181 protein-coding genes, 5 tRNA genes and 2 pseudogenes (1 of these 188 only partly in view) are annotated in these 227,230 nt (G+C 72.3%); 123 read left to right on the top strand and 65 right to left on the bottom strand.

Annotated elements, in window-relative coordinates:
* Positions 1–2,091: heavy metal translocating P-type ATPase (locus BM237_RS10120; protein WP_093849204.1), on the bottom strand; the 2,091-nt coding region annotated here is incomplete at its 3' end.
* Positions 2,092–2,178: 87 nt separating this feature from the next.
* Positions 2,179–2,397 (bottom strand): heavy-metal-associated domain-containing protein, encoded by a 219-nt coding sequence (locus BM237_RS10115; RefSeq protein ID WP_093849203.1) that lies wholly within the window; start codon positions 2,395–2,397, stop codon positions 2,179–2,181.
* A gap of 214 nt (positions 2,398–2,611) precedes the next feature.
* On the opposite strand from BM237_RS10115, the gene BM237_RS10110 reads away from it, so the two are divergent.
* Positions 2,612–3,538, top strand: coding sequence for a DUF4328 domain-containing protein (locus BM237_RS10110; protein WP_093849202.1), 927 nt, complete (start codon positions 2,612–2,614; stop codon positions 3,536–3,538).
* A gap of 126 nt (positions 3,539–3,664) precedes the next feature.
* Entirely contained in the window at positions 3,665–4,978 is a 1,314-nt protein-coding gene (locus BM237_RS10105; RefSeq protein WP_093849201.1) for a cation:proton antiporter, read from the top strand.
* Here BM237_RS10105 and nhaA read toward each other — a convergent pair.
* Complete coding sequence (gene nhaA / locus BM237_RS10100) at positions 4,962–6,329, bottom strand: Na+/H+ antiporter NhaA (RefSeq protein WP_093849200.1); 1,368 nt, start codon at positions 6,327–6,329, stop codon at positions 4,962–4,964. The two genes, BM237_RS10105 and nhaA, sit on opposite strands and share 17 nt — an antisense overlap.
* 390 nt (positions 6,330–6,719) lie before the next feature.
* Between nhaA and BM237_RS10095 the strand changes: the two genes are divergently transcribed.
* The 5 genes from BM237_RS10095 (at position 6,720) to BM237_RS10075 (ending at position 16,485) form a co-directional block, all read left to right on the top strand.
* Positions 6,720–7,826 carry a PucR family transcriptional regulator gene (locus BM237_RS10095; RefSeq protein ID WP_093849199.1) on the top strand — a complete coding sequence of 369 codons (1,107 nt, stop codon included), beginning with the start codon at positions 6,720–6,722 and terminating at the stop codon, positions 7,824–7,826.
* 258 nt (positions 7,827–8,084) lie between these two features.
* Positions 8,085–8,765, top strand: coding sequence for an OB-fold-containig protein (locus tag BM237_RS10090; RefSeq protein ID WP_093849198.1), 681 nt, complete (start codon positions 8,085–8,087; stop codon positions 8,763–8,765).
* A 68-nt stretch (positions 8,766–8,833) separates the two neighbouring features.
* Positions 8,834–10,909 carry a flotillin family protein gene (locus tag BM237_RS10085; RefSeq protein WP_107415218.1) on the top strand — a complete coding sequence of 692 codons (2,076 nt, stop codon included), beginning with the start codon at positions 8,834–8,836 and terminating at the stop codon, positions 10,907–10,909.
* A 132-nt stretch (positions 10,910–11,041) separates the two neighbouring features.
* Positions 11,042–16,066, top strand: a complete 5,025-nt coding sequence (locus tag BM237_RS10080) for a DNA repair ATPase (RefSeq protein WP_093849245.1) — start codon at positions 11,042–11,044, stop codon at positions 16,064–16,066.
* Positions 16,063–16,485, top strand: a complete 423-nt coding sequence (locus BM237_RS10075; RefSeq protein WP_093849197.1) for a helix-turn-helix domain-containing protein — start codon at positions 16,063–16,065, stop codon at positions 16,483–16,485. The genes BM237_RS10080 and BM237_RS10075 overlap by 4 nt, the downstream gene beginning before the upstream one ends.
* A 129-nt stretch (positions 16,486–16,614) precedes the next feature.
* On the opposite strand, the gene BM237_RS29565 is transcribed toward BM237_RS10075, so the two are convergent.
* On the bottom strand, positions 16,615–17,781 hold the full coding sequence (locus BM237_RS29565; RefSeq protein WP_093849196.1) for a GGDEF domain-containing protein: 1,167 nt from the start codon (positions 17,779–17,781) through the stop codon (positions 16,615–16,617).
* 214 nt (positions 17,782–17,995) lie between these two features.
* Between BM237_RS29565 and BM237_RS10065 the strand changes: the two genes are divergently transcribed.
* The 3 genes from BM237_RS10065 to BM237_RS10055 all read left to right on the top strand — a co-directional run bounded on the left by BM237_RS10065 (position 17,996) and on the right by BM237_RS10055 (position 20,713).
* The gene (locus BM237_RS10065) at positions 17,996–18,484 is read left to right on the top strand and encodes a helix-turn-helix domain-containing protein (protein ID WP_175540952.1); all 489 of its coding nucleotides are present in this window, start codon (positions 17,996–17,998) and stop codon (positions 18,482–18,484) included.
* A gap of 121 nt (positions 18,485–18,605) precedes the next feature.
* Positions 18,606–19,457 carry a phosphate/phosphite/phosphonate ABC transporter substrate-binding protein gene (locus BM237_RS10060; protein ID WP_245793521.1) on the top strand — a complete coding sequence of 284 codons (852 nt, stop codon included), beginning with the start codon at positions 18,606–18,608 and terminating at the stop codon, positions 19,455–19,457.
* Entirely contained in the window at positions 19,454–20,713 is a 1,260-nt protein-coding gene (locus BM237_RS10055) for a ferritin-like domain-containing protein (protein WP_217655820.1), read from the top strand. Before BM237_RS10060 ends, BM237_RS10055 begins: the two co-directional genes overlap by 4 nt.
* Before the next feature lie 159 nt (positions 20,714–20,872).
* Here BM237_RS10055 and BM237_RS10050 read toward each other — a convergent pair whose 3' ends face one another.
* The 8 genes from BM237_RS10050 to BM237_RS10020 form a co-directional block, all read right to left on the bottom strand.
* A complete protein-coding gene (locus BM237_RS10050; RefSeq protein ID WP_093849195.1) occupies positions 20,873–22,189 on the bottom strand; it encodes an SPFH domain-containing protein in 1,317 nt (438 codons plus the stop codon).
* Positions 22,186–23,937, bottom strand: coding sequence for an SPFH domain-containing protein (locus tag BM237_RS10045; RefSeq protein ID WP_093849194.1), 1,752 nt, complete (start codon positions 23,935–23,937; stop codon positions 22,186–22,188). Before BM237_RS10045 ends, BM237_RS10050 begins: the two co-directional genes overlap by 4 nt.
* Positions 23,938–24,304: 367 nt before the next feature.
* On the bottom strand, positions 24,305–24,448 hold the full coding sequence (locus tag BM237_RS29235) for a hypothetical protein (protein WP_175540951.1): 144 nt from the start codon (positions 24,446–24,448) through the stop codon (positions 24,305–24,307).
* 44 nt (positions 24,449–24,492) lie between these two features.
* A complete protein-coding gene (locus tag BM237_RS10040) occupies positions 24,493–25,116 on the bottom strand; it encodes a hypothetical protein (protein WP_093849193.1) in 624 nt (207 codons plus the stop codon).
* Between the two features lie 20 nt (positions 25,117–25,136).
* On the bottom strand, positions 25,137–27,314 hold the full coding sequence (locus tag BM237_RS10035) for a DUF6571 family protein (protein WP_093849192.1): 2,178 nt from the start codon (positions 27,312–27,314) through the stop codon (positions 25,137–25,139).
* Positions 27,314–27,772 carry a hypothetical protein gene (locus tag BM237_RS10030; RefSeq protein ID WP_093849191.1) on the bottom strand — a complete coding sequence of 153 codons (459 nt, stop codon included), beginning with the start codon at positions 27,770–27,772 and terminating at the stop codon, positions 27,314–27,316. The genes BM237_RS10035 and BM237_RS10030 overlap by 1 nt, the downstream gene beginning before the upstream one ends.
* A 523-nt stretch (positions 27,773–28,295) precedes the next feature.
* A complete protein-coding gene (locus BM237_RS10025) occupies positions 28,296–28,517 on the bottom strand; it encodes a DUF397 domain-containing protein (RefSeq protein WP_093849190.1) in 222 nt (73 codons plus the stop codon).
* Entirely contained in the window at positions 28,514–29,380 is an 867-nt protein-coding gene (locus BM237_RS10020; protein WP_093849189.1) for a helix-turn-helix domain-containing protein, read from the bottom strand. The genes BM237_RS10025 and BM237_RS10020 overlap by 4 nt, the downstream gene beginning before the upstream one ends.
* A 193-nt stretch (positions 29,381–29,573) precedes the next feature.
* Between BM237_RS10020 and BM237_RS10015 the strand changes: the two genes are divergently transcribed.
* The 9 genes from BM237_RS10015 to BM237_RS09975 all read left to right on the top strand — a co-directional run bounded on the left by BM237_RS10015 (position 29,574) and on the right by BM237_RS09975 (position 47,104).
* Positions 29,574–30,089, top strand: a complete 516-nt coding sequence (locus BM237_RS10015) for an ATP-binding protein (RefSeq protein ID WP_093849188.1) — start codon at positions 29,574–29,576, stop codon at positions 30,087–30,089.
* A 219-nt stretch (positions 30,090–30,308) separates the two neighbouring features.
* Positions 30,309–32,540 (top strand): McrB family protein, encoded by a 2,232-nt coding sequence (locus BM237_RS10010; RefSeq protein WP_093849187.1) that lies wholly within the window; start codon positions 30,309–30,311, stop codon positions 32,538–32,540.
* A complete protein-coding gene (locus tag BM237_RS10005; RefSeq protein WP_093849186.1) occupies positions 32,537–33,805 on the top strand; it encodes an McrC family protein in 1,269 nt (422 codons plus the stop codon). Before BM237_RS10010 ends, BM237_RS10005 begins: the two co-directional genes overlap by 4 nt.
* Before the next feature lie 88 nt (positions 33,806–33,893).
* Positions 33,894–35,501 carry a TIGR02677 family protein gene (locus BM237_RS10000; RefSeq protein ID WP_093849185.1) on the top strand — a complete coding sequence of 536 codons (1,608 nt, stop codon included), beginning with the start codon at positions 33,894–33,896 and terminating at the stop codon, positions 35,499–35,501.
* Complete coding sequence (locus BM237_RS09995) at positions 35,498–36,742, top strand: TIGR02678 family protein (RefSeq protein WP_093849184.1); 1,245 nt, start codon at positions 35,498–35,500, stop codon at positions 36,740–36,742. Before BM237_RS10000 ends, BM237_RS09995 begins: the two co-directional genes overlap by 4 nt.
* Positions 36,739–40,938, top strand: a complete 4,200-nt coding sequence (locus tag BM237_RS09990) for a TIGR02680 family protein (RefSeq protein ID WP_093849183.1) — start codon at positions 36,739–36,741, stop codon at positions 40,936–40,938. The genes BM237_RS09995 and BM237_RS09990 overlap by 4 nt, the downstream gene beginning before the upstream one ends.
* A complete protein-coding gene (locus BM237_RS09985) occupies positions 40,935–42,197 on the top strand; it encodes a TIGR02679 family protein (protein WP_093849242.1) in 1,263 nt (420 codons plus the stop codon). The genes BM237_RS09990 and BM237_RS09985 overlap by 4 nt, the downstream gene beginning before the upstream one ends.
* A gap of 121 nt (positions 42,198–42,318) precedes the next feature.
* Positions 42,319–42,936 (top strand): hypothetical protein, encoded by a 618-nt coding sequence (locus BM237_RS09980; RefSeq protein WP_093849182.1) that lies wholly within the window; start codon positions 42,319–42,321, stop codon positions 42,934–42,936.
* A gap of 514 nt (positions 42,937–43,450) precedes the next feature.
* Positions 43,451–47,104 carry a DNRLRE domain-containing protein gene (locus BM237_RS09975; RefSeq protein WP_093849241.1) on the top strand — a complete coding sequence of 1,218 codons (3,654 nt, stop codon included), beginning with the start codon at positions 43,451–43,453 and terminating at the stop codon, positions 47,102–47,104.
* 55 nt (positions 47,105–47,159) lie between these two features.
* Here BM237_RS09975 and BM237_RS09970 read toward each other — a convergent pair whose 3' ends face one another.
* Both BM237_RS09970 and BM237_RS09965 read right to left on the bottom strand, forming a co-directional pair.
* Positions 47,160–47,807 carry an SMI1/KNR4 family protein gene (locus BM237_RS09970; protein ID WP_093849181.1) on the bottom strand — a complete coding sequence of 216 codons (648 nt, stop codon included), beginning with the start codon at positions 47,805–47,807 and terminating at the stop codon, positions 47,160–47,162.
* Positions 47,808–47,935: 128 nt separating this feature from the next.
* Positions 47,936–48,148, bottom strand: coding sequence for a hypothetical protein (locus BM237_RS09965; RefSeq protein WP_093849180.1), 213 nt, complete (start codon positions 48,146–48,148; stop codon positions 47,936–47,938).
* Positions 48,149–48,259: 111 nt separating this feature from the next.
* Between BM237_RS09965 and BM237_RS09960 the strand changes: the two genes are divergently transcribed.
* The 4 genes from BM237_RS09960 to BM237_RS29825 all read left to right on the top strand — a co-directional run bounded on the left by BM237_RS09960 (position 48,260) and on the right by BM237_RS29825 (position 52,094).
* Positions 48,260–48,718 (top strand): hypothetical protein, encoded by a 459-nt coding sequence (locus BM237_RS09960; RefSeq protein WP_139238085.1) that lies wholly within the window; start codon positions 48,260–48,262, stop codon positions 48,716–48,718.
* Positions 48,719–48,746: 28 nt separating this feature from the next.
* Entirely contained in the window at positions 48,747–50,813 is a 2,067-nt protein-coding gene (locus tag BM237_RS09955; RefSeq protein WP_093849178.1) for a DUF6571 family protein, read from the top strand.
* Positions 50,814–50,862: 49 nt separating this feature from the next.
* Positions 50,863–51,348, top strand: a complete 486-nt coding sequence (locus BM237_RS09950; RefSeq protein ID WP_093849177.1) for a hypothetical protein — start codon at positions 50,863–50,865, stop codon at positions 51,346–51,348.
* Between the two features lie 356 nt (positions 51,349–51,704).
* Complete coding sequence (locus BM237_RS29825) at positions 51,705–52,094, top strand: DUF7008 domain-containing protein (RefSeq protein WP_245793520.1); 390 nt, start codon at positions 51,705–51,707, stop codon at positions 52,092–52,094.
* Between the two features lie 58 nt (positions 52,095–52,152).
* Here BM237_RS29825 and BM237_RS09940 read toward each other — a convergent pair whose 3' ends face one another.
* Together BM237_RS09940 and BM237_RS09935 are read right to left on the bottom strand one after the other, a co-directional pair.
* Entirely contained in the window at positions 52,153–52,344 is a 192-nt protein-coding gene (locus tag BM237_RS09940; RefSeq protein ID WP_093849176.1) for a DUF397 domain-containing protein, read from the bottom strand.
* Positions 52,341–53,210, bottom strand: a complete 870-nt coding sequence (locus BM237_RS09935) for a helix-turn-helix domain-containing protein (RefSeq protein ID WP_245793519.1) — start codon at positions 53,208–53,210, stop codon at positions 52,341–52,343. The genes BM237_RS09940 and BM237_RS09935 overlap by 4 nt, the downstream gene beginning before the upstream one ends.
* Before the next feature lie 181 nt (positions 53,211–53,391).
* Here BM237_RS09935 and BM237_RS09930 point away from each other — a divergent pair, with 181 nt between their 5' ends.
* Complete coding sequence (locus BM237_RS09930) at positions 53,392–53,826, top strand: ATP-binding protein (protein ID WP_093849175.1); 435 nt, start codon at positions 53,392–53,394, stop codon at positions 53,824–53,826.
* A gap of 31 nt (positions 53,827–53,857) precedes the next feature.
* Here BM237_RS09930 and BM237_RS09925 read toward each other — a convergent pair whose 3' ends face one another.
* On the bottom strand, positions 53,858–55,780 hold the full coding sequence (locus tag BM237_RS09925; RefSeq protein WP_093849174.1) for a TerD family protein: 1,923 nt from the start codon (positions 55,778–55,780) through the stop codon (positions 53,858–53,860).
* A gap of 158 nt (positions 55,781–55,938) precedes the next feature.
* Positions 55,939–56,011: transfer RNA gene (locus tag BM237_RS09920), tRNA-Arg, on the bottom strand.
* Between the two features lie 302 nt (positions 56,012–56,313).
* Here BM237_RS09920 and BM237_RS09915 point away from each other — a divergent pair.
* The 7 genes from BM237_RS09915 to BM237_RS09885 all read left to right on the top strand — a co-directional run bounded on the left by BM237_RS09915 (position 56,314) and on the right by BM237_RS09885 (position 65,174).
* On the top strand, positions 56,314–57,951 hold the full coding sequence (locus BM237_RS09915) for a dynamin family protein (protein WP_425443671.1): 1,638 nt from the start codon (positions 56,314–56,316) through the stop codon (positions 57,949–57,951).
* Positions 57,952–57,956: 5 nt separating this feature from the next.
* On the top strand, positions 57,957–59,909 hold the full coding sequence (locus BM237_RS09910; RefSeq protein WP_175540950.1) for a GTPase: 1,953 nt from the start codon (positions 57,957–57,959) through the stop codon (positions 59,907–59,909).
* A gap of 182 nt (positions 59,910–60,091) precedes the next feature.
* A complete protein-coding gene (locus tag BM237_RS09905; protein WP_093849172.1) occupies positions 60,092–60,487 on the top strand; it encodes a single-stranded DNA-binding protein in 396 nt (131 codons plus the stop codon).
* A 181-nt stretch (positions 60,488–60,668) separates the two neighbouring features.
* A complete protein-coding gene (locus BM237_RS09900; protein WP_093849171.1) occupies positions 60,669–62,102 on the top strand; it encodes a Cys-Gln thioester bond-forming surface protein in 1,434 nt (477 codons plus the stop codon).
* Positions 62,103–62,326: 224 nt separating this feature from the next.
* Positions 62,327–63,991, top strand: a complete 1,665-nt coding sequence (gene ettA, locus BM237_RS09895; protein ID WP_093849170.1) for an energy-dependent translational throttle protein EttA — start codon at positions 62,327–62,329, stop codon at positions 63,989–63,991.
* An 8-nt stretch (positions 63,992–63,999) separates the two neighbouring features.
* Positions 64,000–64,440, top strand: coding sequence for an acyl-CoA thioesterase (locus tag BM237_RS09890; RefSeq protein WP_412718050.1), 441 nt, complete (start codon positions 64,000–64,002; stop codon positions 64,438–64,440).
* The gene (locus BM237_RS09885) at positions 64,437–65,174 is read left to right on the top strand and encodes a DUF8010 domain-containing protein (RefSeq protein WP_093849169.1); all 738 of its coding nucleotides are present in this window, start codon (positions 64,437–64,439) and stop codon (positions 65,172–65,174) included. Before BM237_RS09890 ends, BM237_RS09885 begins: the two co-directional genes overlap by 4 nt.
* A 133-nt stretch (positions 65,175–65,307) precedes the next feature.
* Here the strand turns inward: BM237_RS09885 and BM237_RS09880 are convergent, their stop codons facing one another.
* The 11 genes from BM237_RS09880 to BM237_RS09835 form a co-directional block, all read right to left on the bottom strand.
* Complete coding sequence (locus BM237_RS09880) at positions 65,308–65,712, bottom strand: globin (RefSeq protein ID WP_093849237.1); 405 nt, start codon at positions 65,710–65,712, stop codon at positions 65,308–65,310.
* A 121-nt stretch (positions 65,713–65,833) separates the two neighbouring features.
* Positions 65,834–66,904, bottom strand: coding sequence for an ABC transporter permease (locus BM237_RS09875; RefSeq protein ID WP_245793518.1), 1,071 nt, complete (start codon positions 66,902–66,904; stop codon positions 65,834–65,836).
* Positions 66,901–67,629, bottom strand: a complete 729-nt coding sequence (locus BM237_RS09870) for an ABC transporter ATP-binding protein (RefSeq protein WP_093849168.1) — start codon at positions 67,627–67,629, stop codon at positions 66,901–66,903. The genes BM237_RS09875 and BM237_RS09870 overlap by 4 nt, the downstream gene beginning before the upstream one ends.
* A gap of 102 nt (positions 67,630–67,731) precedes the next feature.
* On the bottom strand, positions 67,732–68,973 hold the full coding sequence (locus tag BM237_RS09865; protein WP_093849167.1) for an FHA domain-containing protein: 1,242 nt from the start codon (positions 68,971–68,973) through the stop codon (positions 67,732–67,734).
* Between the two features lie 594 nt (positions 68,974–69,567).
* Positions 69,568–70,440 (bottom strand): PP2C family protein-serine/threonine phosphatase, encoded by an 873-nt coding sequence (locus BM237_RS09860; protein ID WP_342746220.1) that lies wholly within the window; start codon positions 70,438–70,440, stop codon positions 69,568–69,570.
* 570 nt (positions 70,441–71,010) lie between these two features.
* A complete protein-coding gene (locus BM237_RS29230; RefSeq protein WP_175540949.1) occupies positions 71,011–71,166 on the bottom strand; it encodes a hypothetical protein in 156 nt (51 codons plus the stop codon).
* A 205-nt stretch (positions 71,167–71,371) separates the two neighbouring features.
* Positions 71,372–72,766, bottom strand: coding sequence for a hypothetical protein (locus BM237_RS09855; protein ID WP_093849166.1), 1,395 nt, complete (start codon positions 72,764–72,766; stop codon positions 71,372–71,374).
* Between the two features lie 420 nt (positions 72,767–73,186).
* Complete coding sequence (locus BM237_RS09850) at positions 73,187–74,236, bottom strand: N-acetylglucosamine kinase (protein ID WP_093849165.1); 1,050 nt, start codon at positions 74,234–74,236, stop codon at positions 73,187–73,189.
* Positions 74,227–75,528 carry a family 4 glycosyl hydrolase gene (locus tag BM237_RS09845; RefSeq protein ID WP_093849164.1) on the bottom strand — a complete coding sequence of 434 codons (1,302 nt, stop codon included), beginning with the start codon at positions 75,526–75,528 and terminating at the stop codon, positions 74,227–74,229. The genes BM237_RS09850 and BM237_RS09845 overlap by 10 nt, the downstream gene beginning before the upstream one ends.
* A 71-nt stretch (positions 75,529–75,599) precedes the next feature.
* Complete coding sequence (locus tag BM237_RS09840) at positions 75,600–76,895, bottom strand: ROK family transcriptional regulator (RefSeq protein WP_093849163.1); 1,296 nt, start codon at positions 76,893–76,895, stop codon at positions 75,600–75,602.
* 145 nt (positions 76,896–77,040) lie between these two features.
* On the bottom strand, positions 77,041–78,171 hold the full coding sequence (locus tag BM237_RS09835; RefSeq protein ID WP_093849162.1) for a mechanosensitive ion channel family protein: 1,131 nt from the start codon (positions 78,169–78,171) through the stop codon (positions 77,041–77,043).
* Positions 78,172–78,386: 215 nt separating this feature from the next.
* Here BM237_RS09835 and BM237_RS09830 point away from each other — a divergent pair, with 215 nt between their 5' ends.
* A complete protein-coding gene (locus BM237_RS09830) occupies positions 78,387–78,932 on the top strand; it encodes an HNH endonuclease (RefSeq protein WP_093849161.1) in 546 nt (181 codons plus the stop codon).
* Between the two features lie 71 nt (positions 78,933–79,003).
* Here the strand turns inward: BM237_RS09830 and BM237_RS09825 are convergent, their stop codons facing one another.
* Positions 79,004–82,252, bottom strand: a complete 3,249-nt coding sequence (locus BM237_RS09825; RefSeq protein ID WP_093849160.1) for a glycoside hydrolase family 84 protein — start codon at positions 82,250–82,252, stop codon at positions 79,004–79,006.
* Positions 82,253–82,719: 467 nt separating this feature from the next.
* Here BM237_RS09825 and BM237_RS09820 point away from each other — a divergent pair, with 467 nt between their 5' ends.
* The 8 genes from BM237_RS09820 to BM237_RS09785 all read left to right on the top strand — a co-directional run bounded on the left by BM237_RS09820 (position 82,720) and on the right by BM237_RS09785 (position 90,231).
* Positions 82,720–82,983 (top strand): hypothetical protein, encoded by a 264-nt coding sequence (locus tag BM237_RS09820; protein WP_093849159.1) that lies wholly within the window; start codon positions 82,720–82,722, stop codon positions 82,981–82,983.
* A gap of 39 nt (positions 82,984–83,022) precedes the next feature.
* Positions 83,023–85,269, top strand: a complete 2,247-nt coding sequence (malQ, locus tag BM237_RS09815; RefSeq protein WP_093849158.1) for a 4-alpha-glucanotransferase — start codon at positions 83,023–83,025, stop codon at positions 85,267–85,269.
* 10 nt (positions 85,270–85,279) lie between these two features.
* Entirely contained in the window at positions 85,280–85,579 is a 300-nt protein-coding gene (locus BM237_RS09810) for a hypothetical protein (protein ID WP_093849157.1), read from the top strand.
* A 328-nt stretch (positions 85,580–85,907) separates the two neighbouring features.
* Positions 85,908–86,204: a hypothetical protein gene (locus BM237_RS28965; protein WP_139238084.1), complete on the top strand. Its 297-nt coding sequence runs from the start codon at positions 85,908–85,910 to the stop codon at positions 86,202–86,204.
* Between the two features lie 119 nt (positions 86,205–86,323).
* A complete protein-coding gene (locus BM237_RS09800; protein ID WP_093849155.1) occupies positions 86,324–86,518 on the top strand; it encodes a hypothetical protein in 195 nt (64 codons plus the stop codon).
* 392 nt (positions 86,519–86,910) lie between these two features.
* Positions 86,911–87,258: a hypothetical protein gene (locus BM237_RS09795; RefSeq protein WP_093849154.1), complete on the top strand. Its 348-nt coding sequence runs from the start codon at positions 86,911–86,913 to the stop codon at positions 87,256–87,258.
* A 94-nt stretch (positions 87,259–87,352) separates the two neighbouring features.
* Positions 87,353–88,012 carry an ABC transporter ATP-binding protein gene (locus tag BM237_RS09790; RefSeq protein WP_245793517.1) on the top strand — a complete coding sequence of 220 codons (660 nt, stop codon included), beginning with the start codon at positions 87,353–87,355 and terminating at the stop codon, positions 88,010–88,012.
* Positions 88,009–90,231, top strand: coding sequence for an FtsX-like permease family protein (locus tag BM237_RS09785; RefSeq protein WP_093849153.1), 2,223 nt, complete (start codon positions 88,009–88,011; stop codon positions 90,229–90,231). Before BM237_RS09790 ends, BM237_RS09785 begins: the two co-directional genes overlap by 4 nt.
* Before the next feature lie 47 nt (positions 90,232–90,278).
* Here BM237_RS09785 and BM237_RS09780 read toward each other — a convergent pair whose 3' ends face one another.
* Positions 90,279–90,485, bottom strand: a complete 207-nt coding sequence (locus BM237_RS09780) for a DUF397 domain-containing protein (protein ID WP_093849152.1) — start codon at positions 90,483–90,485, stop codon at positions 90,279–90,281.
* Positions 90,482–90,985, bottom strand: a complete 504-nt coding sequence (locus BM237_RS09775; protein ID WP_093849151.1) for a DUF5753 domain-containing protein — start codon at positions 90,983–90,985, stop codon at positions 90,482–90,484. The genes BM237_RS09780 and BM237_RS09775 overlap by 4 nt, the downstream gene beginning before the upstream one ends.
* A 779-nt stretch (positions 90,986–91,764) precedes the next feature.
* Between BM237_RS09775 and BM237_RS09770 the strand changes: the two genes are divergently transcribed.
* On the top strand, positions 91,765–92,511 hold the full coding sequence (locus BM237_RS09770; protein WP_093849150.1) for a lytic polysaccharide monooxygenase: 747 nt from the start codon (positions 91,765–91,767) through the stop codon (positions 92,509–92,511).
* A 536-nt stretch (positions 92,512–93,047) separates the two neighbouring features.
* On the opposite strand, the gene BM237_RS09765 is transcribed toward BM237_RS09770, so the two are convergent.
* On the bottom strand, positions 93,048–94,217 hold the full coding sequence (locus tag BM237_RS09765) for an endo-1,4-beta-xylanase (RefSeq protein WP_093849149.1): 1,170 nt from the start codon (positions 94,215–94,217) through the stop codon (positions 93,048–93,050).
* A 228-nt stretch (positions 94,218–94,445) separates the two neighbouring features.
* Here BM237_RS09765 and BM237_RS09760 point away from each other — a divergent pair, with 228 nt between their 5' ends.
* Entirely contained in the window at positions 94,446–95,153 is a 708-nt protein-coding gene (locus BM237_RS09760; RefSeq protein ID WP_093849148.1) for an AAA family ATPase, read from the top strand.
* A 69-nt stretch (positions 95,154–95,222) separates the two neighbouring features.
* Here the strand turns inward: BM237_RS09760 and BM237_RS09755 are convergent, their stop codons facing one another.
* On the bottom strand, positions 95,223–95,456 hold the full coding sequence (locus tag BM237_RS09755; RefSeq protein WP_093849147.1) for a hypothetical protein: 234 nt from the start codon (positions 95,454–95,456) through the stop codon (positions 95,223–95,225).
* Positions 95,457–95,575: 119 nt separating this feature from the next.
* Here BM237_RS09755 and BM237_RS09750 point away from each other — a divergent pair, with 119 nt between their 5' ends.
* Positions 95,576–96,223, top strand: coding sequence for an SMI1/KNR4 family protein (locus BM237_RS09750; protein WP_093849146.1), 648 nt, complete (start codon positions 95,576–95,578; stop codon positions 96,221–96,223).
* 37 nt (positions 96,224–96,260) lie between these two features.
* On the opposite strand, the gene BM237_RS09745 is transcribed toward BM237_RS09750, so the two are convergent.
* Both BM237_RS09745 and BM237_RS09740 read right to left on the bottom strand, forming a co-directional pair.
* On the bottom strand, positions 96,261–97,970 hold the full coding sequence (locus BM237_RS09745; RefSeq protein ID WP_093849145.1) for a TIGR03767 family metallophosphoesterase: 1,710 nt from the start codon (positions 97,968–97,970) through the stop codon (positions 96,261–96,263).
* Between the two features lie 228 nt (positions 97,971–98,198).
* Positions 98,199–98,957, bottom strand: a complete 759-nt coding sequence (locus BM237_RS09740) for a Clp protease N-terminal domain-containing protein (RefSeq protein WP_093849144.1) — start codon at positions 98,955–98,957, stop codon at positions 98,199–98,201.
* A gap of 216 nt (positions 98,958–99,173) precedes the next feature.
* On the opposite strand from BM237_RS09740, the gene pepN (BM237_RS09735) reads away from it, so the two are divergent.
* On the top strand, positions 99,174–101,753 hold the full coding sequence (pepN, locus tag BM237_RS09735) for an aminopeptidase N (RefSeq protein WP_093849234.1): 2,580 nt from the start codon (positions 99,174–99,176) through the stop codon (positions 101,751–101,753).
* Positions 101,754–101,858: 105 nt separating this feature from the next.
* Here the strand turns inward: pepN (BM237_RS09735) and BM237_RS09730 are convergent, their stop codons facing one another.
* Together BM237_RS09730 and BM237_RS09725 are read right to left on the bottom strand one after the other, a co-directional pair.
* Complete coding sequence (locus BM237_RS09730; protein ID WP_217655817.1) at positions 101,859–102,893, bottom strand: TerC family protein; 1,035 nt, start codon at positions 102,891–102,893, stop codon at positions 101,859–101,861.
* A complete protein-coding gene (locus tag BM237_RS09725; protein WP_175540948.1) occupies positions 102,890–103,441 on the bottom strand; it encodes a universal stress protein in 552 nt (183 codons plus the stop codon). The genes BM237_RS09730 and BM237_RS09725 overlap by 4 nt, the downstream gene beginning before the upstream one ends.
* Before the next feature lie 117 nt (positions 103,442–103,558).
* Here BM237_RS09725 and BM237_RS09720 point away from each other — a divergent pair, with 117 nt between their 5' ends.
* Complete coding sequence (locus tag BM237_RS09720) at positions 103,559–103,930, top strand: helix-turn-helix transcriptional regulator (RefSeq protein WP_093849143.1); 372 nt, start codon at positions 103,559–103,561, stop codon at positions 103,928–103,930.
* 10 nt (positions 103,931–103,940) lie between these two features.
* On the opposite strand, the gene BM237_RS09715 is transcribed toward BM237_RS09720, so the two are convergent.
* The gene (locus BM237_RS09715; protein WP_175540947.1) at positions 103,941–105,029 is read right to left on the bottom strand and encodes a hypothetical protein; all 1,089 of its coding nucleotides are present in this window, start codon (positions 105,027–105,029) and stop codon (positions 103,941–103,943) included.
* A 102-nt stretch (positions 105,030–105,131) separates the two neighbouring features.
* Entirely contained in the window at positions 105,132–107,744 is a 2,613-nt protein-coding gene (gene pepN / locus BM237_RS09710) for an aminopeptidase N (protein WP_093849141.1), read from the bottom strand.
* Positions 107,745–107,994: 250 nt separating this feature from the next.
* On the opposite strand from pepN (BM237_RS09710), the gene BM237_RS09705 reads away from it, so the two are divergent.
* Positions 107,995–108,642 carry a mycothiol-dependent nitroreductase Rv2466c family protein gene (locus BM237_RS09705; protein ID WP_093849140.1) on the top strand — a complete coding sequence of 216 codons (648 nt, stop codon included), beginning with the start codon at positions 107,995–107,997 and terminating at the stop codon, positions 108,640–108,642.
* Between the two features lie 254 nt (positions 108,643–108,896).
* Here BM237_RS09705 and BM237_RS09700 read toward each other — a convergent pair whose 3' ends face one another.
* Positions 108,897–110,333: an amino acid permease gene (locus tag BM237_RS09700; protein WP_093849139.1), complete on the bottom strand. Its 1,437-nt coding sequence runs from the start codon at positions 110,331–110,333 to the stop codon at positions 108,897–108,899.
* A gap of 302 nt (positions 110,334–110,635) precedes the next feature.
* Between BM237_RS09700 and BM237_RS09695 the strand changes: the two genes are divergently transcribed.
* From BM237_RS09695 to BM237_RS09685, 3 genes are read left to right on the top strand one after another with little or no spacing between them, the layout of a single operon-like run.
* Positions 110,636–111,244, top strand: a complete 609-nt coding sequence (locus tag BM237_RS09695) for a biotin transporter BioY (protein WP_093849138.1) — start codon at positions 110,636–110,638, stop codon at positions 111,242–111,244.
* 26 nt (positions 111,245–111,270) lie between these two features.
* Positions 111,271–111,759: a ribose-5-phosphate isomerase gene (locus BM237_RS09690; RefSeq protein ID WP_093849137.1), complete on the top strand. Its 489-nt coding sequence runs from the start codon at positions 111,271–111,273 to the stop codon at positions 111,757–111,759.
* A 24-nt stretch (positions 111,760–111,783) separates the two neighbouring features.
* On the top strand, positions 111,784–112,620 hold the full coding sequence (locus BM237_RS09685) for an Fpg/Nei family DNA glycosylase (protein ID WP_093849136.1): 837 nt from the start codon (positions 111,784–111,786) through the stop codon (positions 112,618–112,620).
* Positions 112,621–112,687: 67 nt separating this feature from the next.
* On the opposite strand, the gene BM237_RS09680 is transcribed toward BM237_RS09685, so the two are convergent.
* On the bottom strand, positions 112,688–113,917 hold the full coding sequence (locus BM237_RS09680; RefSeq protein WP_245793516.1) for a GNAT family N-acetyltransferase: 1,230 nt from the start codon (positions 113,915–113,917) through the stop codon (positions 112,688–112,690).
* A gap of 114 nt (positions 113,918–114,031) precedes the next feature.
* On the opposite strand from BM237_RS09680, the gene BM237_RS09675 reads away from it, so the two are divergent.
* Positions 114,032–115,186, top strand: a complete 1,155-nt coding sequence (locus BM237_RS09675; protein ID WP_175540946.1) for a PP2C family protein-serine/threonine phosphatase — start codon at positions 114,032–114,034, stop codon at positions 115,184–115,186.
* Positions 115,179–115,955, top strand: coding sequence for an endonuclease V (locus BM237_RS09670; RefSeq protein ID WP_093849133.1), 777 nt, complete (start codon positions 115,179–115,181; stop codon positions 115,953–115,955). The genes BM237_RS09675 and BM237_RS09670 overlap by 8 nt, the downstream gene beginning before the upstream one ends.
* 16 nt (positions 115,956–115,971) lie before the next feature.
* Here BM237_RS09670 and BM237_RS09665 read toward each other — a convergent pair whose 3' ends face one another.
* On the bottom strand, positions 115,972–117,237 hold the full coding sequence (locus BM237_RS09665; RefSeq protein WP_093849132.1) for an acyltransferase family protein: 1,266 nt from the start codon (positions 117,235–117,237) through the stop codon (positions 115,972–115,974).
* Positions 117,238–117,738: 501 nt separating this feature from the next.
* Here BM237_RS09665 and BM237_RS09660 point away from each other — a divergent pair.
* Complete coding sequence (locus tag BM237_RS09660) at positions 117,739–117,933, top strand: hypothetical protein (RefSeq protein WP_093654442.1); 195 nt, start codon at positions 117,739–117,741, stop codon at positions 117,931–117,933.
* An 83-nt stretch (positions 117,934–118,016) separates the two neighbouring features.
* Here the strand turns inward: BM237_RS09660 and BM237_RS09655 are convergent.
* Positions 118,017–118,087: transfer RNA gene (locus BM237_RS09655), tRNA-Gly, on the bottom strand.
* Positions 118,088–118,200: 113 nt separating this feature from the next.
* On the opposite strand from BM237_RS09655, the gene BM237_RS09650 reads away from it, so the two are divergent.
* From BM237_RS09650 to clpX, 5 genes are all read left to right on the top strand, one after another.
* A tRNA-Pro gene (locus tag BM237_RS09650) sits at positions 118,201–118,277 on the top strand.
* A 98-nt stretch (positions 118,278–118,375) separates the two neighbouring features.
* Complete coding sequence (gene tig, locus BM237_RS09645; RefSeq protein WP_093849131.1) at positions 118,376–119,797, top strand: trigger factor; 1,422 nt, start codon at positions 118,376–118,378, stop codon at positions 119,795–119,797.
* A gap of 252 nt (positions 119,798–120,049) precedes the next feature.
* Entirely contained in the window at positions 120,050–120,652 is a 603-nt protein-coding gene (locus BM237_RS09640; protein WP_093849130.1) for an ATP-dependent Clp protease proteolytic subunit, read from the top strand.
* A 64-nt stretch (positions 120,653–120,716) separates the two neighbouring features.
* Positions 120,717–121,403: an ATP-dependent Clp protease proteolytic subunit gene (locus tag BM237_RS09635; protein ID WP_093849129.1), complete on the top strand. Its 687-nt coding sequence runs from the start codon at positions 120,717–120,719 to the stop codon at positions 121,401–121,403.
* 180 nt (positions 121,404–121,583) lie between these two features.
* Complete coding sequence (clpX, locus tag BM237_RS09630) at positions 121,584–122,879, top strand: ATP-dependent Clp protease ATP-binding subunit ClpX (RefSeq protein WP_093849128.1); 1,296 nt, start codon at positions 121,584–121,586, stop codon at positions 122,877–122,879.
* A 106-nt stretch (positions 122,880–122,985) separates the two neighbouring features.
* Here clpX and BM237_RS09625 read toward each other — a convergent pair whose 3' ends face one another.
* Positions 122,986–123,951 carry a hypothetical protein gene (locus BM237_RS09625; protein ID WP_093849127.1) on the bottom strand — a complete coding sequence of 322 codons (966 nt, stop codon included), beginning with the start codon at positions 123,949–123,951 and terminating at the stop codon, positions 122,986–122,988.
* 132 nt (positions 123,952–124,083) lie between these two features.
* On the opposite strand from BM237_RS09625, the gene BM237_RS09620 reads away from it, so the two are divergent.
* The 10 genes from BM237_RS09620 to BM237_RS09575 all read left to right on the top strand — a co-directional run bounded on the left by BM237_RS09620 (position 124,084) and on the right by BM237_RS09575 (position 137,925).
* Positions 124,084–126,732 (top strand): valine--tRNA ligase, encoded by a 2,649-nt coding sequence (locus tag BM237_RS09620; protein ID WP_093849126.1) that lies wholly within the window; start codon positions 124,084–124,086, stop codon positions 126,730–126,732.
* A gap of 102 nt (positions 126,733–126,834) precedes the next feature.
* Positions 126,835–128,394, top strand: a complete 1,560-nt coding sequence (folC, locus tag BM237_RS09615) for a bifunctional tetrahydrofolate synthase/dihydrofolate synthase (RefSeq protein WP_093849125.1) — start codon at positions 126,835–126,837, stop codon at positions 128,392–128,394.
* Between the two features lie 6 nt (positions 128,395–128,400).
* On the top strand, positions 128,401–128,742 hold the full coding sequence (locus BM237_RS09610) for a DUF4233 domain-containing protein (RefSeq protein WP_093849124.1): 342 nt from the start codon (positions 128,401–128,403) through the stop codon (positions 128,740–128,742).
* Between the two features lie 111 nt (positions 128,743–128,853).
* Positions 128,854–129,267, top strand: coding sequence for a nucleoside-diphosphate kinase (ndk, locus tag BM237_RS09605; RefSeq protein WP_093849123.1), 414 nt, complete (start codon positions 128,854–128,856; stop codon positions 129,265–129,267).
* A 284-nt stretch (positions 129,268–129,551) separates the two neighbouring features.
* Entirely contained in the window at positions 129,552–130,571 is a 1,020-nt protein-coding gene (locus tag BM237_RS09600; RefSeq protein ID WP_093849232.1) for a rod shape-determining protein, read from the top strand.
* Between the two features lie 129 nt (positions 130,572–130,700).
* The gene (gene mreC, locus BM237_RS09595) at positions 130,701–131,714 is read left to right on the top strand and encodes a rod shape-determining protein MreC (protein ID WP_093849122.1); all 1,014 of its coding nucleotides are present in this window, start codon (positions 130,701–130,703) and stop codon (positions 131,712–131,714) included.
* A 2-nt stretch (positions 131,715–131,716) separates the two neighbouring features.
* Positions 131,717–132,418: a rod shape-determining protein MreD gene (gene mreD, locus BM237_RS09590; RefSeq protein WP_093849121.1), complete on the top strand. Its 702-nt coding sequence runs from the start codon at positions 131,717–131,719 to the stop codon at positions 132,416–132,418.
* Positions 132,419–132,485: 67 nt separating this feature from the next.
* The gene (gene mrdA, locus BM237_RS09585; RefSeq protein ID WP_093849120.1) at positions 132,486–134,600 is read left to right on the top strand and encodes a penicillin-binding protein 2; all 2,115 of its coding nucleotides are present in this window, start codon (positions 132,486–132,488) and stop codon (positions 134,598–134,600) included.
* Complete coding sequence (rodA, locus tag BM237_RS09580) at positions 134,597–135,790, top strand: rod shape-determining protein RodA (protein ID WP_093849119.1); 1,194 nt, start codon at positions 134,597–134,599, stop codon at positions 135,788–135,790. The genes mrdA and rodA overlap by 4 nt, the downstream gene beginning before the upstream one ends.
* 176 nt (positions 135,791–135,966) lie before the next feature.
* Complete coding sequence (locus tag BM237_RS09575) at positions 135,967–137,925, top strand: TIGR03960 family B12-binding radical SAM protein (RefSeq protein ID WP_093849118.1); 1,959 nt, start codon at positions 135,967–135,969, stop codon at positions 137,923–137,925.
* 76 nt (positions 137,926–138,001) lie between these two features.
* Here the strand turns inward: BM237_RS09575 and BM237_RS09570 are convergent, their stop codons facing one another.
* The 5 genes from BM237_RS09570 to BM237_RS09550 all read right to left on the bottom strand — a co-directional run bounded on the left by BM237_RS09570 (position 138,002) and on the right by BM237_RS09550 (position 141,187).
* Positions 138,002–139,114 (bottom strand): methyltransferase domain-containing protein, encoded by a 1,113-nt coding sequence (locus BM237_RS09570; RefSeq protein WP_175540945.1) that lies wholly within the window; start codon positions 139,112–139,114, stop codon positions 138,002–138,004.
* Positions 139,111–140,088 carry an MvdC/MvdD family ATP grasp protein gene (locus tag BM237_RS09565; protein WP_093849116.1) on the bottom strand — a complete coding sequence of 326 codons (978 nt, stop codon included), beginning with the start codon at positions 140,086–140,088 and terminating at the stop codon, positions 139,111–139,113. Before BM237_RS09565 ends, BM237_RS09570 begins: the two co-directional genes overlap by 4 nt.
* A 4-nt stretch (positions 140,089–140,092) precedes the next feature.
* On the bottom strand, positions 140,093–140,371 hold the full coding sequence (gene tgmA, locus BM237_RS09560) for a putative ATP-grasp-modified RiPP (protein ID WP_093849115.1): 279 nt from the start codon (positions 140,369–140,371) through the stop codon (positions 140,093–140,095).
* A gap of 145 nt (positions 140,372–140,516) precedes the next feature.
* Positions 140,517–140,711 (bottom strand): hypothetical protein, encoded by a 195-nt coding sequence (locus BM237_RS09555; protein ID WP_093849114.1) that lies wholly within the window; start codon positions 140,709–140,711, stop codon positions 140,517–140,519.
* Positions 140,712–140,764: 53 nt separating this feature from the next.
* Positions 140,765–141,187, bottom strand: coding sequence for an ATP-binding protein (locus tag BM237_RS09550; RefSeq protein WP_093849113.1), 423 nt, complete (start codon positions 141,185–141,187; stop codon positions 140,765–140,767).
* A gap of 229 nt (positions 141,188–141,416) precedes the next feature.
* Here BM237_RS09550 and BM237_RS09545 point away from each other — a divergent pair, with 229 nt between their 5' ends.
* The 9 genes from BM237_RS09545 to obgE all read left to right on the top strand — a co-directional run bounded on the left by BM237_RS09545 (position 141,417) and on the right by obgE (position 152,478).
* Positions 141,417–142,286 carry a helix-turn-helix domain-containing protein gene (locus tag BM237_RS09545; RefSeq protein WP_093849112.1) on the top strand — a complete coding sequence of 290 codons (870 nt, stop codon included), beginning with the start codon at positions 141,417–141,419 and terminating at the stop codon, positions 142,284–142,286.
* Positions 142,283–142,504: a DUF397 domain-containing protein gene (locus BM237_RS09540; protein WP_093849111.1), complete on the top strand. Its 222-nt coding sequence runs from the start codon at positions 142,283–142,285 to the stop codon at positions 142,502–142,504. Before BM237_RS09545 ends, BM237_RS09540 begins: the two co-directional genes overlap by 4 nt.
* 314 nt (positions 142,505–142,818) lie before the next feature.
* Positions 142,819–143,991, top strand: coding sequence for a helix-turn-helix domain-containing protein (locus BM237_RS09535; RefSeq protein ID WP_093849110.1), 1,173 nt, complete (start codon positions 142,819–142,821; stop codon positions 143,989–143,991).
* An 85-nt stretch (positions 143,992–144,076) separates the two neighbouring features.
* On the top strand, positions 144,077–144,673 hold the full coding sequence (locus BM237_RS09530) for a GNAT family N-acetyltransferase (protein WP_175540944.1): 597 nt from the start codon (positions 144,077–144,079) through the stop codon (positions 144,671–144,673).
* A gap of 152 nt (positions 144,674–144,825) precedes the next feature.
* Positions 144,826–145,572 (top strand): TIGR03936 family radical SAM-associated protein, encoded by a 747-nt coding sequence (locus BM237_RS09525; RefSeq protein WP_093849109.1) that lies wholly within the window; start codon positions 144,826–144,828, stop codon positions 145,570–145,572.
* A 240-nt stretch (positions 145,573–145,812) separates the two neighbouring features.
* Positions 145,813–149,961: an Rne/Rng family ribonuclease gene (locus BM237_RS09520; protein WP_093849108.1), complete on the top strand. Its 4,149-nt coding sequence runs from the start codon at positions 145,813–145,815 to the stop codon at positions 149,959–149,961.
* 255 nt (positions 149,962–150,216) lie between these two features.
* Positions 150,217–150,540: a 50S ribosomal protein L21 gene (rplU, locus tag BM237_RS09515; protein WP_093654483.1), complete on the top strand. Its 324-nt coding sequence runs from the start codon at positions 150,217–150,219 to the stop codon at positions 150,538–150,540.
* A gap of 14 nt (positions 150,541–150,554) precedes the next feature.
* Complete coding sequence (gene rpmA, locus BM237_RS09510) at positions 150,555–150,812, top strand: 50S ribosomal protein L27 (protein ID WP_093849107.1); 258 nt, start codon at positions 150,555–150,557, stop codon at positions 150,810–150,812.
* A gap of 223 nt (positions 150,813–151,035) precedes the next feature.
* Positions 151,036–152,478, top strand: a complete 1,443-nt coding sequence (gene obgE, locus BM237_RS09505) for a GTPase ObgE (RefSeq protein ID WP_093849106.1) — start codon at positions 151,036–151,038, stop codon at positions 152,476–152,478.
* A 103-nt stretch (positions 152,479–152,581) separates the two neighbouring features.
* On the opposite strand, the gene BM237_RS09500 is transcribed toward obgE, so the two are convergent.
* The 4 genes from BM237_RS09500 to BM237_RS09485 form a co-directional block, all read right to left on the bottom strand.
* Positions 152,582–154,639 carry a hypothetical protein gene (locus BM237_RS09500; protein WP_093849230.1) on the bottom strand — a complete coding sequence of 686 codons (2,058 nt, stop codon included), beginning with the start codon at positions 154,637–154,639 and terminating at the stop codon, positions 152,582–152,584.
* A 423-nt stretch (positions 154,640–155,062) separates the two neighbouring features.
* Positions 155,063–156,169 (bottom strand): CDP-alcohol phosphatidyltransferase family protein, encoded by a 1,107-nt coding sequence (locus BM237_RS09495; RefSeq protein ID WP_093849105.1) that lies wholly within the window; start codon positions 156,167–156,169, stop codon positions 155,063–155,065.
* Positions 156,170–156,377: 208 nt separating this feature from the next.
* On the bottom strand, positions 156,378–158,462 hold the full coding sequence (locus tag BM237_RS09490; RefSeq protein WP_093849104.1) for a glycosyltransferase: 2,085 nt from the start codon (positions 158,460–158,462) through the stop codon (positions 156,378–156,380).
* 223 nt (positions 158,463–158,685) lie between these two features.
* A complete protein-coding gene (locus tag BM237_RS09485; RefSeq protein WP_093849229.1) occupies positions 158,686–159,807 on the bottom strand; it encodes an acyltransferase family protein in 1,122 nt (373 codons plus the stop codon).
* Positions 159,808–160,148: 341 nt separating this feature from the next.
* Between BM237_RS09485 and BM237_RS09480 the strand changes: the two genes are divergently transcribed.
* From BM237_RS09480 to BM237_RS09435, 9 genes are all read left to right on the top strand, one after another.
* On the top strand, positions 160,149–161,276 hold the full coding sequence (locus BM237_RS09480) for a phospholipase D-like domain-containing protein (protein ID WP_175540943.1): 1,128 nt from the start codon (positions 160,149–160,151) through the stop codon (positions 161,274–161,276).
* A gap of 322 nt (positions 161,277–161,598) precedes the next feature.
* Positions 161,599–164,766, top strand: coding sequence for a SpvB/TcaC N-terminal domain-containing protein (locus BM237_RS09475; RefSeq protein WP_139238082.1), 3,168 nt, complete (start codon positions 161,599–161,601; stop codon positions 164,764–164,766).
* Positions 164,767–164,777: 11 nt separating this feature from the next.
* Positions 164,778–167,960, top strand: coding sequence for an RHS repeat domain-containing protein (locus tag BM237_RS09470; RefSeq protein ID WP_139238081.1), 3,183 nt, complete (start codon positions 164,778–164,780; stop codon positions 167,958–167,960).
* A gap of 342 nt (positions 167,961–168,302) precedes the next feature.
* Positions 168,303–168,545 carry a hypothetical protein gene (locus tag BM237_RS09460; RefSeq protein WP_139238080.1) on the top strand — a complete coding sequence of 81 codons (243 nt, stop codon included), beginning with the start codon at positions 168,303–168,305 and terminating at the stop codon, positions 168,543–168,545.
* 329 nt (positions 168,546–168,874) lie between these two features.
* Positions 168,875–169,993, top strand: coding sequence for a glutamate 5-kinase (gene proB, locus BM237_RS09455; protein WP_093849098.1), 1,119 nt, complete (start codon positions 168,875–168,877; stop codon positions 169,991–169,993).
* A 200-nt stretch (positions 169,994–170,193) separates the two neighbouring features.
* Positions 170,194–170,658 carry a DUF8830 family protein gene (locus BM237_RS09450; protein ID WP_425443670.1) on the top strand — a complete coding sequence of 155 codons (465 nt, stop codon included), beginning with the start codon at positions 170,194–170,196 and terminating at the stop codon, positions 170,656–170,658.
* Positions 170,659–170,750: 92 nt separating this feature from the next.
* Positions 170,751–172,028 carry a glutamate-5-semialdehyde dehydrogenase gene (locus BM237_RS09445; protein WP_093849097.1) on the top strand — a complete coding sequence of 426 codons (1,278 nt, stop codon included), beginning with the start codon at positions 170,751–170,753 and terminating at the stop codon, positions 172,026–172,028.
* Between the two features lie 114 nt (positions 172,029–172,142).
* The gene (locus tag BM237_RS09440; protein ID WP_093849096.1) at positions 172,143–172,865 is read left to right on the top strand and encodes an SCO2584 family spore wall biosynthesis protein; all 723 of its coding nucleotides are present in this window, start codon (positions 172,143–172,145) and stop codon (positions 172,863–172,865) included.
* A 123-nt stretch (positions 172,866–172,988) separates the two neighbouring features.
* Positions 172,989–174,071: an SCO2583 family membrane protein gene (locus BM237_RS09435; RefSeq protein ID WP_093849095.1), complete on the top strand. Its 1,083-nt coding sequence runs from the start codon at positions 172,989–172,991 to the stop codon at positions 174,069–174,071.
* Here the strand turns inward: BM237_RS09435 and BM237_RS09430 are convergent.
* Positions 174,049–175,164, bottom strand: coding sequence for a M48 family metallopeptidase (locus tag BM237_RS09430; RefSeq protein ID WP_093849094.1), 1,116 nt, complete (start codon positions 175,162–175,164; stop codon positions 174,049–174,051). The two genes, BM237_RS09435 and BM237_RS09430, sit on opposite strands and share 23 nt — an antisense overlap.
* Before the next feature lie 141 nt (positions 175,165–175,305).
* Between BM237_RS09430 and BM237_RS29225 the strand changes: the two genes are divergently transcribed.
* From BM237_RS29225 to BM237_RS09400, 7 genes are all read left to right on the top strand, one after another.
* Entirely contained in the window at positions 175,306–175,470 is a 165-nt protein-coding gene (locus tag BM237_RS29225) for a hypothetical protein (protein ID WP_165869561.1), read from the top strand.
* A 55-nt stretch (positions 175,471–175,525) separates the two neighbouring features.
* Entirely contained in the window at positions 175,526–176,155 is a 630-nt protein-coding gene (gene nadD, locus BM237_RS09425; RefSeq protein WP_093849093.1) for a nicotinate-nucleotide adenylyltransferase, read from the top strand.
* Between the two features lie 13 nt (positions 176,156–176,168).
* Complete coding sequence (locus BM237_RS09420) at positions 176,169–178,073, top strand: LCP family protein (RefSeq protein ID WP_093849092.1); 1,905 nt, start codon at positions 176,169–176,171, stop codon at positions 178,071–178,073.
* A gap of 140 nt (positions 178,074–178,213) precedes the next feature.
* Positions 178,214–178,639 (top strand): ribosome silencing factor, encoded by a 426-nt coding sequence (gene rsfS, locus BM237_RS09415; protein WP_093849091.1) that lies wholly within the window; start codon positions 178,214–178,216, stop codon positions 178,637–178,639.
* A gap of 8 nt (positions 178,640–178,647) precedes the next feature.
* Positions 178,648–179,289, top strand: a complete 642-nt coding sequence (locus BM237_RS09410; protein ID WP_245793513.1) for a histidine phosphatase family protein — start codon at positions 178,648–178,650, stop codon at positions 179,287–179,289.
* 153 nt (positions 179,290–179,442) lie between these two features.
* A tRNA-Ala gene (locus BM237_RS09405) sits at positions 179,443–179,515 on the top strand.
* 280 nt (positions 179,516–179,795) lie between these two features.
* Positions 179,796–180,029: a hypothetical protein gene (locus BM237_RS09400; protein ID WP_093849089.1), complete on the top strand. Its 234-nt coding sequence runs from the start codon at positions 179,796–179,798 to the stop codon at positions 180,027–180,029.
* Here BM237_RS09400 and BM237_RS09395 read toward each other — a convergent pair.
* Positions 179,998–181,419 carry a glycosyltransferase 87 family protein gene (locus BM237_RS09395; RefSeq protein WP_093849088.1) on the bottom strand — a complete coding sequence of 474 codons (1,422 nt, stop codon included), beginning with the start codon at positions 181,417–181,419 and terminating at the stop codon, positions 179,998–180,000. The two genes, BM237_RS09400 and BM237_RS09395, sit on opposite strands and share 32 nt — an antisense overlap.
* 214 nt (positions 181,420–181,633) lie before the next feature.
* Here BM237_RS09395 and BM237_RS09390 point away from each other — a divergent pair.
* Both BM237_RS09390 and leuS read left to right on the top strand, forming a co-directional pair.
* Positions 181,634–181,706: transfer RNA gene (locus BM237_RS09390), tRNA-Ala, on the top strand.
* A gap of 297 nt (positions 181,707–182,003) precedes the next feature.
* A complete protein-coding gene (leuS, locus tag BM237_RS09385; protein WP_093849087.1) occupies positions 182,004–184,880 on the top strand; it encodes a leucine--tRNA ligase in 2,877 nt (958 codons plus the stop codon).
* Between the two features lie 70 nt (positions 184,881–184,950).
* Here the strand turns inward: leuS and BM237_RS09380 are convergent, their stop codons facing one another.
* Together BM237_RS09380 and BM237_RS09375 are read right to left on the bottom strand one after the other, a co-directional pair.
* On the bottom strand, positions 184,951–186,186 hold the full coding sequence (locus tag BM237_RS09380) for a (Fe-S)-binding protein (protein WP_093849086.1): 1,236 nt from the start codon (positions 186,184–186,186) through the stop codon (positions 184,951–184,953).
* Between the two features lie 44 nt (positions 186,187–186,230).
* Entirely contained in the window at positions 186,231–187,667 is a 1,437-nt protein-coding gene (locus tag BM237_RS09375; RefSeq protein ID WP_093849085.1) for an FAD-binding oxidoreductase, read from the bottom strand.
* A gap of 269 nt (positions 187,668–187,936) precedes the next feature.
* Here BM237_RS09375 and BM237_RS09370 point away from each other — a divergent pair, with 269 nt between their 5' ends.
* The 8 genes and pseudogenes from BM237_RS09370 to BM237_RS09340 all read left to right on the top strand — a co-directional run bounded on the left by BM237_RS09370 (position 187,937) and on the right by BM237_RS09340 (position 199,062).
* Positions 187,937–188,716 (top strand): hypothetical protein, encoded by a 780-nt coding sequence (locus BM237_RS09370; protein WP_245793512.1) that lies wholly within the window; start codon positions 187,937–187,939, stop codon positions 188,714–188,716.
* Between the two features lie 144 nt (positions 188,717–188,860).
* Positions 188,861–189,739, top strand: coding sequence for a DegV family protein (locus BM237_RS09365; RefSeq protein WP_093849084.1), 879 nt, complete (start codon positions 188,861–188,863; stop codon positions 189,737–189,739).
* A 529-nt stretch (positions 189,740–190,268) separates the two neighbouring features.
* On the top strand, positions 190,269–191,060 hold the full coding sequence (locus BM237_RS29815) for a ComEA family DNA-binding protein (RefSeq protein ID WP_245793511.1): 792 nt from the start codon (positions 190,269–190,271) through the stop codon (positions 191,058–191,060).
* A gap of 20 nt (positions 191,061–191,080) precedes the next feature.
* Positions 191,081–192,991, top strand: a pseudogene (locus BM237_RS09355) (ComEC/Rec2 family competence protein); the annotation flags it as partial.
* Between the two features lie 119 nt (positions 192,992–193,110).
* Complete coding sequence (locus BM237_RS29810) at positions 193,111–194,574, top strand: site-specific integrase (RefSeq protein ID WP_245793510.1); 1,464 nt, start codon at positions 193,111–193,113, stop codon at positions 194,572–194,574.
* Positions 194,575–194,702: 128 nt separating this feature from the next.
* Complete coding sequence (locus BM237_RS09350; RefSeq protein ID WP_245793509.1) at positions 194,703–196,511, top strand: hypothetical protein; 1,809 nt, start codon at positions 194,703–194,705, stop codon at positions 196,509–196,511.
* On the top strand, positions 196,508–198,616 hold the full coding sequence (locus BM237_RS09345) for an integrase (protein ID WP_093849080.1): 2,109 nt from the start codon (positions 196,508–196,510) through the stop codon (positions 198,614–198,616). Before BM237_RS09350 ends, BM237_RS09345 begins: the two co-directional genes overlap by 4 nt.
* Positions 198,613–199,062: a hypothetical protein gene (locus tag BM237_RS09340; RefSeq protein ID WP_093849079.1), complete on the top strand. Its 450-nt coding sequence runs from the start codon at positions 198,613–198,615 to the stop codon at positions 199,060–199,062. The genes BM237_RS09345 and BM237_RS09340 overlap by 4 nt, the downstream gene beginning before the upstream one ends.
* Before the next feature lie 65 nt (positions 199,063–199,127).
* Here the strand turns inward: BM237_RS09340 and BM237_RS28960 are convergent, their stop codons facing one another.
* Positions 199,128–200,324: a zinc ribbon domain-containing protein gene (locus BM237_RS28960; RefSeq protein ID WP_139238079.1), complete on the bottom strand. Its 1,197-nt coding sequence runs from the start codon at positions 200,322–200,324 to the stop codon at positions 199,128–199,130.
* Between the two features lie 143 nt (positions 200,325–200,467).
* Between BM237_RS28960 and BM237_RS09335 the strand changes: the two are divergent.
* A pseudogene (locus BM237_RS09335) lies at positions 200,468–201,064 on the top strand (ComEC/Rec2 family competence protein); the annotation flags it as partial.
* A gap of 134 nt (positions 201,065–201,198) precedes the next feature.
* On the opposite strand, the gene BM237_RS09330 reads toward BM237_RS09335, so the two are convergent.
* Both BM237_RS09330 and BM237_RS09325 read right to left on the bottom strand, forming a co-directional pair.
* The gene (locus BM237_RS09330; RefSeq protein ID WP_342746219.1) at positions 201,199–201,567 is read right to left on the bottom strand and encodes a pyridoxamine 5'-phosphate oxidase family protein; all 369 of its coding nucleotides are present in this window, start codon (positions 201,565–201,567) and stop codon (positions 201,199–201,201) included.
* A gap of 126 nt (positions 201,568–201,693) precedes the next feature.
* The gene (locus tag BM237_RS09325; RefSeq protein WP_093849078.1) at positions 201,694–201,939 is read right to left on the bottom strand and encodes a hypothetical protein; all 246 of its coding nucleotides are present in this window, start codon (positions 201,937–201,939) and stop codon (positions 201,694–201,696) included.
* A gap of 149 nt (positions 201,940–202,088) precedes the next feature.
* On the opposite strand from BM237_RS09325, the gene holA reads away from it, so the two are divergent.
* Entirely contained in the window at positions 202,089–203,081 is a 993-nt protein-coding gene (holA, locus tag BM237_RS09320; protein WP_093849077.1) for a DNA polymerase III subunit delta, read from the top strand.
* 246 nt (positions 203,082–203,327) lie between these two features.
* On the opposite strand, the gene rpsT is transcribed toward holA, so the two are convergent.
* Entirely contained in the window at positions 203,328–203,594 is a 267-nt protein-coding gene (gene rpsT / locus BM237_RS09315; RefSeq protein WP_093849076.1) for a 30S ribosomal protein S20, read from the bottom strand.
* A 220-nt stretch (positions 203,595–203,814) separates the two neighbouring features.
* Between rpsT and lepA the strand changes: the two genes are divergently transcribed.
* The 3 genes from lepA (at position 203,815) to BM237_RS09300 (ending at position 208,276) form a co-directional block, all read left to right on the top strand.
* Entirely contained in the window at positions 203,815–205,692 is a 1,878-nt protein-coding gene (gene lepA / locus BM237_RS09310) for a translation elongation factor 4 (protein ID WP_093849075.1), read from the top strand.
* A 383-nt stretch (positions 205,693–206,075) separates the two neighbouring features.
* Positions 206,076–207,965: an AMP-dependent synthetase/ligase gene (locus BM237_RS09305; RefSeq protein WP_093849074.1), complete on the top strand. Its 1,890-nt coding sequence runs from the start codon at positions 206,076–206,078 to the stop codon at positions 207,963–207,965.
* Positions 207,966–208,060: 95 nt separating this feature from the next.
* On the top strand, positions 208,061–208,276 hold the full coding sequence (locus BM237_RS09300) for a hypothetical protein (protein ID WP_093849073.1): 216 nt from the start codon (positions 208,061–208,063) through the stop codon (positions 208,274–208,276).
* Positions 208,277–208,335: 59 nt separating this feature from the next.
* Here BM237_RS09300 and hemW read toward each other — a convergent pair whose 3' ends face one another.
* The 3 genes from hemW to BM237_RS09285 all read right to left on the bottom strand — a co-directional run bounded on the left by hemW (position 208,336) and on the right by BM237_RS09285 (position 211,310).
* A complete protein-coding gene (gene hemW, locus BM237_RS09295; RefSeq protein WP_093849072.1) occupies positions 208,336–209,568 on the bottom strand; it encodes a radical SAM family heme chaperone HemW in 1,233 nt (410 codons plus the stop codon).
* A gap of 96 nt (positions 209,569–209,664) precedes the next feature.
* On the bottom strand, positions 209,665–210,534 hold the full coding sequence (locus tag BM237_RS09290) for a DUF3097 domain-containing protein (RefSeq protein WP_093849071.1): 870 nt from the start codon (positions 210,532–210,534) through the stop codon (positions 209,665–209,667).
* 62 nt (positions 210,535–210,596) lie between these two features.
* Complete coding sequence (locus tag BM237_RS09285; protein ID WP_093849070.1) at positions 210,597–211,310, bottom strand: MBL fold metallo-hydrolase; 714 nt, start codon at positions 211,308–211,310, stop codon at positions 210,597–210,599.
* A gap of 211 nt (positions 211,311–211,521) precedes the next feature.
* On the opposite strand from BM237_RS09285, the gene hrcA reads away from it, so the two are divergent.
* The 16 genes from hrcA to BM237_RS09205 form a co-directional block, all read left to right on the top strand.
* The gene (gene hrcA / locus BM237_RS09280; protein WP_093849069.1) at positions 211,522–212,538 is read left to right on the top strand and encodes a heat-inducible transcriptional repressor HrcA; all 1,017 of its coding nucleotides are present in this window, start codon (positions 211,522–211,524) and stop codon (positions 212,536–212,538) included.
* Complete coding sequence (gene dnaJ, locus BM237_RS09275) at positions 212,539–213,666, top strand: molecular chaperone DnaJ (protein WP_093849068.1); 1,128 nt, start codon at positions 212,539–212,541, stop codon at positions 213,664–213,666.
* A gap of 114 nt (positions 213,667–213,780) precedes the next feature.
* Entirely contained in the window at positions 213,781–214,530 is a 750-nt protein-coding gene (locus tag BM237_RS09270; RefSeq protein WP_093849067.1) for a 16S rRNA (uracil(1498)-N(3))-methyltransferase, read from the top strand.
* Positions 214,531–214,607: 77 nt separating this feature from the next.
* Positions 214,608–214,982: a histidine triad nucleotide-binding protein gene (locus BM237_RS09265; RefSeq protein WP_093849066.1), complete on the top strand. Its 375-nt coding sequence runs from the start codon at positions 214,608–214,610 to the stop codon at positions 214,980–214,982.
* Positions 214,983–214,987: 5 nt separating this feature from the next.
* Positions 214,988–215,893: a ribonuclease Z gene (locus BM237_RS09260; protein ID WP_093849065.1), complete on the top strand. Its 906-nt coding sequence runs from the start codon at positions 214,988–214,990 to the stop codon at positions 215,891–215,893.
* Positions 215,894–216,134: 241 nt separating this feature from the next.
* Positions 216,135–217,451, top strand: coding sequence for a glucarate dehydratase family protein (locus BM237_RS09255; RefSeq protein WP_093849064.1), 1,317 nt, complete (start codon positions 216,135–216,137; stop codon positions 217,449–217,451).
* Between the two features lie 53 nt (positions 217,452–217,504).
* On the top strand, positions 217,505–218,575 hold the full coding sequence (locus BM237_RS09250) for a PfkB family carbohydrate kinase (RefSeq protein ID WP_093849063.1): 1,071 nt from the start codon (positions 217,505–217,507) through the stop codon (positions 218,573–218,575).
* Between the two features lie 204 nt (positions 218,576–218,779).
* Entirely contained in the window at positions 218,780–219,808 is a 1,029-nt protein-coding gene (locus tag BM237_RS09245; protein ID WP_093849062.1) for a PhoH family protein, read from the top strand.
* Between the two features lie 21 nt (positions 219,809–219,829).
* On the top strand, positions 219,830–220,327 hold the full coding sequence (gene ybeY, locus BM237_RS09240) for an rRNA maturation RNase YbeY (RefSeq protein ID WP_093849061.1): 498 nt from the start codon (positions 219,830–219,832) through the stop codon (positions 220,325–220,327).
* The gene (locus BM237_RS09235) at positions 220,324–221,694 is read left to right on the top strand and encodes a hemolysin family protein (RefSeq protein ID WP_093849060.1); all 1,371 of its coding nucleotides are present in this window, start codon (positions 220,324–220,326) and stop codon (positions 221,692–221,694) included. Before ybeY ends, BM237_RS09235 begins: the two co-directional genes overlap by 4 nt.
* 89 nt (positions 221,695–221,783) lie before the next feature.
* The gene (locus BM237_RS09230) at positions 221,784–222,149 is read left to right on the top strand and encodes a cytidine/deoxycytidylate deaminase family protein (protein WP_093654565.1); all 366 of its coding nucleotides are present in this window, start codon (positions 221,784–221,786) and stop codon (positions 222,147–222,149) included.
* Positions 222,150–222,209: 60 nt separating this feature from the next.
* On the top strand, positions 222,210–223,181 hold the full coding sequence (era, locus tag BM237_RS09225; protein ID WP_093849059.1) for a GTPase Era: 972 nt from the start codon (positions 222,210–222,212) through the stop codon (positions 223,179–223,181).
* Positions 223,182–223,503: 322 nt separating this feature from the next.
* Positions 223,504–225,270 carry a 2-isopropylmalate synthase gene (leuA, locus tag BM237_RS09220; RefSeq protein WP_093849058.1) on the top strand — a complete coding sequence of 589 codons (1,767 nt, stop codon included), beginning with the start codon at positions 223,504–223,506 and terminating at the stop codon, positions 225,268–225,270.
* 302 nt (positions 225,271–225,572) lie between these two features.
* Complete coding sequence (locus BM237_RS09215; RefSeq protein ID WP_107415214.1) at positions 225,573–226,265, top strand: tellurite resistance TerB family protein; 693 nt, start codon at positions 225,573–225,575, stop codon at positions 226,263–226,265.
* A gap of 70 nt (positions 226,266–226,335) precedes the next feature.
* Positions 226,336–227,085: a DNA repair protein RecO gene (recO, locus tag BM237_RS09210; RefSeq protein WP_093849056.1), complete on the top strand. Its 750-nt coding sequence runs from the start codon at positions 226,336–226,338 to the stop codon at positions 227,083–227,085.
* A 90-nt stretch (positions 227,086–227,175) separates the two neighbouring features.
* Positions 227,176–227,230 carry the 5' portion of an isoprenyl transferase gene (locus BM237_RS09205; RefSeq protein WP_093849055.1) on the top strand. It continues 806 nt past the right edge of the window, so the window shows 55 of its 861 coding nt (coding positions 1–55); its start codon is at positions 227,176–227,178; the stop codon falls past the right edge of the window.

Raw genomic sequence — 227,230 nt, 5'->3', positions numbered from 1 at the left:
GTCGGCGGCGGCGCGCAGGTCGCCGCGGACCAGGGTCAGGTCGCCGGCCTCGATGGCGGCGTCGGTTCCGGTGCCCATGGCCAGGCCGAGGTCGGCCTGGGCGAGGGCGGCCGCGTCGTTGACGCCGTCGCCGACCATGGCCACGGAGCGGCCCTGGCTCTGGAGGCGCTTGACGGTGTCGACCTTGTCCTGGGGCATGACCTCGGCGATCACCTCGTCGATCCCGACCTCGCGGGCGACGGATTCGGCCACCGTCCGGTTGTCGCCGGTGAGCAGGACGGGGGTGAGTCCGAGGGCACGCAGCCGGGTGATGGCCTCGGCGCTGGTGGGCTTGACGGCGTCCGCCACCGCCAGCAGCCCCCGCACCTTCCCGTCCCAGGCGACGGCGACCGCGGTGCGGCCCTCCGCCTCCGCGGCGGCCCGTGCCCCGGCCAGTTCCGGGGGAAGCTCCAGGGCGCTCCCGGCCAGCAGCCGCTCCCGGCCCACGGCCACCTCGCGGCCCTCGACGGTGCCCCGGACGCCGAGCCCGGCGGCGTTCTCGAAGCGCTCCACCGCGGGCAGGGTGCCGACGCGCTCGGCGGCGCCGGCCGCGATCGCCCGTGCGACGGGGTGTTCGGAGGCGTGCTCCAGGGCGCCGGCCAGGCGCAGCACCTCGCTCTCGTCCTCGCCGTCGGCGGTGTGGACGGACAGGAGGGTCATCTTCCCGGTGGTGACGGTGCCGGTCTTGTCCAGGACGACGGTGTCCACGCGCCGGGTGTTCTCCAGGACCTCGGGGCCCTTGATGAGGATGCCGAGCTGGGCCCCGCGTCCGGTGCCGACCATCAGGGCGGTGGGGGTGGCCAGGCCCAGGGCGCAGGGGCAGGCGATGATCAGGACGGCGACGGCCGCGGTGAAGGCCGCGGTCGGGCCTGCGCCGTTGCCGAGCCAGAAGCCCAGGGTGCCCAGGGCGATCGTGATGACGACGGGCACGAAGACGGCGGAGATGCGGTCGGCCAGGCGCTGGGCGTCGGCCTTGCCGTTCTGGGCGTCCTCGACCAGCTTGGCCATCCGGGCGAGCTGGGTGTCGGAGCCGACACGGGTGGCCTCGACGACCAGCCGGCCGCCGGCGTTGACGGTGGCGCCGGTGACCGCGTCACCGGCCGAGACGTCCACCGGTACCGACTCGCCGGTCAGCATCGAGGCGTCCACGGCCGAGGCGCCCTCGACCACGGTGCCGTCGGTGGCGATCTTCTCGCCGGGGCGGACCAGGAAGCGGTCCCCGACGGCCAGCTCGGCCACGGGGACGAGCTCCTCGCGCCCTCCCCGCAGCACGGTGACCTCCTTGGCGCCCAGCTCCAGCAGGGCGCGCAGGGCGGCGCCCGCGCTCCGCTTGGAGCGCGCCTCCAGATAGCGGCCGAGCAGGATGAACGTCGTCACCCCGGCGGCGACCTCCAGATACAGGGCGGAGGAGGCGTCGGAGCGGGAGACGGTCAGCTCGAAGCCGTGCCGCATCCCCGGCATGCCGGCGTCACCGAGGAACAGCGCCCACAGCGACCAGCCCAGGGCCGCGGTCGTACCCAGTGAGACCAGGGTGTCCATGGTGGCCGCGCCGTGCCGGGCGTTCGTCCACGCCGCGCGGTGGAAGGGCAGCGCGCCCCACACCACGACCGGCGCGGCCAGGGTCAGCGACAGCCACTGCCAGTTGTCGAACTGGAGGGCCGGGATCATCGACAGCAGCACCACCGGCACCGACAGGACCAGGGAGACCAGGAAGCGCTGCCGCAGCGAGGCCAGTTCGCGCTCGCCCTCGCCCTGTCCGGCCCCGTCCCCGGCCCGCGTCCCGGCCTCCGGGCGCGCGGGGGCGGGCGGCGGGGGAGGCTGGGCGGTGTAGCCGGTCTTCTCGACGGTGGCGATCAGATCGTCGACGCTCACACCGGGGGCGTAGCTGACGCGCGCCTTCTCGGTGGCGAAGTTGACGGTGGCGCTCACGCCGTCCATCCGGTTGAGTTTCTTCTCGACACGGGCGGCGCAGGAGGCGCAGGTCATCCCGCCGATGGCGAGTTCGACCTCGTCGGCGGGCGCCTGCGTACCGGATGTCGTGGTGGTGGTCATGCTCTCTCCCGGGCGGGGGCCGGACCGTGCCGGCGGCGCGGGCGCGCGGCCGGCACGGTCCGGCGGAGGCGGGGTGGTCGCGGGCGGTCAGGCCCGGCCGGCGAGCTCGTAGCCCGCCTCGTCGACGGCGGCGCGTACGGCCTCGTCGTCCAGTTCGCGGGTGGAGGTGACGGTCACCAGACCGGTCGAGGCGACGGCCTTCACCTCGGTGACGCCGTCGATCCCGGAGACCTCGCTGTTGACGGCGCCCTCGCAGTGGCCGCAGGTCATGCCGGTGACCTTGTAGGTGGTGGTGACGGTGCTCATGGATTCTGCTCCCTCGGATCGGTGCGCGGAAACGCCCGGACGGCCGGGCGGCCGGGCGGATGTTCCGACACTCTCGACTTTATACCCCTAGGGGGTATTAGCCAAATGGGCCCCGGTACGCCCCCTCCAGGCTTCCCCGGAAAACCGTGGGGCGGCCGTCCCGGGGGGCCGGTAGGGTGCGGCGGACGATCATCGAGGGGCAGGGGGCGAAGCCGTGGCGTGCACGGAGTGCGGGGGCGAAGGGGACGGGAAGACCGGCGGGAAGGCGGACGGGGAGGGACGGGGCGAGGCGGCCGGGAACCGGTGCCCGGCGTGCGGCGACACGGTGCCGCCGTCCGCCGCGCCCACCGCGCCCACCGTGCCCGCCGCGCCCGCCGCGCCCGCGGGACAGCCCTGGTGGGTGCTGACCGACGAGGAACTGCGGGTGGTGGAACGGACCCGCCGGAAGCAGGGGGAGTCGCCGTATCTGCGCTGGCAGTCCACCCGGACCCTGGCGACCGTCACCGTCGCGCTGCTGGGGGCGGTCGTGGCCTCCGACCTGTTCGCGATCCTCGCCGGCTCCCGGCTCGCCGGGCTCCTGAAGGAGGAGTCGCGGTCGTCGTGGTACGGCTCCACCGAGGCCCTGGAGAGCGCGGAGTCGCTGTACTTCGCCGCCGGTGTGGTCCAGTTCGCCGCGCTGGTGGCGGCGGGGATCCCGTTCCTGATGTGGTTCCACCGCTCCCGGCTCAACGCGGAGACGTTCGACGCCGCGAGCCAGCGGATGAGGCCGGGCTGGGCGATCGGCGGATGGTTCGTGCCCGTCGTCAACCTCTGGTTCCCCAAGAAGATCGCCAACGACATCTGGGACGCCAGCACCCCGCCGGGGCCGGACGGCACGGTCCGCGAGCGCCTTCCCGGCGGACTGCTCAACTGCTGGTGGCTGCTGTGGCTGCTCACCTGGGCGTCCAACCGGTTCGCGTCCCGCAGGTACCAGGACGCGCAGACCCTCGAGGAACTCGGGAGCGCCGTCTCCTCCTACCTCTTCGCCGACGGGGTCGACATCCTCGCCGCCGTGCTGGCGATCCTCGTCGTCCGCAGGATCACCGCCATGCAGCACACCCTCCAGGAGCACCGTGCGGCCCTCGCCGCGACCCCGGTCTGATCCGCCCGCCCGCCCGGCACCCCTCTGTCCCGGGCCGCTCCGGGGCAGCGGTAGGGTGCCCGCCTGTCGGGGCCCGCGCACGGCAGGTCCGGCGGCCGGAGTCCGCGTCCTGGGGAGAGTGTTCTCGTGGTACTCGTCATGGTGTTCGGAGTGGCGCTGCTCATAGCGGTGCTGCTGTCCGGGCTGGCCGCCCGGTCGGTGCTCTCCACCTCGCTGCTGTTCCTGGTGGGCGGCGCGCTGGTCAGCGACGGCTTCCTGGGGCTGATCCACATCACCCCGGACAGCGACATCGTGGCGGCCACCGCCGACCTGGCCCTGTTCGCGGTGCTGTTCACCGACGGCATGCACGTCTCCTTCCCCGCGCTGCGCCGGGCCTGGCGCAATCCGGTCCGCGCGCTCGGCCTGGGCATGCCGCTGGCCTTCCTCGGCGTCGCGCTGCTGACCCACTTCCTGGTCGGCCTGGACTGGACGACGTCCTTCCTGGTCGGCGCGGTACTGGCACCCACCGACCCGGTGTTCGCCTCGGCGATCGTGGGCCGCGAGGAGGTGCCCGCGAAGCTGCGGCAGCTCCTCAACATCGAAAGCGGCGTCAACGACGGCCTCGCACTGCCCTTCGTCCTGATCCTCATCGCCGCCGCCGCGCCGGCCGGGCACGCCGAGGACGCCGACTTCACCGCGATCGCCACCGAGCTGGTCCTCGGCCTGCTCTTCGGCGTCCTGCTGCCGCTGCTGGCGAACTGGCTGGTCCGCTTCCGTCTGCTGGGCGCCGAGCCCAGGCTCCAGCCGCTGCTGCCGCTGGCCGTCGGTGTGACCCTGTACGCCGCCTGCCACCTCACCCACGCCAACCCCTACCTCGCCGCTTTCTCGGCGGGCGCGGTGATCGCCGCGGTCTCCCCGGAGGCCAAGGGGGCGTTCGAGCCGCTGGGGGAGTCCCTGGCGGAGCTGGCGAAGTTCGCGGCGCTGCTGGTCTTCGGCGCGCTGCTGACCCCGCAGCTCTTCGGGGACCTGTCCTTGGGGGGCTACGTGGTCGCGCTCCTGGCCATCGTGCTGATCCGCCCGGCCTCGATGCTGCTGTCCCTGGTGGGCACCGGTTTCGACCGTAAGGAGAGGCTCACGGCGGCCTGGTTCGGGCCCAAGGGCTTCGCCTCGGTGGTCTACGGGCTGCTGGTGCTCCAGTCGGGCGTCCCGCGCGCCGAGGACGCCTTCACACTGATCGCCGTCACCATCGCCTTCTCGATCGTCGCCCACAGCAGCACGGACGTGCCGATCGCGCGGGTCTTCGACCTCGAGAAGCTGGCGGGCATCCCGGGCGACGGGAAGGGGCCGCGCCTGCCGGTGGGCGGGCGCGGCCGGAACGGCGCGGGCGGCGGTGACGACGCCGGAAGCGGCACTTCGGAGTCCGGAGGGGCCGGGGAGGGCGCCGTCAGCCCTCGCGGTTGACCTCCCGGTCGGCCCGGCCGGCGGCTCCCTCGGTGACCGTGCCCCGCGGCCGCTCGTAGATGTCCGGGATGCCGTCGCGGTCGTCGTCCCGGTTCTCCTCCTCCCACAGCCGCTTGTAGCGGGCGTCGCGGAACTTGAGGAAGACGGCGGCGGCCACCGCGGAGAGCAGCGAGCCGATCAGGACGGCCGCCTTGACGTACTCGCCGGTCTCCGCGTTGTCCGCGAAGGCCAGGTCACCCACCAGCAGCGAGACGGTGAAGCCGATGCCGGCCAGCAGCGCGACGCCCGCCACGTCCGCCCACTCCAGGTCCTCGCTGAGCCGGGCACGGGTGAAGCGGGCGGCCAGATAGGTGCCGCCGAAGACGCCGATGAGCTTGCCCGCGAACAGGCCGAGGATCACGCCCAGCGACTCGGGTCGGCGGAACGTCTCGCCCAGCGCGTCGCCGGAGACGCTGACGCCTGCCGCGAAGAGGGCGAACACCGGCACCGCGAAGCCCGCCGACAGCGGCCGCACCAGATGCTCGATCCGCTCGGCCGGGGACTCCTTCTCGGTGGGCCAGCCCTCGCTGCCCTTGGTCGGGACCACCCGCAGCAGCATGCCCATCGCCACACCGGCGATGGTGGCGTGCACCCCGCTGGCGTGCATCAGCGCCCAGATGACCAGGCCCAGCGGCACGTACACGTACCAGCCGCGCACCCGCAGCTTCTGGTGGAGGAACCAGAACACCGCCAGTCCGGCCAGCGCCCCGCCCAGGGCGGGCAGGTTCAGCGCGGAGGTGTAGAAGACGGCGATGACGAGGATCGCGCCGAGGTCGTCGACGATGGCGAGGGTGAGGAGGAAGGCCCGGATGCCCGACGGCAGGTTGGTGCCGATCACGGCGAGCACGCCGAGGGCGAAGGCGATGTCGGTGGCCATGGGGATGGCCCAGCCGTCCATCTGGCCGCCGCCCGCCGCGTTGACCGCGACGTAGAAGAGGGCGGGCACCACCATGCCGCACACGGCGGCGACCACCGGGAGCGCGGCCGCGGCCGGGCGCCGCAGCTCACCCAGGAGCAGTTCGCGCTTCAGTTCGATGCCGGCGACGAAGAAGAAGATCGTCAGCAGGCCGTCCGACGCCCAGTGCCCCACCGACAGGTCGAGGTGGAGGGAGGAGATGCCGAAGTGGAAGTCGCGGACCGACTCGTACAGCCCCCCCCAGGGGGAGTTCGCCCAGACCAACGCCACCACCGCGGCGGCCAGCAGCAGCATCCCGCCGACGGTCTCGGCGCGCAGCGCCTCCAGCAGGAACCGGCGCTCCTGGAACGACGGCAGCCCGAAGAGGGAGGTGCGCTCTTTGGGGGCGTTGGACATGGAGTGACCTCCCGGGGTCGGTTTCGGGGTACGTGGACAACGTCGCCGACCAGACTTCCCGGCACACCATTTATGATCTTGATTGTCATACCACCGTACCCACAACCTGCTGTTTCCGCGCAAGAGCGGATCCGTGCACGACTGCGCGGGTACTGTCGGGTAATGCCCGGCAACTCCCGGTCCATGTCGGCGAATGCCCCCGGCCGCCCCGGTTTCGCCGGTGACGGTGATCACACCGCCCTCCGCCGCGGCGACCGGAGGTGATCCTTCCCCGCCGCGCACGCCGCCACCCCTGCCGCGGCGGCCCCGTCACTCCCTTAGTCTGTGCCGGTGGTCCGGCCGTACGGCCGGGGGCGGGTGGAACGCGGAACGAAAGGGGGCGGGGCACCGGTGAGGCGCAGCAGGCTCCCCGACTCCTTCCTCGGCGGTTACGCGGAACTGCTCGCCGAGATATCCCGGACCGGGCGGCTGCCGCGCCGCGCCGAGCTGGACACCTTCCGCGAGACCGGCGAGCGGGTCGCCGAGCAGGGCTACGGCCTGCGCGACCTGGTCGGCCTCTACCTCGCCGAGACCCGCCGGCTGTGGGGCACGCTGCCGGGCATCGCCCGGTCGGCCACGGCCGCCGAGCGGGCCCGCACCGGCGACGCCCTGCTGGCCGCGGTGGAGGCCGCGGTGGCCGCGCTGGGAGAGGGGCACGAGCGGGCCCAGCGGCTGGCGGTACGGCAGGAGGAGGCCGAGCGCCGCGAGTTCGTGGACGACCTGCTCTACGGCCGCAGCGACCTGGGCCGACTCGCCGAGCGCGCCGAGCGCTTCGGTCTGCGGCTGGCCCGCGCGCACGCGGTCGCGGTGGCCTCGGGCACCGAGAAGTACGACGACGTGCACCCCACCGTGCGCCGCATCGAGCGCGAACTGGTGGGCCGTTTCGGCGAGCGCGACGTGCTGCTCGCCACCAAGGACGGGCGGCTGGTGTGCATCGCCGCCAGCGCCGACAAGTCCGTCCTGCGGGCCTTCGCCCGGCTCGCCGAGGACCCCGGCCCGGGCTACCCCGCCGCCGGGCGGGTGGCGCTCGGCCGGTCCCACAGCGGCCCCAGCGGCGTGGTGCGCTCCTACGAGGAGGCGCTGGGGGCCCTGGACCTCGCCGACCGGCTCGGCCTGGAGGGGGTCCGGTTCAACGCGGCGGAGATGCTGGTCTTCCCGGTGCTGCTGCGCGACCGCGCGGCGATGGCCGATCTGGTGCGCACGGTCCTGGGGCCGCTCACCCAGGCCCGCGGCGGGGCCGCGCCGCTGCTGGAGACCCTGTCGGTGTGCTCGGCGGCGGGCTATGTGAACGCGGAGGCCGCCCGCCGGCTGGGCGTGAGCGTGCGGACCCTGTCGTACCGGCTGGCGCGCATCCGGGAGCTGACCGGCTACGACCCCGGTGACGGTCTCCAGCGCTACACCCTGGAGACCGCCGCGATGGGCGCCCGGCTGCTGGGCTGGCCGGAGAAGCCGCTCTAGCCGACCGCCTCGCGGCTCCCCACGGCTCCCCACGGCTCCTCCCCACGGCTCCTCCCCGCGCCCCGGGGGCGCCGAACCGCCTGGCCGGACAGCCCGCACCATCCGGCCCGAAGGGGCGGGCGACGGCTGCCGCGCCGATGGTTCCCTCCGGTTGCCGGACGTAAGCACGGCGTAAAGATTGCCGGATCCTGGCAATGTGCGACCCGGTTCCGGACTGTCAGCATGAGGTCACGCCGCGACCGGTACGGGGGTGCAACGATGAGCGAGTTCATGCATACGGCCATGAGCTTCCCCGCCAATCTGTTCGGGTTCGGACTTGTGGTGGTGCTCGTGTACTGGTTGACGGTACTGGTCGGAGCGGTCGGCGTCGATGCCCTCGACGGGGGTGAGAGCATCGACGCCGGCCACCGCGACCACTTTGGCACCGGTCCGGCCACCGGCCCCGCGGCGGTTCTCGCGGCGGCCGGACTCGGCGGGGCGCCGGTTTCCGTCTCCCTGTCCCTCCTCATCTCGATTTCCTGGTTCGCATCACTGAGCGGTGCGGCGCTGGTCGAGCGGGCCGGCGGGGGCGCCCCGGCGCGCCTGCTGGTCCTGCCCGCCGCGCTGCTCGCCGCCTGGGGGCTGACACGGCTGCTGATCCGCCTGCTGGCCCGGCTGGCGCCGCGGGAGGCGGGCATCAGCCACCGCGACCTCGTCGGCCGGGTGTGCACCATCCGCACCGGGCACGTCAGCCACCGCTTCGGGCAGGCCGAGATCACCGCCGACGACGGCTCGGCCCATCTGGTCCAGGTCCGCGCCCGGGGCGAGGATGCCGCGGGCCTGGCCGCCGGAAGCACCGCACTGGTCTTCGACTACGACCCCGACGGCGGTTTCTTCCACGTCATGCCCTGCGACCCCGTACTGGACCCCGGTCCGGACGCCGGCCGGCTGCCGCGCTGACCCCCGCGCGCCGCCGCGGACCCGCCCACCGGACCTCAAGCACACGACCTCACAAGGAACCCACCGCCATGGACGTCATCTCCACGGGCCTCGGCGTGCTCATCGCCGTGCTCATGCTCATGGGCATCGCCCTGCTGATCGTGGTCAGCCGCCTGTTCCGCAAGGTCGAACAGGGCAAGGCGCTGATCGTCTCCAAGATGCGCAAGGTCGACGTGACCTTCACCGGCACCGTGGTGCTGCCCGTGCTGCACCGGGCCGAGGTGATGGACATCTCGGTGAAGACCATCGAGATCGCCCGCACCGGAGGCGAGGGGCTGATCTGCCGGGACAACATCCGCGCCGACATCCGCATCTCGTTCTTCGTCCGCGTCAACAAGACCGTCGAGGACGTCATCAAGGTCGCCCAGGCCATCGGCACCGAGCGGGCCAGCGACCGGACCACCCTCCAGGAGTTGTTCAACGCCAAGTTCTCCGAGGCGCTCAAGACCGTCGGCAAGCAGCTCGACTTCGCCGACCTCTACACCAAGCGCGACGAGTTCCGCGACCGGATCATCGCCGTCATCGGCACCGACCTCAACGGCTACAGCCTGGAGGACGCGGCCATCGACTACCTGGAGCAGACCCCGCTCAGGCAGCTCGACGGGAACAACATCCTCGACGCCCAGGGCATCCGCAAGATCACCGAGCTGACCGCCGTGGAGCACGTGCGCACCAACGAGTTCCAGCGCAGCGAGGAGAAGGAGATCACCCGGCAGAACGTCGAGGCCCGCGAGGCCGTCCTCGAACTCGAGCGCCGCCAGGCCGACGCCGAGATCCGCCAGCAGCGCGAGATAGAGACCGTGCGCGCCCGCGAGGAGGCCGAGACCGCCCGCGTCCAGGCCGAGGAGCGGCTGCGCTCCCACGCCGCGCATCTGAAGACCGAGGAGGCCCTCGGCATCCAGAACGAGAACCGCGAGCGCGAGATCGCCGTCGCCAAGCTCAACCGCGACCGGGTCGTGGCCATCGAGAACGAGCGCATCGAGAAGGACCGTCTGCTGGAGGTCATCGCCCGCGAACGCGAGACCCAGCTGCGCCGGATCGCCGCCGACAAGGAGGTCGAGGCCGAGAAGCGGGACATCGCCGACGTGATCCGCGAGCGGATCGCGGTGGAGAAGACCGTCGCGCAGCAGGAGGAGGAGATCAAGAAGCTGCGCACGGTGGAGGAGGCCGAGCGCGAGCGCCAGGCCCTGATCATCGCCGCCGAGGCCCAGGCCCAGGAGCGGCTGGTCAAGGACATCAAGGCGGCCGAGGCCGCCGAGCAGGCCGCCGGGCACCGGGCGGCCGAGGAGCTGACGATGGCCGAGGCGCGCCGCAAGGCCGCCGAGATGGACGCGGCCGCCGCCGTACGCCTGGCCGAGGGCCGCAAGGCCGAGGCCGCCGCGGCCGGACTCGCCGAGGCCGACGTCCAGGAGCGGATGGCCGACGCCATCGCCAAGACCCGCCGTGCCGAGGCCGAGGCCGAGCGCGAACTCGCCCTGGCCCAGGCCGACGGGCTGCGCGAGAAGCTGAAGGCCGAGGCCGAGGGGCTCACCGAGAAGGCCGGCGCCATGGCACGGATGGACGAGGCGGGCCGGGGGCACGAGGAGTACCGCCTGCGGCTGGAGGCGGAGAAGGAGGTCCGCATCGCGGGCATCGACGTCCAGCGGCAGATCGCCGAGTCCCAGGCGACCCTGATCGCCACCGGCCTGGAGAACGCCAACATCGACATCGTCGGCGGGGACTCGGTCTTCTTCGACAAGCTGGTGGGCTCCATCGCCGCCGGCCGGAGCGTCGACGGCTTCGTGAACCGCAGCGAGACCGTCCAGGCCATGGCGGGCCCCTGGCTCGACAAGGAGAACTCGACGTTCACGCACGACCTGACCGCCGTGACCGCCGGGCTCGGCGCCGCGGGACTGCGCGATCTGACCCTGGCCGGCCTGCTGGCGAGGCTGGCCTCGGGCGGCGGCCCCGACGCCCCGAAGCTGGCCTCCCTGCTGGAGGCGGTGCGCGGCTCGGGCGTCGCCGACCTGCCGCTGTCGGCCCTGGCCGGCGGCGCGGCCGGTACGGCGGGCGGCGCGGCCGACCGTACGCACGCCGCCGGGAACGGCACCCCCGTGGGCCGCTGACCCGCACACCCTGTGAAGGACGCCGAACGAGCGAGGAGTTGAGGGCAGGTGGCAACCGAGGCACGCCGGACGCCGGAGGCGCGGCCGGACGTGGGGCCGGACGCGGGCGCCCACGAGGTGCTGCGGGACCGGATGGCGGCCGCGGCGACGGATCTCGCGGCCCGGGCACGGGCCCTCAACGACCGCCGCGTCGAGGCCTTCGGCGACGCCGGACTGGAACTGGCGGGCGCCGCCCGGCTGGACACCGGGCGGCCCCGGGTGCCGTGCGACGCGGTGGCCGTCGGCGGGGCGCTGCTGCTGGGCGCCAACCCGCCCGCCGGGCACGGGCGGCCGGAGTCGGTCGCCGACGTGCTCACCCTCCACCGCCTGCGCGCGGAGGACGGCGGCCCGCCCGCCTTCGAGCCCGCCGGCCCGGACGCCGTGCCCGGCCTGCTCGACGACCCGCGCCTCCACCGCGACGTCGAGGAGCTGTTCCGCTACTACCGGCACGCCCGGCTGCTGCGGCTGCGCCGCACCGGACCGCTGCTGCTGGCCGTCTTCTCCATCGGCGGGCGGGCCACCGACATCCGCGTCCTGCGCTGGCGCGCCGAGGTGGGCGGCACGGTCGCCTACCTCGACGCCGAGGGCGAGCGCGACCACCTCGACCGCGCGGCGGGCTCCACCGGTTCCGCCCAGGACGTCGTCTGGACGCCGGCCGCCCGCGAGGACCACGTCACCGGACGCCACCCCCATGTGGCGGTCGACGGCGGGACACTGTACGTCTCGACCGTCGGCGGCTTTCTCACCGTCAAGACCGACAACGACACCGAGACCGCCGAGGGCGTCCACAGCGAGCCCGTCGAGGACCCCCTGCAGGCCCTGGCCGACGCCGAGATCGCCCACGCCCGCGTCGGCGATCTCGTCCTGCTGCGCGTGCTGCCGTACAACGAGGCCGCCCACCGCCACCTGGTCTTCAACACCCGCACCGGCGAGGTGCTGCGGCTGGACGGCATCGGGCAGGCGTGCCGCCGCCTCCCCGACGACCAGGGCGTCGTCTTCCCCGGCGGCTGCTACCTCGCCGACGCCCCCGCCGGCTCGGCCGCCCGTACCTTCGAGACGGACACCGAGGGGATGGAGTTCGAGGCGGAGGTGCGCTCGCCGGGCGGCGAGGACGTGCTGTACGTCTTCCACGCCCCTGCCCGGGGCCGCTCCCTGCTGCTGTCCTACAACCTCATCCGCAAGGAGGCCGCCGCCCCGATCCCCGCCCTGGGCCACGCCCTCTTCGACGACGGCACCCTGGCCGTGCTCGGCCGGGCGCCCGGCGGGGAGGAGACGGCGGCGCACCCGGTACGGCTGTGGAACACCCCCTACGCCCTTCACCCCCGCGCCGCCGGCCCCGCCGGGGACGGTCCGCTGGCCCGGGTCGGAAACGCCGAGCTGGTGCGTGGCATCTCCGACTGCCTGTCCGTCGTACGGCTGGCCGAGGGGGTGACCGGATGGACGGCTCGGGGTACGGGCGGCGGGCTGCCCACGGCGGCCGCCCTGGAGGCGGTCACCGCCGCCTGCGCCCGCGCCGCCGACCGCCACCACTGGCTGGACGCGCCCGGCCTGGCCGAGGAGCTGGAAGGGCTCGGCACGCCGCTGCGGACGCTGCGCGAGGCCGCCGGGCAGGCCGTCGCCGAGTACGCGCGGGTGGCCGAACTGCGCGAGAGGGCCTCGGCCGCCGTGGAGGAGACGGCCGCGCGCACCACCGCGCTGGTGCGCCGCGCCCGGGGCGAGGCGCCCGGGGAGGCGGTCGGCTGGGTGGACCTCCTGGCCGAACTGCGCCGCGCCCGGGGCTCGGTGGAGACCCTGCGCGAGCTGCGCCACGCCGACCCCGGCCGGATCGACGCGCTCGGCGCGGAGCTGGACGAGGCGCTTGCCGCCACCGGCCGCCGGGCGGCGGCCGACCTCTCCCGCGCGGACGCCTTCGACGCCGTGGGCGCGGCCGTGGCCGAACTGGCCGACCGCGCCGCCTCCGCCGCCACGGCCGCCGAGGCCGACGAACTGGGCGAGCGGATCGCCGGCCACGCCGACGGCCTCGGCGCCGTCACCGAGGTGATCGGCTCCCTGGAGGTCGGCGACGCCACCGTGCGCACGGCCGTGCTGGAACGGATCGGCGAGACCACGGCCGCCGTCAACCGCGCCCGCGCCGTACTGGAGGGCCGGCGCCGGGAGCTGCTGGAGGCCGAGGGGCGCGCGGAGTTCGCCGCCGAGACGGCCCTGCTGGGCCAGGCGGTCACCGGCGCGCTGGCCGCCGCCACCACCCCCGACGAGTGCGACGAGCAGCTCGGACGGCTGCTGGTGCGCCTGGAGGACCTCCAGGCGCGCTTCGGCGCCCACGAGGACTTCCTCGCCCGCCTGGCCGAGCGGCGCGAGGAGATCCGCGAGGCCTTCGCCGCCCGCCGCCAGGCCCAGTTGGACGAGCGCGCCCGGCGCGCGGAGCGCTTGGCGGTGTCCGCCGCGCGCGTGCTGGAGACCGTCGCGCGCCGCTGCGCCTCCCTCGCCTCCGCCGAGGAGGTGGCCGCCCACTTCGCCGCCGATCCGCTGGTCGCCCGGATCCGCGCCGCCGTCGAGGAGCTGCGCTCCCTGGGCGACACCGCGCGCGCCGAGGAGCTGACCGCCTCCCTGACGGCGGCCCGGCAGGAGGCGGACCGCGCCCTGCGCGACCGCGTCGAGCTGGGCGCCGACACCGGCGGGGGAGCCGGCGGGGGAGCCGGCACCGTGCGGCTGGGCCGCCACCGCTTCGCGGTGAGCACCAGGCCGCTGGAGGTGACGCTGGTCCCGCACGGCGACGGGCTGGCCTTCGCGGTCTCCGGCACCGGATACCGCGCCGCCGTACGCGACCCGGACTTCGCGGCCACCCGCGAGTTCTGGGACCAGCCGCTGGTCTCGGAGTCGCCGCGGGTCTACCGCGCCGAGCACCTGGCGGCCGGCGTGCTGGCGGACCTGCCGCACGACGCGGCCGGGGCGGGCGTGGGTGAGGGCGAGGGGGAAGCCGACGCCGGGAGCCTGCTGCCGCTGGTGCGCCGGGCGGCCGAGACCGCCTACGACGAGGGGTACGACCGGGGCGTCCACGACCACGACGCCGCCGCGATCCTCGCCGCGGCGCTGCGGCTGCGGGCCGGGGCCGGGCTGCTGCGCTTCACCCCTGGAGTACGGGCCGCGGCGCAGCTGTTCTGGGCTTACGGCGCGAACGGCGCGGCGCGCGCCGCCTGGACGGTGCGTGCCCAGTCACTGGCCCGGGCCCGCGCCGCCTTCGGCGCGCGCGGCGCGCTGGAGCCGCTCGCCGCCGAACTGGGCGGCGCGGCACAGGAGTTCCTGGAGAGCGCCGGGCTGCCGGTACCGCCGCGCCCGGCCGCGGTGGGAACGTATCTGGCCGAGGAACTGGCCTTCAGCGGCGGCCGGTTCGCCGTCGGTCCCGCCGCCCGCGCCCTGCTGGAGGGCTTCTACGCCTCGCTGGGCGGCGCCCGGTCGGCCCCGGCCGAGGAGTTCGCCGAGGATCTGCGGGCGCTCGGCGGATCGTCGCCGGAGGACCCGGAGCGGCCGGCGGCCCGCCACCAGCTCGCGGCGGCCTGGCTGGGCGCGTACGCCGAGTCCGTGGCCCGGGAAGGGCGCGAGGACGGGCGGGACGCCGGACCGGCCGCCGGACCGGCCGCCGGGGGTGACGCCGCGCCGTCCCCCGACCTGCCCGAGGCCGTCGCCGTCGCCCTGTGCGGCGAGGCGCTGGAGCACCGGGACGTGGACGCGCCGCTGACGGCCGTCGTCACCGGGCTGCTGGGCACCCACCCGCGGATCACCGGCGGCGCCCTGCCGCTGCGCCTGGACGAGTTCCTCGACCGCACCGAGGAGTTCCGCACCGTCCGCGTCCCGGCCCACCGCGCCTACACCCGCCGCCGCGCCGAACTGCTGGACGCCGAGCGCGAGCGGCTGCGGCTGGACGCGTACGTGCCGCGCGTACTGCCCGCGTTCGTCCGCAACCGCCTCATCGACGAGGTCTACCTGCCGCTGATCGGCGACAACCTCGCCAAACAGCTCGGCACGGCGGGGGAGGACCGCCGCACCGACAGCCAGGGCCTGCTCCTGCTGCTCTCCCCGCCCGGCTACGGCAAGACGACGCTGATGGAGTACGTCGCCGCCCGCCTGGGCCTGGCCTTCGTCCGCGTCGACGGCCCGGCGCTGGGCCACCGCACCACCTCCCTGGACCCGGCCGCCGCACCGGACGCCACCGCGCGGCGCGAGGTCGAGAAGATCAACTTCGCCCTGGAGACGGGCAGCGACATCCTGCTCCACCTCGACGACGTCCAGCACACCTCGCCGGAGCTGCTCCAGCGCTTCATCCCGCTGTGCGACGCCCAGCGCCGCCTGGACGGAGTGCGGTTCTCCGACGGCCGGCCGGCCACGTACGACCTGCGCGGCAAGCGGTTCGCGGTGTGCATGACGGGCAACCCCTTCACCGAGTCCGGCGCCCGCTTCCGCGTCCCGGACATGCTCGCCAACCGCGCGGACGTGTGGAACCTGGGCGACGTCCTGTCCGGCCGGGAGGAGCTGTTCGCGTTCAGCCACATCGAGAACTCCCTCACCGCCAACCCGGTGCTGGCGCCGCTGGCCTCGCGCGAGCGCGCCGACACCGAGCTGCTGGTGCGGCTGGCCGCCGGCGACCCCTCGGCGCGCCCCGACCGCCTGTCCCACCCGTACTCGCCCGCCGAGCTGGAGCAGGTGCTGGGCGTGCTGCGCGGGCTGCTGCGGGTGCGGCGCACGGTGCTGGCGGTCAACGCCGCCTACATCGCCTCCGCCTCCGGCGACGAGGCGGCCCGCACCGAACCACCGTTCCGCCTCCAGGGCTCCTACCGCGACACGGGGAAGCTGGCCGGGCGCCTGGCGCCGGTGATGACGGACGAGGAGGTCGAGGCGCTGATCGACGACCACTACACGGCCGAGGCCCGCACGCTGTCGGCGGACGCGGAGGCGAACCTGCTCAGACTCGCCGAACTGCGCGGCCGTATGACGCGGGAGCAGGAGCGGCGGTGGCACCAGGTCAAGGAGGCGTTCCGGGCCCGCAATGCCGCGGGTGCCGCCGGTGCCCCCGCGCCGGAGACGGCGGGGGCGCCGGAGACGGCGGGAGGTGCGGGGCGGTGAGGCGCGGCGCGGCCGGGGGCCGGCTCCGGCGCGGGGCCGCCCGCGACCGGTGGCCCGGCGCGGAGTACGTCCACGGCGAGGCGGACCGGGCCCGGGAGAGGGCGAGGGTCTCCGAAGGCCTGGGCCGGGCCGTGTACGGACGCCGCAGGGCGCTGGGCATCTCCCAGTCGGAACTGGCCGGCCGGGCGGGCATGAGTCGGCCGCGGGTCTCCAGGCTGGAACTGGGCGCGGGCATGCCGACCCTGGCGGTGCTCACCCGGCCGGCGAGAGCCCTGGACGCCTCCTTCGCGCTCACCTTCGACGCCGGCGAGCCGCGTCTGGTGTTCGAGCCGCCCGCCGCGGGGTCCGGCACGCAGCGGCATATGACGATCGCGGAGAGTGGTGCGAAGGCCGGGACAGGCGCGGGCGGACGCTTCTAGAGTGCCGGTATGACCGACAGCCGGGAGGCGCCGAAGGCCACGCCCGTCCGGGAGCGGGGGCAACGGGCCCCGTACGCCGCGCACCTCCCGTGCGGCTCGCACGGTCCGCTCCCCCCGGGGGCTCCGGCCCTACGCGCAGGAGGCCGGCGCGGTGCCCCCGGTCGCTTCGGCCGCCTCCGCCACCTCGGCCGCCTCGACCGCCTTCGCCGTCTCCAGCGCAGCGCGCAGCGCACGGATGCTGGTCAGCCGGCGGTCGGCGGCCGGAGGCACGATCCAGTGCAGGCCCGGCGGGCGGACGCTGGCGGCGTCGGGCACGACGACGTAGGAGCCGCGGCCCAGCACACGGGTACCGGGCAGCTCCCAGCGCTCGGCGACCCTGGGCGGGATGAGGAAGTACATCCGCGACCGCTCCCGGCCCCCTTCCGCCGCTCCGCCCGGTCCGGTCTCCCCGGGCAGGTCGGCGATGACCGGGCCGGGCGGCCGGTCGCCGTGGCGCAGCAGCGCGTCGAGCACCAGCAGACCCGTCCGCCCCGGCATCCGCACCGCGTCCCACCAGGTGCCGGCGGGTACGGCGCGGTGCGTCCCGCCGTACGGCAGCCAGCTCGGCCGGGCGGCGGGCGGTATCGCCTGGAAGGGGCCGGGCAGGAGGGGCGCCGAGCGCGGATCGGGCGCGCCGGGCGCGCCGGCCAGCCGGATGCGGCCGCCTCCCGTGCGCTTGACCTCCCGCAGCGCCACGTCGGAGTCCAGCAGCAGGTCCGACAGCCCGCCCGGGGCGGGGTCGGCCGGATCCCAGACGGCGACGCCGAGCGAGACGGTCTGCCCGGTGATGGTCACGGTGGTGCCGCGGCTGACCGGGGCCGGTACCGACATCTCCCGCACGCCCTGCTGGACGAGTCGGGCCGCGGCCATCGCCTCCTCGGCGCCGGCGCCGGGCAGCAGGGCCAGGAACTCGTCGCCCGCGTGGCCCCCGTAGCGCCCGCAGACCGCCTCCCCGGCCGAGCTCTGAACAGCGCTCCCGACGCGGCGCAGCACGTCCGCCGCGGCGCGCAGCACGGCGTCCCCCGCGAGGTGGCCGTAGGTGTCGTTGACGGCCTTGAAGCGGTCGAGGTCGCCCAGCAGCAGCGCCAGCGGCCTGTGCTGCCTGCGGGCGGAGGCGAGGGCCTGGGAGGCCCTGATCTCCCAGGCCCTCCTCACCAGCAACCCGGTGAGGTCATCGGTCAGGGGGCGATGGCCGCCTCCCGGACAGCACGAGGGGGACGGCGCGTGCTCCTCGGTCGTCCTCGGCGCAGTACTCATCGATCCCCTTCTCCCCCGGTCGTGCGGTCCGGCGCATGGGCAGTGGTGAACCTGCGGTTGAACCGTTTGGTTTTCAACTCAACTGGTAGTTGAGCGAATGCGATGAGTGAGTTTAGGCTTCCGAATGACCGGGCTGTCAACTCCCGTCCGGTCGGCAGGAGTTATGATGCGGTGACGACTCCTGGTCGGTTCCGGTGCGGTGGAGGTGGATGCGGTGTCCGACACCCGCGGGGATCGGACGCTGTCGGAGAGACTCGACCGGCTCTTCGACACCGTCCGCCCGGAGGGCCCCAAGGGCCGCCGGTACACCAACGAGGAGGTCGCCACCGCCGTCAAGCGCGCGGAGCCCGGTGTCCGGGTGGGCGGCGCCTATCTGTCGGCACTGCGCAAGGGCACCAAGAAGAACCCCTCCACCGAACTCCTGGCGGCCCTGGCCCGATTCTTCGGCGTTCCCGCCTCCTACTTCCTGGACGAGCGCGCCGCGGCCCGCACCGACGCGGAGATCGAGCTCGCCAAGGTGGCCCACAACATGGGCGTCAGAAAGCTCGCCCTGCGCGCCCTGGAGCTGTCCCCCGAGGGGCTCGCCGCCGTGACGAGGATCGTCGAGCACGTCCTGGAGAGCGAGCCCGGCGCCCGTACCCGGCAGGAGGAGCGCCCGTCCGCCGGCGCGCCGGACCCGGAGGACCGCACCGCACGGCCCTGACCGCGCCCGACGCTCCCGCACCCGACGGATCCTCACACGTACGCGTGAGGGGCGTGGTTGTCCGGATCGTCCCGCACTCCTAGGCTTCGCGGAGATCGCCGCCATGTGAGGAGAGCGACCCTTGACGCTGCTGATGGGCGCCGTGGCCTACGACCCGAAGACCGTCACCATCTGGACCGGCTTCCGCGCGTGGCTGCGCGCCCGGGACCTGCCCTTCGACTTCCTCCTCTACTCGCACTACGAGCGCCAGGTCGAGGACCTGCTCGCCGGAAGACTGCACGCCGCCTGGAACTCGCCGCTGGCCTGGGTGCGCGCCGACCGCACGGCGCGGGCGGCGGGCCGGGAGGTGCGCGCACTGGTGATGCGCGACACCGACCAGGACCTCACCTCCGTGGTCGTCACCCGCCACGACTCGCCCGTCGCCACCCTCGCCGACCTCAAGGGACGCACGGTGGCCGTCGGGGCGGTCGACTCGCCCCAGGCGACCCTGCTGCCACTGGAGGCGCTGCGCCGGGCGGGGCTGCGCCCGGGCGGGGACTTCGGCGTCCGCCGCTTCGACGTCGGCACCGGTCTCCACGGCGACCACGTCGGCGGCGAGCGGGAGGCGGCGCGCGCCCTGCTGGCGGGCGAGGCGGACGCCGCCTGCCTCCTGGACGCCAACCACCTGCTGTTCGGGCGGGAGGGGACGCTGCCGCCGGGGAGCACACGGGTGCTGGCCCAGACGGAGCCGTACGACCACTGCAACATGACGGTCGCGGACGACGCCCCCGGCGAACTGACCGGGCGGTTCGGCGAGCTGCTGCTGTCCATGTCGTTCGCCGACCCCGAGGCACGCCCCCTGCTGGAGCTGGAAGGGCTCACCGCCTGGCACCCCGGCCGCACCACCGGCTACGCGCTGCTGGAGGCCGCGGTGGACGAGGCGGGCTTCTACGACCCGTCCGGACGGGTCACCGCGGCGGAGTACGCCCCGTGACAACGGCCGGACACGGCTCCGGTTTTGATCCCGGGCCCGGTCCGCGGACGCTCCGCCTCGGGGCGCTGGGATTCGAGCGGGGCGCGCATCTGCTGGTGCGGCGCGCGCTGCTCGGCCTGCACCCGGGCCAGGAACTGGCGGTGACCGGGGGCGATCCCGCGCTCCTGGTCCACCTGCGCGCCTGGTGCCGCGCACACGGCCACGGGCTGCGCGCACCGGATCCGGGCGGGGCCCCGGGCGGGCAGGGGCCCGGCGGCGTCCACGCCCGCATCGTCCGCGGCCGGGCGGACCTCGACCGCTGGGCGGGCGCCGAGCGGGCCGGCGGCCCCGGCCCCGACGGCCTCGCCGCCCGCCCCTCGCCCACCTGGGGCCTGGCGGCGCGCGGCGCGCTGGTCGAGCGCGGCGGCCCGGTCGGCCCCTTCGACCTGGTGGACCGCGACCACGTCTGGGCCGACGTCGCCCCCCACCTCTACGCCCGCGCGGCGGCCGAGCAGTGGGACCCCGGCCGGGCCGTCGACTGGGAGGCGCCCTTCGCGCTCCCCGACGAGATCGAGCGCGCCGTCGTCCAGGTGATGACCTATCTGGTGGAGAACGAGCAGGCCGCCCTCGTCGTCCCGGCCCGGCTGCTGGCGCGCATCCACCCGCACTTCCGCGAGGTCGTCCAGCTGCTGGCCGTGCAGGCGGCCGACGAGGCCCGCCACATGGAGGTCTTCACCCGCCGTGCCCTGCTGCGGGGCGGGGAGATGGGCACGTCCTCGGCCGGCGGGCGGGAGTCGCTCGACACCCTGCTGACCGAACCGGACTTCTCCCTGGCCTCCTTCCTGCTCTCCGTGCTGGGCGAGGGCAGCTTCCTGAGCCTGCTGGCCTTCCTGGAGCGCCATGCCCCCGACCCGGTCACCCGCCGCGTCACGGCCCTGGCCCGCCGCGACGAGGCCCGGCACGTCGCCTTCGGCGTCGCCCACCTCCACCACCGCGGCACCGTCGACCCCGCCCTGCGCGGCAGGCTCCGCGCGGCCGTGGAGCGCCGCCACGACGCCCTCACCGACACCACGGGCCTCAACGCGGACGTCTTCGACTCCCTGGTGGTGCTCGCCGCGGGCGAGTGGACCCCCGAGGCGATCGGCCGGGGCCACGACGCGGTCCTGGCCCTCCAGGCCGAGATGGACGAGGGCAGGCAGCGCCGCCTGGTCCACCTCGGCTTCCCCGCCGACGAGGCGGCCGAACTCTCCGCGCTCCACACCCGCAACTTCATGTGACCGGGAAAGTCGGCTCAACAAAGTAAGACCGGATCTTAGTTAGATCCGGTCTTACTTTGTTGTGGCGCGGGGTGGCGGGGCAGGACCTCCCTCGCCCCGCGGGGCGAGGGAGGTCCTGCCCCGCCCGGCCGGAGCCGGGCGGGGCAGGACGGACGGGGCTCAGCCCTCGCCGTCGGCCGCTCCTGCGGACCGCGGCGCCGGGTCCGCCGGCGGCAGGGCCGCCAGCCGCGGCAGCAGCTGGGCCGTCAGCAGCGTGGACAGCGCCGAGGTGTCGCCGCCGCCCGCGCCGTCGGTGCGCACCACGACCGGCCGCGGCGCGCTGCCGGCCAGGGCCGCGCCGACCTCCAGCCGGCGGCGGGCCAGCTCGTACTGGAGGACTGCCCGGTTGTCGCGGTACGCCTGGGCCAGCCGCCGCTGGGCGCGGGCCTCGTTCTCGGCGGCGATCAGACCGCTGCGCCCGCGGGTCTCGATCTCGAACCGCACCCGCTGCGCGTTGGTCTCCTGCTCCTCCAGGAGCTGGGCCACCTCCTCGCGGGCCCGGTTCAGGGCGGCCTTCACCTCGACGATGCGCGCGTCGCGCACCTTCTTCGCCCGCTCGATGTCCATCTGGAGGCTGTCGATGCGGCGCTTGCGGGTAAGGCCCCACTCCTGGTCGTACGCGGCGCGCTCCTTGGCGACCCGCTCACGGGTGGCCAGGTGCTGCTGGTACTGGGCCGGGAGCTGCACGTCGGGGATGTTGCAGCCGGTGATGCGCACCCCGTAGCGGGAGAGCTGGCGGTTGAGCAGCTCCTGCATGTCGGCCACGTCCGAGCCCCGCAGGTCGTAGGCCCGCTCGGTGCGCATCTGGCGCGCCCGCTGCCGGATGGCGTCCTGCACCGCGCTGGAGAGCACCAGGTCGAAGTTGCCCGCGCCGATGGTCCGCACGAACAGCACCGCGTCGGTGATGCGGAACTTCAGGAAGAACTCGATCGACCGCAGCGGCACGTTCTCCTGGGTCGGGCAGGCCATCACCGGGGCCGAGTAGGGGATCTCGGTGGCGGTGTCCACCACGAACTCCACCCGCGACCACGGGTGCCACAGATAGTGGCGGCCGGGGTCCAGGGTGCGGGTGACCGCGCCGTAGCGGGTCAGGACCCCGTTGGTGCCCTGCTCGATCTCCACGATCGAGGAGCGCCACCACCACAGCCCCCCGACCAGCAGTGCGAGCACGCCCAGAACGTAGGAGAACACCGCCAGGGAGTCACGGGCGGCGCCGGTCAGCCCGTCGGAGTCGCCCGCGCTCAGCAGGACGCCGGTCAGCAGCGCGAACACCCCCAGCCACAGCGGCAGCAGCCACCACAGCCGGCGGCGCTGGCGGGGGATGATGACCGGGACCAGGGTGCCCGCCTCGCCGCCGCGCAGCAGCTGGGCGATCTCGCTCCAGGGGGCCACGGCCTCGGAGATGACCGACCTGCGGGCGGTGGATACGGCGCTCACTGCGCGGCCTCCTCGGTGTCGTCGCCGGACGCCGCGGATGCTTCAGGTGCCGCGGGCGCCCCGGGTGCTTCGGATGCTGAGGACGGCCCGGACTCCCCGCCGGGCGCCCCGGACTCCCCGCCGGGCGCTTCCGGGGTCGCGGCCTCCGTGCCCACGGAAGCCGCCGCGCTCCCGGCCGGCACGGTCGGCCGCTCCTCCTCCAGCAGGGCGCGGATCTCCTCCTGGCGCCGTTCGATGCGCTCGGAGACCTCCCGCAGCCGGGTGCGGACGGCGGCCATGTCGGCGTCCGTGAACAGCTCCGTGCCGTGCTCGCCGATCATCTCCCGGGCCAGCCGCAGGAAGTCGACCCCGGCCGTGCCGTCGGCATCCTCCGCGCCGCCGACCCGCACCAGCTGCGGCAGGTGGTCGGCCACCTGCTCCAGGGTGTCGAGCATCTGCTGCCGGTAGCGGTACTCCAGGATCTCCGGGGCCTCGGCGGCGGTCACCGCGCGGATGTCCAGGGCCTGCGCCTCCAGCAGCGCGGCGTTGGCCTTCGCCTCCGACTCGGCCTGCACATAGCGCTGCCGGGCCAGCGCCTGGGCCCGGTTGGTCTCCCGCTCGACGGCGGTGTCCATCTGGGCCTGGTACTGGGCGATCTCCGCCTGGATCGCGGAGAACGTCTCCTGGAGACCGGCCAGCTCCTTGGTGAGGTCGCCCTCGTCCTGCTCCTTGCGGAGCTGGAGCGCGTACTCGTGGGTGTAGGCCTCCTTGGCGACCCGCACCATCTCCGGGGCCGCCAGGTCCATGCGGTAGTTGCGGTCGGAGGGCTCGGCGTGCGTGATGTTGGCGTTGGTCAGCTCCACCGCCGGCTGGAACTGCTGGTTGAGCTGCTCCAGGAGCCGGCCGGTGTCCTCGCCGACCATGTCGTAGATGCCCGCGGCCTCCTGCTCGTAGATCAGGCTGCGGATGGTCTCGCTGACCGCGTTGCTCAGCTTCTCCTCGAAGCCGCGGACCGCGCCGAGGGTGTAGACGAACTCCACCGGGTCGTTGATCCGGAACTGGATGAACAGGTCGATCGAGGCCTTCACCCCGCTGCGGGTCGGAGCCTCGCGCACCGGCGCGTTGAACGGGTACTCGCGGGTGGTGTTGAGGATGTACGACACCCGCTTCCACGGGTTCAGCAGGATCACCCGGCCGGGGCCGACCACCTGCTCCAGCTTCCCGAAGCGGGTGATCAGCGCCTGGCAGCCGTCCGGCACCATCACCATGCCCTGCCGCCACCACACGAAGGCCACGGCCAGCACCGAAAGCACCCAGTAGTGCAGGCCGAACAGGGGGTTGGTCAGCGCGCTGCCGCCGACGGCGGACACCGTCAAGGAGCCCACGAAGCCCACCAGCAGCAGCATGAGCACCGGGAGCATGCTCAGCAGGGAGCGTCCGCGCGGGAGCACCATCGGGCAGATGGCGTGCACCGGCCCACCCCCCTCGCGCCGCTGCTCGCTGCGGTTGAGCGCCTCCCCGGCCTCCGCCAGCGGAACGGTCTGCTGCGTCATGACGGTGGCGATGGAGCCGCCCTGCTCCCGCGCGGCGGGGAAGTCTGCGGGGTCGATGCCGTCCTGCTGGGAGGGGGCCTCCTGACGGGAGCCGCCCTCGGCGTTCCCGCCGCCCTCGCCGCCTCCGGCCCCGCCGCGCCGTCGCCGGCGCAGCTCCTCCTCGGCCACGGCCCGCGGATCGGCCCCCTGGGCCACCGACTGTGCGATTCTGCGCATGTCCTGGGTTCGTGCCACGTCTGCCCTTCGCCGTCTCCGGTCTCGTTCGTCCCGTACGGGTGTTCCACCCCCATCTCACATCACGCGGCCCGCCCGGGGCCAAGCCGGGCGCGGATCGTGACCCGTACGGGACCTTCCAGGCCGCCTGTGGCGGCACCGACCCACCGCCGGGAACAGGGCGGCGGCAGAGCAGAGGACGGATCAGCGCCGTCAGGCGATCACCTTGCGGCACGGTGGCCCGTAAGGCACCTTCGGCACTGACCTCAAGGTGCGAGGACGGTCAGCCGCAGCAGTGCGGCCAGGTTCGGGAGCACGGGGAGCGCGTACCACCACCGGCGCAGGCGCCCGGCTCTCACGAACCTCCAGGTCAGCAGGCGCAGACACCGGTGGCCAGCAGCGCCGGCCCCGCTGTGAAACCGGAGTGGGCGGCGGCGTCCGGCTCCCACGGATTGGCGGTCCCGGACATGTACGCCAGGAAGAGGAGGTAGCCCGCCACCGCGTGCGCCGGCACCAGTAGGAGGACGGCACTCCGCGCGCGAGCCGGGCCTTGCGTTCTCACCGCGATGAGACCGCCCGTGGAGGACGGGGAGGGAAGTCGGTCTTCTCCTTGCACTCGGCCACCTCGTAGGCGCGTTCGGCAACCTGGAAGCCGATGTCCACGATCGCCTGCCGGAGTTCGTCTCCCGAGGCCCGGCTCTCGCTGAACATGCCCGCCGTCACGATCAGCGCATACGGCTGCGAACCCACACCCTCCTCGGGGTCCGGAGGCGTGCAGGGGATGTAGATGCTCGCGTCTCTGGGCCAGGAAGTGGCCTCTATCCCACCAGTCAGGTCAACAGCCTTCCCGTCTTTGTTTTCCGCATGGTAGTTGCGCCAGGATTCCCGGCTGTTTTTTATCATCTCCGCCCTGGCGGAAAGGATGCTCTCCTCTTCCGTTATCAGAGAGCAACTGAATATGATGTCATCCCCCGGCCTGCCTTGAGTGGTGTGCACGGTCACTTTCCTCGTGCTCGGCAGCACCCTTTCGGCGATTGAAGTGTCGACTACAGAGTCGCATACACTGTCCGGCAGATCCTCTACGCCGTCCAGAAATATTTCCCGATACCCTAGGAAGCCGACAACGGAAATCCCCGCGATCAAAGCAGTGACCAGAAGTGCATCCTTGCTTTCCTTCTTCATTTTTGGTTCCTCTGTAAGTCTCACGGGCTGGGGCGCTTGGTTGAGCTTTCCAGGAGGCTGTCACTGTTGACCCAGCCATCCTTGAATTCTTTCCGGATGAAGTTCTTCATGTCATCCGGAGGGAGATCTGAATCATGTTTTTCCAGGGCATGGTCGGCGGCATCCTGTATGGATTTCGTGCCGGATTCCTCCGCATTGAAAAAACCTTGGCTGCTCCGGTAGATCGCCTCGTCGGTTCCGTCCATCTGGCGACCCTCGTAGATGTGGTCGATCCTGATGGCGGCAGTTCCGGCGAAGAACGAACTTGCCGCTGCGGCCGCGACCTGGCCTGCGAGGGTTTGCGGAACGAGTGCTGCCGCGCCAACGGCTGTGGCGGTGGAAACCACGGTCTTGAAAAATTCCCCCTGCTGCTCGAACGCCTTGTTCGTCTTCTCGTCGCGCTCGACGGAGTTTCCTATCTCTATGTCCTGGCGAGAGTTGGCCATCACCCCTTCAATGATCCCGGAGTTCTTGGCGATAGTGCCTATTGCATCCTTGGTGGTGCCGTCGTAGAAGTCCGGATTGGCGATATGTGCCTCGATCGAACTGCTGGTGTAGATATTCTGCCCGTAGATCACGGAGGCGTACGCGTCGTCATCTTTCGCCAAGTTGTAGAGGAACCTGTACGCGTCGGACTGACTTAGCTCATTGGGGGCCTCGCTGTTCGTGATGAAGATCGTCTCTGCGCCTCTTCCCGCAATCGCGCGGTTGATCTCCGGCATATATGCGGCAGCGATGTGCCCCAGGCTCTCCCCCGTGGCTTCGTCGACCAGTTTCTCTCCGCCCGGCTCCGCGATCACGTGCATCACGTTCTTGACGATCTCCACCTGATCCCTGCTGTGAGGGATGGGCTCGGCAGGGACCTCACCGCCGTGCGGAACTCCTGTCACGGCCGCTTCCAGCGCCCGTGACACAGGCGTCCCGCGGTCGGTGTTCTTCGTGCTTTCGAGCATATGCTCGGTATGGGTTTTGTCCTTGAAGAAGGATTCCGCGGCGTCAGGGTTGTGGGACAAGGCGTTCATGAACCCGTTGACCGGGTCCTGTCCGTCACCCTTCCCGAAGACAAGGTCGAAGTAGCCGTGGTTCTCCCAGACCTCTTTGGTGTGTCCCGGCCCCAGTGCGGTACTCCGGTCCTTCTCCCAGACCAGTTTCCCGTACTCGTCGAGGAACTTGCTGTCGAAGCTTCCGTGGCCCATGAGGCTGCTCATGACCTGGAGCCCCAGAGGACCGGTCAGACCCTTCATCGGATCACCGCGGAACGCCGTGTTGCCCTCCCTCATCACCTCTTTCTCCCAGCGCTGCATCCCGATGCTGTCGGATTGCGTGGCGGTGGCCAGCGTGACGCTCATGTTCTCCTGAAGGCTTTTGAGCATCTCGAGGTCGTCGCCCCGGGCGCCGGCATGGGTGGACGTGACGTTGCTCCAGAACTGGAGTGTCTCCTTGCCACCGGACCGGGATGCGAACCTGTCGGCGAAGAGGGGGTCGTCGGCGTACTTCTCAAGGCTGTGGTCGAGGCTCGCCAGTTCCTCCAGTGAGGGATCGCCCTTCCGGACGATCTTCGCCATCTTCTCGGCTGTTCTGATGGCCTCGGCGGCGGAGTCGCGGTCTTTGTAGTATCCGTCGGAGAATCCGTAGTCCGACTGATCCACGAGGGCCCGCAGGACCTTGGCCGCGGTGGTGTCGCTGTTGCGGGCTTTCTTGAGGATGCCCCGGATCTCGTCGCGCAGATCGGTAGCGTCCTGAGGGCTGCGCTCGGGGACTCCGGTGTCCTCGGCCGCACGGTCGGGGTGGACGTTCACGGTGACGGTGAAGCCGCCGTCACCGGTGCCCCGCACCGTCAGGTTCTTCGCCGTGCCGCGCTCGATGGCCTCCTTGAGCTGCCTGCGGTACTCCACCAGCTCGTCACGGGTGTCCTTGAGGATGTTGCGGATGGAGGTGGCCTGGGTGTGGGCGTCGGTGAACTCACCGGCGGTCTTCTCGATGAACTCGCGGGTCACATCGGCGTTGCTGCCGGTCCAGTCGGCCTTCAGCGCCTTCGCCTTGAGATCGGACTTGGCCTCCTCCTCCAGGTCCTTGAGGCGGCCGACCATGTCCGACCAGTCATCGACGGCCGTGTTCAGCTTGGAGAAGTCGGCGTAGAGCAGGGCGTCGAAGTCCATCAGCGCTGGGTCCTCTCGTCAAAGCCTTCGTTCAGGTGGGTGAGGCTGTTGAAGAGGCCGCTGATGTGCTGCTCGTTGTCGGCATGGGCCTTGTCGCTGTATTCCAGGTGGTTGGAGATGTGGCCGCAGGCGTCGGTGAGGGTCCGAAGCTGGTCTCGCCACCGGGTCGTGACGTAGTCCAGAGCACTGCCGATCTCGAAGTCCCGGCTCAGGGCGGCGGCCGCCGCGTAGCCGCTGGCCCGGGCGCGGTCACCGTCCTTGATCAGCCGCTCGCGCAGTCTGAACGCCGCGTCTCCGATGGCCGCCAGGTCTTTCTGCTTCACGGTCAGTTCACCGTGCGAGGAGTCGGCGCTCTTGCCCCGGCCGCCCCCGCCGTCGAGCTGGTTCAGCCGCGTCTGTGTGGCCTTGCGCTCCTCCGCGGCCGTCACCAGCCGGTTCCACTCGTCGTCGAACGACATCCGTGTTGTCCTCCCCCTACGGCTTCCTGCGGTCGAGCCGGAAACATAAGGTACGCACGCGGTGACAGCGGGTGCCAACGGGGTCGTCGGTGAGTCGCTGCATCGGCAGGGCACTCCTGGTCGGCACGTGTACCAGGGGAGAAGGGCCACTACCTCCTGGACGCCTACGTAGAGCGCGTCGACGCGGACAGCCCCGACTGCTGGCGAGCGGAGCTCGAACCTTCACGGAGGCGTACCGTCGGAGCGGCGTGTACGCGCCGCCCCACCAGCCGTTCGCAGGTTCACGGACGTAAGACCGCTTCTGGGTGGTGAAGGCCGACCAAACGGCGGGAGACACGAAAAGCGGCAGCGCCGGGCGGGGCGCAGGCCGGTGCCCTGAGAAGCTCGAAGGGCTCGGGCATGTCCGTGTTCAGTGCGTGGGCGGACTCCGGCAGCGAACCGGCGGACAACCCGTTGACACGGGAGTGGACGAACAGCCCTGCTTCTGGAACCGACGCCCGCTCTGACAGAAAGATGCCGCCGGTCAAAGCTCCCCGGCGATAACCCTCTGCCGGAACGCCTCCCACTCGGAGGCTGTGTAGCGCAGGGGAGCGGCGTCGGGCCGCTTGGAGTCGCGTACGGCCTTGCCGCCGCCGGGTAGGTCGGTGACCTCCACGCAGTCGTGTTCGGCTCCGCTGGCCGAAGACTTCCGCCATATGGCGCCCGTCAGGTCGTATGCGTAGAGCTCTGCCTTGGGGTCGGTCATCTCCGGTGTCCCTCTTCCATCTCGGCGATCCTCGCGAGCGAGTCCTCCACGGACAGGGCCGTCGCGCGGATGCGGTCGAAAGCCTTGGCGAAGGGGGTCGCTTCGTCGCCCTCAACGTATGCCGCACCGCTGAGGTTCTCCAGCAGGACGACGGGCGGCATGGGGGAGGGGAAGGAGCTGAGCGTGAAGCTGCCCAGAACGCCGGGATGAGCTGTGGAGTCCAGCGGCATCAACTGCACGGTGATGTTGGGGATGTCAGCCGTGTCCAGCAGGCGCCGCAGTTGCTCGCGCATGATCGTCGGGCGTACGGTGAAGCGCTGGTGAAGTGCCGCTTCATGGATGACCGCCCATAGCTCCAGGGGCGAGCCGGGGCGGGTGAGGACGGACTGACGCGCCATCCTCACCTCGGCCAGTGCGGCCACCTCCTCGGGTGTGCGGGTGGTCGTCACACCCGCGATCACTTCCCGTGCGTAGGCGGCTGTCTGGAGCAGGCCGGGAACGACCAGCGGCGACCAGGAGTGAATCGCTTCGGCGTCGGCTTCGAGAGAGATGTAGTCGGCGTAGGAAGGCGAGACGACTCCGCTGTAGGTCTGCCACCAGCCTCTCTTCCCGGCGTCCCGCGCCAGGCCCTCCAGCGCGCCGACGACCGTTGGGTCATCGACTCCGTACACCGTCAGCAGAGCGCTCACGTCCGACGGGTGGATGGCCTGGGTGGCGTTCTCGATCTTCGAGAGTTTCGGGCTCTTCCAGCCCATGGCCGTGGCAGCCGCTTCGAGGGTCATGCCCGCGTCGGTGCGGAGGCGCCGGAGTGCCGCGCCCAGTCGTCGGCGGCGGATCGTCGGAGTCAGAGGGGAGTTGGGCATGGCCGGAGTCTGGCAGGCAGGGGGCTGGGACCGAACTTCTCGACAGGAAAGTCACTCGTTCGGGTAGAAAACTTTCCACCTCGTGGAGAAATATTACTGACCGGTCGATGCTGCTGGTGGGCGGCAGTCACGCCGCCCGGCAACGCGCCGTGCGGCGCACGCCCGCCACCGCCCGACCACGAGGAGACGACATATGCACCCCATCTCCGCCGAACTCGCCCACCGTCCCTCCGGGGTCTCCGGGATTCCCGGAGTGCCGCCGAGCCCCAACGTGCCCGGCTACTACCTGCGGCCTCGCGCCAACGGCTTCGTGGCGCACGTGTGCACGTCGGGCGCCGCCCTGCGGTCGGTGCGGCGGCTGGTCCCGATGGTGCTGCGCGGGCACGGCATCGTGGCCGAGGACGTCGACAACGCGCAGCTCGTCGTCTCCGAACTGGTCGGCAACTCGGTGCGCGCGTGCGGCGACCACGTACCGGTGGTGGTGGAGGTGTACGCGGCCTCCTACGGCGTCGCCGTCAACGTCCACGACCCCGATCCCGACCTCAGCGCCCTGCCGCGCCGCGGGACGGTGCCGCTGGACAGCGCGGTGGCCGAGTCCGGGCGCGGGCTCGGCCTGCTCGACCTGCTCGCCCCGGGCTGGCAGGTGCGGCGCTGGTCCATCGGCAAGCAGGTGCGCTGCCGAGTACCCGCCCGGCGCGAGCCGTCGTAGGCGCCGCCCGCCGCTCCACCGCGCTCCCGTCCCCGTCCCTGCGGCACCCGCCCGGAAGTACCCCGCTCCGCCGGAGCGGCATCGTCACCGGGCGTGCCGGTACGGGGCCGGACTGTCGGCAGTGCCCGCTATGTTGGGCGCACGGACTGATCACCGACCGACCGCCCAGCCCCGCCCCACGTGGCGGCGGGGCGGAGGGCAGCAGGGGCAGGGGGCGCCATGACCGCCGTTTTCGAGATGAGCGCGCGTGTCGTACGGGCCGCGATGGACGTACTCGCAGGGCTGCCGGACGACCACGGGCTGGCGTTCGGAGAGGTGTGGCAGCGGGTCCAGAAGACGGATCCGTCGCTGGTGCCGGAGTGGGAGGCCGCGCTCCCCCCGCAGGCCACCGGACCCAAGACGAAACTGCGGTACGAGAGCATCAACCTGGTCAAGGCCGGCTGGCTGCGCAAGACGGGACGCGTATGGCGCCTCACCGGCCCGGGGCGGCTGGCGCTGGCCGAGTTCGCCGACGACCCGGTCGCCTTCCTGCGGCGGGCTTATGAGCGCTACGCCTACTGGGACCGGGAACGGCCCGCCTTCGACCGGGTCGAGGCGGTGCTGGGGGCGCTGGCCGACCTGGGGCAGTGGGTCCGGGCCGGGCAGCTCGCCCGCGCCGTCGGACTGGACAGGGGCTTTCTGCTGGTCTGGCTCCAGGGCTCCCGGCCGCGCGGCTGGCATCTGGTCCTGGGCGACGACGGGGAGGTCCCGGAGGAACTCGGTCTGGCGGACAGCGAGTACGACGGCTGGCGCACCTCCCTGGAACGCGACGCCGCCTACGACGCGGCGGCCTCCGGCGGGCACGCCGTACGGGCGCGGCTGGACAAGGAGATTCCGGCGGAGGAGCTTCAGCGGCAGGTGTCCGAAGCCGGACCCGAGGCGTCACCGGACGCGGACAGCCCCCGCCGGGCCTGGCTCATTCGCGGAGCCGACGCCAGGGGAGCGGCGCTGATCCGCGGGCTGTGGCGGGAGAGGAAGGTCTGCACCCTCCCCGCGGAACGCCTTCCGGGCCTCGGGGAGGGCGCCGCGACGGGGCTGATCAGGAACCTTGTCGACACCCACTACTCCGACCTGAGCCAGTCCCGGCGCAACGAGACGGCCACGGCCTTCCACACCTTCCTCTCGCGCATGCGGAAGGGCGACATCGTGGCTACCACCGATGGCGACCAGGTCTACCTGGGTACGATCACTGGCGAGACCGTACAGACGGTCACCGGCGGCGGCACCGTCCTCCAGCGGTCCGTGGATTGGAGCAACCTCGACAGCCCGCTGAGCCTGGCGGACCTGCCCAAGGCCCTGGCCGGGCCGCTGGGCAACCCGGGCGCCGGACTGGTGGAGATCTCCGAGTTCACCGGCGACCTGGAGGTGCTGCTCGACGAGGACCCCGAGCAGAGCCCGACGGGCGGCGCGGACGCCGCCGAGCTGCCGGACGCGACGGACGAGCTGGCCGGGAAGCTGACCATGCGGGACACCGAGTGGCTCCAGGACTGCGTGGAACTGCTGCGCGACCGCCCCCAGTTGATCCTGTACGGCCCGCCCGGCACGGGAAAGACCTTCACCGCGCTCGCCCTGGCCCGCCACCTCACCGGAGGCCGCGAGGCCAACGTCGCGCTGGTGCAGTTCCACCCCGCCTACTCCTACGAGGACTTCTTCGAGGGCTTCCGGCCGCGCGCCGTGCCCCTGACGCCGCGGGAGGGCACGGAGGCGAAAGGGAAGCCCGCGGCCGGGGACCTGTCGGACGCGGGGTCCGGCATCGTCTTCGACCTGGTGCCGGGCCCGCTGAAGACCATCGCCGAGAAGGCCCGCGACAACCCGGGCGAGAACTTCGTCCTGGTCATCGACGAGATCAACCGGGGGCACCTGGCCAAGGTCTTCGGCGAGCTGTACTTCCTGCTGGAGTACCGTGACGAGTTCGTCCAGCTGCTGTACGGATCCGACGAGGGGCGCCGCTTCTGGCTGCCGCGCAACCTGGTCATTCTCGGCACGATGAACACCACCGACCGCTCCATCGCCCTGCTGGACGCGGCCATGCGGCGCCGCTTCTCCTTCATGGAACTGCACCCGGCCAAGCCGCCGGTGGACACCGTCCTCGCCGACTGGCTGAAGAAGAAGAGTCTCCCCCAGGACGCGGCGCTGCTGCTCGACGCCCTCAACGGGCGCATCGAGCAGGCGGAGCTGGAGGACCGCGACTTCCGGATCGGCCCCTCCTATCTGATGCGGCCGGCCGTCCACACCACTCCCAAGGGACTGGACCGGGTCTGGAAGCACCAGATCCTCCCGCTGCTGAAGGAGCTCCACTGGGGTGACGAGGCGGTGGACGTCGAGGAGCGGTACGGCCTGGAAGCGCTGCGGAGGGAGACCGGGGTGACAACCGGTGCGGCCGTCCCGGCGGCCCGGGGGACCGGGGAGTGACAGCGCCCCGGCGCGGCGGTCCGTTCCCCGTCGAGCTGGCCGAGGGCGACGACTGGAGCACCTGGGCACTGACCACCGCACAGCTCGACACACTGCGCACCAGGGCCGAGAAGATCGTCGACATCCAGCCCGCCGAACGGGGATCCGAGGGGTGGCGGTGGCGGCTGAAGGCCAAGCGGACGGTCGGAACGGTGCGGTTCGGGTCCGGTGAGGACGCCGTCCAGCTGCGGATCACCCCCAAGGTGCCCGTCGACCGCCTGCTCCACCTGCTCGCCCACGCCCCGGACCGGGCGCGCTGGGACCACGGACTCGTCGACACGGCGGCCCGCGAGGAGCTCTTCCCCGCCGTCGCCCGCACCTTCGTCCGCACCGCCGAGCGCGCCCTGCGCCCCGGCCCGCTGTCGGGCTACCAGGGCCGGGAGGACACCTCCACGACCCTGCGCGGCAGACTCCGCGTGGCCGCCCAGCTGCGCCGCCGCCCCGGCCTCGCGCTCCCGCTGGAGGTGGCGTACGACGAGCACACCCCCGACATCCTGGAGAACCGGCTCCTGCTCGGTGCGGCCCGGCGGCTGGCCCGGCTGCCCGGTCTGGAACCGTCCGTGCGCTCCCGGCTCTGCGGGCTCGACGTCCTGCTCGACGGGGTCACCGCCCCCGCGCCCGGCGCCCGGCTGCCGGTATGGACCCCGACCAGGCTGAACGCCCGCTACGGCCCGGCTCTGCGGCTGGCCGAACTCGTGCTGCGCGGCGCTTCCTTCGAGTATGCCGACGGCCGGCGGGTCAGGGTGGACGGTCTGCTGCTGAACATGGAGAAGGTCTACGAGGACTTCCTGGCCGCCGCCCTCGGAGCCGTCCTGCAGCGCCGCGCCGGAGGGCGCCCCCAGCCCCATCCGCGCACGCACCACCTGGACGACCGTCGCGAGCACGTACTCCTGCCGGACCTGGTCCACCTGCTGCCGGACGACGGCGGCGCGCTGCGCCCCGCCGTCGTCGTCGATGCCAAGTACCAGGAGGGCTTGAGGCGGGAGAACCTCTACCAGATGCTGGCGTACTGCACCCGCTTCGGCCTCCACGAGGGTCATCTGATCTGTGTGGCGGGAGACGTGGACGGAACGGCCGTGCGCGTTCCGGCCCCCGGCGGCACGATCACCCTCCACCGGCACGTACTGGACCTGTCGCTGCCCCGCCAGGCGCTCACCGCCCGTCTGGACGACCTCGGCCGGACGATCCTCCGGGCGCGCACGCCCGCGGCCCGGCCGGGAGCATGAGCCGGTGCCCGGCGGTCTCTCCTCCTTCCGCCGCGGGATTCCGTTACCGCCTGCGGGCGTACGGGGTGATCGGGGAGAATCGGCGGTGATGTCCTCCCAGCACCACGGCCGGCACCACGGTTCCGGCCGGGCCGATCCGGCCGACTACGCGCCCTTCGCCCATCTGACCGTCCCCAACGCCGCCCTGTACCGGCAGGTGATGCGGACGTTCACCGCCGCCAAGGAGCGGTTCGCGGTGCATCTGCGGCCCGAGGACGTCCAGGCGGCGCTGGAGCCGGGGCCCGGGGAGCAGCCGGCCGACCTGGACACGGTGGTCAAGGCGCTGGACAGCCTCGTGGAGTGGGGCAATCTGCGGGCCGACCCCGACACCGCGCGGGTGACGGCGGTCGAGGACTTCTACCGCAAGCGGTTCATCTACCAGCTCACCCGGGCCGGCGAGGCGGCCGAGGCCGCGCTGGGAACGTACGACGAGGAGCTGGGGCGGCGCGGCGAGCTCCAGGCGGTGGCGCTGCATGACATCGTCACCCAGCTCCGGGCGCTGCTGGTGATCGCGGCCGAGGAGGAACCGGACCGGGCCAAGGCGTACCTGACCCTGTCCACCCTGACCGCGCGGTTCACCGATCTCGCCGAGAACGCGCGGGCGTTCATGGGGTCGCTGCAGCGCACCATCGACCTGCACGAGGTGGAGGTCGAGGCGTTCCTCGCCTACAAGGACCGGCTGATCGACTACCTGAAGCGGTTCATCCAGGACCTGATCACCCTCGGCGGCCTGATCGCCGCCCTGATCGGGGAGCTGGAGGAGCACGACCGCATACGCCCGCTGCTGCGGCTGGCCGCGGCCCGCGAGGCCGCCGACGCGGCACCGGACGAGGCCGAGCACGCCGAGCGGGCCGCGTACCGCAGATGGCGGGACCGCTGGTCGGGCCTGGCCGACTGGTTCGTCTCCGGGCATGGGCGCGAGTCGCAGGCCCGGCTGCTGCGCGGCCGGGCACTGGGGGCGATCCCGCAGCTCCTGGCCGTGGTACGGCGGCTCAACGAGCGGCGCGCCGGGCGATCGGACCGGTCGGCGGACTTCCGCACCCTCGCCCGCTGGTTCGCCGAGGCGCCCGACGACGCCGCGCGGCACCGGCTGTGGCGGGCGGCCTTCGGCCTCCACTCCTCCCGCCACCTCACCGTGGACGCCGACACCCTCGCGGCCCGCGCGGCCGACCAGGTACCGCCCACCACCGCCTGGGCGGAGGCAGAGCCGCTGCGCATCAGCCCGCAGCTGCGGCGCACCGGCAGCTACGAGCGGCGCGGCAAGCCCCGCAAGGTGGTCAGCCGCGCCGCCGACCGGGCGCGGCTGGCCGAGATCGCCGCCCGCCAGGCCGAGCAGACCGCGGCCGCCCGCGCCCGGCTGGCCACCGGCGGCGAGATCCGCCTCTCCCGGATCGGCGAACTGGACCCGGCCGCGTTCGGCCTGTTCCTGCGGCTGCTCGGCGACGCCCTGGCCACCTGGCGGCCCGGCATCTCCTCCACCACGGCCACCAGCGGCGACGGCTCCCTGGAGATCCGGCTCACCGCCCTGGCGGACGGTACGACGGCCGAGATCCCCACCCCGGACGGGACGTTTTGCGGCCCCGACCACCTCGTCGAGATCACCGATCTCACCGACACCGACCGCACCGTCCCCGCCGGGAAGGAGGCCCACCGGTGACCACCCCGCTGGCCGAGGTGCTCGACGGACAGCGCGCCGCGAACCTCCGCAAGGCCGCCCGCGCCCTGCTGAAGGAGCCGCTGCTGACCGCCGACGGCCCCCGCGGCGACGAGTTCCGCCTGGTGCGGCAGTACGCGGCGGAGCTGCGCGAGTGGTTCGACCGCAACACCGGCTGGCCGCTGCGGGTGGACGCCGACGCCGCCCGGCTGCGCAAGACTCCCGGCACCCTGGACGATCCCACCCACCCCGCGCGCGAGGCCGGCCGGGCCGCGCAGCCCTTCACCCGCCGCCGCTACGTCCTGCTGTGCCTGGCACTGGCCGCGCTGGAGCGGGGCGAGGCGCAGGTCGCGCTCGGCCGGCTGGCCGAACAGGTGGTGCTGGACGCCGCCGACCCCCACCTGGCCGCCGCCGGGATCGCCTTCACCCTGGAGAAGCGCGACGAGCGCAGCGACCTGGCGGCCGTGGTGCGGGTGCTGCTGCGCCTGGGCGTGCTGCGGCGGGTGGCGGGCGACGAGGACGCCTACGTGGCCGGGGCGGGGGACGTGCTCTACGACGTGAAACGGCGGGTGCTGGCCGGGCTGCTCGCCACCCGGATCGGCCCCTCGATGGTCACCGCCGCCGGTTTCGAGGACCGCCTGGCTAAGCTGACCGCCCAGTCCGCGCTGGACAGCGACGAACTCAGGTTCCGCGCCATCCGCTGGAAGCTCACCCGCCGCCTGCTGGACGACCCGGTGCTCTACTACGACACCCTCACCGAGGAGGAGCTGGCCTACCTCACCCGCCAGCGCGGCTTCCTCACCGCCCGGATCGCCGAACTGACCGGCCTGGTGCCCGAGGTGCGGGCCGAGGGCATCGCCATGGTCGACCCCGACGACGACCTCACCGACGCCCGTATGCCCGAGCAGGGCACCCACGGGCACATCACCCTGCTGCTCGCCGGGCACCTGGCCGCCGCCGGCGGGCCGGTGGGCCGGGACGAACTGGAGCGGCGGGTGCGCGAACTGGCCGCGGAGCACGGCGGCTTCTGGTCCAGGTCGGCCCGGGAGCCGGGCGCGGAGGCCGAACTGGTGGAGCGGGCGCTGGCCAGGCTCACGGCGCTCGGCCTGGTGACGGTCACGGGCCGGGAGGCCGTACCGCGCCCGGCACTGGCGCGGTACGCGGTCGGCGAGCCCGTGGTGAAGGAACCCGGCCCCCGCAGGGCGGCGGGGACGAAGGCAAGTGAAAGGCGGCCCACGCGGTGAACCCCCCGAATTCCCTGCCCACTCCCGCCCCCGGACGCTGGAAGCCCCTGCGCATCGGGCTCGTCGACCTCTTCCACTACGACGTGGAGGAGTTCTGGTTCCGCGACGGCCGGCTGCTGCTGCGCGGCAACAACGGCACCGGCAAGTCGAAGGTGCTGGCCCTGACCCTGCCGTTCCTGCTGGACGGCGACCTGTCGGCGCGCCGTGTGGAACCCGACGGCGACCCGGGCAAGCGCATGGAGTGGAACCTGCTGCTCGGCGGGCAGCACCCGCACCCCGAGCGGCTCGGCTACACCTGGGTCGAGTTCGGCCGCCTGGACGAGACGGGCCAGGCCCGGTACCGCACCCTGCTGTGCGGGCTGAAGGCGGTCACGGGCCGGGGTATCGCCCGCCACTGGTTCGCCATCACCGACCAGCGTGTCGGCGCGGAGCTGACCCTGCTGGACGCCACCGGCACCGCGCTGTCCCGCGACCGGCTCGCGGAGGCCCTCGCCGGGCGGGGCATGGTGTACGACACGGCGAAGGCGTACCGCAGAGCGGTCGACGAGGCGCTGTTCGGCCTCGGCGAGCGCAGGTACGCGGCCCTGGTCGACATGCTGATCCAGCTGCGCCAGCCGCAGCTGTCCAAACGGCCCAGCGAGACGGCCCTCTCCCGCGCCCTGACGGAGGCGCTGCCGCCCATGGACCAGGCCGTCGTCGCCGATGTGGCCGAGGCGTTCCGGTCGCTGGAGGAGGAGAAGGAGGAGCTGCGGGCGGCGACCGAGGCCGAGCGGGCCTCCTCGGCGTTCCTCGGCCACTACCGGCGCTACGCGAAGGTCGCCGCCCGCCGCCGGGCCCGCCTGCCCCGCACCGAGCACGCCCGCTACGAGAGGCTTCAGCGCGACCTGGCCCAGGCGCAGGCCGAGCGGGAGCGGGCGGAGGCGGACCGCGAGGCCGCGGCCGGACGGATCGCACAGCTGGAGGAACGCGCGGCCCGGCTCGCCGCACAGCAGGAGGCCCTGCGCACGGGCCCGGAGATGAGGGACGCGCGAGCCCTGGAGCAGGCCGCCGCCGACGCCCGCCGCACGGCCGACGAAGCGGAACGGGCGGAGGCGGACCGGCGGCAGGCCGCCGAGACGCACACCCGGGCCCTGGGGCGGCTGGCGACGGCCGGGAACCGGCTGGCCGCGGCCGAGCGGTCGCTTCAGGAGATCCGCACCCGCGTCGGCGAGGCGGCCGTGGCCGCCGGGCTGGACGGCGAGGTGCGCACCGCGGGCGCGCCCGGGTCCGAACTGCGCCGCGCGGCCGAGGAGGCACTGGCCCGCGGGCGGCGCGCCGTCGAGCACGTGGAGGAGCTGGCGGCACGCGCCGAGCGCGCGGAGGAAGGGCGCCGGACGGCCCTGTCGCGCGCCGACGAGGCGGACAGGGACCTCGTCCACGGCACCGGGGAGCTGGCCCGCGCCGAGGAGAGGGTGGCCGAGGAGGGGCGGGCACTGGTCGGCCGCGTGCGCGAGTACGCCGCCGGGTGCACCGAGCTGGAACTTCCCGGTCTGCCCGGCCTGCTGGACGGGACACAGGAGTGGGCGGCCCGGCTGGACGGCCCCGAGCCCGCGCGGCAGGCGGCCGCCGCCGCGCACCGCGCCCGGGCGGCACACCTGGCCGACCGGGCGGCGGAACTGGCCCAGCGGCTTCGTACGGCGCGCAGCCGCGCCGCGGAGGCGGAAGCGGAGCTGGCCGCCCTGGAGGCGGGACGCCAGAGCGGCCCCCGGGCCCCGTACACCCGCACCCCCGGCGCCAGGGACCGGGCGGCCGGCGCGCCGCTGTGGCGGCTCGTCGACTTCCGCCCGCAGGTCGCGGAGGCCGAGCGCGCGGGCCTGGAGGCGGCCCTGGAAGCATCCGGCCTGCTGGACGCCTGGGTGCGCCCGGACGGTGCCGCGGTCCTCGCCGACGGCCACGACGTCCTGCTGGCGCCCGCGCCGGTTTCCGGGGCCCCGGCCGCCGGGCCCACCCTCGCCGACGTACTGCGCCCGGCCCCGGACCACGGCGACGCCCGGGCCGCCGGAGTGGGGGAGGAGACCGTGGCGCGGTTGCTGGCCGCGATCGGACTGGGCGGGAACCCCGGCACGGACCCGGGAGGCAGCGGTGCGAGTGACACCTGGGTGTCGCCGGACGGCCGCTTCCGGACCGGCGCGCTGACCGGGAGCTGGAGCAAACCGGCCGCCGAGTACGTGGGCGAGGGCGCCCGTGAGGAGGCCCGCCGCGCCCGTATCACCGCCCTGCGGGGCGAACTGTCCACTGTGCGTGAGGAGTCGGCCGCACTGGAGGAGGCGTCCCGCGCGGTGGCGGAGCGCCGCCGCGTACTGGACGCCGAACTGTCCGCCTTCCCCGGCGACGACGATCTGCGCCGGGCCCACGCGCTGGCCGCCGCGGCCGGCGACACGGTCCGCCGGGCCCGCACCCGCCACGAGGAGCGCTCCGCCGAACTGGCCGCGGCGGCCCGTCGGGCGGAGCAGGCCGCGGCCGAACTCACCGAGACGGCCGCCGCCGTCCAACTGCCCGCCGACCGCACCGGGCTCGCGGCCGTCCGCCAGGCCCTCGCCGACCTCACCGCCCACCTCGCCGCCCTGTGGCCCGCACTGCGGGAGCACACCGACGCCGAGAGCGCCGTCTCCGAGGAACGGGCCGAGGCGGAGCGGGCCGGGGAACGGGCCGCCGAGCTGGCCCTGCGCACGGAGGAGGCGGCGCGGCAGGCCGCCGCGGCCGACGAGCACCACACCACCCTGCGCTCCACCGTCGGCGCCGCCGTCGCCGACCTGCAGCGCCGGCTGGCCGAGACCGTCGAGGCGGCGCGGCTGTGCGGGCAGGAGCAGAAGCGGGCCGACCAGGAGCACCGGCAGGCGGACGGCCGCGCCCACCGCGCCGAAGGACGCATCGAACAGCTGGAGGAGGACGTCACCGAGGCCGCGGCGGCCCGGGACCGGGTCGTCGCCGCGCTCCAGCGGTTCGCGGCGACCGGACTGCTGGCGGTGGCCCTGCCCGGCATCGAACAGCCGGAGGCCGACGGCGGACCGTGGGCGGCGACCCCGGCCGTCGTACTGGCCCGCGCAGTCGAGTCCGAACTCGCCGGTACCGACGACTCCGACGGCGCCTGGGAGCGGGTGCAGAAGCGGCTGAGCGAGGAGCTGACCAGACTCCAGGACGCGCTGTCGAGGCACGGGCACACCGCCTCGGCCCACAGCGGCGAGGACGGCATGGTCGTCGACATCGTCTACCAGGGGCGCGAACGCGCCGTGCCGGAACTCGCCGAGGCGCTCGCCGCCGAGGTGGAGGAGCTGACCCGCATCCTGTCCGCGCGCGAACGGGAGATCCTGGAGACCCACCTCATCACCGAGGTCGCCGGCACCCTCCAGGAGCTGATCGGCACCGCCGAGCGGCAGGTGCGGGCCATGAACGCCGAACTGGAGGAGCGGCCGACCTCCACCGGCATGGTGCTGCGCCTGGTGTGGCGGCCCTCGCGGAAGGCGCCGCCCGGGCTCGCCCAGGCCCGCGAAAGGCTGCGCCAGTCCGCCGACGCCTGGTCGCCGGAGGACCGGGCCGCGGTCGGCGGGTTCCTCCAGGAGCAGATCGCGCGCCGGCACGCCGACGACAGCTCCGGCAGCTGGCTGGAGGACCTCACCGCGGCCCTCGACTACCGCACCTGGCACGAGTTCGGCATCGAACGCCACCAGCACGGCAGATGGGTCCCGGCCACCGGGCCCGCCTCGGGCGGGGAGCGGGTGCTGGCGGCGTCGGTGCCGCTGTTCGCCGCCGCGTCCGCGCACTACGCCAGCGCCTCCGTACCGCACGCCCCGCGCCTGGTCACCCTGGACGAGGCGTTCGCCGGCGTGGACGACGACTCGCGCGCCAAGTGCCTGGGGCTGCTGCACGCCTTCGACCTGGACGTGGTGATGACCAGCGAGCGCGAGTGGGCCTGCTATCCGCAGGTGCCGGGCGTCGCCATCGCCCAGCTCTCGCGCGTCGACGAGATCTCCGCGGTCCTGGTGACCCGCTGGGAGTGGGACGGAACGCGGAGGTCGCGGGGCGCGGACCCGCAGGCGTACGGCGGGCCGGAACACGCCTCCCCGGACGCCGGCCCCGCAGGTACGGCCGGTGCCCCCGTCACCGCGGGTACGGCCGGCACCGGGAAGCCCACGGCCCAGGACTCCCTGTGGACATGACCCCACGCCCCGAGCGGGTCGACACCGCCCGCCTCACCCGCCTGCTCGGCGCACCCGAACTGGCCTGGCTCCTGGACCGCGCCCGGCACCGGATGGCCCGCGGCCGCCCCCTGACCGGCGCGGTCACCCTGACCGGTCCCGACCAGAACCAGCGGGCGGCGGTGGAGCGCCTGCTGGGCCGCGCCCCGCGCGGCGGCCGGTCCCTGACGGTGCGCCTGGAGACGGTGGACGAGATCCTGCGCCGCTCCGGCGCCAGCCCGGACGGGCTGGCCGCCGCCGTGACCGCCCTGACCGGCCCCGTGGCCCGGCTCGACGAGACACGCCGGGCCGAGGCGGCGGCCTGGGAGGAGGCCCACGCACCGCTCGGCGAACTCGGCGCCGCCCGCCCCGAACTGGCCGACTGGGCCGCCCGGGTGCGCGCGGAGGGCCTGGCCCGCCGTCTGGCCCGGACCCCGAAGGCGGCCCGCGAACTCCTGGCAGACGCGGCGGCGGCCCTGCGGGCGCTGCCCGCCGACCCCCCGGTCTCCCTGGCGGCCTTCGCCGCCAGGACCCTCGGCAGCGCCCACGCCCTGGACGACGGCAGACCGCTCGCCACCCTCGTACTGTCCGGAACACGCGCGCTGACCGGCTTCGCCGACGGCTCCGGCGCCCGGTGGCGGCGCGAGGCATGGGCCTCGGCGGGACTGCTGAAGGACGAGCTGTCCTCCACCGTCCTCACCCTCAATCTGCGCGGCACTCCGGCGCTGGACTGGTCGGCCGATGCGGGCGAGCCCGCCGTCCTCACCCTGCGCCAACTGGCCCGCGACACCTCCTTCGTACCGCACGCGGCCGCCGGGCGCGTCCACGTCTGCGAGAACCCGGCCGTGATCGCGGCGGCGGCCGACGCCCACGGCCCCGGCTGCCCGCTCATGGTCTGCCTCCAGGGCCAGCCCTCGGCCGCCGCCCTCACCCTGCTGCGCCGCCTGCACGCCCGGGGCGCCCAACTCCTGTACCACGGCGACTTCGACTGGGGCGGGCTGCGCATCGCCGCCGCGCTGGCCCGCGCCGTTCCATGGCGGCCCTGGCGCTACACCGCCGCCGACTACCGCGCCGCCGCCACCACCGCACCCGGACTCCCCGCCCTGACGGGCACTCCCGCCGAGTCCCCCTGGGACCCGGACCTGTCCGGCGCCCTCGCCGGGCTCGGCGTGCGCGTCGAGGAGGAGACGGTCCTCGACAACCTGCTCTCCGACCTCGCGGACCTCGCACCGACTCCGTGAGGCCCGCGGCCGGTGGGCGGTCCCTGGGAGCCCGGTTCCCCGACCTCCGGGCGTTTTCCGGCACGTCGGGGCCGACCCACGTCGAGCTGGAGGACGCCCTGAAGGCTGCCCGGTTCGATCTGTGGCACGACGAGGAGTCCTGCCGGTTCTTCCCCGAGGCGCCCGCCCCGCGGCTCTCCCGGACCTCCACGGGGACGCACACGAGCCTCCGCCGCCCGCCCCCGCCGCACGCGGACAGACCGGAGACCCGCACGGAACCGTCCGCGACCGCCTGACGCGGAGCGCCCGGCGCGGCGGGTTCCTGGCCCTGACGGTCAAGGTCCACCGGCTGCCGGGCGCGGCCGAGCACGGGCAGGACTGGCAGACGGTCCTGCGCGCGGACGCCGCATCGTCCCCGGGCCGCGTCAAGCCGGGCCTGGCCACATTCGTCCGCGCCGTCTGGCAGCGGGTGGAGGAGCACCTCACAGCCCGCTGCGCCGCGTCGCGCACGGCCCTCTTCCTCCACGACGCGGGTCTGGTGGCCCGCTACTGGGACGAGGGCGGGCGCATCCTGCTGGTCCGCCTCCAAAGCGCGGCCCGCCGCCCGGCGCAGGACCCGCACGGCCTGTGGCTGCTGTGCCCGGTGGAGGCCCGCATCCAGGTGCCGCACCTGAACGGGCGGATCGTCGAAGCGGTCCCCGGCGACGGCGAACTGGCCTACCTGGACGGCGCCTTCCTGTCCTCGCAGGCCTCTGCGTGACGTAGCCCGACGGCGGGGGAGCGGTTCGCAGACGCACATGTCGACGGGGCTGCCGGCACTCCCGCTGGCGTCGTACGCCTCCGACGGGAAGGAGACCGCCTACCGGCCTCGACGGGAGCGGGTGTGATCCTTCCGACGTTTGAGGAACCTCGACGCCCGTGCCTCAACGTCTGTGGTCCGAACCGGTCGGCCGCCCGGCCGCACTGGCCCGAAGTGGCCTTCATCCCGGTGGATCAACCTCCTACAGTCCTCCGACTGTGTGCCTGTTCGCACACGTTTCGTGACCGATCGCGTCGAGAGGACGTGCTGGTTCGTGTTCTTACGTGGAACCGCATCCCGCAGAGGACCCCGATCCCGTTCCGTGCCCCGGACGGCCGCCGGGGCCGCTCTGCTCCTGGTCGCCGAGACCGTGCTCCTGGCGGGCGGTTCGGCGGCCGCCGCGCCGGCCCCCGAGCCGGGCGCCCCGCCGAAAGCGGTCACCGCTCCGTCCGAGGCCGACATCCTCGCCTCCGACATGGCCTGGGCTGCCCGGCATGCCAAGGGCTCCAAGGCGTGGGCGATCACCGAGGCGAAGAAGACCGGCAAGAAGGTCGTGGCCCACGCCGAGACCACGGCCACCACCCGCACCACGGCCAACCCGGACGGGACGCTGACCACCGAGCTGACCTCCGGCCCCGAGCGGGTCTGGCAGGACGGCAGGTGGCACAAGGTCGATGTCACCCTCACCGCCGCCGACGGGGACGTGCGGGCCAAGCGGCACCCCAACGGGTTGCGTCTGGCCGGCCGGGGCGGCACGGTGGCGAAGTCCCTGAGCGCCGCCCGGAACGCCCCCGCCCGTGATCTGGTCACCCTCGGCAGCGGTGACCAGGCGGTGACGCTGCAGTGGAAGGGCGGACTGCCCGAGCCCGAACTGGACGGCACCACGGCCCGCTACAAGAACGCGGTGCCCGGCGCCGATGTGATCGTCGAGGCCACCCGGACCGGCTTCGAGCAGTTCGTCGAGATCGAGAGGAAGCCGACCGCCGGCGACTACTCCTACACCCTCCCGGTCAAGGCCGAGGGGCTGAAGGCCAGGGCGAACAAGGACGGCTCGGTCACCTTCACCGACACCGGGACCGGCGAGGCCCGGGCGACCATGCCCGCCCCGGTGATGTGGGACGCGTCGGTGGACGAGCGCTCCGGGGAGCACACCCGCCGGGCCCGCGTCGACATGGAGGTCGTGGAGCGAGGCAAGGGCCGGATCGACCTGGTCGTCACCCCCGACGCCGGCTTCCTCGCCGACCCGGCCACGAAGTACCCGGTGACCGTGGACCCCTCCACCTCAGCCCTGTCCAACACCTTCGACACCTACGTCCAGCGCGGCGAGAGCGTCGACTGGTCCACCGACACCGAGCTCGACCTCGGCAACCCGGGCACCACCAACCCCGACGGCACCTACCGCACCGCCCGCTCGTTCATCACCTGGAACACCACACCGATCCAGGACGCGCTGATCATCGACACCAACCTGGCGCTGTGGAACTTCCACTCAGGCAACACCGACTGCTCCACGCAGTCCTGGACGGTCTGGGACACCGGCGCCCCCTCCACCTCCTCGCGCTGGACCAGCCAGCCCGCCTGGAACCAGCAGTACCACTCCTCCACCCAGACCCGCGGCAACCCCGGCTGCACCGGATCCCAGCCCGACGGGTGGATCAACGCCGACGTCGACACCCTCGTGCAGAGCTGGGCCTCGGCCAAGGCCACCCGCGGCCACATGGGCCTGCGCGCCGCCACCGACGACGTCCGGGCCTGGAAGCGGGTCAACTCCGCCGACAACGCGGCCAACCAGCCCAGGCTCACCGTCACCTACAACTACCGGCCCTCCGACGGCACCGACCGCCAGGCCGGCGGGCCGTTCAAGTCCTACGCCGGGGTGTGGGCGGTCAACACCACGACCCCGACCCTGCGCGACACCTTCACCGACCCCGACGGCGACACCGTCACCGGCACCTTCCAGGTCTACGACGCCGCCACCGACACTCCCATCACCACCCCGGCCGGGGAGGGCCTGCTCGTCTCCGGCTACGGCGAGCAGGGCGAGCCCGTCTCCGTCACCGTCCCGGCCGGACAGCTCCAGGACGGAAAGACCTACAAGTTCCGCACCAACGCCTACGACGGCACCCACTACAACCTCTCCTGGTCCTCCTGGACCCACTTCGTCGTCGACACCACCGCACCCGACGCACCGGCGAGCGTGACCTCCGCGACGTATCCGGAGAACTGGGGCGGCGGCTCCGCCGGAACCCCGGGTGTCTTCGACGTCACCACCGGTGCCGACGACGCCTACGAGGTGCGGTACCGCCTCGACCCGTACGAGGACGATGCCCCCGACCACGGCTGGTCCGCCGTCAGAACCACCACCGGCGCTCTGAAGACCATGGCGGTGGACGCGTCGTACACGGTGACACCGGCCGCGGACGGCAACCACCTGGTGCAGACCCGCACCGTGGACAGGGCAGGGAACGCCGGTCCGATCAAGGACTACGGCTTTGTTGCGGGGAACCGTGACTACAACCGCGAGCAGAAGATCGACATCAAGCTGCCGCAGCCCGATCTGGGCGCCGCCTATCCGGAGCAGACCGACCCGCCGCAGCCCGCCCCGGGCTGGAAGGGGGGAGTCGCACCCCGCACCATCGACAGAGGCGACGGCTCGAAGGTGATCATCACTCCGAAGGCGGAGCAGTCACTGGCGGGCACGCGCAAGGCGGCGAGGGCGCTGAGGACCCTGGCCCCCGAATACCCGGACCCGATCGTCACCGCACCCTGGTGCCAGCCCGACCTGTACGGCGATGCGCAGAAATCCCTGATGACGCGCAACGAGGCCTGCGTGTTCCTGGACCTGACGTTCATCTGGGAGAGCAAGCCGATCACCGGTGTCGAGACGATCAGCTACAGCGCCAGCTTCGAGGTCGCCTACCAGGTCAAGACCCACCCGAAGAGCGGGGACCTCAAGACCTGGATCCAGCTGAATCCGGTTAGGAACACCTTCCCGGCCCAGGACCGCTCGGTGCTGTTCGGCGCCGGTGACCCCGAGGCGCGCCTCGACTCGATGATGTGCCTCGACTTCGACCCCGACACCAAGGAGTGCGACGACGGCGTCGAACTGAAGAACTACGACTTCTACGGCACCCTCGCCTGGAAGGGAGGCATGAACGGAGGCGAACCGAACGACACGCACATGGCGACCGGCACCGCGGACCACAAGTGGGACGGCGAGGTCAGGAACGCTTCCGGTGGCCGGGACGTCGACCTGTCGATGAACTTGCCGGTCTACTTCGCGGGGGCCACCCAGACCGACGTCGAGCCGCCGCCGGCCCCGGACGGGCGCAAACGTGAATGGGTGGACGGTGCCGACCGGCCCTGGCGTATCCCGACCCAGGTGGACGTGCGCTGCGACAAGGTGGCCGCGAACGGCCTGCCGGGCTGTGTGATGCCGAAGTACTACCCGGAGTACAAGATCCACACGGCGCGGTTCCCGGCCGCGGCGGCTCATGTGTGGATGATCCAGAACAAGTCGAAGCCGTCGAAGGGCCTTGGAGCGAGCGTCGACAGGCCGCTGCACTACCTGTCGACGAAGGCGCGCACCTCGTCCGGATGGGACCGGGACGACAACCGGGAAAGGGTGATGTGCCCCAAGTACACGGGTAAGCGCGCCGACGGCTGGGTGCCGAAGAAGAGGTTCGTCAAGCACTCCTGGACCGCGCCCCATCCGGAACTCGGCCCAGGTGGCCCGACCCCGCCCGTGGACTCGATCAGCTGCGACGAGTTCCCGTTCTCGGCGACCTACGAGTCTCCCGGTGTGCCGAGTGCGAACGGCGGCCGGATGCCCGCAGGGGTGAACGGCGGAGGCGAGTGCATCCAGACCGTCGCGGCCAGAACCGACGACGGCAGCGAACACCTGCTGGACGACACCCGCTACGACCCGCCGACGTGGGACGAGACATGCGGCAGGTCGTCGATGTCCGGGTATGTCAACACCGGCTCGATGCAACCGTTCAGCAACACCTTCACCGGCAGGTTCCGAATGCTCGACGGAGACGCCTACACAGTCGATCCGGGCCGCGCCTGGTTCGAGAACTGCGACCCGGCGACGGCCGAACTCGTCTGCGAGATGACCAAGCCCTGACCCGGAAGAACCGGCCGGGCCCCACCCCTTGTCCCGGAGGTGCGGGCCCGGCCGCTCAGTGGAGCGGTGTCCAGTGCTCGAAGGCCTCGTCCATACCCGGGTGGTCCGGGTTCTCCCACACCAGGCAGCCGTATACGATGCCCGGCACATCAGGCCCCATCAGGTCGGCCGGTCCCACGGTCAGGGTGCGGTGGACGGCTTCGAGGTAGGCGGCGACCGACGGGTGGCGCGGCTCGGACACCTCCGGTCCGGCCATCGTCGACCAGTGACCGACACCGCCGGAGCCGGCGTACTGGCCGAACTCGGGGCCGGCCTCGTCCGGGGTGAGCCACGGAACCACCCGGGCTCCGTTCCAGTAGTCCGGCCGACCGGGCTCCGGAAGTCGCGGGCGCACCGCCTCCCGCGGAGGCAGCAGCACCCCGTCCGGCAGAAACGCACCGGAGCCGACCTCCCCGTGCTCCTCGTTCTCCTCGATGTACTGGTGCTCCACGCCGCCGCACAGCCGCCACAGCGCGACCAACTCCGCGGGCAGCCCGTACCCGGCGTACCGCGTCAGCAGGGAGTCGGCGGCGGCGATGTCCTCCTCCCCGGCCGGCGGCAGGAGGGAGGCGTGGGAGACGGGGGCGTGCTCGGCAAGCCAGCCGGTCAGGGCCTGCCAGGCCGCTGTGACCTGTTCGGTTCCACCGTGCGGTTGGACTGACATTCGGCCACCTTACAAAGGCTGGGCATCCTGCCTCCGAACTCTCACAACACACGGCCCGCCTCGGACGGGTGCGGGCGCGGATCGTGACCCGGACGGGACCTTCGGCGCCGCCCGTGGCGGTGTCGGCCTCAGGGCGCGAGGACGGTCAGCCGCAGCAGTGTGACCGGGCCCAGGAGCACGGGGAGCGCGTACCACCACCGGCGCAGCCGCCCGGCCCTCACGAACCTCCGGGTCAGCAGCATGGAGACGCCGGTGACCAGCAGCGCCGACCTCGCGGCGAAGCCGGAGTGGGCGACGGCATCCGGTCTTCCGTCCGTCCCGCGCCGGGGCGGGGAAGGCACGCTACCGCCCACCTCGATACCCCTTCACCCGGTCGGATCCGGTCTCGTGTCCCGCAGTAGCGTAAGCATCCGGTAGCGGACTGTGAACCGAGCAGGGAAGGGGAGCGGCGCGTGTCGTTCGATGACGAGTGGGCGCAGTTGGTGGCGAAGGCCAGTCAGGAACGTTCTGCGCAGACACGGTTGAACCGACTCGACGGCGGGGGTGGCGGAGACGGTGGCGGTCAGGGCGGCCTCACCGTCAAGCAGGACGACCTCGGACTGATCGGCCGCGCCGCGCACGGACTCCACACCGGCCTGAAGGCGGACGGCAAGCATCCCGTATCGGCCGGCAAGAGCGCCGGCACCCAGTTGAGCGGGGACAACTTCACCTCGGGCGCCGCGCTGTCCAAGGTCGCGGAGACCTGGGAGACGCAGGTCGGCACGTTGCTGGAGGCCTGCGCGCACATCTCCAACCACCTGGACTTCTCCTCCAGGAGCTACGGAGCGGAAGAGGAGAAGATCGAGACCGGGATGCGCAACCTCCAGGGACAGCTGATGAACCCGTCCCGCATCAGCGACTACTACCGCTGACGGACCCGGCAGGAGGAAGCAGGCAGGAATGGGACCGAAGTTCGAGGACGTGCTGCACGTCCGGCTGGGCAAGCTCGGTGATGCGGTCACGGACTGGACGACGACCGTCACCAAGCTGGAGAAGCTGTCAGACGAAGCCAGGAACGACATGAAGGCGAAGTCGGACAAGGCGGACTGGGAGGGGGAGAACGCCGCCGTCACGCGGACGTTCGTGGACAAGACCGTCAAGGAGTTCCAGGACGCGGTCACCCAGGCGACCAGCATCCGTGACGTCCTGCGGGACGGCCACGACACCATCAAGGCGGCCCGGGACGACCTGAAGCGGATCGTCGACAACCCCCCGGAGGGTGTGACCGTCTGGCCCAACGGCGTCGTCGCCCGCTCCGTGCATCCCGACCGGCGCGGCGAGGGCAACACCGACCCCGGGCCCACGCAGGAGACGTTGAACTCCGTGCGGGACCAGATCAGCCAGGCGGTCGACAAGGCGAGCCAGGCGGACGAGACGATGGCCGCCGTACTGCGGTCCCTCGTCGCCGGGCACCCGTACGACTTCGGCAGCGACAGTTACTCCTCCCTGCGGGACTACCGGGACCAGCAGGGTGTCAAGGAGGCCGAGAAGGCTCTTGAGATGGCGTCCAAGGGATCGTCCATGACGGACGCCGAACTCAAGCGGTTCAACGATCACGTGGCCGAGAACATGGACAACCCGGCCTTCGCCGAGCGGTTCGCGACCGGCATGGGCGGCAAGGGTTTCCTGGAGTTCTACGCGAACCTCAACGACCCCCGGCAGGGCGGTCCCTTCAGCGACGAGCGGATCGAGGAGCTGAAGGAGGCACAGGAGAATCTCAGCGTCGTCCTGGCCGAGGCGTCGCACAGCGACAGTCCCGCCATGCGGGCGTGGAAGAAGGAGGTCATCGAACTCGGGCCCAGGCAACTGGACATCCCCACCCAGGGCAATCCGTACGGCTTCCAGGTCATGAGCAACCTGATGCACCACGGCACGTACGACAAGGACTTCCTCAACGACTACGGCGACGCCCTGGTCGAGCGGGAGAAGGAGATGGGCCTGCCGAGAGGCCACTGGCAGGGCCTCACCTCCGGGCACACCATCCTCAACCCGGGCGGCGCCGACAACGACCTGGGCCGAGACCCGATGACCGGCTTCATGACGGCGCTCAGCCGCAACCCCGAGGCGTCCACCGAGTTCTTCACCTCCACGCACCCGCAGGACAACGCCCAGTACGTGCTCGAGGAACGGGAGGGTTTCCCCGACGGCATCGGGCAGGACCCGCCCTTCGCGGCCCGCGAGGCCATCGGCGACGCGCTCTTCGCGGCGGCCACCGGCATCGACCCCCACGACGACACAGCGGCCTTCGTGCCGCACACGGACCAGCACGGCGCGGTCCTGGAGCGTTCACTGAAGTACCTGTCGGCGACGGGCGACGACTTCCCGCCGGAGATCCGCGACGACATGGCCAAGGTCCTCGCCAACCACTCGGACACCGTGCACCAGGCGGCCAGCAGCCTCGACCCGTACGAGAGCCCGCTGGACAGGAAGCAACTGCTGGAGGTCAGCAAGCAGGTGTCCCGCGACCAGGAGGCGTACGGAATCCTCAACGAGGGGTTGCTCCGGGAGATGGGCCGGGACATCAACGTGGGCACTCCCGATGACCCGAAGGAGACCCTGCTGCGCGCCGGCCACACGACCGGATTCCTCGAAGAGGCCCGCTACCAGGCTCTGGACACCGACAAGGACGACCCCTCCTGGGACGCCAAGTGGGGCTACCACCTCGTCGGCGGTGCGGCGAACTTCATCCCCGTCGTCGGCGACGCGGCCCAGCGCGGTGTGGACGCGATGGCGTACTCCTGGCAATTGGAGGAGCAGAGGCGCATCGACGACGAGATCAGCCGGGAGAACGGGGAGAACTTCCGGGTGCGCGAGATACAGCTCAAAGCACTGGCGCAACTGTGGGCCGAAGCCAACCCCGACCACCCTGACGCGGGAACGGAATACAGTCTGCAGCACGAGATAGGCGGAGCGGCGTACGACGGGAACAACCGTGCCAAGGGGCTGGCGGGGAAGAATGGGGACTAGCGGAATGTATCGCGGGCCGAGGACGACGGCGCTGTCCGCAGTCGTTCTGGTGGCGTCCCTGTCCGCGTGCGGCGGCTCGGAGGGCTACACGGTGCCGCAGGAGGTCTGCGGCAGGAAGATCGACCCCGGACTTCTGCGTCCGCTGCTGCCGGAGGGCGAGAAGTTCGAGGCGGAGGTGACCCCCATCGGGGACGACATGACGAGATGCCTGTTGTCCGTCGACGGGCGGACGGAACTGGGCATCCGCGAATACCGGGACGGTGGGGAGATCGACGCCATGAAGTTCGCGGCGGAGAATCCCAGTCGTTTCGTCAACCCGAAGAAGGCGTCCTTCGGCGCGGACACGGTCGTCTCTGACGGCATGGCGCTCTCGGTCAACCCGTGCACGTATCAGGGGAAGGAAGGCCACTACATCCTGGACGTCTCCGTCGAGCGCTTCGACGTGTCCGAGCCAGACGGCTGGCGTGAGGAGCTCGAACGCTTCGCCGAGGCGTACCTGCCAGTGGGCATGGAGGAGACGGGCTGTGAGGAGTAGCCGCGGTGCGTGCCGCCGGGGCGGTGGCGGAGGGGGCGCCGTACGGCGCCCCCTCCGCCGTATGCGGGGGCTTCGGCGAAGGGCGGCGGCTGGCAGGATTGGGGCCGAGCCGCAGGGCATGCGGGGACGGCGCGGCGGAGCGAGAAGGAAACGGACTGTGACGGAGACGACGGCCGGTGCGGACACCGGCGTGGACGCCGGTGTGGACAGGGGAGCCCTGCTCAAGGACCTGAAGCGGCAGGTGACCGCCCTGGAGGACGACCTGCGCGAACGCGCCGGGTCCGAGGAGTTCCACACCCGCCTGGAGGGCGAGTACCGCAAGGCCAGGGAGGCGCCGCGCGGCGGCCCCTTACGGGATGTGGCGCGACGAGCGGGTGCGGCAGTCGGCCGCCGCCTGGGTGCTCGGGTGCGTCTTCGTGCGGTTCTGCGAGGACAACGGGCTGATCGACGAGCCGTTCATCGCCGGCCCCGGCGAACGGCTGGCCGAGGCCGAGGCCCGGCACTGGAGCACTGAGCGGATCGTTCCGCTGCTCGCCGGACTGCGTGAGGTCATGCCGTGGGCCAAGCAGTGGCACGGCGAGTACGACGACGAGTGGGGCGACGTACCAGCGGACGAGCTGGAGGCGGAGTACGAGAACCTGCTCCGCAGGAATCAGGTGGGCGAGCAGGAGTTGGCTGCCTGGCGTCCGGTGAGGAAGCAGCGCGGACGTAAGCCGGCCAGGAAGGCCGCGCCGGACGGGGAGTAGCCCCGAACGGTTGGTGGGGCGGCGCGTATACGCGCCGCCCCACCAACCGTTCACGGGTTCAGGGACGTGAGCCCGCCGCGTGGGTGGTGAAGGCCGACCAGGCGGCAGGGGACACGGACAGCGGCTGCCGCTGCGTGTCCTTGGAGTCCCGGACGAGGACCGTCGCAGGCTGTACCGCCACCTCGACGCAGTCGCCGCCCCCGCCGCCGCTGTAGCTGCTCTTGAACCAGTGCGGTTCAGTGGTGCTCATAGCGCTCCTCGCATCTGCTCCAGCAGGCTCGTGGTGGCCTGGTGGCTCAGAGCCTGTGAGCGCATCTTGCCATAGCGCTGGAGCATGGCACTGACGGCTTTCGGGTCGGTGATCAGCGCACTGCTGTCGTGCGCTTCGACGTATCCGACCCATCGGTTGTCCGCCGTCTCAGCCAGGCGCATCGGCCCCTCGAATCCCGAGTGGTCCTCCTGCCGCAGCGGCATGATCTGGATCTCCACGTTGCGGCGGCGTCCCTGTTCCAGAAGGTGATCGAGAAGGGTCCGTGTGGTGTCGGGACCTCCGAAGTGGCGTTCCAGGAGCGCCTGTTCGATCACGAAGGAGAACATCGTGTCCGGGCGTTCCACGATTAGTTGCTGCCTGGCCAGACGAGCCGCCACCTGGCGTTCGAAGACGTCCTCCGTCAGGAGTGGAAGGCGGCGCTCGAAGATCGCCCGGATGTAGGGTTCCGGCTGCAACAGCCCAGGGATGACGCTCGACTCGTACGTGTACAGCGACAGCGCCTCCTCCTCGATACCGGCCCACTGGTGGAACCACGAGGCGAGGCCCGCCCGCCGGGTCAGGCTGCGGGCGGCCGCCGCGAGGACGCGGGCGGCGATGGGGCCGAGGGGATCCTCCGCGCGTGCGACGAGGTCCCTGGGCGGGAACCGCTTGCCCTGCTCGATCTTGGCGACGTAGTGCGGGGAGTACCGGACGCGCGGGGCGAACTCCTCCTGCGTCAGCCGTGCTTCCTCCCGCAGGACCTTCAGTACGGCCCCGAAGGTCTTGAGGCTGTCGGACAGCTCCAGCCCGCCGTTCCCACCGCCGTTTCCGCCGTTCCCGGCTCCGCCGTCGTTGTCCGCCGCCATGGAAAACCGCCCCCCGTACCCGCGTCCGCAACAAGAAGTGCCCGTCCCATTGCCCAACGTCACAGACTCGTCATCGTCACGCCCCGTGACCGACCCAGTCCACCGGTTCCGCTGGTACAGCGGGATCTGTACTGGCTCCGGCCCTGCCGAGCAGGCGATTCGCGGCGGAACGCTGGCCGCCATGACAGTCCAGCACCCCCAACCGCCCGTCACCGTACGTACGTTCGCCCAGCGTTTCTCCGCTACCCGGCGCGGTGCGCGGCTGGCCCGGCTGCTCGCCGCGCACCAGTTCACCGTCTGGGGCATCCCGCGCGGCACGGCCGTCTTCGACGCCGCCGCGCTCGCCGTCGCCGAGCTGGCGGCCAACGCCGTACTGCACGGCCGCGTCCCCGGGCGGGACTTCGAGTTGGTGCTCGTGTACGACGGCGGGGGAGGCGTGTTACGCGTCGAGGTGTCCGACACCCACCCGGGGCGCCCCCTGCCCCTTGTGTGTGCCGAAGCCGGTTCGGAGGAGCGTGGCAGGGGACTGCTGCTGGTCGAGGCGGTCGCGGACCGCTGGGGGGTGCGCGACCGCTGCGGGCCGGGCAAGACGGTCTGGGCGGAGATCGCCCTGTGAAGGGTGAGGACGGGCGCGGGGCGGCACGCGCTCACTCGTGTGCGACGTCCACCCCGTAGCCGCGGGCGAGTTCGGCCAGGCCGTGGTCGTAGCCCTGGCCGACGGCGCGCAGGCGCCAGAGGGGGCCGCGGCGGTAGATCTCCGCCAGGATCATGGTGCGCTCGGTGGTGGCGGCGTCGAGGACGGCCTGGGCCAGCGGCGCCGTGCCGCCGTCCGGGCCCACGGTGATCTGGACGGCGCCGACGTCGCCGAAGGCCGGTTCGCCGTCGACGGCCGCCGCGACCACCACCTTGCGGACCGCGGGCGGCAGCGTGCCGGTGTCGACGGTGACGGTCTGCTCGGTGGGTCCGTCGCAGAGGAGCCGCACGGTGCCACCGGGGTTCTCGGGCGCGCCGTAGAAGACGAAGTCCTCGTCGCGGGAGACCTGTTCGTCCTCGTCGACGCTGAAGGCCACGACATCGATCTCGCAGGCCGTCTGCTGGGCCCAGGACGCGGTGACGCTCCACAGGGCGCCCACGTCCTGCCCGGGCAGGTCGACGACTCCTCCCCTCGGCAGCACCCGCGGGGTCTGCCGGCTGTCGGCCCGCTCCGGGCCCGGGGCGGCGGCGGTGGGTGCGTCGAGCCAGTCGGCACCGTGTACGGGGATCTCCAGCGCGGTGATCCGGCGCATGCGCCGGTCGCCGTCGCCGCCCGGCAGGAGGACGACGTCGGTGACGCCGGCCGACAGGTTGATCGCCGCGGCTCCGCCCAGTTCGACGATCCGGGTGCGGGCGGCGGCGGCCCGGGGGTGGGTGCCGCCCAGGGCGAGTACGCGCCGCCCCGCCAGCGGCCCGCTCGCCCGCTTCGGCTTCGGCCGCGGGGGTGCGGCGGGTGCGGTGCCGGCGGTCCGCTCGGCCGCTGTGTCCGCCGGGGACGCCGTGTCGGCCGGGGACGCCGTGTCCGGTGCGTCGGCCGTGGCCGGCGCGGACTCCGGCGGCGCGGTGGCCGGGGTGGCCGGGGTGGCCGGGGCGGGAACGGAGGCGGCCGGCTGTCCGTGCGGCGTCCCCGGGCGTACGTCGTCCAGCATCCGCAGGAAGGTGCGCTCGTCGACGACGGGTACGCCCTCGGCGACGGCCCGCCGCGCCTTCGCCGAGCCCGAGGCCGGGGCGTTGGTGACCAGGACGCCGGTGTGCCGGCTGACGGAGGTCACCACGTTCAGTCCGGCGGCCACGGCGCGCTCGGTCAGCTCCGCGCGGGAGACGGCGGTCTCCCCGGTGAGGGCGACCTTCATGCCCTGCACCAGCTTCCCGCCCGGCGACAGCCGCCCGGGGTTGCGGAAGGCGCACGGGGTCTTGGGGGGCTTCGGCGCGAACCGCGGGTCCTGCCGGGGCGGGCAGGGCACGAGCGGCAGGGGCAGACCGAGCCTGGCCGCCTCCCGCAGGGAGCCGCGCAGTACGCCGGCCAGCACACGGGTGTCGTCCAGCGCGTCATGGGCGCGCAGCCGCGGAACTCCGTAGTGCGCGGCCAGCGTGCCCAGCCGCAGGTCCTCGGTCGGCGGGTCCACGCGCCGGTTCAGCGCCAGGGTGCACAGCCGCCGCGAGACCGGCAGGGACCTGCGCACCCGGGCGAACTCGTGGGCCAGGAAGTCGTAGTCGAACTGTGCGTTGTGGGCGACCAGGACGCGGCCCTCCAGCATGGCGGCGATCCGCTCGGCGACCTGCTCGAAGACCGGGGCGCCGCGCAGCCGCCCGGCCGTCAGCCCGTGTACGTGGACCGGCCCGGGATCGCATCCGGGGTCGAGCAGGGTGGAGAACTCCCCCGTCTGCTCGCCGTCCGGACCGAGGGTCACCACCGCGACGGACAGCACCCGGTCCCGGCGGGCCACCAGACCGGAGGTCTCCACGTCGACCAGAGCCCAGTCGAGGGCGTAGTCGCGCATGCCGGATACATCGGGAAAGGCGGTGGCAAGGCTCATGGGAACAAGGATGGTGCGATATTCAACCAGCTCTCAACCCATACGGCTCTTTGTCCCGCTATGCGGCCTCGCCGGGCGGGTGCGGCACGGCGTGCGGCACGAGGGGGTGGGGACGCGCGCGCCGCCCGGCGGACCGGACGGCGGCGGAAGGCTGTGAGCGCCCCCGGCAGGACTCGAACCTGCGGCCAAGCGCTTAGAAGGCGCCTGCTCTATCCACTGAGCTACGGGGGCTCGAGCGGTCGCGGACGGACGGCGGAGCGCCCCCGGGTGACCTTGCCGCGACAAGGATAGGGGCCCGGGCACTTCCTCCCGGTTGCTTCACGTCCGCGACACCCTGTGGAGGTTCAGTGAAGCGGTCCCGATAATCGCAGGCGAGTACGAATCATGCATCGGTTTGAACGCCCGGTGGGGCGGGTGTTGTGCAGTCGTTATGCCCTCCGCTCCCCGGTGCGGCGCGGGCCACAGGGGTCAAAACACCCTGTTCTAGCCCTAATGCACTTCAAAAACCATTCGAAATTGGGCATTCTGCGCATGTGGCGATCTTGGAAGCTAGGACCGAACTGCTCGACGCGCTCACCACGCTGCGTGACCGCGTCGCCGCAGCCCGCTTTCCGCTGCCGCTGCCCGGGGCCGAGCGCGCCCGCCGCTCCCGCAGCGAGCTGCTCGCCCAGCTCGACGACTACCTGGTGCCCCGGCTGCGCGCCCCCGAGGCGCCGCTGCTCGCCGTCGTCGGCGGCTCCACCGGAGCCGGGAAGTCCACCCTGGTCAACTCGCTCGTCGGGCGCCGGGTCAGCGACGCGGGAGTGCTGCGGCCCACCACGCGCACCCCCGTGCTGGTCTGCCACCCCGCCGACCAGCACTGGTTCGCCGGGCCCCGCGTACTGCCCCGGCTGAGACGGGTCTGGACACCGCGCCGGGACGACTGCCGGGCCGCGCAGGACACCCCGCCCGCCCTCCCCGACGACGACCACCCGGCGGACGGCGGAGACGCGGACGCCCCGCCCGCGCTCGCCGTCGAGACGGCCGAGGCCGTGCCCGTGGGGCTGGCCCTGCTGGACTCGCCCGACATCGACTCCCTGGTGACCGCCAACCGCGAACTGGCCGCCGAGCTGTTCTGCGCCGCCGACGTGTGGATCCTGGTCACCACCGCCTCCCGCTACGCCGACGCGATCCCCTGGCACCTGCTGCGCAGCGCCCGCGAGTACGACGTGACGCTGGCCACCGTGCTGGACCGGGCGCCCCACCAGGTCGCCGACGAGCTCTCCCGCCAGTACACCGCCCTGCTGGCGCGGGCCGGCCTCGGCGACGTGCCCTGCTTCACCGTTCCCGAGCTGCCCGAATCCGCGCGCGGCGGCTCCGGGCTGCTGCCCGCCACGGCCGTGGCCGGGCTGCGAGAGTGGCTGCTCCACCACGCCGGGGACCCCGCCGCCCGCGTGGTCGCCGCCGACCGGACGGCCACCGGAGCCCTGGCCTCGCTGCGCTCGCGCGTCTCGGGGCTGGCGGGCGCGGCGGCGGCCCAGCACGCGGCCGTACTGCGGCTGATGCGCCACATCGACGGCGCGTACGAGCGGGCCGGGGCGCGGGTGCGGCGGCAGATCGCCGACGGCGAGCTGCTGGCGGGCGAGGCCCTCGCCCGCTGGCGCGGCTTCCCCCGGGACAGCGGCGGCGACGAACTCCTGGACGCCTTCGCCGACGGACTGTCCGCCCTGCTGCGCGGCGCCGTCGGCGACGCCGACGAGCAGGCCGCCGACGCCTGGCGCCAGGAACCCGGCGCCCCCGAGTGCGGCCGCGCCGACGAACTGGTCGCCGAGCGGATCGACCTCCTGGCGCGGCGCTGGCGGCGCTGCCTGGAGGAGGTGGCCGACGAGGAACTGCGCGCGGCCGAGAGCGGCTGCCCGCTGTCGGCCGAGGAGATCGCGGCCCTGCTCGCCACCGCCCTGCTGGGCGGGCGGCGCGCGCGGGGCGCGGACGAGGCGCTCGCCTGCGCCCTGGGCGCGGTCGTCGCGGCGCGGCTGCGCGAGCGCGGCGAGCGGCTGTTGGAGGACTGCCTGGACCGCGTGCTGCGGGGGGAGCGCGGCTACCGGCTCGCGCCCCTGCGGGACCTCGACGCCACCCCCGACCAGCAGGTGGCCCTGGTCGCCGCACTGTCCGTACTGCAGAGGGAGAGGTGATCGCGGTGGGCACCGATGTCCGCACCGACGGCGGCCGGATCTGGGACGACGGGCTGATCGCCCGCAGGGCCCGTACGGACGGGGGCGGGGGCGTGCGGGAGGAGGCCGGGGGAGCGGCGTTCTCCGCCGGCCCCTTCCCCGCCGGCCCCTTCGACACCGGGCCGTTCGAGGGCGCTCCCTTCGACGCCGGGCCGTTCGACGGCGCCCGCGGCGGCCGCCCCGGCGGCACACGGGTGTACGCCGCGCCGGGCGCCGCGCCGGGCGCCGTGACCGAGGAGGAGGCGCTGCGCGAACGGCTGCGCGCGCTGCGGGAGCTGGTCGGCCTCTCCCGCACCCGGCTGGACGGCGAGGTGCTCGCCGAGGCGGGCCGGATCCTGGACGAGGTCACCGCGCGCGGCAGGCTGTCGCGGGCCTACACCACCGTCGCCGTCGCCGGGGCCACCGGCAGCGGCAAGTCGATGCTGTTCAACACGCTCGCCGGGGTCCAGCTCTCCGAGACCGGACTGCGCCGCCCCACCACCTCGGTGCCCGTCGCCTGCGTCTGGGAGACCGAGTGGGACAGCGGCGCCGACGGCCTGCTGGAGCGGATGGGGGTGCCGCCCCGGGCCCGGCGCCGGGTGCAGCCGCGCGACCCGGCCCTGTGCGGCCTGGTCCTCATCGACCTGCCCGACCACGACTCCGCCGCCCCCGGCCACCGCGAGCAGGTCGACCGGATGCTGCGGCTGGTGGACGCGGTGGTCTGGGTGACCGACCCGGAGAAGTACGCGGACGCGGTGCTGCACGAGCGCTATCTGCGGCCCCTGGCCGGCCACGCCGAGGTGACGTTCGTAGTGCTCAACCAGGTCGACCGGCTGCCGGGCGACGCCGTCGACACCGTCATGGACGACCTGCGGCGGCTGCTGGACGAGGACGGCATGGCCCTCGGCGAGCACGGCGAGCCCGGCGCGACCGTACTGGCCCTGTCCGCGCTCACGGGCCAGGGCGTCGGCGAACTGAGGGACTCGCTGCGCGAGTTGGTCTCGGGGCGGCGGGCGGCCGCGCTGCGGCTGTCGGCCGACGTGGACGGTGCGGTCGCCCGGCTCCGCCCGGTCTACATGGCCGACACCCCGCAGGGCCCGGCCGGGCTGACCGAGCGGGCGCGCGAGGAGTTCGAGGACCGGCTGGCCTGCGCGGTGGGCGCGTGGGCGGCGGGGCAGACGGCCGAGCGCCTCTGGCTGCGCCACGCCGAGCAGGCCTGCGGCACCCCCTGGGCGCGGCTGCTGCGCCGGTACGAGACGCGGCGCGGGCGCGGGGAGACGGCCGCCGCCCCGGCGGCCGGGCGCGGTACCGGACCGGCCTCCGGTGGCGCAGACGGGAACGGAGACGGGAACGGGACAGGGGAAGGGGACAGGGACGGGGTGCCGGAGACGGTCGCGGTGGCCCGGCCCGTACTGGCGCAGGCGGTCCGGGCGCTGGCCGAGGAGGCGTCGGCCGGGCTGCCGCAGCCATGGGCACGCTCGGTGCGGGACGCGGCCTGGCGCGGCGCGCTGGGGCTGCCGGAGGCGCTGGAGGACGCGATCGCCTCGGCCGAGGACGACGGCGACGAGGTCCGGCCGCCGAGGCCGCGCTGGTGGACGGTGGTGTCCTGCGCGCAGTGGCTGATGCTGGCCGTCCAACTGCTCGGCCTGTACCTGCTGGTGGACCTGATCGCCGGAGGGCCCGGGTGGGGCGGCGTCTGGCTGCCGGTGGCGCTGCTGACGGGCGGCGCGCTGGGCGGTCCGCTGCTGGCCGGGTGCTGCCGGATCGCGGCACGGGGGCCGGCGCGGGCGTACGGGCTGGAGGAGGAGCGCGGACTGCGGCGGCTGGCGACCGGCTGGGGCCAGGCCTGGGTGCTGGAACCGGTGGCCGCCGAACTGCTGCGGTACCGGGAGGTGCGCGAGCAGTACGTCATCGCGGCGGGCGGCACGGACCGGGCCTGAGGCCGGATCCGTAGAGCCCCTATGCCCGGCCACCCGGTGACCCGTCCGAGTGGCCGGGTTGTCCACAACCCGGTGGTACCCCACAGGCTGCGGCGGACTTCGCCCCGTGCGGGCAGCATCAGACCCGTACGGCTCGTACGACCCGTACGGGAGCGAACGGGAAGGGAACGGGGGAGGCCCGGATGAACGAGACGATGGTGACGGTGGTCGGCAACGCGGCGTCGGCGGTGGAGGCCAGGGCGACGGCGTCCGGCCATCCGGTGGCCCGGCTGCGGCTGGCCACCACGGTGCGGCGCTACGACGAGCAGCGGGGCGGCTGGACGGACGCCTACACCAGCTTCTACACGGTGTGGGCGTTCCGGGGGCTCGCGGAGAACCTGGCCGCCTCCGTGACCGTCGGCGAACCCCTGGTCGTCCAGGGGCGGTTGCGAGTGCAGCAGGGCGAACGCGACGGAAAGCGCTGGACGTCGGCGGAGATCGAGGCCACGGCGGTGGGGCACGACCTGGCCCGGGGCACCTCCTCGTTCCGCCGCGTGGTGCGGGCCGTGACCGTCGGCGAACCGGCCGCAGGTCCATGAAACTTACACACAACCAGCCGGTAACTGCCTCTATGTCATGGTGAGTACGGCTCTGCGGCATTCTCCGATAACGATTGGGACTCGGAGTGTGTAACGTCTGATATTCCTGGGGATCGCGTTCCGATTGCTCCCTACGATCACCCCCTGAGACCACGGGGGTTGACGAGGGGACGACCAGACCATGATTTCTGTACGCGGACGGGGTCCCGCCCGTTTCGCCGCCGCAGCGATAGCCACCGGCATGCTGGCGGCAGGAGCGATCGCCGGCGCGGGGACCGCCGTCGCAGACGAGAACAACCAGCAGGGCGGCGTACTCGCCACCCTGCCCAAGGCCGGTGTGACGATCGGTTCCGGTGTCAAGATCCTCAACGGTCCCAATCCGGGTAACACCGCTGCCGGTCTGTTCGAGCTGCAGGTCAAGGGTGGCGGCACCCTGAAGACCTACTGCATCGACGTCGGCCGCGGGACGGTCGCGGGCGCTGAGTACCGCGAGGCCTCCTGGGACGAGTCCACGCTGCACAACAACGAGAACGCGGGCAGGATCCTCTGGATCCTGAAGAACTCCTACCCGCAGGTGAACGACCTCACGGCGCTCGCGACCAAGGCCGGTGCCGAGCGCCTCACCGAGAAGACCGCCGCCGCCGGCACCCAGATCGCGATCTGGCACTTCTCCGACAACGTGAAGGTCGACGCGGACGACGACAACGCCGACAAGCTCGCCGAGTACCTGATCGAGTCGGCCGAGAACCTCGCCGAGCCGAAGGCCTCGCTCACGCTCGAGCCGTCCGCCGTCTCCGGCAAGGCCGGCGAGAAGCTCGGCCCGGTCACCGTGAACACCAACGCGCAGACCGTGAACGTCGCGCCGGGCGCGGAGGCCGCGAACGCGGGTGTGACGGTCGTCGACAAGGACGGCAACGCGGTGACCACCGCCAAGCAGGGCGACCAGCTCTTCTTCGACGTGCCCAAGGGCACCGAGCCCGGCACCGCCTCGCTGACCGCGCAGGCCAACACCGAGGTCGCCGTGGGCCGCGCCTTCACCAGCGTCAACCCGAAGAACCCGAGCCAGACCCAGATCCTGGCCGGCTCCAGCAGCTCCAGCGTCACCGCCAACGCGACCGCGACCTGGGCCAACGAAGGTCCGATCCCGGCCGTGACCGCCGAGAAGAACTGCGTCAAGGGCGGCGTGGACGTCACCGCCACCAACAAGGGTGACGAGCCGTTCTCCTTCTCCCTCGCGGGCAAGGAGCACGAGATCCCGGCCGGCGGCTCCGAGACCGTGACCGTCCCGGTCCAGGAGGACCAGGAGTACAACATCACGATCACCGGTCCGAACGGTTTCGAGGAGACCTTCACCGGCACCCTCGACTGCGAGACCGAGACCACCACCGGCGGCGGCGAGGAGGAGAGCCCCGAGCCCTCCACCGAGCCCAGCCCGGCCACCGTCGGCGGCGACACCGGCGACACCGGTGACACCGACGGCAACCTCGCCGAGACCGGCAGCAGCAGCACCACCCCGATCATCGCGGGCGTCGCCCTCGCTCTGGTCGTCCTCGGTGGCGCCGCAGTCTTCTTCCTCCGGAAGAAGAAGCCCGCCACCGCCGGCTCCGGCGACTGAGTCGTCGCTCCGCACAGCTCCACCGGTCCGGGCGTGATCACCCGATCCGCCCGGACCACCTGAACCACCCGGCCGTGTGCCGCCGCACCGCTTGCGGCGGCACACGGCCTTTTCACGGCCCGAGGCCGTGACACAGGTCGCCCCGCTACTCGTTTTCGTCCCAGCGCGGGGGTGCGGCAAGATGGGGTGTATCTGCCCACTCCCTGATTGCCGGACGGTTTCTCTTGGCTGAGTACATCTACACCATGCGCAAGGCGCGTAAGGCGCACGGCGACAAGGTGATTCTCGACGACGTCACGCTGAGCTTCCTGCCCGGAGCGAAGATCGGTGTCGTGGGCCCCAACGGCGCCGGAAAGTCCACGGTGCTGAAGATCATGGCCGGGCTGGAGCAGCCGTCCAACGGCGACGCCTTCCTCGCCCCCGGCTACAGCGTCGGCATCCTGCTCCAGGAGCCCCCGCTGGACGAGTCCAAGACGGTGCTGGAGAACGTCCAGGACGGCGTCGCGGAGATCAAGGGCAAGCTCGACCGGTTCAACGAGATCGCCGAGCAGATGGCGACCGAGTACACCGACGAGCTGATGGAGGAGATGGGCAAGCTCCAGGAGCAGCTCGACCACGCGAACGCCTGGGACCTGGACGCCCAGCTGGAGCAGGCCATGGACGCCCTGGGCTGCCCGCCCGGCGACTGGCCCGTCACCAACCTCTCCGGCGGTGAGAAGCGCCGCGTCGCGCTGTGCAAGCTGCTGCTGGAGGCTCCCGACCTGCTGCTGCTGGACGAGCCCACCAACCACCTGGACGCCGAGTCCGTGCTGTGGCTGGAGCAGCACCTGGCCAAGTACGAGGGCACCGTCGTGGCCATCACCCACGACCGGTACTTCCTGGACAACGTCGCCGAGTGGATCCTCGAGCTCGACCGCGGCCGCGCCCACCCCTACGAGGGCAACTACTCCACCTACCTGGAGAAGAAGGCCAGCCGCCTCAAGGTCGAGGGGCAGAAGGACGCCAAGAGGCAGAAGCGCCTCAAGGAGGAGCTGGAGTGGGTCCGCTCCAACGCCAAGGGCCGCCAGGCGAAGTCCAAGGCGCGTCTGACCCGCTACGAGGAGATGGCCGCCGAGGCCGAGAAGACCCGCAAGCTGGACTTCGAGGAGATCCAGATCCCGCCGGGCCCGCGTCTGGGCAACGTCGTGGTCGAGGTCGAACACCTGCACAAGGCGTTCGGTGACAAGGTCCTCATCGACGACCTGTCCTTCACCCTGCCGCGCAACGGCATCGTCGGCGTCATCGGCCCCAACGGCGCGGGCAAGACCACGCTGTTCAAGATGATCCAGGGCCTGGAGGAGCCGGACTCCGGCACCATCAAGGTCGGCGACACGGTCAAGATCTCCTACGTCGACCAGACCCGCGCCAACATCGATCCCAAGAAGACGCTGTGGGCCGTCGTCTCCGACGAGCTGGACTACATCAACGTCGGCCAGGTCGAGATGCCCTCGCGCGCCTACGTCTCCGCGTTCGGCTTCAAGGGCCCGGACCAGCAGAAGCCGGCCGGGGTCCTCTCCGGCGGTGAGCGCAACCGCCTGAACCTGGCGCTCACCCTCAAGCAGGGCGGCAACCTGCTCCTGCTCGACGAGCCGACCAACGACCTCGACGTCGAGACCCTGTCCTCGCTGGAGAACGCGCTGCTGGAGTTCCCCGGCTGCGCCGTGGTGGTCTCCCACGACCGCTGGTTCCTGGACCGCGTGGCCACCCACATCCTCGCCTACGAGGGCGAGAGCAAGTGGTTCTGGTTCGAGGGCAACTTCGAGTCGTACGAGAAGAACAAGATCGAGCGGCTCGGCCCGGACGCCGCCCGTCCGCACCGCACCACCTACAAGAAGCTGACGCGGGGCTGAGGAGAGGCGTGCGCCACACATTCCCCTGCCCCCTGCGCTGGTCCGACATGGACTCCTTCGGGCACGTCAACAACGTCGTGTTCCTGAGGTACCTGGAGGAGGCGCGGATCGACTTCATGTTCCGGCTCGCCCGCCAGGCGGCGTCGGGGGCCTTCACCGGCGGCTCGGTGGTGGCCGGGCACGAGATCTCCTATCTGCGCCCGCTGGTGCACCGGCACGAGCCGGTCGTGGTCGAGATGTGGGTGACCAAGATCGGGGCGGCCTCGCTGACGGTCGCCTACGAGGTCAAGGACGGCCCCGGCCAGGGGGACACCGTCTACGTCCGCGCCTCGACGGTCGTGGTCCCCTACGACCTGGAGCGCGAGCGTCCGCGCCGGCTCAGCGACGAGGAGAAGGCGTTCCTCAAGGAGTACCTGGACGACAGCGCGACGGGAGCCGCCGCCGCATGAGCCGCACGAGCGGACAGCCCCCGCGCCTGGTGTTCGCCGACCCCGGGGAGGCGGCCGAGCTGGCCGCCCTCCTGGGGCGGCTGCTGCGCTGGGAGAAGACCGCGGCGGCACGGCTGCGGGCGACCGGAGACGGTGTCCTGGGCGTCTTCGCGCGCCCGGCCCGCTTCGAGGTGCTGGCCGTGCGCACCGCCCGGCTGACCGAGCCGGCACAGCTGGACGCGACGGTCTCCGCCGGGGAGCTGCTGGAGGGCCTCGACGAGGCGTCCGAGTCGGTCTCCGTGCCCGCCGCCGTGACCGGCCCGCCCTGGGCCGGCCTGCTGCCGCCGCGCGGCGGCTGGCGCCCGGTGGGCGAGCTGCCGTACGAGTCGGTGCGCGCCGCCGCCGCCTCGGTGGTCGCCGAGTTCCGGCGGCGCAGCGAGGCGCTGGCGCCCGGCGAGCGCACCCGCGAGGCGCTGGACGCGCTGGCGGAGGAGATCTGGTCCCGCCCCCTGGGCGGCGGTACGGGGCTGCCGCTGCGCGCCGTGCACGCCGCGCAGGCGCTGGGCATGCTGCGCTCGCGCGGCCCGGCCCCGGCGGCCGGCCCGCAGGGCCCGCCGCCCGCCACCGGCGGGCGGGCCGCCGCGGTGGCGGTGCTGGCCGCCGGCACCTGGCTGCGGCTGCGCACCCCGTACGGCTCGGTCGCCGTGCGCGGCGCCGGGCGGGGCGTGCCGGGGCTGAGCGTCACCCCGCTCTGAGAGCACCCCCCGCCAACGTCTCCGCCAACGACACCGCGAAGAACACCGGGAAAGCCCCGGCCCTTGGGAGTGGGAAGGGCCGGGGCTTCGCCGGGTGCGCCGTGTGTGTGCGCGGTGTGGTGCGGTGCGGGGGTCAGTCCGGGGTGTTGACCATCGAGGCGGCCGCGTAGACCAGGTAGTCCCACAGCTGCCGCTCGTGCTCGGGGGACAGGCCGAGGTCGTCCACGGCGTCGCGCATGTGCCGCAGCCAGGCGTCGTGGGCGGCGCGGTCGACCCTGAAGGGCACGTGCCGCATGCGCAGCCGGGGATGCCCGCGCTGCTCGCTGTACGTCCGGGGCCCGCCCCAGTACTGCATCAGGAACAGCGCCAGCCGCTCCTCGGCCGGACCGAGGTCCTCCTCCGGGTACATCGGCCGCAGCAGCGGGTCCCCGGCGACACCCTCGTAGAACCGGCGCACCAGCCGCCGGAAGGTCTCCTCGCCCCCGACCTGCTCGAAGAAGGTCTGCGTCTGCACGTCGCCACGCGGAATCTCCATCACGCCCCCCATGGTCGCAGATGCCCGGCCCATGTCCTCAGGGCTCGGGACCCACGGCCGTGATGCCCCGCACCCGCACCCGGACCCGGGGCCCGGCGCCCCGGCCGGCGGGCGGCCGTGGGCCTCAGGCGTCGTCCCAGCGGAAGAGCCGGGCGGCCACGGCCGTCAAGGCCGCCGCGAACAGCAGCAGCCCGCCCATGACGGGCAGCACCGCGCCCCAGGACTGGCCGCGGGAGAGGACGTCCTGCATGGCCTCGTTCAGATACGTCAGCGGGAAGAGGCCGGAGACCGTCCGGATCCAGGCCGGCGCCATGTCCAGCGGGAAGAAGGCGCCGGAGAGGAAAGCCATCGGCAGGATGACCACCTGGGCCACTCCGTTCGCCGCCTCCTCGGTCTTCGCCCAGGCGCCGACGACCAGCCCGATGGACATGAAGGCCAGCGTGCCGCACACCACCAGCGGCACGGCCAGCCACCAGTGGCCGCTCAGCTCCAGGCCGTAGTAGGGGATGGAGGCCACGCCGAGGAAGACCGCGGTCTGGACGAGGGCCAGCGCCACGCTCACCCCGACACGGGCCGCTATGACCGTGCCCGCGCTCACCGGGGCCAGCCACAGCCGTCGCAGGATGCGCTTCTTGCGCCAGTTGACCAGGGTGAACGCCGAGCCGAAGACCGCGCCCATCGCCACCGCCCAGCCGAGCAGGCCCGGGGTGAGGAACTGGATCGCCTTCAGCGACTCGTCCTCCACCTGACGGGCGGTCAGCGCGTAGGCGGGCGGCTGCCCGGTCGCGGCGATGTTGGCCTGCTGGACGACCGAGCCGACCAGCGCCCGCGCGTTGCCCGCCCGGACCTGGTCGGCTGCCGAGTAGCGCAGCCGTACCTCGTCGCCCTCCTGCCAGACGACGGCGTCCACGTCGCCCGCGCGGACCTCCTCCAGGGCTTTCTCCCGGTCGTCGGACCGTCTGATCTCCAGGACCTCCTCCAGCCCCTCGCGCTCCTCGCGCGGCAGGGAGTCGAAGATCTCGACCCGGCCGACCTGGACGATCTCCGCCCGGGCCGTCGAGTCGTTCTTGAACAGCGCGCCGAACAGCACCAGGAACATCAGCGGGAAGACCAACATGAAGAAGGCGGCCGTCCGGTCCCGCAGCAGGCCCAGGGCCATCGCCCTGGAGAGGCTGGCGAACGTCTTGGGGTTCACTGGCGGTACTCCCGTCCGGTCAGCTGGAGGAAGACGTCCTCCAGGGAGTCCACGCCCAGCTCCGCCACCAGCTCGGCCGGGGCGCCCACGCGCAGCACGCGGCCGTGGTCCATCACCGCCACCCGGTCGCACAGCGTCTCGGCCTCGTCCATGTAGTGCGTGGTGAGCACCACGGTGCGGCCCTCCCCGTTGATGGCGCGCAGCAGGTCCCACAGGTTGCGGCGGGCCTGCGGGTCGAGGCCGGTGGTCGGCTCGTCCAGGAACACCAGCTCCGGGTCGTGGACCAGCGCGCAGGCTATGGACAGCCGCTGGGCCTGGCCCCCGGAGAGCCTGTTCTCGCGGGTGCCCGCCTTCTCGGTCAGACCGACGGTCTCCAGCATCGCGTCGGCGCGCTCGGCGGGGACGCCGTAGAGGGAGGCGAAGGTGCGGATCTGCTCGCGGGCGGTCAGCTTCTCGAAGAACGCCGACGCCTGGAGCTGGACGCCCATGCGGCGCAGCAGCGCCGGATTGCGGGGGAAGGGGGACTCGCCGAGCAGCCGGACCGTCCCCTCGTCCGGCTTGCGCAGGCCCTCGGTCATCTCCAGGGTGGTCGTCTTGCCCGCGCCGTTCGGTCCGAGGATGCCGTAGAACTCGCCGCGTTCGACGGTGAGGGACACCCCGTCGACGGCCTGTACGTCCCCGTACCGCTTGCGCAGTCCCTCGACTGTGATCGCGGCATCTGTCATGGGGCGGAGGCTACTGCCGGAATATCACCTTCCGGCAGTAGCCGGGATCCGGGGCGGTCTCGCCCGGCGGGCCGGGGCCTGCTCCGGGGACCGGTCCGGGCGTCAGCCCCGGTGCAGGGTGATCGTGGTCCACGCGCCCACGTGCACCCGGTCGCCCTCCTGGAGCGGGACGGGGACGAACGGCTGGATCGGGTCCTCGGCGCCGTTGACGGTGGTGCCGTTGGTGGAGTCCTGGTCGACCACGGACCAGCCGCCGTCGGGCTGCTGCACCAGCACCGCGTGCTGGTGCGAGACCCCCGGGTCCTCCGGCGAGCGGCCCAGGTCGATGTCGGGCGACTCGCCGGTGGAGTGGCGTCGACGGCCGATGGTGACCTGGGGGCCACTGAGCCGGACGTGCTGCTCGGCGGTGTAGGCGGGCATGTTGAGCCCGGCCGCCTCGGGGCCGCTGCGCCGCATCATCGCGGTGAAGTACTCCTGGTCGGGCCCGACCGTCACCGCCCAGCTCGCGGGCTGCTGCTGGGGCGGTGGCCCCTGGTGGTGCTGGTGGTGCTGCGGGGGCTGGGGGGCCGGAGGCTGCTGGGGGTAGCCGTAGCCGGGCTGCCCGCCGTAGTCGGAGCGGCCGTAGTCGGGCTGGGCGTGCTGGGGCTGGGCGTGCGGAGGCTGCCCGTGCTGACCGGTCTGCTGTCCGCCGTGCGAGGGCGGCGGAAGCGGCCAGTCGTCACCGCCGCCTCCGTGCGGCTGCGGCTGGTGCTGCGGCTGGTGGTGCTGGGGGTGCTGGTGGTGCTGCGGGGGCTGGGGGGCCGGAGGCTGCTGGGGGTAGCCGTAGCCGGGCTGCCCGCCGTAGTCGGAGCGGCCGTAGTCGGGCTGGGCGTGGTGCGGTTGGGCGTGCGGAGGCTGCCCGTGGTGCTGGGGAGGAGCCATGGGCTGCTGGGCCTGCTGCTGCTGCGGTGGCGGCGGTGCGGGCGGAGGCGGCGGGGAGGGCGGGCCCTGCGCCTGGAAGCCGGGCGGCAGGTTCAGCCCGCTCATGCTGCCGCCGGGCATCTGCTGCGGCGGTGCGGGCGGAGGCGGCGGACTGTAGGCGGCGGGGGAGTGCGTGAGAAAGCTGTACCGGCACTCCTCGCAGACCGGGGACTGCCCCTCGCGGGGGGTGCGGCACTGCGGGCACAGCTCGCCCTGCGCCGCGGAGTCGCCCCCGGGGCCGGGGTAGCCGTAGCCGCCCCGGCCGGGCATCGGGGGCGGCGGGACGGCACCGGCGGGCACACCCGGAGCGGAGGCCATGCGGTGGCCGCACACCTCGCACCAGTCGTCGGCCGCCGACTGATGGCCGTTCGGGCAAGTCGGCATGTCGGTCCTTCCCCCTCCGCGCGGCTCCGTGTCGCGTCGCTCGGTCGTTCGCCTCTTCGCGCGCCCCGGCCTCCGGGCCGCGCGTCCGGTGGTCCCGCCGGTCTCGGAGGACCACCGCCGTCAGCGGAACAGTACCGGGCGCGGGGCCGGTCACGCCCACTGCCTTCTCCACCGCCTCCGGGGCGCGACCACCCGCCGTCGCACCCCTTTGCCGCCCGTCACCGCGCGGGGAGGCGGGCGCCGGGAGAGCGGTGACGGGGAGCCCCGCCCGTCTCTCCCACGGTGTCCCCGGGCCCGTTTCCGCCCGGCCGGGAGTCCCGTGACCTGCGGGTGGGCCATCGGACGGCGGGAGCGGAACCGGACGGGCGCGGCCGGCGGAACGCTTCCCGTGCCGCTGCCGCCGGGCACCGCGAAACGGTGCGCCGGCCGGGACGGAAGGGGCGGGCCGTGATCTGCGCCACCTCCGGCCGGCCCGCCCGCCCGGCACTCGTTCAGGTTGCCGCCCGCCGTGAGGCGCGGTACGCCCGATCCGGCGAAGGCGCTCCGGCGCGGGCGCGGGCGCGGGCGCACGCCCGGCCCACGGCGGGCGGCGCGTCAGCCGGTCACGGCCGGGCCGGAGCCGGGCGGCGCGGGGAAGGGGAGCACCGCCACCGTCACGTTGTCGTGGCCGCCGCCGTCCAGCGCGTGCCCCACCAGATGCCGGGCGGACCGCATCGGGTGGGTACGGGCGTCGGCCGGGACGGCCGCGGCCATCTCCTCGGCGGATTCGGCGTAGTTCCACAGCCCGTCCGTGCACACCACCACCACGCCGGGCCGGTCCGGGGTGAACGAGGCGGTGTGCGGGTCGAGTTCGTAGGCGTCCGCGCCCAGCCACCCGGTGATGGCGTGCGCCCGGGCGTCCGCGTAGGCCTCGGCCTCCTCCATCAGGCCCGCCGCCACCATCTGGGCGGCCCAGGAGTCGTCCTCGGTGAGCCGGGCGGGCGCGGTGGAGCGGTCCTCGGGGACCCAGTAGGCGCGGCTGTCGCCGATCCAGCCGACGGTGAGGAGGTCCCCTGCGACCACCGCGCCGACGATGGTGCAGGCCGGGGCGTTCTCCACCGGGTCGCGCGGCTTTGGTGCCAGGGCGTTGACGGCCTCGGAGGCGGCCACCAGGGCGTCGTGCATCGCCTGCCGGGAGTCGGTGCCGCCCGGCAGGGACCGCCGCATCGACGTGCACGCGGACTCGGCGGCGGCCGCCGAGGCCTCGTCCGGACGGGTCGCCGACGACACCCCGTCGCAGACGACGGCGATCACGGCCGGGGAGCCGTCCGGCAGGGAGACGGCCGAGACGGCGAAGGAGTCCTCGTTGCGGTGGTGGCGCAGTCCGCGGTCGCTGACCGCCGCGACGCCTTCCGACTCCTCCTCCATGTGGTCGCGTTCGCGCGGCTGGGCGTGGCCGCAGTGCTCGCAGCGGCTCTCGGCGTCCACGGCGCCGGTGCCACAGGCGACACACCGCTCCGGTCCGCCGCCGGCCGGAGCGCCGCCGTGGGCGCCGTCCGGGAGCGGGTTCTCAGGTGGCTCCGGCGCCGGCGGACCGGCCTGCCCCGCGTCTCTGCCCTGCCCCGCGTCTTCGGCCCGCCCGGCGGGGACCGCGGGCGGCACGGCCGGAGGCGGCGGCACCTGCGGGACGGGGGGCACGGGGGCGGAGGGCGGCAGGACATGGTCCGACCCGTCCCCCGCGGTGTCCGGTACGGCGGGCGGGACCGCGGGAGGCGCCGGCGGTACGGGAGGCGCGGGTGGAGCCGCCGGGGGCGGCGGGATCAGGGGCCGCGAGCCGCCTGCCCCGGCCCCCGGACCGGCGCCGCAGGCGCCGCGGTGGAGATCACCGTCCTCCAGCGGCTCATGGCACCGGGGGCAGACGGAAGGGCGGTCGGGCTGCGGCATGGTCAACGGGTTCCTTCGATGATGTCCCGGCCTCCGGGCCGGGGTGAGGATGCCCCCCGCTTGCGGGAGGGAGTCGGACTCCTGCGGTGCAGGACGGGGAGGGGCCAGTCGCCCTCAGCGTGATGCGCCGTCGGCCTCGACGGCGCGCTCGACCTCCAGACGGTGGACGGTCCCGGAGCCGAGGGACCTGCGGGCGGAACCGGCCCGGCCGGTCGGCCGGGTGCGGAGGCCGACGGGAAGGCGGGGCGTGATGTGCGTCGTCTCGTCCATGACTTCAAAATATGGTCTTCGTGGTGTTCTGATGGCGAGTCGGGGATGCCGTGGTGACGCCGTGGATGCCGGAGGGCGCCGGGCGCGCCCCCCCTGGCCGTTCCCGCCGGACGCCCCGGTGATCAAGCGTTCCCGGAGCGGCGCGTCCAAACCCGCCCTCCGCGGCCGCGCCGGCCGGTGCGCGGCGGGCCGGAGACCCTCCGGTTCACCGGAACTCCTCCTGTCTGCCCGCCGGTTCGCCACCCGCCGACCCCCCCTCCGCCGGCTTCCCGTCAGCCGGCCCGCCGGGCGGTGCCAGCACCTCCAGCGCCGCCTCCCGGTAGCGCAGCACCGCCTGCTCGGCCGCCCGCAGATCGCACGGCGCGCTCCACAGCAGCCGCCGCGCGGCGTCGTACCGCTCCGTCAGCACGGGGTCGTCGGCCGCCCCGCGCCGTGCCAGCCGCGCGCGGTACGCGTCCAGCCGGCCGCGCAGCTCCGCCCGTACCGCCAGCGGTGCGGTCACGGCGGTCAGCGAGGCGCGGGCCCGCTCCAATTCCTCGTCCGCGCGCTCCTCCAGGCTCTCCAGCAACGGCGACAGCCGGTGCCAGCGCGCGTGCCGCCGGTGCTCGGCGGCCAGCGTGAGCTGTTCGTACAGGGCGGTCGGCGGCCCGCTCACCGCGGGCACCTCGACCGCCGCGATCTTCGCCAGCACCTCGCCGCGCGCGGTCCGGGCCTCGGCCAGGGTGCGGTCGGCACGCGACAGCACGTCGCGCAGCCGCATCAGCCGCTGCTCGGCGTCCTGCCGCACCTGGAGCACGGCGTCGATCTCGCGCCGGACGTCCTCCAGCGCACGGGCCGCGCGGTCGTACCGGACGGTGTCGGGCCGCCCGCCGCCGGGGGCCGAACTCCCGCCCGCCGAAACCCAGAAGGCCAGCGGGTCGGTGACGACCTCGGCCCGCAGCGCGGTCAGCTCAGCGGTGACCTGCTCCAGCTCGTCGCCCGCCGGGTGCTCCCCGGGGCGCACGCCCACGGAGTGCGCCAGGGAGCGGATGCGCTGGAGCTCGGCGGAGAGCATGTCTATCCGTGCGGGCAGCGCGGACCACACGGAGTCGGCGGCGGCGACCGTGTCCAGGGACCGGGCGTACCAGCCGTTCATCCGGGCCACCAGCTCGGCCAGGGTGATCCGCTCGACGGGCCCGGCCCCGGACTCGGTTTTGGACTCGGCTTTGGGCTCGGGCCCGGATCCGGGGCCGTCGGCGGGGCTGTGGGCGGCGGGGACGGCGACCGCCGGGCCGCGCAGCCGCGCGGTCAGCTCGGCGAGGTCGTCCGGCGCCGGCCAGCGGCTTTCGCCGCGCAGTCCGCGCGCGGAGTCCAGCGCCGCGGTGAAGGCGTCGAAGTACGTCCACAGCAGCGAGACGGCCTCCTCGGTCCGCGCCCACCGCTCCTTGGTCACCCCGGTCAGCTCGGCCCCCTCCAGCAGCCTGCGCCCCGCGTGGTCCTGGAGCGCGTACAGAGAGGTCTCCACCGCCTCGTGTTCCGCGCCGAACCGGGCCAGGGCACGGTCCACCTCCTCCCGGTCCATCACCGGTCCGCCCGGTTCGGCAGCCCCGTCGTCCCCCATCGGTCACCTCGCCGCTCGTGTCGTCTTCTTCACGTCCTGGTCGCGTCCGTGCTCGCACCCGGTGTCCTCCCCGCTCCGGTGGGCCGGGGCGGGGAGCGCCGGATGCGCTGCTCCCATCTTGTCGGCCGGACACCGCTCGTGTACGGCCATCGGCGGACTGCCCAGCCCACTTCGGCGATACTCCTCCGGCGCGTTGTTGACGCGGGCGACCTCGTCCCCGTTCCCGTTCCGGTCCCCGGGGCCTTCGGGCACCGGCGGACCGGGCCCGTGCCCCGTGCGGTGGAAGGCCGGGGAGCCCGGTCGGCGGTATGGCGGCGGGGAGCCGTGACGGCGCCGTTCCGGCGGGGTCCTGTCCGGACCGCGATGCCCGGACCGCGATGCCCGGGGCGCGACGGCAGGGTGCGCGCGCCCGGGCGCGCCTCAGGCGCGTGCGGTGCGGCCGGCGTAGTGGGCGCGCAGCCGGGTGCAGGGGGCGGGCCCGGCCTCCAGCCGGTCCAGGGCCAGCAGACCGGCGCCGAGCACCGGGGGAGCGGTGACCACGCGGACGGCGGCCAGCGGTGCGCGTTCGGCCAGCAGGCCGAGCAGGCGGTCGTGCAGCAGCGGATGGCGGGCGGCCGCGACGCCGCCGCCCAGCACCACCGGCACCGGGACCTCCAGCAGGTCCAGCCGTTCCAGTGCCACCGAGGCCATCACCGCGATCTCCTCGGCCTGCCGGTGCACCAGGGAGCGGGCCACGGCGTCGCCCTGCGCGGCCACCGCGAAGAGGACGGGCACCAGCTCGTGCCTGCGCCCGCCCGGCAGATCGCCCAGATGGAAGGCCTCGATCAGCGCGTACATGCTGGGCAGTCCGAAGTGCGCGGGCAGCGCCCTCGCCAGCTCGGTGTCCTCGCCCCGGCCGTCCTCGGCGCGGGCGGCGTACCACAGGGCCTCCTCCGTCAGCCCTCCGCCGCCGCCCCAGTCCCCGGACAGGCGGCCGACGGCGGGGAAGCGGTGGACGCGTCCGTCGGCGGCCGCGCCGACGCAGTTGATCCCCGCGCCGCACACGACGGCGACCCCGTGCCGGGAGGATCCGTCGTCGGGCAGGCCCGCGCGCAGGATCGCGAAGGTGTCGTTGGCCACGCGGAGGGTGCGGCCCCAGCCCAGGGCGCCGATCCGTTCCGCCAACTCCCGCTCCTCGGACGGCAGGTCGGCATTGGCCAGACAGGCCGACACATGCCCGGCCAGGGGCTCGCCCGGCCGCGCGTCCAGGCCCGCGGCCCGCGCCGCCCGGGCCACCGTCCGGGCCAGCGACGCGACGGCCCTCCCCGCCCCGACGGCCGGCGGACGGAAGCCGCCGCCGCGCGCCGAGCCCAGCACCGTCCCGTCCGCCGAGACCAGCGCCACGTCGGTCTTGCTGTTGCCCGCGTCGACGGCCAGTGCGGCGGCGGGCGGTCCGGCGGCGGGCGGTCCGGCGGCGGGAGTCAGGCCCATGCCAGGTACTCCCGGTTGTGCGCGAGCAGACGGTCCGTCAGCTTCTCGGCGAGGGAGTACTGACCGATCAGGGGGTGGGCCAGCAGCGCGGCGAACACCCGGTCCCGGCCGCCGCGCAGGGCGGCGTCCAGCGCCAGGTGCTCGTACGCCGTCACGGCCGAGATCAGGCCCGTGTGGAGCGGGTTCAGCTGCGGTACGGGCAGCGGCTCGGCGCCCGCCGGGGAGACGGCGGCCGGGACCTCGACCACCGCGTCGTCGGGGAGGAAGGGCAGGGTGCCGTCGTTGCGGACGTTCACCACCTGCACGCCCCCGCCGGTGCCGCCCCTGCCGCCCCCGTCCGCCCCGCCCCGGCCGTCGCCCAGCAGGGCCGCGGCCAGGGCGACGGCGGCCTCGGAGTAGTAGGCGCCGCCGCGCCCGGCCAGCAGCTCCGGCTTGGTGTCCAGCGCCGGATCGGCGTACATCTCCAGCAGCTCGCGCTCCATCGCGGCGACCTCCGCCGCCCGCGGGGGCCGCTCCCGCATCTCGGCCACGACCTCGTCATGGGCGTAGAAGTAGCGCAGGTAGTACGAGGGCACGGCGCCCAGCCGGTGCAGGAGGGGCTCGGGCAGCCGCAGGTCGGCGGCGATCGCCGCGCCGTGCCGGGCCAGCAGTCCGGGCAGCACGTCCCGCCCGTCCGGCCCGCCCAGGCGCACCCCGAACTCCCAGGTGAGGTGGTTGAGCCCGACGTGGTCCAGGTGCACCCGGCCGGGCTCCACCTCCAGCAGGGCGGCGAACTTCCGCTGGAGCCCGATCGCCACGTTGCACAGACCCACCGCCCGGTGGCCCTCGTTCAGCAGCGCGCGGGTGACGATGCCGACCGGGTTGGTGAAGTCGACGATCCACGCACCGGGGTTGGCGCGGCGCACCCGCTCGGCGATGTCCAGGACGACGGGAACGGTGCGCAGCGCCTTGGCCAGTCCGCCCGCGCCCGTGGTCTCCTGCCCGACGCAGCCGCACTCCAGCGGCCAGGTCTCGTCCCGCTCGCGGGCCGCCTGGCCGCCCACGCGGAGCTGGAGCAGCACGGCGTCGGCGTCCGCGACGGCCGCGTCCAGGTCGCCGGTGGTGGTGACGGCGGCCGGGTGGCCGGCGCGGGCGAGCATACGGCGGGCGAGCCCGCCCACCAGCTCCAGCCGGCCCCCGGCCGGGTCGGCCAGGACCAGCTCGGTGACCGGGAGGGTGCCTTGCAACCGGGCGAATCCGTCGACGAGTTCGGGGGTGTAGGTGGATCCGCCGCCCACCACTGCGAGTTTCACGGGACTGCCTCCTCGGGCCCGGGGAGCGGGACTTGGAATGTGCGGGGTGTGGGGTGCCGGGGTACGGGGTGTCAGCGGGAGGTGTCGAACACCTCGTCGCGGGTGGTGGCCAGGGCGCTCTCCAGCGCGCCGCTGAGCACGGGGTGACCGGCGACGGTCCCGAGGACCAGCCGCGGCCGGGATGCCGCCAGTTCGTCCAGCTCCTGTCGCACCAGCGTGCGCAGCACCTCCCCGCCCGCGGCGAGTACGCCGCCCGACAGCACGATCAGCTCCGGGTCCAGGACGGCGACCAGTGCGGCCAGCCCGGTCGCGAGCCCGGTGGCGGCGCGGCGCAGCAGCTCGCCGTACGGGCCGCCGTCCTGCCCGCTGCTGGCCCGCCCGCCGCCGGCCCACCCGGCCTCCGGGCCGGACCGTTCCACCGCGCGGGCGAGCAGCTTCGCCGCCGCCTCGCCGTCCCGGCCGGCGGGGGGCTCGATGCCCAGCTCGCGCGCCGTCCGCAGCAGCGCCCGCGCGCCCGCCAGTTCCTGGAACCCGCCCCTGTTGGCGCGGGCCACCCGCCGCAGGAGCGGGGTGCCGGGGACGGGCAGGAACCCGACCTCGCCCGCGCCGCCGGTCCAGCCGCGGTGCAGCCGCCCGCCCAGCACCAGCGCGGCGCCCAGGCCCTGCTCGTTCCAGAGCAGGACGAAGTCGTCGTGGCCCCGGGCGGCGCCCAGGCGGTGCTCGGCGACGGCGGCGAGATTGACGTCGTTGTCGTACTCCACCGGCACCGGCAGCGCGGCGGCCAGCTCCTCCAGCAGACCGGGGGAGTGCCAGCCGGGCAGGTGGGAGGCGTAGCGCAGCCGTCCGGTGCGCGGGTCGAAGGCGCCGGGGGTGCCGATGACGACACGGTGCAGCGCGGACCGGGCGAGTCCGGCGGCCTCGGCGGCCCCGTCCACGGCGGCCACGACCTGCCGTACGACCGGCTCGGCGGACCGCCGTCCCGGGGCCCCGGACGGCTCGGAAGCCGCCGAGCGCCCCGGCGCGGGCACCTCGAAGGAGCCGACGGTACGGCCGGTGATGTCGGCGACCGCGGCGCGGATCCGGGTGGCGGTGACGTCGAGCCCGGCCACGTGCGCCGCGGCCGGGTCGAGCGAGTAGAGCCGGGCGTTCGGCCCCGGGCGGCCCTCGCCGGCGCCGGTGGCCCTGGCCCGGACCAGGCCCGCGGCCTCCAGGCGGGCCAGGAGCTGGGAGGCGGTCGGCTTGGACAGCCCGGTCAGCCTGCCGATGCGGCCGCGCGAGAGCGAGCCGTGCGCGAGCAGCAGTTCCAGGGCGGCGCGGTCGTTCATCGCCCGCAGCACCCGGGGCGTTCCCGGAGTGGTTCCGGCCATGGGCCCGTCTCCCGCCCAGAACTGTAAGGAAGGTTTCCTGTCGTCTCGCCGGGACACTAGGGCCCGCCTCCGGCCGGCGTCAACGGACGTGCCGGAGGCGGGCCTCGCGCCGCTCCCCGTCTGCCTTCCGGGTGTCCTCCGCGTCCTACCGCCGCGGCCCGCCGGAGCCCCGCCCGAGGTCCCCCGGCCCCTTCACCAGGGTCCTGGCCGGGTCCCCGGCCGGACTTCTGGTCAGGGCGTCCTTCACCGGGTCCACCGCCTCCTTCGCGGCGTCCGGTCCCTTCGCCGCCTCCTTCGCGGCGTCCGGTCCCTTCTCCAGCAGGACCCGGCCGGAGCCCCGTCCGCGGGCCGGCGCCCCCGGCTCCCCGTCCAGCTTCCGCAGGGCGGCCAGCGACTCCTCGTCCACCATCCGGATGCCCCGCGCGTCCAGCGCCCGCTTGACGCGCCAGCGCAGCTCGCGCTCCACCGGCAGCGCCTTGCCCGGCATCGTCTTGGCCGAGACGCGGACGACCATGGTGTCCAGCGTCACCGAGTTCAGGCCCAGCACCTCCACCGGCGCCCACAGGACCTCGTCCCACGGCGCGGACGTCGACATCTCCTCGCCGGCCGCGGCGATCGCCGAGCGGACCTCCTCCAAGTCCTCGCCGGAGCGGACCTCAACGTCCAGGGCGGCCGTCGCCCAGCCCTGGCTGAGGTTGCCGACCCGTTTGATCTCGCCGTTGCGCACGTACCAGATCTCGCCGTCGTCGCCGCGCAGCTTGGTCACCCGCAGCCCGATCTCCAGGACGGTGCCGGTGGCCTCGCCCGCGTCGATGCGGTCGCCGACGCCGTACTGGTCCTCCAGCAGCACGAACATCCCGGTCAGCACGTCCGTGACCAGATTGCGCGCGCCGAAGCCGATCGCCACGCCCGCCACACCGGCGCTGGCCAGCAGCGGGGCCAGGTCGATGCCGAGGGTGGAGAGCACGATCAGCAGCGCCGTCCCCATGATCACGAAGGTGGTGACGCTGCGCAGCACCGAGCCGATGGCCTCCGTGCGCTGGCGCCGCCGCTCGGTGTTGACCAGCAGACCGCGCAGCGCGTTGCCGCTGGCCTCGGCCTCGGCGTTGCGGTTCATCCGGGCGATCAGCCGGGTGATGGCCCGTCTGACCACCGAACGCAGCACGACGGCGATCGCCAGGATCAGCGCGATGCGCAGCCCGACGGCGAGCCAGGTCCCCCAGTTCTCCTCTATCCAGCCCGCGGTGTCGGTGGCGGTCCTGTGCGCCTCGTCCATGGAATCCACCCACAACACACTAACGGGGGACACCTCGCCGGACAGGCCGCGTCACCCGGGGTAGCGGCGGCACCGGGCGGGGGAGGAACAGCGTGTGGTCGAAAACACGCTCAGCGCGTTACGCGATCGTGGTGGCGCCGCCACCGGGGCGCGGGACACACTGGGGGAGATCGTCCCGGCGCGAGCCACGCGCCGCCGACGTACAAGGAGGCACCGTGCCGCACGTCCTGGTCCTCAACGCGTCGTACGAGCCGCTCGGCGTCGTACCGCTCCGCCGCGCGCTCATACTCGTCCTCAACGGCAAGGCGATCAGCCTGGAGGACTCCGGCGCCCTCATGCACAGCGCGACCCAGGCCATACCCGCCCCCAGCGTCGTCCGTCTCAAACGCTTCGTGCGCGTGCCCTTCCGGGGCACGGTGCCGCTCACCCGCCGTGCCCTGTTCGCCCGTGACGGCGGCCGGTGCGCGTACTGCGGTGGCGTCGCGACCAGCGTCGACCACGTCGTACCGCGCAGCCGCGGCGGGCAGCACTCCTGGGAGAACGTCGTGGCGGCCTGCCGCCGCTGCAACCACGTCAAGGCCGACCGCCACGTGGCGGAGCTGGGCTGGCGACTGCGCCACCAGCCCGCCCCGCCCAGCGGCCTGGCCTGGCGGATCATCGGAACGGGGCACCGGGATCCGCGCTGGCTGCCGTATCTGCGGCCCTACGGCGCGGACGACGCCCTCGCCCGGATCGAAGGCAGGACGACGACACCCGCCTGAGATCCGGGTCTTTCCCGTACGGGGCCGGTGACGGCCCCGTGTCCGGCGTGCGCCCCGTGTCCGGCGCGCCCCTACTCCTGTTCCCGCCCCTGCTCCTGTTCCCGCCCCTGCTCCCGCACGGCGTACGCCTCCACGGACCACAGCGAGACACCGAACCGGGTCGCCCGCTCGTCCGCCACGATCCGTACGTAGCGGGTGCCGGCGGGCGCGTCCAGCCGCACCGTCTCCCGGCCGCCCCGCCCGTCGCGGACGGTCGCGGCCGTGCTCCAGGCCCTGCCGTCGGCGGAGACCTGGACGCGGTAGCGGGAGGCGTACGCGTCCTGCCAGTGCAGCCGCACCTCGCCGATCCGGGCCGGGCGGTCCAGCTCCACCCGCAGCCACTGGCCGTCCTTGGCGGGGGAGGACCAGCGGGTCCCGGGATCGCCGTCGGTGGCCGCCGAGGCGGGGAAGTCCTCGGTCTCGTCGGCCGAGGAGCCGGCCCGTGCGCCCCGGGCCAGGTCCGGCCCGCCGGTGGGCGGGTAGGCGCGCACCGTCAGCGTCCGCCGCAGGCTCTCGCCCTCGGCGGTGAGGGTGACCGGGACCCGGTACGTGCCCGGCCGCACGTCCTTCCCGGCGCTGATCTCGATCTTCGGGGCCGCCGGCACACCGCGCCGGAGTGTGACCCGGCGAGGCGCCCGCACCGTGAAGCCCTCCGGCGCCCGCACGGTCAGCCGGCCGCGCACATCGGTGGGCCGGTGGCCGGTCAGCCGGGCCCCGACGGCGGTGGGCCCGCCGCCGACGACGGCGTTGACCTCCTCGCGGAGGAGCTCCAGCCCGGCGCCGGGAGAGTCCGAGTACCAGGGCGTCAGCTCGTGGACGACCGGCGCCTTCGAGCCGTCCTGCCAGGCCAGCCGTACGGCGTCCGCCCGCAGACCGCCGGTGTCCACCTCCGTCCAGCCCTTCTCGGAGAGCGCGCCCAGCCGCCTCCAGCCCTCGCCCGGCACATGCGCCTCGACGGCGGCACGGGTGCCCGCGCCCGGCTCGGACTGGACGGTGACGGCCGCCAGGGAGCGCGCCCGGGGCAGCCGCAGCACCAGCTCGTCGCCGCTGCCGTCGTCACCCTCGTCACCGGCTGCGCCGGGGGCGGGCTCCTCGGCGGCGCGGAAGGCGGTTGCGGGGTCGCCGTCGGCGGCGTGCTCCGGTGGGGAGCCGGGCAGCGGCGCGGGGCCGCCGCGCACCCGCTCCCCGGAGCGCCCGGCCTTCTTCTCCGCCCCGCCGCTCGCGCCGGACCAGTCGTCGGCGGCCTTCAGCGCCCGGTCCACGAAGGCGGGCAGTACGTCCTCGCCGACCGTCACCCCGCTCTCGCGGGCCTCCGCGCGCAGCCGCTGGAGCTCCAGCCGCGCCTTCCACGCCCCGGCGCCGTCCCCGCGCCGCTGGGCGGCCAGCATGTCCAGCGCGTACCGGCCGGCCCGCCCGTAGCGCGCCAGCTGCCGCACCCAGGGGCGCATCTCCTCGCTCAGGGCGCCGCCGGCGACGCCGGCCAGGTTCTCCGGGGACTCGCGCAGAACGGCGAAGGCGTCGCGCAGCCGGTCGGACGCGGCGGTGAACTCCTCGTCGTCCTCGCCCGCGCGGGCCTTCCAGAAGGCGTCGAGCAGGGGGGCGAGGTAGGCCGACTCCTCCTCGTCGAGCACCGAGGAGGAGTTGTTGGCGGCCAGGGCGTGCAGCGCCTCGCGGGCCCGATCCCCGGGCTCACCGGGCTTGTCGGATCCCTCCGGCCTCCCCGTCCCGCCGCCCGTGGCGGCCAGGTCCTCGACGGCCGCCTTCCAGGACTCCTGCGGCCGGTAGCCGCGCGGGTTCCAGGCGTAGTCGGCGACGGTGAACAGCGGCAGACGGGAGGCCGTCGCCTGCTCCATCGCGTTGGCCAGCAGTGCCGCCGAGCGGTTGGCGACGGCCGGTTCCCGGCCGGTGTAGGGGCCCAGGAAGACGCGGTCGCCGGCGTAGTCGTTGACCGGGTAGTTGTCCATGGTGACCAGCGGGTGGCGGAAGACGGTGCGGGCCTGGGCCAGCTCGCCGCCGGTGATGGCGGAGGGCACGACCCCCACCCCCGTCCAGGCCACCTCCACGTCCGCGTCCAGCTTCTGCGCCAGCGCGCCGCGGTACTCGGTCGGGCCGTCCTGGTAGAACTCCGTCGGCAGCACCGACAGCGGCACCGCGTCGCGCCCGAAGCCGTACCGCTTCGCCAGATGCGCCGCCACCTCGTTGGCCAGCTCCGCATGGGCGGTGGCCGCGGCCTTCGGTCCCGTGCCGTAGCGCTCGGCGTCCGCGCCGCAGTGCCACTCGGTGTAACTGGCGTCCTCGAAGCGGAGCTGGAAAGCCCGCACCCCCAGGGCCGCCATGGCGTCGATCTTGCGCAGCAGGGCCCTGCGGTCGCCCTCGGAGGCCAGGCACATCGACTGCCCCGGCGAGACGGCCCAGCCGAGCACCACATGGTTGCGCCGGGCGCGCTCGGCGAGCTCGCGGAACTGCGCGCGCCGCTCGGCGGGGTAGGGCTCGCGCCAGCGGGACTGGCGGAAGGCGTCGTCACCGGGGGCGTACAGATAGCGGTTCTGCTTGGTGCGGCCCATGAAGTCCAGGTGGGCCAGCCGCTCCTGGTGCGGCCAGGCCTCGCCGTAGAAGCCCTCCGTGGTGCCGCGCACCGGCGAGGCGGGCCAGTCGCGCACGACGGCCCCGGTGATCCGCGCCCCGCCGTCGCCGGTGGTCACCAGCTGCCGCAGCGTCTGCGCGGCGTGGAACAGCCCGTCCGGGCCGGCGCCCGACAGCGCCACCGTGCCGCCCGGCCCGTCCACGCCGTCCGCCCGCCCGGCCGCCAGCCGGTAGCCGCCCGCGGGCAGATCGCCGCGCTCGGGCGCGCCCAGGGCGCGCAGCGCCCGCTCGGCGGCCCGGTCGCCGGCGCGCACCACCAGCCCCCGGGCGTGCGTCTCCTGACCCGGGCGCACGGTGCGCACCTCGCGCGCCCCGGCCGCGCGCAGGATGTCGCGGACGGTGTCGAGGGCGTACGGGTCGGCGTCCTCGTCGGCGACCAGCAGCACCTCCTGCCCGACGGGCACGGCCGGGCCGCGCGTGCGCAGGGACTGGGGGCGCGGCCACACGCCGGGGGCGCCGTCCAGGCGGACGCGGTCGTCCGGGCCCGCGGCGTCCCGCGCGGGCTCCTCGGCCGTCCTGTCCGGCGGTGGCGCCGAGTGTGCGGCCGGTGCGCCGCCGAGAAGTCCGCCGAGGACGGCCGCGACCAGTGCCGTCGCACCGGTCCGGCGCACGGCGCGGCCATGCGTCGCGTGGTTCACGTGTTCCTCAGGCCCCTCTCGACCCGTTCCCCGACCCGTCTCCCGGCTCGTTCCTCCGCCCGGCCCCCGTCCGTTCCGTCCCGTCCCGTCCGGAGCGTCCCTCCGACCGGGCGGTCGGACCCGCCGGTAGGTAACGAGCCCATCACCGCCGTGGTGAAGGTGTCAACGACAGGGGCCGAAGTGCCCGGTTTGTCGACCGGTGCGGCCGAGGCCGGGCGGAGTGGCGCGGAACGGCTCCGGGGCCTCCGCAGGGCTTCCGTCCGGCGGCCGTCCCGCGAGGGGGCGGTAAATCTTGGCCGAGATGCCCGCTTTGCTCGAATGCCCTACGCTGACAGGCGCATCACGCCGTGAAATCATCGGTGATGGGACTGTGAGCCATCTCACGTTTGTCCCGCCAAAAGTGTCTGGGCTCCGCCTCAGTGGGTAGGGCCCCCATGTCCGACCGACAGCAACGAACGGAGGCCCCCGTGGCCGCGTCCGCTGAACTCCTCACCCCCCTCCCCCTGTTTCCCAAACAGGGGCAGGAGCCGATCGACCTGTCCGGAGTCTCCGACCCCGACTCCGGCCTGGACGGCTCCTGCTCCTGGGACTACGCCGAGACACCGCTGACCAGCGAACCACCGCTCGCCGACGCCGCCCCGCTCACCAGTGAGCCGCCGCTGGCCGCCGAGCTCCCGCTGACCAGCGAACCGGCCGGGGTGGGATACGGAACGGATTCCGCGGAGATCTAGACCCGGGAGAGCCCAGGGGGAAGAGCGGAGGAAGTTCCCATGAGCCGACTGGCGCGACTGGCCGCGGCACACGGAGTCTGCACCTCCTACGACCCGGCCCCGGGCCGTACGATCCGGGTGCCCGACGACACGATCGTCGAAGTGCTCGCCGCGCTGGGTGTCGACGCCTCCACCCCGGACGCCGTACGCGACGCCCTGGCGCGTCACGCACGCGAGGAGGCGGCCCGGCTGCTGCCCCCCACCGTCGTCGTACGCGCCGCCTCCCGCGGCGACTCTTCCCCGCCCGCCGCCGCCGCGCCCGTCGTCCGCGGCGGCGTCCCCCCGCTCCCCGACGGCACCGCGCTGCGGGTCGAGACGGAGGACGGCCGCACCCTCGACTGGGGAACGGACCCGGACGCCGAAGGCGAGCGGCTCCCCCTGGGCTGCCACACCCTCCACGCCGAGGCCCCCGACGGCCGCACCGCGCACGCCGCCCTGATCGTCGCCCCGGACCGCTTCCCGGCCGTCCGGGGCCGCTCCTTCGGCCTGCTCGTCCAGCTCTACTCGCTGCTGTCCTCGCGCTCATGGGGCATGGGCGACCTCGCCGACCTCGCCGACCTCGCCGCCTGGTCCGGGCGCGCGACCGGAGCCGACTTCATCCAGCTCAACCCCCTGCACTCGGCCGTGCCCGCCGCCGACGGCGAGAGGGTGGACCCCTCCCCCTACCGCCCCTCGTCGCGGCGCTTCGCCGACCCGGCGCACCTGCGGATCGAGGAGATCCCCGAGTACGCCTACCTGCGCGGCGAGGCCCGAGCGAAGGCGGACGAACTGCTGGCCCAGGCCGCCGAACTGCGCGAGGCCACCCTCGCCAAGGACGGGATGATCGACCGCGACGCGGTGTGGTCGCTCAAGCGCCGCGCCCTGGAGCTGGTGCGCACCGTCCCCCTCGGACCCGGCCGCCACGTCGCGTACTGCGACTTCCTCGCCGAGCAGGGCCAGGCCCTGGAGGACCACGCCGTCTGGTGCGCCCTCGCCGAGATCCACGGTCCCGACTGGCGCTCCTGGCCCGCCGGCCTGGACGATCCCCGCTCGGCCGCCACCGCCCGGGCCCGCGGCGAACTGCTGGACCGGGTGGACTTCCACACCTGGCTGGCCTGGCTCACCGACGCCCAGCTCGCCCGCGCCCAGCGCACCGCCCGCGACGCGGGCATGTCCATCGGCCTGGTGCACGACATGGCGCTGGGCGTCCACCCCTCCGGGGCCGAGGCCTGGGCGCTCAAGGACTTCCTGGCCACCGGCATGTCCATCGGCGCCCCGCCGGACGCCTTCAGCCCCCACGGCCAGGACTGGGGCCTGCCGCCCTGGAACCCGGGCGCGCTGGCCGCCTCCGGCTACGCCCCCTACCGCGCGCTGCTGCGCGGACTGCTGCGGCACACCGGCGGCCTGCGCATCGACCATGTGATGGGCCTGTTCCGGCTGTGGTGGGTCCCCGAGGGCCGCCCGCCCACGGAGGGCGCGTACGTGCGCTACGACGCCGAGGCCATGCTCGGCGTGCTCGCCCTGGAGGCCTACCGCGCCGGGTCGGTCGTCGTCGGCGAGGACCTGGGCACCGTCGAGCCCGGCGTGCGCGGGGAACTGGCCGGGCGCGGCGTGCTGGGCACCTCCGTGCTGTGGTTCGAACGCGACTACGACCACGTCCGCACCCCCAGCCACGAGGTCCCCCAGCCGCTGGAGCCGCAGGACTGGCGCGCCGACTGCCTGGCCACCGCCACCACCCACGACCTGCCCAGCACCGCCGCGCGCCTGAGCGGCGACCACGTCGCGCTGCGCGCCGGCCTCGGCCTGCTGTCCGGCCCGCTCGCCGAGGAGCAGGCCCGGGACGCCATGGAGACCGCCGAGTGGATCTCCCATCTGACCCGTCTGGACCTGCTGCCGGAAGGACCGGGCGAGGAGGAGGGCGAGATCAGGGGCCTGTACCGCTTCCTGGCCCGCACCCCCGCGAAGATGGTCGGCGTCTGGCTGCCCGACGGCGTCGGCGACAGGCGCCCGCAGAACGTGCCGGGCACCTGGGACCAGTACCCCAACTGGCGGCTGCCCGTCGCCGACGGCGACGGCAGGCCCGTCACCCTGGAGGAACTGGTCACCTCGCCCCGGATGCGCGACCTGCTGGAGACGGTGTACGAGGAGCTGCACGGGCCGCGCGAGCGCCGCATACCGGCCCCCGGGCAGCACGGGGGGCAGCACGAGGAGAGCCACGCCGAGCCCGAAGACCACCCTGGACGCGTGACGACCGGAGACGTTCGCTAGCGTTGACTCCGTGGACAACAAGGTCAAGGTCAACGAGAACGTCAGGAGCGCCGGCACCGCCGTGCGCGCCGGATTCGTCACCGCCCTCACCGCGCTGACGCTGCTGGTCGCCTCCCCCTCCGCCCTCGCCCTCTACCGCGACGACGGCGACGACCCGGGCACCGGCCTGAGCGTGGTCGAGACCCTCGGCCTGTACGTCGTGGCGCCCCTCGCCCTGTTCGCGATCATCGCCGCGCTGGTGATGGTCGGCGACAAGTCCGCCCGCAAGAGCGGCCAGGTCGCCGGCCGCCAGGAGCCCAACCGCGGCTGACCCGCGGCCCGGCGACCCGCCGCGCGCTGCGGCGCATCGCGGCGGGGTTCTCGGACACCGGGCCGGCCCTACCGGCCCGCCCGGCGATCGGCCCGGCGAACCGGCCGCCGATTGGCTCTGCCGGCAGGACCGGACGACTCCGTAGCGTCACGGCACGACCCTGCGGAAACGGCCGGCCCCGTCCCGGCCGCTGGCACTGGCACTGGCACTGGCCCAGCTGACCAACTCCGTCGGCGACGGCGCGTACTACGTCTGCTCCGCGCTGTACTTCACCCGCGTCGTCGGCCTGTCCGCGACCGAGGTCGGCCTCGGCCTCACCGTCGGCTGGGTGGCCGGCGCGGTGGCGGGCGTACCCCTGGGCCATCTGGCCGACCGGCGCGGGGCGCGCGGCACGGTCGCCGCGCCGGCGGTGGCCACAGCGGCGGCGGTCGCCGTCTTCCTCGCCGTCCGCGGCCTGCCCGCCTTCGTCCTGGCCGCCGTGCTCTGTACGCCTGCCGCCAGTGCGGACTGGGCGCGGCCCGGCAGGCGCTGCCGGCCGCCCTGGTCGCCGAGCGGGAGCGCACCCGCGTCCGCGCGTATCTGCAGTCCACCACGAACGCCGGACTCGCCGCCGCCCTCGCCCTGACGCGCCTGCCCGCCGCCGCCCCCTCCCCGCCGGCCGCCTCCGATGCCCCGCGCCGGGCCGTCCTGCGTGACCGGCCGTACGCGCTGATCACCGCGCTCCACACGGCGCTGCTGCTCTACATGCCGCTGCTGAGCGTCGTCATCCCGCTGCGGGTGGGGCAGTGGACCGAGGCCCCGCGCTGGACGGTGGCCGCGCTGCTGCTCAACACCCTCGGCGTCGTCGCCCTCCAGGTCCTGGGCGAGACGGCGCTGGCCTCCGGCGCCCGGGAGATCTCCTTCGGCCTCGCACCCGACGGCCGCCACGGCCAGTACTAGGGCTTCTTCGGCACGGGAGCGGCCGTCGCACGCATGCTCGGCCCGCTGCTGCTGACCTGGCTGGCCCTGGGCGGCGGCGGGGAAGCCGCCGGCGACCTCCTCCCAGCACCCACCGGTGCCGTCGCTGTAGGACGGCCCGCACCGGACGGCCGTGCTCGGACCGTGGCCGACGCCCTCGGGACGCGGCCGGTTCGAGACAGCCGGGGGAAGGGATTCGGTCAACGGTCTCGCGGGAGAGAAGCGGCAGGGATGACCAAGAGACCACCTCTGACCAGGAATCACCTTCGCGTACGGAAAACGCGATGAATGGTTCCGGTTATTGATCTTGTTGTGGCGGATGTTGTTCATGTGATCAGGTTCTGGTGTTCAAGTATTCGTAGCGAGGGGGAAACATGAAGAAGACCGCACGGCGCGCTGTGGCCATATCCGGCATGACACTCGCGATCGGTGCCACCCTTGGTGCCGCCCCCGCGTTCGGCTTCTACGCCTGGCAGGGCGACGACTACGCCTACACGACGAACGGCGGCAGGAATGCCGAGGTGTGTGACTGGGAAGCGGACGGCAACAAGATCAAGGCCCAGTATCGGCGTGACGGCAGCGACACCATCAAGAACTGGTGGAACGAACTCGGCGACGGAAGCTGCTACCCAACCCCTGAAGGCCGCGAGATCAACAAGATGCGTGTGGTCGAGCAGAGGTTCGCCGCTCCCGACGTCGAGGGCAAGTGGTACTACCGGTAGGAACGACTGACGGAGCATCGTCCGATCACTGGCGGTGGGCGGGGACTCCCCGCCCACCGCGCCATCCTCTTCCCCGGAGTCTCGGAGCCGCAGCGTGAACGACCCAGTTCTGTCCGTCAGGGACGTCAGCCACGGCTTCCCGGGCCGTCCCGTGCTGGCGCACGTGAACCTGGAGGTGTACGCGGGCTCGTCGGTCGCGGTGACGGGGCCGTCCGGGACGGGGAAGACGACCCTGCTCTCCTGCGTCCTGGGCCTGGTCAGGCCGGACGAGGGCAGCATCCTGGTGGGCGGCACGGACATCACCCGGCTCGGCCGCGGCCGGCTGGCCGCGTTCCGCGCCCGGAACCTGGGCATGGTGTTCCAGTTCGGCGAACTCCTCCCGGAGCTCAGCCCACTGGAGAACGTCACCCTCCCCGCGCTCCTGGCCGGCACCGGGCGGCGGGAGGCCCGCAGTCGCGGGCTCGAACTACTCGACCACCTCGGTGTGCCCCACCACACGGCCACGGGCGCCCTGTCTGGTGGGGAACGACAGCGGGTCGCGGTGGCCCGCGCACTGGTCAACCGGCCGACGGTGCTGCTCGCCGACGAGCCCACGGGCTCACTGGACACCGCGAGCCGTGACATCGTCGCCGACCTGCTCTTCTCACTGCCCGGTCGGTGGGACTGCGCACTGGTCGTGGTCACCCACGATCAGCAGGTGGCCCGGTGGGCCGACGACGTCCTCGATCTCGCTCCCGCTGTGGAGGCCGTGTGAGCCGCCACGCGGCCGAGGGGCCGCTGTGGCGGCGGCTGTGGCGGATCGGCCGGGCAGCCGGGGCCGGGGCACGACAGGCACGGCTGCGGTGGGCCGGCCTGTTCCTGGCCGCGGCCACGCTGACCATGGGCCTGACGGCTCTTGTCACCACGGCGGCCGGCTACGACGCGCGTGCCGACACCGACCGGGCCCGCGCCCCGCGTATGCACATGTCCCACCCGGACGAGGAGCCGGTCGCCCACTGGTACGAGTCCGGGAACGACATCACCGGATCACCGCAGCACAACGTCGTCTTCCTCGCCCCTCTCGACGCCGACACCGAGGCCGAGCCGCCGCCCGGCCTGCCGCGCTGGCCCGATCCGGGCGAGGCGTTCCTCTCCCCGGCGCTGCTTCAGGTCGGCGCCGGCCAGAGGATCACCGAACGTTACGGTACCCATGCGGGCGCCATCACCGGAGACGGGCTCACCTCCCCGGCCGAGCGCTTGGCCTACGTCCGTGCCCCCGAGGGGCACGAGTCCTTCGACGACAGCGATCTGGTCACCGGGTTCGGGGCCCGTGGCGAAGAGACGTATCCGGTCTTCGGGGACTCCGCCGTGGTCTACGGCCCCGACATCCTCCTGTCGGCCATCGGCGGCCTGATCCTGCTCCCCACCGCCGTGCTGGTGGTGATCGCCGTCCGTGTCGACGCGGCCGGACGGGACCGGCGCACCACACTGCTGGAGACCCTGGGAGCGACCGCCGGCCATCGGGCCCTGATCAACCTCGGTGAGGCCGCGACCCCGGTCGTGGCGGGCGCGCTGACGGGTACGATCCCCGCCGTCGCCGTGCTGACGTGGGACATCACACTGCCTCTGGTCGGGTATCCGCTCACCGCAGCCGGGCTGCGGCCCTGGCTGTGGGCGTACGCGGCCACCGCGCCGGTTGCCGTCCTCACCGTTCTCGTCGCCGTAGTCCTACTTCACCGCGCCCGGCGCGCCGCGGACCGCCATGCCCCCGCCCGGGTCAGCAGACGCTGGATGGTCCTGCTACCGCTCGGCGCGGTCATCGCCATGCCCGCCGATCTCACCCCGTTCGCTCCGAACCTCGCGGTGAGCCTGGCCCAGTACGTCACGGGGCTGGTGCTGGTCCTGGCCTCTCTGCCCGCACTGATCGCCACCGTCATGGCGGCCCTCGGCCGGGCCGTGGCCTGGGCGGGGGAGAGGTCCGGGAAAGTGGGGCCGCTCGTCGCGGGACGGTGGACCACCCACCACCCCGGGGTGACCGCCCGCATGGTCGCCACCGTCACCATCGGGCTGGTTCTGGTAACCCAGCTCCACATCTGGACCTCGCGCACATCGGGCGAGGCCGCCGCCGCGGCCGAGACCCTGGACCGCATCGGTACGAGCATCAGCCTCGTCCGCACCGACGCCATCACGGAGAAGGAGCTCACAGCGTTCCGGCGGGACCTCGCCGGGCAGCACGTCCTGGCCCTCGTCCGTCGGCCCGATCCCCGTAGCCCCGCCGAACTCCGCGGAGACTGCGAGGCTCTGCGTTCGCTGGGACAGAAATGCTCCGCCGCCCCGGCCCCCATCGACACCGGTACCGGTACACAGGCGCGGGAACTCGCACGCTGGACCGGGACACGTGCCGGTCTGACCGTCCGTGAAGCACCCGTTACCGACTACGTCCACGCGGTGAACGAGCCGGGCGATGCCCAGTGGACCCTGGTGACGGTCGCCGATTCCGCCGATCACGGTGCGTCGGAGGCTGTCAACAGAGCCTCCTACACGCATCTGGGAATGGCCCCGTTCGTTGACCGACTCGGTGGGAACGCCTTGGGAGGCATGCTCCAGTACGCCACCGTGGGCCGGTGGATCGCGCTGCTGGGCGGCGTCGGCCTGCTCGTCCTCGCATGCGCGTCCACCATCAGTTCCCTGTCGGAGTTCCGGCGCTTCGGCACCCGGCTCGCCCCGGTCGGCGTCTTCAGCGGGAACCGTCGCGTCTTCGTCAGCACCTCGGTGTGGTACCTCACCACGCCGCTGGTGATCGCCGCGCCCATCGCGACGGGAGCCGCGTGGTTCCTTTCCCAGCCCGTGGTCAGAGGGACCGGCGCGGGGCTCTCGACCGGCCTTGTCGTCACCGCCGTCGCTGGCTGCGCCCTCCTGGCCGTGCTCACCGGGGCGGCCGGCGCCCGTGGCGCATTCGCCGGGGCCCGGCGCTGGACGCCTACCAACGACTGACGGTGAACTCCCTTCTTACGGTCGACAGGACTGGTCCGGTGAACCGGTCAGAGCACGTTGTCCTTGACCGCCGTTACGAAGGCCGACCAGCCGGCGTTCGGGAAGACCAGTGCGGGCCTCTCGGGGGCTTTGCTGTCGCGGACGGGGGTGACGCCAGGGAGGTCGTCGACGATCTCGACGCACGCTCCTCCGTCTCCGTTGGTGTAGGACGACTTGCGCCAGGTGGCCGTGCTCAGGTCGTAGTCGATGCTCATGGTGTCTTGTAGTCCTTCGCCACCGATTGGATCAGGGCCAGGGACGCCTTCGGTGACAGCGCGGCGGCCCTGATCAGGTCGTAGGCTCGCTGGTACTGGGCTACCAGCCTTGGTTCCTCGACGAGTTGGCCGGTGTACGCACTCTCGGCGTAGGAGACCGGCGGGGCGTCTGGGAAGGTCATCTGGATCACCGTGCCGTTCAGGAAAGCGGCTGATCCCGCTTCGAAGGGCAGCACTTGGACCACGATGCGGTAGTGGTCATGGCCCAGTTCCAGCAGGTGGCGCAGTTGCTCGTGCATGGTGGCCGGGCCGCCGACCGGGATACGCAGCGCAGCTTCGTGGATGACTGCCCACAGCTCGGGAGGTGCGGACTGGGCGAGCATTCGCTGCCTTTCCATGCGCGCCGTGACGCGATCGTCCACTTCCTCCTGGGGCGCGAACAGTTGTGTTGCTCGGATCAGATCTCGTGCGTACCCCTCGGTCTGCAACAAGCCGGGCACCAACGTCGGCGCGTACTCGCTGATGGTCGTCGCTGTCCTCTCCAGTTCCGCTGCTTCGGCGAAGTAATCGGGGTACCGGGACTTTCGCGCCAGTCGGCACAGGCGTTGCAGGTGTTCGCCAGCCCCTCGGCCTTGCCCAACAGGGGAAGTGCGGGCCGGAACCAGCCGTATGCGCGCCCGCCCGTCCGGTTCCGGAAAGCCGCATCTCCGGCGAACGGCATCGATGCGATCTTCCCGCCCGTCCCCACTCCCCGGCCCGGACGCCACAACGCTGCCGGGGCAGTGCCCTTGCCGAGGCCCACGGCTGCGCCCTGGTGACCGCCGACGTGCGCCTGGCGCGCTCGGGCGCGGCACGCTGCCCAATCCACGTGGTCGGCTGACGGTGAACTCCCATCGCTACGACCGGCAGGGCTTCCGGCCGACTCGCGGCCTCGGGTGGGTCCGTGAGACCGGCGGGGGCTGAGGTGGGTCCGAAGTCGGCTGTGTTGGCCGGAAGTTCGCTTTGTTCAACCCCTTGACCGAGGACAGTCCACCGCTAAGGTCTAGACCTGAACACCTCAGGTCTAGACCTTAGGTCAGCCTCTGTCCTCGTCCCACGGCGTTGTCCGTGTGAGGGCACGGTGCGTGGACGGTGATGCCCATCGCGGCATCCGGTGCGTCCGCGCACCCGCGCCACCCGGCGGGTCGGCGCGACCGGCACGGCGTACGCGCCGTACCCCACCCGGTCGCGCCGGACTTCCGGGCGGCGGCCTCGACGACACCGAAGAAAGTGGAATGGCATGAACACGAAGAAGCGAGTGGCCCTTGCGCTCGGCGCGATGGTCGCCCCCCTGCTCGCCGTCAGCCTTCCGGCGGGCACGGCCAACGCCCACGGCTGGGTGACCGACCCCGGCAGCCGCCAGGACCAGTGCGCCCAGGGCGTCGTCGACTGCGGTCAGATCTCGTACGAGCCGCAGAGCGTGGAGGGGCCGAAGGGGCTCAAGAGCTGCAGCGGCGGCAACGAGCAGTTCGCCGAGCTCGACGACGACAGCAAGGCCTGGCGGGTCACGCCGGTCGGCTCCTCGCACACCTTCACCTGGAGCCTGACGGCACGCCACGCCACCGACACCTGGCAGTACTTCATCGGCGACCGGAAGATCGCCGAGTTCGACGGCAAGGGTGTGCAGCCGCCCTCGCAGGTCAGCCACCAGGTGAACTTCGACGGCCTCACCGGCCGCCAGAAGGTGCTCGCCGTGTGGAACGTGGCGGACACCGCCAACGCCTTCTACGCCTGCATCGACGTCAACATCGGTGGCACGGGCGGCGGTGACGGTGGTGGCGACGGCGGCGGCGATGGTGGCGGTGACGGCGAGCCGGGCGCCTGCGCCTCGCCGGCCTGGGGCACCGGGAACGTCTACAACGGCGGCGACACCGTCACCCACGACGGGCACACCTGGCGCGCCAAGTGGTGGACGCAGGGTGAGGAGCCCGGCGCCACCGGCGAGTGGGGCGTCTGGGAGGACCTCGGAGCCTGCGCGGCCGGGTGATCCGGTGACCGCGTGATCCGGTGACCGCGTGACGCGGCCGGGCCGGTGCGCGCCCGCTGGGGGCGTGCGCCGGCCCTTTCGCGTTCCCCGCCGCGCGTGTGCCGGTCGCGTCGTCAGCCGATGACGTGCGTCGGTGTACGACCTCCCCGCCGTCCCGCCCGCCGCTGTGGCGGGCCGCGATCCGGTCACCGAGGCGATCAGTGCCTCCACCGAGGCGGTGGTCGAACCCCACGCGGCCCTGGCCGGAAACGGGATCGCCCTGCCTCCCTCGGCATCGACCTGGCGTCCTGCCCCCGGACCGTCGGCCCGCGCCCGCTGGTGGAGCTGGGCCGCTGCAACCCGGAGACCGCCCGCGCCCGGACCGCCGCCCTGGAGAGGGCGGCGGTCCGGTGACACCGGCCCGTCCTGAGTCCGGCGCGGGACGGGGCGAGCGGATGTGAGCCGGAAGCGGGCCGGGCCCGCCACCGCCGGCAGAGGGCGGTGGCGGGCCCGGCGGGGGCGGGGCTCATCGGGTCACCCGCCGCAGGCGGACGCGCTCAGCGGCGCTTCCAGCCCCGGTCCTCCTTCCACTGCTCCCACTTGGCCTCCTTCAGGGAGGACCGCAGGGCGTAGAAGGCGGGCTTGCGCTTGAAGTCCTCGGTCATGACCGTCGCCGAGCCCTCGCCCTCGAAGAACACCGGCACCCAGGAGTACTTGTCGGTGAAGCCCCAGATGGTGAAGGAGTTGCACTCCTCGACCTCCAGGCACGCCTCCAGCACCCGCTGGTACCAGTCGGCCTGCTGCTTCTGCTGCTCGGCGGTGGGCTCGCCGCTCTCGGGCAGGTCCATGCGGATGTCCAGCTCGGTGACGGCCGTCTCCAGGCCGAGGTCGTCGAACCGCTGCAGGTTCTGCTGGAGGTCGCCCGGGAAGCCGTAGCGCATGCTCAGGTGTGCCTGCACGGAGAAGCCGTGCACGGGCACGCCCTGCGCGAGCAGCTCCTGGCTGAGCTCGTAGTAGGCGTCGCTCTTGGCGTTGTCGCTCTCGACGTTGTAGTCGTTGAAGAACAGCTTCGCCTCCGGGTCGGCCTCGTGGGCCCAGCGGAAGGCGTCGGCGATGATCTCCGGCCCGAGCTCACGGATCCAGATGTTGTCCTGGGTGCGCAGGTTGCCCTGGTCGTCGAAGATCTCGTTGGCCACGTCCCACTGCTGGATCTTTCCGGCGTAGCGGCCGACGACGGTGGTGATGTGCTCGCGCAGGATCTCGCGCAGCTCCTCCTCGGAGAAGTCGCCCTGCTCCAGCCACTCGGGGTTCTGGCTGTGCCACAGCAGCGTGTGGCCGCGCACGACCTGCCGGTGGCGCTCGGCGAACTCGACGATGGCGTCGGCCGCCCCGAAGTCGTAGGTGTCCCGCTCGGGGTGGATGAACTCCCACTTCATCTGGTTCTCGGGGGAGACCGAGTTGAACTGCTGCCCGAGGATCTTCCGGTACTTCCGGTCGTGGGTGAACGGGTCCGGGTAGTCCTGCTCCAGGTGGTGGCCGCCGCCCGCCACGGCGGTGCCCACGTAGAACCCCTTGGGAGCGGCCTCGCGAAGCCGGTCGAACTTGGCGTTGGAGTGCGGTGCGGCCTCCCGGTCGGCGGGCGGGGCGGCCGTGGCCGAGGTCACCACCAGGGGCAGGGACAGTGCGGCCGCGGTGAGTGCGGCGGTGGCGATGCGAACGGGTCTCATCGGAGGGCTCCCATTTTCGGTCGACCTTTTCAAAGTTTCCGGAAATTTTCCGGACGCTTGGTTCAGGGACGCTAAGGGCCGCTCGGTCGGGGCGTCAATACCCGTGCACCACCGCGTTCGCCGACGCGTTCACCGCCGCCTTTCCGCGTACCCGTGTGCCGGACGGGGCGGACGGGGCGCGGGTGAGGGGAAGCACGGTGAGCGCGCGGTGCGTGGGAGACCCGGCGCATGATCGTCGAACGCGCGTACGCACACGTGGAGTCGTACGACGACGGGGAATGGCCCTGGTCCCTCCCCTGCGTACGGGCGCTCCTGACGGACGGGCTGCGCTTCACCGCGCCGGTGACGTTCCTGGTGGGCGAGAACGGTTCGGGGAAGTCCACGCTGGTCGAGGTCCTGGCGGAGGGCTTCGGCCTGGACCCCTGGGGCGGCTCGCACGACTGGCGCTACGCGAGCCCGCGCGCCAGGTCGAAGCTGGGGGAGCGGATACGGTTCGACGCGGCGCCGCGCGGGCGGCGCATGCTCGGGAACTGGTCCGCCCGCACCGGGTTCTTCCTGCGTGCGGAGACGGCGCTGGACGCGCTGGAGCGGGAGGGATTCGCGCCGGACTCGGTCAGCCACGGCGAGGGCTTCCTCGCCGCGTTCCGCGGGAAGTTCCTCAGGCCCGGGCTGTATGTGATGGACGAGCCGGAGGCGGCGCTGTCGTTCGCGTCCGGCCTGGAACTGATCGGCCACATCGACCGGCCGGCCGGAAGCGGCGGCCAGGTCGTCTGCGCCAACCACTCACCACTGCTGACCGCGCTGCCGGGCGCGGACGTCGTCGAGGTCGGCGAGCACGGCCTGCGCCGGACGGCCCGGGGCGAACTCGCCCTGGTCGACCACTGGCGCCGCTACCTCGCCGACCCCGGGGCCTATCTGCGGCACATCCTGGACTGAGGGCCACTCGCGTTACGCGCTCCGCGTCGGTGTCGGCGGTGCCGTCGGTGCCGTCGGTCCCGGCGGCCTCTAGTGGGCGACCATCCCGTGCTCCGGCCAGGCGCCGGAGGTGTGGTGGGTGCGGGCGATCCCGCGGACCGTGGCGCGGAAGCCGAAGGTCTGCCCGCCGTCGTCCGGTTCGGCCTCGTGGGTCGCCTTGTCCAGGGTCATGACCCGGTCCATCTCCTCAGGGCGCCCACCGAACGCGTAACGGACGGTGGAGGCGTCCTCGGAGAGCTTGCGGTAGTAGACGAGTATGGCCATCCGTGCCGCTCCTCCCGATCGTCCCCCGTACCCTGGCCCACCGCCGCACCCGGCACAACACCTTTCCGCCCGCCCCCGGGCGGCGCGGTTGTCGGCGTGACATGCGAACATGCCACGCCATGGACCTGTCCTCGCTCATCGCACGGCTCGAGCTCCCACCGCCGTCGGCGGACTCCGGCCGGCCCGCCGCGCCCGAGCCCGTCCCCGTCGGCTGGGACGCGGTCGAGAGCCGACTGGGGCTGAGGCTGCCCGCCGACTACAGGGCGCTGGCCCGCACCCTCGGGCCGCTGGAGATCGGCGAGCGGCTGTGGCTGCACACGCCGTGCGAGCGGGAGGGCGATTACGACTACGGGGACTGGCTGTGGGAGACCCACCGGGAGTGCCGTATCTCCTCCCTCCGGGCCCTGCGGCGGGAGCCCCCGCCGTTCCACCCCGAGCCCGGCGGGCTGCTCGCCTGGGGCGAGACGCGGGAGGGCGTCAGGCTGCTGTGGGACACCGGGGCGTCCGGCGACCCCGACCGGTGGCCGGTCGTCGTGTTCGACGCCGAGGCCGCCCGTCGCGGGAGCGATCCGTGGCACGGCTGCGGGACGACGCTGGCGCAGACCCTGGTGGCGCTGCTGACCACCGGGATCGGGCTGCCCGGCGGCAGGGTGCTCGGGCCGCTGCCGCCCACCGCGCGCCGTCCCGCGTTCCTGGTCGGCGCCCGTCCCTGGAAGCCGCCTGAGCCCGAGCCTCGGCCCCCCGGGCCGGAGGACCGGAGGCGCTGACCCGGCCCGTACCGCAGCCGTGGGTCCGGCCACCCCCTCAGCGGCCCCGCAGCAGCAGTTCCGTGTTGCGGTCGCCCGCCCTGCCCGCCCGTGCCGTGCTGCGGCCCGGGGCGTTGAAGGCCAGTTCGCGGTAGAGCGAGGCCAGGCCGGCGGGGGAGAGGTCGCCGGGGTCGGCGGCGTACGGGGCAGCGGACTCGACGCAGGTGGTGAACAGGGACAGGGTGCCGTCGCCGTTGTCCGTCAGCTCGATGACGCGGGCGAGCTGCGGATGGTCGACGTGCGAGGCGGTGGTGATCTCCCAGTAGTGGCCGTGCGGCTCGATCCGGTTGCGGTGGCTGTGCCCGTTGATCCAGGCGGTCACATTGGCGTGCCGCCCCAGCAGCGCGGTCAGCTCCGGGCCGCCGACGGTCATGGAGCCGCTGGGGTGGTGGCTGAAGACCAGCACGTGGTCGTCGCCGTGGCGGGTCAGCTCGCGTTCCAGCCAGCGCAGTTGGGCCGCGCCCATGTGGCCGTGCCAGTCGCCGTCCGGGTTGGTGGTGTCCAGGCTGACGCCGAGCACGCCGTCGGCGATACGGAAGGAGTAGTACAGCCGCCCCTCCTCCAGGGCGGCCCGGGTGTAGCCGTGGCCGGTCGGGCCGGGGCCGGTGTACGCCGGGTCCAGGTGCGCCGCGGCGTACTCCCGGGTGGTGAGGGGCGCGCGGGAGGGGTCGGGGGTGACGGTGCGCATCTTCCGGGAGTTGGCGCGCAGCAACTCCTGGAGTGCGGCGCCCCGGGTGTCGCGGCCCTTGCGGATCGTTCTGTACATCGCGGCGGCCTCGGCCTCGGGCAGCTCGTACAGCTTCCGCTCCCCGACGGACAGGTCGGCGAGGTATGCGCCGCCCGCGTAGTGGCCGCCGTGGAGGTCGTCGTGGTTGCCGACGGTGGAGTACCAGGGGATGGTCAGGCCGGGGCTGGTGAGCCGCCGGATCGCGGCGTCGAGGAAGCCGTCGACGCGGGGGAAGCCGTACCGCGCCCGGTCGGTGTCCTCCGCCCCGCCCTCCGGGTGCCAGTACAGGGGCAGCCCGGAGTTCTGCACTCCCTCGTAGCGCAGCGGGTCGCCGGTGTTGGGGGTGATGCGGCCACCGCTCATCGCGGTGAGGAACCACTCGGTCTCGGCACGGCAGTTGTTGTCCGTGTTGTCCCCGGTGGTGATCGCGAAGCCGAGCGGCGCGCCGGTGGCCGGGCCGCCGCGCAGCGAGTTGATCCGCTCGACCATCGAGACCAGTCCGTGCACCGACAGCGCCTCCTGCGGGCGCCAGGCGCGCGGCTTCCCGGAGCGCAGGTACTCGAAGCGCAACGGGTGCTGCACGTCCGTGACATGGGTGTCGGTGAGCTGGACGAACGAGGCCAGGACGGTGCGCCGGTCCGCGCGCGCCCCGCCCGCGGCGGCCAGGTCCTCCCGTACGACCCGCTCCCAGCCGCGTCCTTCGCCCAGCCGCCGGTAGCCGCTCGCGCCGCGCGGCGCGGCGGTGCTCACCAGCGTGGTCCCGGCGGGGGAGGGGACGGCCGGGGCGGTGGGTGTCGGGGAGGTGGGCGGCGCGGGCGGAGCCGCGGCGGGCGCGGCGGCGTCGGCCGGCTCCCCGCCTGCGCCGAGGGCCACCCCCGTCCCGGTGGCGATCGCGGCGGCTCCGGCGGCGGTGAGCAGGGTACGGCGGTCGAGGGCGCGGTGGAGCGTGCTGCGGTGGGCGGGCTGGCTGCTGCGGGACATGGACGTCTCTCCCCGGATGCGGACGCGGCGCCTTGGGGGCGGGGCGTTCCCCACCCACCGGGGATCGTCGGCAGCCGCGGTGACCCGCGTTCCAACGGCGTGCGAACGTACGGCGCCGAACAGGGTGCATGGATCACCGGGGACCGCATCCGTCATGTCCCGCCGGCCGTGCGTTCACCGGGGAGGCCGGGAGTTCACCTCCCGGCCTCCCGCTTTCGCCCTCTCCGCTCACTCCCGCGGGGCCGCCTCCGGCTGGGAGCCACCCCGTGAGGCCGCGAACGCGGCCAGCGCCTCGGCCGCGTACGCCTCGGCGGCCGTCTTGGTGACGCCCAGGCCGCTCAGCGGCCCGTCGCCGTTCTCCAGCTCCAGCAGTGCCAGCAGGATGTGCTCGGTGCCGACGTGGTTGTGGCCCAGCCGCAGCGCCTCGCGGAAGGTGAGCTCCAGCGCCTTCTTCGCCCCCGCGTCGAACGGGACGAGTTCGGGCGCCTCGCCGGCCGCGGGCGGGAGCGCCGCGGTGAGGGCCTCCCGGACCGCCTCCGCCGCCAGGCCCTGTGCGGTGACGGCCTTCGCGCCGAGCCCGTCCGGCTCGCTCAGCAGGCCCAGGGCAAGGTGCTCGGGCCGGATCTCGCCGTGGCCCGCCGCCCGGGCCTCGTTCTGCGCCGCCACCACGGCGTTCCGGGCGCGGGGGGTGAACCGGCCGAACCCCTGGGAAGGGTCCAGGTCCGGTGCGGAGCCCTTGGGGACGAAGCGTTTCTGGGCGGCCTGCTTGGTGATGCCCATGCTCCGGCCGATGTCGGTCCAGGAGGCGCCCGAGCGCCGGGCCTGGTCCACGAAGTGGCCGATCAGATGGTCGGCCACCTCGCCGAGGTGCTCCGCGGTGAGGACCGCGGTGGACAGCTGCCGCAGGACGTCGGACTCGGTCTGCTTGATGCCCTCGATCAGGTCGTCGAGGCGGACGGTGCCCGTGACGGGCGTCGGATTCTCCATGCGTCAACTTTAGGTTGACGATCCGATGCCGTCAACTTGAGGTTGACGATTTTCGGCCGAGCGCCCTCGTGGAGGGTGCGGCGCTCCGCCGGTGTCCCCGCCGTCACGGCACATCGCCGCAGGTACCGGCGGGAAAAGGTCATCACGTTCCCCGGAGCGGGCGTGCGAGGATGGCCGGAAACCCGAGAATCCGGCCATACGAAGGAGATGACGCAGGTGCCTGGTACGAACCTCACGCGCGAAGAGGCGCGGGAGCGGGCCCGTCTGCTCGAGGTGGACTCGTACGAGATCGAGCTCGACCTCTCCGGCGCGCAGGAGGGAGGAACCTTCCGCTCGGCCACCACGGTGAGGTTCGAGGCGCGCGAGACTCGGGAGAGCTTCATCGACCTGGTGGCCCCGGCCGTGCACGAGATCGTCCTCAACGGCGAGTCCCTCGACCCCGCCGAGGCCTTCGCCGACTCGCGCATCGCCCTGCCCGGCCTGGTCGCCGGACGCAACAAGCTGCGCGTCGTCGCCGACTGCGCCTACACCAACACCGGCGAGGGCCTGCACCGCTTCGTCGACCCCGTCGACGACCAGGCGTACCTCTACACGCAGTTCGAGGTGCCCGACGCCCGCCGGGTGTTCGCCTGCTTCGAGCAGCCCGACCTGAAGGCGTCCTTCGCCTTCACCGTCACCGCCCCCGAGGGCTGGACGGTGATCTCCAACTCGCCCACCCCGAAGGCCGAAGGGCAGGGCGGGAACGTCTGGCGCTTCGAGCCGACCCCGCGCATCTCCTCCTACATCACCGCGCTGATCGCCGGCCCGTACCACTCGGTGCACAGCAGCTGGGAGGACGGCAAGGGCCGCAGCGTCCCGCTGGGCGTCTACTGCCGCCCCTCACTGGCCGAGCACCTGGACGCGGACGCGATCTTCCAGGTCACCCGCCAGGGCTTCGACTGGTTCGAGGAGAAGTTCGACCACCCCTACCCCTTCGCCAAGTACGACCAGCTCTTCGTCCCCGAGTTCAACGCGGGCGCGATGGAGAACGCGGGCGCCGTCACCATCCGCGACCAGTACGTCTTCCGTTCCAAGGTGACGGACGCCGCCTACGAGGTGCGCGCCGAGACGATCCTGCACGAGCTGGCCCACATGTGGTTCGGCGACCTGGTCACCATGGAGTGGTGGAACGACCTGTGGCTGAACGAGTCGTTCGCCACCTACACCTCCATCGCCTGCCAGGCCGCAGCCCCCGGCAGCCGCTGGCCGCACGCGTGGACGACCTTCGCCAACTCCATGAAGACCTGGGCCTACCGCCAGGACCAGCTCCCCTCCACGCACCCGATCATGGCCGAGATCCGCGACCTGGACGACGTCCTGGTCAACTTCGACGGCATCACCTACGCCAAGGGCGCCTCCGTCCTCAAGCAGCTGGTGGCCTACGTCGGCGAGGACGCCTTCTTCCGCGGCGTGCAGACGTACTTCAAGCGGCACGCCTGGGGCAACACCCGTCTGACCGACCTGCTCACCGCCCTGGAGGAGACCTCCGGCCGGGATCTGAAGACCTGGTCGAAGGCGTGGCTGGAGACGGCCGGCATCAACGTCCTGCGCCCGGAGATCGAGGTGGACGGAGACGGCGTCATCACCTCCTTCGCCGTGCGCCAGGAGGCCCCGGCCCTGCCGGCGGGCGCCAAGGGCGAGCCGCTGCTGCGCCCGCACCGCATCGCCGTCGGCTCCTACGAGCTGGAGGACGGGAAGCTGGTGCGCACCGGCCGGATCGAGCTGGACGTGGACGGCGAGCGCACCGAGGTGCCCGAACTGGCCGGCACCCGCCGCCCGGCGGTGGTCCTGCTCAACGACGACGACCTGTCCTACGCCAAGGTCCGGCTCGACGAGGCGTCCCTGGCCACCGTCACCGGCCACCTGGGCGACTTCGCCGAGTCGCTGCCGCGCGCCCTGTGCTGGGCCTCGGCCTGGGACATGACCCGCGACGGCGAGCTGGCCGCCCGCGACTACCTGGAGCTGGTGCTCTCCGGCATCGGCAAGGAGTCCGACATCGGCGTCGTCCAGTCCCTCCAGCGGCAGGTCAAGCTGGCCCTGGACCTGTACGCGGCCCCGAGCTGGCGCGAGGCCGGGCTGCTGCGCTGGTCCGAGGCCGCGCTGGAGCGGCTGCGCACGGCCGGGCCCGGCAGCGACCACCAGCTCGCCTGGGCGCGGGCGCTGGCCGACACCGCCCGCACCGACGAGCAGCTCGACCTGGTCGCCGGGCTGCTGGACGGCAGCCGGGAGATCAAGGGCCTGACGGTGGACACCGAGCTGCGCTGGGCACTGCTCCACCGTCTCGCGGCCACCGGGCGCGCGGACGAGGCCGCCATCGAGGCCGAGTTGGAGCGCGACCGCACCTCGGCCGGCGAGCGGCACGCTGCGGCGGCGCGGGCGGCCCGGCCGACGCAGGAGGCCAAGGCCGAGGCGTGGGCCTCGGTCGTGGAGTCCGACAAGCTGCCCAACGCCATGCAGGAGTCGGTCATCGGCGGTTTCGTCCAGACCGACCAGCGCGAGCTGCTCGCCCCGTACACCGCGAAGTACTTCGACGTGCTCAAGGACGTGTGGGAGTCGCGCAGCCACGAGATGGCCCAGCAGATCGCGGTCGGCCTCTACCCGACCCTGCAGGTGTCCGAGGAGACGCTGCGGGCCACGGACGCCTGGCTGGAGTCGGCCGAGCCCAGCGCGGCCCTGCGCCGCCTGGTGACCGAGTCGCGCGCGGGGGTCGAGCGGGCCCTGAAGGCGCGGGCGGCGGACGCGGCGGCGGCCGTCTGACGTTCCGGGAGCCGCCCCGGGAGCCACGAAGGGGGGGGGCGGTGCCCGCGCCTTCAGGGCGCGGGCACCGCCCCCTTCCCGGTGTTTCCGGGGCTTCCGGGTCTTTCAGCCGGACGCCGCGCCGCGCGGCGCGGCGGTCTCGCCGGACGCGTCCCCGCTCCTCTCGTCACCTTCCCCGTCACCTTCCCCGTCTCCGTCTCCGTCGGTGTCCCCGGAGCGGGTGGCCGCCAGGGACCAGCCGATCGAGACGGCGATGGTGGCGGCGATGACCCCGAGGGTGACGGGGATGGGGAGCTTGCCGACGGGGGTCTCGGACAGGATCAGCTTGATGCCGGCGAAGACGAGCAGGAACGCCAGCCCGTAGTGGAGGTAGGTGAAGCGCCGCAGCAGCCCGGACAGGCAGAAGTACAGGCTGCGCAGGCCGAGGACGGCGAAGGCGTTGGCCGTCCACACCAGGAAGGTGTCGGTGGTGATGGCCAGGACGGCGGCGACCGAGTCGATGGCGAAGATCAGGTCGGTGGCCTCGATCGCGACGAGCGCGACGAACAGCAGGGTGGCCACCCGGCGCCCGTCGATCCGGATGAAGAAGCGGTCGCCGTGGTACCGGGAGTCGGTCGGGACGACCTTCTTCACCAGCCGCACCAGCGGGTTGCGGTCGGGGTGGACCTCCTCGTCGTGCGAGAAGGCCATCTTCCAGCCGGTCCAGATCAGGAACGCGCCGAAGAGGTAGGCGGTCCAGAAGAAGACCTGGAGCAGTTCGGCCCCGACGAAGATGAACACCAGCCGGGCGGCGAGCGCGCCGATCACGCCCCAGAAGAGGATCTTGTGCTGGTATGCCTCGGGGACGGCGAAGAACGAGAAGACCAGGGCGAAGACGAAGACGTTGTCGATCGAGAGGGCCTTCTCGATCAGATACCCCGCGTAGTACGTGCCGGCGGTGTCGCCGCCCTGCCAGGCCCACAGCACGAGGCCGAAGCCCAGGCCGGCGGCGATCCACACCGCACTCCAGACGGCCGCCTCACGGAAGCCGATCACATGGTTGTCGCGGTGGGCGAGCAGGTCGACGGCGAGCATCGCGGCGATGCCCAGGGTCAGGGCGGCCCACACCCACAGGGGGACGGCCAGTGACGGGTCGTTCAACGGGATCGGGTTCCTTCCGTCGTCGACGGGCGCGACGGACGCGACGGGTCCGAGGAGTGCGGCGCGGTGCCGCGCAGGGGCGCCCAGGGCGCGGGGCCCGCCGTGTGCACCGGTGGGCCGCCGTGGAGGGCGGCGGCCTCCCGCAGCGCGGCGGCGTCGACTCCGGCGGGGCCGGTACGGGCGGCGACCACCGCGTCGCAGCGGTTCCGGCGGGCCAGGGCGACCACACCGGCGGCGGTCCGCAGCCGCGTGCCGCGGCGCGGCGGCAGACGGTGGGCGGTGGGTATGTGGCCCAGGCCGGCCCGTCCGAGGCGGGGCAGCACCCTGGCCAGGACGGCGGCGCCCGCCCGCCCGGCGGCCCGGTCGTCCACGTGTGCGGGCAGTACGGCCACCAGCAGCAGGGGCGCCCGGTGGATCCCGGCCAGACGCACGGCGGCGTCGGCGACGGCGATGTCGTCGAGACGGTCGGTGAGGACGGCGGCGATCGGTCGGGGCGGGAGGTGCGGCGCGGTCACGGCGGATCCGCCTTCCTGCGCGGAAACGGTCATATGCCCAAGAGTCGCCCGAAAGGGGAACCACGTCAATAATTACGCGAAAAGTTTTTCACTAATTCTGGGGCGCCTTTTCTTGGGGGACATGCGAAGCGCGGATCGTACGATGGAGGCATGACCGTCTCCCCCTCCCGCGGCGACCGGTGGACCTTCCTCACCAACCACGCCCGCGTGCTCCTGCACATCGCCCGCGACCCCGAGGTCCGGCTGCGGGACGTCGCGGCGTCCATCGGCATCACCGAGCGCGCGACCCAGGCGATCGTCGCCGACCTGGAGGCCGCCGGATACCTCAGCCGCACCCGGGTCGGCAGGCGCAACCGCTACACCGTCGACCCCACCGTCGCCCTGCGCCACCCCTCGGAGGCGGGCCACCCCGTCGGCGACCTGCTCGACACCTTCCTCCACCGCGAGGACCCCCCGGCCGCCCCCGCCTCCCGGGCCGCGGTGTCCCGGGAGGGGGAGGGGCGGGAGGCTTCCGGCGCCTGAGGGCCGGCGCTCACCGCGGCAGGACCTCCACGTACGGGACCGGCCCGCGCTCCGGCGCGGTCACCAGGGCGGTGCGGACCACGGCGGCCTGTCGCGCGGGGCGGTCGCGGAGTTCGGACGCGGTGACGTGGACGACCGTGACGCCCCGGCCCCGCAGCCGCTCGCGCTTGCGGGCGTACGCCGGGGGGCGGGCGCCGCCCCGTGCGCCTTCGCCGCCCCGCGCCTCCGTACCGTCGCGGAGATCGATCTCGACGGCCACGGCCCGCTCCGGCCAGTAGGCGTCCACCCCGCCGAGGTGGGGGCCGCCGGGCAGCCGGAGGTCGACGTTCCAGCAGGGCTCGGGCAGGCCGTGGGCGCGGACCAGCCCGTACAGCAGGCTCTCGGCCACTGACCGGCTCTCGGCCAGCAGCGCGTCCACGGCGTCCGCCAGATGCGGGCGGCCCAGCAGCCGGGCCCGGGCCAGCTCGCGGACGACGGCCCGCGCCTCGCAGTGGCCGCCACGCACCGCCTCGGTCAGCATCCGGCGCACCGCCACCGCGTCGCCGCTCCGGGCGGCGGTGTCGGCCAGGGCGCGGGGTACCGGGGCCACGGGCAGGCCGGTGATCTCCTCGGGTACGGGGAGGTGGCGGGTGCGCACCACACGGGCGCAGCCGGCCGGGCGCAGCCGCCGGGTGTGCGGCACCAGCACGTCGATGTGCTCCAGGGCGGACAGCGGGGGCGTGGAGGAGAAGCCGTGCAGGGCGAGCGCGGCGGGCCCGGTGATCACCGCCGCCGGCGTCTCCCGGCCGGCGGGGCGGCCGGCGGAACCGGCGGAACCGGCGGAACCGGCCGAACCGGAGGAGGCCTGCCCCGGCACGCGTTCCGCCCCCGCCGCGTACAGCAGCACCGCGTGCAGCCGCTCCTCGCCGGTCGGCGGCCCGGGGTGCAGCAGGTAGACGCCGGGCAGCGGCATCCGCCAGGGCCCGCCCGGCCGGCAGCGCTCACCGGCGGCGGCGGCCGACACGCCGTGCTCGCGCAGCGTGCGGGCCGTCACCACCCGTCGGCGTACGTGCGACAGGCGGCGGACGGGGCGGGGGGACACGGGGGTCTCATGGCTCATGTCCCCGCGATTCCCGCCCGCGTTCCGCCCGCCAACCTCTGTTACGCACCCGTCGACGAACGCGGACACACCCGTCCTAAAGTACGGGCGTTCGAGCGCCGATCAGCTCCCCGCCGCATGGGCGGCCGCGTCGCGGCGCTGCGCCCGCAGCGCCCGCGCCGTGTCGTCGCGGGCCTCCAGCACCAGGCGCCGCAGCGCGGGAGCGGCCCCCTCGTGCGCGGCCAGCCAGGCGTCCGTCCGCTCCAGCACGTCCCGGTCGTCCTGGAGCGCGGGGAACAGGCCACGGACGACCGACATGCCGATCTCGATGGAACGCTCGGCCCACACCCGCTCGATCACCTCGAAGTACCGCGGCGCGTACGGCGCCAGCAGCTCCCGCTGCCCCGGCTGGTCGAAGCCGGAGATGGTCGCCTCCACCAGCGCGTTGGACAGGCGGTCGGAGTCCACCACGTCCGTCCACGCCCGCGCCTTGACCTCGGCCGACGGCCGCGCGGCCAGACAGCGCACCTGGTGGCGCTTGCCGGAGGCGGTGTCGTCGCGGACCAGCTCGGCCGCCAGCCGCCCCTCGTCGGCCAGTCCCTGGGAGGCCAGCGTCTCCAGGAAGGTCCAGCGCAGCTCCTGGTCGACCTCCAGCCCGTCGATCCGGCCCGTGCCCTCCAGTAGCCTGTCCAGCACCTGGAGGTCGTGCTCGTCGTGCGCGACGGCGGCGAAGAACCGCGCCCACGCGAGCTGGTGGTCGCCGCCCGGCTCCGCCTGCCGCAGATGCCGCAGCGCGCCCTGGGCGAGCAGCCGCGCGCCCTCCTCGCGCCACTCGGGCGCGACGTAGTGCACCAGGGCGGTGCGCGCCCAGGCGTGCAGCATCTGCACCACGCCGATGTCGGACTCCCGGCCGCCGAAGCGCAGCACCAGGTCGAGGAAGTCGCGGGCGGGCATCAGCGCGTCGCGCGTGAGGTTCCACAGGGCCGACCAGCACAGTGCGCGGGCCAGGTTGTCGGTGACCGAGCCCAGGTGGGAGCGGAGGGTGTCCAGGGACGCCTCGTCGAGGCGGACCTTGCAGTACGTCAGGTCGTCGTCGTTGACGAGGATCAGCTCGGGGCGCTCGGCGCCCGCCAGCTCCTCCACGACCGTCCGCACACCGGTGACGTCCACCTCCGCGCGGGCGTAGCGCTCCAGCGCGCCCCCCGCGGTCCGCCGCCGGTACAGGCCGACCGCCACCCGGTGCGGGCGCAGCACCGGATACTCCTCGGCCGCCTCCTGGACGACGGCCAGCTCGGTGATCCGGCCTGCGGAGTCGTAAGTAGCCTGCGGGGTGAGGGAGTTGACCCCGGCGGTCTGCAGCCAGGCGCGCGCCCACTCGCCCATGTCGCGCCCGGAGGTCTCCTCCAGCACCGACAGCAGGTGCTCCAGCCGCGTGTTGCCCCACTCATGGCGCTTGAAGTACCGCCGCGCGCCCTCCAGGAAGGCGTCACGCCCCACATACGCCACCAGCTGCTTGAGGACGGAGGCGCCCTTGGCGTAGGTGATGCCGTCGAAGTTGAGCTTGGCGTCCTCCAGATCACGGATGTCGGCGGTGATCGGATGGGTGGAGGGCAGCTGGTCGGCGCGGTACGCCCAGGACTTGCGCCGGTTGGCGAAGGTGATCCAGCCGTCGGTGAAGCGGGTGGCCTCGACCATCGAGAAGGAGCCCATGAAGTCGGCGAAGGACTCCTTGAGCCACAGGTCGTCCCACCACTCCATGGTGACCAGGTCGCCGAACCACATGTGCGCCATCTCGTGCAGGATGACGTTGGCCCGCCCCTCGTAGGAGGCGTCGGTCACCTTGCCGCGGAAGACGAACTCCTCGCGGAAGGTCACACAGCCCGGGTTCTCCATCGCGCCGAGGTTGTACTCGGGCACGAACGCCTGGTCGTACTTGCCGAACGGGTACGGGTAGTCGAAGTGGTCGTGGAAGAAGTCCAGGCCCTGCTTGGTGACGGTGAAGATCTCGTCGGCGTCGAAGTGGCGGGCCAGCCCCCTGCGGCACAGCGCGCCCAGCGGGATCACCAGCTCGCCGCCGCCGGGCAGCTCGCGCCGGTAGACGTCGGTGACGTGGTGGTAGGGGCCGGCGACGACGGTGGTGATGTACGTCGAGATCGGCTCCGTCGCCTCGAAGCGCCAGACGGCCGCGTCGTCCCCGGCCGGCTCCGGCTCGCCGGTGCGCGCGCCGTTGCTCAGCACCGTCCACCGCGCGGGGGCGGTGACGGTGAAGGCGAAGGGCGCCTTGAGGTCGGGCTGCTCGAAGTTCGCGAACACCCGGCGGGCGTCGGCCGGTTCGTACTGGGTGTAGAGGTAGGTCTCCCCGTCCTCGGGGTCGAGGAAGTGGTGCATCCCCTCGCCGGTGCGGCTGTACGCGCACCAGGCGTCCACGGTCAGGGTGTTCTCGGCCTCCAGGGAGTCCAGCGCGACGCGCGTGCCGTCGAAGACCTCGTCCACGTTCAGCTCGCGGCCGTTGAGCGTCACCGAGGCGACCGCCGGGGCCAGCAGGTCGGCGAAGGTCGAGGCGCCCGGCTCGGCGCAGCGGAAGCGGATGGTGGTGGTGGAGCGGAAGGTGCGCGGGCCGTCCCCGGGGTGGGGCCCGACCGCGGAGCGCAGGTCGAGCGCGACGTCGTACCCGTCCACGGTCAGCAGCCGGGCGCGCTCCCGGGCCTCGTCACGGGTCAGATTCTCACCGGGCACGGCGTGACTCCCTCGTCTCGCGTCTCGACAACGAAGGGCCAGGATTTCATGCGGCCGCGCGCCGGTGCGCAGCCGGTCGACCGGTCGGTCGGACGGGCGCGCGGTGCGGGCCGCCCGGGCCGGGAATCACCGCGCGGCCCCCGGACGTTCACACCAGGCACCCCGGCGGCCGTCCGTGCGACGGCCGCCGTCCGTGGCGCGCCGTCCGCGACGAGAAGACCCGCACGATCCGTACGACGAGGAGACCCGCATGCCCGAGACGTCCGAGACCGCGAGCAGGACCCCGGCCGACTTCTGGTTCGACCCCATCTGCCCGTGGGCCTGGATGACCTCCCGCTGGATGCTGGAGGTGGAGAAGGTCCGCCCGGTCGAGGTGCGCTGGCACGTGATGAGCCTGTCGGTGCTCAACGAGAACCGGCTGGACGAGCTGCCGCGGCAGTACGTCGATCTGATCGAGGCCGGCTGGGGCCCGGTGCGCGTGCTGACCGCCGCCGAGCAGAAGCACGGCCCCGAGGTGCTCGGCCCGCTCTACACCGCCCTGGGCACCCGCTTCCACAACCGGGGCCTGCCCAACGAGCGTGCCACGATCGTGGACGCGCTGAAGGAGGCCGGCCTTCCCGAGGAGCTGGCGGACGCGGCCGACACGGACGCCTACGACGAGCGGCTGCGCGCCTCGCACGAGGAGGGCATCGGTCTGGTGGGCCAGGAGGTCGGCACCCCGGTGATCGCCGTACCGGGTGCGGACGGGAAGCAGACCGCCTTCTTCGGCCCGGTCGTCACCCCGGCGCCCAAGGGCGAGGCGGCGGCCCGGCTGTGGGACGGCACGCTGATGGTGGCCTCCACCCCCGGCTTCTTCGAGCTGAAGCGGACCCGCACGGAGGACCCGAAGTTCGACTGAGCCGCCGGTTCCCGGCCTCGCCCCCCGGGCCCTCGTCCACCGGCGGGAACCTTCCGTACCGCCTGCCGCCCGTGACACGCGAAGGCTGAGAAGACGACCGCGCGGGCGGCGGGCGGCACGTACGGGAGCGGCGGGCCCGGCGCGGCGGGGAGGCCGTGCGGTACGCGGGCTCCGGCGCCCGTCCTTGTTGCACATTATGTGCAACAAGGACGGGCGGGCAACAGCGCGCGCCGGGGCGTACGGAGGCGCGGCGGCTACCGCCCGCGCGCCGCCCCGGCGGCAGCCCTCGCCGCGGCCCGCCGCTGCCGCACCAGCCCGACCGCCGACAGGGCCAGGGTGAGCCCGGCGGTGAACGCGAGCTGGGTGCGGGTGTCGCCCTCGCGCAGCATCAGCAGCAGCACCGCGGACACCCCGGCCAGCGACAGCCAGGTCAGCACGGGGAACAGCCACATGCGCACCACCAGCTTCTCCGGCGCCTCGCGCTCCAGCCTGCGGCGGGTGATCAGCTGGGAGACGGCGATGAAGCCCCACACCACCAGCACGGCGGCGCCGACCATGTTCAGCAGCCAGGCGAAGACGGTGTCGGGCCACCAGAAGCTCAGCAGCACGGCGAAGAACCCGAAGGCGGCCGAGGCCAGCACCGTCCGGCGCGGCACCCCGCCGCCGACCCGCCCCAGGAAGGCCGGGCCCTCGCCCCGGGCGACCAGCGAGTACGCCATCCGCGAGGCACCGTAGATGTTGGCGTTCATGGCCGACAGCAGGGCGACCAGCACCACCACGTTCATGACCTCGGCGGCGGCCGGGACGCCGATGTGCTCCAGCACGGCGGCGTACGGACCGGAGAGCACCGACTCGTCGTCCCAGGGGATCAGCGTGACGATCACCGCGATCGAGCCGACGTAGAAGACCGCGATGCGCCACATCGCCGTGCGCACGGCCCTGGCGACGCCCCGCACCGGGTCCTTCGACTCGGCCGCGGCGATGGTCACCGTCTCCAGCCCGCCGTAGGCGAAGACCGAGGCCAGCAGGCCGACGACCAGGCCCTCCGCGCCGTTGGGCAGGAAGCCGCCCTGCCCGGTGAGGTTGCCCAGACCGGGGGAGGGGGTGGAGGGCAGCAGGCCCGAGACGGCCACCAGGCCCAGGACGATGAACAGGACGATCGCGGCGACCTTCAGCGCGGCGAACCAGAACTCGTACTCGCCGAAGTTCCGCACGGCCAGCAGGTTGCTGCCGGTGAACGCCGCCATGAAGACGGCCACCCACAGCCACTGCGGGGTGCCCGGGAGCCAGCCCGCCATGATCGTCGCCGCGCCCAGCGCCTCCACGGCGACGGCCACGCACAGCAGCACCCAGAAGATCCACCCGGCGGTGAAGCCGGCCCACGGACCGATCGCGCGCTCGGCGTGCACGGAGAAGGAACCGGAGGCGGGGTGGGCGGCGGACATCTCGCCGAGCATCCGCATCACCAGCATCACCAGCAGCCCGGAGGCGGCGTAGGCCAGGACGATGGACGGGCCCGCGGCGGCGATGCCCGCACCGGAGCCGACGAAGAGGCCCGCGCCGATCACGCCGCCGAGGGCGATCATCGACAGATGGCGCTGTTTGAGGCCGTGGGAGAGGGCGGAGTGCTCGGTGCCGTCCGCCTCCCGGCGGGGGGAGGCGGTGGTCTTCACATCGGGCGTGCCGGACATGGGGAAGGTGCCGTCCAGGGGATCGGGGGGAGGAGGGGGGGAAGCGGAACATTCGGCTCCGCACTCGGTCAGTGTGGGCGCCCGACCCGGTCCGCGGCAACGTCCCCCGCCCCACTGTCCGATATGCGGACACCTTGGCCGCTCCGTGCGCCGGCCGTCGGCACGCGCCGCTCCAGGCGCTCTCCAGCCGCCTCCCACAAGCTGGACCTGCCCTTCTTTGTCGTCAATCTCACGGGGGCTTTGGGGCTAACGTCGGTTAACGTCGGGGCGTCCCCCGAAGTCCTCACGAGACCGGAGCCGTGATGAGCACCTCTGCCACCACCACAGCCACCGTCCGCCCGGGCGCCGTCCTCGCCGACGTCCTGCCCGCCTCCACCGCGGCCCGCGCCCGCCTGCGCGACGTGGCGCTGGTGCTCGGCGGCGCCGCGCTCACCGGAGTGGCCGCGCAGCTCGCGGTCCCCGTGCCGGGCTCGCCCGTCCCCGTCACCGGCCAGACCTTCGCCGCCCTGCTGCTCGGCGCCGGCCTGGGACCCCGCCGCGCCCTGGCCTCCATGGGGCTGTACGCCGCCGCGGGCGTGGCCGGGATGCCGTGGTTCGCCGAGGGCGCCTCCGGCGCCGCGATGCCCTCCTTCGGCTACATCATCGGCATGCTGCTGGCCGCCGTCGCCGTCGGCGCCCTGGCCCGCCGCGGCGGTGACCGCGGCGCACTGCGCACCGCCGGGACCATGGCCGTGGGCACCGCGATCATCTACGCCGTCGGCGTCCCCTACCTGGCGCTGGCCACGGGCATGTCCATCGGCCAGGCCGTCGCGGCCGGCCTGGTGCCCTTCCTGATCGGCGACGCGCTCAAGGCGGCCCTGGCCATGGGAGCCCTCCCCACGGCCTGGAGGCTGGTCGGGCGCAAGTCCTGACCCGGGCCTGAATAGACTTCCGTCCCATGCGCGTGTACCTCGGCTCCGACCATGCCGGCTACGAACTGAAGAACCACCTCGTCCAGTGGCTGAAGGAGGCCGGGCACGAGCCCGTCGACTGCGGCCCCCACATCTACGACGCGGCCGACGACTACCCGCCCTTCTGCCTGCGCGCCGCGGAGCAGACGGCCGACGACGAGGACTCCCTGGGCATCGTCATCGGCGGCTCGGGCAACGGCGAGGCCATCGCCGCCAACAAGGTCAAGGGGGTGCGGGCCGCGCTGGCGTGGAGCGTGGAGACCGCCAGGCTGGGCCGGGAGCACAACGACGCCAACGTGATCAGCGTCGGCGCCCGGATGCACACCGCCGAGGAGGCCGTCTCCTTCGTGCAGGCCTTCCTCGACACCCCGTTCTCCGGCGACGAGCGGCACATCCGCCGTATCGACATGCTCTCGTCGTACGAGCGGACCGGGAACCTCCCGCCCGTCCCCGCCCACCACCCCCAGCAGGACTGAACCCGCGAGGACTGAACCGCACCCGTGCCGGAAGGCCACACCATCCACCGGCTGGCCGCCGACCTCGACGAGAGGTTCGGCGGCCGGCCCGTCCACGCCTCCAGCCCCCAGGGCCGCTTCGAAGACGGGGCCGCCCTCGTCGACGGCCGGACGATGGGCGGCGCCGACGCCCACGGCAAGCACCTCTTCCTCGGCTTCCCCCATACCCCGGACGAGGCCGACGGCGAGTGGATCCACATCCACCTGGGCCTGTACGGCTCCTTCGCCCTCGGCGAGGGGGCACCCCCCGCCCCCGTCGGGCAGATACGCCTGCGCCTGGCCACCGCGAAGGCGCCCCTGGCCTACGCCGACCTGCGCGGACCCAGCACCTGCGAACTGCTCACCGCGGCGGAGAAGGACGCGGTCACCGACCGCCTGGGCCCCGACCCGCTGCGCCCCGACGCCGACCCCGGGAGGGCCTGGGCGCGGATCTCCCGCAGCCGCACCACGTTCGCCGCGCTGCTGATGGACCAGAAGGTCGTCGCGGGCGTCGGCAACGTCTACCGCGCCGAGGTCCTCTTCCGGCACAACATCGACCCCTACCGGGCGGGCAGGGACCTCACCCGGGCCGAATGGGAGTCGGTCTGGGCGGACCTGACCGGGCTGATGCGCGAGGGCGTACGGAACAACCGCATCGACACCGTACGGCCCGAGCACACCCCCGAGGCCATGGGCCGCCCGCCGCGCGTGGACGACCACGGCGGCGAGGTGTACGTCTACCGCCGGGCCGGGATGCCCTGCCACATCTGCGGCGAGGAGATCCGCACCGCCCCGCTCGCCGCCCGCAACCTGTTCTGGTGCCCCGGTTGCCAGAAGCCCTGACCCGCCGCCGGGCCCGCCTCGCCCACCGGGCCACCGGGTCCACCGGCCCACCAGTGGGCCCGAGCCGTCAGAAGCCGTGCGGCAGCCACGGAGCGACGGGCCAGGAGAACGCGGTCGCGGCCCCGGCCAGCGCCCCGGGACGCAGCTCCCGCACCCGTCCGGCGCCCGCCAGCGCGGCCAGGGACGTACCGCCCAGATAGACCTCGCCCAACTCCCTCGCGCTCAGCGCCAGTTCGGCCGCGTCACCGGTGCGCTCGCAGGACGCGCCCGAGGCGTCGCCGGTCAGCCGCCAACGCCCCGTGTTCCAGGGGCAGAAGGAGTCCTCCACCTCCAGCACCACGTCCACCGGCGCCGCGTAGCGGCGGGCCGCCAGCGCCGCGCCCACCTCCACCGGACGCAGATGCAGCAGGTCGCGCAGACCGAGCTCGCACCGCCGGATGTCGCTGACCAGGTGGAGCAGCGGATCGTCCACCGGGCGGGACTTCGCCTCCACCGTCGAGGTCAGATCGATCTCGAACAGGAAGCGCCACAGCGCCGCGTACGCCGCCGGGTCCGGCGCCTCCAGATCGTGCACCACCACCGTGCCCTTCGGCCCGGCCGCGTCCCACTCCGGCTTGACGGCGTAGCGGGCGTATCCGCGCAACTCGCCGTCCGCCTCGGCCAGCACACAGCGCAGCGCCGACGCGCCCTCCCGCCAGCCCTCGGGATCCAGCACCCCCTGCCGCTCCCAGCCCGGGCGCCGCTCCAGCATGCCGGGCCGGGAAGGCACCAGGCGGGCGTACAGCTTCTCGCACTCCTCCAGCGATCCGGCCGGGTCGGCGTTCCGCAGCCGGACCCCGTCCGCACCCGGCGGCACCGCCAGGCGCACCCGGGCCGTGTCGATCCGCGCGCGCAGGTGGCGGGCGGCGACGCCGTACCCGAAGCGCCCGTAGATCGCCGGCTCCGAGGCGGTCAGCACCGCCAGCGGCTCCCCGGCCGCCCGTACGTCGTCCAGCTGCCGCCGCATCATGGCGGTCAGGATGCCGCGCCGCCGGTGCGTGGCGGCCACACTGACCATCGACAGCCCGCCGGTGGGCACGATCGCGCCACCGGGAACCGACATGCGGAAGGAGAGCGTGCCGGCCGTACCGACGATCTCCTCCCCGTCCCGGACGGCGACCGCCCGTTCGAACTCCGTCAGCTCCCGCCACAGCGCCCGGGCCTCGGGCGGCTCGGACTCCCCGAAGGCGAGTTCGAGCTTGCCGTACCAGTCGTCCCATTCCCTGGGGCGCAGCGTCCGCATATCCGTACTCGTCATGCGCTCATCCCTATCAGGGAGGCGGGAGCGGGGCGACTGGTTATCGAACACCGCTTCAGGTCACCCCATATCGGGAATCGACGGACCCCCGAACGGGTGGATAAGGTCCCTGACATGGCAGGTCGCACGGGCAACACCCTCCCCGCGCCCCGGTTGTACCAGGCCCGCAAGGCCGTCCACCGGGCCCGCACGGTCCTGCGCCGCTCCGCCGTCGACTACTTCCGCGGCGAGGGGTCCGACTGGATCGCCTTCGCCGCCCTGCTCGCCACCGTCCCCGCCCTCGCCTACGCCACCGCCGCCGAGCCGCTGTGGTTCGCGCCCGAGGCACTGGTGCTGCCGGTCATCGCGGGCGGCCTGCTGCTGCGCCCGGCCAGCCTGCTGGTCCTGTACGCCGCCGCGGCCGGCGCCCTGATCGTGGAGGCCACCGCGCTCGGCCCGTACACGGCCGGGCCCGGCCGCGTCACACCGGGGACGGTCCTGGTGGTGGGCGCGGTCGGGCTCTCCGGGCTGCTGATCGCCCAGTTCCGCAGCCGGGTCGGCGTTCCCTGGCGGCGCGGCAACACCATGCTGTTCGACCTGCGCGAACGCATCCGCGTCCAGAGCAAGCTGCCGAAGCTGCCCGCGGGCTGGCACCGGGAGATGGCGCTGCGCCCGGCGGGCGGGCAGTCCTTCTCCGGTGACTTCGTCGTCGCCACCCTCACCGGGCCCGACCGCCGCACCCTGGAGGCCGTCCTCACCGACGTCTCCGGCAAGGGCATGGACGCGGGCTCCCGCGCGCTGCTGCTGTCCGGCGCCTTCGGCGGACTGCTGGGCTCCCTGCCCCCGCACGCCTTCCTCCCGGCCGCCAACGACTACCTGCTGCGCCAGGACTGGCAGGAGGGCTTCGCGACCTCCGTGCACCTCGTCCTCGACCTCGACAGCGGCGACTACGAGCTGTTCTCCGCGGGCCATGTGCCGGCCCTCCAGCTCAACGCCGGCAGCGGCCGCTGGGAGGAGAAGAACGCCGATGGACCGCTCCTGGGCGTCTACGACGGCGCCCGGTTCGACCCGGTCAAGGGCAGCCTGCGCCCCGGCGACGTCCTGATGCTCTTCACCGACGGCCTGGTGGAGACCGCCGAGAGGGAGCTGGCCGAGGGCATCGACCGGCTGACGGGAGAGGCCGACCGCTATGTCGTCGCAGGCTTCGAGGGGGCCGCCTGGCATCTGATCGAGGCCGTCGCCCGCGACGTCAACGACGACCGGGCCCTGCTGCTGATCCGCCGTGACTGACAGCACGACCGGCACGACCGGCACGGCGGGCACGGCGGGCACGACCGGCGGGCCGCGCTGGCCGGTCACCGAGGCCGAGGCGGTGGCCGAGCAGGAGCGCATCCGGGCCGCGGCCGACCCGGTGGGCCCGGGACCGGCGCCGGGGCGGGCGCGCCGGATCGCCGGGGTCGACGTCACCTATGACGAGGACAGCGACCTGCTGGTCGCGGCGGCCGTGGTGCTGGACGCGGAGAGCCTGGAGGTACTGGAGGAGTCCGTCCACACCGGCCGCAGCCGCTTCCCGTACATCCCCGGCCTGCTCGCCTTCCGCGAGCTGCCGCCGGTACTGGCCGCGCTGGAGAAGCTCGGCACGTCACCCGATCTGGTGGTCTGCGACGGCTACGGCTACGCGCACCCCCGGCGGGCCGGGCTGGCGGTGCATCTGGGCGTGCTGACCGGGCTGCCGTGCTTCGGGGTCGCCAAGTCGCCCTTCGTCTTCGACCACACCGAGCCGGGACCGCGGCGGGGCGACACCTCGCCGCTGCTGGACCGGAGCTCCACCCCGGCCGAGACCGTGGGCCGCGCGCTGCGCACCCGGCCCGGCGTCAGACCGGTCTTCGTCTCCGCCGGGCACGGGATCGGACTGGACCACGCCTGCGCCCACACCCTGCGCCTCACCCCCCGCTACCGGCTGCCGGAGACGACGCGCGGCGCCGACGGACTCAGCCGCAGGGTCCTGAGGGAGATCAGGCAGGGTCTGCGGGAGCCGTACGGCGCAGCGGAGCGGTGAGATCCCGGGCGGACGGTCAGCGCGAGCCGGACGTCCCGGCCGCCCGGGCTGTCCCGGAGGACACCGCCGTCCCGGAGGACACCGCCGTCCCGGACGAGTCGGCGGACTCGGCGGACTCGGCCGGTGCGGCGGAGCGCTGCCGCGCCGCCTCGGCGGCGTCGCGCTTGAAGAGCCAGTCCATCCTGGGCTCCATCGCGAACCGGAACGTCCGCCGCACCGGCGAGGTGCACAGCAGCGCCGCCAGGGCCGCGGCGCCGATCGTCAGCACGACGATGCCGGCCGGAGTGGTGATCCACGGGAACGCGTCGTACCACCCGAAGATCCGCGAGGCCTGCACCAGGAAACCGTGCAGCAGGTAGGCGTACAGCGTCCCCGCGCCCAGCGCGGTGAACCACATGTGGCGCCGGGGGACCCAGACGAGGAAACAGACCGTCAGCACCAGCGAGCAGGCGAACATCGCCAGCTTCATGGCGATGCCGATCCACCAGGGCACGCCGAGTTCCTGGCCGCTGCTGTTGTGGTAGAACCACTCGAAGTTCATCCGGGGTCCCGACCAGTAGGCGAAGACCAGTGCCGCGGCGGCCACGGGGACGCTCAGCAGCCGCACCTCGCGCCGCCGCACGCGCTCGAAGTGCTCGGGGCGCAGACAGAGGCCGAGGACGAAGAACGGCAGGAGTTGCAGCACCCGCTGGAGGTCCAGGTCGTTGCCGATGTCGGGCGATACGGAGGCCAGCAGGGCGATGCCCAGGGCCACCGGCAGAGGCCTGCGCAGCGCCTTCCAGACGGGCGTCGTCAGCCGCCACACGAACAGCGCGATCAGGAACCAGGTCAGGTACCAGGGATCGAGCAGGCTTATGGGGTGCTCGGGGGAGTCCGCCGCCTTCCTGAACAGGCTGTAGGCGGTCTCGAAGATCAGATACGGCACCAGTACGCCGGTCACCAGCCGCCGCACCCGGCTCGGGCGCATGTCGAAGCCGCGGGAGAAGTAGCCGGAGACGACGATGAAGGCCGGCATGTGGAAGGCGTACACGAAGTTGTAGGCCGCCAGCACCGCCCGGGAGTCGTCGATCACCGGCCGCCAGGCGTGTCCCACCACGACCAGCGCGATCGCCAGGAACTTGGCGTTGTCGAAGAAGGCGTCCCGCTGCTTGGCCCCTCCCGCTCCGCCTCCCGGCCCGGGCCGGGAGGCCTTTGATGCGGACGGCGCGGACGGTGTGGACGGCGCGGCCGCGTCGGGTCCGGTGGGAGGGAGCGGGGAGCGCTCATGGCCGACTTGGAACATCTGCCGCACCTTAGTGGGAGCCCGTCCGGAGGTAAATCCGGGAAGGCCTCACCGCCCCCGTAACGGGAATTGCGACCGGTGTCCTCCGGGCGGTCCGCAGTCGGTGACTTCTTCCGGAGGGTGTCCGTTAAGCTCCATTGATCCGTTCTTTCATCCACCCATACCGGACTTATCGCCCGGATTCCTGCCGCTCTTTTCCTCGGGGGTGTTTCTCCGCCCGACGCGGTGCACGCCACCGCTCAATTCCAAAGGTGAAGTAATTGGGAATGTTCTCGGAAGATCCGATCCGAAGCACCGGTGTACGGCACACCGACCCGGTCGGCGCCCGGCGAGGCGCTCCGGCGGACCCTGTCCGCTGACACGCCCGGAGCTCGCCGTTCCTTCACCTGCCTCCACTGGCACGGCAGTTGGTGGCACGATGGTCACGCCGGGGACGCGGTGGAGGGTCCCCGGGCCGGCGTGGCCGGCGCAGAGGCGTTGCGACCGAGGGTGTGATCAGTTGTGGCCATTTCACTGTCTGTGGTGCTGCTCTTGGCGATCATCATGGTCGTTCTCATGCGCAGCGGCTCACTGAAGGCGGGGCCCGCGCTCGTCGCGATCCTCTTCGGCTTCTTCCTGGCCTCCACGGGCATCGCCCCGTCGATCAACCGCTTCCTCGACTCGCTCGCCGAGTCGATCAACCAGATCACCTTCTGAGCGGCGCCCGGAAAGCGGGCGCGGAAACCGGCAGAAGCGGAACGGCCCGGTCCTCATCGAGGACCGGGCCGTTCCGCAACCGGAGCGGGCGACGGGAATCGAACCCGCGTAGCCAGTTTGGAAGACTGGGGCTCTACCATTGAGCTACGCCCGCAGCGCCGCCGTCGTTCACGGGGCAGACAGATCATACAGATCGCCACCGGCCGACCGTGAACCGTGTGCGGCACGCTCCGCATCGTACGGCATGTACTCTACGTGTCGCACGGACGGGGTGTGGCGCAGCTTGGTAGCGCGTCCGCTTTGGGAGCGGAAGGCCGTCGGTTCGAATCCGGCCACCCCGACCACGTACTATGAAAGACGCGCCTGTCTGTGTCGTGTCTGCGTGCGGGGCGCCCCACAAGAAGTACGAAGTCCCAGCAGTCAGCCCCCAAGGAGACCGACCGTGAAGAGCGCCGTGGAGACCCTGAACCCCACCCGGGTTCGGCTCACTGTCGAGGTGCCCTTCGAGGAGCTCAAGCCCAGCCTCGACGCGGCGTACAAGAAGATCAACCAGCAGGTCACCGTGCCCGGCTTCCGCAAGGGCAAGGTCCCCGCCAGGGTGATCGACCAGCGGTTCGGCCGGGGCGCGGTCCTGGAGGAGGCCGTCAACGACGCGCTTCCCAAGCTCTACCAGGACGCCGTCGAGGAGGGTGAGCTGAGCCCGCTCGGCCAGCCCGAGGTCGACATCACCGAGCTCAAGGACAACGAGCTCCTCGCGTTCACCGCCGAGGTGGACGTCCGTCCCTCCATCGAGATCCCGGACTACTCCGGCATCGAGGTCACCGTCGACGCCGTCGAGGTCACCGACGAGGACGTGGACAAGTCGGTCGAGCAGCTCCGTGAGCGCTTCGCCTCCACCACCGTCGTCGAGCGCGCCGCCGCCGAGGGCGACGTCGTCAAGATCGACCTGGAGGCCAGCGTCGACGGCGAGGTCCTGGAGGACGGCGTCGCCGAGGGCATCGACTACACGATCGGCTCCGGTGAGCTGCTGGACGGTATCGACGAGGCCGTCACCGGCCTGGAGGCCGGCGGTTCCGCGACCTTCACCTCCGAGCTCAAGGGCGGCTCCGCCGCGGGCCGCGAGGCCGAGGTCAAGGTGGACGTCACCTCCGTCTCCGCCCGTGAACTGCCCGAGCTGGACGACGACTTCGCCCAGATGGCCAGCGAGTTCGACACCCTCGAGGAGCTGCGGGCCGACAGCCGCAAGCGCCTGGAGCGGACGAAGAAGTACGACCAGGCCACCCAGGCCCAGGAGAAGGTGCTCGACGCGCTGATCTCCCTGGCCGAGGTCCCGGTCCCGGAGAAGCTCCTCCAGGACGAGATCAACACCCGCAAGCACAACCTGGTCAACCACCAGCTCTCGCAGCTCGGCATGGACCTCGCGGCCTACCTGAAGATGCAGGAGAAGTCCGAGGAGGAGTTCGAGAACGAGCTCAAGGAGCAGGCGGAGAAGGGCATCCGGACCCAGTTCATCCTCGACGAGCTGGTCAACAAGGAGAAGCTGAACGTCAACCAGGAGGAGCTCACCGAGCACCTCATGCGGCGCGCCCAGTCCTCCGGCATGAGCCCCGACCAGTTCGCCCAGGCCGTCGTCGAGGGCGGCCAGGTGCCGATGCTCGTCGGCGAGGTCGCCCGCGGCAAGGCGCTCGCGGTCGTCGTCGAGGCCGCCAAGGTCACCGACACCAACGGCGAGGCCGTCTCCATGGAGGACGAGGAGGACGGTGAGGAGTCCGGCGAGGCCGCCGACGCCTCCGCCGAGTCCGCCGCAGCCGCCGACGCCTCCGCCGAGTCCGCCGGGCAGAGCGACGAGAAGTCCGAGGGCTGACCGGAGGGGCCCGCCCCACGACCGGCCGAACGGGCCCGCACGCGACACCGCGTGCGGGCCCGTTCACGTACGGCGGAACACGCCCGTTCCACCTGCGGGAACGCTCCCTGCGCTAACAGCGAACAGCTCTCGGACCGGGATGGCGCAGTCGGACCCGCGCGTTAGGGTCCAAGTACAGACGAAGACCCCAGAGGCGGCCCTGCGGCAGACGCGGCCGTCCGTACACGAGCAGGTGGACACGTGACGCTTCCGATGCCTTCCGCCGCCACCGAGCCGACCATCGGTGGCCTCGGCGACCAGGTCTACAACCGGCTGCTCAACGAGCGGATCATCTTCCTCGGCCAGCCGGTCGACGACGACATCGCCAACAAGATCACCGCTCAGCTGCTCCTCCTGGCCGCTGACCCGGACAAGGACATCTACCTCTACATCAACAGCCCGGGCGGCTCGATCACGGCCGGCATGGCGATCTACGACACCATGCAGTACATCAAGAACGACGTGGTGACCATCGCCATGGGCCTGGCCGCCTCCATGGGCCAGTTCCTGCTGAGCGCCGGCACTCCCGGCAAGCGCTTCGCCCTGCCGAACGCGGAGATCCTCATCCACCAGCCCTCCGCGGGCCTGGCGGGCTCGGCCTCGGACATCAAGATCCACGCCGAGCAGCTGCTGCGCACCAAGAAGAAGATGACCAAGCTGTCCGCGCTGCACACCGGCCAGAGCGAGGAGCAGTGGACCCATGACGCCGACCGCGACCGCTGGTTCACCGCCCAGGAGGCCAAGGAGTACGGCCTGATCGACGAGGTCTACGGCTCCGCCACGCAGCTTCCGGGCGGCGGCGGCACGGGCGCGTGAGCGCCTGACGCCCCGCAGCTCGACACCGCAGCCAGTCCATCTCTCCAGAACGGTGTACAGCCACATGAACAGTCAGCACAGCTTCCCCGGGGCCGGGATCCACGACCGCATCGAGACCCGCTACACCGGGCCGGCGGCCGAGTCCCGCTACGTCGTTCCGCGTTTCGTGGAGCGCACCTCGCAGGGCGTGCGGGAGTACGACCCGTACGCCAAGCTCTTCGAGGAGCGCGTGATCTTCCTCGGCGTGCAGATCGACGACGCCTCCGCCAACGACGTCATGGCGCAGCTGCTGTGCCTGGAGTCGATGGACCCCGACCGTGACATCTCGGTCTACATCAACAGCCCCGGCGGCTCCTTCACGGCGCTGACGGCCATCTACGACACGATGCAGTTCGTCAAGCCGGACATCCAGACCGTCTGCATGGGCCAGGCGGCCTCCGCCGCGGCCGTGCTGCTCGCCGCCGGCACCCCCGGCAAGCGGATGGCGCTGCCCAACGCGCGGATCCTGATCCACCAGCCCTACAGCGAGACCGGCCGGGGCCAGGTCTCCGACCTGGAGATCGCCGCCAACGAGGTGCAGCGGATGCGCACCCAGCTGGAGGAGATGCTCGCCAAGCACTCCAGCAAGTCGATCGAGCAGATCAGCCAGGACATCGAGCGCGACAAGATCCTCACCGCCGAGGAGTCGCTGGAGTACGGCCTGATCGACCAGATCATCTCCACCCGCAAGACCTCGGTGGGGCTGGGCTGAGCCCGCGGATTCTCCCGAACATTTCCGCCCCCCTCGGGTCGAGTCGGTCCGAGGGGGGCCCATTCAGGGGGCCGGGCAAGGTACCGTCATAGGGGGTCCGGGGGCCGCCCCCGCCAAGGCCCAGAGCAAGCACCCGGGTTCGTGGAACTCGACGGATCCCAGGCGAAGGAGAAGCACCTCGTGGCACGCATCGGTGACGGCGGCGATCTGCTCAAGTGCTCGTTCTGCGGCAAGAGCCAGAAGCAGGTGAAGAAGCTCATCGCGGGGCCGGGCGTCTACATCTGCGACGAGTGCATCGACCTCTGCAACGAGATCATCGAGGAAGAGCTCGCCGAAACCTCCGAGATGCGCTGGGACGAACTGCCCAAGCCGCGTGAGATCTACGAGTTCCTCGAGGGGTACGTCGTCGGCCAGGAGGCCGCCAAGAAGGCCCTCTCCGTCGCTGTCTACAACCACTACAAGCGGGTGCAGGCCGGCGAGAACGGCGGTTCGCAGGGCCGTGACGACGGCATCGAGCTGGCCAAGTCCAACATCCTCCTGCTGGGCCCCACCGGCTCCGGCAAGACGCTGCTGGCGCAGACCCTCGCCCGGATGCTGAACGTCCCCTTCGCCATCGCCGACGCCACCGCCCTGACCGAGGCCGGCTATGTGGGCGAGGACGTCGAGAACATCCTGCTGAAGCTGATCCAGGCCGCCGACTACGACGTGAAGAAGGCCGAGACCGGGATCATCTACATCGACGAGATCGACAAGGTCGCCCGCAAGAGTGAGAACCCGTCGATCACCCGCGACGTCTCCGGCGAGGGCGTGCAGCAGGCGCTGCTGAAGATCCTGGAGGGCACCACCGCCTCCGTGCCGCCGCAGGGCGGCCGCAAACACCCCCACCAGGAGTTCATCCAGATCGACACCACGAACGTGCTGTTCATCGTGGGCGGCGCCTTCGCCGGGCTGGAGAAGATCATCGAGTCCCGGGCGGGAGCCAAGGGCATCGGCTTCGGCGCCACGATCCGCTCCAAGCGCGAGATCGAGGCCAGCAACCAGTTCGAGGACGTCATGCCCGAGGACCTGGTCAAGTTCGGCATGATCCCGGAGTTCATCGGCCGTCTGCCGGTCATCACCTCCGTCCACAACCTCGACCGCGAGGCCCTGCTGAAGATCCTGGTCGAGCCGCGCAACGCGCTGGTCAAGCAGTACCAGCGGCTCTTCGAGCTCGACGGTGTGGAGCTGGACTTCGACCGCCCGGCGCTGGAGGCCATCGCCGACCAGGCGATCCTGCGCGGGACCGGGGCGCGCGGTCTGCGCGCGATCATGGAGGAGGTCCTGATGTCGGTGATGTACGAGGTGCCCTCGCGCAAGGACGTGGCACGTGTGGTGATCACCGAGGACGTCGTCCACTCCAACGTCAACCCCACCCTGGTGCCCCGCTCCCGCGGTGAGCGCGACCAGGGCCAGGGGCCGCGCGAGAAGAGCGCCTGAGCGGCGCGCCGCGCGGACGCGCGGCATGTGAACATGCGGGCTGGGGCCGCCCGGAATCCGGGCGGCCCCAGCCCGCATGCGCGTGTCGGGGCGCGCCGTGCGGGTGTCACTCGATCTCGACGCGCGCCTTGCTGTGCAGTTCCGTGGCCAAGTCGGCGGCATCGCCGATCGGCGCCCCACCCTTGCCGCTGAGGAACGCCGAGATGTCGGCCAGGGACACCGCGCCGACGGTGCTGTAGTCGGCCCAGACACAGAAGGGGATGGTCGCCCTCTTGCCGCTTCCCAGTCCGGCGGAGGAAGCACTGGTGAACTCGGCCTCCTGGCACTTCATCACAGCGTTCTCCAGCCCTTCGGGGGACACCTCCTCCGGTTCGCCGATCAGTGTGACCTTCGCGTCCCCCTCCTCGGGGGAATCCTCGTCGGCGCCCTCGGAGAGGGTCGCGAACAGCGCGTCGACGGCTGCTTCCGGGTTCTTCACCTCGCCCCACACCCCGTTGAAGGACAGGGCCATACCGGTGGTGGGGTTGGGATCGTCGACGTCGCCGGTGAAGTACTCGGCGTTGACTTCCTCGGCGTCGGAGACGCCAACCTTTTCCAGTTCCTTGAGGTCGTCCGAGTCGAACCCGTCCGGGTCGCCGGACGGTGTCTTCCTGTACTCGCCGGCCACCGTCGCGGGGAGCACGAGCTTGTACCGCTTGCCGTCGTCGGCGATGTCGCCGCCGCCGTCGGAGAAGACGAAGTAGCCGCCCACCGCCAGGCCGACGACCGCGAGGACGGCCACCAGGGCGCCGATCGTCCTGCCCTTGCCGCCGCCGCCCGGCGGGGGCGGGGGCACGTAGCCGCCGGGCTGCTGCGGGTAACCCGGCTGTCCCCAGCCGCCCTGCTGGGGGAAGCCCGGTTGGGGCTGACCGGGCTGACCGGGCTGCTGCGGGTACCCGTACCCCGGCTGCCCCTGCGGCGGCATGCCCGGCTGCTGCGGATAGCCGTACCCCGGCTGAGGGCCGCCGCCGTACGGCGGTTGCGGCTGCTGACCGTACGGACCGGGCTGTGGCGGCGGCTGGTTGTGACTCACGCTGGGGCTCCCCCTTGATCGGACACGTTCATCTATGAGCGGTCCCATCCTCGCGGACCCCGGCGCTCCCCCGTCACCCGGACCCCCAAACCGGTTCGAGACCGCCGCTCGGCCGCCCGTACACTGGCCGTCGTGACCGAGAACACTCAGCAGAGCCCGACCCCCGCGGGGGCGGAGCCTTCGAACAGCGCCCATGCCGACCTGCCGACTCAGTACGTCCCGGCCGAGGTGGAGGAGAAGCTGTACGAGCGCTGGGTAGAGCGCGGTTACTTCGAGGCGGACGCGGGGAGCGACAAGCCGTCGTACACGGTCGTCATCCCGCCGCCCAACGTCACCGGCAGTCTGCACCTGGGCCACGCCTTCGAGCACACGCTGATCGACGCCCTCACCCGCCGCAAGCGGATGCAGGGCCACGAGACGCTGTGGCAGCCCGGCATGGACCACGCCGGCATCGCCACCCAGAACGTCGTCGAGCGAGAGCTGGCCAAGGAGGGCAAGTCCCGCCACGATCTGGGCCGCGAGGCGTTCGTGGAGCGGGTGTGGCGGTGGAAGTCGGAGTCCGGCGGCCAGATCTCCGGCCAGATGCGGCGGCTGGGCGACGGCGTCGCCTGGTCGCGTGAGCGCTTCACCATGGACGAGGGGCTCTCCCGCGCCGTCCAGACGATCTTCAAGCGGCTCTACGACGACGAGCTGATCTACCGCGCCGAGCGGATCATCAACTGGTGCCCACGCTGTCTGACGGCCATCTCCGACATCGAGGTGGAGTACGCCGACCAGGACGGCGAGCTGGTCTCGATCCGTTACGGCGAGGGCGACAACTCCATCGTCGTGGCCACCACCCGCGCCGAGACGATGCTCGGCGACACCGCCGTGGCCGTCCACCCCGACGACGAGCGCTACACCCACCTCGTCGGCACCGAGATCGAACTGCCGCTCACCGGCCGGCGTATCCCGGTCGTCGCCGACGAGCACGTGGACCCCGAGTTCGGCACGGGCGCCGTCAAGGTCACCCCGGCGCACGACCCGAACGACTTCGAGATCGGCCGCCGCCACGACCTGCCGGGCATCACGGTCATGGACGAGCACGCGGTCATCACCGCCCACGGTCCGTTCCAGGGACTGGACCGGCTGGAGGCGCGTTCGGCGGTCGTCGGCGCGCTGCGCGCCGAGGGGCGCATCGTCGCCGAGAAGCGCCCCTACATCCACTCCGTCGGCCACTGCTCGCGCTGCAAGACGACCATCGAGCCGCGGCTGTCGATGCAGTGGTGGGTGAAGGTCGGCCCGCTGGCGAAGGCCGCCGGCGACGCGGTGCGCGACGGCCGGGTCACCATCCACCCCAAGGAGATGGAGTCCCGCTACTTCGGCTGGGTCGACAACCTCCACGACTGGTGCATCTCCCGCCAGCTGTGGTGGGGCCACCGCATCCCGGTCTGGTACGGCCCGAACGGCGAGACCGTCTGCGTCGGACCGGACGAGGAGCCTCCCGGAGGCGAGGGCTGGCACCAGGACAGCGATGTGCTGGACACCTGGTTCTCCTCCGGCCTGTGGCCGTTCTCCACCCTCGGGTGGCCGGAGAAGACCGAGAGCCTGGAGAAGTTCTATCCGAACTCCGCGCTGGTCACCGGCTACGACATCCTCTTCTTCTGGGTCGCCCGGATGATGATGTTCGGCCTGTACGCGATGGACGGCACCCCGCCGTTCCGCCAGATCGTGCTGCACGGCATGGTCCGCGACCAGTTCGGCAAGAAGATGTCGAAGTCCTTCGGCAATGCGGTCAACCCGCTGGACTGGATGGACACCTACGGTTCCGACGCGCTGCGCTTCACCCTCGCGCGCGGCGCCAACCCCGGTGTCGACGTCCCCATCGGCGAGGACTGGGTCCAGGCCTCCCGCAACTTCGCCAACAAGGTCTGGAACGCCACCCGCTTCGCGCTGATGAACGGCGCCACGGTCGAGGGCGACCTGCCCGCGCCCGGGGAGTTGTCGGCGACCGACCGCTGGATCCTCTCCCGGCTGAACACGGTCGTGGCCGAGGTGGACGCCCACTACGACGACTACCAGTTCGCCAAGCTCTCCGACCTGCTCTACCACTTCGCGTGGGACGAGGTCTTCGACTGGTACGTCGAGCTGTCCAAGACCACCTTCACCGCGGGCGGCGACGCGGCCCGCGCCTCCGCCCGCGTCCTGGGCGAGGTCCTGGACACCACGCTGCGGCTGCTCCACCCGGTGATGCCGTTCGTCACCGAGACGCTGTGGACGACGCTGACGGGCGGGGAGTCCGTGGTGATCGCCGACTGGCCGTCCGACTCCGGCTTCCGCGACACCGCGGCCGAGCGGGAGATCGCCACGCTCCAGCAGGTGATCACCGAGGTCCGCCGCTTCCGCGCCGACCAGGGCCTCCAGCCCGGCCAGCGCGTCCCGGCCCGCCTCACCCTGGACGGGACGGCGCTGGCCGTCCACGAGGCGGCCATCCGCTCCCTGCTGCGTCTGCAGCCGGCCGGCGAGGACTTCCGGACCACCGCGTCCCTGCCGGTGGCGGGCGCGAAGGTGGAGCTGGACCTGTCCGGCGCGATCGACTTCGCCGCCGAGCGCAAGCGTCTGGCCAAGGACCTGGCGGCGGCCGAGAAGGAGCTGACGCAGACCACGGCCAAACTCGGCAACGAGGGTTTCCTGGCCAAGGCCCCCGACCACGTGGTCGACAGGATCCGCACCCGCAGGGAGCAGGCCGAGGCGGACATCGCCCGGATCTCCGCCCAGCTGGAGGCACTGCCCCAGGGCTAGAAAGCCCGCGGGCGGGGTGGAACGACAGGCACGACGAGACGGCGGTGGCCGCCGCGCCCGGCCCGGGCGCGGCGGCCACCGCCGTCTCCGTACACTGAAACGGTGAGTGAGCAGCCCCCGCACGACCCGCACGAAGGCCCCGGCGACGCCTCCGGTCAGGAGGGGGAGCACGGCGATCCCCTGGAGCGGTTCGACGAGATCATCGACGCCGAGACCGACCGCGACCCCGATCTCGCCGTGATCGAGGCCGGCAGCCGCACCCTGCGCACCCAGGCCGGTCCGACCGGGGGCGGCGAGCTGCCGACCCGGCCCGAGGACCCGGACCTGGACCGGGCGCTGCGGGCGGTGGAGGCCGAGCTGGTGGGGCGGTGGCCCGAGACGAGGCTGGAGCCGTCCCTGACGCGGATCGCCGCGCTGATGGACGTACTCGGCGAGCCGCAGCGCTCCTACCCCTCCATCCACATCACCGGCACCAACGGCAAGACCACCACGGCCCGGATGATCGAGGCGCTGCTGGGCGCCTTCGACCTGCGCACCGGCCGCTACAGCAGCCCGCACGTCCAGGCGATGACCGAGCGGGTCAGCCTGGACGGCGCGCCGATCTCCGCCGAGCGGTTCATCGAGACGTACGAGGACCTGCGGCCGTACGTGGAGATGGTGGACGCCGCCCAGGAGCACCGGCTGTCGTTCTTCGAGGTCATGACGGGCATGGCGTACGCGGCCTTCGCCGACGCGCCCGTGGACGTGGCGGTCGTCGAGGTCGGCATGGGCGGGAGCTGGGACGCCACCAACGTGATCGACGCGTCCGTCGCCGTCGTCACCCCGATCGCCCTGGACCACACCGACCGGCTGGGCGACACACCCGAGAAGATCGCCGGGGAGAAGTCCGGCATCGTCAAGCGGGACGCCACCGTCGTGTTGGCCCAGCAGCCGGTCGAGGCCGCCTCGGTCGTACTGCGCAGGGCCGCGGAGATGGACGCCACCGTCGCCCGCGAGGGCCTGGAGTTCGGCGTCGTCTCCCGCGAGGTCGCCGTCGGCGGGCAGCTGCTGACGCTGCGCGGTCTGGGCGGGGAGTACCCGGAGGTCTTCCTGCCGCTGCACGGCGCCCACATGGCACACAACGCCGCCGTGGCGCTGGCGGCCGTCGAGGCGTTCTTCGGCATCGGCTCCCGGCACGCCCGCACCCTGGACATCGACGCCGTGCGCACCGCCTTCGCCGCCGTGGCGTCCCCGGGACGGCTGGAGGTGGTGCGCCGCAGCCCCACGGTGGTGCTGGACGCCGCGCACAACCCCGCGGGCGCCCAGGCGACGGCCGCCGCGGTCACCGAGGCGTTCGGCTTCAGCCGCCTGGTCGGCGTGGTCGCCCCCAGCGCCGAGAAGGACGTGAAGGGGCTGCTGGAGGCGTTCGAGCCGGTCTTCGCCGAGGTCGTGCTCACCCGCAACTCCACCCCCCGCGCCATGGACGTGGACGAGCTCGCCGCGCTGGCCGTGGAGGTCTTCGGCGAGGAGCGGATCCAGGTCGAACCCCGGCTGGACGACGCGCTGGAGGCGGCCATCACCCTGGCCGAGGAGGAGGGCGAGTACGCCGGTGCGGGCGTACTGGTCACCGGCTCGGTCCTCACCGTCGGCGAGGCCCGGCTGCTGCTCGGAAAGGACAGGTGACACACGGTGCGTACGCTCTGCGCGTCCACGCTCGTCGGCGAGTTCCTCGTCATCGGCTTCGCCTCCCTGGTGGCGATGCGGCTGGGGGAGCTGCCCACGGGGACGGTGTGGGCCGTCGGCGGCACGGCGATGGCGCTGTGTCTGCTGCTGTGCGGGATGCTCGGCCGGCCCGGCGCGCTCCAGCTCGGCTGGGCGCTGCAGATCGGCCTGATCGCCTCCGGTTTCGCCGTCCCGGCGATGTTCTTCCTCGGCGCCGTCTTCGCCGGGCTGTGGTGGGCGTCCATCCACTTCGGCCGGGTGATCGACGAGGCGAAGGCCCGAAGGGCCGCGGGAGTCGGCACCGCCTGACCCGCACCGCGTGACGGGTGCCGACGGGGCGCGGGCGGGCTCCCTGTAGCCTCTGAGCACTTGTGAAAGCCCATACCTCACGTGAGTGAAAGTCCCAAGGAGCAGCCGACCATGAGCCAGCGCACCCTCGTCCTCCTCAAGCCCGACGCGGTCAGGCGGGGCCTGATCGGCGAGATCGTCGGGCGCATCGAACGCAAGGCCGGCTGGACGATCGACGCGATGGAGCTGCGCACGCTGGACCGGGCCACCCTGGAGCGGCACTACGCCGAGCACGTCGGCCGCCCGTTCTACGAGCCGCTGATGGAGTTCATGGCCTCCGGCCCGTCCGTGGCGATGGTCGTCGAGGGCGAGAGGGTGATCGAGGGGGTGCGCGCCCTGGTGGGTCCGACCGACCCGATCGCCGCGGCGCCCGGCTCCATCCGAGGGGATTTCGGAACGATCGTGCGTGAGAACCTTGTCCACGCCTCGGACTCCGAGGAGTCCGCCGAACGGGAGCTGAAGATCTTCTTCCCCTCGCACCTCTGACGGAGTATCAGAAGTGTGAACCTCTTGACCTGGGGCGATCGATGGAATTCGATCGCCCCAGGCGAATTCGCCCTCCACTCGGGGGAACGAATCACCCGGACGCGACGTCACCACATACGGGGATGAACCGCGTTCCGCCGACAATGACGGAGGAGGAACCCTCTCACCGCGTTCGAAGGAGCGCGACTACGATGGAAACTTCTCCGGGCCCCGCAGCGCACGCTGTCGTCCTCCCCTCACATCGCTCCAGTCGGAAGGCCTGACGTATCCTCATGGCGAACAACATGTCGTTCATCGGCCGTGACATGGCTGTCGACCTCGGGACCGCCAACACGCTGGTGTACGTCAGGGGTCGCGGGATCGTCCTCAACGAGCCATCGGTCGTCGCCATCAACACCAACACCGGCGGAATCCTCGCGGTCGGCGCCGAGGCGAAGAAGATGATCGGCCGCACCCCGGGCAACATCGTGGCGGTCCGTCCCCTCAAGGACGGGGTGATCGCGGACTTCGAGATCACCGAGCGGATGCTCCGCTACTTCATCCTCAAGATCCACAAGCGGCGCTACCTCGCGCGGCCCCGGGTGGTCGTGTGCGTCCCCTCCGGTATCACCGGTGTCGAGCGACGCGCGGTCATCGAGGCCTCCACCCAGGCCGGCGCCCGCCAGGTGCACATCATCGAGGAGCCGATGGCGGCCGCCATCGGCTCGGGGCTGCCGGTCCACGAGGCGACGGGCAACATGGTGGTCGACATCGGCGGCGGCACCACCGAGGTGGCCGTGATCTCCCTGGGCGGGATCGTCACCGCGCAGTCCATCCGGGTGGCGGGCGACGAGCTGGACAACGCGATCATCCAGCACATCAAGAAGGAGTACAGCCTCCTGCTGGGCGAGCGCACGGCCGAGAGCATCAAGATCACGATCGGCTCGGCGTACGACATGGAGGACGACGAGCACACCGAGATCCGCGGCCGGGACCTGGTCAGCGGACTGCCCAAGACCGTGGTCATCTCGGCCACCGAGGTCCGCAAGGCCATCGAGGAGCCCGTCAACTCCATCGTGGACGCGGTCAAGACCACCCTCGACAAGTGCCCGCCCGAGCTCTCCGGCGACATCATGGACCGCGGCATCGTCCTCACCGGCGGCGGCGCCCTGCTGCGCGGCCTGGACGAGCGGCTGCGGCGCGAGACGGGCATGCCCATCCACATCGCCGAGGACCCGCTGGACTCGGTGGCGCTGGGCTCGGGCAAGTGCGTCGAGGAGTTCGAGGCGCTCCAGCAGGTGCTCGACGCCCAGCCGCGGCGGTGACGCCGGGCCGGGCCGGCTCCCGCCGCGCCGCCCGTGCCCGGACGGGGGACAAAGGCGGCGGGCGCCCCGGGAAACCGGATCGGCACCACGGTCAGACAAGTCCAACAAGGGAAGGCACGGCCGTCGCACGTGAGGGATACACGAGAGAGCCGGCTGCTGCTCGTTCTGCTGGTCGCCATCGCGTTCGCACTGATCACGGTGGACATCCGCGGCGGTGAGCGATCGCCGCTGGACGGGGCGCGGCAGGTGACCGCGTCCGTCCTGGGCCCGGTGGAGAGCGGTGTCGCCACCGCCGTCGACCCCGTCGGCAACGCCATCGCGGCCGTACGGGACTCCGGCGAGCGCCACGACCGGATCAGCGTACTGGAGCGGGAGAACGCCGAACTGAAGCAGAGGCTCGCCGCCTCCGACCGCGACAACGCCCGGGTCGAGCAGCTCGACGACCTGCTGAGGACCGCGGGCGCCGGGCAGTACGGCATCAAGGCCGCCCAGGTCGTCGGCATCGGCGCCGCCCAGGGCTTCTCCTGGACCGTCACCATCGACGTCGGCCGAGACGACGGCATCAGGCGCGACATGACCGTGATAAACGGCGACGGACTCGTCGGCCGGGTCACCACCGTCGGACCGAGCACCTCCACCGTGCTCCTGGCCAACGACCCCGACTTCACCGTCGGCACCCGGATGGAGGGCACCGGTGAACTCGGCTTCGCGGGCGGCCGCGGCGACAGCGCGCTGACCGTCCAGCTCCTCAACAGCAAGGCCAGGGTGAAGAAGGGCGACCGCCTGGTCACCTTCGGCTCCAGCAACGACCGGCCGTTCGTACCCGGCGTGCCGGTGGGCGAGGTCATCCGGGTCGATCCGCACAGCGGCGGCCTCACCCGGACGGTGCGGGTGCGGCCGTACGTCGGCTTCACCAAGCTCGACATCGTCGGCGTCGTCGTCAAGCCGCCGCGCACCGACCCGCGTGACGCGGTCCTCCCGCCCAAGCCGAAGGACCGGCCCGCCCCGACGGTCACGGTGACCGCCGACCCCTCGGCCGCCGCCGAGTCATCCGCCACCGGCCCCTCGGCGAGCACCGGTCCCTCCGCGGACGCCGCTCCCTCCGGGGGCGACACCCCAGCCCTTCCAGGAGCTGACCGATAACGATGCACCCCAACCGGATCCTGCTCTCGCTCGCGCTCGTCGTCGTCGCCCTGGTGGTCCAGGTCAGTGTGCTGGCCCGGCTCCAACTGCCCGGCGCCGTCCCCGACCTGCTGCTGCTGACCGTCCTCGGCCTGGCGCTGGTCTACGGCCACACCGGCGGAGCCCTGGTCGGCTTCGCGGCCGGCCTGCTGGCCGACCTCGCGCCGCCCGCCGACCACGCCGTGGGCCGCTACGCGCTGGTGCTGTGCGTCGTCGGCTACGCCGCCGGTCTGACCAGGCCGGAGAACGGCCAGCACCGCTCGGCCACCGTCCCGATGCTCGTCGTGGCCGGCGCCGCGCTCTCCTCCACCCTGCTCTACGCCGGCGTCGGCGCGCTGGTCGGCGACACCGCGGCCCGCCACGTGGGCCTGGGCCTGCTGCTGACCACGGCCACCGTCTACGACCTGCTGCTCGCGCCCTTCACCGTCCCGGTGGTCATGGCGCTGGCCCGCCGCACCGCGCACGACCCGCTCGCCGACACGGCCGGCAGCGCCGGTGACGGCGCCCGCACCTACGGCGGGCTGCTCGGCTCCGGAGGGCTCGGCGGGCTGCGCGGCCGCACCGGCCGCCTCGGCGGCCGGGCGGGCGCCGCCCGGCGCGGCGGTCTGACGGCCCGGGTCCCCAGGAGCGGAACGGGGCGGATCAAGGGCGTCAAGCGGCTGTGACGGCGGCGACTGTGACGGCGACAGCGGCTGTGACGACGGCGGCGACTGTGATTGCGACGGAGACGCAGTGAGCAACATTCCCGAGACCGGGCGCACCACCCGGGTCACCATCCGGCTGGTCGCCATCCAGATCCTGGTCTTCTCCCTGATGCTCACCCTCGGCGGGCGGCTGTGGTACCTCCAGATCCGCAACGGCGAGGAGTACGCGGAGAAGGCCGCGGGCAACCATGTGCAGCAGGTCGTCCAGCCCGCCGTGCGCGGCGCCATCCTCGACGCGCGCGGTGTGCCGCTGGCCGACAACGAGACGCGGCTGGTGGTCTCCGCCAGCCGCACCGAGCTGATGAAGATGGACGACGGCGGCAAGGCCGTCCTCACCCGGCTGGCCGACGTCCTCGGCATGACGTACAAGGACGTCTCCGACAAGACCCGCCTGTGCGACGCCGAGACCCCGCAGCCCTGCTGGAACGGCTCGCCCTACCAGCCGATCCCGGTGACCGACGAGGCCACCACGCAGCAGGCCCTCCAGATCCGCGAACGCCAGGAGGACTTCCCCGGCATCACCGCCGAACCCGTCGCCGTCCGCCGCTACCCGGCCCCGTACGGCGCGCGGACCTCCCAGGTCCTGGGCTACCTCTCGCCCGTCACCGACGAGGAGATCGCGCAGACCAAGGACACCGGCTCCCCGCTGCTCAGCTCCGACCAGATCGGCCGCTCCGGCCTGGAGCGCCAGTACGACGCGGCGCTGCGCGGCGACGCGGGCGTGACGCGCTACAAGGTGGACAACCTCGGCCGCGTCATCGGCGAGGCGGAGAACGACAAGGGCGAGCCCGGCTCCTCCCTCGTCACCAGCATCGACGCACGCGTCCAGGCCATCGCCGAGAAGGAACTGGTCAAGGCGATGAAGGAGGCGCGCAAACAGCACGACCGCAACACCAACCGCAACTACGAGGCGGACGCGGGCGCGGTCGTGGTGATGGAGTCCAAGACGGGCCGGATCGTGGCGATGGCCTCCGCGCCGGACTACGACCCCAACGCCTGGGTCGGCGGCATCTCCGCCAAGGACTACGCCAGGCTGACCGGCAAGAAGTCCAACTACCCGCTGCTCAACCGGGCCATCCAGGGACAGGCCGCGCCCGGCTCGATCTTCAAGGTGATCCCGACCGCCGCGGCCGTCAAGGCCGGCTACGAGTTCGACGGGCGCTACAACTGCCCCTCCTCGTACAGCATCGGCGGCCAGGTCTTCAAGAACTTCGAGTCCCAGAACCACGGCATGATCGACCTCGGCCGCGCGCTGGAGGTCTCCTGCGACACCGTCTACTACGCCCTGGCCCACCAGGAGTGGAAGAAGGACGGGGGCATCGACCCCAAGAAGAACCCCGACGACTGGTTCTACAGGACGGCCCACGAGTTCGGCCTCGGCAAGCGCACCGGGATCGACCTGCCCAACGAGGTCACCGGCCGTGTGCCCGACCGGAAGTGGAAGCGGGAGTACTGGGAGGCCAACAAGGACGCCTGGTGCAAGTACGGCAAGAAGGGCGGGGACTACGTCGAGCAGATCGCGTACGAGAACTGCCTGGAGGGCAACAAGCTGCGCGCCGGCGACAGCGTCAACTACTCCATCGGGCAGGGCGACACCCTGGTGACGCCCATTCAGATGGCGGCCATCTACGCGGCCCTGAGCAACGGCGGCACCATGTACGAGCCCACCGTCGGCAAGGCCGTCATCAGCCCCGACGGCAAGACCGTCGAGGAGATCGAGCCGAAGAAGCGCGGCAGGCTGCCGATGGACGCCAAGACCCTGCGCCAGACCGACAAGGCGCTGGAGGGCGTGGCCACCCGCGGCACCGCCGCCTGGCGCTTCGCCGACACCGGCTGGCCGCAGAAGGAGATCCCCATGCACGCCAAGACCGGTACGGCCGAGGTCCACGGCAAGCAGACCACCTCGTGGTTCGCGACCTACACCGACGAGTACACGATCGTCATGACGATCTCCCAGGGCGGCACCGGCTCCGGCGCCTCGGGCCCCGCGGTGCGCGCGATCTACGACGCGCTGTACGGCGTCGGCGAGGGCGGGAAGATCGACAGGAAGAAGGCCTTGCTGCCCAAACCGCACAAGAAGCTTCCCCGGATCAACCCGGACGGCACCATCGAGGCCCTGCGCCAGAAGGGCTTCAAGCCGTGAGCACCCACTCCTACAACGGGCGGCCCTGGCAGGAGCGCTCCGCCTGGAGCAGGCTGACGGCCCGCGACTCCGTCCTGCGCCGCCTGGACTGGACCCTGCTGCTGGCCTGCGTGGCGCTGTCCGTCATCGGCTCCCTGCTGGTGTGGTCCGCCACCCGCAACCGCACCGAGCTGAACGAGGGCGACCCCCAGCACTTCCTGTGGCGCCATCTGATCAGCCTCGCCATCGGCGTGGCACTGTCCGTGGGCACCGTCTGGCTCGGCCACCGCAGGCTGCGCGGCGCGGTCCCGGTGCTGTACGGGCTGTCCGTACTGCTCACACTGCTCGTGCTCACCCCGCTCGGCGCGACGATCAACGGCCAGCGCGCCTGGCTGGACCTGGGCGCCGGCCTGTCGCTCCAGCCCGCCGAGTTCGCCAAGATCACCATCATCCTGGGCATGGCGATGCTGCTCGCCGCCCAGGTGGACGCCGGCGACCGGCTCCACCCCGACCACCGCACGGTGGTGCAGTCCCTCGCGCTGGCCGCCGTGCCGATCGGGATCGTCATGCTGATGCCCGACATGGGCTCGGTGATGGTGCTGGTCGTGATCGTGCTGGGAGTGCTGCTGGCCTCCGGCGCCTCCAACCGCTGGATCATCGGCCTGCTGGCCACGGGCGGCATCGGCGCCGTCCTGGTCTGGCAGCTCGGCGTGCTCGACGAGTACCAGATCAACCGCTTCGCGGCCTTCGCCAACCCCGCGCTCGACCCGTCCGGCGCCGGCTACAACACCAACCAGGCCCGGATCGCCATCGGCTCGGGCGGTCTCCACGGCAAGGGACTGTTCGAGGGCAGTCAGACCACCGGGCGGTTCGTCCCCGAGCAGCAGACCGACTTCGTCTTCACCGTCGCGGGCGAGGAGCTGGGCTTCCTCGGCGCGGGCCTGATCATCCTCTTGGTGGGCGTGGTGCTGTGGCGCGCCTGCCGTATCGCGCTGGAGACGACCGAGCTGTACGGCACGATCGTCGCTGCCGGGATCATCGCCTGGTTCGCCTTCCAGTCCTTCGAGAACATCGGGATGACCATGGGCATCATGCCGGTCGCCGGTCTGCCGCTGCCCTTCGTCAGCTACGGCGGCACCTCGATGTTCGCGGTCTGGATCGCCATCGGGCTGCTCCAGTCGATCCGGGTGCAGCGCCCGGTCTCCGCCTGAGCCCCGGGCCCCCGGATCCCGGGCCCGCCCGCGTACCGGCCCTCGCCGGTATGCGGGGTCCGGGGCCCGTCCCGGCAGGCGTTACGCTGGATGGTCACTCCCGTCCGCCGAACGCGCGGACCGTCACCCGAAAACCCAGCGAATCCAGCGAACCCCAGCATCCGAGGACACCACCCATGCCTGTCGAGTCGGTCTTCCCGCGCCTGGAGGCCCTCCTCCCGCACGTCCAGAAGCCGATCCAGTACGTCGGCGGAGAGCTGAACTCCACCGTCAAGGACTGGGACGCCTGCGATGTCCGCTGGGCCCTGATGTACCCCGACGCCTACGAGGTCGGCCTGCCCAACCAGGGCGTCATGATCCTCTACGAGGTCCTCAACGAGCGCGAGGGCGTGCTCGCCGAGCGCACCTACAGCGTCTGGCCGGACCTGGAGAAGCTCATGCGCGAGCACCGGGTCCCGCAGTTCACCGTGGACGCCCACCGCCCGGTCGGCGCCTTCGACCTGTTCGGCGTCTCCTTCTCCACCGAGCTGGGCTACACCAACCTGCTCACCGCCCTGGACCTGGCCGGCATCCCGCTTGAGGCGAAGGACCGCGGAGTGGACCACCCCGTGGTCGTCGCCGGCGGCCACGCCGCCTTCAACCCCGAGCCGATCGCCGACTACATCGACTGCGCGGTCATCGGCGACGGCGAGCAGGCCGTACTGGAGATCACCGAGATCACGCGGGCCTGGAAGGCCGAGGGCCGCCCCGGCGGCCGCGAGGAGCTGCTGCTGCGCCTGGCGAAGACCGGCGGCGTGTACGTCCCCGGCTTCTACGACGTGGAGTACCTGCCCGACGGCCGCATCGCCCGCGTCGTACCCAATCGCTCCGGAGTGCCGTGGCGGGTGTCCAAGCACACCGTGATGGACCTCGACGAGTGGCCCTACCCCAAGCAGCCCCTGGTGCCGCTGGCCGAGACCGTCCACGAGCGGATGAGCGTGGAGATCTTCCGCGGCTGCACCCGCGGCTGCCGCTTCTGCCAGGCCGGCATGATCACCCGCCCGGTGCGCGAGCGCTCCATCACCGGCATCGGCGAGATGGTGGAGAAGGGCCTGAAGAACACCGGCTTCGAGGAGGTCGGCCTGCTGTCGCTGTCCTCGGCCGACCACAGCGAGATCGGCGACGTCGCCAAGGGCCTGGCCGACCGCTACGAGGACGACAAGATCGGCCTGTCGCTGCCCTCCACCCGGGTGGACGCCTTCAACATCGACCTGGCCAACGAGCTGACCCGCAACGGCCGCCGCTCGGGCCTGACCTTCGCCCCCGAGGGCGGCAGCGAGCGCATCCGCAAGGTCATCAACAAGATGGTCTCCGAGGACGACCTGATCCGCACCGTCGCCACCGCCTACGGCAACGGCTGGCGCCAGGTGAAGCTGTACTTCATGTGCGGCCTGCCCACCGAGACCGACGACGACGTCCTCCAGATCGCCGACATGGCCGCCAAGGTCATCTCCAAGGGCCGCGAGGTCTCCGGCTCCAACGACATCCGCTGCACCGTCTCCATCGGCGGCTTCGTGCCCAAGCCCCACACCCCCTTCCAGTGGGCGCCGCAGCTGTCGGCCGAGGAGACCGACGCCCGCCTGGAGAAGCTGCGCGAGAGGATCCGCGCCGACAAGCGCTACGGCCGCTCCATCGGCTTCCGCTACCACGACGGCAAGCCCGGCATCGTCGAGGGCCTGCTCTCGCGCGGCGACCGGCGCGTGGGCGACGTCATCCGCGCCGTCTACGAGGCCGGCGGCCGCTTCGACGGCTGGCGCGAGCACTTCTCCTACGACCTGTGGATGGAGTGCGCCGAGCGCGCGCTGGCCCCCCACGGCGTGGACGTCGACTGGTACACCACCCGCGAGCGCGCCTACGAGGAGGTCCTGCCCTGGGACCACCTCGACTCCGGCCTCGACAAGGACTGGCTGTGGGAGGACTGGCAGGACGCCCTCGACGAGACCGAGGTCGAGGACTGCCGCTGGACCCCCTGCTTCGACTGCGGCGTGTGCCCGGCGATGGACACCTCCATCCAGATCGGCCCGACGGGCAAGAAGCTGCTCCCGCTCACGGTCGTCAACGCCGCGACCAGCGATAACAGCCACAGTCACTCGTAAGTGGACACCCGCTGACGGGTAAGGCCCTGCTCACGTGCCACGAGGAAGCAGGTGAGCGGGGCCGTTCCATGAGCCGCTACACGGACCGCGTGTCGTCGACCGGGACCGGTACGGACCGGTGCGGCTCGTCGAGCCAGAACCTCTGCCCGTCCGGAGCGATCGTGACACCGAACCGTTCGCGAGCCGGGCGCCCATGGGACTCGAACCATGTGTGTGCTTCCTCCACGGCGTCCCACAGTCGGCGTGGTCCGCTCTGGCGCACGGTGCTCCCCTCGACGTGAGCCCAGGACCCGTCCAGGCCCCACATGCGGTAGCCGATGGTGTTGCCCTCATCGTCCACCTCGTTGGCATCGCCGATCCCGGGCAGCACGAGCGACTGGACGAAACGGAACCCCTCCTCTCCCAACTCGGCCAGGCCGAGTGCCGAGCGCCGCTCCGTGGGTGAGGCGGGCTCACCGGGATAGGGGATACTTCCGGTCCCGCCCTCCCCGCGGACCTTCATGAAGTACGAACCGCCGGCCAGAAAGTTGCCCTCCAGCGTCCCGTCCTTCCCCACGACCAAGCGAGCGTTCCCCCACCCCAGCGGGCACACGATGACACCGCCCGAGCGGACGTTGCGGGCCAGCGGATAGGGGAAGACGTCAAAGCCGCAGGTCACGACGAGCCGGTCCAGCTCGACACCGGCGGGGAACCCGTTGCGCGCGTCCCCAGCCCAGACTGTCGGGTAGTAGCCCACCTCCCCCAGACGGGCCTTCGCCAGCCTGGTGAGCTCTGAGTCCACTTCCATCGTGAAGAAGTTCTTGTATCCGACCCGGTGGCAGATGAGCCCACCGTTGTAGCCGGTGCCCGTGGCGACCTCACCCACCTTGTCCCCGTCCTCGACGCCGAGTCCTTCGAGCATCTGGACCATGAGACTGGGCTGGCTCGAAGACGAAGTGGGCCGACCATCGGTGACCTGCGTCGTCAGCGACGTGTCGCTGTACACCGCGTCGAAGTACCCGGCGTCGTACGCGGTGACAGGCTCCCACTTCCCCCGGACCTGCCGGTAGAAGACCGGCACGAAGATGTGCCGCGGAGTCTCTGCGACTGCGCTCTGCCACTCCGGGGACCGGATGTATCCGTCGTCGGCGAGCTGTTGGGTGAGAGCGGTACGCAGGGCCTTCGCCGTCTCGGTGTCCGGGTAGCTCAAGAAACCGCTCCTTGCAGCAGGGAGGCGTGCGCCTCCGCGATGGGAAGGCCGGTCGCCTTGGCGATGAACTGCCACTGGCCGGCCGGGTTGCACTCGTAGAAGATCCATTCGCCGTCCGGCCGGACTCCAAAGTCGAACGCTCCGTAGTTCAACCGGTAGGCGTTCATGAAGCGGCGAACCCCCTCGGCTACCTCGCCGGGGATCGTCACCGGCTCGTACTCCAGCGCGTCGTAGTCAGCGCGCCAATCGGCCTTGGCCTTGTCGCTCCTGGCATGGATGGCCACGGGAAACATCCGTCGGCCCACGACGGTCAGCCTGACTTCGTAGTCCTTGGGCACCCATTCCTGGAGGTAGTGCGCGGTCAGCTCCAGTGACTCGTCCAGGTCCGAGACCTCGACACGTCGCGTCGGCAGCATCGTCGGCGGCGAGTCCGGCAGGGTGAGTGAGGCCGCGGCGACCGGCTTGCAGGCGAGCGAGCCGCCGATGCTCTCACCCCATCTCCGGGCACTCTCAAGGCTGTTGCCGATGAACGATCTCGGGACGCGGAGACCGGCGGTGGAGGCGGTGACGAGCTGCCCGGGCTTGTGGGCGCTGGTCCGGTACACGTCGGGATGGTGCATCCACACGACGGGCAGGGACGAGAGAACTTGCACCATTCCGACCAGTGCCTGGGACACGGCCCAGTCCCGGTAGATCTCCGCGACCTGTGACGAGACGGCCGGAAGTCCGGGCCGCCTGTAGTAGACGGCCCGGACTTCCTGGAGCCGCACCGCGCGCCGGGCAGTCGCAAGCTCGCCCGTCCATCCGGGAGCGTCGTCCCGGTGTTCCGCGGCGAGTACGACGGACTGGGGAAACTCGGCCAGGTCGAACCTCAGCACAGGTACCTCACGTTCCGTGAGCGCCTGGACCACAAGGTCCGCTGTCGGGTCGAGTTGTTCGGCAACGATGAGAACGTGCCCGCGCGGTGACCTCATCGCTCTACGCGCCGGTCGTGAGCATGTTGGCGCTCGGCACCTGCTCGGGGTCGACCTCGGGGAAGGCGTACGGGTCGGCGTCCTCGTCCGGAGGATTGCCGGGCCGGGTGTCGTTGTTCGTGGCCGTGGACGAAGCGGCGATCGGCTCCTCGGCCCACAGACGGCCGTCCGCCGTGAGGTTCACCTGGCGCTCGGCGTCGTAGGCGAAGGTGGACGGATCGATCTCCACCGTGAACGTGGGAATCGGCACCTTGGCGCCGAACGGTACGAGGGTTGCGGTCACTGTCAGTGGCCTCCTGATGAGGGTGGATGGAATCGTGCTGCCCGGCCGGCCTTCGCTCTCGCCGGAAGCGGGGTGGAACCCCGCCTCCGTCGTGGTGGACCTTGCCGTGTGGGACGGACAGGCCGGTTCGCGAGGAGGCGGGAAATCAGAGGCGGTCCTTTGCTTCCAGGTAGGCCCAGACCATGTGGTCCAGCTCGGCAACGCACTCTCCACAGCCGTAGAGCGGAGCCTGCATCCCCGAGGAGTTGACCGGGCCGAGCCAGATGACCGGGATACCTGAGCGACGGCAGTACAGCCAGCACATGCCGGTCACCCACTCCCTGCCGTCGTAGTTGCTCACGGGAGCGGAGCGGACCGGACGCAGCTCGACTCCGGCAGCCGGACCCAGGGCCCTCATGAGGCATCACCGCCCGCGCAGACCTCGGCCCAGACGACTTTGCCCCAACGGCGGTGGTCGGTGCCCCAGCCGTCGGCCAGCTCATTCACCAGGAGCAGGCCACGGCCGCCCGTGTCGTCATCTCGGGGCTTCAGCAACTTCGTCGGCGAAGTCGACTTGTCCGCAACGGCGATGCGAACCCGTCCCGGCTTCACCAGCGTGACGCTGACGCGAAGTAGTCGGCAGTCGCTGTGCTGCACGGCGTTGCCGACCAGTTCCGAGGTGATCAGGGTTCCGTCGTCGATGAGCTGTTCGAGCCCCCAAGCGCTTATGGCTGCCCGAACCAAGCTGCGAGCACGGCCGGCGGACTCTGGCTCACAGGGCCAGGTCTCGCTGTAGCCAGGGGCACCGATTGCGTGGGGCCGGGCTGCGATGGTCACGGGTTTCCCTTCGAGGCGACCTGAGTGGCCCGCCCTGCCGGGGCAGGGCGAGGTCCACTCCTGAGGGCAACTGTCTTCTGTCTCTTAGTGACGATGCTCCGTCGCGGAAACTCTTGCGCACGAGAAACATTTCTAGCAACTCGATTGACTAAGAAACATTTCTTAATCAGAAACTGGCATATGCCAGCATCGGTGCTCGCGATATGTTGCAGCCCCAGGGAGGTAGGTCATGGCAGAGGCACGGCCGAACGTGCACAGGCGAAGGCTCGGTTCGGCGTTGCGGTCGCTCCGCATCGCTGCGGGCTTCAACATGGAGGAGGCCGCAGAGCGCCTTGGGTTGTCCGGCAAGTCGGCACTGAGCAAGATCGAGAACGGCAAGCAGCGAGTGTCCGGCCTCGGTCTGACCGCCTTCTTCCAGGTCTACGGCGTGGACGCCGAGGACACCAGGGCGAAGATCAGAGCCATGGCCTCCCTGGCGGCTTCGGGGAAGCGGACCAACCTCCTCGATGAGTACAGGGAGGCGATCCAGACTCGCGGGTTCGAGGAATACCTGTACCTCGAAGGGATGGCGTCCAAGGCCGAGTCGTATCTCCAGATGGTTCCGGGGTTGCTTCAGACCAAGGAGTACGCCACGTCGATCGTTGAGAGGAGCCAGGTATGGTCCTCGAAGCGTGAGGTCAGCCGCTTCGTGGACCTGCGCTTGGCGCGGCAGGGAGCCCTGACTCGCAGCACCCCGCTCAGCCTCTGGTGCATCCTGGACGAAGCCGCGCTACGCCGTGTCGTGGGCGGGCCGGAGGTCATGAAGGACCAGCTCGAGCGGCTACTGGAGGTGACAGAAGAGCACAGCCACGTAGTCGTCCAGGTGCTCCCCTTCGAAGCGGGTGCTCATGCCGGCATCGATGGTTCCTTCCAGCTCCTCCACTTCCCGGCGGGGCCACCGATCGCCGTCGTCGAGGCGAAGACAACCTCCCTGTACCTGGAGGAGGATGGAGACGTGGACCGTTACCAGTCCGCTCTCGACACTCTCCGTACGCAGGCCCTCGATGCGCAAGCGACCCGTCGCTTCATCCAAGAACTGATCAAGGACTGCCGCATATGAAGAAGAGCGTCGATCTGACCAACGCCGTCTGGGCCAAGAGCGAACTGTCCAACGGAGGCAACAACTGCCTGGAAGTCGCGTTCGTTGATGGAGTCGTGGCGCTGCGCGACTCCAAAGACGTCGGCGACCCGGACGCGCAGGTCCTGATCATCTCCCGTAAGGACTACGAGCTGTTCACCGAGAGTGTTCGAGCGGGGCAGAAGAGCTTGCTGCCCTGAGCCCGCTCCCGAGCGCGTAGCCCGGCCTCGCTCCCTGGGCGTGGGGCCGGGCTTCTGCATCGGCCTGAATGCGCCCATGGTCCACAGACGGCTACTGAGCCAGACCGGCTCGACCGTCGAGGAGCCGCTGCTTCTGAGGGCCGTCAACGCTGCAATCGGTGGTAACAGATGCTCGTAGGTGAACGCTCGTCGGCGGCGAGAGCCCCGCTCACGTGCTACGGGGGACATTTGACTGGTACAGCTCGCACCCAAGGCATGGGTAGAAGCCCCTGAGAGCATGGAGACCGGAACAACCGACCAGGAAGACATGGCGCATGAGTGCGGAGATCACCACGCCCGGACCCGGCGCGAACGTCAAGGTTCTGCGTCTGCGGCGGGGTTGGCTGCAAGACCAGCTCGCCGCCAGGGCCGGTATGTCGAAGTCGATGCTCGGGAAGATCGAGCGAGGCGACCGGCCGCTCACCCAGAGCATGGGAGCGGCGCTCGCGAACGCCTTCGGGATCACGCTGGACGAGCTGCTGGGGCAGGCTCCGGTACGAACCGGCGACGAGGACCGGCTGAAAGAGCTGCGGAGCGTCATGCGGCGCTTCGACCTCCCGACCGGTGAGCCCGTCCGGGGCGACCGGATCGAGCGGGGTCTCGCCGAGCTGTTCCGTCTGCGCGGTGACGCCGACCTCTCCGCCGTGACCCGGGCCCTGCCCGGCCTGCTGCGGCGAGTGCAGGACCGCGCCCACGGCACAGGACTGCCCGAGGACTGGGCGAAGGTCGCCGACGTGTACAGCGCGGTCTACTGGCTGGCGGCCCGGCACCGCTGGATGACACTCGCGGAGCTGGCGGTCACCAGGCAGGGGCAGGCGGCGGAGCGGGCGAACGCCCTGACCCGCGCGGTGGCGGCCCGTGACGAGGCCGGAACCTTCCTCAACGGCGGCGACTTCGCCGGAGGGCTGGCCCTGGTGGACCAGGCTGTCGTGCTCGCCGAATCCACCATGCGGGGCAGGCCGCGCCACCTCGCCCTGGGGCTGCTGCACCTCAGGGGGATGACGCTGGCGGGCCGGCTGCGGGACGACCGGACCGCCGAGCGGCACATCATGGCCGCACGAAAGGCCGCGGAGGCCGTCGGCACCGATGTCAACGTGCAGGGCGTGCACTTCGGCCCGGAGAACACGGTCACCCATGTGGTGGCGACCCGGGTGGACCTGAAGAGGAACGCCGAGGCGCTGGAGGACGCAGAGAGGTACCTCCGCAACGGGTACTCGCTGCCCGCGACCCGCATCGGCCCGCTCCACATGAACATCGCCAGGGCGAAACTGGCCCTGAAGGACCGGGACGGGGCGGTGGACTCCCTCATGGCGGCCTGGAGCGTCGTGCCGCAGATGGCGAAGGTCCACCCCACCAGTCAGGAACTGAGCAGGGTGCTCGTATCCCTGCACCGGCGGAGCAATCCGAGGATCAACACTCTGGCGAAGAGGGCCGGCATCCGCCTCTGACAGCGGATGACGGGCCGCAACGGCGGGAAGGCCCGGCCAGGGGTACCCGCCGGCCGGGGGCGGGGCGCGCTGACACACTGGCCGCATGCCCGAGCTGATCCTCCCCGACCCCCGCCTCCACGCCTCCTTCCTGGAGGCCGTGAAGGAGTTCGAGGCCGAGGGGCGCGGCGGGCGGGAGGACAACTCGATGCTCGGCCGCGACATCCTCCGCTACGGCAGGCGCTGGCACGACCCGGAGGTCTTCGCCGCGTACGCCGCCGCCGTCCGCGCCGACGCGGACGAGGACGGCCCGCGCCCCGAGGGCCACGTCCCGTGCACCACCCTGTGGTGGGCCGAGGGCGACACCTACCTCGGCCGTATCGCCATCCGCCACCGGCTCAACGGCTTCCTGCTCGACTACGGCGGCCACATCGGCTACGACGTCCGGGCCTCCGCCCGCAGCCGGGGCCACGCCACCGCGATGCTGCGCGCCGCCCTGCCCGTCGTCCACTCCCTCGGCATCGACCCGGTGCTGGTCACCTGCGACGACACCAATACCGCCTCCCGCCGCGTCATCGAGAAGTGCGGGGGTGTCTTCGAGGACCGGCGGGGGAAGAAACTGCGGTACTGGATCGCCACGGGACCGGCCGCGCCGCAGATGCGCGGGGCCGGTCCGGGAGAGGCCGGAGCCACCGGCGAGTAGGCTGGTGGGTAGGTACGGGCCTACCGGCCCCGCACCGGCGGGGACGGCCCGGCCGCCAGTGTTCGACCGAGGGGCGCTCGTCGCGCCACCCCGCAGCAAGGAGAAGGATCCTGGGCAAGCGACAGCCCGAAGGCCCGCCGCCCGCACCCGCGGTGCAGCGCATCCGCCTGCGTTACACCAAGCGCGGCCGCCTCCGGTTCACCAGCCACCGCGACTTCCAGCGCGCTTTCGAGCGGGCACTGCGCCGGGCCGAGGTGCCCATGGCGTACTCCGCGGGCTTCACCCCGCACCCGAAGGTCTCGTACGCGAACGCGGCGCCGACCGGCACGGGCAGCGAGGCCGAGTACCTGGAGATCGCCCTCACCGAGCGGCGCGACCCGGAGGCGCTGCGGCGGCTGCTCGACGAGTCGCTGCCCGACGGACTCGACGTCGTCGACGCGGTGGAGGCGCACACCAGCGGCTTCGCCGACCGTCTGACGGCCTCCCGCTGGGAGCTGCGGCTCGACGGGGTGGAGCCGGAGGAGGCCCGCAAGGCGGTGGAGGTCTTCCTCGCGGCGGACTCGGTCGAGGTCAGCAGGCAGACCAAGAAGGGCATGCGCACCTTCGACACACGTGCCGCCGTGGCCTCGCTGGAGGCCGCCCCGGCCGGGTCCGATAGGCCCGGTGAGGGTCCCTGTGCGATACTGCGCCTGGTGGTACGGCACCTGACACCTGCCGTACGACCCGACGACGTCCTGTCCGGCCTCCGAGCTACGGCCGACCTGGCGCCGCCGGTCCCCGCAGCGGTGACCAGGCTGGCGCAGGGGCCGCTCGATGAGGAGACCGGCACGGTGACCGATCCGCTTGCGCTCGACCGCGACGCAACCCTCGCCGCGACGGTGCCGGACGGTACCGCGTAAGGCCGACGCCGCCGCGCCGCCGATGTGCGAGGCACCAGGGAGCCACCCGGGTCCGGCCGTCAGGCAGGCGCATCCACCAGCAGACTTTCGCCGTGTCCGGGCCCGACGGCACGGAACCGGCGAGCGAGACGACAGCTCCCGTGCGGCGCCCGCGCCCCGGACAGCGGCCCGCGCACATCACGCGGAGCCCGGCCGGATCGAGGCACGGCGCCCGGGAGCGTGAACGGGAGAACCGTCCGCATGCGCGAACCCATGGAATCCGCGGAGTCCACACCCGCGGAGAACACCGACACCACGCCCGCAGCACCCGCCGTGACCGGAACGGAGGCGGAGGCCGGACAGGCCGGACAGGGCAGTCCCGGCGACACGCTGCCGCCGCGCCGGCGTCGCCGCGCCGTGTCCCGCCCGGCGGGACCGCCCGCGGCGGCCTCGGCCGAGCCGGAGGTGGTCACCACGGCGGTCGCCGCCGCACCGGCCGGGGACGTGCCGGCGCAGGCCGCCGAGCCCGAGCCCGCCGCTGAACCGGCCGCCGAGACGCAGGCCGCGCCCGCGCGGCCCCGGCGCCGCGCCGTCCGCCGGGCCTCCTCTCCGGCGGGCCCGCCGCAGGCGGCCGAGACGGTGGTGCCCGCGGAGCCTTCCGAGCCCGCCGCCGAGACGCCCGAGACGGGCGGCGCCCTCGAACCCGCCGTGGCCGAGGAGCAGCCGGCCCCGGCGCGTACGCGCCGCCGTGCCGCCCGCCGGGCCTCCGCTCCCGCGGGCCCGCCGCAGGCGGCCGCACAGAGCGCGGAGCCCGAGCCCACCGCCGAAGCGGCGCAGCCGGCCGGGGCGGAGGCTCCCGCCGAGTCCGTCGCACCGGCCGCCGAGGAGCAGCAGGCCCCCGCCCGTACCCGGCGGCGCACCCGCAGGACCGCCGAGAAGGCCGACCGGCAGGAGACCGCGCAGGAGAAGCCCACCGCCGAGGAGCCGGCCGAGGCCTCGGCCGGGACCCCCGCCGAGGCGGAGCGTCCCGCGAGGACCCGGAAGTCCGCGAAGGTGAGGGCCGCCGAGGCCGCCGAGGCGGAGAAGCCCGCGCAGACCGCCGAGTCCGAGCCCGCCGCCGAGTCCGAGCCCGCCCCTCCCCGGCGTTCCCGCAGGAAGCCGCCGATGGCGCCGGTGGCGGTGTTCCAGGCGCCCGTGTTCGCCGAGCCGGTCTTCCAGACCCCCGAGACCGCTGCGGCCGCCGCCACGGAGTCCGCCGAGGAGGAGGAAGAGGAGCCGGAGACCTCCGAGGAGTACGGGACCGAGACCGGCGGCACGGCGGAGGCCGAGCGGGAGGAGCGCGTCGCGGCCCGCCGCCGTCGCCGCCGCAGGAACGGCGAGCCCGCCGAGCGGGAGGAGCGGGACGAGCAGCCCGCCGCCGAGGCCGGGGAGGCCGCGGAGACCCGGGCCGGGTCCGGAGCCGCCGGGGAAGGCGGCGAGGAGGACGAGGAGACCTACGGCCGGGGTGAGTCCGACGAGGGCGAGGAGCGTCCCTCGCGTCGCCGTCGCCGCGGCGGGCGCCGCCGCCGTCGCGGCTCCGACACCGAGACCTCCGAGGACGCCGGTGAGGGCGACGAGGGAGACGAGGCCCGGGAGAGCGCCGGGGAGACCGGGGCAGCGGCCGACGGGGGCGGCCGGGAGGACGGGGAGCGGGGCGAGGACGCCGAGGAGCACCAGGGAGCCTCCAGCAGCACCTCGCGCCGCCGTCGGCGTCGCCGCCGCCGCAGCGGCGAGGCCGAGCCCCAGGCCGCCGAGGTGGCCCCGGACGACCCGGAGCGCACGGTCGTCAAGGTGCGCGAGCCGCGGAAGAAGAAGGACGAGCCCTCCGAGAGCTCCGACGGCGTGCAGTCCATCAAGGGCTCCACCCGTCTGGAGGCCAAGAAGCAGCGCCGCCGCGAGGGACGGGAGCAGGGCCGCCGCCGTGTCCCGATCATCACCGAGGCCGAGTTCCTGGCCCGCCGCGAGGCCGTCGAGCGCGTCATGGTCGTTCGCCAGAGCGGCGAGCGCACCCAGATCGGGGTGCTGGAGGACGGCGTCCTCGTCGAGCACTTCGTCAACAAGGAGCAGGCCACCAGCTACGTCGGCAACGTCTACCTGGGCAAGGTCCAGAACGTCCTGCCGTCGATGGAGGCCGCCTTCGTCGACATCGGCAAGGGGCGCAACGCCGTCCTGTACGCCGGTGAGGTGAACTTCGAGTCGCTGGGCCTGTCCGGCGGTCCGCGCCGGATCGAGACCGCGCTCAAGTCCGGCCAGTCCGTCCTGGTCCAGGTGACCAAGGACCCGATCGGCCACAAGGGGGCCCGGCTGACCAGCCAGGTCTCCCTCCCCGGCCGCTACCTGGTCTACGTGCCCGAGGGCTCGATGACCGGCATCAGCCGCAAGCTGCCGGACACCGAGCGGGCCCGGCTCAAGCAGATCCTCAAGCGGGTCGTCCCCGAGGACGCGGGCGTCATCGTCCGCACCGCCGCCGAGGGCGCCAGCGAGGACGAGCTGCGCCGCGACGTCGAGCGGCTCCAGGCACAGTGGGAGGAGATCCAGCAGAAGGCCCGCAAGGGCGGCGCGCCGACGCTGCTCTACGGCGAGCCGGACATGACCGTCCGGGTCGTCCGCGACATCTTCAACGAGGACTTCTCCAAGGTCGTCATCAGCGGCGACCAGGCGTGGGAGACGATCCACGGGTACGTCTCGCACGTCGCGCCGGACCTCGCCGACCGGCTCCAGCGCTGGACCTCCGAGGTGGACGTCTTCGCCACCTACCGGATCGACGAGCAGCTGATGAAGGCGCTGGACCGCAAGGTCTGGCTGCCCAGCGGCGGATCGCTGGTCATCGACCGCACCGAGGCGATGGTCGTGATCGACGTCAACACCGGCAAGTTCACCGGCCAGGGCGGCAACCTGGAGGAGACGGTCACCAGGAACAACCTGGAGGCGGCCGAGGAGATCGTGCGGCAGCTCAGGCTGCGCGACCTCGGCGGCATCATCGTGATCGACTTCATCGACATGGTGCTGGAGTCCAACCGCGACCTGGTGATGCGGCGCCTGCTGGAGTGCCTGGGGCGCGACCGCACCAAGCACCAGGTGGCCGAGGTCACCTCGCTGGGGCTGGTCCAGATGACGCGCAAGCGGGTCGGCCAGGGGCTGCTGGAGTCCTTCTCCGAGACCTGTGTGCACTGCAACGGCCGGGGCCTGATCGTCCATATGGAGCAGGTGCAGACCCAGGGCGGCGGCGGTGGCGGCAAGCGCGGCAGGAAGAAGGGCAAGGCCGCGGCCCAGCAGCCCGAAGCCCCTGCCGAGCTCCCTGCCGCCGAGGCGCCGGCCGAGGCCGCCGCGCCCTCCGTGGAGGAGTCGGCGGCCGAGACGCCCGCCGAGGTGGCGGCGGAGGCCGCCGCGCCGGCCGCGCTGCCGGAGCCGGAGTTCGTCCCGGACGAGGAGCTGTACAGCAGCGCCGCCGAGGCCGAGGAGGCCGCCCGGCGCGGCCGCAGGCGGCGGCGCACCGGCGGCCGCAAGGTGTCGGCTCCGGCCGGTCCGCCGAGGGCGGCTGCCGAGGTGGAGGCCGCGGTGACGGTGGTTCCGGCGGCCGAGGAGGCGCCGCAGGCGCCGGCGCAGGAGCCGGCCGGGGCGGCGGAGCCCGTGGAGGCTCAGGCCGAGATCCCCGCGCCCGAGGCAGTCGCGCCCGAGGCAGTCGCGCCCGAGGCCGCCGTGTCCGAGCCGGCCGAGCAGGAGGCGGCGCCGCGTGCCCGGCGCCGTGGTGCGCGCAAGGTGTCGGCTCCGGCGGGTCCGCCGAGGGCGGCTGCCGAGGTGGAGGCCGCGGTGACGGTGGTTCCGGCGGCCGAGGAGGCGCCGCAGGCGCCGGCGCAGGAGCCGGCCGGGGCGGCGGAGCCCGCCCCCGAGCCCGCTGCGCCGGCCCGTCCGCGCCGCCGTGTGGTGCGCCGTGCCGCGGCTCCGGCCGGATCTCCCGAGACGGCCGAGATCACCGAGCCCGCCGTTCCGTCCGCCGAGCCCGCAGGTGAACCGGAGGCCGCAGCCGAACCGGAGGCCGCCGCCGAGGTCTCCGGGGAGGCTCCCGCCGAGGAAGCCGCTCCGGCGAAGGGGACGGCCCGCAAGACGGCGAAGAAGACCGCCGCCAAGAAGACCGCGTCCACGGCGAAGAAGACCGCCGCCAAGAAGACGACGGCCAAGAAGGCGGCCGCCAAGAAGACGGCCGCCCGCAAGACCGCGGCGGCCGAGAAGACGACGGCGAAGAAGGCCACCGCCAAGACGGCGGCCTCCAAGGCCACCGCCAAGGCGGCCGCCAAGAAGACGGCCGCCCGCAAGACCGCGGCGGCCGAGCAGCAGAACCCGCCGTCCGTCTCGGCCCCGGCCGAGGACTGACGGAAGAAGGACCGGCCCCGGACGCCCACCGGCGTCCGGGGCCGGTTTGACCCCCCGCGACAAAGCCCCGTAACCTTGACCGTCGCGGCGTGTCGATGGACACGCCAGGCTCCTGAGCAAATCCCTCCACGCACTCCGCGAGGTGTCGCGTGAGCGCGAGGAGAGGCCGCTCAATCCACTCGGATCCGCACGGGCCCGGCCCGTGGCGAGCGGCTGGCATCAGGGGCCCCACCCACGAGCGAGAGAGAGTTCCGCGTGTACGCGATCGTGCGCACCGGCGGCCGCCAGCAGAAGGTGTCCGTCGGCGACGTCATTGAGGTTGACCGTATCTCCACCAGCAAGGTCGGCGACAGCGTCGAGCTCTCGACCCTGCTCATCGTCGATGGCGACGCGGTCACCAGCGACCCGTGGGTCCTGGCCGGCGTGAAGGTCCACGCCGAGGTCGTGGACCACCACAAGGGTGCCAAGATCGACATCATGAAGTACAAGAACAAGACCGGTTACCGCAAGCGGATCGGTCACCGTCAGCTGCACACCGCGCTGAAGATCACCGGCATCGACGCCCCGGCGACGAAGTAAGGGACTGAGGAGAGATGGCACACAAGAAGGGCGCATCGTCCACTCGGAACGGTCGTGACTCCAACGCCCAGCGGCTCGGCGTGAAGCGCTTCGGCGGTCAGGTCGTCAACGCGGGCGAGATCCTGGTCCGCCAGCGCGGCACCCACTTCCACCCGGGCTCCGGCGTGGGGCGCGGCGGCGACGACACCCTGTTCGCGCTGGCCGCCGGTGCGGTGCAGTTCGGCACCGCTCGTGGCCGCAAGGTCGTGAACGTCGTCCCGGTCGCCGAGTAACCCACCGGCTCCGGTACGACCCGCAGCACCCCCCCGAGGGCGGACCGCCTCCCGTCCGTACGTGCCCCGCGCGTACGGACGGGGAAGCGGTTCCGCCCTCGGCGCGTTGTACGAAGGCGGCCCGCGAAGGCCCGTGCCGCCGCACCGGCGCGCGGCACCCCCCGCGTGATCCGCGGATCCGCACCCCGCACATCCCTCGAACACCAGCCTGGAGGCACCCGTCATGACCACCTTCGTGGACCGCGTCGAGTTGCACGTCGCCGCGGGTAACGGAGGCCACGGCTGTGCCTCCGTCCACCGTGAGAAGTTCAAGCCGCTGGGCGGCCCGGACGGCGGCAACGGCGGCCGGGGCGGGGACGTGACCCTCGTCGTCGACCAGTCCGTGACCACGCTGCTGGAGTACCACCACACCCCGCACCGCCGGGCGACCAACGGCAAGCCCGGTGAGGGCGGCAACCGCTCGGGCGCGGATGGCAGGGACCTGGTGCTGCCCGTCCCGGACGGCACGGTCGTCCTGGACCGGCAGGGCAACGTACTGGCCGACCTCGTCGGCCAGGGCACCACCTTCGTCGCCGGACGCGGCGGACGCGGCGGCCTGGGCAACGCCGCGCTGGCCTCGGCCCGCCGCAAGGCGCCCGGCTTCGCGCTGCTGGGCGAGCCGGGGGAGACCCGCGACATCGTCCTGGAACTGAAGACGGTGGCGGACGTGGCGCTGGTCGGCTACCCGTCGGCGGGCAAGTCCTCCCTGATCTCCGTCCTCTCCGCGGCCAAGCCGAAGATCGCCGACTACCCCTTCACCACCCTGGTGCCCAACCTGGGCGTGGTCACGGCCGGCGCGACCGTCTACACCATCGCCGACGTACCCGGCCTGATCCCCGGTGCCAGCCGGGGCAAGGGGCTGGGACTGGAGTTCCTGCGTCACGTCGAGCGCTGCGAGGTCCTGGTCCATGTGCTGGACTGCGCGACGCTGGAGTCCGAGCGCGACCCGGTGACCGACCTCGACGTCATCGAGGCCGAGCTGGCCCAGTACGGCGGTCTGGACGGCAGGCCGCGCGTGGTGGTGCTCAACAAGGTGGACATCCCCGACGGCCAGGACCTGGCCGACATCATCCGCCCCGACCTGGAGGCGCGCGGCTACCCGGTCTTCGAGGTCTCGGCCGTCAGCCGCAAGGGGCTCAAGGAGCTGTCCTTCGCCCTGGCGGGGATCGTGGAGGAGGCGCGCGCGGCCAGGCCCGAGGAGGAGGCGACCCGTATCGTCATCCGTCCCCAGGCCGTGGACGACGCCGGCTTCGCCGTCACACAGGAGGGCGACGGTTTCTTCCGGGTGCGCGGCGAGAAGCCGGAGCGCTGGGTGCGCCAGACCGACTTCAGCAACGACGAGGCCGTCGGCTACCTCGCCGACCGGCTCAACCGCCTCGGCGTCGAGGACGAGCTGATGAAGGCGGGAGCCCGCGAGGGCGACGGCGTGGCCATCGGCCCGGAGGAGAACGCGGTCGTCTTCGACTGGGAGCCCACGGTGGCCGCGGGCGCGGAGATGCTCGGCCGCCGCGGCGAGGACCACCGCATGGACACCATCCGCCCGGCCGCCCAGCGCCGCCGCGACCGCGACGCGGAGCGCGACGAGGCCCTGCGCGCGTACGAGGGCTTCGACCCCTTCGAGGAGTAGGAGCGGCGCGGCACGGACGCCGGAAGCGGCGGTGGCCCGCACTCTCCCGAGACGGGAGAGTGCGGGCCACCGCCGCTTCCGGCTCGCCGGCCGGGTGTTCGTCTCAGGTGGTGAGGGAGTTCTCCGAGTCGCTGGGGTCGCTCTCCTGACCGGCCTCGGCCGCTTCGGCTTCCGCCGCCTCCGCCGCTTCCGTCGCCTCGGCGGCCACCCGCGGCGCCGACGAGTCGTCCGTGCGCAGGGCCATCAGCTCACGGCGCCTGTCCGCCTTGGCGCACAGCGCCGCGACCGCCCGGTCGAAGCGGACGATCGACGGCGGGTCGGCCGGCCCCAGCAGGTGCGTCTTCAGCTCGGCACGGGCCCGTGCCATGGTGTCCCGGGACGGGTCCCGGACGGAGTCCAGCAGGGCGGGCACGCCCGCGGCGTCGGGGGTGAGGATCGTGGCCGCCCGCACGGTCGGCAGACCGGCCCTGAACTCCTCCTCCGTCAGACCGCTGGTGTTGGCGACCGCGTACGGCTTCTCACTGGCCAGCCAGTCCGAGACCACGCTGGAGACGTCGCTGATCAGCAGGTCGGACCGGTTGAAGCAGGCGTACAGGGCGGGCCGCGGCCCGGTGACGACCAGGTGCTCCCAGTCGGGGAAGGACGCCCAGTAGGCCTCCTCCCAGGCGGCCGTCGCGGCCGCCACCGCCGCCTCCCGGTCCCCCTCGGGGGTGGACTGGAGCAGCATCCGCTCCATCTCGTCCGCGCTCGGCCGGAACGCCGTGCTGGTCAGCTCGTCCAGCGCGGCGGTGCGGCGGGCCAGCTCGGCGGCGGCCTCCGGGCCGGGGCGCGGACCGGAGCGCCGGTCGTTGGCCTCGGCGATCATCTGCTGGATGCGCTCGTCGGCGCGGGCCGCGCGCGGGTCCACCGAGCCGGTCATCGGGTGGGGCTTGTACAGCAGTCGCACCTTCGGGTCCGCCAGCAGGGCGCGGACGATGTTCTCGCCGGCCAGGATGACCGAGGTGTTGCCCGGATCGTCGGTCCAGCCCTCCCAGGTGGGCGCGTACAGCACCGTGACGGGGCCGTCCGCGGCCGGAGGCCCGGCGCAGGGGCGGATCGGCGCGAGCTGCGGGCGGCCGACCTCCACCACGTCGCGGTCGTCGACGCCGATGTCGGCGAGCCGGTAGCGGTCCCGGGCGGCCCGGCCCGCGACCCACACCTCGTCGTAGGCCTTGGCGTAGGGGTTGCAGCTGGAGAGCTTGTCGCTCTCACCGTGGTTGATGAAGGCGTGCTTGATCGACGGGATGCGCAGCACCTGTGAGGTCTTACCGGAGTTCGCCGGGTGCAGCATGATCTTGAGCGAGGAGTGCTCCAGCCGCATGAGGTGGGCGACCTTGGGGATGCACACGATGGGTACGTCGGTCGCGTCGATCTTCTGCACCATGAACCGCTCGCGCAGCACGATCAGCGGTCTGGCCTCCAGTTCGGAGAGTGTGCCCAGCCACATGTTCGCCTGGTAGGCGGAGGCGGCGCCGCCGGAGAAGTACATCGCCACCGTCGGCCGGTACTCGGCCAGCCGGCGGTCCAGCCACTCCAGCGCCTGCTGCTCGTTCACGGGCTGCGCGCCCGGCCGCAGCCAGGCGGCGAGCCGCAGGACACCGCCCAGGTGGAGCGCCAGGGTGACGCCGACCCCCAGCAGGCCCCACAGGGCCTCGGCGGTCAGGGCCGAGGCCATCAGGCCGGCCGTGGCGGGCAGGGCGAAGTACAGCAGCCGGCGGCTGGGCTGGCGGGCCAGCAGCCGCGGCGGCGCGGAGGACAGGCGCAGGGCGGAGGCGTCGATGTTGCGGGTGACGAAGGGGAGGGTGCGTCGGCGTCTGATCAGCAGCGCGGCCGCCTGGCAGCAGAAGTGCAGGAAGTAGCCGGCCAGCAGGGCCAGGGCCAGGGGCTGCTCCTCGAGCGGGTCGATGCCCGGCAGCCGGACCAGGCCGACGACGATCAGCGCGTCACGCAGCAGCTGGCGGGCGGTGACGTCGAAGCGCAGCCTGCCCAGCGCGGCGACCAGATACGGCCGACGGCGCAGTATGTACAGCTCCAGCAGGAGACCGCCCGCGGAACCCGCGAGGAACAGGAGGGGGGCGGGAAACAGAGCGCCCGCCAGTTGTGCGAGGAAGGCCGCGCCCATCAGGACCAGCGGGACCAGACCGCGTTTCACCGGGAAGTTGCCGCTGGGGCGCCGGGCGGTGTTCTCCTCAAGCGGCTTCTTGTTGTGGAAGGACCTCACAGCTGTGAACGAGGCGGACATCAGGCAGGTCACGCTCCAGGAGGGGACGTTCGGGTTGGCCGTCTTGCTCTGCCGGCACCTCCGTCATCGGATGCTCTCCGGAACGGTGTTCAAACGGCGGAGTGGCACGCTGCCGAGCGCTTGACGGCTGTTACCGAATTATGTCCCACATGTCCGTAATTCTGTCGTCCTCGCCGTCCTTGCCGTCCTCGGCGGGCCTGGATGGCGAGACCCGGCGAGGACCGCGCACAACGCCGTGTGGGGCGGCACCCGGAGAGTTCTCCGGGTGCCGCCCCACACGGCGTCGCTGTGCTTGCCGACGGCCTACTGGCGTCCGGCCGTCGCGTTGTCCTGCGAGGAGAGGTTCTCCTCCGCCGGGCTGCCGGGCTGCACCGGGAGCCCGGCGGGGGCCTCGGGGACCGAGTAGGAGGCCAGCGTGCGCTCGAAGTCCCTGGTGGACAGCAGAAGCTTGTAGATGATCGCGAGCTCGAACGCCATCAGCAGGGCGCCCGCCGCGATGGTCACGGGCATGACCGCGGCGAAGATCGGGCCCACGATGAAGACGGCCATCTGGAACTCGATACCGCTCACCAGGTGGGTGCGGATGCGGTGCCGGAGCAGGAAGGTGCGGAAGCGGCCGTACCAGGGGAACCGGCTCTTGAACTCCACGTGGAGGTCGACGACCTTCTTCTCCTTGGGCCGGGCCTGCGCGCCGTCCTCGGCTCCGGTGTCCGGGTCGTCCTGTCCGGGGTCGTTGTCGAGGTCGGCCGTGGGGTTGTCGCGGAGGAGGTCCTCCATGAAGGCGACTCCCTGCTCCTCGTCGCCGTCGTTCTCCCGCTCCTGCTCCCGCCGCTCCCGCTCGCGGTCCCGCTCCAGTTCCTCGGCGGTCATCAGTGCCTGGGCGGCCCGCCGGCTGGCCTTGGCGCGGGCCTTGATCTTCTTGCGCATGCTGTGGCGCACCTTGAAGATCTGGAGTGCGTCCAGGTAGCGCAGGGCGTCCAGGAAGACCACCACGAGAGCCAGCCAGACGTACGCCACCTCCCCGGTGCGGGAGTACTGGCCGCCCATCAGCGCGACGGCGCAGATCAGCACCCGCACTCGGTCGAACACGTAGTCCAGCCAGCCGCCGAACTCCGAGCCCCTCCCCGTGAGCCGGGCGAGCTTGCCGTCCATGCAGTCCAGGATGAAGCTCAGGTGGTAGAGCCCGGCCCCGATCAGCAGCCACTTCCAGTCGCCGCGCGCGAAGCAGGCGGCGGCGGCGAGACCGAGGAAGAGTGCCCCCCAGGTGATCTGGTTCGGTGTCACCCGGGTCCACTTCGCCGTCCACCGGACCAGGGGCGTGGCCACGGGGTCGACGAGCAGCACCGTCCACCAGGCGTCACGCTTCTTCTCGGTGAGACGGCGCACTTCGGAGAGGGGTGGTATGTCCATCAGGTCAGCAATCTTCCGTGAGCTGGGCAGGGGCGGGCAGCGGCCTCGGGAAGCCCACCCGGTGTTCTGCGGGATCTCTGCGCGAGATGCACAGGAGGGATAAACCGAAGATCGGATGATATGAGAGTGCCCCTGGATTGTACAAAAGGTTACATGGCAGGGTAGTTGAGGGATCTCGGAGGACATCCGCCCTCTCTTTCAGGCTCTTTCAGCCCTGGTTCACCGGGGACATGCGCCCGGCGTCATCGGCCCCGACCCTTCTGAGCAGCCCTTCCTTCCTGATGTTCAGCACCAGTGCCTCGCCGGGGGCCGGCTCGGCACACCATGTCATGGCACGCCGCCGCCACCGGGCGGGGCCGAGGCCACCCGGAGGGGTGAGGGGCAGCCGCCAGGAGAGATCGGCCACATCCAGGCGGACGTCGACGGACCAGGCGCCGGCCGCTGTCAGGCCGGCCCGGTGTGCCGCCGCGAGATCCACCCGGGCCAGGAAGGCATGGCGGCCCGAGCCGTGGTCGCGGACCGCGGGAAAGCGGTGAGTGGTGCCGTCGGAGCCGGTCAGGCAGACGCTGAGCGCGTCGGCGGGAAGCCCGGCGACCGTGCAGCGCACACCCACGCGCAACTCCGCGGCGGAGGCGGGGGACCAGGCGAGATCCGTGAGGCTCAGATGCCTCAGTACACGGTGCTTGTTCTCTCCGACGTCCAGGGCCAGATGTCCCCGTCCCCTGGAGAAGTAGACGGTCAGCGCGGACGCTTTCGCCGGACCGGTGCGTATTACACGGGTCAGCGGCTTCTTCCGGACGGACGGGGCGCGGGTGCCGCCTATGCGTGTCGTCCTGGTCATGCCCTGGGCGCGCAGTCGCAGGGCAACGTCCCATATCCCGTTGCCCAGCGGCTCACCGTCGGCGGCCCCGGCCAGGTCGACCTCGGCCTCGAAGCCGGACAGGGGGTACCCGAAGTCGTCCGCTTCCCCCAGCTCGGCCAGCTCGGGAGCGGGGACCGCGGTGACGGCCGTCCGGTACTCGGCCTCCCCCGAACGGCTGCGCAGCACGAGTTCGGTCTCCAGCTCCCGGCAGCTCAGTTTCCGCAGGTGGGCATGGCCGGTGATACGGAGAACACCGTCCTTGACGGTGACGCTGTCGACGCGGTGGCGGGCTCGCACGTCGTCGGTGATGTCATAGACGTGGTCGGGTACGGCCGCCACCGGATCGCGGAAGTAGGGGTACCGGGCGTAGACCCTGTCGCCTTCCACGAGAGTGGTGAGGGGTTCGGCCGCCTCGCCGGAAGCGGCCTTGAGCCCGTAGCTGACCGCGCCCCGGGCCCGCTCGTAACGCAGCAGTTCCAGCAGCTCGTCGAGCATGCCGTGTTCGATGAGGTGGCAGCGCAACCGGGCGATGGCGGACAGCCGCCGGGCTACGCCGTCGCCGTACCAGGTGGCCAGCAGTTCACGGAGCCTGGCGAACGCCTTCTGCTGGTCCTCCCGGTGGGCCTCCCGGGCCAGGTGGTTGAGGGTCTCCCGGAGATCGGCGGAGAAGTGGCGGTGCAGGAGGTGGTCCCTGTCGGGGCCGGGGGCGACGTGTTCGCCGACCAGTTCGAGCATGGCGGACAGAAAGCGCAGCCGCATCTCGGTGCCGCGTACCACGGCGGTGTTGTTCCCGCCGTCCTCGCGGGCGACCCAGTAGACGCAGTCGTAGTCGGCGACCACGGAGACGGCGGCCGCGTTGAGGTAGGCGGTCGCGGTGAAGGGCTGGTCCTGGCCGACCTTCAGCTCCGGGCGGAAGCGCAGCCCCAGCCGTTCGACGAGATCCCGGCGGAAGAGCTTCATCGGGTTGAGCGTCCAGTACACACGGGAGGAGAAGACGTCCGTGCGGCCCTCGCCGCGTTTGAACATCGCGGTGGGTGCTCTGCGCCCGCCGACCCCGACCATCCTGCCGAGCACGACGTCGGAGGAGTTGGCGTCCGCGGCGGCGACCATCCGCTCCAGCGCCTCCGGACCGAGGTAGTCGTCGGCGTCCAGGAAGAAGACGTAGCGGCCCCCGGCGTGGTCGAGACCGACGTTGCGGGGGCCGGCCGGCCCTCCGGAGTTCTCCTGGTGGACCACCTCCAGCACGGTGCCGTGCTCGGCGGCCAGCCGGTCGAGTTCCTCGCCGGAGCCGTCCGTGGACCCGTCGTCGACCGCGATGATCTCCATGCGGTGGTGGCCTATGGTCTGCTCCACCGCCGAGGTGACACAACGGGTGAGATAGGGCATCGCGTTGTAGGCGCCGATGATGACGGTGACGTCGGGAACGGACACGGCTGTTGACTCCACTCGTACGGCGGTGTGCGCTCCCTCCTCCCGCCGACGAGGATCGCGCTGGACCGGCCGTCGGGTCTTCACCCGGATGGCCGATCGGGGGTCGGAAGATTGTACGAACACTCTTCCGGGTTGGCCAGGAAGGTTCACTGCCGCGGTGAGGGCGGGCGCGAGACGGGCCCGCGCCCGAAACGGGTGGAATGTTCCGTGTTGTGGGTCCGGGTCAGGAACCGGGCGCGGCGCCGCGCGGTGCGTTCCCCGTCTTCGTCTTCTCCGGGGACGCCGGGGTGAGGAACCAGTCCAGTCGCGGTTCCATGACCCAGCGGAAGGCCTTGACCACCGGCGGCGTGGTCAGCGCCACGGCCACCGCGGCCGCGACGGCGGTGATGAGGAGGATGCCCGCCGGGCTGTTCGCGAAGTCGCCCTCGTACCAGTCCCAGTAGTGCGCCCCCTTGGCCAGGAAGCCGTGCAGCAGGTACGCGTACAGCGTTCCGGTGCCGAGCGCCGTGAACCAGGTGCGGCGCGAGGGCGTCAGGCTCAGGAAGGCGGCGCTCAGCAACAGGGAGCAGCCGAGCATCCCCAGCGCCATCAGTACGCCGACCCAGCCGGGAACGCCGAGCTCCTGGGCCGCGTAGCGGTGGTAGAACCAGTCCGGGTTCATCCGGGGCACGGCCCAGTAGGCCGCCAGGGCCCCCAGGGCGAGGACGGCGGGTGCGAGCGACCGCAGTCGCCGGTCCCGCAGCGTCTCGAAGTGGCGCTGCTCCAGGCGCAGGCCCAACACGAAGAACGGCAGGTACTGAAGCACCCGCTGGAGGGAGAGATCGCCGCCGATGTCCGGTGAGGCCGTGGCGGCCGCGGAGACGATCACCGAGACCGTGAACGGGTGCCGCATCTGACGCCACAGGGGAGTGGTCAGCCGCCAGATGAACAGCGCCATCAGGAACCATGTGAGGTACCAGGGGTAGAGCAGTGTGATCTTCAGTTCCTCGCCGGTGTTCCAGGCGCGGAACAGGTTGAGCGCGGTCTCGAAGACGATGTACGGCACGACCACCCCGCTGAACAGCCGCTGGATCTGGCGCGGCCGGAACGCGAAGCCCCTGGAGAAGTAGCCCGAGATGATGGTGAAGGCGGGCATGTGGAACGCGTACAGCAGCAGGTAGCCCGCCGCCATGACCCGGCTCTCGTCGCGCAGGGCCTCCCACGAGTGCCCGACGACGACCAGCACGATGGCCAGGAACTTCGCGTTGTCGAAGAAGGCGTCGCGTTCCTGGGGGCGGACCCCTTCGACCCGGGGTGTGGCGTCCGGGGTGACGGGGGCGGCTGGCGAAACCTGACTCACGCGAATCCTTCCTCCCAAGTGGCGGGCACAACCAGGGGGTGGTCGGTATGACGATAATGCCGGTCAGTCTGTGACGGCTCGCCGCGAAGCGCAAATGCCCCCAGGTTCTTCACCTGCCCGTCGCGGATCGCCTTGATCTTCGACGCGTACCTGTCATGATCTCCGGGTCGCCGAGACCGTGCGGGCCTGGAACGGCTGACCTCACGGAAGGTGAATCGACCCCAAAGCGGGCAGAAGGGAAAAGCGTGCGCATAACGCCGCGAAGAAAAGTGCGAAGACGCCTCGTACGGAGCTTTTTGGCTTCGGCCGTCAGTGCGGCTCTGTTTTTTGTCGGCGCCCCGCCGGCGATGGCCGCGAGCAATGAGTCGATCTTCAATGACCCCTTCAGCGCGGTCCGCGCGGAGCAGACGGTCATCCGCGACCACATCGTCGATCTGACGGAGGCGGCGGACCCCGGCTCGACCATCCGCGTCTCCTTCTACCACCTCTGGAGCCACACGGTGGCGCGGGCCCTGGCGGCGGCGCACACCGACCCTGCCAGGGGGGTGAACGTCCAGGTGGTCCTGGACGAGTCGAGCCGCAGCAGTTCCTACGCCGACAGCTCCTACACCATCCTCGCCGACGCGCTCGGCACCGACACCGGCCAGAGCTCCTTCGTCACGCTGTGCCCCGCGGGCAGATCCTGCCTCGGAGATCAGACGCACAGCGGCATCAACCACAACAAGTTCGCGCTCTTCTCCAGCGTGGCGGACGGCAGCCGGCGCGAGGTGGTCGTGCAGACCTCCTCGAACCTGACGCCTTCCAGTTACGACAAGCTCTGGAACAGTGCCACCACGGTCTCCGGCAACCACACCCTGTACAACGCGTACGTGAGCTACTTCGGCAGGCTCAGGGCGAAGGACGCCGCGAACTGGAGCTACAGCAGCACGTCCGCGGGAGTGGAGAAGGTCTACTTCTTCCCGCGCTCCAGCGGGGACACCATCCTGGGCGTGCTCGACAACGTCGAGTGTTCCTGGACCGACGGCTCCGGAACACACAAGACCGGGATCCGTCTGGCGATGTTCACCCTCACGCGTGTCGGAGTGGCGAACAGACTGGTGGAACTGCGCCGGGCGGGCTGCACCGTCGACATCGTGTACAGCAACACGAGTGCCGACTCCTGGAACGCCCTGCACGCCAGCGGAGGCCCCGTGCTCCGCTGCTACGACCACGACGACGACGGCGACAGCGGAACGCCGAGCAGGGTCGTCCACTCCAAGTACATGCTCATAGACGGCTGGTACGCGGGGAAGCGCGACAAGGTGGTGTGGACCGGCAGCGCGAACTACACCTACAGCGGGCTGCGCTACAACGACGAGACGATCATGAAGATCAACAGCGATACGGTCTACGCGGCCTATCTGGCCAACTTCACCGATGTCCGCGGTGCCGCCGTGCCCGGCACGGCCGACGACACGGCGGCCTGCAAGAGCTGACCGGATCCGTTTCCTCGTACTCCGTGGTGTGTCCGTGGACTTCGCGGACACACCACGGCCTTTCGGGGCGATGCCGTCCCGACTCCATTGCACGTTCCAACGATCTGCCCCCCGCCAGCCGTTATGCCGCTTTTGATGATCTCGGCAGGGTGGGCATGGCGTGTGTAGGGTGCCGGAGTCCTGTGATGAGCGTGTGATCGATGTGTGGCCTCCTCTGTGTGTCCGCATGTCATGTGCATGCCAAAATGACCAGTGGTGCGCCTTCGCCGGCCGCCGTGACTTCAGAGGTGGGGCTGTGTTGGCGAGGTCGCGTTCTCTCGCGATGTCCTTGTCGGGAGCGATGCTGGCCGGGCTGGTGTCCGTGGTGACGTTCGCGGTCCCCGTGGCGGCGCTGGAGGGGGGCGAGGACCTGCCCAGCGTGCCCGTACAGGCGGACGGCAGGCCGCCGGCCCAGCGGGCGGAGCCGACCACGGAGAAGGTCCCGGCGCCGGTGTGGCCCAAGGCGACGGAGGCGGTGGTGGACCTCGCCGAGACCAAGGCCGGTGAACCACTTGCCGTGTCACCCTCGGGCAAGGCCGTCGACCCATCGGCCAGGAGCGACGACGCGAAGGCCGCCGTGGTCTCCCTGGCACCGGTGAGGTCCGTGGTCCCCGGACAGCAGTCGGTACCCCCGAAGGTGGAGGTCCGAGTACTCGACCGCAAGGCGGTCGCCCCCGCCGGCGGCCTGGGGCTCGGGGTCAGGCTGACCCGGGCCGACAAGAGCGACGACCCCAAGGCGATCGAGGTGTCGATCGACTACTCGTCGTTCCGCCACGCCTACGGCGGCGACTTCGCGGGCCGTCTGCGGTTGCTGAGGATGCCCGCCTGCGCCCTGACGACGCCCCGGGCGAAGAAGTGCGCGGAGCGCGAGTACATACCCGCCGCCAACGACGTGGAGGACGGGACCCTGACCGCGACGGTGCAGGCGGATCCGGACACCTCCGGCCCCTCCACCCAGACGCTGTCCGCGGCAAGCGCCTCTTCCGGCAGCGTGTACACGCTGACCACGGGCTCGTCGTCGGACGAGGGCGACTACCGCGCGACACCGCTCAACCAGGCGAGCTCATGGGACGTCTCGACGGCTTCGGGCGCGTTCACCTACTCGGTGCCGATCCAGCTGCCCCGGCCGCCGATGGGCGAGGCCCCCGAACTGGCGCTGCGGTACAACTCGCAGAACGTGGACGGCCGCACCTCCGCCTCCAACAACCAGTCGTCCTGGACGGGCATGGGCTGGGACCTGAACGTCGGTTTCATCGAGCGCCGCTACAAGAACTGCACACAGGACGGGCACCCGACCTTCGGCGATCTGTGCTGGGACTCGCCCAACTCGGTCGAGGAGCCCTCCGGGGCGGTGTACGTCATCAACCTCGACGGCGTGTCCTCGAACCTGGTCCAGGACAACACCGGCACGGGCTCGTACCACGTCCAGGACGACCCGGGTTGGCGGGTGCAGCGGCTGACACACGACGCGGACGACTGGACCAAGGACTACTGGGTCATCTCCCACCAGGACGGCTCGCGCTACTACTTCGGATGGGGCAAGTCCCAGCGGACCGGCGCGGCGACGAACTCGGCGCTGAAGGTGCCGGTGATCGGTGACGACGCGGGCGAGCCCTGCCACGGCCAGTTCCCCGAGCCGTGCCTGCAGACCTGGCGCTGGGGCCTGGACCGCATGGTGGACGCCAATGAGGTGGAGACGGCCTACCTCTACGACCGGGAGACCAACCACTACCGCTCGGTCGCGGCCGCGGACAAGCCCCGCGCCTACCACAACGCCGGCTACCTGAAGAAGATCGAGTACGGCTGGTCGTCCCAGATCCCCGGCGCGCAGCTGCCCGCGTGGGTCGAACTCTCGCACGTGAACCGGTGTGTGGAGCGCACCACCGAGGACAACCCGCTGGACAACGCGGTCCCGGCCTGCCCGACCATCGACTCCAGCCCGGAGTCGTACCCGGACGTCCCGCTCGACCTGCTCTGCGACGGCACCACGGCCGACTACGAGTGCGCGGGCAAGACGTACTACCCGACGTTCTTCATGCGCGACATGCTGTGGGACATCAAGACTTACGTCCAGGACAACAACGCCGCCTCGAACGACCTGGTCATGCAGTACCAGTTGAAGTACGGCATGCCCAATCCGCCCGGAACCATCGGCAAGACGCTCTGGCTGGACTACATCCAGCGCAAGGCCTACGGGAACGACCCGAACATCACGTTGCCGGTCATCAACTTCAACGGCATCGACATCGACAACCAGGTCGGCTCCGGGGAACTCAACTTCCGCAGGGTCAACCAGGTCCACGGCGACCTGGGCGCCGTGGTGAACGTGACGTACGGTCACGCGAGCGCGGCCCGGCAGTGCGACGCGGCCGACCTCCCGTCCCAGTCGTCGAACACCCAGGAATGCTTCTGGCAGAAGTGGGTTCCCGAGGGAAGCGAGACGGAGAAGACCGGCTGGTTCAAGAAGTTCGTCGTCAAAAAGGTCGTCGTCGATCCCGGCGTCGGGCAGGGCACCGACGCGGACGGGGCGCCGAACCAGACCACCACCTACGACTACTTCGGCGGCGCCGGCTGGCGTTTCAGCAACGACCCGCTGACCGAGGACGAGGACGAGACCTGGTCGGACTGGCGCGGCTACCGGGAGGTGCGCATCACCTCCGGGGCCAACGAGAACCGGCACTCCTCCTACCACTGGATGTACCGGGGACTCGACGGCGACCGCACCTCCAAGACCGACTCCTCGGCCAGGCGGAGCGTGAAGATCACCGACTCCTGGGGCAAGGAGTGGACCGACCACGCCTGGCTGGCGGGCAGGGAACTCCAGCTCAGCAAGCGGGACCAGGACGACGAGTCGCACGAGCGGGTGCTGCATGAGTACTGGACCCATAACACCGCCCAGTACGTCGGTCTGCCGGACGCGCGCTTCGTGAGGGAGCAGAAGACCACGACGCGCAAGCGGATCTCGACCTCGTCCGACAACGACTCCACATGGCGGGAGAGCGTGGTCGTCAACGACTACGACGCGGCGGAGACCCCGAGCTGGAAGTACGGCCTGCCCCTGCGGCTGGACGAGTGGGGCGAGACCGGCGTCGCGGACAACCGCTGCACCACCTACGGCCGCGCCTACAACACCGACACCCTGGACAGCACGGGCACGCAGCGCTGGACGGTCCTCGTCGACGAGGTGCGCACATACTCGGTGACGTGCTCCTCCAGGGACACGGCGACCAACATGAACGGCTTCACCGTCACCCTGTACGACGGCGCCACCAGCGAGGACGCCAACAAGCCCGTCGACGGCAACCCGACCGAGGTGCACACCTACACGGCCGCGGACAAGCACCGTGTGGAGAAGAAGCAGTTCGACGACGCCGGACGTGTGGTCAAGGCGTGGGACGCCAACGGCAACCCGACCACCACCGCGTACTCCCCGCGACATCGTGGCCGCTGAACGGTGTGACGGTGACCGGACCGGACCCGGATGGCGCCGGCCCGAAGACGGCGATGTCCTCCACCACCTGGACGTCCCGATTCTGGGGCAGTCCGTGGAAGACCGTGGACGCCAATGGAAACACCACACGCATCGACCTGGACGCGGCCGGGCGGACGCTGAAGGTCTGGAAGCCGACCGAGGAGCCCGACTACCCGGACGGGAACGCGTCGCTGGTCTTCGGCTACGAGATCCCGACGCGGACCAACGGCTCGAACGTGCCCGACGTGGTGGCCGGGCCGACGAAGATCACCTCCAAGACTCTGCAGTCGGGTTCCACCTACCTGGCCTCGTACGTCTACAGCGACGGTCTCGGACAGGTGCGTGAGGCTCAGAGCCCGGCCCCCGGCGGGACGGGACGGAACGTGGTCTCGACCCGCTACGACTCCTCCGGAAATGTGACGGGCACCTCGTCGGCGTTCTACAACTCAGGCGAAGCAGGCTCGGGAATGGTCCTGCCCGCGGTGGTCGACCTTCCGTCCTACAAGGATGTGGTCGTCGACTGGGCCGGCCGCACCACACTCGCCAAGATCCAGGTGAACGGTGTCAACCAGACCGCCCAGCGTACCGAGACGGCCTACTACGGCGACATGACCCGGGTGATTCCGCCGGCCGGTGACTGGACGGACACCTACACCGATGTTTACGGACGCACCGTGAAGGTGGTGGAGCACAACGGTGCCACCTCCCACACGACGAGGTACACCTACACCCGCAAGGACGAACTCAGGAAGATCACGGACGCGCTCGGAAACGTCACCACCTACGGGTACGACTGGGCCGGACAGCGGGTGAACACCGACGACCCGGATGGGGGCGCCTCGCAGGCGGTCTACGACGACAACGGCAACGTCACCAGCACCACCGACGGCAACGGCGTGACCGTGACCACCACCTACGACGTGCTGAACCGGCCCGTCGAGGTGAAGCAGGGCACCACGGTGCTGGCGACGTACACCTACGACACGGCGCCGGGAGGCAAGGGCCTGCCGGCCGCGTCCGCGTCGTACGCGGGCGGAGCGGCGTACACCACCGCCGTCGCCGGGTACGACGGGCGGGGCAGGCCGACCGCCAAGACGCTCACCGTGCCCTCCGAGGCCGGTGTGCTGGCCGGGGCCTACACCACCGGGCTGCACTATGACGCGGCCGACCACGTCACCGCGATCGACTACCCGGCCGTGGGCGGGCTCCCCGCCGAGACGGTCCGGACCGACTACACCGCACAGGGACAGATCTCCGCTCTGAGCAGCGGGCTGGTCACATACGTCGCCCGAACCGCCTACGACAACCTGGCCCGGCTGACGGAGCGGACCTACGGCACGACGGACACGACCGTCGGGACCGCGTCACGGGCCTACACCTACGACGACGCCAACGGAACCGGTGCGCTGCTGACGGTCAGGACCAACACCAGCGCCGGCAACGGGCTGGCACAGGACGACATCTACACCCGTAACGACTCGGGGGTGACCACCTCCGTCACCGACGCGATCACCCAGCAGCGGGAGTGCTTCCGCTACGACAAGCTCAACCGCCTCACCGCGGCCTGGACCACCGGTTCCGGCACGGAGTGCGCGACCGGCACCACCCCGAACACCGACTTCGGCGCAGGGCCTGATCCGTACCGGACGGAGTACACCTACGACGTGATCGGCAACATCGCGTCGGTGACCGATACCACCGGGGCGGGGTCCTCGACCAGGCAGTACGCCTATGCCGCCTCCGGGCCCGACTCGGTCCGCCCGCACGCGGTCACCCAGGCCGGGGATGACACCTTCGTCTACAACGGAGCCGGGCAGATGACCTCCCGGACCGTCGAGGGCGTCACATCCGAACTGGACTGGAACGGCCAGAACCGCGTGTCGCGGATCACGCAGAAGAAGGCCGGCGGCGACGAGGTGTCCACCTATGTCTACGACGTGGCGGGCAACGTCCTGATGCGGAGCAGCGCGAACGAGAAGGTGCTCTACCTCGACGACCACGAGTTGCGCGCGTCGGCTGCGACCACCGCCGCTCAGGCCACCCGCTACTACAGCGCGGGCGACACGGTCGTCGCGATGCGCACTCCCAGCGACACGGAGGAGGATGGCGTACTCGTCTGGTTGATGAGCGACGGCCAGGCGTCCACCCAGCTGATGATCCTGGCCGCCACCGGAGTGGTCACCCGGCGCCGCTACACCCCCTTCGGCGACCAGCGGGGCGAGGCGTCCCTCCCGGCCGAAACCGACCGCGGCTTCCTCGGCAAGCCGGAGGACGACGCCACGGGACTGTCCATCCTCGGTGCCCGTATGTACGATGCCGCCCTCGGCCGCTTCCTCAGCCCCGACGAGCTGGTCACCCCCTACGACCCCCAGAACCTCAGCTCCTACAGCTACTCGGTCAACAACCCCGTGGCCTTTTCCGATCCCAGTGGCCTGGACTACGGCTGCGGTGGCGGTTCCTGTGAATACAAGGAAGACGGCACCAGCCGCAGCCCCGGCGATCACAGCGTGCTGGATGCTCCCAGGCGCACGGTGACGTACGAGGATCGGGGGCAGGTGTGCCGCTGCGGAAAGCGTGGACCACTGGAGGTGGGAGTGGTGGGTGGCTATCAACCGCCCCGTCCGCCGATCACGGTCGTGACCATACCCTCCGGGCCGGCTTCGGCACAGAAGCTGGCGCCGCCCAAGATTGATGTCCCGGAAGGAAGCACCGGCTCCCAGTCCATTCTTGGGAAGGTGTTCGATGTGATTGGCATCGATACTGATGTGAACACTCATGGCGGCTGCATCAGTGGATCTGGCGGGGTGTATGCCATGGGAACTCTCGAGCTCTGCTTTCTCGCGACTAAGGCGCCGGACGGATCCTGGGATTTCGGTATGAGTGGATCGGCCGGAATCTCCGCGGTCGGGTCAGGGATGTCGGGTGATGTGTCATACCTGCAGAGCAACGCCGACGATATGGGGCAGCTCGCGGGTTGGGGCTGGGACAAAGAAGTCTCTGCGCATTACTATGGAGGCCTGGTTGCCAATCATGAAAACGCCTTCAACCTGGACGGAAGTTTGGTCCGCAACGCTGCACAGGAACCAGTCTGGGCGACTACTACCGGCGGAGGAGTGGGAATTGAGGCTGGAGCGGAAATTGGAGTGAACCACACCTGGACCTGGACTTGGTAGAAGCGAGATGCTGCACCCGATAATCTGGGGTGGAATTCAATATTGATTTCTCGAGTGTCGAGGGCGGGGTGTTTATTCTTCCGTCCCTTGTCCTCGACGCCCGAGGAGAGAACCTGGAGGACCTTCCGTGATGCTCGTTTTCGGTCTTATCTTTTTCCTCATGGGGCTCTCTATCAGGAGAAACTATTTTGGGGCCGCGGATCTGATGTCGGGTGCATATGTCGCCCCCGGGCGAGTGGATCACCGTAATTCCATGCCTTATAGGATGGTCAGGTTTTTCGGAGCTCTGTGCATGGGTGTTGGGTTCGCGGTTGCCGCCGCATTCTTTATGCTCTTGGTGATGTGATGCTTGTCTGCTTCCTGATTGCTATGGGAATGTTTCTCCCTTTGGGTGTTTTTGTGCTGTGGAGCCCGAATGGCAGAGCGGATCGATTCAGGAAGGCGATTCTGAGTACCGGACTCGGTCCGGGGCTGGTCAGGGCCGTTGCCGTTGGCTGGATCATCTTCGGGGCGTTGGCCATCGCACTGCTCGCCCGTGAGGCCGGTCAGACTTTCTCGGCCATGGTCATTCCCGGTTTCCTCTGAGGAGGGAGTGGTTTGACTGATGGCTCCGATGCGACTGGGCCGAGAGCGGCGTACCGCAGTGCCCGCCGGTGGTGATGTCGGAGGTGGAGCCGGGGCCGACGTCGGGGATCCACGAGGGGGAACCGTCGGGTGCGACCGGGGAGCGGGTGTTTCCGGCGAAGCGGGTGAACACGGCTGAGGTGGCGGAATCGGCGCAGCACGAGCATGGCCCCGCGGAACGGGCGGGCGGGGCGGGGTGGGGCTCGCGTAGATTGCACAGCGACCGGACGAGAGATCACACCCAGGGGACGGCGCAGGTGGCAGCGGCAGAGCAGGGCCTTCGGCGGGATGTGCGAGACGCCCGCAGGATCGTGGTGAAGATCGGGTCGTCCTCGCTGACCACGGCCGCCGGCGGGCTGGACGCCGACCGGGTGGACGCGCTGGTGGACGTGGTGGCCAGACACCTCGGCGCCCCGGAGGACGAGGACAGCAAGGAGATCGTGCTGGTCTCCTCCGGCGCCATCGCCGCCGGACTGGCGCCGCTGGGACTGGACAAGCGGCCCCGCGACCTCGCCCGCCAGCAGGCCGCCGCCAGCGTCGGCCAGGGCCTGCTGGTGGCCCGCTACACCGCCTCCTTCGCCCGCTACGGCCGGCGCGTCGGCCAGGTGCTGCTGACCTCGGACGACACCAGCCGCCGCGCGCACTACCGCAACGCCTACCGCACCCTCGACCAGCTCCTGGCCATGGGCACGGTGCCGATCGTCAACGAGAACGACACCGTCGCCACCGACGAGATCCGCTTCGGCGACAACGACCGGCTGGCCGCGCTGGTCGCCCACCTCGTCCGCGCCGAGCTGCTGGTCCTGCTCTCCGACGTCGACGGCCTCTACGACGGCAACCCGGCCACCCCCGGCACCTCCCTCATCGAGGAGGTGCGCGGCCCGCACGACCTGGACGGGGTGGAGATCGGCAGCGCAGGGAAGGCCGGGGTCGGCACCGGGGGCATGGTCACCAAGGTCGAGGCGGCCCGGATCGCCGCCGGGGCCGGCGTCCCCGTGGTGCTCACCTCCGCCACCCGCGCCGCCGACGCCCTCGCCGGGCGGCCCGTGGGCACCTACTTCCACCGCACCGGCCGCCGCTCCGCCGGCCGGCTGCTGTGGCTGGCCCACGCCTCCGCCCCGCGCGGCGCGCTGGTGCTGGACGACGGCGCGGTACGGGCCGTGGTGGAGCGGCGTACCTCGCTGCTGCCCGCCGGGCTGGCCGGGGTCGAGGGCGAGTTCTCCGCGGGCGACCCGGTCGAGCTGCGGGACGCCGCAGGGCGGGCCGTCGCCCGCGGGCTGGTCAACTTCGACGCGCGCGAGATCCCCCGGCTGATCGGCCGCTCCACCCGCGACCTGGCCCGCGAGCTCGGACCCGCGTACGAGAGGGAGGTCGTCCACCGCGACGATCTGGTCCTGCTGCGCCACTGACGGCACCTTCGACGGCATCTTGAAGGAGCCCTCGGGTCAGCCTTTCAACGGACAGCTTCCCGAAAACCGCCACACGGCGGCTCGAGTACTGGTCCACTTCTGTGGGAGGCCGCGCCGGGACAACGTTCCGGGACTCGGCCGCACCAGCACAGTCGCACAAGCGCAGTCATATGAGTTCGGCACCACACGGGAGGCCGCCGGTGAGACGACTGACCAGCGTCGACTTGGGGTATCCCCAGCGAGGCGACGGGGCGGGGAGCCCTCTGCGGGGCCCGGCGGAGCCGGGTTCCCGCCGCGGCGGGGAGGAGGGCCGCTCCGACGGCGCCTCGCGACTGTGGCACGTCACCCTCAGCGTCTCCGGGGCCGAGGCGCCGTTGCGGGACGTCAGACGGGCGCTGGAACGGCTCGCCCACGACCACCCCTTCCTGCTGGCCGGCCGGTACGCCAACGACCACGCCGAGATCCGCTACTGGGAGGAGGCCCGCGACCTCCACGACGCCGCGGCCGTGGCGCTGCGGCTGTGGGGCGAGCACCGGGCGTCGGCGAAGCTGCCGCCGTGGGAGATCGTCGGGCTGGAGGTCATCGGCCGGGAGACGTACCACCAGCGGGTGGCGGAGGGCTACGGCCCGCACCCCGCCGTACCGGCGGGCGTCCACCCGTTCTGACCCCGTCCCGTCCGGCGGTGGGACGGACGCACCACCCGTCTCGCACTGCGGACCTGGGGATGGACGCCGCCCGCCCTGGCTACGCTGGGAGCATGAGCAGCGCATCGCAGACCTCGCCCGTGACCGACACCGCCCGCCGCGCCAAGGAGGCGGCCGCCGCGCTCGCCCCGCTGCCGCGCACCGCGCGTGACGGCGCGCTGCTCGCGATCGCCGACGCCCTGGTGGCCCGTACCGGCGAGATCGTCGAGGCCAACGCCGCCGATGTGGACAAGGCCCGCGCCGCCGGAACGGCCGACTCCATCGTCGACCGGCTCACCCTCACCCCCGAGCGGATCGCCGCCATCGCCTCCGATGTGCGCGACGTGGTGGCCCTGCCCGACCCGGTGGGCGAGGTGGTGCGCGGCTCCACGCTCCCCAACGGCCTGGAGCTGCGCCAGGTGCGGGTGCCGCTCGGCGTGGTCGGCATCGTCTACGAGGCCCGGCCCAACGTCACCGTGGACGCGGCCGTGCTCTGTCTGAAGGCCGGCAACGCGGTGCTGCTGCGCGGCTCGTCCTCCGCGTACTCCTCCAACACCGCCCTGGTCGCCGTGCTGCGCGACGCCGTGGCCTCCGCCGGACTCCCGGCCGACGCCGTCCAGCTCGTGCCCGGCGAGAGCCGCGACAGCGTCAAGGAGCTGATGCGCGCCCGCGGCCTGGTGGACGTGCTGATCCCGCGCGGCGGCGCCTCCCTGATCAGGAGGGTCGTGGAGGAGTCCACCGTCCCGGTCATCGAGACCGGCACCGGCAACTGCCACGTCTACGTCGACGAGCACGCCGACCTCGACACGGCCGTGGAGATCCTGGTCAACTCCAAGGCGCAGCGCCCCAGCGTCTGCAACGCCGCCGAGACCGTGCTGGTGCACTCCGGCATCGCCGACGCCTTCCTGCCGTGCGCCCTGGCCGCGCTGGAGAAGGCCGGGGTGACCGTCCACGGCGACGGGACCTGGGCGAAGGCGGGCGAGGCGGGCGGCGTGGACGTGGTGCCCGCCACGGACGAGGACTGGGCCACCGAGTACCTCTCCTACGACATCGCCGCCGCCGTGGTCCCCTCCCTGGACGCCGCGGTGGAGCACATCCGCCGCTGGAGCTCCGGCCACACCGAGGCGATCGTCACCTCCGACACCTCCGCCGCCCGCCGCTTCGTGTCGCTGGTGGACTCCACCGCGGTCATGGTCAACGCCTCCACCCGCTTCACCGACGGCGGCCAGTTCGGCTTCGGCGCCGAGATCGGCATCTCCACGCAGAAGCTGCACGCCCGCGGCCCCATGGGCCTGCCGGAGCTGACCTCGACGAAGTACGTGGTCACGGGCGAGGGGCACGTGCGCGACTGATCCCGCCGCTCCCCGGCACGTTTCCGCGGGAAGCACGGGAAGCACGGGGAGCGCGAAGCAGACGAATCACCGTTCTCCCTGCCCAAAGTCCTCCGGCCGGTCTACGCTGGTTCCGTGCCGGAGGATGTGGGGGGCCAGCCGCACCAGAGCGGCGAGGAGCCCGACGACCGCGACCGCGCGGCGGCGGACGACGCGTTCGCCTCCGTGGTGTTCGACGAGTCCTTCGTCCGTGCCGCCCTGATCCACGAGCCCACCGCCGCCGAGCGCACGATGGCCGCCGCCCAGTCCCCCTCCGAGACCGAGGCGGCCCTCGCGCACGACGACCAGTACGGCTACGGACCGTGGCGGGACGATCCCGAGGGCGCCGAACACGACCGTGACGCGGGGGCGGAGGACGCCGGCGGCCGCGACGGAGGGGCGGACGACGGCGGCGACCACGGCCGGTACCGCTACGGCCGGCTGGAGTTCGCCGACCGCCTCGACCATCTGGAGTACGTGGAGGACACCGAGTATCCGGAGGACGCCGGGTACGCCGCGTACACCGAGGAGGCCGAGGGCCGGGACGGTCCCCACGGGAGCCCCCCGCGCCCCTACCGAGGCCACGTCCGCTGGCAGCGGCCGGTCGCCTGGGTGCTCGCCGTGGTGATGGGCGTCGGCATCGTCGCGATGGCCTTCGCCGCCGTCCACCGGGGCGCCTCCGGTCAGCGGCAGCAGACCCCGCCGGAGCCCCCGCCGGCGACCAGTGGGGTCGACGCCCCGCCGCCGGCCGGCCGGTCCGGCGCGCTGCCCTCCCTGTCCGGCCACTACAGCACGTCCTCGCTCGACGGCCGGACGTAGCGCCCGCCGGTCCGGCCGGGCGCCGGGCGCCGGGTAGGCCGCCCGGCGGACTCTGTCCGACTTTTCCCGCCATCAGGGGTATCAGGTCGGTTTGACGGCCTTCGCCGGATCTACCCTGGAAACATGGCCGGGCCTGGAGATCCACCGCCCCGGGGCTTCTCCGGAGGCGGCGACGACGAGTACCGCTCCACCGTCTTCGACGAGTCGTTCGTCCGTGCTGCCCGCCTCCAGGAGTTCTCCGCGCGGGAGCGGCTGGCCGACTGCGAGCACCCCGTCCGCCCCCTCCCGCCCCGGCCGCTGCGCGGGAAGCCGTGGCGGGGCCTGGTCCTGGCGGTGCTGATCGTGTTCGCCTTCGGCGCCGTGGTCTACGCGGGGGTCCGTGTCCAGCAACAGCAGCCCGTGGACCGGCCGGGGCCGCGGGTGATGAGCAGCACGGTCGTCCCGCTCTCGCCGGACGGGGAGAGCAGGGTGCCCGGCGGGCGGCCGGCACGACTGATCGAACGCAGCCCGGCGGCGGAGTTCTACACCGGGGCCGCCGGAGTGACGCTGCCCCCGGTCCGCTCCACCGCCCACTTCGCCGACACCCAGGTGCTCGCCGCGCTGGCCGTCGCCAAGGAGTACGTGGTCGAGAGCTCCCTCAACCCCGAGGTGCTGAGCGGTGCGACCACGCGGCCGGTGCGGATACTGATCGACCCGGACCAGCACGCGCAGTTCGACCGCAGCATCGAGCGGCCCGCGGCCGACGGTCACCACGCGGCGACCGGCTGGCTGGTGCGCTTCGCCCCCGGACACACGGAGTTTGCCGGCGAGGGGGTGCGCGTGCGCGGCACGATGGAGATCCGCGAGACGGAGGCCGACGCGCTGGAGATCGTCACCGACCATGTCTTCGTCTACGCCGTCCGCCCCGCCGGGGCGGACGGTGCCCGTCCGGACGGGGAGGCCGCCTCGCTGTTCACGGTCCGGCGCGAACTGCGGCTGCGTTTCGACCGCGAGGACCTGCGCGACCAGCATCTGACGGTGGAACGCAGCGAGGTGCGGGCCGGGCCGATGTCCTGCGCGGCCCGGGCCCACGACGCCCTGCGCCCGCTGACGGCCGGACAGAGTGCCGGCGGCGACCACCCGGCCGGCACCGACCCGTACGTGCGCGGCGGCGGCGACGGCCCGGTGTGCGGGACGCTGGACCCTAGCTCCCTGCCGCGCCCGTAGCGCCCTCGTCGCCCTTGCGGTTCGCGCTGCCGCCCGTGCCGCCCGTGCCGCCTGTTCCGCCCGCGCCGCGCCCGGCGAAGCGGTCGCGCAGCTTCCCGCCCAGGTCCCCGGCGCCGTCGCCCAGGTCCCGCAGCAGGCCCATGAGCGGGTCCTTGCTGGTGCGCACGGTGTCGGAGTAGTGGCTCGCGGACTGCCGGAACGACTCGTAGACCGAGGTGTCCTTGTCGTCCTCGCGCCGGTCGTAGTGGCCTTCCATGATCCGCTGGTGGTCGCGGCTCGCGGCCCACTCGCGCAGCTCCGCGGCGCGCACGGTGGTGAAGGGGTGGCTGCGCGGCAGCACGTTGAGGATCTTCAGCACCGAGTCGCGCAGATCGCCGGAGGACTCGTACTCGTCGGCCTGCTTCAGGAAGGCGTCGACGTTCATCTCGTGCAGATGGTTGCCGCCGGCGATCTTCATCAGACCGCGCATCGACGCCTGGAGGTCCTGGCCGACCAGCAGTCCGGCCCGGTCCGCCGACAGCTCCGACTTGCGGAACCACTCGCGCAGCGCCGTCACGAGCGCCATGATCGCCACATTGCCCAGCGGGATCCACGCCACCTTGACGGCCAGGCCGGTCAGGAACAGCAGGATCGTCCGGTACACCGCGTGCCCGGACAGGGCGTGGCCGACCTCGTGGCCGATCACCGCCCGCATCTCCTCCTCGTCCAGCAGCTCGACCAGCCCGGTGGTCACCACGATGACCGGCTCGTCCAGGCCGATGCACATGGCGTTGGGCTTCGGGTCCTGCGTGACGTACATCGCCGGGACCTTCTCCAGGTCCAGGATGTAGCAGGCGTCGCGCAGCATGGCGTACAGGTGGGCGAACTGCGCGTCGTCCACCCGGACCGAGTCCGACAGGAACAGCAGACGCAGGCTGCGCTCGGGCAGCAGCCCGCTCAGCGTCTTGAAGACCGTGTCGAACCCGCTCAGCTTGCGCAGGGCCACCAGCGCGGAGCGGTCCGCGGGGTGTTCGTACGCCCGCGAGGAGATCCCCGGGAAACGCCGTCTGTCGCGGCCGGGAAGGTGCTCGGTGGTGCCGTTGCCGTCTGTCATGGTCCGCCCCCTGCGGGTCTGGTGTGGGCCCGTCCCCCGTGTCGGACCCCACCCTAGGTGGTGGGTGCCCCACGCCACAGCACCCCGCCCCGCTTACGATGTGGCTCAAGTTTCCGCCCCTACCCGATAGGTCTGCCGACGATGACCCTCCCCGACACCGTGCACACCCTGACCCTCCTGGCCTCCGGTGCCGAGAACGGCGAGCACGGCGGCGCGTCCGCCAACCCGTTCGCCACCGGTCTGGGCGCTCTGGCGGTGCTGCTCCTGCTGCTGTGGATCACCACCCGCTTCAACCGGGACCGCTGAGGCACCGGGACCGGGCGGCGGCGCGATCGGCGCCGGACGGCTAAGGTCGGCACGCATGGGAGAGCACATAGTGTCCGGCGCCGGCAAACGGCGGCTGGGCGTGATGGGCGGTACGTTCGACCCCATCCACCACGGGCACCTGGTCGCGGCGAGCGAGGTGGCGGCCAGGTTCCGCCTGGACGAGGTGGTCTTCGTGCCGACCGGGCAGCCGTGGCAGAAGAGCCACAGGGCTGTGTCGCCGGCCGAGGACCGCTACCTGATGACGGTCATCGCCACGGCCTCCAACCCGCAGTTCTCGGTCAGCCGCATCGACATCGACCGCGGCGGACGGACGTACACCATCGACACCCTGCGGGACCTCAGGGCGCTGCACGCCGACGCCGACCTGTTCTTCATCACCGGCGCCGACGCGCTGGCCCAGATCCTGACCTGGCGCGACGTCGACGAACTGTTCTCACTCGCCCACTTCATCGGGGTCACCCGCCCGGGGCACGCCCTCGCCGACCCGGGCCTGCCGGCCGGCGGGGTGTCCCTGATCGAGGTCCCGGCGCTGGCCATCTCCTCGACGGACTGCCGCGCACGTGTGGCGCAGGGGGACCCCGTCTGGTATCTGGTGCCGGACGGTGTGGTGCGCTACATCAACAAACGCAGGCTGTACCGGGACGGCCGGGCGCCGAAGGGCTAGAGGGGCGGCAGTCGTGAACGACCGACAGGACCCGTACGGGCCGGGGGACCCGTCGCAGGCGAGCGGCCACGTCTACGGTTACGACGAGTACGGGCGGCCGGTCTACGACGAGCGGGGCCCCGGGACGCCGCACGGGGACGCCTCGTACGACCCCTCGTACGACCCCTCGTACGGCTCCGCGTACGGACAGGGCCATCAGACGGGGCAGCGGCCCGCGTACGACCAGTACGGCACCGGCGCGTACGGCACGGGGTCCTACGACCCGGGCACGTACGCCCCCGGCTCCTACACCGCCGATCCCCACGCCACCGATCCCCATGCCGGGGGAGCCCGGACCGGATACGCCCAGGACCCCTACGCCCAGGACCCCTACGCCCAGGGCCCCTACACCCAGGACCCCTACGCTCCCGGCCCCCACGGCGGCGGGTACGACGGGCAGGACGGCCGGTACGGCGACTGGGACACCTCCGCCACCGGGCGCCAGGAGCCGGTGGCACAGACGTGGATCCCGCAGCAGGCCCAGGAGCCCTGGTACGAGGAACGGCCCACCGGACCGGCCGAGCCCACCGGACCGGCCGGGGCCGGCGACGCGCCGGAATCCGGGCCCGGCGCGGGCCGCGGCACCACCGCCCCTGCCGGCGCGGATGCCGACGAGTACCGCACCGAGGAGTTCTCCTTCGTCGAGGAGCCGGACGAGGAGTCCGAGGACGTCATCGACTGGCTGAAGTTCTCCGAGAGCCGCACCGAGCGGCGCGAGGAGGCCAAACGCCGGGGCCGCAACCGCACGGTGGCCCTGGTCGTCGCGCTCGCCGTGGTGCTGACCGGCGGCGTCGGCTGGCTGTGGTGGGCGGGCATGCTGCCCGGCACCTCGGGGGACGGCGGGGCCGGCGAGGCGGCCTCGGGCGCCCAGAAGCGCAAGGTGATCGTCGTCCACCTGCGCGACATCGACGACGGGGAGATGTCCACCGCGCTGCTGGTCAACAACGAGACCGCGGGCAGGGGCACCACCGTCCTGCTGCCCAACTCCCTGGTCGTCGCCTCCGGCGGCGCGGGGGAGGGGACGACGCTGGGCAAGTCCTTCGAGGCCGAGGGCGCGGCGGCCACCCGCGACGCGCTGGGCCTGCTGCTGGGTACCGACATCAGGGGAACCTGGCGGCTGGACACCCCCTACCTGGAGAACTGGGTCGATCTGGTCGGCGGCATCTCCCTGGACGCCGACGCCACCGTGCCCGGCGCGAAGGAGGGGGACGATCCGCCGGTGCGGCGGGGCAAGGGGCGCGACCTGGACGGAAGGGCCGCCGTCGCCTACGCCACGCACCGGGCCGAGGGCGAACCGCAGACGCGGCAGCTGGCCCGGTTCGGGCAGGTCCTGCGGGCCACGCTGGAGAAGATGTCCGACGATCCGAAGACCGCCACCGGCACGGTCCGGGCGCTGACCCAGATCCTCGACCCCTCACTGACCGACGGACAGCTCGGAGCCAGCCTCGCCTCGCTGGCCGGATACGCCGGGAAGGGCGCCTACGGCACCGAACTGCTGCCGGTGGAGGCGGACGGCACGCTCAGCGACGCCACCAGCGAGGGCCTGGTGAAGGACGTGCTCGGCGGCACGGTGAAGAACACCGACCCCGACGCCACGCCGCGGGTGAGCCTGAAGGACGCCACCGGTGACGAGAAGGCGGCGAACAACGCCAGGGTGGCGCTGGTCAACGGCGGCTACACGGTGGTCGGCGGCGGCAGCGCGGACTCCGCGTCGGCCACCACCCGCGTGACCTACTCCGACGCCGAGGACAGAGCCAGGGCCGAGGAGGTCGCCAGAACGCTCGGTCTGTCCGGGAAGGCCGTGACCGAGGGCAAGGGCGCGGCGAACGCCGACATCACGGTGGTGCTCGGCCGGGACTACGAGCCCGGGGGGTCGTGAGACCGCGGGCGGGCGCGGCGGACCGGCGGGGGAGCCCGGTGGTCCGGCGGGGGGGAGCCCCGCCGGGCCCGACGGAGCCGGTCCGCGGCGGGTCGTGAGACCCTGGAGGGGTTGTAGACCACCGACCGAAAGCGTTGCCTGTGACCGCCACGGACCGCTCCATCGAGCTGATCAACGCAGCAGCCCAGGCTGCCGCCGACAAGCTCGCCCACGACGTCGTCGCGTACGACGTCAGTGATGTGCTCTCCATCACCGACGCCTTCCTGCTGGCCTCCGCGCCCAACGACCGCCAGGTCAAGTCGATCGTCGACGAGATCGAGGAACGGCTGCAGAAGGAGAAGGGCGTCAAGCCGGTGCGCCGCGAGGGCGAGCGCGACGGCCGCTGGGTCCTGCTGGACTTCGTCGACATCGTCGTGCACGTCCAGCACAGCGAGGAGCGGGTCTTCTACGCGCTGGAGCGCCTGTGGAAGGACTGCCCGGAGATCGACCTGCCCGAGGACGCCAAGGCCACCCGGGGCAAGGGCGAGGGCGAGGCCGCCGCGGACGAGGGCGGTGAGCTGAGCTGAACGGACGCGTGGCGGGACGCGGCCGCCGCATCGTGCTGTGGCGGCACGGGCAGACCGCGTGGAACCTCGAACGACGCTTCCAGGGCACCACGGACATCGAGCTGACCGAGGCGGGCCTGGAGCAGGCCCGCCGTGCCGCGCGGCTGCTCGCGGCGCTCAGGCCGGACGCGATCATCGCCTCCGATCTGAAGAGGGCCGTGGACACCGCCGCCGAGCTGGCCGCGGTCACCGGCCTGGAGGTCACCCGCTACGAGAGCCTGCGCGAGACGTACGCGGGCGTGTGGCAGGGGCTGACGCACGAGGAGATCGTCGAGCGCCACGGCGAGGAGTACGCCGCCTGGAAGCGCGGCGAGCCCGTGCGGCGCGGCGGCGGCGAGCTGGAGACCGAGGTGGCCGACCGCGCGGCGCCGGTGGTCGAGCGCAACGCCGACAAGCTGCCCGACGGCGGGGTTCTGGTCGTGGTCAGCCACGGCGGCACGATCCGCACCACCATCGGCCGTCTGCTGGGCCTGGAACCGGGCTCGTGGGAATCGCTGGGCGGGCTGACCAACTGCTGCTGGTCGGTCCTTGGCGAGGGGGCGCGCGGCTGGCGGCTGCTGGAGCACAACGCCGGAACGCTTCCCCAGCCGGTCCTCGGCGACGACGTCTGACACGCTCCTGAGGCCGGCCCGAAAGGCTCCCCGGGGGCCGGTCCGAGGGCCGGTCCGGGGTGGACCGGCGGCGGATTTCGCATTCGGGCAGGCCACCGGTTAAGCTTCTTCCCGTTCACGGCACCGCGGTGGAAGCGGCGGAGCCGGAGCCTTGGGGCTATAGCTCAGTTGGTAGAGCGCTTGCATGGCATGCAAGAGGTCAGGAGTTCGATTCTCCTTAGCTCCACACGAGTGAGAGAGATCCCGTCCCCCACCGGGGGCGGGATCTTCGCTTTTCCGGCGGAGGCGCCCCGGAGCGGTGCGGTGAGGGGGGAAGCGGAACCTCGTCGCACGCGTTCGCGCCCTCCTGCCCGCGGACGGAGCATGGCAGAATCGGAACGCCGGACGGGCCGCTGCGCGCAGCGGGAGCCCGCCGGGGCGTTCGGAGACATCGAGGACGGCAGAGACAGCGGAGGGGTTCCCCACGTGCGCACGCCTGCGGTCACGGCTGGAGTTGACTGACGGACATGGGTGCACACAGCAGGAAGTGCGACTGGTGCGGCAGCGGGACCCCGATCGTCCGCGACATGGAGCCGGTCAACACGGCGTACCAGTACTGGTGTGTCGAGTGCGCGCGGGCGCTGATCATCAAGGGCGACCCGATCGAGACCTACCGCGAGCTGGAGGGCGAGCCGATCTACGGCCGGCTCCTTGAGGAGCACTGCACTCTCAAGCGCTTCTACTCCTTCGTGGCGGCCTGACCGTCGCCCGCCGCGCACGGGCTCGTGAGGCCGCACGGGCCCTGGGCGCGGGGAGGGCGCCGGAGGATCCCGCCGGCCCCGGGTACGGCGCGGGCCGCCGCAGCGCGCGTACCGCCAGGACGGCGGCGAGGGCGAGCAGCACCGCGCCGGCCGCCGGATAGACCGCGGACAGCACCGTCTGCGCACCGCTCTGCCGCAGTTCGAACCGCTCCACGGAGGAGCCGTGCGGCACCCACCACAGCGCGTAGGAGCAGAACAGCAGCGTCGCCAGTGCCGTACCCGTCCACCACGGCGCACTGCCGCGGCGCAGCGCCTCCGAGCCCAGCAGCAGCACGGCGGGCACGCACCACACCCAGTGGTGCGACCAGGAGACGGGGCTGACCAGCAGCGCGGTGCAGGCGACGCAGACGGCGGCCCAGGCGTGCGCGGAGGGCAGCCGGCGCGGGCCGGCGAGCACGGCGGCCACCGCGACGGCGAGCCCCGCCACGGCCGCCGCGACGGCGAGCACCGTCCAGCCGGCGCCGGGTTCGGCCGTGTGCAGCAGCCGCGCCAGGACGCCGCGCAGCGACTGGTTGGCGGTGTCCTCGACCCGGCCGACGCGCTCGGGGGAGAAGAGGGCCCCGGTCCAGAAGTTCCGGGAGTCCCGCGGCAGCACCAGCGCCGCCAGCGCGACCGTCCCGGCGAACGCGCCCGAGGCGACGGCGGCCCGGCGCAGCCAGTCGTTCCACAGCCGCACCGGGCCGCCGGAGAGCCGCCTTCGCCGCCAGGCCAGGGTCAGCCCGCACAGGGCCAGGAAGACCGCGAACAGCGCGGGGGTCAGCTTGATCCCGGCGGCCACCCCGATGCCGACGCCGGCCCAGCGGTGGCCGGAGCGCCGGGACAGGTCCCACAGCACCAGCACCGCCAGCAGCAGGTTGACCTGGCCGTACCGCAGCGTCGTCCACACCGGCTCGCACCAGACGGCGACCGCCGACAGCGCCAGGGCGGCGGCCGGGCGGGGAAGGTTCAGCGGACGTCCGGTCAGCCGCAGCGACAGATGGACCAGGGCGACCAGCAGGGCGAGGTTCGCCCCGGTCGCCAGCAGCCGCATCGTCGGCACGTCGACCAGGGTCAGGGGTATGAACAGCAGCGCGGCGAACGGCGGGTAGGTCATGGGCAGTTCGGCGTGCGTGGCACGCATCGCGTACAGGTCGCCGCCGGTGCGGGCCGTCCAGCCCTCGGTCCGGTAGACCATCAGGTCGATCATGGAGACGTTCGCCGCGCTCTGCGCCGCCAGGAAGGCGGTGAAGGAGAGCAGGCAGAACACGGCGGCGAGCCGTGTGGAGCGCTTCAGCAGATACGCCCGCGCCGCGGGGAACCGGCGGTCGGCGGTCAACTGCAGCGTACTCACGGGCGGCTCCGGCTCCTGGCTGTGGCGGTCGTATGCGTGGACGTGCGGGCGGGCGCGGCCGGTTGCCCGGACGCGGCGGCAGACTGCGTACGGGCGTGGGAGTACGACAGTACCCGGACGGTCGTGACCTGGCCGTTATGGGATTTGGCGAAGAGCGCTTCCGGACGTGTACAGTAGGCATCGCCGCCGCGGGGGACCGCGACGGAGGGAACAAGGGGCTATAGCTCAGTTGGTAGAGCGCTTGCATGGCATGCAAGAGGTCAGGAGTTCAATTCTCCTTAGCTCCACACCGGGAGAGCGGGCCGTCCAAAAGGGCGGCCCGCTCTCGTCCGTCCGGGCTCTGTCCGGGCTCTGTCCCCGCTCCGGACGGTCGCCGGAGCGGGGAAGGCCTTGCGGTACCCTGACGGCATGCGTGCCGTACGCCTTCTGCTTAGCGGGCCGCGCTGAACCAGCGCCGACCCTCCGGTCCCGGTTCCGGTGAGGTCGGAACCAGCGCGGCGTCCCCTCCTGTGCGAGGGGCCTTTTCGTTTACGGGCCGTGAGCCCTCCCGCGGGCAGACGACGACCGATGGAGCTTAGAGGACGATGAGCGAGACCACCGCCGCCGCGGAGACCGCGGCCCCCCATCGCTACACGGCCGCGCTGGCCGCGGAGATCGAGGCGCGCTGGCAGGACTTCTGGGACGAGCGCGGCGTGTACGAGGCCCCCAACCCCACCGGGGATCTGGCCGGTGACCCGGAGACCGCCGCTCTCCCCAAGCGCTTCGTCATGGACATGTTCCCCTACCCCTCGGGCGCGGGCCTGCACGTCGGGCATCCGCTGGGCTACATCGCCACGGACGTCACCGCGCGCTATCTGCGCATGACCGGCCACAACGTGCTGCACACCCTGGGCTTCGACGCCTTCGGCCTGCCCGCCGAGCAGTACGCCGTGCAGACCGGCACCCACCCGCGGGTGTCCACCGAGGCCAACATCAAGAACATGAAGGCCCAGCTGCGGCGGCTGGGCCTGGGCCACGACCAGCGCCGGTCCTTCGCCACGATCGACCCGGACTACTACAAGTGGACCCAGTGGATCTTCCTGCAGATCTTCAACTCCTGGTACGACGAGGAGGCCGGCCGGGCCCGGCCGATCTCCGAACTGGCCGGGCAGTTCGAGACCGGTGCCCGTCCCACGCCGGACGGCCGGGCCTGGAGTGAGCTGAGCGAGGCCGAGCGGGCCGACGTACTGGGCGGGTACCGCCTGGCGTACGCCTCCGACGCGCCGGTCAACTGGTGCCCCGGTCTGGGCACCGTCCTGGCCAACGAGGAGGTCACCGCCGAGGGCCGCTCCGAGCGCGGCAACTACCCCGTCTTCAAGGCCAAGCTGCGCCAGTGGAACATGCGCATCACCGCCTACGCCGAGCGGCTGCTGCGCGACCTGGACGCGCTGGACTGGCCCGAGGCGATCAAGCTGCAGCAGCGCAACTGGATCGGCCGCAGCGAGGGCGCCCGCATCGAGTTCCCGGTCGAGGGCGCCGACGGCGAGCGCATCACCGTCTTCACCACCCGTCAGGACACGCTGTTCGGGGCCACGTACATGGTGCTGGCACCCGAGCACGAACTGGTGGACCGGATCGTCCCCGACGCCTGGCCCGAGGGCACCCACGAGGTGTGGACGGGCGGCCACTCCACGCCGTCCGAGGCGGTCTCGGAGTACCGCAAGCGGGCGGCCGCCAAGTCGGACGTCGAGCGGCAGGCCGAGGCGAAGGAGAAGACCGGTGTCTTCACCGGCGCATACGCCGTCAACCCGGCCGGCGGCGAGCGGATCCCGGTCTTCATCGCCGACTACGTGCTGATGGGCTACGGCACCGGGGCGATCATGGCCGTCCCCGCGCACGACAGCCGTGACTTCGCCTTCGCCCGCGCCTTCGAACTGCCCATGCGCTGCGTGGTCGAGCCGACCGACGGCCGCGGCACCGACCCGGCCACCTGGGACGACGCCTTCTCCTCCTACGACGCGGCGATCATCAACTCCACCGGTGTGGAGGTGTCGCTGGACGGTCTGGGCGTGGCCGAGGCCAAGGCCCGGACGACCGAGTGGCTGACCGAGCGCGGCATCGGCGAGGGCACCGTCAACTACCGCCTGCGCGACTGGCTGTTCAGCCGCCAGCGCTACTGGGGCGAGCCGTTCCCGATCGTCTACGACGAGGACGGCGTGGCACACGCGCTGCCCGAGTCGATGCTGCCGCTGCAACTGCCCGAGGTCGAGGACTACTCCCCGCGCACCTTCGACCCCGACGACGCCGACACCGAGCCCGAGACCCCGCTGTCGCGGAACGAGGACTGGGTGAACGTCACGCTGGACCTGGGCGACGGGCGCGGCCCGCGCAGGTTCCGCCGCGAGACCAACACCATGCCCAACTGGGCCGGTTCCTGCTGGTACGAGCTGCGTTACCTGGACCCGCACAACAGCGAGAAGCTGGTCGACCCGGAGATCGAGCGTTACTGGATGGGCCCGCGCGAGGGGATGCCCACCGGCGGCGTGGACCTGTACGTCGGCGGCGCCGAACACGCCGTGCTGCACCTGCTGTACGCCCGCTTCTGGTCCAAGGTGCTGTACGACCTGGGGCACGTCTCCTCGGCCGAGCCGTTCCACAAGCTGTTCAACCAGGGCATGATCCAGGCCTACGTCTACCGCGACTCCCGCGGCATCGCGGTGCCCGCCGCCGAGGTCACCGAGCGCGACGGCGCCTACTGGTACAACGGCGAGAAGGTCGGCCGGACGCTGGGCAAGATGGGCAAGTCCCTGAAGAACGCCGTCACTCCGGACGAGATCTGTGCCGAGTACGGCGCGGACACCCTGCGGCTGTACGAGATGGCCATGGGCCCGCTGGACGTCTCCCGCCCGTGGGACACCCGCGCGGTCGTCGGCCAGTACCGGCTGCTGCAGCGGCTGTGGCGCAACGTCGTCGACGAGGCGACGGGCGAGGTCTCGGTCGTCGACGCCGAGCCGGACGAGGAGACCCTGCGCGCACTGCACAAGGCGGTCGACGGGGTGCGGCAGGACATGGAGGGGCTGCGCTTCAACACCGCCATCGCGAAGATCACCGAGCTGAACAACCACGTCACCCGGCTGCGCGAGGTGCCGCGCGAGGTGGCCGAGCACCTGGTGCTGCTGATCGCGCCGCTGGCCCCGCACATCGCCGAGGAGCTGTGGCGCAGGCTGGGCCACGACACCGGCGTCGTCCACGAGGACTTCCCCGTGGCCGATCCCCGGTACGTGGTGGACGAGACCGTGACCTGCGTCGTGCAGGTGCGGGGCAAGGTCAAGGCCCGTCTGGAGGTCGCCCCGGACATCTCCGAGGCCGACCTGGAGGCCCGGGCACTGGCCGAGCCGGCGATCGTCGGCGCGCTGGGCGGGGCGGACGTCCGCAAGGTGATCGTGCGGGCGCCGAAGCTGGTGAACGTCGTCCCCGCCTGACCCGGGGGTACCTGCGTCACGCGGCGGCGGGGCCGCGGCTCACCGGCCGCGGCCCCGCCGCCGCGTGCGTTCAGCCCGCCGCCGGCCCGGCGTCCGTTCCCGGGCCGGGCTCGGTTCCCGGTCCCGCCCCCGGCTCCGACCGCGCCGCCATGGCGAGAAGTTCGGCCAGATGGACGGCCTTCGTACGGGAGCGCGTACGGCGCAGTCCCTGCCGCAGCTGGCGCAGACACCCGGGGTTGACCGCCACGACGTAGTCCACGTCCAGCTTCCGCAGCGCCTCCAGCTTCGGGGCCAGCACGGCCCGGCTGTCCTCCGGCCGCAGCATCGCGTACGTGCCGGCGGCGCCGCAGCAGTCGCCCGCGCCGGGCAGCTCGACGTACTCGGCCACCGCGGCGACGAGTTCGCGGGGCGGGCGGGTCACGCCCAGGCCGTTGCGCAGGTGGCAGGAGTCCTGGAGCGCCACCCGCGCCCGGCGCCCGCCGACCGTGACCCGGCCCGAGGGCCGGTGGCCGGTGGCCTCCAGGTACTCGCTCAGCTCCCTGACGCGGTCGCGGCCCAGGTGGTGGGCGAGATGGGCGGCGCAGCCGCCGGAGGTGGTCACGACGGTGCCCGGCAGCCGCTCGCCGAGCGCGCGGGCCATCCCGGCGCCGGCGGCGGAGTCGCCGTTGTGGGCGTGCAGCGCGCCGCAGCAGCCCTGCCCGGCGGGGACGGCGACCTCCGGCCGCAGCTCGCGCACGGCGCGCGAGACGGACGGGTACAGCCCGCGCTCGGCGCAGCCCAGCATCAGCGACACCGGCCGCTCCCGCTTTCGCTCCCCGCTCGCCGGACGGCGCTCCCGGGCGTGGCGCCGCACCAGCCCCTGGAGGCGCAGCAGCCACGGCCGGGACACCGCGGCCATCAGCAGCCGGGCGATCAGGGGTCGGCCGCGCCCCTGCCACTGGTGGTCGCGCCACTGCTCCAGCAGCTGCCCGTACTCCACGCCCGCCGGGCAGACCGGCTCACAGGCCCGGCAGCCCAGGCAGAACGACGACTCCTCGGCCAGGGTGGGGTCGTCCGGGGTGAGGTCGCCGGACTCCAGCGCCCGCATCAGGGTGATACGGCCGCGCGGGGAGGAGGGCTCCTGGCGGGTGAGGGCGTAGGTGGGGCAGGCGGGCAGGCAGAACCCGCAGGAGATGCAGCGGTCGAGCAGCGCCTTGTCGAAGACGCCGAGCCCTTCGCCCCGTCCGGTAACGGGCCCGGGGGAGGGGGCGGGCTCGGAGGGCTCGGAGGAGGAAGCGGGATCGGAACGGGGTGCGGAGTCGGTCATCGGGGGTCCTCCGTGGACACCCCCGCCGTCGGGCGGGGAGGAAGTCAGGATCCGAGCTTTCCCGGGTTGAGGATGCCCGCCGGGTCGAAGGCCTGCTTGACACGGCGCAGCAGGGCGACCTGGTCGTCCCCGATCCGGTCGGCCAGGTAGGGCAGTTTGGCGGCGCCCACACCGTGCTCGCCGGTGATGGTGCCGTCCAGGGCGATGGCGGCCGCGAAGATCTCGGCGAACGCCCGGTGGGCGCGGTCGGCCCCCTCGCCGTCGTCGGGATCGAGTACGCAGGTGGGGTGGAGGTTGCCGTCCCCGGCGTGCCCGAAGGTGGCGATCCGCAGACCGTGGCGGTCGGCGATCTCGTCGATGCGGTCCACCATCTCGGCGAGCCGGTGGCGGGGCACGGTGGCGTCCTCCAGGATCGTGAGCGAACCCAGCCGGGAGAGCGCCGGAAGCGAGCAGCGGCGGGCGGCGAGCAGGGCGTCGGAGCGGGCCACGTCCTCGGCGAGGGTGACCTCCAGGGCCCCGGAGGCCCCGCACACCTCCCCGATACGGGCGAGGGTGCCCGCCACGGTGCGCCTGGAGCCGTCGTCGCCGAAGAGCAGCAGCGCCCCGGCGTCCCGCCGCAGGCCGAGCCCGGCGAACTCCTCGACGGCCGAGACGCACTTGCGGTCGAGGAACTCCAGCGTGGCCGGGACGATCCCGTCGGCGATGACGGCCGCGACGGCCCGGGAGGCGTCGGCGAGCGAGTCGAAGTAGGCGACCCCGGTGCCGGTCTCCTCGGGAGCCGGCAGCAGGGCCACGGTGGCCTCGGTGATCACCGCGAGGGTGCCCTCGGAACCGGTCAGCAGCCGGGTGAGGTCGTAGCCGGCCACGTCCTTCCACAGCCGGCCGCCGGTGCGGATGACCTCCCCGGTGGGCAGGACGGCCTCCAGGCCGAGCACATGGTTGCGGGTGACGCCGTACTTCAGGCCGCGCAGGCCGCCGGCGCAGGTCGCCACGTTGCCGCCGACGGTGGAGACGGTGCGGCTGCCGGGGTCGGGGGCGTACAGCAGGCCCTCGCGCGCCGCCGCGTCCGCCAGCGCGGCGGTGGTCACCCCGGGCTGGACGCGGGCCAGCAGCTCGGCGGGGCTGACCTCCAGAATTCGGTCGAGCCGGGTGAGCACCATGACGATGCCGCCGCGCAGGGGCACGGTGGCGGCGCACAGGTTGGAGCCCGCGCCGCGCGGTACGACCGGTACGCCCCGCTCGGTGGCGTACCGCAGGACCGCGGCGACCTCGTCGGTGCTGCCGGGCAGCACCACGGCCTGCGGCCGGGCGTGGAAGAGGGGGGTGGCGTCGCGGGCGTAGGCGGCCAGCGCACCGTCGTCGGTCCTGACGTGGTCGCGCCCCACGATGGCGGCCAGGTCACCGGCCAAGTCACCGGCCAGATCCCCGGGCAGCCCCCCGGCCCGGCGTCCGGCCGGGCCCGTCTGCGCGTGTGTGTGCATCGGCGCACCACCATCCAGTCCGACTACGGGCGTGGACCGACGGTAGACCAGCGGGCGGACGGCGGCGAGAAGGCGGGCGGAGAAGGGGAGGCCGGGCCGCGCTCCGGGAGGCGGCCGGGAGACCGCCGGGCCCCCTGCGGGACGGAAGAGAGGAGCACTCCGGGCCCGCCGGAACCCGGGACCGGCTCCGCGCGTTTACCCTGGGAGGACGACCGCCCCCTCCGGGCTCCGGAGGGCGGCGGCACACCGGCCGACGAAGGAGCGGAGCTGTGGAGTTCGTCATCGGTCTGCTGGCCTTCCTCTTCGTGCTCTTCGTCGTCCTCGGCGCGGTCGCCACGGTGAAGACCGTGCGGGCGGTCAGGCGCGGCGTGGAGCGGACGGGGCAGCAGGTGCGCCGCACCGTCGAGGAGACCACGCTCAAGGCCCGCAGCGCCCAGCCCGGCCCGGTGGGCGAACTGGCCCGGGTACGGCTGGAACTGCGCGGTTCCCTGGACAGCACGCGCCGCGCACTGGAGACCGGGACCCGGAACGACCCCTCGCTGAGCGAGGCGGCCGGCCTGCTCGACCGGCTCGACGAGCACGCCCGTCAGCTGGACGGCGAGCTGCGACTGCTGATGGAGCGCGAGCCGGATCGCGGCAGGATCGCCGCCCGGCTCCCGGACGCGCGGGAGCGCGCCGACCGCATCCGTGCCTCCGCGGACTCGCTGCGCTTCGCCGCACAGGACCGGGCCCGGCGGCACGACGAGGACGGACTGGCCGCGCTGAGCGATCAGATCGAGATCGAGGCGGGTGCGCTGCGGCACTGGACGGCTTCCGCCTCCGAGGCCGCCCCCGGGACCGCCACGCCCGGCGCGCGGAGCCCAAAGGAGCGGCAGGACCCGAGCGCCGCGGAGGCTCCCGGCGTGCGGGCCCCGCAGGCGCCGGGCATCGAGGGCCCGAAGGGTGATGCGCAGGGCCGCACGGCGGACTTCGGCACCGACTTCACCAAGGAGTTCGGGCCGGACTTCGGGCCGGACTTCGGCAAGGGCCGCCCCCAGAGCGCGTCGTGAACCCCGCGCGGTGCGCCCGCCACCCGAACCGCACCACCGCGAAAGGCCGTTGAGTGAACCATCGGGCAGCGGGCCGCCGTACCGCGGACCGCGGCGTACCGCTCGCTTCACCGCGGCGAGGAAAGGCCCGGTAATCTCCGCCCCATGTCCCGCCATGTCGCGATCGTCACCGATTCCACGGCCTACCTGCCGCAGGCGGCACTGGAACACCACCGCATCGCCTCGGTGCCGCTGACCGTGGTGCTGGGCGACCGGGCGCTGGAGGAGGGCACCGAGCTCTCCGCCCGCTCGCTGGCCGAGGCCCTGCGCAAACGGCGGTCCGTCACCACCTCCCGCCCCGGCCCGCAGGTGTTCGCCGAGGTGTACCGCTCCATCGCGCGGGAGCCGGGGGTGGAGGGCATCGTCTCCCTCCACCTGTCGGCCGAACTCTCCGGCACCTACGACGCGGCCGTGACCGCCGCCCGGGAGGCGCCCGTACCGGTGCGGGTGGTGGACACCGGCATGGTGGCGATGGCGCTGGGCTTCTGCGCCCTGGCCGCCGCCGAGACCGCCGAGGCGGGCGGCACGCTGGACGAGACGGTCGCCGCGGCCCGGAAGCGGGCCGAGGGGACCTCCGCGTTCTTCTACGTGGACACCCTGGAGTACCTGCGGCGCGGCGGCCGCATCGGTGCGGCCCGGGCCCTGCTGGGCTCGGCCCTGGCGGTCAAACCGCTGCTGGAGCTGGAGGACGGCCGTATCGGCATGCTGGAGAAGGTCCGCACCGCCTCCCGGGCCATCGCCCGACTGGAGGAGATCGTGGCGGAGCGGGCGGGCGGCGCCGACGTGGACGTCGCCGTCCACCACCTGTCGGCCTCGGACCGTGCCGACCAGCTCGCACAGCGGCTGCGCACCCGGCTGCCCGGGCTCGGGGAACTGCACGTCAGCGAGGTGGGGGCGGTCATCGGCGCACACACGGGGCCGGGGCTGCTGGGCGTCGTGGTGTCACTCCGACAGGTGACGGACTTGTCCACAACCGGCCGGTAGTCCACGGAGGAAAGCCGCGACCGGACGGGACGGGCACTCCCGCCTACCGTCGAGCGGCATGAGCACCCCACCACGCCTCCGACCGCGCACCTCCGCCTCCCGTCCATCGGCCCGTCCGCCGCTGCGTCCTCTGGCGGCAGGTCCCGGGCGTCACCGGGGCCCCGGCGGGGCCGTTCCGTACGCGGGGCGGCGCGGACGCCGGCGGGAGATCCGGCGGGCCGCCGAGGCGGCACCCCTGCGAGCCCGCGCGGACGCGCTGCTCGGGAACGCCCCACCGGCGTCGGGGCCGGGGCCGGAAACAGAGCCGGGTGGGCCGGACACCGGCGGGGCGCCCGCCCCGCTGTCGCGGACGGAGGCCATCACGGCCGCGCGCGACGCGGTCCGGCAGGCACGGGCCGGCCGCCTGACGGCGGAGCTCCCGCGGGAGCGGGTGCCGGCGCCGCGTCCGGCCGGTCCCGTCCCCGCCTCAGCCTCCGGTTCCGTCCCCGGCGGCGCGCCCGCGCCCGCACGCACGTCTGCCCCCGCTTCCGTGACCGAGCCGGACGCAGTCCCCGGCCCCGGCCCCGGCCCCGGCCCCGTGGACGTGACCCGGCGCGCACGGCTGGCGGAGGCCGTACGGGACAGGTTGCCGCTGTGGGTGCGCACGCGGTGCGGAGTGGAACCGCGCACACTGGCCGCACTCGCCCTGGCCCTGGCCGTGGCCCTCGGCTTCGCCGTACACCACTTCTGGAGCGGGCGCCCGCAGACGGTGCAGGCGCCGCCGGTGGAGTCGGCCTCCCGCTCGAGTCCCGGGCCCTCCCCGCTCTCTTCCCCGGCGCCTTCCACCGCCCCGGCGCCCGCGGCGGCTTCGGGTACGGCTTCCGGCGCGGCCCTTGGGGGAGGACCGCTGCTGGTGGACGTGGCGGGCGAGGTCCGCAGACCCGGGGTCCACCGGCTGCCGGCCGGCGCCCGGGTGGCCGACGCCCTGCGGGCCGCGGGCGGTGTCCGGCCGGGCACCGACCTCCACGGCCTCAACCGCGCCCGGCCGCTGGCCGACGGCGAGCAGATCGTCGTCGGGGAGCCTCCCACCGCGGCAGCCGTACCCGGCCCGCCCGCCGCCCCCGCTGCCGGGGGCGGACCGGCGGCGGGCGGGCCGGTCAGCCTCAACGCCGCCACGGCCGAACAGCTCGACACGCTCCCCGGTATCGGGCCCGTGATGGCCCGGCGCATCATCGACCACCGCACCGAGCGCGGCGGCTTCTCCTCCGTCGAGGAACTCCGTGAGGTCAGCGGGATCGGGGAGCGCCGCTTCGCCGAACTGAAGCCGCTGGTCGGGCCGTGACCGCGAGCACTTCGACCGATATGCCGACCGCTACCGGGGTCCGGTCGGCGGTCCACTCCGCCGCAGGCCGTCGGCTGGGAGCGGCGGAACCGCGCCAGGAGGGCCCGGCCGACCTGCGGCTGGTGCCGCCCGCGCTGGCCGCCTGGAGTGCGGCGGCCCTGGCCCTGGGCGCTCCGGGCGGCGCGGCCGTCGCGGGCGTGGCGCTGTGTCTCCTCGGTGCGGCGGTGTGCCTGGTTCCGGCCCGGGGCCGGGCCGGGGCCCGGGGAGGCGGGCGTACGGCCGTCGCCATGACGCTGGTGTGCGCCGCCGCCGGCGGCGGGGTGGCCGCGGCGCACGCGGCCGATCTGCACCGAGGACCCCTGCCGGCGGCGGCCCGGCAGTACGCGCACGTCACCGTCGAGGTGGCCGTCACCGGCGATCCGCGTGTCGTCCGGCCCCGCGTACGCGGCTCGGAGCAGACGGCGGGCACGGTGATGCTGCGTGCCGAGGCCCTGCGCGTCACCACCGCCGACGGCACGGTGACCGCCACCCGGTCGCCGGTGCTCGTCCTGGTACGGGGTACGGAATCGGCCGCCGGGCCGCCCGCGGGATGGCTCGATCTGCTGCCCACCACCCGGCTGCGGCTCCGGGCCCGGCTCCTGCCGCCACAGGACGGCGGTGCCGGGGGCCGCGACATCGCCGCCGTCCTGAGGGTGAGCACCGGCGGGCCGCCCACGGTGACCGTCGGCCCGACGACCCCCCAGCGCATCGCGGGAGAGCTGCGCTCCGGGCTGCGGGAGGCCAGTGACGGGTTGCCGGGCGACGCGCGGGCGCTGCTGCCCGGGCTGGTCGTCGGCGACACCTCGCGCATCCCGGCCGACCTCGACGCCGCCTTCCGGGCCGCCGACATGCTCCATCTGCTGGCGGTCAGCGGGGCGAACCTCGCGATCCTGCTGGTGCTGCTCATCGGGCCGCCGGGCAGGGCCGTACGCGCCGAACGCCGGGGCATGGCGCCCCGGCTGGGGATGTCGCTGCGCACCACCGCGGTCGCCGGGGCGCTGCTCACCCTCGCCTTCGTGGTGGTCTGCCGCCCCGAGCCCAGTGTGCTGCGGGCGGCGGCCTGCGGGCTGATCACCATCGTGGCGATCGGCACCGGAAGACGGCGGTCCCTGCTGCCGGCCCTGGCCGCCGCCGTACTGCTGCTCGTCCTTTACGACCCGTGGCTGGCCCGCGACTTCGGCTTCATCCTCTCGGTCCTGGCCACCGGCTCGCTGCTCACCGTCGCACCCCGCTGGAGCGAGGCCCTGCGCTGCCGGGGGATGCCGGGGAGGCTCGCCGAGGCGCTGGCGGCGGCCGCGGCGGCACAGGCGGTGTGCGCGCCCGTGGTCGCGGTCCTCGCGGCCCACGTCAGCCTGGTGGCGATCCCGTGCAACATGCTGGCCGAGTTCCTGGTCGCGCCCGCCACCGTGCTGGGCTTCGCCGCCCTGGTCACCGCGCCCCTCGCGCCGCCGCTGGCCGAGGCGCTGGCCCGGCTGGCGGGCTGGCCCACCGGGGCCGTCGCCGCCATCGCCCGGGCGGGGGCCTCCCTGCCCGGCGCCGAGATCGCCTGGCCCGGCAGCTGGACCGGCGCGCTGCTGCTGGCCGCGCTCACCGCGGCGGCTGTCCTGGTGGCCCGCCGACTGGTGCGGCACCGGTGGCTGTGCGCGGCCTGCGCCGTACTGCTGGCCCTGGCGGTCCTGCGCCCCGCCCCGCTGATCCGCCCGCTCACCGGCTGGCCGCCGCCGGGCTGGCGGCTGGCGGTCTGCGACGTGGGCCAGGGCGACGCGCTGGCCCTGGCGGCGGGGGAGGGCGCGGCCGTGGTCGTCGACGCCGGCCCCGAGCCGGAGACGGTGGACCGCTGCCTGCGCGCCCTCGGCGTCACGGTCGTCCCCCTGCTGGTGCTCACCCACTTCTTCTTTCCGCTGTTCAAATCTGTCTCATGAGATGTGTGGTTCAGTCTCGATTGGTAGTGGACGTACGAGACAGGTGAGCTGACGGGAGTCCCCCTCCGGCCCCTGGAGGAGGGGCGAGTATGGACCTTGCCTTTGTGGAGTCCGGGCTGCTGGAGAAGTACCTGGACAGTGACGTGATCTCTGCTGAGCAGGTGGCCGCGCTGCTGAAGCGGCGAGGCATCCTCGACGGGACACCGATGTACCTCGACGAGGAGACCCAGACGCCGATCCCTCCGTTGTGCGAGTTCGGCAGGTATCTGTCAACGGCCTTGCTGGACGAGACCACGTTGAAGGACTACGGGCGGGTGGTCGGCAGGGTGGACGATCATCTTGCCGAGCTGAACAGTGATGTCCTGTCGGCGACTGAGTCCGACCTGGTGTCGTACCGCAGCCATCGGACCCAATGGCAGAAGAAGCCGGTCGGCGGGTCGGTCTGGAGCCGTGAGTCATTCGTCCTGGACGATCTCTATGGGTTCCTCGTCGACCGGAAGATCTTGACCCACCGCCCAGCGAGGTTGGCGGCTCGGGGGCGTAACGCCCTGGCCCCGCAGGTCCGTTCGGGCATGGACATCCGACACCTGACGTTCGAGCAGTACCGGTACTTCAGGGATGTGGGACTGGGCGGGCAACTGCCCGACGCTCAGGTGAACCCGACCTTCCGCGGGTGGTCACCACTGCGCGACCGCGCGGGCAGCGACATCGCCCTGGGATCCGGGACGCGCTGGCGGGAGTGGGCGACCGTGCTACTCCCCGAGGTCGGCCTCTGGCCGGGCATGCCGGGCGGGGCGGCGGAGTTCACCGTCCAAGCCTGCGCGAAGTACGCCAAAGCACGCACCATTTACGTGCCGGAAGACGCAGTCGGATCCGCTGAGCTCTTCTGCCTGCTGGAGCGTCCGGACATCGTCTGCCGAGCCGCCCGGAGCTTGGAGCGCAAGGCCCGCGACCTGTTCGTGGTGGGCGAGGTCGACGTCGCCGGCGGCCGCGTGAGGGGCGTCCTGGACGGCGTCGTGCGCGAGTTCCAGATGTCGGCCATGGACGCCAAGTTGCGGCGGATCACCGTCTTCGAGGGGGAGTTCGGCCTGGAGGCCCTGACCTTGTTCGTCTGCCGCGGCGGTCTGATGCCGGGGGCGGACGCCTGGAAGAGCTACCGCCACCGGGCCTGGACGCGCATGACGGACCTCGCTGACGAAACTACGCCGCTGTTGCCGGCTCGACGCTGGCGATGGCACGACCTGCGGCACACCTACGCTCTGCGGCTGTTGACCTATCTGGAGAACATGATGGACGGCGAAGAGCCGGACCTGCAGGCTCGCCGTCGTCGGCACCGGTCGTACTTGACCGGGCACATCCGGCACAACCCGCTGCTGATCGTCAGCCGGCGACTCGGCCATTCAAATCCAGAAACGACCTACGAGTACCTCCAATACACGGACGACCTGATCAACGAGTTCGAGGCCGCGTTCAACGGGTGGGTGGGCGACGACGAGACCTCCTACGCCGCCATTGCCTCCCACGCGATCAGCAGCGCGAAGGGCGGCCGGTGATGTCAACAGCACGGCGTAAGGGCCGAACTCTGCAGGAACGTGAACGGCTGTTGGCAGCTCTGGAAACGCCCGTCCCGCCAGGCGGCACCGGCCCCAGGGTCGTCAGATTCTCCCGCACCCTTCTCGTTGTGGATCCGTCTGACTACCGGTGCTCGCTGCTGGCTATGCAGCTGGCGGACGAGTGGATCGAGTACGTGGCCGCCACCACGATCACGGCCCACGCGAAGGCCTATCAGATGGGCATCAAACGGCTCTGCCAGTACGTGGACAAGGTCTGCGGCCCTGAGGCGGCCGGAAAGAGCCTGACCGACGATGATCTCTTCGAGACGCTGATGGCGTGGGAACTGGCCTTGCCGGAGGACTACGCACCCAGTTCGACCTGGCCCAACACAATAGCCGCGGCAGTGCGCGTCTTGATCGTGCGCCGGGATGACCACGCCGACCGCGTGGTGGCGCCGGCCCTTGCCCGGTTCGCCCGCGGCCCTGCACTTCTTGGCAGCGGAGAGTCGACGGAGCGGGACGAGTTCGAACGCAAGGAGAAGCGGGCTCTGATTCGAGCTGCCTGGCAAAGCGCTCGAGCCACCCGCAAGCGCTTGGAGCAGGGTTGGGCTCGCGCGGGCCAGGGGCGTCATCCGGATCAGGGCAGCTGGACGAGTGTTCCCGACCTGCTCTGGGGGCTGGCCCACGATCAGATCACGCCCGACCACATCCGGCGGCTCGCGCCTCCGCCCCGCGAGTGGCCCGTCGAGCTCCAGGAGTTCACTGCCGGGCAGGGCTGCGTCCCGCACCCGCAGACGGCTCGGCTCCAACTGTGTCGCAAGCTGTTCGCGAGCTTGTATCCCACCACCCTCGACCTGCATGCCTACCGTGTCCTGCTGATGGACGCCACCGGCCATACTTCCGAGGAGGTCACCGGCTTCGGTGAGAAGGATGTCGAGTTCCTGCCCAAGGGCGTCCGGCTGACGCTGGTGAAGAACCGTGCCGGACTGCGTCGGCATCGCGCCTTTCGTGACCGCCCTGCACCCGCCGAGGCGACCCCGGACGACCATGACGAGGGGCAGCTGACCCTGGACGGGGCCCGGCGCGAGGCCAGCGAGATCGTCCGTCAACTCCTCAACCTGACTGCCCGGGTTCGCGCCAAAGCCCCGGACGTTACGGACACGCTCTTCGTCAGTGCCGCCGTCCCCGGGGATTTCACCGCGGTGTTCAACCGATGGGCTCCCCACCGTGTGACGGCGCGGTTCGGCAACTGGCTGGACGCCATGGGCGTCGAGATCAAGGGCGACCGACACATCGGCCGCATGCGGAAATCGGTCAAGGTCGAGAAGGCCATCGTGGCTGAAGGCCGCATCAGTGCCGCCGCGGACGACCACACCGAAGAGACCTTCGCCAATCACTACGCGCAGGGCACCACGTTGCGCATCATGTCTGGGCGGACGATCTCCACCGCCCAGCAGCACTGGTTCGACAAGGCTCTCCACCGCGCCGACGGCCCCACCGTCATCTCCGACACCACGGAGGATGTCGACCAGGACTTGCTGGAGGAATCGGGCCTGTCCGCCCAAGAAGCCGAGGACATCATGGCCGGCCAGCTCGACATGGGCGTCTCTCACTGCAAGAACCCCTATCAGGGGCCTTACAGCCGCCCTGGCGAGCTCTGCGCCGTGGCACCGCTGCGCTGCCTGGAATGCCGCAACGCTTGGATTCTGCCGACCAACCTTCCACAACTCCTCCTCTTCGAAGCGCACTTGAAACGACTCCGTACGCTTCTGACCCCGCAGGCATTCGAGCGGCTCTGGGGGCGGAGCTGGGTGAACCTGGGCGCTGTCCTGGACGACCGCACACCCGAGGAACTGGCCCTGGCCCGCAAGCACATCGAAGCCGGCCAGGCCGTTCTCGACCTGCCGCTGGCCGCGCACACGGAGTTCGACGCATGATCTTGAATCTGCCCCAGCAGCGGCACCCGTCCTTGTTCCGCGACGACGAATCGGTCGTGCAGGGGCGATCGCTCTTGCCTGCGGCCCGCGAGCCCGGTGCCTATGTCCCACGGTTCGGTGACAGCGGCTTCTGGGACTTCAACGGCGTCCTGAAGCGACCGGCCAACGTCGCTGCCAGCAGCTGGAGGGTCTACTTCAGCATTGAGCTGGAGGACCCGTACTGGAACCTGCTGGCCCGCGAATTCATGATGTTCACCTTCAACCCGCGGCATCCCGTGGTTCTCAAGAGCGGAGTCGTCCTCGGCGGCATGGGTGATCCGCGCACTTTGCAGCACATAGCCTCTCACCTGCGAGCGATGGCCCGCTGGGCCCGGAAACACGGACGTCCGGCTCGTCCGGACGGATGGGACCTGGTGGATCTGCGGGAGCACATCGTCGACTTTGCCGCAGACGGCAACTCGCCGGCGACGGTCAGAGGCCACGTCATCACGATAAAGAATCTGGCGGCAGCGGAGCCTGCTCTGAGTCTGCCTTGGCCGGCCGGTGATCCGTGGCCTGGCCAGAGCACCCGCGCCGTCGCCAAGCTCAGTGCCAGCAGGGCCCTTTCCACTCCCGCCGTTCCTCCGGCGACATGGTTTCCGCTGATCCGCGCGGCGTGGGCCTACATTCACGACTTCGCCCCCGACATCCTGAGGGCCGAACAGCGGCTGCGTGAACTCGAGGACGCAGCCTGCCCGAGCCGTGTTGGCATCGACGCGCGTCTGGAAGAGTGGCTTGCCGACCCCTTGAACAAGGTCCCCGTCCACCCTCTGTCCGCCGACGACGAGGCGCCGCGGGTGAACTGGCACCTGCTGACGCTGCATCTCGGCTACGAGAAGCGGGCCCGCACTGCGTTCTCCGAGCGCAACGCCAGCCGCGCCAGCCTGCTGACAGAGCGGCGACGCCGTCTGGTCCTGGCCGCAGTGGCCGAGGGCCGGTTCACCCCCCACGCGTTGACCGGAGAACTCGTACAGGTTGCGCGGTCGGACGGCAGCACGGGGCCCTGGCACCCCGGCATCGGCCCGCGGCAGCTGAACGATCTGAAGACAGCACTGCGCGATGCCGCGTTCGTCCTCGTCGTGGGCCTGTCCATGATGCGCGATTCAGAGATCCACGAGATCCTGCGAGACCCCGTCGTCGAGCACTACAGCACCCCGGCCATCGCGTCCACGAAGATTAAGGGCACCACCAGCCGCCCCGGCAAGCACTGGTGGATCGCCGAACCCCTCGTTGAAGCCCTCGAGGTTGCCGAGGCCGTCTCCCTGCATCCCAAACGTGTCTTCGCCCCGGTCCACACCACCAGACAGGACGGCACCGTCAAGGGGGTCAAGATGCTGGCGGCATTCGTCGAGTTCGTGAACAAGAGCCGGACCTGGACCGGACTCGACGAGATCCCTACCACCTACATCCGCCCGCACATGTTCCGCCGCACGATGGCGATGCTCACCGATCAGTTCCCCAACTCCGAGATCGCCACCGGCATCCAGCTCAAGCACCTCGCCAGGCGGGCCCTCGCCAACGCCACCACCCGCAGCTATGCCGCCTCCGACAGCGACTGGGCGAAGTACCTGGAGGACGCCCTCGACAACGTCAAGTTCCGCAAGATCAAAGACCTCTACGGGCGTCACGCCGCAGGCGAGGAGATCGGATTCGGGCCCGGCGCCGAACGCGTCAAGGACGCTTTCGACCAGATCGAGGCCACTGTCAAGGCCCTCAACGGGGACGCCCGCACCGCCGACACGCTCTTGCGCACGACCAGGATCCACATCCGGTTCGGCATGCTCAACAACTGCACCGCCGATCACACCAACCCCGTTGGCGCCGTCTGCCTCGAGAACGCGATCGTCCCTGAAGGCCATGTCGGCCCGCTCGACGAACGCTGCCGGCCCGACCGATGCGCCAACAGCATGATCGGCCCCGAGCATCTGCCGATCTACGACTCCCATCAGCGCACACAGCTTCAGCTCATCAACAACCCCTCCCTACCGGCCTGCCGCCGTGACCTCGCGGAACGCGAACTAGAGATCACCCGGAACGTGCTCAAAATGGCGGGAGGAGCCCAGTGACAGGCCCCACCGACGGCGATCTCCAAGATCAGGTCAGCCCCAAGACCGCCGCAGCCCTGCGGACGGCGATGACCCGCCTCTTCGAGGGGCGCCCCCTACGGACCGACGGCCGCCTCACGAAGGAGAACCTCTACAAGGAGGCCCAGGTCAGCCGCGCGACCATGAACCGCGCTCACGCGATCCTGGCCGAATGGGACGCGCACATCGCCGCCCACGGCAAGGTCACCCGCAGCGAGGCCAAACGCGACGCGGCCATCGCCGAACTCAAGAAGCGTCTGGCCAAAAAGACCCAGGACTGCACGCTCCTGGAGCGGAAGCTGAAGGCCGCCCACACCGCGATCGCCGCCCTCTACCACGACAACGAAGCCCTGCGGCAGCAATTCAACAGCGATGCCTCGAAGAACGTCGCACCTATCCGACCACTCGGCCCCAACCGACGTCGCTAACTACCCGCAAAACGCATTTCGCGGCGACATCCGACACGACCTCAAAAGTCGGAAGGGGTGAACTTCTAAAATCTTTCTATCTTTGCATCCAAGCAGAAGCCGCAGAGGGAGAGGCCATCATCCACGACAGTCGGGCTTCCGCAAGCGTCGCATTTCCCGAGAGGGCCTTGCGGTGTTCCACACTGGAAGCAAAAGTAGTCAGCGACAGTTCCAGATGCCATCTGCACGTCAGCTACGAGCGATTCGTGTTGGCATTCTGGGCAGTTGGTGATCAGGGCATCTCCACCATCTTTTATGGCCTCGAATATGCTGAGGCCCTGCACGTTCTCGACGTATGCGGCTGCAACGTCACCTCCATCTCGCCAAGCTACTTGACAGAACCGGCAATCGGGATCCCCGTCGACGATTAGCGTCTTTTGCATGCATAGCGGGCAATGCGTGATCTCGTCAGCGAGATCCTTCAGTTCATCGGCAAGTCGGTTCATTCGGGCTGTCAAGAATCTATTGATCGAGGCAAGGCCGTCGCTCACCGATTCCATCTCTCGATCTAGTACTTGCCTCTCCTGTCGCTTGAGCTCCGGTCTGAGCTGATCGCGGACGAACGAGAGTAGGAAATCGAGAACGTTTACGGAGAGCTTCTCCACGGCTGGAGCTGGAACTGTTAGGCCGTAGTGCTGAAGAGCATTTCGCCATTTAACAAGCTGCCTCAGGTCGTTATCGATGGAACCTGTGACCCCTACCTCGATCCCAACTATGTCTTTAAGGCGCTTCAGCGCATCGGGAGTTCCGCAACTCTGGAAATCTCCTTTATTGAACTTATCGAGTGAAGCGTTCTCGAGTTTCTCAAAGACGAGCGTCCAATGCTCAAGCTGGAGGCGCGCCTTCAGTAGTACTTCCGTTGCGGCTTGGAGGTGGAGGATGGCGTATTTTAGATTGCGCGGACTAGGCTTGTCGGCTAGGTGTTCAGTTACGCTCAGGAGGTAGTCGACACCGTTCTCTACGGGCTGGAACTTCAGCTCGACAGGGCCTCGCTTCTTCTTTATGCGGATCACGCGCTTGCGCGGTGCGTCCGCCTCTGAATCACTTTGACCCGAGTCTTGCTTGGGTACCGCGATCGCATCAGGTGAGGTCTGCGGTTCGGTTGCGTTGCGGGCATCGTCAGGGGCTTCAACCGCCTTCGGCAGGCCGAACGGCGGCTCCTCGACTGAACCGGACGAAGCCTCGGCTGCCTGGTCCGTGCCATCATCGGGCGTCTCGGTCACGTGTCTCCCTAGTGCTACCGCGGCGTGAGAAGCGCCAGAGTATCGGCGCAGTTAGGGATAGCGTTTGCCACCTGCGGTTCGAGTCGGTTGGTTGCAGCGCAGGTTGATGTCTCATGAGACATGCTGAGCGCGAAGAAACGGTGCACGCCGACCATGTCGCCGGACTGGCCGGGGTGCTGAGGGGCCGTGCGGTCGGGGCGATCCAGACCACCGCCCGGGGCGAGCCGGCCGGGCAGGCGGCGGCGGTGCGCCGCGAGGCCGCCCGCGCGGGGGTGCCGGTGATCGGGGCGGGGCCGGGGGAGAGGCGCCGGATCGGCGACCTGTCCTGGGAAGTGCTCTGGCCCCGCCGGCCGCCGCCGCCCGGACCGCCCTCCGCCTCGGGCGAGGACGCCAACGACGCCAGCGTCACCCTCCTCGTCCGCGCGGCCGGTCTGACCGTCCTCCTCCCCGGAGACCTCGAACCCCCGGCGCAGCGCGCCCTGCTGGCGGCACACCCCGATCTGCCCGCGGTGGACGTCCTCAAGGTCGCCCACCACGGCTCGGCCCAACAGGACCCGGCTCTGCTGGAGCGGCTGCGCCCCCGCTTCGCCCTCGTCTCCTGCGGGGAGGACAACCCCTACGGCCACCCGTCCCCGAAGGTCCTCGCCGCACTGCGGGCTCTGGGCTCCGCCGTTGCGCGCACCGACACCCACGGCTCCCTGGCCGTCACCGCGGACGGCACGGTGGTCGCGTCGGGCTGAGGGGCCGACTCGCCTCCCTCACCGAAGGCCCGTCAGTGCGTGAGCCACCGCCCGTCACGCATCAGCTCCCGGCCGGCCGGTTCGTTCTCCTCGCGCCAGGCCAGCAGCCTCTCCGGCCGCAGCCGGAGGTAGACTCATCCGGACTTCTCACGCGGGTCCCAGCCCAGTTTCGCGGCGAACGCCTCCGCCTCCCGCCCGGGCAGCTCGCCGGGATCGAGGATCCCGGCGCGGGCATCGATCAGGACCACGTCCCGGGTGTGTCCCAGCGCCACCCGTGCCCGCGCCTCCCGGTCCGCCGCCCGCAGGTTGCGGACGGTGGGCCGGCGGGCGCGGGTGGAGATCAGCAGCGAGCCCTGGGACCAGAGGAACGACAACGGCACGAGACAGGGGGTGGCGTCGGGATTCACCGTGGACACCCAGGCGTCCACGTCCTCCTCCAGCCGCTTCAGCACATCGCGCCTGCGCTGCTCCACCGTACGCGGAGCCGGGTGAGGGGCCGTCATGCGCCGGACGCCAACCGGGGGCGAGGCCCGGCGCATCGGGCGGGCGTCCTGGGCCGCGCGCCCTACTCCCGCCCACCGCCCGGACAACCGTTCCCCGGCCTGTTCGCCGGATGCCGCCCGCCGGTCTCAGTCCCTCTCCAGCCAGCCGTCGTACTCGGCGGCGAGGGCGTCCAGTTCGGCCGGGTCGTACGCGCCGCCCGGGTCGTCGAGGACGACCAGCCACTGGGCGTCCTCCGCGTCGTCCTCGCCGGCCAGCGCCTCGCGGACCGGCCGGGGCTCCTCGGCCAGGCCGAGCCGTTCGGTGACCTCCTCCGCCACCTCCTGCGCGGCGTCGCGGTCGGGGAGCACCAGGATGTGTCGTACGTCGTCCACCGCGCCATTGTGCGACAGCCCCCGAAGCGGCCCGCGGACAGGTCCCGAGTGGTCTACACCGACCTATACAGGCTCATATCAGTCCATACCGGACCCGACCGGTCCCGGAGCCGCCGGGCTGTCGGCGGCTCGTGGGATGCTGGTGCGCGATGGCCGGTAAAACCAGGAAGTCCTCGACCGACGACCCCCTCGCCCCCGTCACGCTCGCGGTGGGCCAGGAGGATCTGCTGCTCGACCGCGCGGTGCGCCAGGTGATCGACGCGGCCAGGGCCGCCGACGCCGACACCGATGTGCGCGAACTCGCCCCCGCCGACCTGCGGCCCGGCACGCTGGCGGAGCTGACCAGCCCGTCCCTGTTCGCCGAGCGCAAGGTCGTGGTCGTCCGGGACGCGCAGGACCTCGCCGCCGACACGGTCAAGGACGTCAAGGCGTATCTGGGCTCCCCGGCCGAGGAGATCACCCTGGTGCTGGTGCACGCGGGCGGCGCCAAGGGCAAGGGGCTGCTGGACGCCGCCCGCAAGGCGGGCGCGCGCGAGGTCGCCTGTCCGAAGATGACCAAGCCCGCCGACCGGCAGGCGTTCGTGCGCGGCGAGTTCCGCGCCGCCGGGCGCTCGGCGACACCGGAGGCCTGCCAGGCCCTGGTGGAGATCCTCGGCAGCGATCTGCGTGAACTGGCCAGTGCCTGCTCCCAGCTCACCGCCGATGTCGAGGGCACCGTCGACGAGGCGGTCGTGGCCCGCTACTACAGCGGGCGCGCCGAGGCGTCCAGCTTCACCATCGCCGACCGGGCGGTGGAGGGCAGGCTGCCCGAGGCGCTGGAGGCGCTGCGCTGGTCGCTGTCGACGGGTGTGGCCCCGGTGCTGGTCACCAGCGCTCTGGCCCAGGGGGTGCGGGGCATCGGCCGGCTGATGTCGGCCCCGCGCGGGATGCGCCCCGGAGACCTGGCCCGTGAGCTGGGGATGCCGCCGTGGAAGATCGACCGGGTCCGCCAGCAGATGCGCGGCTGGTCGGCGGCCGGGGTGTCGGCGGCGCTGCGCGCGGTGGCCGAGGCCGACGCGGCGGTCAAGGGCGGCGGGGACGACCCGGAGTACGCACTGGAGAAGGCCGTCATCACCATTGCCCGCGCGGCCCGCTCCCGCTGAGGCGGAGCGGTGCGGTGCGGTGCGGAGTGATAGTGGTGCGGGGGAGGCGGAACGCGTACTGCCCGCCGCGGGGGATCACGGCGGGCAGTGGGCGTCAGGCTCTCGGCCTGTGACTTCTCGGTGCGCCGCACCCGCGTGGCGAACGCAGGCCGCGTGCGGCGCGATGGGCCGGCACGGAGCGGTGAGAGGGTCCGCTGGATCCCGTTTCGGCACCGGGGTCGGGCCGCCGGCCGGCGGCCCGGGGGTTCAGCCCTTGAGAGCGGAGACCTTCTGGGCCAGCGCCGCCTTCTTGTTGGCGGCCTGGTTCTTGTGGATCACGCCCTTGCCGGCGGCCTTGTCGAGCTTCTTGCCGGCCACGCGCGCGGCCTCGGCGGCCTTCTCGGCATCACCGGCGGCGATCGCCTCACGGGTGCGGCGGATCGCGGTCTTCAGCTCGGACTTGACCGCCTTGTTGCGCTGGCGGGCCTTCTCGTTGGTCTTGATCCGCTTGATCTGGGACTTGATGTTCGCCACGAAAGAGCCTTCTCGGGTTTGATGAGGTGTGATTCCGTGCCCAGTCTCCCCGAGCGGTCCCGTCGCACCGTCCGCGCGCCGGGCCCCGCGCGAGGGCATTGAGACACAGTCGGTCAGGGTACCAGCAGGCCTGATCGGCTCCCAAACCGGACCGTAAGCGCCACTCATGGGACGATGGGGGAGACGTACCGATCCGAGCCATGACCCGACAGGACCCTGCGTGCCCGCGACCCCATCGAACGTGCCGGAGCCGAGCCGTACCGACCCGGCGCTGATCCGCAACTTCTGCATCATCGCGCACATCGACCACGGCAAGTCGACGCTCGCCGACCGGATGCTCCAGCTCACCGGTGTCGTCGAGCAGCGCCAGATGCGCGCCCAGTACCTCGACCGCATGGACATCGAGCGCGAGCGCGGCATCACGATCAAGTCCCAGGCGGTCCGCCTGCCGTGGGCCCCCACCGAGGGTGAGGAGAAGGGGACGCCCCACATCCTCAACATGATCGACACCCCCGGGCACGTCGACTTCACCTACGAGGTGTCCCGCTCGCTGGCCGCGTGCGAGGGGTGCATCCTCCTGGTCGACGCCGCCCAGGGCATCGAGGCCCAGACGCTCGCCAACCTCTACCTGGCGATGGAGAACGACCTCACGATCATCCCCGTCCTCAACAAGATCGACCTCCCGGCCGCCCAGCCGGAGAAGTTCGCCGCCGAACTGGCGCACCTCATCGGCTGCGACCCGTCGGAGGTGCTGAAGGTCTCCGCCAAGACCGGCGAGGGCGTCAAGGCGCTGCTGGACGAGGTCGTGCGGCAGGTCCCGGCCCCGGTCGGCGTCGCGGACGCCCCCGCCCGCGCGATGATCTTCGACTCGGTCTACGACGCCTACCGGGGCGTCGTGACGTATGTGAAGGTCGTCGACGGCAAGCTCTCCAGGCGCGAGCGCATCCAGATGATGTCCACCGGCGCCGCCCACGAACTGCTGGAGATCGGCACCAACAGCCCGGAGATGCTGCCCGCCGACGGTCTGTCCGTCGGTGAGGTGGGCTATCTGATCACCGGTGTGAAGGACGTGCGCCAGTCCAAGGTCGGCGACACCATCACCCAGTTCTCCAAGGGGGCCACCGAACCGCTGGGCGGCTACAAGGACCCCAAGCCGATGGTGTTCTCCGGTCTGTATCCGCTGGACGGATCGGACTACCCCGAGCTGCGCGACGCCCTGGACAAGCTCCAGCTCAACGACGCCGCGCTGGTCTACGAGCCGGAGACGTCCGCGGCCCTCGGCTTCGGCTTCCGCGTGGGCTTCCTCGGCCTGCTGCACCTGGAGGTCATCCGCGAGCGCCTGGAGCGCGAGTTCGGGCTCGACCTGATCGCCACCGCGCCCAACGTGGTCTACCGGGTGGACATGGAGGACGGCACCGAGCACATCGTCACCAACCCCAGCGAGTACCCGACGGGCAAGGTCGCCCAGGTGCACGAGCCGGTCGTCCGCGCGACGGTGCTGACCCCGAACGACTTCGTCGGCGCCGTGATGGAGCTGTGCCAGTCGCGGCGCGGCAACCTGCTGGGCATGGACTACCTGTCCGAGGACCGCGTCGAGCTGCGCTACACCCTTCCGCTGGCGGAGATCGTCTTCGACTTCTTCGACGCGCTCAAGTCCAAGACCCGCGGTTACGCCTCGCTCGACTACGAGCCGACCGGCGAGCAGACCGCCGACCTGGTCAAGGTCGACATCCTGCTGCACGGCGACAAGGTGGACGCCTTCTCCGCGATCGTCCACAAGGACAAGGCGTACAGCTACGGGGTCAGGATGGCCTCCAAGCTGCGCGAGCTCATCCCCCGGCAGCAGTTCGAGGTGCCCATCCAGGCCGCCATCGGCTCGCGCGTCATCGCCCGTGAGACCGTCCGCGCCATCCGCAAGGACGTGCTCGCCAAGTGCTACGGCGGTGACATCTCCCGCAAGCGGAAGCTGCTGGAGAAGCAGAAGGAGGGCAAGAAGCGCATGAAGGTGGTGGGCCGGGTGGAGGTCCCGCAGGAGGCCTTCATCGCCGCGCTCTCCTCGGACTCCGACGGCGGCGGCGACGCCAAGGGCAAGAAGTAGGACCCGCCCGGGACCGGCCGCCCGGGCCGGCCCGGGCGGAAGCCGCAGGACGGAGCGTCCGTGAGGGCGCCCGCAGGCCCGCGCGGGTCTGCGGGCGCCCTCACACGTACGGGCCCGTGCACGGGCGCACGGGTGGCCGACCGGGGTATGTGGTGTATGTATCGCACAGGTCACGGCTTCACGCAGGCGAGGTGCAAGCCCTTTCAAGGCGGGGCCTTCCGTCTTAGGCTGATCGCCCGCTCGGTTGTTACTCGCGAGTCACTCAATACGCACAGAGCAGTACGCACAGCACGCAACCGTTCCACCCCTTCCCACCCCAGCACTCGCGGTGGGCCGAGCCTTGGAGCCACCCCCCTGCACCGTCGCGGGCCCCGGAGGATGTTGTGAGCGACAGCCAGTCCCTGATCCAGAACCGTCCGCCCTCGGTGGCGAACCTCTTCCTGGAGCGCATCGAGGCGACTCCGGACGGCGAGGCGTACCGCTATCCCGTTCCCCCGGCCTCGGGTGAGGGGCCGGACGAGTGGCGTTCCTACACCTGGGGCGAGGCCGCGCGGCGCGTCTTCGCGATCGCCGCGGGCCTGATGGACCTGGGGGTCAGGCCCGAGGAGCGGGTCGCCATCGCCTCGGGCACCCGGGCCGACTGGATCCTGTGCGACCTGGGCGTGCTGTGCGCCGGAGCGGCCACCACGACCGTCTACCCCAGCACCAACGCCGAGGAGACCGCCTACATCCTCGCCGACTCCGAGAGCCGTGTGCTGATCGCCGAGGACGCCGGGCAGCTCGCCAAGGCCCGCGAGTGCCGCGCGCAGCTGCCCGACCTCGCCCATGTGGTCGTCATCGAGGCGGAGGGCGCCGTGGCCGCCGAGGGCGACCCGGAGGGCTGGGTGCTGTCGCTGGACGAGCTGCGCAAGCGCGGTGAGGCGTACCTGGAGGAGCACCCCGAGGCGGTCAAGGAGACCGTCGGCGCCCTGCGCTCCGACCAGCTCGCCACCCTGATCTACACCTCCGGCACCACCGGCCGGCCCAAGGGCGTACGGCTGCCGCACGACGCCTGGTCCTACATGGCCAAGGCCATCGCCGCGACGGAGCTGGTCCGCGCCGACGACGTGCAGTACCTGTGGCTGCCGCTGGCCCACGTGTTCGGCAAGGTGCTCACCGCGGCCCAGATCGAGGTCGGCCACGTCACCGCCGTGGACGGCCGGGTCGACAAGATCATCGAGAACCTCCCGGTCGTGCGGCCCACCTACATGGCGGCCGTCCCCCGGATCTTCGAGAAGGTCTACAACGGGGTCGCCGCCAAGGCGCGGGCCGGCGGTGGCGCCAAGTACAAGATCTTCAAGTGGGCCTCCGGGGTCGCGCGCGAGTACGCCAAGGTCACCCAGGACAACTTCCGCCGCACCGGCACGGCCTCCGCGCCCGCCGGCCTGAAAATGAAGCACGCGGTCGCCGACAAGCTCGTCTACGCCAAGCTCCGCGAGGCCTTCGGCGGAAGGCTGCGCGCCTGCGTCTCCGGCTCCGCCGCCCTGGCCCCGGAGATCGGCTACTTCTTCGCCGGCGCCGGCGTCCACATCCTGGAGGGCTACGGCCTCACCGAGTCCAGCGCCGCCAGCTTCGTCAACCCCGGCGAGGCGTACCGCACCGGCACGGTCGGCAAGCCGCTGCCCGGCACCGAGGTGCGCATCGCCGAGGACGGCGAGATCCTGCTGCGCGGCCCCGGCATCATGCAGGGCTACCACAGGCTGCCGGAGAAGACCGCCGAGGTCCTGGAGGAGGACGGCTGGTTCCACACCGGCGACATCGGTGAGCTGTCGGAGGACGGCTACCTGCGGATCACCGACCGCAAGAAGGACCTGATCAAGACCTCCGGCGGCAAGTACATCGCCCCGGCCGAGGTCGAGGGGCAGTTCAAGGCGGTCTGCCCCTACGTCTCCAACATCCTGGTGCACGGCGCCGACCGCAACTACTGCACCGCGCTCATCGCGCTCGACGAGCCCACCATCATGGGCTGGGCCGAGGAGCACGGGATGGGCGGGAAGAGCTACGCGGAGGTCGTCGGCTCCGACGAGGTGCACAAGCTCGTCGACGGCTACGTCCAGCGCCTCAACGAAGGCCTCCAGCGTTGGCAGACGATCAAGAAGTTCCGGATCCTGCCGCGCGACCTGGACATCGAGCACGGTGAGCTCACCCCGAGCCTGAAGCTGAAGCGGCCCGCGGTGGAGAAGGAGTTCGGCCACCTGATCGAGGAGATGTACGCGGGCGCCCGCGAGGCGTGAGACCCGGGGCGTGCCGCCCCGGCTCGACCCCGGTCCGCCCCCCCCGCCGGGCACTTGCGCCCGGCGGGGGGCGGACCGTACGCGACGATGTGCCGGTGACCCGTCTCACCGGCACATCGGTCTCTACGCCGATCTCGGCCTTCGGAGTCCTGGGAGCCCTGCTGATCCTCGCCATGGCCGTCGACGACCACCGGGCCGGGGCGTCGCCCCTGGGAGTGGTGGCGGCGACAGCCCTCTTCCTCGTGGCCTTCCTCGCGCTCGTGCGCGATGTCCGCGCCGGACGCCGGGCGGCCGTCCGGGAGACGGGCTGAGGCGGGCGGGAGACGGGCTGCGGCGGATCAGTCCGCTCGGACCGCTCGGACCGGTCCGTTCAGTCCACCAGATCGCGGACCACCGCGTCGGCCAGCAGCCGACCGCGCAGGGTCAGCGCCGCGCGCCCGCGCTCGTACGCCTCCGGGCGCAGCAGCCCGTCCGCCAGCGCCCGCCCGGCGGCGCGCGCCCCGGCCGGGGCCAGGACGTCCAGCGGTACGCCGTCCACCAGCCGCAGCTCCAGCAGGATCCGCTCCACGCGCCGGTCCCCCTCGTCCAGCACCTCGCGGCCCACGCCCGGTGAACGGCCCTCGGCGAGCGCCTGGGCGTACGCGCCGGGGTGCTTGGCGTTCCACCAGCGCACCCCGCCGACGTGGCTGTGCGCCCCCGGACCGGCGCCCCACCAGTCGGCGCCCGTCCAGTACAGCTCGTTGTGGCGGCAGCGGGCGGCCTCCGTCACCGCCCAGTTCGACACCTCGTACCAGTCGAGACCGGCCGCCGACAGCATCTCCTCGGCGATCAGATAGCGGTCGGCGTGCACGTCGTCGTCCGTCATCGGCACCTCGCCGCGCCGGATGCGGGAGGCCAGCCGCGTGCCGTCCTCCACGATCAGCGCGTACGCCGAGACATGGTCGGGACCGGCGCCGAGGGCGGCCTCCAGGGAGGCCCGCCAGTCGTCGTCGCTCTCGCCCGGGGTGCCGTAGATCAGATCCAGGTTGACGTGCTCGAAGCCCGCCGCGCGGGCCTCGGCCACGCACGCCTCGGGACGGCCCGGGGTGTGGGTGCGGTCCAGCACGTCCAGCACATGGCGCCGGGCACTCTGCATGCCGAAGGAGATCCGGTTGAAGCCCGCCTCGCGCAGTCCGGCCAGGTACGCCGGATCGACGGACTCCGGATTGGCCTCCGTGGTGACCTCGGCGTCTTTGGCCAGCCCGAACTCCTCACGGATCACGGCCAGCATCCGCCCCAGGTCGGCGGCGGGCAGCAGGGTGGGGGTGCCGCCGCCGACGAAGACCGTCTCCACCGGCCGGGGATCGTCGCCGAGCACCTTGCGGGCCAGCCGCACCTCCTCGGCCAGCGTCCGCGCGTAGTTCTCCCGCGAGGCGAGGGCGCCGCCGGAGCCGCGCAGTTCGCTCGCGGTGTAGGTGTTGAAGTCGCAGTAGCCGCAGCGCGTCGCGCAGTACGGCACGTGCAGGTAGAAGCCGAGGGGGCGCCGCGCCGCGCCCGCCAGGGCGTGCGCGGGCAGGGATCCGTCGGCGGGGACGGGCTCGCCGTCGGGCAGTGCGGAAGGCATGGGGTCCATTGTCCCGCACCCGCACCGGACCCTGCCCGTCCCCGGCCGGCCGCGGGCCGCGGCCGGCCGGGCGGAGGGCTCACCGGCCCCCGGGGCTCACCGGCCGTCCGGCCCGCCCGCCGGTCCGCCCACCGTGACATGGTCGATCAGCCGTTCGACCGGGCCGAGGAGCCCCGGCTCCAGATCCCTGTAGTCGCGCACGCTCCCCAGGATCCGCTTCCACGCCGCACCGGTGTTCTCCGGCCAGCCCAGTGCCCGGCACACCCCCGTCTTCCAGTCCTGACCGCGCGGCACCCGGGGCCAGGCGCCGATGCCCAGGGCGGACGGTTTCACCGCCTCCCAGACGTCGATGTACGGATGGCCGACGACCAGCACGTTCTCACCGGTGACCTCGGCGGCGATCCGGGACTCCTTGGAACCGGGCACCAGATGGTCCACCAGCACGCCCAGCCGGGCCTCGGGAGTGGGACCGAAGGCCTCCACGACCGCCTGGAGGTCGTCCACGCCCTCCAGGTACTCCACGACCACGCCCTCGATCCGCAGGTCGTCGCCCCAGACCTTCTCCACCAGCTCCGCGTCGTGGCGCCCCTCGACGTAGATGCGCCCCGCCCGCGCCACCCGCGCGCGGGCGCCCGGCACCGCCACCGACCCCGAGGCCGTGCGCCGGGGTGCCTCCGGGGCGGGCGGGGCCACCGCCCGCGGCCGGACGAGGGTGACGGCCTTCCCCTCCAGCAGGAAGCCGCGGGGCTCCATCGGGAAGACCCGGTGTTTGCCGAAGCGGTCCTCCAGTGTGACGGTGAACCCCTGCGCCGTCTTCTCGCACCGCACCACGGCCCCGCAGAAGCCGGTCGTGACCTCCTCCACCACCAGCTCCGGCTCGGCGGGCACCTCGGGAGCGGGCCTGTGGTTCCCCGAGGTCCGCTTCCAGGGAGGGGTCAGGTCGGGGCCGTACTGTCTGCTGCGCATGCGGTCATTGTGTTACGCGATCCCTGCTGTGAAACCTGCTGTGAAACCTGCCGCGGCGCCCGTCACACGGTGCCGAAGCGCTCCGCCAGCGCGTCGCGCTGGGCGCGGACGAAGGCGGCTTCCACCACCGCCCCGTGGCCCGGCACGTACCGCGCGTCCTCGCCGCCCAGGGCGAGCAGCCGGTCCAGCGCGGCCGGCCAGTGGACGGGGTGGGAGTCCGGGCCGGCCTGCGGTTCGCCGGACTCCTCCACCAGATCGCCGCAGAAGACCACGTCCGGCCCGCCCAGGACGCCGGGGACCACGACGGCCAGGTCGTGGGCGGTGTGCGCCGGGCCGACGTTGGCCAGGAGCGCCTCCCGGCCGCCCAGCTGGACGGTCAGCTCGCCGGCCACCCGGTGGTGCGGGTGGACGAGCACGTCGACCGCCTCGGCCGCCTCCCGCGGGTCCACGCCGTGCCGCACGGCGTCCTGGCGCAACTCGTCCTTCGAGTGGACCAGCAGGTCCTCGATCCCCACCGCCCCGTAGACCTCCACCCCGGCGAAGGCCGAGGCGCCCAGGACGTGGTCGAAGTGCGGGTGGGTCAGCGCCACATGGGTCACCGGCAGCCCGAAGCGTTCGTGCAGGTACCGCCGGGCGCGTGCGCCGTCGCCCAGCGTCGCGCCCGTGTCGACCACCAGCATCCCCGAATCGCCCGCGACGGCCCCGACCGTCTCGTCCCAGCCGGGCATGCGGCGGCGTACGACTCCAGGCGACAGCTCTTCCCAATCCGTCTCCATACGGCGACGCTAGCGCCATCACGCGGGCGGTGCCCGCCGGGATGTGGCGGGGATCGCCCTCCCGGTCGGTGCCCGCCCTTGCCCCGGCCACGGTCACCGGCCGTACACTGGCACAGGGTGACTGGCACTCGCCGGCCGAGAGTGCCAGGGAACGCCAGGGAACGCCAGGGAAGAGGACCGGAAAGAGAAGGCCGGACGGGAGGTGCGCCAGATGCTCAGCGAACGCAGACTCGAAGTCCTGCGCGCCATCGTCCAGGACTACGTGGGCACGCAGGAGCCGGTGGGGTCCAAGGCGCTGACCGAGCGGCACAACCTCCAGGTCTCCCCGGCCACCGTGCGCAACGACATGGCGGCCCTGGAGGACGAGGGGTACATCGCCCAGCCGCACACCAGCGCGGGCCGTGTCCCCACCGACAAGGGGTACCGCCTGTTCGTCGACAGGCTGGCGGGCGTCAAGCCGCTGTCCAAGCCGGAGCGCCGGGCGATCCAGAACTTCCTGGAGGACGCCGTCGACCTCGACGACGTCGTCAGCCGCACCGTGCGGCTGCTGGCCCAGCTCACCCGCCAGGTCGCCGTCGTCCAGTACCCTTCGCTGACCCGCTCGACCGTCCGCCACGTCGAGCTGCTGCTCCTGGCCCCCGCGCGTCTGATGCTCGTGCTGATCACGGACACCGGGCGGGTGGAGCAGCGCGTGGTGGACTGCCCGGCCCCCATCTCGGAGTCGTCCCTGGCCGATCTGCGTGCCCGGCTCAACAGCCGGGTGGTCGGCGAGCGCTTCTCGGAGGTGCCCGGGCTGGTGCAGGACCTGCCGGAGTCCTTCGACGCCGAGGACCGCGGCACGGTCTCGACGGTGCTCGCCACTCTGCTGGAGACTCTGGTGGAGGAGACCGAGGAGCGGCTGATGATCGGCGGCACCGCCAATCTCACCCGCTTCGTGCACGACTTCCCGCTGACCATCCGGCCGGTGCTGGAAGCTCTGGAGGAGCAGGTCGTCCTGCTCAAGCTGCTGGGGGAGGCGAAGGATCCGGGCATGACGGTGCGAATCGGTCATGAGAATGTTCACGAGGGGCTGACGTCCACGTCGGTCGTCTCGGTCGGTTACGGTTCGGGAGACGAGGCGGTCGCCAAGCTCGGTGTGGTCGGGCCGACCCGCATGGACTACCCCGGAACGATGGGAGCGGTACGCGCAGTGGCACGTTACGTCGGACAGATCCTCGCGGAGTCGTAAGTGGCAACCGACTACTACGCGGTCCTGGGCGTACAGCGCGATGCCTCGCAGGACGAGATCAAGAAGGCCTTCCGCAGGCTCGCGCGCGAACTGCACCCCGACGTCAACCCGGATCCGAAGACGCAGGAGCGGTTCAAGGAGATCAACACCGCCTACGAGGTGCTCTCCGACCCGCAGAAGAAGCAGATGTACGACCTCGGCGGCGACCCCACGGGCGGCGCGGGCCGGGGCGGCGGCTTCGGCGGGGGCTTCGGCAACTTCTCCGACATCATGGACGCCTTCTTCGGCGCCGCCTCCCAGCGCGGGCCGAGGTCCCGCACCCGGCGCGGCCAGGACGCCATGATCCGGCTCGACATCGAGCTGGACGAGGCGGCCTTCGGCACCACCAAGGACATCCAGGTGGACACGGCGGTCGTCTGCACCACGTGCAGCGGCGAGGGAGCGGCCCCGGGCACCTCCGCGCAGACGTGCGACATGTGCCGCGGCCGCGGAGAGGTATCGCAGGTCACCCGGTCCTTCCTGGGCCAGGTCATGACCTCGCGACCCTGCCCGCAGTGCCAGGGCTTCGGCACGGTCGTGCCCACCCCCTGCCCGGAGTGCGCCGGCGACGGCCGGGTGCGCTCGCGGCGCAACCTGACGGTGAAGATCCCGGCCGGCGTCGACAACGGCACCCGCATCCAGCTCGCCGGCGAGGGCGAGGTCGGCCCGGGCGGCGGCCCGGCGGGCGACCTGTACGTCGAGATCCACGAGGTGCCGCACCCGGTCTTCCAGCGGCGTGGTGACGACCTGCACTGCACGGTCACCATCCCCATGACGGCGGCGGCACTGGGCACCAAGGTCCCGCTGGAGACGCTGGACGGCCTGGAGGAGGTCGACATCCGGCCCGGTACCCAGTCCGGCCAGTCGGTCCCGCTCCACCAGCGCGGCGTGACGCATCTGCGCGGCGGCGGCCGCGGCGACCTGATCGTCCATGTGGAGGTCCAGACGCCGAACAAGCTGGACCCGGAGCAGGAGGAGCTGCTGCGCCGCCTGGCCAAGCTGCGGGGCGAGGAACGGCCGACGGGCCAGTTCCAGCCGGGGCAGCAGGGGCTGTTCTCGCGGTTGAAGGACGCGTTCAACGGTCGCTGAGGCGCGGTACTGAGGCGGGGCGGCCGGCCTCCGGCGGGCGTGGCAGGATGCCGTCATGCCCACCGAGCTGATCACCCCGGCCGCCCGGCCGGTGCACCCCGCCGGGCGGCCGGTGTGACCGCCCCCGTCTTCCTGGCCGAGACCGCCGCCCTGGCCGGTGCCGTTCCCGGCGCCGTGCTGGCGCTGGAGGGGCCCGAGGGCCGGCACGCCGTCGCGGTACGGAGGCTGCGCGCGGGCGAGGGGATCGTCCTCACCGACGGGGCGGGCACCGGGGCCTTCGGTACCGTCGCGGCCGTCGAGGGGAAGGACCGGCTGGAGGTCGCCGTCACCGAGGTGCGCACCGAGCCGGAGCCGCGCCCGCGGATCACCGTCGTCCAGGCCCTGCCCAAGGGCGACCGCGGCGAGCTGGCCGTGGAGACGATGACGGAGACGGGCGTGGACGCGATCGTTCCCTGGTCCGCGTCGCGCTGCGTCACGCAGTGGCGGGGCGAGCGCGGGCAGAAGGCGCTGCGCAAGTGGCGTTCCACCGCGCGCGAGGCCGGCAAGCAGTCGCGCAGGCTGCGCTTCCCCGAGGTCGCCGAGCCGGCCGGCACCCGGCAGCTGCTCCCGCTGCTGTCGTCCGCCGCCTTCGCGGCTGTCCTCCACGAGGAGGGGGCACTCCCGCTGGCGGCCGCCGAGCTGCCGGCCGAGGGCGAGCTGGTGCTCGTCGTCGGCCCGGAGGGCGGGGTCACCCCGGAGGAGCTGGAGGCGTTCGAGCAGGCGGGCGCGCGCCCGTACCGGCTGGGCCCGAGCGTGCTGCGCACCTCCACGGCGGGCACGGCGGCGGCGGCGCTGCTGCTGGGACGCACCGGCCGCTGGTCCTGATCACCCGCGCCGCGGCCGGGGTACGATCGGCGCTGCGTGACCACCGATCGACCCACCTCACAGCGGGAGGCGCCACCGTGGCGGAGGAACCGCAGGCGGACTGCCTGTTCTGCAAGATCGTCGCGGGGGACGTCCCGGCGACGATCGTCCACGAGACCGACACCACGCTCGCCTTCCGGGACATCAATCCGCAGGCGCCCACCCATGTGCTGGTGATCCCCAAGGAGCACCACCCCGACGCCGCCGCGCTGGCCGCCGCGGCCCCGCAGCTGGCCGCCGACGTGCTGCGCGCGGCGGGCGAGGTCGCCGCGCAGGAGAACATCGCCCCGCCCGGGGGTGCCGCCGTCGGCTACCGGATCGTGTTCAACACCGGTGCGGGCGCCGGGCAGACTGTCTGGCACGCGCACGCCCACGTGCTGGGCGGACGCGGCCTGAACTGGCCCCCCGGGTAAGCCCGTTGTCCGTACGCGAACTGGTCGTGCTGGGCACCGCCAGCCAGGTGCCCACCCGTCGGCGCAACCACAACGGCTACGTCCTGCGCTGGGACGGCGAGGCGCTGCTGTTCGACCCCGGCGAGGGCACCCAGCGTCAGATGCTCCGCGCGGGTGTGGCCGCCCACGACCTCACCCGGCTGTGCGTCACCCACTTCCACGGCGACCACAGCCTGGGCCTGGCCGGGGTCATCCAGCGCATCAACCTCGACCGGGTGCCGCACCCGGTCACGGCGCACTACCCGGCGAGCGGGCGGCGCTTCTTCGACCGCCTGCGGTACGCCACCGCCTACCGTGAGACGGCCGAGCTGCGCGAGGAGCCGGTCGGCGCCGACGGCACGCTGGCCGCCACCGCCGCGTACACCCTCCAGGCGCGGCGTCTGTCCCATCCGGTGGAGTCCTACGGCTACCGCCTGGTCGAGCCCGACGGGCGGCGGATGCTGCCCGAGCGGCTCGCCGCCCACGGCATCTCGGGCCCGGACGTCGGCCGCATCCAGCGCGAGGGCGAGCTGCGCGGGGTCACCCTCGACGAGGTGAGCGAGACCCGTCCCGGGCAGCGCTTCGCCTTCGTGATGGACACCCGGCTGTGCGACGGCGTGCACGCGCTCGCCGAGGGCTGCGACATGCTGGTCATCGAGGCCACCTTCCTCGACGAGGAGGAGGCCCTGGCGCAGGAGTACGGCCACCTCACCGCGGGCCAGGCGGCCTCCGCCGCGGCGCGGGCGGGGGTGCGGCACCTGGTGCTCACGCACTTCTCGCAGCGCTACGACGACCCGGCCCGGTTCGCCGCCCAGGCCCGGGAGGCGGGGTTCACCGGGGAGCTGACCGTGGCCGAGGACCTGATGCGGGTGCCGCTGCCCCGGCGGCGCTGACCGCTGCCCGCACCCCCCTTCCGCACCCGCAGCCGCACCCGCGCCCGTCCCGGCCCGCTTCCGGCCGCGCCGCCGCGCGCCTCTTTCCGGAAACGTACGGGCACCCTTGACGTCCTCCTCCGCCGTACCTAATCTCCGTCTCCGCACATGGACAGGGTTCACATAGGAGAACAGGCCGGTGGTGGGGCGGCCCCGACCCGGGCGCCCGCCGCAGTCGGCCCCGACCCGACAGGAGTCGCCGATGAAGGACCTGACCGTCGCCGAGGTGCGCCTGACCCCGATCCTCGTCGCCGACCCGCCACTGCTCAACACCCAGGGCGTCCACCAGCCGTACACCCCGCGTCTGATCGTCGAGGTGGTCACGGCCGGCGGCGTCACCGGGGTCGGGGAGACCTACGGCGACACCGAGTACCTGGACCTGGCGCGCTCCCTCGCCCGGCGGCTGCCCGGGCGTCCGGTCAGCGACCTGAACGGGCTGCTCGCCCTCGCCGGTGAACTCCCCCTGGACGGCCACCGGACGGACGGCTCGGTGGACGTCGGCGGACTGCGCGGCGTCCAGACCGCCGGCAAGCTGCGGCTGTCCGTCGTCTCCGGCTTCGAGGTGGCCTGTCTGGACGCCCTGGGCAAGGCGCTGGGGATGCCCGTGCACGCCCTGCTCGGCGGGAAGGTGCGCGACCGGGTCGAGTACAGCGCCTACCTGTTCTACCGCTGGGCCGAGCACCCCGGCGGCGCGGCGCGCGGGAGCGACGAGCGGGACGCCGCCGGCGACGACTGGGGCGCCGCCCTCGACCCGGCCGGGATCGTCGCCCAGGCCCGCCGCTTCGCGGCCGGCCACGGCTTCGGCTCCTTCAAGCTCAAGGGCGGGGTCTTTCCGCCCGAGGAGGAGACCGCCGCCGTCCGGGCACTCGCCGAGGCCTTCCCCGGCAGCCCCCTGCGCCTGGACCCCAACGGCGCCTGGTCGGTGGAGACCTCCCTGAAGGTCGCGGACGAACTGCGCGACGTGCTGGAGTACCTGGAGGACCCGGTCACCGGCACGCCCGCGATGGCCGAGGTCGCCGCACGGGCCAAAGGGCTGCCGCTGGCCACCAACATGTGCGTGACCACCTTCCCGGAGATCGCCGGGGCGTTCACCACCGGCGCCGTCCAGGTGCTGCTCAGCGACCACCACTACTGGGGAGGGCTGCGCAGCACCCAGCAACTGGCCGCGGTCTGCAGCGCCTTCGGCGTCGGGGTGTCCATGCACTCCAACACCCACCTGGGTGTCAGCCTCGCCGCCATGACCCATGTCGCCGCCACCGTCCCCGGCCTGGAGCACGCCTGCGACACCCACTACCCTTGGCAGACCGAGGACGTACTCACCGAGCGCATCGCCTTCCGCGAGGGCGCCGTCACCGTCCCCGACGCGCCCGGCCTGGGCGTCGCCCTCGACCGCGACCGCCTCGACGCACTCCACCGCCGCTGGCTGGCCGACGACGGCTCGATGCGCGACCGGGACGACGCCGCCGCCATGCGCCGGGCCGATCCGGAGTGGAAGGCCCCTTCAGTACCGCGCTGGTGACGCCGTACGCAACTCCCGGCCGGCCGCCCGCGCCGATCGTGCACACTGGCCGCATGCTCGACCCGCTCGCCTCGCTCCGCACCCCCGACGACCCGCCCTGCGACGTCTATCTGACCGGGACGGTCTTCCTGGACATCATCTTCACCGGCCTGGACTCGGCGCCGGTGCGCGGCACCGAGTCCTGGGCGCGGGGCATGGGGTCGAGCCCCGGCGGCGTCGCCAACATGGCCACCGCCCTGGCCCGGCTCGGCCTGCGCACCTCGCTCGCCGCCGCCTTCGGCGACGACATGTACGGCGAGTACTGCTGGGAGGCGCTGGAGAAGGGTGAGGGCATCGACCTGTCACTGTCACGCACCGCGCCCGGCTGGCACTCGCCGGTCACCGTCTCGATGGCCTACGAGGGCGAGCGGACGATGGTCTCCCACGGGCACGAGGCCCCCCGGCCCGAGGAGCCCGCCCCCGGCGGCCCGCCCGCCGCCCGCGCCTGTGTCGCCGCCCTCCAGCCCGGCAGGCGCCAGGAGTGGATCGCGCGGGCGGCCCGGGCCGGCAGCCGGGTCTTCGCCGACGTCGGCTGGGACGAGACCGGCCGCTGGGACCCGGACGACCTCGCCGATCTGGAGCACTGTGAAGCGTTCCTGCCCAACGCCGGGGAGGCGATGCGCTACACCCGCACCGACTGCCCCCGCGCCGCCGCCCGCCGCCTCGCCGAGAGGGTGCCGCTGGCCGTGGTGACCATGGGAGCCGAGGGCGCCGTCGCGGTGGACGGCGCCACGGGCGAGACCGCCGAGGTGCCCGCCATCTCGGTGGAGGCGCTGGACCCCACCGGCGCCGGGGACGTGTTCGTGGCCGGTTTCGTCACCGGCACCCTGGCCGGCTGGCCGCTGGCCGACCGGCTGGCCTTCGCCGGACTGACCGCCGCCCTGTCGGTGCAGGAGTTCGGCGGCTCGCTGTCCGCGCCGGGCTGGGCCGAGGTCGCCGCCTGGTGGCAGCGCGTGCGCGACTTCGACGAGCAGGATCCGGCCGCCCTGAGCCGCTACGGCTTCCTGGACGCCCTGCTGCCCGGCTGCGCCCGGCCGTGGCCGCTGCGCCGCGCGGTGCCGACCATCGGCTTCCGCCGGCCGTGACGTGGCCCGTCCGTGAACCGCCCGCGGACCGCCCGGGTACCCGCCCGCGGTGCCCGGACGCGGAGCCGGGGCGCGGAGCCGGGCATACAAATCGCTACTGACCTGTCAGCGCCACGTCGTACCCTGGAAGTCCAGGCGAGCGACGGCCACAGACCGGCGACACAGCAGCGACAGAGAGGGACGCGCAGGCCACAGAGCCGGCCCATGACTCAGACACAGACGGACCAGGCACGGTCCACCCAAGCGAGTGCCCGTTTCACCGTCCCGGCCAAGCACCCGATGGTGACGGTGCTGGGCTCCGGCGACTCCCTCCTCCGCGTGATCGAGAAGTCCTTCACATCGACGGACATCCACGTGCGCGGTAACGAGATCACCGCGACCGGCGAGGCGGCGGAGGTCGAACTCGTCCAGCGGCTGTTCGACGAGATGATGCTGGTGCTGCGCACCGGCCAGCCGCTGACGGAGGACGCGGTGGAACGATCGATCGCCATGCTCCGCGACGCGGAGAGCGGCGCCGAGGAGACACCCGCCGAGGTGCTCACGCAGAACATCCTGTCCAACCGCGGTCGCACGATCCGTCCCAAGACGCTCAACCAGAAGCGCTACGTGGACGCGATCGACAAGCACACCGTCGTCTTCGGTATCGGCCCGGCGGGCACCGGCAAGACCTACCTCGCCATGGCCAAGGCGGTGCAGGCCCTGCAGTCCAAGCAGGTCACCCGCATCATCCTGACCCGGCCCGCCGTTGAGGCGGGGGAGCGGCTGGGCTTCCTGCCCGGCACGCTCTACGAGAAGATCGACCCGTATCTGCGGCCGCTGTACGACGCGCTGCACGACATGCTCGACCCCGACTCGATCCCGCGCCTGATGGCCGCCGGGACGATCGAGGTCGCGCCGCTGGCGTACATGCGCGGCCGGACGCTCAACGACGCCTTCATCATCCTGGACGAGGCGCAGAACACCAATCCCGAGCAGATGAAGATGTTCCTCACCCGGCTCGGCTTCGACTCCAAGATCGTGATCACCGGCGACGTCACCCAGGTCGACCTGCCCGGCGGCACCAGGAGCGGTCTGCGCCAGGTGCAGGAGATCCTCGAGGGCGTGGAGGACGTCCACTTCTCGCGGCTCACCAGCACCGACGTCGTGCGGCACAAGCTGGTCGGCCGTATCGTCGACGCCTACCAGCGCTACGACGACAGCCACGGCACCACCGACGGCAGTGACCGAAAGTAACGGAAAGCAACAGCCACCCACATGTCGATCGACGTCAACAACGAGTCCGGCCGCGAGATCGACGAGCGGGCGATCCTCGACATCGCCCGCTACGCCCTCGCCCGGATGCGCATCCACCCGCTGTCGGAGCTGTCGGTGATCGCCGTCGACACCGACGCCATGGAGCAGCTCCACAGGCAGTGGATGGACCTCCCCGGCCCGACCGACGTGATGTCCTTCCCCATGGACGAGCTGCGCCCGCCCTCCAAGGACGGCGACGAGCCCCCGCAGGGCCTCCTGGGCGACATCGTGCTCTGCCCCGACGTCGCCGAGAAGCAGGGCGCCGACGCCCCGACGAAGCACTCCATGGACGAGGAGCTGCAGATGCTCACCGTCCACGGGGTGCTCCACCTGCTCGGCTACGACCACGAGACGCCCGGCGAGCGGACCGAGATGTTCGGCCTCCAGGCGGCGATCGTCGACGGCTGGCGCGCCGAGCGCGGCCTGGAGGGGCCCTCCCCGGCCCCAACGACGACATGAGCGCCCCGCTGATCGCCGCGGCGGTCCTGCTGGTCGGCCTCGCCTGGCTGGCCGCCTGCGCCGAGGCCGGCCTGGCCAGCACCACCAGCTACCGCGCCGAGGAGGCCGTACGCTCCGGGCGGCGCGGCGGCGCCAAGCTGGCCGCCGTCGCCGCCGACCCCACCCGGTACCTCAACCTCGCCCTGCTGCTGCGGGTGACCGCCGAGATGTCGGCCGGAGTCCTGGTCACCTACGGCTTCCTGCACACCTTCGACAGCACCTGGCAGGCGCTGGCGGCGGCCGGCGGCGCGATGGTGCTCGTCTCCTACGTCGCCGTCGGCGTCTCGCCGCGCACCATCGGCCGCCAGCACCCGCTGAACACCTCCACGGCCGCCGCGTACGTGCTGCTGCCGCTCGCCCGTGTGCTCGGCCCGCTGCCGCAGCTGCTGATCCTCTTGGGCAACGCCCTGACCCCGGGCAAGGGCTTCCGCAAGGGCCCGTTCGCCACCGAGGCCGAACTGCGGGCCATGGTGGACCTGGCCGGGCGGGAGGCGCTGATCGAGGACGAGGAGCGCCGCATGGTGCACTCGGTCTTCGAACTGGGCGACACCCTGGTGCGCGAGGTGATGGTGCCGCGCACCGAGCTGGTCTCCATCGAGCGCTTCAAGACCATCCGCCAGGCGCTCACCCTGGCCCTGCGCTCGGGCTTCTCCCGCATCCCGGTGACCGGCGAGAACGAGGACGACATCGTCGGCATCGTCTACCTCAAGGACCTCTCCCGGAAGGTCCACATCAACCGCGAGACCGAGAACGACCTGGTCTCCACGGCGATGCGGTCGGCCGTCTTCGTCCCCGACACCAAGAACGCCGGCGACCTGCTGCGCGAGATGCAGAAGGACCGCAACCACGTCGCCGTCGTGATCGACGAGTACGGCGGCACCGCCGGGATCGTCACCATCGAGGACATCCTGGAGGAGATCGTCGGAGAGATCACCGACGAGTACGACCGGGAGCTGCCGCCCGTCGAGGACCTGGGAGAGGGCCGCCACCGGGTCACCGCCCGCCTGGACCTGGGCGACCTGGGCGAGCTGTACGGCCTGGACCTGGAGGACGAGGACGTGGAGACGGTCGGCGGGCTGCTGGCCAAGCTCCTGGGCCGCGTCCCCATCGCGGGCGCCACCGCGACGGTGGAGGTGCCCGAGGGGCGCGGCGAGCGCCGCGGCGGCCACCACACCGACCACCGGGGCGAACCGGCGCTGCGCGGTCTGCGGCTGACCGCCGAGTCCCCGGCCGGCCGCCGCAACCGCATCGTCACGGTCCTGGTCGAGCCGGTCCGCGCCCCCGTGCCGGAGCCGGAGGACGAGGCGGCGGCCGGGACCGGCGGCTGACGGCCGGCGCCGACGGAGCCGAGCCGGGGCCACGGGGCGTGGTGTGCCCTTTCCCAGTCCGGGCCGCCCCTTCGCGGGGGCGAGCACATATGCTCACCCGCATGAGCGAAGCCGCCGACCTGGATCCCGAAGACCGCAAGATCGTCACCCTCGCGCGCAGCGCGCGGGCCCGCAACGCCGTGCCCGAGGGTGCGGCCGTACGCGACGAGACCGGGCGCACGTACGTGGCCGGAACCGTCGCCCTGAAGTCGCTCCGGCTGAGCGCGCTGCAGACGGCCGTCGCGATGGCGGTGGCCTCCGGGGCCAAGTCCCTGGAGGCCGCGGCCGTGGTCTCCGAGGCGCCCGCCGTGCCCTCCGCCGACCTCGCCGCCGTCCACGAGCTGGGCGGCCCGGCCACCCCGGTGCTGCTCGCCGGCCCCGACGGCGCGGTCCGCTCCACCGTCACCGCGGGCTGAACCGCCGGGCGGGCAGAGGGCGGGACGGCCGGTACTGGGGCGCTCCGCGGATCGGGGAGAATGGCCACCATGAGCGACCGTTCCCCCTCCTCCCGGCCCGAGCAGCAGGCGGAGTCCGCGCCGCACCGCGCGGGCTTCGCCTGCTTCGTCGGCCGCCCCAACGCGGGCAAGTCGACCCTCACCAACGCCCTGGTGGGAACGAAGGTCGCGATCACCTCCAACCGCCCGCAGACCACCCGCCACACCGTGCGCGGCATCGTCCACCGCCCCGACGCGCAGCTAGTCCTGGTGGACACCCCCGGTCTGCACAAGCCGCGCACCCTGCTGGGCGAGCGCCTCAACGACGTGGTGCGCACCACCTGGGCCGAGGTCGACGTGATCGGCTTCTGCCTGCCGGCCGACCAGAAGATCGGCCCCGGCGACCGCTTCATCGCGGGCGAGCTGGCGGCCATGAAGCGCACCCCGAAGGTCGCGATCGTCACCAAGACCGATCTGGTGGACTCCAGGGCACTGGCCGAGCAGCTGGTCGCCGTCGACCGGCTCGGCAAGGAACTGGGCATCGAGTGGGCCGAGATCGTCCCCGTCTCCGCCACCGCCGGCGACCAGGTGGGCCTGCTGGCCGATCTGCTCGTCCCCCTGCTGCCCGAGGGCCCGCAGCTGTACCCGGACGGCGACCTCACCGACGAGCCCGAGCAGGTCATGGTCGCCGAGCTGATCCGCGAGGCGGCGCTGGAAGGGGTGCGCGACGAGCTGCCGCACTCCATCGCCGTGGTGGTCGAGGAGATGACGCCGCGCGAGGGACGCCCGGCGGACCGGCCGCTGCTGGACGTCCACGCCAACGTCTTCATCGAGCGCCCCAGCCAGAAGGGCATCGTCATCGGCCCCAAGGGCAGCCGGCTCAAGGAGGTCGGCACCAAGTCCCGCAAGCAGATCGAGGCGCTGCTGGGCACCCCCGTCTACCTCGACCTGCACGTCAAGGTCGCCAAGGACTGGCAGCGCGACCCCAAGCAGCTGCGCAGGCTCGGTTTCTAGGCTCGGCTTCCAGGACTCGGCTTCCGCGAGCCGCGCCCCCGCCTCCCCGCCCCGGCGGGGAGGCGGGGGCCGGTCCGCATAAGCCGCGCTCACCCATGTGAGTTCTCGCATACTGATACGCGCCGCCACGCACCGTCCGCCTCGGTTACGCTGAATCGCATCATGCGTTTTGGGCTGCTTCTCCTTAGCTGCCGCGGCGAGGGCCTGTAGACATACGGCCGACCCCCTCCCCGCGGAGTTCGGTGATGCCGTCGTCGGCCCCTTCGGAAAGCGTTCGAAAAGCGCTTCGAAGCCCATCGCCCTCCACAGGAGCCCAGTCCACATGAGCAGTGATTCCTCCCGCGTAGGCCGCCCCACGCCCGTCACCGCCGCCGCGGTGACCCAGAAGCCGTCGGGCATGCCGATCCACCGCTACCGCGGCTACGAGGCCGTCGAGCTGCCCGACCGCACCTGGCCCGACAAGCGGATCACCAAGGCCCCCCGCTGGCTGTCCACCGACCTGCGCGACGGCAACCAGGCGCTGATCGACCCGATGTCGCCCGCCCGCAAGCGCGAGATGTTCGACCTGCTGGTCCGCATGGGCTACAAGGAGATCGAGGTCGGCTTCCCCTCCTCCGGCCAGACCGACTTCGACTTCGTGCGCTCCATCATCGAAGAGGGCGCCATCCCCGAGGACGTGACGATCTCGGTGCTGACCCAGGCCCGTGAGGACCTGATCGAACGCACCGTGCAGTCCCTGGCCGGCGCCCACCGGGCCACGGTCCACCTGTACAACGCCACCGCCCCGGTCTTCCGCCGCGTGGTCTTCCGCGGCTCCAGGGACGACATCCGCCAGATCGCCGTGGACGGCACCCGCCTGGTGGTCGAGTACGCCGAGAAGATCCTGGGCGACGAGACGGCCTTCGGCTACCAGTACAGCCCGGAGATCTTCACCGACACCGAGCTGGACTTCGCCCTGGAGGTCTGCGAGTCGGTGATGGACGTCTGGCAGCCCGAGGAGGGCCGCGAGATCATCCTGAACCTGCCCGCCACCGTCGAGCGCTCCACGCCCTCCACCCACGCCGACCGCTTCGAGTGGATGTCGCGGAACCTGTCGCGGCGCGAGTTCGTCTGCCTGTCCGCCCACCCGCACAACGACCGCGGCACCGCCGTGGCCGCCGCCGAGCTGGCCGTGATGGCCGGCGCGGACCGGGTGGAGGGCTGCCTGTTCGGTCAGGGCGAGCGCACCGGCAACGTGGACCTGGTCACGCTGGGGATGAACCTGTTCAGTCAGGGCATCGACCCGCAGATCGACTTCAGCCGGATCGACGAGATCCGCCGCACCGCCGAGTACTGCAACCAGATGGAGATCCACCCGCGCCACCCGTACGCGGGAGACCTGGTCTACACCGCCTTCTCCGGCTCCCACCAGGACGCCATCAAGAAGGGCTTCGAGGCCATGGAGGCCGACGCGGCCGCGGCCGGCAAGCCGGTGGAGGAGATCGAGTGGGCGGTGCCGTACCTGCCCATCGACCCCAAGGACGTGGGCCGCTCCTACGAGGCGGTCATCCGCGTCAACTCCCAGTCCGGCAAGGGCGGCGTCTCCTACGTCCTGAAGAACGACCACAAGCTGGACCTGCCGCGCCGGATGCAGATCGAGTTCTCGAAGATCATCCAGGCCAGGACCGACGCCGACGGCGGCGAGATCACCCCGGCGCAGATCTGGGAGACCTTCCGCGACGAGTACCTGCCCAACCCCGGCAACCCCTGGGGCCGCATCCAGGTCCGCAACGGCCAGACCACCACCGACACCGACGGCGTGGACACCCTCACCGTCGAGGCGGCCGTCGACGGCACCGACACCGTGCTGACCGGCAGCGGCAACGGTCCGATCTCCGCGTTCTTCGACGCGCTGGAGGGCATCGGCATCGACGCGAGGCTGCTGGACTACACCGAGCACACCATGAGCGAGGGAGCCTCCGCGCAGGCCGCCTCGTACATCGAGTGCGCCATCGACGGCAAGGTGCTGTGGGGCATCGGCATCGACCCCAACACCACCCGCGCCTCGCTGAAGGCGATCGTCTCCGCCGTCAACCGCGCCTTCCGCTGACGCGGCACCCTCCGCTGTGAGCACCGCCCGCCCCGCCGGACGCCCGTCCGGCGGGGCGGGCCTTCTCCGCGGGAGCTCACCGCGACGGCGGCCCGCGACCGGTTTGCCGGGGCCCGGGGTCTCCCCGGCTCCCCATGCTTTCGCAAAGGTTTCCGCCCGGCGCGGGGGCGCCGCGCAACCCTGTCCGACCTGCGCGTACGTCCTTCGGCCCGGCCCGCAAGGGCCACAGGGGGAAGGGATGGGTGCCTTCCGGGGTACTGACGGCACCTCATCGATGTGGTTAACATCACGCCCACGCGGCAATGGCGCAGGAGCGTGACGGAGGTACGGCAGTGGTGCACCCCCGGGGCCGGGACGGCCGGAGACTGCGGCTGGCGGGCGTCCGCACGGCCTGGCACACGGTCGACGACGGCGAGTTCTTCTGTCCCTCCTGCGGCGGCGACCGCAACTACAGACGCCGCACCGGGCGCCGCCGCCTGGTGGTGCTCGGGCTCCCCGTGCTGCCGCGCGGCGAGGCCGGGCCCGTGCTGGAGTGCGCGGCCTGCGAGGGCCACTTCGGCACCGACACCCTCGACCACCCCACCACCACCCGGCTGAGCGCCATGCTCCGCGACGCCGTGCACGCCGTCGCGCTGGCGGTGCTGGCGGTGGGCGGCTGCGAGGCGAGGTCGGTCCGCGAGGCGGCCGTGGAGGGGATGCGGGCCGCCGGCTTCACCGGCTGCTCCGAGGAGCAGCTGGTCGCCCTGCTCGCGGCGGTGGGCTCCGACGGGGTCACCATGGAGATAGAGCTGCACGAGGCCCTGGCCCCGCTCGCTCCGCACCTGGCCGGGCCCGGCCGCGAGAGCCTGCTGCTGCTGGGCGCCCGCATCGCGCTCGCCGACGGCCCGTACACCCCCGGTGAGCGCAGGACGCTGGGCCTGGTGGGCCGGACGCTGCGGCTGTGCGGGGAGGAGACCGACCGGCTGCTGGACGCCGCCCGCACCACCCCTTCCTGACGCTTCCCGGCCCCCGCACGCCTCCCGCCCGTGTCCCCCGGCCGGGGGAGGGGTGGGGGACAATGGGGGAATGAGTCTGTTCCGCGACGACGGCGTGGTCCTGCGCACCCAGAAGCTGGGCGAGGCCGACCGCATCATCACGCTGCTCACGCGCGGACACGGACGGGTACGGGCCGTGGCCCGGGGCGTGCGGCGCACCAAGTCGAAGTTCGGGGCGCGGCTGGAGCCGTTCTCCCACGTCGACATCCAGTTCTTCGCGCGCGGCAGCGATCTGATCGGACGCGGCCTGCCGCTGTGCACCCAGACCGAGACCATCGCGCCGTACGGGCGGAACATCGTCACCGACTACGCCCGCTACACCGCCGGGACGGCCATGCTGGAGACGGCCGAGCGGTTCACCGACCACGAGGGCGAGCCCAACGTCCAGCAGTACCTGCTGCTGATCGGCGGCCTGCGCACCCTCGCCGCCGGTGAGCACGCCCCGGCGCTGGTGCTGGACGCCTTCCTGCTGCGCTCACTGGCCGTGGGCGGTTACGCGCCCAGCTTCGAGGCGTGCGCCCAGTGCGGGCTGCCCGGACCCAACCGCTTCTTCTCCGTCGCCGCCGGCGGGGTGGTGTGCGCCGACTGCCGCAGGCCGGGCAGCGTCGTGCCGTCCCCCGAGGCGCTGCGGCTGCTGGGCGCGCTGCTGACGGGCGACTGGGCGACGGCCGACGCGGCCGAGGCCCGGCATGTGCGCGAGGGCAGCGGGCTGGTGTCGGCGTATCTGCACTGGCACCTGGAGCGGGGTCTGCGCTCCCTGCGCTACGTCGAGAAGACCTGAGGGAGCCGACCGGCTACGCTCCCGGTAACCCTTCCCCGTCCTCACCCAGGCGCGGCCTTCCCGGGCCCCGCCCGACTGGAGATGAACCGCATGGCACGGCGCGGAATGCTGTCCCGGCAGCGTCGCGAGTACCTCACCCCCGAAC

It is taken from the genome of Streptomyces mangrovi (assembly GCF_900114215.1).
Classification (GTDB): domain Bacteria; phylum Actinomycetota; class Actinomycetes; order Streptomycetales; family Streptomycetaceae; genus Streptomyces; species Streptomyces barkulensis.
The sequence above is the reverse complement of the archived record's forward strand: the minus strand, read 5'-3'. Positions and strand labels throughout refer to the sequence as shown.

Coding starts and splice junctions, on each gene's coding strand:
- BM237_RS10115 (WP_093849203.1), bottom strand. CDS start 2,397: ATGAGCACCGTCACCACCACCTACAAGGTCACCGGCATGACCTGCGGC.
- nhaA (WP_093849200.1), bottom strand. CDS start 6,329: ATGTCCAACGCCCCCAAAGAGCGCACCTCCCTCTTCGGGCTGCCGTCG.
- BM237_RS10090 (WP_093849198.1), top strand. CDS start 8,085: ATGAGCGAGTTCATGCATACGGCCATGAGCTTCCCCGCCAATCTGTTC.
- BM237_RS10085 (WP_107415218.1), top strand. CDS start 8,834: ATGGACGTCATCTCCACGGGCCTCGGCGTGCTCATCGCCGTGCTCATG.
- BM237_RS10080 (WP_093849245.1), top strand. CDS start 11,042: ATGGCGGCCGCGGCGACGGATCTCGCGGCCCGGGCACGGGCCCTCAAC.
- BM237_RS29565 (WP_093849196.1), bottom strand. CDS start 17,781: ATGAGTACTGCGCCGAGGACGACCGAGGAGCACGCGCCGTCCCCCTCG.
- BM237_RS10045 (WP_093849194.1), bottom strand. CDS start 23,937: ATGCGCAGAATCGCACAGTCGGTGGCCCAGGGGGCCGATCCGCGGGCC.
- BM237_RS10040 (WP_093849193.1), bottom strand. CDS start 25,116: ATGAAGAAGGAAAGCAAGGATGCACTTCTGGTCACTGCTTTGATCGCG.
- BM237_RS10035 (WP_093849192.1), bottom strand. CDS start 27,314: ATGGACTTCGACGCCCTGCTCTACGCCGACTTCTCCAAGCTGAACACG.
- BM237_RS10030 (WP_093849191.1), bottom strand. CDS start 27,772: ATGTCGTTCGACGACGAGTGGAACCGGCTGGTGACGGCCGCGGAGGAG.
- BM237_RS10025 (WP_093849190.1), bottom strand. CDS start 28,517: ATGACCGACCCCAAGGCAGAGCTCTACGCATACGACCTGACGGGCGCC.
- BM237_RS10020 (WP_093849189.1), bottom strand. CDS start 29,380: ATGCCCAACTCCCCTCTGACTCCGACGATCCGCCGCCGACGACTGGGC.
- BM237_RS10015 (WP_093849188.1), top strand. CDS start 29,574: ATGCACCCCATCTCCGCCGAACTCGCCCACCGTCCCTCCGGGGTCTCC.
- BM237_RS10010 (WP_093849187.1), top strand. CDS start 30,309: ATGACCGCCGTTTTCGAGATGAGCGCGCGTGTCGTACGGGCCGCGATG.
- BM237_RS10000 (WP_093849185.1), top strand. CDS start 33,894: ATGTCCTCCCAGCACCACGGCCGGCACCACGGTTCCGGCCGGGCCGAT.
- BM237_RS09985 (WP_093849242.1), top strand. CDS start 40,935: ATGACCCCACGCCCCGAGCGGGTCGACACCGCCCGCCTCACCCGCCTG.
- BM237_RS09975 (WP_093849241.1), top strand. CDS start 43,451: ATGGCCTGGGCTGCCCGGCATGCCAAGGGCTCCAAGGCGTGGGCGATC.
- BM237_RS09970 (WP_093849181.1), bottom strand. CDS start 47,807: ATGTCAGTCCAACCGCACGGTGGAACCGAACAGGTCACAGCGGCCTGG.
- BM237_RS09955 (WP_093849178.1), top strand. CDS start 48,747: ATGGGACCGAAGTTCGAGGACGTGCTGCACGTCCGGCTGGGCAAGCTC.
- BM237_RS29825 (WP_245793520.1), top strand. CDS start 51,705: ATGTGGCGCGACGAGCGGGTGCGGCAGTCGGCCGCCGCCTGGGTGCTC.
- BM237_RS09940 (WP_093849176.1), bottom strand. CDS start 52,344: ATGAGCACCACTGAACCGCACTGGTTCAAGAGCAGCTACAGCGGCGGC.
- BM237_RS09935 (WP_245793519.1), bottom strand. CDS start 53,210: ATGGCGGCGGACAACGACGGCGGAGCCGGGAACGGCGGAAACGGCGGT.
- BM237_RS09930 (WP_093849175.1), top strand. CDS start 53,392: ATGACAGTCCAGCACCCCCAACCGCCCGTCACCGTACGTACGTTCGCC.
- BM237_RS09925 (WP_093849174.1), bottom strand. CDS start 55,780: ATGAGCCTTGCCACCGCCTTTCCCGATGTATCCGGCATGCGCGACTAC.
- BM237_RS09905 (WP_093849172.1), top strand. CDS start 60,092: ATGAACGAGACGATGGTGACGGTGGTCGGCAACGCGGCGTCGGCGGTG.
- BM237_RS09900 (WP_093849171.1), top strand. CDS start 60,669: ATGATTTCTGTACGCGGACGGGGTCCCGCCCGTTTCGCCGCCGCAGCG.
- BM237_RS09885 (WP_093849169.1), top strand. CDS start 64,437: ATGAGCCGCACGAGCGGACAGCCCCCGCGCCTGGTGTTCGCCGACCCC.
- BM237_RS09870 (WP_093849168.1), bottom strand. CDS start 67,629: ATGACAGATGCCGCGATCACAGTCGAGGGACTGCGCAAGCGGTACGGG.
- BM237_RS09865 (WP_093849167.1), bottom strand. CDS start 68,973: ATGCCGACTTGCCCGAACGGCCATCAGTCGGCGGCCGACGACTGGTGC.
- BM237_RS29230 (WP_175540949.1), bottom strand. CDS start 71,166: ATGGACGAGACGACGCACATCACGCCCCGCCTTCCCGTCGGCCTCCGC.
- BM237_RS09855 (WP_093849166.1), bottom strand. CDS start 72,766: ATGGGGGACGACGGGGCTGCCGAACCGGGCGGACCGGTGATGGACCGG.
- BM237_RS09850 (WP_093849165.1), bottom strand. CDS start 74,236: ATGGGCCTGACTCCCGCCGCCGGACCGCCCGCCGCCGGACCGCCCGCC.
- BM237_RS09840 (WP_093849163.1), bottom strand. CDS start 76,895: ATGGCCGGAACCACTCCGGGAACGCCCCGGGTGCTGCGGGCGATGAAC.
- BM237_RS09835 (WP_093849162.1), bottom strand. CDS start 78,171: ATGGACGAGGCGCACAGGACCGCCACCGACACCGCGGGCTGGATAGAG.
- malQ (WP_093849158.1), top strand. CDS start 83,023: ATGAGCCGACTGGCGCGACTGGCCGCGGCACACGGAGTCTGCACCTCC.
- BM237_RS09800 (WP_093849155.1), top strand. CDS start 86,324: ATGCCGCTGCTGAGCGTCGTCATCCCGCTGCGGGTGGGGCAGTGGACC.
- BM237_RS09795 (WP_093849154.1), top strand. CDS start 86,911: ATGAAGAAGACCGCACGGCGCGCTGTGGCCATATCCGGCATGACACTC.
- BM237_RS09780 (WP_093849152.1), bottom strand. CDS start 90,485: ATGAGCATCGACTACGACCTGAGCACGGCCACCTGGCGCAAGTCGTCC.
- BM237_RS09770 (WP_093849150.1), top strand. CDS start 91,765: ATGAACACGAAGAAGCGAGTGGCCCTTGCGCTCGGCGCGATGGTCGCC.
- BM237_RS09765 (WP_093849149.1), bottom strand. CDS start 94,217: ATGAGACCCGTTCGCATCGCCACCGCCGCACTCACCGCGGCCGCACTG.
- BM237_RS09760 (WP_093849148.1), top strand. CDS start 94,446: ATGATCGTCGAACGCGCGTACGCACACGTGGAGTCGTACGACGACGGG.
- BM237_RS09755 (WP_093849147.1), bottom strand. CDS start 95,456: ATGGCCATACTCGTCTACTACCGCAAGCTCTCCGAGGACGCCTCCACC.
- BM237_RS09750 (WP_093849146.1), top strand. CDS start 95,576: ATGGACCTGTCCTCGCTCATCGCACGGCTCGAGCTCCCACCGCCGTCG.
- BM237_RS09745 (WP_093849145.1), bottom strand. CDS start 97,970: ATGTCCCGCAGCAGCCAGCCCGCCCACCGCAGCACGCTCCACCGCGCC.
- BM237_RS09740 (WP_093849144.1), bottom strand. CDS start 98,957: ATGGAGAATCCGACGCCCGTCACGGGCACCGTCCGCCTCGACGACCTG.
- BM237_RS09725 (WP_175540948.1), bottom strand. CDS start 103,441: ATGACCGTTTCCGCGCAGGAAGGCGGATCCGCCGTGACCGCGCCGCAC.
- BM237_RS09720 (WP_093849143.1), top strand. CDS start 103,559: ATGACCGTCTCCCCCTCCCGCGGCGACCGGTGGACCTTCCTCACCAAC.
- BM237_RS09715 (WP_175540947.1), bottom strand. CDS start 105,029: ATGAGCCATGAGACCCCCGTGTCCCCCCGCCCCGTCCGCCGCCTGTCG.
- BM237_RS09705 (WP_093849140.1), top strand. CDS start 107,995: ATGCCCGAGACGTCCGAGACCGCGAGCAGGACCCCGGCCGACTTCTGG.
- BM237_RS09700 (WP_093849139.1), bottom strand. CDS start 110,333: ATGTCCGGCACGCCCGATGTGAAGACCACCGCCTCCCCCCGCCGGGAG.
- BM237_RS09695 (WP_093849138.1), top strand. CDS start 110,636: ATGAGCACCTCTGCCACCACCACAGCCACCGTCCGCCCGGGCGCCGTC.
- BM237_RS09690 (WP_093849137.1), top strand. CDS start 111,271: ATGCGCGTGTACCTCGGCTCCGACCATGCCGGCTACGAACTGAAGAAC.
- BM237_RS09680 (WP_245793516.1), bottom strand. CDS start 113,917: ATGACGAGTACGGATATGCGGACGCTGCGCCCCAGGGAATGGGACGAC.
- BM237_RS09675 (WP_175540946.1), top strand. CDS start 114,032: ATGGCAGGTCGCACGGGCAACACCCTCCCCGCGCCCCGGTTGTACCAG.
- BM237_RS09665 (WP_093849132.1), bottom strand. CDS start 117,237: ATGTTCCAAGTCGGCCATGAGCGCTCCCCGCTCCCTCCCACCGGACCC.
- BM237_RS09640 (WP_093849130.1), top strand. CDS start 120,050: ATGCCTTCCGCCGCCACCGAGCCGACCATCGGTGGCCTCGGCGACCAG.
- BM237_RS09635 (WP_093849129.1), top strand. CDS start 120,717: ATGAACAGTCAGCACAGCTTCCCCGGGGCCGGGATCCACGACCGCATC.
- ndk (WP_093849123.1), top strand. CDS start 128,854: ATGAGCCAGCGCACCCTCGTCCTCCTCAAGCCCGACGCGGTCAGGCGG.
- BM237_RS09600 (WP_093849232.1), top strand. CDS start 129,552: ATGTCGTTCATCGGCCGTGACATGGCTGTCGACCTCGGGACCGCCAAC.
- mreD (WP_093849121.1), top strand. CDS start 131,717: ATGCACCCCAACCGGATCCTGCTCTCGCTCGCGCTCGTCGTCGTCGCC.
- BM237_RS09575 (WP_093849118.1), top strand. CDS start 135,967: ATGCCTGTCGAGTCGGTCTTCCCGCGCCTGGAGGCCCTCCTCCCGCAC.
- BM237_RS09565 (WP_093849116.1), bottom strand. CDS start 140,088: ATGAGGTCACCGCGCGGGCACGTTCTCATCGTTGCCGAACAACTCGAC.
- BM237_RS09545 (WP_093849112.1), top strand. CDS start 141,417: ATGGCAGAGGCACGGCCGAACGTGCACAGGCGAAGGCTCGGTTCGGCG.
- BM237_RS09540 (WP_093849111.1), top strand. CDS start 142,283: ATGAAGAAGAGCGTCGATCTGACCAACGCCGTCTGGGCCAAGAGCGAA.
- BM237_RS09535 (WP_093849110.1), top strand. CDS start 142,819: ATGAGTGCGGAGATCACCACGCCCGGACCCGGCGCGAACGTCAAGGTT.
- BM237_RS09530 (WP_175540944.1), top strand. CDS start 144,077: ATGCCCGAGCTGATCCTCCCCGACCCCCGCCTCCACGCCTCCTTCCTG.
- BM237_RS09520 (WP_093849108.1), top strand. CDS start 145,813: ATGCGCGAACCCATGGAATCCGCGGAGTCCACACCCGCGGAGAACACC.
- rpmA (WP_093849107.1), top strand. CDS start 150,555: ATGGCACACAAGAAGGGCGCATCGTCCACTCGGAACGGTCGTGACTCC.
- obgE (WP_093849106.1), top strand. CDS start 151,036: ATGACCACCTTCGTGGACCGCGTCGAGTTGCACGTCGCCGCGGGTAAC.
- BM237_RS09500 (WP_093849230.1), bottom strand. CDS start 154,639: ATGGGCGCGGCCTTCCTCGCACAACTGGCGGGCGCTCTGTTTCCCGCC.
- BM237_RS09495 (WP_093849105.1), bottom strand. CDS start 156,169: ATGGACATACCACCCCTCTCCGAAGTGCGCCGTCTCACCGAGAAGAAG.
- BM237_RS09480 (WP_175540943.1), top strand. CDS start 160,149: ATGGCCGCGAGCAATGAGTCGATCTTCAATGACCCCTTCAGCGCGGTC.
- BM237_RS09475 (WP_139238082.1), top strand. CDS start 161,599: ATGTCCTTGTCGGGAGCGATGCTGGCCGGGCTGGTGTCCGTGGTGACG.
- BM237_RS09445 (WP_093849097.1), top strand. CDS start 170,751: ATGAGCAGCGCATCGCAGACCTCGCCCGTGACCGACACCGCCCGCCGC.
- BM237_RS09435 (WP_093849095.1), top strand. CDS start 172,989: ATGGCCGGGCCTGGAGATCCACCGCCCCGGGGCTTCTCCGGAGGCGGC.
- BM237_RS09430 (WP_093849094.1), bottom strand. CDS start 175,164: ATGACAGACGGCAACGGCACCACCGAGCACCTTCCCGGCCGCGACAGA.
- BM237_RS29225 (WP_165869561.1), top strand. CDS start 175,306: ATGACCCTCCCCGACACCGTGCACACCCTGACCCTCCTGGCCTCCGGT.
- nadD (WP_093849093.1), top strand. CDS start 175,526: ATGGGAGAGCACATAGTGTCCGGCGCCGGCAAACGGCGGCTGGGCGTG.
- BM237_RS09400 (WP_093849089.1), top strand. CDS start 179,796: ATGGGTGCACACAGCAGGAAGTGCGACTGGTGCGGCAGCGGGACCCCG.
- leuS (WP_093849087.1), top strand. CDS start 182,004: ATGAGCGAGACCACCGCCGCCGCGGAGACCGCGGCCCCCCATCGCTAC.
- BM237_RS09380 (WP_093849086.1), bottom strand. CDS start 186,186: ATGACCGACTCCGCACCCCGTTCCGATCCCGCTTCCTCCTCCGAGCCC.
- BM237_RS09375 (WP_093849085.1), bottom strand. CDS start 187,667: ATGCACACACACGCGCAGACGGGCCCGGCCGGACGCCGGGCCGGGGGG.
- BM237_RS09365 (WP_093849084.1), top strand. CDS start 188,861: ATGTCCCGCCATGTCGCGATCGTCACCGATTCCACGGCCTACCTGCCG.
- BM237_RS29810 (WP_245793510.1), top strand. CDS start 193,111: ATGGACCTTGCCTTTGTGGAGTCCGGGCTGCTGGAGAAGTACCTGGAC.
- BM237_RS09345 (WP_093849080.1), top strand. CDS start 196,508: ATGATCTTGAATCTGCCCCAGCAGCGGCACCCGTCCTTGTTCCGCGAC.
- BM237_RS09330 (WP_342746219.1), bottom strand. CDS start 201,567: ATGACGGCCCCTCACCCGGCTCCGCGTACGGTGGAGCAGCGCAGGCGC.
- holA (WP_093849077.1), top strand. CDS start 202,089: ATGGCCGGTAAAACCAGGAAGTCCTCGACCGACGACCCCCTCGCCCCC.
- hemW (WP_093849072.1), bottom strand. CDS start 209,568: ATGCCTTCCGCACTGCCCGACGGCGAGCCCGTCCCCGCCGACGGATCC.
- BM237_RS09290 (WP_093849071.1), bottom strand. CDS start 210,534: ATGCGCAGCAGACAGTACGGCCCCGACCTGACCCCTCCCTGGAAGCGG.
- BM237_RS09285 (WP_093849070.1), bottom strand. CDS start 211,310: ATGGAGACGGATTGGGAAGAGCTGTCGCCTGGAGTCGTACGCCGCCGC.
- hrcA (WP_093849069.1), top strand. CDS start 211,522: ATGCTCAGCGAACGCAGACTCGAAGTCCTGCGCGCCATCGTCCAGGAC.
- BM237_RS09255 (WP_093849064.1), top strand. CDS start 216,135: ATGAAGGACCTGACCGTCGCCGAGGTGCGCCTGACCCCGATCCTCGTC.
- BM237_RS09250 (WP_093849063.1), top strand. CDS start 217,505: ATGCTCGACCCGCTCGCCTCGCTCCGCACCCCCGACGACCCGCCCTGC.
- BM237_RS09245 (WP_093849062.1), top strand. CDS start 218,780: ATGACTCAGACACAGACGGACCAGGCACGGTCCACCCAAGCGAGTGCC.
- ybeY (WP_093849061.1), top strand. CDS start 219,830: ATGTCGATCGACGTCAACAACGAGTCCGGCCGCGAGATCGACGAGCGG.
- BM237_RS09235 (WP_093849060.1), top strand. CDS start 220,324: ATGAGCGCCCCGCTGATCGCCGCGGCGGTCCTGCTGGTCGGCCTCGCC.
- BM237_RS09230 (WP_093654565.1), top strand. CDS start 221,784: ATGCTCACCCGCATGAGCGAAGCCGCCGACCTGGATCCCGAAGACCGC.
- era (WP_093849059.1), top strand. CDS start 222,210: ATGGCCACCATGAGCGACCGTTCCCCCTCCTCCCGGCCCGAGCAGCAG.
- leuA (WP_093849058.1), top strand. CDS start 223,504: ATGAGCAGTGATTCCTCCCGCGTAGGCCGCCCCACGCCCGTCACCGCC.
- BM237_RS09215 (WP_107415214.1), top strand. CDS start 225,573: ATGGCGCAGGAGCGTGACGGAGGTACGGCAGTGGTGCACCCCCGGGGC.
- recO (WP_093849056.1), top strand. CDS start 226,336: ATGAGTCTGTTCCGCGACGACGGCGTGGTCCTGCGCACCCAGAAGCTG.